This is a genomic window from Aeromonas sp. EU05-FHT14A05, from assembly GCF_058791175.1.
On the sequence record NZ_JBYTDH010000008.1, the window covers coordinates 1 to 191,011 of the forward strand.

General features: G+C 61.7%; 171 protein-coding genes and 2 pseudogenes. 84 read left to right on the top strand and 89 right to left on the bottom strand.

The features are described from left to right. Window positions 1–2,497 (bottom strand): cadherin domain-containing protein (locus AC3WR3_RS12675; RefSeq protein ID WP_492292012.1); only part of this gene is annotated, 2,497 nt, incomplete at its 3' end. Between the two features lie 88 nt (window positions 2,498–2,585). Further along, complete coding sequence (locus AC3WR3_RS12680) at window positions 2,586–2,912, bottom strand: PilZ domain-containing protein (RefSeq protein ID WP_202045592.1); 327 nt, start codon at window positions 2,910–2,912, stop codon at window positions 2,586–2,588. 174 nt (window positions 2,913–3,086) lie between these two features. On the opposite strand from AC3WR3_RS12680, the gene AC3WR3_RS12685 reads away from it, so the two are divergent. Next, entirely contained in the window at window positions 3,087–3,758 is a 672-nt protein-coding gene (locus tag AC3WR3_RS12685) for a response regulator transcription factor (protein WP_404838458.1), read from the top strand. Between the two features lie 154 nt (window positions 3,759–3,912). On the opposite strand, the gene AC3WR3_RS12690 is transcribed toward AC3WR3_RS12685, so the two are convergent. Then, window positions 3,913–4,281: a TraR/DksA family transcriptional regulator gene (locus tag AC3WR3_RS12690; protein ID WP_202046188.1), complete on the bottom strand. Its 369-nt coding sequence runs from the start codon at window positions 4,279–4,281 to the stop codon at window positions 3,913–3,915. Between the two features lie 96 nt (window positions 4,282–4,377). Beyond that, the gene (gene dusC / locus AC3WR3_RS12695) at window positions 4,378–5,322 is read right to left on the bottom strand and encodes a tRNA dihydrouridine(16) synthase DusC (protein ID WP_429107824.1); all 945 of its coding nucleotides are present in this window, start codon (window positions 5,320–5,322) and stop codon (window positions 4,378–4,380) included. A 177-nt stretch (window positions 5,323–5,499) separates the two neighbouring features. Between dusC and AC3WR3_RS12700 the strand changes: the two genes are divergently transcribed. The 4 genes from AC3WR3_RS12700 (at window position 5,500) to AC3WR3_RS12715 (ending at window position 9,713) form a co-directional block, all read left to right on the top strand. Next, window positions 5,500–5,877, top strand: a complete 378-nt coding sequence (locus AC3WR3_RS12700) for a YbaN family protein (RefSeq protein WP_042650169.1) — start codon at window positions 5,500–5,502, stop codon at window positions 5,875–5,877. Between the two features lie 132 nt (window positions 5,878–6,009). Beyond that, window positions 6,010–6,555 (top strand): adenine phosphoribosyltransferase, encoded by a 546-nt coding sequence (apt, locus tag AC3WR3_RS12705; RefSeq protein ID WP_042650168.1) that lies wholly within the window; start codon window positions 6,010–6,012, stop codon window positions 6,553–6,555. Between the two features lie 173 nt (window positions 6,556–6,728). Continuing rightward, window positions 6,729–9,254 carry a DNA polymerase III subunit gamma/tau gene (gene dnaX / locus AC3WR3_RS12710; RefSeq protein WP_492292013.1) on the top strand — a complete coding sequence of 842 codons (2,526 nt, stop codon included), beginning with the start codon at window positions 6,729–6,731 and terminating at the stop codon, window positions 9,252–9,254. A gap of 129 nt (window positions 9,255–9,383) precedes the next feature. Further along, window positions 9,384–9,713, top strand: coding sequence for a YbaB/EbfC family nucleoid-associated protein (locus AC3WR3_RS12715; protein WP_011706069.1), 330 nt, complete (start codon window positions 9,384–9,386; stop codon window positions 9,711–9,713). A 105-nt stretch (window positions 9,714–9,818) separates the two neighbouring features. Here AC3WR3_RS12715 and ycaC read toward each other — a convergent pair whose 3' ends face one another. Genes ycaC through AC3WR3_RS12730 form a run of 3 tightly spaced genes read right to left on the bottom strand, consistent with a single transcriptional unit; the run spans window position 9,819 to window position 12,046 of the window. Then, on the bottom strand, window positions 9,819–10,445 hold the full coding sequence (ycaC, locus tag AC3WR3_RS12720) for an isochorismate family cysteine hydrolase YcaC (protein WP_492292014.1): 627 nt from the start codon (window positions 10,443–10,445) through the stop codon (window positions 9,819–9,821). A 28-nt stretch (window positions 10,446–10,473) separates the two neighbouring features. After that, window positions 10,474–11,151 (bottom strand): hydrolase, encoded by a 678-nt coding sequence (locus tag AC3WR3_RS12725; protein ID WP_202045689.1) that lies wholly within the window; start codon window positions 11,149–11,151, stop codon window positions 10,474–10,476. 28 nt (window positions 11,152–11,179) lie between these two features. Beyond that, window positions 11,180–12,046: a pirin family protein gene (locus AC3WR3_RS12730; protein WP_492292015.1), complete on the bottom strand. Its 867-nt coding sequence runs from the start codon at window positions 12,044–12,046 to the stop codon at window positions 11,180–11,182. 97 nt (window positions 12,047–12,143) lie between these two features. On the opposite strand from AC3WR3_RS12730, the gene AC3WR3_RS12735 reads away from it, so the two are divergent. Then, complete coding sequence (locus AC3WR3_RS12735) at window positions 12,144–13,034, top strand: LysR family transcriptional regulator (RefSeq protein ID WP_265435275.1); 891 nt, start codon at window positions 12,144–12,146, stop codon at window positions 13,032–13,034. A gap of 85 nt (window positions 13,035–13,119) precedes the next feature. On the opposite strand, the gene AC3WR3_RS12740 is transcribed toward AC3WR3_RS12735, so the two are convergent. Then, window positions 13,120–14,442, bottom strand: coding sequence for a YjiH family protein (locus AC3WR3_RS12740; protein ID WP_492292016.1), 1,323 nt, complete (start codon window positions 14,440–14,442; stop codon window positions 13,120–13,122). Between the two features lie 447 nt (window positions 14,443–14,889). Here AC3WR3_RS12740 and AC3WR3_RS12745 point away from each other — a divergent pair, with 447 nt between their 5' ends. The 7 genes from AC3WR3_RS12745 to AC3WR3_RS12775 all read left to right on the top strand — a co-directional run bounded on the left by AC3WR3_RS12745 (window position 14,890) and on the right by AC3WR3_RS12775 (window position 26,309). Further along, window positions 14,890–15,960, top strand: coding sequence for a helix-turn-helix transcriptional regulator (locus AC3WR3_RS12745; protein WP_139434553.1), 1,071 nt, complete (start codon window positions 14,890–14,892; stop codon window positions 15,958–15,960). A gap of 82 nt (window positions 15,961–16,042) precedes the next feature. Then, entirely contained in the window at window positions 16,043–16,465 is a 423-nt protein-coding gene (locus tag AC3WR3_RS12750) for a CBS domain-containing protein (RefSeq protein ID WP_106886806.1), read from the top strand. A 176-nt stretch (window positions 16,466–16,641) separates the two neighbouring features. Continuing rightward, on the top strand, window positions 16,642–20,556 hold the full coding sequence (hrpA, locus tag AC3WR3_RS12755) for an ATP-dependent RNA helicase HrpA (RefSeq protein ID WP_492292017.1): 3,915 nt from the start codon (window positions 16,642–16,644) through the stop codon (window positions 20,554–20,556). 69 nt (window positions 20,557–20,625) lie between these two features. Continuing rightward, window positions 20,626–21,468: a hypothetical protein gene (locus AC3WR3_RS12760; RefSeq protein WP_492292018.1), complete on the top strand. Its 843-nt coding sequence runs from the start codon at window positions 20,626–20,628 to the stop codon at window positions 21,466–21,468. Between the two features lie 163 nt (window positions 21,469–21,631). Then, window positions 21,632–21,919, top strand: coding sequence for a 50S ribosomal protein L25 (gene rplY, locus AC3WR3_RS12765; RefSeq protein ID WP_041205748.1), 288 nt, complete (start codon window positions 21,632–21,634; stop codon window positions 21,917–21,919). A gap of 206 nt (window positions 21,920–22,125) precedes the next feature. Beyond that, entirely contained in the window at window positions 22,126–25,296 is a 3,171-nt protein-coding gene (locus AC3WR3_RS12770) for a hybrid sensor histidine kinase/response regulator (protein WP_492292019.1), read from the top strand. Beyond that, window positions 25,293–26,309 (top strand): response regulator, encoded by a 1,017-nt coding sequence (locus AC3WR3_RS12775; protein ID WP_202045702.1) that lies wholly within the window; start codon window positions 25,293–25,295, stop codon window positions 26,307–26,309. Before AC3WR3_RS12770 ends, AC3WR3_RS12775 begins: the two co-directional genes overlap by 4 nt. On the opposite strand, the gene AC3WR3_RS12780 is transcribed toward AC3WR3_RS12775, so the two are convergent. The 4 genes from AC3WR3_RS12780 to AC3WR3_RS12795 all read right to left on the bottom strand — a co-directional run bounded on the left by AC3WR3_RS12780 (window position 26,285) and on the right by AC3WR3_RS12795 (window position 30,695). Further along, a complete protein-coding gene (locus tag AC3WR3_RS12780; RefSeq protein ID WP_492292020.1) occupies window positions 26,285–26,929 on the bottom strand; it encodes an MBL fold metallo-hydrolase in 645 nt (214 codons plus the stop codon). The two genes, AC3WR3_RS12775 and AC3WR3_RS12780, sit on opposite strands and share 25 nt — an antisense overlap. Continuing rightward, window positions 26,923–28,053 carry a tRNA 2-selenouridine(34) synthase MnmH gene (gene mnmH / locus AC3WR3_RS12785; protein WP_492292021.1) on the bottom strand — a complete coding sequence of 377 codons (1,131 nt, stop codon included), beginning with the start codon at window positions 28,051–28,053 and terminating at the stop codon, window positions 26,923–26,925. Before mnmH ends, AC3WR3_RS12780 begins: the two co-directional genes overlap by 7 nt. A 52-nt stretch (window positions 28,054–28,105) precedes the next feature. Further along, window positions 28,106–29,143, bottom strand: coding sequence for a selenide, water dikinase SelD (gene selD / locus AC3WR3_RS12790; protein WP_247626125.1), 1,038 nt, complete (start codon window positions 29,141–29,143; stop codon window positions 28,106–28,108). A 367-nt stretch (window positions 29,144–29,510) separates the two neighbouring features. Continuing rightward, entirely contained in the window at window positions 29,511–30,695 is a 1,185-nt protein-coding gene (locus AC3WR3_RS12795; protein ID WP_492292022.1) for an acyltransferase family protein, read from the bottom strand. Between the two features lie 262 nt (window positions 30,696–30,957). On the opposite strand from AC3WR3_RS12795, the gene AC3WR3_RS12800 reads away from it, so the two are divergent. After that, window positions 30,958–31,602, top strand: coding sequence for a glutathione S-transferase family protein (locus AC3WR3_RS12800; RefSeq protein WP_492292023.1), 645 nt, complete (start codon window positions 30,958–30,960; stop codon window positions 31,600–31,602). Window positions 31,603–32,012: 410 nt separating this feature from the next. Here AC3WR3_RS12800 and AC3WR3_RS12805 read toward each other — a convergent pair whose 3' ends face one another. Both AC3WR3_RS12805 and AC3WR3_RS12810 read right to left on the bottom strand, forming a co-directional pair. Continuing rightward, the gene (locus AC3WR3_RS12805) at window positions 32,013–33,206 is read right to left on the bottom strand and encodes a class I SAM-dependent methyltransferase (RefSeq protein ID WP_492292024.1); all 1,194 of its coding nucleotides are present in this window, start codon (window positions 33,204–33,206) and stop codon (window positions 32,013–32,015) included. 213 nt (window positions 33,207–33,419) lie between these two features. Then, window positions 33,420–34,850: a methyl-accepting chemotaxis protein gene (locus AC3WR3_RS12810; protein ID WP_492292025.1), complete on the bottom strand. Its 1,431-nt coding sequence runs from the start codon at window positions 34,848–34,850 to the stop codon at window positions 33,420–33,422. An 83-nt stretch (window positions 34,851–34,933) separates the two neighbouring features. On the opposite strand from AC3WR3_RS12810, the gene AC3WR3_RS12815 reads away from it, so the two are divergent. After that, the gene (locus AC3WR3_RS12815; RefSeq protein ID WP_025326966.1) at window positions 34,934–35,206 is read left to right on the top strand and encodes an acylphosphatase; all 273 of its coding nucleotides are present in this window, start codon (window positions 34,934–34,936) and stop codon (window positions 35,204–35,206) included. 19 nt (window positions 35,207–35,225) lie between these two features. Further along, window positions 35,226–35,969, top strand: coding sequence for a CHAD domain-containing protein (locus AC3WR3_RS12820; RefSeq protein WP_492292026.1), 744 nt, complete (start codon window positions 35,226–35,228; stop codon window positions 35,967–35,969). Window positions 35,970–36,036: 67 nt separating this feature from the next. Here the strand turns inward: AC3WR3_RS12820 and metG are convergent, their stop codons facing one another. After that, window positions 36,037–38,070, bottom strand: coding sequence for a methionine--tRNA ligase (gene metG / locus AC3WR3_RS12825; RefSeq protein ID WP_492292027.1), 2,034 nt, complete (start codon window positions 38,068–38,070; stop codon window positions 36,037–36,039). A 185-nt stretch (window positions 38,071–38,255) separates the two neighbouring features. On the opposite strand from metG, the gene apbC reads away from it, so the two are divergent. From apbC to AC3WR3_RS12845, 4 genes are all read left to right on the top strand, one after another. Next, entirely contained in the window at window positions 38,256–39,338 is a 1,083-nt protein-coding gene (gene apbC / locus AC3WR3_RS12830) for an iron-sulfur cluster carrier protein ApbC (protein ID WP_492292028.1), read from the top strand. 108 nt (window positions 39,339–39,446) lie between these two features. Beyond that, a complete protein-coding gene (udk, locus tag AC3WR3_RS12835) occupies window positions 39,447–40,091 on the top strand; it encodes a uridine kinase (protein WP_139434523.1) in 645 nt (214 codons plus the stop codon). A gap of 63 nt (window positions 40,092–40,154) precedes the next feature. Next, on the top strand, window positions 40,155–40,736 hold the full coding sequence (dcd, locus tag AC3WR3_RS12840; RefSeq protein WP_139434521.1) for a dCTP deaminase: 582 nt from the start codon (window positions 40,155–40,157) through the stop codon (window positions 40,734–40,736). A gap of 349 nt (window positions 40,737–41,085) precedes the next feature. Beyond that, the gene (locus tag AC3WR3_RS12845) at window positions 41,086–42,558 is read left to right on the top strand and encodes an inorganic phosphate transporter (RefSeq protein ID WP_139434519.1); all 1,473 of its coding nucleotides are present in this window, start codon (window positions 41,086–41,088) and stop codon (window positions 42,556–42,558) included. A gap of 633 nt (window positions 42,559–43,191) precedes the next feature. On the opposite strand, the gene rne is transcribed toward AC3WR3_RS12845, so the two are convergent. After that, window positions 43,192–46,356, bottom strand: a complete 3,165-nt coding sequence (gene rne, locus AC3WR3_RS12850; RefSeq protein WP_492292029.1) for a ribonuclease E — start codon at window positions 46,354–46,356, stop codon at window positions 43,192–43,194. Between the two features lie 413 nt (window positions 46,357–46,769). Between rne and rluC the strand changes: the two genes are divergently transcribed. Together rluC and AC3WR3_RS12860 are read left to right on the top strand one after the other, a co-directional pair. Beyond that, window positions 46,770–47,714 (top strand): 23S rRNA pseudouridine(955/2504/2580) synthase RluC, encoded by a 945-nt coding sequence (gene rluC / locus AC3WR3_RS12855; protein ID WP_202619452.1) that lies wholly within the window; start codon window positions 46,770–46,772, stop codon window positions 47,712–47,714. Continuing rightward, window positions 47,714–48,361, top strand: a complete 648-nt coding sequence (locus AC3WR3_RS12860; protein WP_492292030.1) for an HAD-IA family hydrolase — start codon at window positions 47,714–47,716, stop codon at window positions 48,359–48,361. The genes rluC and AC3WR3_RS12860 overlap by 1 nt, the downstream gene beginning before the upstream one ends. A 77-nt stretch (window positions 48,362–48,438) precedes the next feature. On the opposite strand, the gene AC3WR3_RS12865 is transcribed toward AC3WR3_RS12860, so the two are convergent. Continuing rightward, window positions 48,439–49,020 (bottom strand): Maf family protein, encoded by a 582-nt coding sequence (locus AC3WR3_RS12865; RefSeq protein ID WP_429107803.1) that lies wholly within the window; start codon window positions 49,018–49,020, stop codon window positions 48,439–48,441. A gap of 171 nt (window positions 49,021–49,191) precedes the next feature. Between AC3WR3_RS12865 and AC3WR3_RS12870 the strand changes: the two genes are divergently transcribed. The 16 genes from AC3WR3_RS12870 (at window position 49,192) to AC3WR3_RS12945 (ending at window position 62,296) form a co-directional block, all read left to right on the top strand. Continuing rightward, on the top strand, window positions 49,192–49,845 hold the full coding sequence (locus AC3WR3_RS12870) for an START domain-containing protein (protein ID WP_492292031.1): 654 nt from the start codon (window positions 49,192–49,194) through the stop codon (window positions 49,843–49,845). A 270-nt stretch (window positions 49,846–50,115) separates the two neighbouring features. After that, a complete protein-coding gene (yceD, locus tag AC3WR3_RS12875; RefSeq protein WP_025326977.1) occupies window positions 50,116–50,637 on the top strand; it encodes a 23S rRNA accumulation protein YceD in 522 nt (173 codons plus the stop codon). A gap of 20 nt (window positions 50,638–50,657) precedes the next feature. Further along, the gene (gene rpmF, locus AC3WR3_RS12880; protein ID WP_005300935.1) at window positions 50,658–50,825 is read left to right on the top strand and encodes a 50S ribosomal protein L32; all 168 of its coding nucleotides are present in this window, start codon (window positions 50,658–50,660) and stop codon (window positions 50,823–50,825) included. Between the two features lie 9 nt (window positions 50,826–50,834). Next, on the top strand, window positions 50,835–51,854 hold the full coding sequence (gene plsX, locus AC3WR3_RS12885) for a phosphate acyltransferase PlsX (RefSeq protein WP_265435255.1): 1,020 nt from the start codon (window positions 50,835–50,837) through the stop codon (window positions 51,852–51,854). 6 nt (window positions 51,855–51,860) lie between these two features. After that, entirely contained in the window at window positions 51,861–52,820 is a 960-nt protein-coding gene (locus tag AC3WR3_RS12890) for a beta-ketoacyl-ACP synthase III (protein ID WP_139434511.1), read from the top strand. 67 nt (window positions 52,821–52,887) lie between these two features. After that, the gene (gene fabD / locus AC3WR3_RS12895) at window positions 52,888–53,823 is read left to right on the top strand and encodes an ACP S-malonyltransferase (protein ID WP_404838476.1); all 936 of its coding nucleotides are present in this window, start codon (window positions 52,888–52,890) and stop codon (window positions 53,821–53,823) included. 13 nt (window positions 53,824–53,836) lie between these two features. Next, window positions 53,837–54,571: a 3-oxoacyl-ACP reductase FabG gene (gene fabG, locus AC3WR3_RS12900; RefSeq protein WP_025326981.1), complete on the top strand. Its 735-nt coding sequence runs from the start codon at window positions 53,837–53,839 to the stop codon at window positions 54,569–54,571. A 157-nt stretch (window positions 54,572–54,728) separates the two neighbouring features. Beyond that, window positions 54,729–54,965 (top strand): acyl carrier protein, encoded by a 237-nt coding sequence (gene acpP, locus AC3WR3_RS12905; protein WP_005300909.1) that lies wholly within the window; start codon window positions 54,729–54,731, stop codon window positions 54,963–54,965. Window positions 54,966–55,047: 82 nt separating this feature from the next. Then, entirely contained in the window at window positions 55,048–56,289 is a 1,242-nt protein-coding gene (fabF, locus tag AC3WR3_RS12910) for a beta-ketoacyl-ACP synthase II (protein ID WP_025326982.1), read from the top strand. 67 nt (window positions 56,290–56,356) lie between these two features. After that, the gene (pabC, locus tag AC3WR3_RS12915) at window positions 56,357–57,163 is read left to right on the top strand and encodes an aminodeoxychorismate lyase (RefSeq protein ID WP_492292032.1); all 807 of its coding nucleotides are present in this window, start codon (window positions 56,357–56,359) and stop codon (window positions 57,161–57,163) included. Further along, a complete protein-coding gene (mltG, locus tag AC3WR3_RS12920) occupies window positions 57,153–58,154 on the top strand; it encodes an endolytic transglycosylase MltG (protein ID WP_162519126.1) in 1,002 nt (333 codons plus the stop codon). The genes pabC and mltG overlap by 11 nt, the downstream gene beginning before the upstream one ends. Next, on the top strand, window positions 58,154–58,780 hold the full coding sequence (gene tmk / locus AC3WR3_RS12925; protein ID WP_492292033.1) for a dTMP kinase: 627 nt from the start codon (window positions 58,154–58,156) through the stop codon (window positions 58,778–58,780). The genes mltG and tmk overlap by 1 nt, the downstream gene beginning before the upstream one ends. After that, on the top strand, window positions 58,765–59,712 hold the full coding sequence (gene holB, locus AC3WR3_RS12930) for a DNA polymerase III subunit delta' (RefSeq protein WP_139434499.1): 948 nt from the start codon (window positions 58,765–58,767) through the stop codon (window positions 59,710–59,712). The genes tmk and holB overlap by 16 nt, the downstream gene beginning before the upstream one ends. A gap of 18 nt (window positions 59,713–59,730) precedes the next feature. Further along, window positions 59,731–60,510, top strand: coding sequence for a TatD family hydrolase (locus AC3WR3_RS12935; protein ID WP_492292034.1), 780 nt, complete (start codon window positions 59,731–59,733; stop codon window positions 60,508–60,510). Between the two features lie 286 nt (window positions 60,511–60,796). Beyond that, window positions 60,797–61,825 (top strand): site-specific integrase, encoded by a 1,029-nt coding sequence (locus AC3WR3_RS12940; protein ID WP_492292035.1) that lies wholly within the window; start codon window positions 60,797–60,799, stop codon window positions 61,823–61,825. A 213-nt stretch (window positions 61,826–62,038) separates the two neighbouring features. After that, window positions 62,039–62,296: a RepB family protein gene (locus AC3WR3_RS12945; RefSeq protein ID WP_202045724.1), complete on the top strand. Its 258-nt coding sequence runs from the start codon at window positions 62,039–62,041 to the stop codon at window positions 62,294–62,296. Between the two features lie 194 nt (window positions 62,297–62,490). Here the strand turns inward: AC3WR3_RS12945 and rsmF are convergent, their stop codons facing one another. The 4 genes from rsmF to AC3WR3_RS12965 form a co-directional block, all read right to left on the bottom strand. Then, window positions 62,491–63,921: a 16S rRNA (cytosine(1407)-C(5))-methyltransferase RsmF gene (gene rsmF, locus AC3WR3_RS12950; RefSeq protein WP_492292036.1), complete on the bottom strand. Its 1,431-nt coding sequence runs from the start codon at window positions 63,919–63,921 to the stop codon at window positions 62,491–62,493. Between the two features lie 129 nt (window positions 63,922–64,050). Beyond that, window positions 64,051–66,603 (bottom strand): PqiB family protein, encoded by a 2,553-nt coding sequence (locus AC3WR3_RS12955; RefSeq protein ID WP_492292037.1) that lies wholly within the window; start codon window positions 66,601–66,603, stop codon window positions 64,051–64,053. 55 nt (window positions 66,604–66,658) lie between these two features. Further along, window positions 66,659–67,267 (bottom strand): paraquat-inducible protein A, encoded by a 609-nt coding sequence (locus tag AC3WR3_RS12960; RefSeq protein WP_202045727.1) that lies wholly within the window; start codon window positions 67,265–67,267, stop codon window positions 66,659–66,661. Then, window positions 67,245–67,889 (bottom strand): paraquat-inducible protein A, encoded by a 645-nt coding sequence (locus tag AC3WR3_RS12965; protein WP_202045728.1) that lies wholly within the window; start codon window positions 67,887–67,889, stop codon window positions 67,245–67,247. The genes AC3WR3_RS12960 and AC3WR3_RS12965 overlap by 23 nt, the downstream gene beginning before the upstream one ends. 256 nt (window positions 67,890–68,145) lie before the next feature. Here AC3WR3_RS12965 and AC3WR3_RS12970 point away from each other — a divergent pair, with 256 nt between their 5' ends. The 4 genes from AC3WR3_RS12970 to AC3WR3_RS12985 all read left to right on the top strand — a co-directional run bounded on the left by AC3WR3_RS12970 (window position 68,146) and on the right by AC3WR3_RS12985 (window position 71,997). Beyond that, window positions 68,146–68,451, top strand: a complete 306-nt coding sequence (locus AC3WR3_RS12970) for a YebG family protein (protein WP_139434480.1) — start codon at window positions 68,146–68,148, stop codon at window positions 68,449–68,451. Between the two features lie 289 nt (window positions 68,452–68,740). After that, entirely contained in the window at window positions 68,741–70,018 is a 1,278-nt protein-coding gene (locus AC3WR3_RS12975; RefSeq protein ID WP_492292038.1) for a tyrosine-type recombinase/integrase, read from the top strand. 185 nt (window positions 70,019–70,203) lie between these two features. Beyond that, on the top strand, window positions 70,204–70,554 hold the full coding sequence (locus tag AC3WR3_RS12980; protein ID WP_492292039.1) for a DUF3653 domain-containing protein: 351 nt from the start codon (window positions 70,204–70,206) through the stop codon (window positions 70,552–70,554). Between the two features lie 480 nt (window positions 70,555–71,034). After that, window positions 71,035–71,997, top strand: coding sequence for a DUF2971 domain-containing protein (locus AC3WR3_RS12985; protein WP_492292040.1), 963 nt, complete (start codon window positions 71,035–71,037; stop codon window positions 71,995–71,997). Window positions 71,998–72,565: 568 nt separating this feature from the next. Here the strand turns inward: AC3WR3_RS12985 and AC3WR3_RS12990 are convergent. From AC3WR3_RS12990 to AC3WR3_RS13025, 8 genes are all read right to left on the bottom strand, one after another. After that, on the bottom strand, window positions 72,566–73,768 hold the full coding sequence (locus AC3WR3_RS12990; RefSeq protein WP_492292041.1) for a zonular occludens toxin family protein: 1,203 nt from the start codon (window positions 73,766–73,768) through the stop codon (window positions 72,566–72,568). Window positions 73,769–73,771: 3 nt separating this feature from the next. After that, entirely contained in the window at window positions 73,772–74,086 is a 315-nt protein-coding gene (locus AC3WR3_RS12995; RefSeq protein WP_492292042.1) for a DUF2523 family protein, read from the bottom strand. Between the two features lie 3 nt (window positions 74,087–74,089). Next, on the bottom strand, window positions 74,090–74,350 hold the full coding sequence (locus AC3WR3_RS13000) for a hypothetical protein (RefSeq protein WP_492292043.1): 261 nt from the start codon (window positions 74,348–74,350) through the stop codon (window positions 74,090–74,092). Between the two features lie 147 nt (window positions 74,351–74,497). Continuing rightward, window positions 74,498–75,334, bottom strand: coding sequence for a hypothetical protein (locus tag AC3WR3_RS13005; RefSeq protein WP_492292044.1), 837 nt, complete (start codon window positions 75,332–75,334; stop codon window positions 74,498–74,500). A gap of 128 nt (window positions 75,335–75,462) precedes the next feature. Further along, complete coding sequence (locus tag AC3WR3_RS13010) at window positions 75,463–75,675, bottom strand: Flexible pilin (RefSeq protein WP_307765399.1); 213 nt, start codon at window positions 75,673–75,675, stop codon at window positions 75,463–75,465. Window positions 75,676–75,975: 300 nt separating this feature from the next. Further along, window positions 75,976–76,296: a CTX-RstB family phage integration protein gene (locus AC3WR3_RS13015; RefSeq protein ID WP_307765398.1), complete on the bottom strand. Its 321-nt coding sequence runs from the start codon at window positions 76,294–76,296 to the stop codon at window positions 75,976–75,978. Between the two features lie 27 nt (window positions 76,297–76,323). After that, entirely contained in the window at window positions 76,324–77,793 is a 1,470-nt protein-coding gene (locus AC3WR3_RS13020) for a replication initiation factor domain-containing protein (RefSeq protein WP_492292045.1), read from the bottom strand. After that, complete coding sequence (locus tag AC3WR3_RS13025; RefSeq protein WP_290028176.1) at window positions 77,780–78,031, bottom strand: hypothetical protein; 252 nt, start codon at window positions 78,029–78,031, stop codon at window positions 77,780–77,782. The genes AC3WR3_RS13020 and AC3WR3_RS13025 overlap by 14 nt, the downstream gene beginning before the upstream one ends. Before the next feature lie 123 nt (window positions 78,032–78,154). Here AC3WR3_RS13025 and AC3WR3_RS13030 point away from each other — a divergent pair, with 123 nt between their 5' ends. The 3 genes from AC3WR3_RS13030 (at window position 78,155) to fabA (ending at window position 81,213) form a co-directional block, all read left to right on the top strand. Next, window positions 78,155–78,559, top strand: coding sequence for a helix-turn-helix domain-containing protein (locus AC3WR3_RS13030; protein WP_492292046.1), 405 nt, complete (start codon window positions 78,155–78,157; stop codon window positions 78,557–78,559). A 38-nt stretch (window positions 78,560–78,597) separates the two neighbouring features. Further along, window positions 78,598–80,574, top strand: coding sequence for a Lon protease family protein (locus AC3WR3_RS13035; protein ID WP_202045767.1), 1,977 nt, complete (start codon window positions 78,598–78,600; stop codon window positions 80,572–80,574). A gap of 78 nt (window positions 80,575–80,652) precedes the next feature. Further along, window positions 80,653–81,213 (top strand): 3-hydroxyacyl-[acyl-carrier-protein] dehydratase FabA, encoded by a 561-nt coding sequence (gene fabA / locus AC3WR3_RS13040; RefSeq protein WP_042648253.1) that lies wholly within the window; start codon window positions 80,653–80,655, stop codon window positions 81,211–81,213. Window positions 81,214–81,296: 83 nt separating this feature from the next. On the opposite strand, the gene rmf is transcribed toward fabA, so the two are convergent. From rmf to AC3WR3_RS13110, 14 genes are all read right to left on the bottom strand, one after another. Further along, complete coding sequence (rmf, locus tag AC3WR3_RS13045) at window positions 81,297–81,476, bottom strand: ribosome modulation factor (protein WP_005315693.1); 180 nt, start codon at window positions 81,474–81,476, stop codon at window positions 81,297–81,299. Between the two features lie 158 nt (window positions 81,477–81,634). Continuing rightward, window positions 81,635–83,281 carry a DUF3466 family protein gene (locus tag AC3WR3_RS13050; protein ID WP_342058711.1) on the bottom strand — a complete coding sequence of 549 codons (1,647 nt, stop codon included), beginning with the start codon at window positions 83,279–83,281 and terminating at the stop codon, window positions 81,635–81,637. An 8-nt stretch (window positions 83,282–83,289) separates the two neighbouring features. Next, entirely contained in the window at window positions 83,290–85,200 is a 1,911-nt protein-coding gene (gene uup, locus AC3WR3_RS13055; RefSeq protein WP_265435244.1) for an ATP-binding cassette ATPase Uup, read from the bottom strand. Window positions 85,201–85,268: 68 nt separating this feature from the next. After that, a complete protein-coding gene (locus AC3WR3_RS13060; protein ID WP_005329597.1) occupies window positions 85,269–85,499 on the bottom strand; it encodes a glutaredoxin family protein in 231 nt (76 codons plus the stop codon). Next, on the bottom strand, window positions 85,499–87,670 hold the full coding sequence (rlmKL, locus tag AC3WR3_RS13065) for a bifunctional 23S rRNA (guanine(2069)-N(7))-methyltransferase RlmK/23S rRNA (guanine(2445)-N(2))-methyltransferase RlmL (protein WP_479757684.1): 2,172 nt from the start codon (window positions 87,668–87,670) through the stop codon (window positions 85,499–85,501). Before rlmKL ends, AC3WR3_RS13060 begins: the two co-directional genes overlap by 1 nt. 285 nt (window positions 87,671–87,955) lie before the next feature. Then, window positions 87,956–88,492, bottom strand: coding sequence for a cell division protein ZapC (locus AC3WR3_RS13070; RefSeq protein ID WP_342058709.1), 537 nt, complete (start codon window positions 88,490–88,492; stop codon window positions 87,956–87,958). Window positions 88,493–88,577: 85 nt separating this feature from the next. Then, complete coding sequence (pyrD, locus tag AC3WR3_RS13075) at window positions 88,578–89,588, bottom strand: quinone-dependent dihydroorotate dehydrogenase (RefSeq protein ID WP_005329600.1); 1,011 nt, start codon at window positions 89,586–89,588, stop codon at window positions 88,578–88,580. Between the two features lie 46 nt (window positions 89,589–89,634). Beyond that, entirely contained in the window at window positions 89,635–94,476 is a 4,842-nt protein-coding gene (locus AC3WR3_RS13080; RefSeq protein ID WP_492292047.1) for an NAD-glutamate dehydrogenase, read from the bottom strand. A gap of 448 nt (window positions 94,477–94,924) precedes the next feature. Further along, window positions 94,925–95,146, bottom strand: coding sequence for a DUF2835 family protein (locus AC3WR3_RS13085; RefSeq protein WP_139434462.1), 222 nt, complete (start codon window positions 95,144–95,146; stop codon window positions 94,925–94,927). A gap of 63 nt (window positions 95,147–95,209) precedes the next feature. Further along, window positions 95,210–97,834, bottom strand: a complete 2,625-nt coding sequence (gene pepN, locus AC3WR3_RS13090; protein WP_492292048.1) for an aminopeptidase N — start codon at window positions 97,832–97,834, stop codon at window positions 95,210–95,212. Window positions 97,835–97,973: 139 nt separating this feature from the next. Beyond that, window positions 97,974–99,986, bottom strand: a complete 2,013-nt coding sequence (prc, locus tag AC3WR3_RS13095) for a carboxy terminal-processing peptidase (RefSeq protein WP_139434458.1) — start codon at window positions 99,984–99,986, stop codon at window positions 97,974–97,976. Between the two features lie 8 nt (window positions 99,987–99,994). Next, complete coding sequence (proQ, locus tag AC3WR3_RS13100; RefSeq protein ID WP_139434456.1) at window positions 99,995–100,633, bottom strand: RNA chaperone ProQ; 639 nt, start codon at window positions 100,631–100,633, stop codon at window positions 99,995–99,997. Window positions 100,634–100,734: 101 nt separating this feature from the next. Next, window positions 100,735–101,193, bottom strand: a complete 459-nt coding sequence (locus AC3WR3_RS13105; protein ID WP_394293092.1) for a GAF domain-containing protein — start codon at window positions 101,191–101,193, stop codon at window positions 100,735–100,737. A 111-nt stretch (window positions 101,194–101,304) separates the two neighbouring features. Continuing rightward, on the bottom strand, window positions 101,305–101,763 hold the full coding sequence (locus AC3WR3_RS13110) for a hypothetical protein (RefSeq protein WP_319913518.1): 459 nt from the start codon (window positions 101,761–101,763) through the stop codon (window positions 101,305–101,307). Between the two features lie 282 nt (window positions 101,764–102,045). Here AC3WR3_RS13110 and ccoN point away from each other — a divergent pair, with 282 nt between their 5' ends. The 11 genes from ccoN to ttcA all read left to right on the top strand — a co-directional run bounded on the left by ccoN (window position 102,046) and on the right by ttcA (window position 112,238). Next, window positions 102,046–103,470, top strand: coding sequence for a cytochrome-c oxidase, cbb3-type subunit I (gene ccoN, locus AC3WR3_RS13115; RefSeq protein WP_106886751.1), 1,425 nt, complete (start codon window positions 102,046–102,048; stop codon window positions 103,468–103,470). An 18-nt stretch (window positions 103,471–103,488) separates the two neighbouring features. After that, window positions 103,489–104,103 (top strand): cytochrome-c oxidase, cbb3-type subunit II, encoded by a 615-nt coding sequence (gene ccoO, locus AC3WR3_RS13120; protein WP_106886750.1) that lies wholly within the window; start codon window positions 103,489–103,491, stop codon window positions 104,101–104,103. An 11-nt stretch (window positions 104,104–104,114) separates the two neighbouring features. After that, entirely contained in the window at window positions 104,115–104,294 is a 180-nt protein-coding gene (locus AC3WR3_RS13125; RefSeq protein WP_005329633.1) for a cbb3-type cytochrome oxidase subunit 3, read from the top strand. Beyond that, window positions 104,294–105,271 (top strand): cytochrome-c oxidase, cbb3-type subunit III, encoded by a 978-nt coding sequence (ccoP, locus tag AC3WR3_RS13130; RefSeq protein WP_319913519.1) that lies wholly within the window; start codon window positions 104,294–104,296, stop codon window positions 105,269–105,271. The genes AC3WR3_RS13125 and ccoP overlap by 1 nt, the downstream gene beginning before the upstream one ends. 125 nt (window positions 105,272–105,396) lie before the next feature. Then, entirely contained in the window at window positions 105,397–105,885 is a 489-nt protein-coding gene (locus tag AC3WR3_RS13135) for a FixH family protein (protein ID WP_404836437.1), read from the top strand. An 89-nt stretch (window positions 105,886–105,974) separates the two neighbouring features. After that, window positions 105,975–108,359, top strand: coding sequence for a heavy metal translocating P-type ATPase (locus tag AC3WR3_RS13140; RefSeq protein WP_492292049.1), 2,385 nt, complete (start codon window positions 105,975–105,977; stop codon window positions 108,357–108,359). Window positions 108,360–108,495: 136 nt separating this feature from the next. Then, the gene (ccoS, locus tag AC3WR3_RS13145) at window positions 108,496–108,684 is read left to right on the top strand and encodes a cbb3-type cytochrome oxidase assembly protein CcoS (RefSeq protein WP_454009896.1); all 189 of its coding nucleotides are present in this window, start codon (window positions 108,496–108,498) and stop codon (window positions 108,682–108,684) included. Then, on the top strand, window positions 108,668–109,354 hold the full coding sequence (locus AC3WR3_RS13150; RefSeq protein ID WP_492292050.1) for a sulfite exporter TauE/SafE family protein: 687 nt from the start codon (window positions 108,668–108,670) through the stop codon (window positions 109,352–109,354). The genes ccoS and AC3WR3_RS13150 overlap by 17 nt, the downstream gene beginning before the upstream one ends. Window positions 109,355–109,422: 68 nt before the next feature. Continuing rightward, window positions 109,423–110,178 carry a fumarate/nitrate reduction transcriptional regulator Fnr gene (gene fnr, locus AC3WR3_RS13155; protein ID WP_025327016.1) on the top strand — a complete coding sequence of 252 codons (756 nt, stop codon included), beginning with the start codon at window positions 109,423–109,425 and terminating at the stop codon, window positions 110,176–110,178. A gap of 136 nt (window positions 110,179–110,314) precedes the next feature. Further along, entirely contained in the window at window positions 110,315–111,262 is a 948-nt protein-coding gene (gene uspE / locus AC3WR3_RS13160) for a universal stress protein UspE (RefSeq protein ID WP_139434442.1), read from the top strand. A gap of 67 nt (window positions 111,263–111,329) precedes the next feature. Further along, entirely contained in the window at window positions 111,330–112,238 is a 909-nt protein-coding gene (ttcA, locus tag AC3WR3_RS13165; RefSeq protein ID WP_042648240.1) for a tRNA 2-thiocytidine(32) synthetase TtcA, read from the top strand. A gap of 71 nt (window positions 112,239–112,309) precedes the next feature. On the opposite strand, the gene AC3WR3_RS13170 is transcribed toward ttcA, so the two are convergent. Both AC3WR3_RS13170 and AC3WR3_RS13175 read right to left on the bottom strand, forming a co-directional pair. Further along, entirely contained in the window at window positions 112,310–112,987 is a 678-nt protein-coding gene (locus AC3WR3_RS13170) for a DUF2987 domain-containing protein (RefSeq protein ID WP_492292051.1), read from the bottom strand. A gap of 16 nt (window positions 112,988–113,003) precedes the next feature. Continuing rightward, window positions 113,004–113,762, bottom strand: a complete 759-nt coding sequence (locus AC3WR3_RS13175; RefSeq protein WP_319913524.1) for a DUF2189 domain-containing protein — start codon at window positions 113,760–113,762, stop codon at window positions 113,004–113,006. Window positions 113,763–114,040: 278 nt separating this feature from the next. On the opposite strand from AC3WR3_RS13175, the gene AC3WR3_RS13180 reads away from it, so the two are divergent. From AC3WR3_RS13180 to AC3WR3_RS13210, 7 genes are all read left to right on the top strand, one after another. Next, complete coding sequence (locus tag AC3WR3_RS13180) at window positions 114,041–114,658, top strand: glutathione S-transferase family protein (RefSeq protein ID WP_492292052.1); 618 nt, start codon at window positions 114,041–114,043, stop codon at window positions 114,656–114,658. 208 nt (window positions 114,659–114,866) lie between these two features. After that, entirely contained in the window at window positions 114,867–115,286 is a 420-nt protein-coding gene (gene rbsD / locus AC3WR3_RS13185) for a D-ribose pyranase (protein ID WP_492292053.1), read from the top strand. Window positions 115,287–115,304: 18 nt separating this feature from the next. Continuing rightward, on the top strand, window positions 115,305–116,828 hold the full coding sequence (gene rbsA, locus AC3WR3_RS13190; RefSeq protein ID WP_492292054.1) for a ribose ABC transporter ATP-binding protein RbsA: 1,524 nt from the start codon (window positions 115,305–115,307) through the stop codon (window positions 116,826–116,828). Next, window positions 116,825–117,790, top strand: coding sequence for a ribose ABC transporter permease (gene rbsC, locus AC3WR3_RS13195; RefSeq protein ID WP_205641723.1), 966 nt, complete (start codon window positions 116,825–116,827; stop codon window positions 117,788–117,790). The genes rbsA and rbsC overlap by 4 nt, the downstream gene beginning before the upstream one ends. A gap of 21 nt (window positions 117,791–117,811) precedes the next feature. Beyond that, window positions 117,812–118,687, top strand: a complete 876-nt coding sequence (rbsB, locus tag AC3WR3_RS13200; RefSeq protein ID WP_041205808.1) for a ribose ABC transporter substrate-binding protein RbsB — start codon at window positions 117,812–117,814, stop codon at window positions 118,685–118,687. A gap of 100 nt (window positions 118,688–118,787) precedes the next feature. Continuing rightward, window positions 118,788–119,720: a ribokinase gene (gene rbsK, locus AC3WR3_RS13205; RefSeq protein ID WP_492292055.1), complete on the top strand. Its 933-nt coding sequence runs from the start codon at window positions 118,788–118,790 to the stop codon at window positions 119,718–119,720. Further along, window positions 119,720–120,748, top strand: coding sequence for a substrate-binding domain-containing protein (locus tag AC3WR3_RS13210; RefSeq protein ID WP_492292056.1), 1,029 nt, complete (start codon window positions 119,720–119,722; stop codon window positions 120,746–120,748). Before rbsK ends, AC3WR3_RS13210 begins: the two co-directional genes overlap by 1 nt. 61 nt (window positions 120,749–120,809) lie before the next feature. Here AC3WR3_RS13210 and AC3WR3_RS13215 read toward each other — a convergent pair whose 3' ends face one another. The 13 genes from AC3WR3_RS13215 to thrS form a co-directional block, all read right to left on the bottom strand. Next, complete coding sequence (locus AC3WR3_RS13215; protein ID WP_492292057.1) at window positions 120,810–122,468, bottom strand: GGDEF domain-containing protein; 1,659 nt, start codon at window positions 122,466–122,468, stop codon at window positions 120,810–120,812. Beyond that, window positions 122,465–122,947, bottom strand: a complete 483-nt coding sequence (locus AC3WR3_RS13220; RefSeq protein ID WP_492292058.1) for a putative pterin-binding protein — start codon at window positions 122,945–122,947, stop codon at window positions 122,465–122,467. The genes AC3WR3_RS13215 and AC3WR3_RS13220 overlap by 4 nt, the downstream gene beginning before the upstream one ends. A gap of 85 nt (window positions 122,948–123,032) precedes the next feature. Beyond that, entirely contained in the window at window positions 123,033–123,806 is a 774-nt protein-coding gene (gene cobB, locus AC3WR3_RS13225; protein WP_202045789.1) for a Sir2 family NAD+-dependent deacetylase, read from the bottom strand. 72 nt (window positions 123,807–123,878) lie between these two features. Continuing rightward, window positions 123,879–124,493 carry a GNAT family N-acetyltransferase gene (locus AC3WR3_RS13230; RefSeq protein ID WP_492292059.1) on the bottom strand — a complete coding sequence of 205 codons (615 nt, stop codon included), beginning with the start codon at window positions 124,491–124,493 and terminating at the stop codon, window positions 123,879–123,881. A gap of 3 nt (window positions 124,494–124,496) precedes the next feature. Beyond that, on the bottom strand, window positions 124,497–125,747 hold the full coding sequence (locus AC3WR3_RS13235) for a response regulator (protein ID WP_492292060.1): 1,251 nt from the start codon (window positions 125,745–125,747) through the stop codon (window positions 124,497–124,499). 1 nt (window position 125,748) lies between these two features. After that, window positions 125,749–129,672 (bottom strand): ATP-binding protein, encoded by a 3,924-nt coding sequence (locus AC3WR3_RS13240; protein WP_492292092.1) that lies wholly within the window; start codon window positions 129,670–129,672, stop codon window positions 125,749–125,751. A 54-nt stretch (window positions 129,673–129,726) separates the two neighbouring features. Further along, window positions 129,727–130,023, bottom strand: a complete 297-nt coding sequence (ihfA, locus tag AC3WR3_RS13245) for an integration host factor subunit alpha (RefSeq protein WP_005300715.1) — start codon at window positions 130,021–130,023, stop codon at window positions 129,727–129,729. Between the two features lie 3 nt (window positions 130,024–130,026). Next, window positions 130,027–132,414 (bottom strand): phenylalanine--tRNA ligase subunit beta, encoded by a 2,388-nt coding sequence (gene pheT / locus AC3WR3_RS13250; protein ID WP_492292061.1) that lies wholly within the window; start codon window positions 132,412–132,414, stop codon window positions 130,027–130,029. Between the two features lie 12 nt (window positions 132,415–132,426). After that, window positions 132,427–133,410 (bottom strand): phenylalanine--tRNA ligase subunit alpha, encoded by a 984-nt coding sequence (gene pheS, locus AC3WR3_RS13255; protein ID WP_139434408.1) that lies wholly within the window; start codon window positions 133,408–133,410, stop codon window positions 132,427–132,429. Between the two features lie 323 nt (window positions 133,411–133,733). Next, window positions 133,734–134,090: a 50S ribosomal protein L20 gene (rplT, locus tag AC3WR3_RS13260; protein WP_010674800.1), complete on the bottom strand. Its 357-nt coding sequence runs from the start codon at window positions 134,088–134,090 to the stop codon at window positions 133,734–133,736. A gap of 14 nt (window positions 134,091–134,104) precedes the next feature. Further along, window positions 134,105–134,302 (bottom strand): 50S ribosomal protein L35, encoded by a 198-nt coding sequence (gene rpmI, locus AC3WR3_RS13265; protein WP_005315535.1) that lies wholly within the window; start codon window positions 134,300–134,302, stop codon window positions 134,105–134,107. Window positions 134,303–134,388: 86 nt separating this feature from the next. Beyond that, window positions 134,389–134,937: a translation initiation factor IF-3 gene (gene infC, locus AC3WR3_RS13270; RefSeq protein ID WP_041204270.1), complete on the bottom strand. Its 549-nt coding sequence runs from the start codon at window positions 134,935–134,937 to the stop codon at window positions 134,389–134,391. 3 nt (window positions 134,938–134,940) lie between these two features. Then, on the bottom strand, window positions 134,941–136,869 hold the full coding sequence (gene thrS, locus AC3WR3_RS13275; RefSeq protein ID WP_043131783.1) for a threonine--tRNA ligase: 1,929 nt from the start codon (window positions 136,867–136,869) through the stop codon (window positions 134,941–134,943). Window positions 136,870–137,242: 373 nt separating this feature from the next. Between thrS and AC3WR3_RS13280 the strand changes: the two genes are divergently transcribed. Continuing rightward, window positions 137,243–137,458 carry a hypothetical protein gene (locus tag AC3WR3_RS13280; protein ID WP_492292062.1) on the top strand — a complete coding sequence of 72 codons (216 nt, stop codon included), beginning with the start codon at window positions 137,243–137,245 and terminating at the stop codon, window positions 137,456–137,458. Between the two features lie 4 nt (window positions 137,459–137,462). On the opposite strand, the gene AC3WR3_RS13285 is transcribed toward AC3WR3_RS13280, so the two are convergent. After that, window positions 137,463–138,053, bottom strand: coding sequence for a tetratricopeptide repeat protein (locus AC3WR3_RS13285; RefSeq protein ID WP_202043643.1), 591 nt, complete (start codon window positions 138,051–138,053; stop codon window positions 137,463–137,465). A 175-nt stretch (window positions 138,054–138,228) separates the two neighbouring features. Between AC3WR3_RS13285 and AC3WR3_RS13290 the strand changes: the two genes are divergently transcribed. Further along, window positions 138,229–139,284, top strand: coding sequence for a PA0069 family radical SAM protein (locus AC3WR3_RS13290; RefSeq protein WP_492292063.1), 1,056 nt, complete (start codon window positions 138,229–138,231; stop codon window positions 139,282–139,284). 19 nt (window positions 139,285–139,303) lie between these two features. Here the strand turns inward: AC3WR3_RS13290 and AC3WR3_RS13295 are convergent, their stop codons facing one another. Then, window positions 139,304–139,477: a hypothetical protein gene (locus tag AC3WR3_RS13295; protein ID WP_265435219.1), complete on the bottom strand. Its 174-nt coding sequence runs from the start codon at window positions 139,475–139,477 to the stop codon at window positions 139,304–139,306. Window positions 139,478–139,758: 281 nt separating this feature from the next. After that, on the bottom strand, window positions 139,759–142,557 hold the full coding sequence (gyrA, locus tag AC3WR3_RS13300; protein ID WP_492292064.1) for a DNA topoisomerase (ATP-hydrolyzing) subunit A: 2,799 nt from the start codon (window positions 142,555–142,557) through the stop codon (window positions 139,759–139,761). A 199-nt stretch (window positions 142,558–142,756) separates the two neighbouring features. Here gyrA and ubiG point away from each other — a divergent pair, with 199 nt between their 5' ends. From ubiG to yfaE, 5 genes are all read left to right on the top strand, one after another. Continuing rightward, a complete protein-coding gene (gene ubiG / locus AC3WR3_RS13305; RefSeq protein ID WP_202045796.1) occupies window positions 142,757–143,473 on the top strand; it encodes a bifunctional 2-polyprenyl-6-hydroxyphenol methylase/3-demethylubiquinol 3-O-methyltransferase UbiG in 717 nt (238 codons plus the stop codon). Continuing rightward, window positions 143,473–144,207 (top strand): HAD family hydrolase, encoded by a 735-nt coding sequence (locus AC3WR3_RS13310; RefSeq protein WP_492292065.1) that lies wholly within the window; start codon window positions 143,473–143,475, stop codon window positions 144,205–144,207. The genes ubiG and AC3WR3_RS13310 overlap by 1 nt, the downstream gene beginning before the upstream one ends. 500 nt (window positions 144,208–144,707) lie before the next feature. Next, on the top strand, window positions 144,708–146,975 hold the full coding sequence (nrdA, locus tag AC3WR3_RS13315; protein WP_162519121.1) for a class 1a ribonucleoside-diphosphate reductase subunit alpha: 2,268 nt from the start codon (window positions 144,708–144,710) through the stop codon (window positions 146,973–146,975). Window positions 146,976–147,058: 83 nt separating this feature from the next. Then, window positions 147,059–148,192 (top strand): class Ia ribonucleoside-diphosphate reductase subunit beta, encoded by a 1,134-nt coding sequence (gene nrdB, locus AC3WR3_RS13320; protein ID WP_139434395.1) that lies wholly within the window; start codon window positions 147,059–147,061, stop codon window positions 148,190–148,192. A gap of 73 nt (window positions 148,193–148,265) precedes the next feature. After that, window positions 148,266–148,586 (top strand): class I ribonucleotide reductase maintenance protein YfaE, encoded by a 321-nt coding sequence (gene yfaE / locus AC3WR3_RS13325; protein ID WP_492292066.1) that lies wholly within the window; start codon window positions 148,266–148,268, stop codon window positions 148,584–148,586. Window positions 148,587–148,697: 111 nt separating this feature from the next. Here yfaE and mltA read toward each other — a convergent pair whose 3' ends face one another. Beyond that, window positions 148,698–149,849: a murein transglycosylase A gene (gene mltA, locus AC3WR3_RS13330; protein WP_492292067.1), complete on the bottom strand. Its 1,152-nt coding sequence runs from the start codon at window positions 149,847–149,849 to the stop codon at window positions 148,698–148,700. A 150-nt stretch (window positions 149,850–149,999) separates the two neighbouring features. Between mltA and AC3WR3_RS13335 the strand changes: the two genes are divergently transcribed. After that, on the top strand, window positions 150,000–150,251 hold the full coding sequence (locus tag AC3WR3_RS13335; RefSeq protein ID WP_139434392.1) for a DUF1289 domain-containing protein: 252 nt from the start codon (window positions 150,000–150,002) through the stop codon (window positions 150,249–150,251). Between the two features lie 74 nt (window positions 150,252–150,325). On the opposite strand, the gene fruA is transcribed toward AC3WR3_RS13335, so the two are convergent. The 3 genes from fruA to fruB are packed head-to-tail and all read right to left on the bottom strand — an operon-like array spanning window position 150,326 to window position 154,148. Further along, on the bottom strand, window positions 150,326–152,062 hold the full coding sequence (fruA, locus tag AC3WR3_RS13340; protein ID WP_492292068.1) for a PTS fructose transporter subunit IIBC: 1,737 nt from the start codon (window positions 152,060–152,062) through the stop codon (window positions 150,326–150,328). Then, window positions 152,059–153,048 (bottom strand): 1-phosphofructokinase, encoded by a 990-nt coding sequence (gene pfkB / locus AC3WR3_RS13345; protein WP_492292069.1) that lies wholly within the window; start codon window positions 153,046–153,048, stop codon window positions 152,059–152,061. Before pfkB ends, fruA begins: the two co-directional genes overlap by 4 nt. Continuing rightward, on the bottom strand, window positions 153,045–154,148 hold the full coding sequence (fruB, locus tag AC3WR3_RS13350) for a fused PTS fructose transporter subunit IIA/HPr protein (RefSeq protein ID WP_492292070.1): 1,104 nt from the start codon (window positions 154,146–154,148) through the stop codon (window positions 153,045–153,047). The genes pfkB and fruB overlap by 4 nt, the downstream gene beginning before the upstream one ends. A 306-nt stretch (window positions 154,149–154,454) precedes the next feature. On the opposite strand from fruB, the gene cra reads away from it, so the two are divergent. From cra to AC3WR3_RS13365, 3 genes are all read left to right on the top strand, one after another. After that, entirely contained in the window at window positions 154,455–155,453 is a 999-nt protein-coding gene (gene cra, locus AC3WR3_RS13355; protein WP_492292071.1) for a catabolite repressor/activator, read from the top strand. A 304-nt stretch (window positions 155,454–155,757) separates the two neighbouring features. After that, entirely contained in the window at window positions 155,758–156,951 is a 1,194-nt protein-coding gene (locus tag AC3WR3_RS13360; protein WP_492292072.1) for an aromatic amino acid transport family protein, read from the top strand. Window positions 156,952–157,156: 205 nt separating this feature from the next. After that, window positions 157,157–157,543, top strand: a complete 387-nt coding sequence (locus tag AC3WR3_RS13365) for an MAPEG family protein (protein ID WP_492292073.1) — start codon at window positions 157,157–157,159, stop codon at window positions 157,541–157,543. Window positions 157,544–157,665: 122 nt separating this feature from the next. Here the strand turns inward: AC3WR3_RS13365 and AC3WR3_RS13370 are convergent, their stop codons facing one another. Continuing rightward, a complete protein-coding gene (locus tag AC3WR3_RS13370) occupies window positions 157,666–159,066 on the bottom strand; it encodes a DEAD/DEAH box helicase (RefSeq protein ID WP_139434368.1) in 1,401 nt (466 codons plus the stop codon). Between the two features lie 318 nt (window positions 159,067–159,384). Between AC3WR3_RS13370 and AC3WR3_RS13375 the strand changes: the two genes are divergently transcribed. Next, window positions 159,385–160,197 (top strand): substrate-binding periplasmic protein, encoded by an 813-nt coding sequence (locus AC3WR3_RS13375; protein WP_492292093.1) that lies wholly within the window; start codon window positions 159,385–159,387, stop codon window positions 160,195–160,197. An 83-nt stretch (window positions 160,198–160,280) separates the two neighbouring features. Here AC3WR3_RS13375 and aroC read toward each other — a convergent pair whose 3' ends face one another. Next, a complete protein-coding gene (gene aroC, locus AC3WR3_RS13380) occupies window positions 160,281–161,369 on the bottom strand; it encodes a chorismate synthase (RefSeq protein ID WP_319918159.1) in 1,089 nt (362 codons plus the stop codon). A gap of 16 nt (window positions 161,370–161,385) precedes the next feature. Then, a complete protein-coding gene (gene prmB / locus AC3WR3_RS13385) occupies window positions 161,386–162,321 on the bottom strand; it encodes a 50S ribosomal protein L3 N(5)-glutamine methyltransferase (RefSeq protein WP_202045808.1) in 936 nt (311 codons plus the stop codon). A 65-nt stretch (window positions 162,322–162,386) separates the two neighbouring features. Here prmB and smrB point away from each other — a divergent pair, with 65 nt between their 5' ends. Then, entirely contained in the window at window positions 162,387–162,911 is a 525-nt protein-coding gene (gene smrB, locus AC3WR3_RS13390; RefSeq protein WP_042650147.1) for an endonuclease SmrB, read from the top strand. Between the two features lie 40 nt (window positions 162,912–162,951). Here the strand turns inward: smrB and AC3WR3_RS13395 are convergent, their stop codons facing one another. From AC3WR3_RS13395 to AC3WR3_RS13425, 7 genes and pseudogenes are all read right to left on the bottom strand, one after another. Continuing rightward, on the bottom strand, window positions 162,952–163,362 hold the full coding sequence (locus AC3WR3_RS13395) for an SRPBCC family protein (protein ID WP_202045810.1): 411 nt from the start codon (window positions 163,360–163,362) through the stop codon (window positions 162,952–162,954). A gap of 129 nt (window positions 163,363–163,491) precedes the next feature. Beyond that, on the bottom strand, window positions 163,492–164,091 hold the full coding sequence (locus AC3WR3_RS13400) for a histidine phosphatase family protein (protein WP_492292074.1): 600 nt from the start codon (window positions 164,089–164,091) through the stop codon (window positions 163,492–163,494). A 73-nt stretch (window positions 164,092–164,164) separates the two neighbouring features. Further along, complete coding sequence (locus AC3WR3_RS13405; RefSeq protein WP_171273849.1) at window positions 164,165–164,374, bottom strand: DUF4287 domain-containing protein; 210 nt, start codon at window positions 164,372–164,374, stop codon at window positions 164,165–164,167. Continuing rightward, a complete protein-coding gene (locus AC3WR3_RS13410; protein WP_492292075.1) occupies window positions 164,353–164,805 on the bottom strand; it encodes a GFA family protein in 453 nt (150 codons plus the stop codon). Before AC3WR3_RS13410 ends, AC3WR3_RS13405 begins: the two co-directional genes overlap by 22 nt. A gap of 153 nt (window positions 164,806–164,958) precedes the next feature. Next, window positions 164,959–165,324 carry a VOC family protein gene (locus AC3WR3_RS13415; RefSeq protein ID WP_247626189.1) on the bottom strand — a complete coding sequence of 122 codons (366 nt, stop codon included), beginning with the start codon at window positions 165,322–165,324 and terminating at the stop codon, window positions 164,959–164,961. Window positions 165,325–165,481: 157 nt separating this feature from the next. After that, window positions 165,482–166,927: a chitinase gene (locus AC3WR3_RS13420; RefSeq protein WP_492292076.1), complete on the bottom strand. Its 1,446-nt coding sequence runs from the start codon at window positions 166,925–166,927 to the stop codon at window positions 165,482–165,484. Between the two features lie 161 nt (window positions 166,928–167,088). Next, window positions 167,089–168,317 (bottom strand): annotated as a pseudogene (locus AC3WR3_RS13425) (methyltransferase). A gap of 156 nt (window positions 168,318–168,473) precedes the next feature. Here AC3WR3_RS13425 and AC3WR3_RS13430 point away from each other — a divergent pair. Next, on the top strand, window positions 168,474–169,052 hold the full coding sequence (locus AC3WR3_RS13430) for a PhnA domain-containing protein (protein ID WP_492292077.1): 579 nt from the start codon (window positions 168,474–168,476) through the stop codon (window positions 169,050–169,052). Between the two features lie 600 nt (window positions 169,053–169,652). Next, window positions 169,653–170,288 carry a LysE family translocator gene (locus AC3WR3_RS13435; RefSeq protein WP_319913591.1) on the top strand — a complete coding sequence of 212 codons (636 nt, stop codon included), beginning with the start codon at window positions 169,653–169,655 and terminating at the stop codon, window positions 170,286–170,288. Window positions 170,289–170,409: 121 nt separating this feature from the next. Here AC3WR3_RS13435 and AC3WR3_RS13440 read toward each other — a convergent pair whose 3' ends face one another. Further along, entirely contained in the window at window positions 170,410–171,279 is an 870-nt protein-coding gene (locus AC3WR3_RS13440; protein ID WP_492292078.1) for a PhzF family phenazine biosynthesis protein, read from the bottom strand. Between the two features lie 201 nt (window positions 171,280–171,480). Between AC3WR3_RS13440 and AC3WR3_RS13445 the strand changes: the two genes are divergently transcribed. Further along, window positions 171,481–171,684 carry a hypothetical protein gene (locus AC3WR3_RS13445; RefSeq protein ID WP_106886705.1) on the top strand — a complete coding sequence of 68 codons (204 nt, stop codon included), beginning with the start codon at window positions 171,481–171,483 and terminating at the stop codon, window positions 171,682–171,684. 186 nt (window positions 171,685–171,870) lie between these two features. Then, the gene (locus AC3WR3_RS13450; protein WP_492292079.1) at window positions 171,871–172,455 is read left to right on the top strand and encodes a hypothetical protein; all 585 of its coding nucleotides are present in this window, start codon (window positions 171,871–171,873) and stop codon (window positions 172,453–172,455) included. Between the two features lie 111 nt (window positions 172,456–172,566). Here the strand turns inward: AC3WR3_RS13450 and AC3WR3_RS13455 are convergent, their stop codons facing one another. The 5 genes and pseudogenes from AC3WR3_RS13455 to xapA all read right to left on the bottom strand — a co-directional run bounded on the left by AC3WR3_RS13455 (window position 172,567) and on the right by xapA (window position 177,032). Then, window positions 172,567–173,061, bottom strand: coding sequence for a SixA phosphatase family protein (locus AC3WR3_RS13455; RefSeq protein WP_492292080.1), 495 nt, complete (start codon window positions 173,059–173,061; stop codon window positions 172,567–172,569). 38 nt (window positions 173,062–173,099) lie between these two features. Further along, on the bottom strand, window positions 173,100–174,017 hold the full coding sequence (locus AC3WR3_RS13460) for a DMT family transporter (protein ID WP_492292081.1): 918 nt from the start codon (window positions 174,015–174,017) through the stop codon (window positions 173,100–173,102). 47 nt (window positions 174,018–174,064) lie between these two features. After that, the gene (deoC, locus tag AC3WR3_RS13465; RefSeq protein ID WP_492292082.1) at window positions 174,065–174,871 is read right to left on the bottom strand and encodes a deoxyribose-phosphate aldolase; all 807 of its coding nucleotides are present in this window, start codon (window positions 174,869–174,871) and stop codon (window positions 174,065–174,067) included. Window positions 174,872–174,932: 61 nt separating this feature from the next. Continuing rightward, window positions 174,933–176,179, bottom strand: a pseudogene (locus AC3WR3_RS13470) (NupC/NupG family nucleoside CNT transporter). Between the two features lie 25 nt (window positions 176,180–176,204). Next, window positions 176,205–177,032 (bottom strand): xanthosine phosphorylase, encoded by an 828-nt coding sequence (xapA, locus tag AC3WR3_RS13475; RefSeq protein ID WP_492292083.1) that lies wholly within the window; start codon window positions 177,030–177,032, stop codon window positions 176,205–176,207. A 330-nt stretch (window positions 177,033–177,362) separates the two neighbouring features. Here xapA and AC3WR3_RS13480 point away from each other — a divergent pair, with 330 nt between their 5' ends. Next, window positions 177,363–178,301 carry a LysR family transcriptional regulator gene (locus AC3WR3_RS13480; RefSeq protein ID WP_492292084.1) on the top strand — a complete coding sequence of 313 codons (939 nt, stop codon included), beginning with the start codon at window positions 177,363–177,365 and terminating at the stop codon, window positions 178,299–178,301. Between the two features lie 45 nt (window positions 178,302–178,346). Here AC3WR3_RS13480 and AC3WR3_RS13485 read toward each other — a convergent pair whose 3' ends face one another. The 8 genes from AC3WR3_RS13485 to cmoM form a co-directional block, all read right to left on the bottom strand. Then, complete coding sequence (locus AC3WR3_RS13485; protein ID WP_429107739.1) at window positions 178,347–178,655, bottom strand: putative quinol monooxygenase; 309 nt, start codon at window positions 178,653–178,655, stop codon at window positions 178,347–178,349. A gap of 204 nt (window positions 178,656–178,859) precedes the next feature. Then, window positions 178,860–179,327 carry a GNAT family N-acetyltransferase gene (locus AC3WR3_RS13490; protein WP_492292085.1) on the bottom strand — a complete coding sequence of 156 codons (468 nt, stop codon included), beginning with the start codon at window positions 179,325–179,327 and terminating at the stop codon, window positions 178,860–178,862. A 35-nt stretch (window positions 179,328–179,362) separates the two neighbouring features. Beyond that, the gene (locus tag AC3WR3_RS13495; protein WP_492292086.1) at window positions 179,363–179,836 is read right to left on the bottom strand and encodes a cupin domain-containing protein; all 474 of its coding nucleotides are present in this window, start codon (window positions 179,834–179,836) and stop codon (window positions 179,363–179,365) included. A 177-nt stretch (window positions 179,837–180,013) separates the two neighbouring features. Continuing rightward, on the bottom strand, window positions 180,014–180,412 hold the full coding sequence (locus tag AC3WR3_RS13500; RefSeq protein ID WP_492292087.1) for a septal ring lytic transglycosylase RlpA family protein: 399 nt from the start codon (window positions 180,410–180,412) through the stop codon (window positions 180,014–180,016). A gap of 132 nt (window positions 180,413–180,544) precedes the next feature. Further along, a complete protein-coding gene (gene mukB / locus AC3WR3_RS13505; RefSeq protein WP_492292088.1) occupies window positions 180,545–184,972 on the bottom strand; it encodes a chromosome partition protein MukB in 4,428 nt (1,475 codons plus the stop codon). Window positions 184,973–185,017: 45 nt separating this feature from the next. After that, window positions 185,018–185,755 (bottom strand): chromosome partition protein MukE, encoded by a 738-nt coding sequence (gene mukE / locus AC3WR3_RS13510; RefSeq protein WP_139434340.1) that lies wholly within the window; start codon window positions 185,753–185,755, stop codon window positions 185,018–185,020. Next, on the bottom strand, window positions 185,736–187,055 hold the full coding sequence (mukF, locus tag AC3WR3_RS13515) for a chromosome partition protein MukF (RefSeq protein ID WP_202045826.1): 1,320 nt from the start codon (window positions 187,053–187,055) through the stop codon (window positions 185,736–185,738). The genes mukE and mukF overlap by 20 nt, the downstream gene beginning before the upstream one ends. A 139-nt stretch (window positions 187,056–187,194) precedes the next feature. Then, window positions 187,195–187,971 (bottom strand): tRNA uridine 5-oxyacetic acid(34) methyltransferase CmoM, encoded by a 777-nt coding sequence (cmoM, locus tag AC3WR3_RS13520; protein ID WP_492292089.1) that lies wholly within the window; start codon window positions 187,969–187,971, stop codon window positions 187,195–187,197. A 128-nt stretch (window positions 187,972–188,099) separates the two neighbouring features. Between cmoM and elyC the strand changes: the two genes are divergently transcribed. The 3 genes from elyC to pfkA all read left to right on the top strand — a co-directional run bounded on the left by elyC (window position 188,100) and on the right by pfkA (window position 190,875). After that, on the top strand, window positions 188,100–188,870 hold the full coding sequence (elyC, locus tag AC3WR3_RS13525) for an envelope biogenesis factor ElyC (protein WP_492292090.1): 771 nt from the start codon (window positions 188,100–188,102) through the stop codon (window positions 188,868–188,870). Between the two features lie 135 nt (window positions 188,871–189,005). After that, window positions 189,006–189,761, top strand: a complete 756-nt coding sequence (tpiA, locus tag AC3WR3_RS13530) for a triose-phosphate isomerase (RefSeq protein ID WP_492292091.1) — start codon at window positions 189,006–189,008, stop codon at window positions 189,759–189,761. 142 nt (window positions 189,762–189,903) lie between these two features. Further along, complete coding sequence (gene pfkA / locus AC3WR3_RS13535) at window positions 189,904–190,875, top strand: 6-phosphofructokinase (RefSeq protein ID WP_005326082.1); 972 nt, start codon at window positions 189,904–189,906, stop codon at window positions 190,873–190,875. Window positions 190,876–191,011 lie beyond the last annotated feature (136 nt).

The following is a 191,011-nucleotide window of genomic DNA, read 5'->3' on the forward strand; positions in this document are numbered from 1 at the left end:
TACCGGCGAGGCTGAAGGTCACGCCGGCGCTGATGTCGGCGCTGTCGTCGGCGGTGGCGGTGTAGACCACCTGGCCGGCGCTGCTGTTTTCATTGAGAGCGGCGGCAGTGCCACCGGAGGTGATGGTCGGTGCGACCTCGTCGAGGTTGTTGACCGCGAGGGTGACGGCCTGCTCGGTGGCCGGGTTGACGCCGTCGCTGGCCAGGACGCTGAAGCTGTAGCTGGACTGGGTCTCGTGATCGGGGTTGCCGAGCAAGGTGACCGCGCCGGTGGTGGCGTCGATGGTGAACTTGTTGGCATCGATACCGGCGAGGCTGAAGGTCACGCCGGCGCTGATGTCGGCGCTGTCGTCGGCGGTGGCGGTGTAGACCACCTGGCCGGCGCTGCTGTTTTCATTGAGAGCGGCGGCAGTGCCACCGGAGGTGATGGTCGGTGCGACCTCGTCGAGGTTGTTGACCGCGAGGGTGACGGCCTGCTCGGTGGCCGGGTTGACGCCGTCGCTGGCCAGGACACTGAAGCTGTAGCTGGACTGGGTCTCGTGATCGGGGTTGCCGAGCAAGGTGACAGCGCCGGTGATGGCGTCGATGGTGAACTTGTTGGCATCGATACCGGCGAGGCTGAAGGTCACGCCGGCGCTGATGTCGGCGCTGTCGTCGGCGGTGGCGGTGTAGACCACCTGGCCGGCGCCGCTGTTTTCATTGAGAGCGGCCGCGGTGCCACCGGAGGTGATGGTCGGTGCGACCTCGTCGAGGTTGTTGACCGCGAGGGTGACGGCCTGCTCGGTGGCCGGGTTGACACCGTCGCTGGCCAGGACGCTGAAGCTGTAGCTGGACTGGGTCTCGTGATCGGGGTTGCCGAGCAAGGTGACCGCGCCGGTGGTGGCGTCGATGGTGAACTTGTTGGCATCGATACCGGCGAGGCTGAAGGTCACGCCGGCGCTGATGTCGGCGCTGTCGTCGGCGGTGGCGGTGTAGACCACCTGGCCGGCACCGCTGTTTTCATTGAGAGCGGCCGCGGTGCCACCGGAGGTGATGGTCGGTGCGACCTCGTCGAGGTTGTTGACCGCGAGGGTGAAGGTCTGCGCCTTGCTGGAGCCATCGGCACTGGTGGCGGTGACCTCGATATTCACGCTGGCACCGAGGGCTTCACGGTCGATGGCGGCTGCGACGGTGATCACGCCGGTGGCGGGATCGATGGCAAACAGGCCGCCGGGATTGCCGGACAGGCTGTAGGTGATGGCATTGATGGTGGCGTCTGCGTCGCTGGCAAAGGCGGTGATGCCGACCAGGGTGCCGATGGCGATGTTCTCGTCGACGGCATTGGCGGCGGCGTTGGCGTCGGTCGGGGTAGTGACATCGAACTCGTCGACATCGTTGATGGCGATGGTGAAGGTCTGCTCGTCGAAGGCATTGCCATCGGAGACGCGCACCACCACTTCATAGGTGTTGTCGCCGTTGCTGTCGCTCGGGTTTTCCCGGTTGGGCGCGTTGACAAACGACAGGGCGCCGGTGTTGGGATTTATGGTGAAGAGTCCTGCATCGGCGCCACCGACTATGGTGTAGGTCAGCAGCGCACCGACGTCCGGGTCACTGGCCGTCACTGTGGTGACCACAGTGGTGTTTTCGTCGATGGCCAGAGCCGCCGAGCTGCCACCCCCGTCGGAGGTGATGGTGGGGCCGTTGTTCTGCACACCGAGGAAGTCGGTGTTGCTCAGGTCCTTGAGACCGTCGAGTTTGATCACCAGATCGGCCTGGCCATCGCCGTTGGTATCGGCCTTGATGTAGGTGGCATTCTGCCCGGCGTTCTGCTCGTACCAGACACCGTTGATCAGGGAAGTGGTGCCTCCCCACTTGAGGTCGGTGGAACCCAGCAACGGACGCAGGTCGATCTTGTCGTTGTCCGGGTTGGCGTCACGCACACCGGAAAAGTCACGGATAGTATCCATCCCGCCACTATTGGATTCCATCGCGCTCTGGTAGACGAAAAGGTCATTGCCGCTGCCGCCGCTCAGCAGATCGGCGCCATTGCCGCCCTGGATGGTATCGTCACCGCCTTCACCGTAGACGGTGTCGTTGCCGTTGCCGGCATAGATAGAGTCGTTGCCGCCACTTGCATGGCCATCGCCGTTGTCGCCATAGATGGTCTCCGAGCCATTGCCGCCGTAGATGGTGTCGCTGCCGGCGATGGCTCGGCTCTGCTGCCGGTAGTCATCCCAGCCGTCGCCGTAGATGACGTCGTTACCGTTCTCGCTGTTGACGAGCGATGTCCCGATGACGTCGTTGCCGGATCCACCATAGACGAGGTCCTGGCCGTTTCCACCGGAGAGGGTATCGTCCCCGAGCCCGCCGTAGAGGGTATCCTCGCCGTTGCCGCCCAGCAGGGTGTCGCTCCCGCTGCCGCCGTCGAGCATGTCACTGCCATTGCCTCCATCTATGAGGTCGGCTCCTGTGCCGCCAATGAGCGAGTCGTTTTTATTGGTGCCGCTGATGTCAGCCATGGGTCTGCTCCTTCAGAAAGCGGGAAGATGATTCGGTATGGAGACAAGATCGCCGTCCTGGCCATCTGCTCTTGCACCGCGTAACACTTCACCTGGTGCAACTGTCGGGGATCTCTTTCACCAGCAGTTGCAGGTCTTTGATTTTGATGGCCATACCGGTGAGAGGGCCGTCCCGGTCTCGCCGCACTATCTGCCCGCAACACCGGATCTTCATGGCACCGTGCGTCACCCCGGGATCGAGATCGAAGCAGACGTCACTCCCTTCGTTCTCAGGCGTGGCAGCCTCCTCGAGTTGCAGGTAGCAGCCCCCGATGCTGATGTCCCGGGTGAACCCTGTCTGGCCCGAGAGCCGGACAGGTATCACCGTCCTGATGCGATCATGCTGGCGAGCATGGATATGTGTGGGTGTTGTCATGCCGATTAGCCTAGGCCAGAAGGGGAAGATGAAAAATGGAAGAATCAGACCGATTTATGTGGGACAAAGTGACGGTCAACCCAGGACAAAACCAGGATATTTCGACTAATTTGAGAGGGGACCATTGTCAGGCAGGATGCCTGTCACGTTGTCGTAGGCGTTGGGGAGCGGGGTATGGATACCAGAATCAATGTCATCGTGATCTGCGACTTGCCGATAGTCGCATGGGGTTTGCGCGGGGCCATTAATGCACAGTCCAACGAGATGGACGTCATCGCCTGCGTGGCCGATCCCGTCGAGGCCGTGCAGTGGATGGTGCCAGGCAAGACATGTGTCGTCCTGTTTGATCTGGATGGTCGCAATGGCATCGACCAAATACCTTCCCTGCTGTGCGATACCCACGTGCGCGTGCTGGTGATCGCCACAGTGGAGGGCACTGAACTGCAGGAGAGAGCGGTATTGGCCGGGGCCTGTGGCGCCATCAGCAAGCGGGAACCGGTGGAGGTGCTGTACAAGGCCATCCGCAAGGTGCACGGTGGCGAGTACTGGGTCGATCGCGCTGCCACCGAGCGGATCCTGATGGCCATCGCGAGGGAAAAGGGGACTCACCATGCCGAGCAGGCGAAGATAGCGCGGCTGACCCGCAAGGAGAGACTGACCATCGCGGCCATTACCCTGGGCGTTGATGCCAATACCCTCGAGATCGCGCGGCGCCTCAACATCAGTGAGCACACCCTGCGCAATCACCTGACATCCATTTATGCCAAGTTGGGCATTCGCAATCGAATGGGCCTCTATGCCTATGCACAGAAGTATGCGCTGACAGAGCAAGGCTCCCAGACCTGAAACGCCTGTCGGCCTCCCAAGGCAGCGATGCTCTTGCCGCAGGCCACCGGGGCCCGCGTGATGAAGGGGCCGGGCGCCCTTGTCGGGTGGAGAGTCAGCTATGGCCTTGGCAAGAGGAGGAGGACATGGATGGCTGTGGGCAGGGGAAGGCCCATCAGAGTTCGTGGGCGTGGAATCCCTTGCGATAACGGGCTTCGCAGCGCGGGCAGCGTTGCAGGCTGGGATCCTGATCCAGCTGCTCGATGGCGAGCGGCTCCTCGCAATCGGAGCAGAGGCCATAGAGACCCAGTTCCATCTGGCAGAGCGCCGCGTCGAGGCGTTTCAGCCGTGCCACGCTCGACTCCACCTTGGGCAAGTCGAGGCGACCGGTCAGGTCCACCAGCTGATCCCGCTCGCAGGATGCCACCTTCTGTGCCCAGTCGTCACGTCGACAGGCCTTGAGCTGACCTATCAGCGCTTCTCTTGTTTGTGCCCAATCGGTCAGCAGGCGCTCACGCCATTCGGCCAACCGGGCTTGCGTCACTTCACACACAACAGCCCCCAAAGACGAGTGATAAAACTCGGCCAGTATAGGGAGGCGTGTGGATTATCAAGATGACATGAGTCAAGTAAAGGTCGGTTAGCTCACAGTTTTCGCGGCTTGCAGCAAGGCGTCCCGGATAGGTCCCGTCTCCTTGTGCAGACGAATATCCTGAAAAAGTACGGCTGCCTGGGGATATTCACGCTTGAGGTAGCTGAACCACTGCTTGATGCGGCTGGGGTAGTAGTCGGCCTTGTCGCTCGCCAGATCCTGCTCGGTATAGGCCACCATCAGTTGCAGCACCTCGGCCCAGCTCATGTGGGCACAGCCGGTTTTCATCACGTTGGCCAGGTTGGGTAGGGAGATGGCGCCGCGGCCCACCATGAGGGCGTCGCAGCCGGAGACGCCGGCGCAGGCGAGGGCATCCTTGTGATCCCAGATCTCGCCATTGGCGGTCACCGGAATGGGCAGGGCGCGGCGGATGAGATCCACGTATTCCCAGTGCGCCGGCGCCTTGTAGCCTTCCCGCTTGGTGCGGGCATGGACAGCGAGCTCGTTGGCGCCCCCCTGATAGACTGCCTGGGCGTTGTCCATGTAGAGCGCCTTGTCGTCGTACCCCAGACGGATCTTGGCGCTCACCGGCAGGTGGGCAGGGACGGCTTCGCGCACCGCCTTGACGATGCGATAGACGGTCTCTGGCTCCTTGAGCAGCACGGCCCCCCCCTTGCTCTTATTGACCGTGGGGGCGGGGCAGCCGAAGTTGAGATCGACCCCGGGGGAGCCCAGCTCGATGGCGCGCACCGCATTCTCTGCCAACCATTCGGGGTGCTGGCCCAGCAGCTGCACCCGCACCGGGGTGCCGGCACGGGTCTTGCCATCCTGCTTGAGTTCGGGACAGAGGCGATGGAACACCTTGGCGGGCAGCAGCTGATCGACGACCCGGATGAACTCGCTGACACAGAGGTCGTAATCGTTGACGGAGGTGAGTACCTCCCGCATCAGGTGATCCAGCACCCCCTGCATGGGGGCCAAAATAACGCGCATAGCTGCTTCCGAAGGCAAGGGGAGAAAAAAGAGCGCAGATTGTAGTGGCAATGGCTGGCGTTGTCAGCCGTCTGCCCACTCGATGAGCCTAATCGACTGCCGCTGCATGGGCCGGGCTGTCAGCTTCCGGACCAACTCTGTTAGGCTAAAGGCAGAGATGCATTCAGAGGAGTACCCATGAAACGCTGGTGTCTGATGGCCCTGGGCTGGCTCGCCTTCGCCACCGGGATAGTCGGGATAGTCCTGCCCCTGCTGCCGACCACCCCCTTCATGTTGCTGGCGGCGGCCCTCTTTGCCCGCTCGTCGCCCCGTTTTCACCGCTGGCTGCTGGCGCACCCCTGGTTCGGGCCCCCCATCCATGACTGGCAGTTGTATCGCGGCATTCGGCGCCATGCCAGACGCCGTGCCATCGTCTTCATCCTGCTCTCCTTCTCGGTGTCGCTGCTGGTGGTGCCGCTGCCCTGGGTGAGGCTGCTGCTGGTTGTCATAATGGTGATCCTGCTCACCTGGTTAATGCGTCTGCCGGTGCTGGAGCCGGTTGCAATGGAGAAGTGAAATCCCTAAGCTATTGCGGCAATAATGCTATGGAGTCGGCCTGTCATTTTTTGCATGACGGGCCTTTTTATTGCCCGCTGGCGGGCAGCGCAAGAGACGCCACGCCTGGGCTCAAAAATAAGCGGTCAAATAATGAATCCGGATACCCTGAAGTTTATCGAAGCGAGCATCAAGACCATTCCCGACTATCCGAAGCCGGGCATCCTGTTTCGCGACATCACCAGCCTGATCGAGAATGCCGAGGCCTTCAAGGCCACCATCGATCTGCTGGCCGAGCATTATCGTGATCAAGGGATCACCAAGATCGTCGGCACCGAGGCCCGCGGTTTCATCTTCGGCGCCCCTGTGGCCTTCGCCATGGGCCTGGGCTTCGTGCCGGTTCGCAAGCCGGGCAAGCTGCCCCGCGCCATCATCGAAGAGTCCTATGCCCTTGAGTACGGCACCGACACCCTGCAACTACACACCGACGCCATCGTGCCCGGTGACAAGGTGCTGGTGGTGGACGATCTGCTGGCCACCGGCGGCACCGTCGATGCCACCGTCAAGCTCATTCGCCGCGCCGGCGGTGAAGTCGCCGATGCGGCCTTCATCATCTCCCTGCCGTCGCTGGGTGGTGATGCCCGCCTGACCGCCGCTGGCGTCAAGGTGGTCTCGCTGGTCGAGCTCGCGGGCGAGTAAGGCCCTCTGGCAGGCGGGCCTCGTCAACCCGCCAATGCCCCGAACCGGTGCCTGAACGGGCACCGGTTTGAAAATCAAGCGATCCCTCCCAAGGCGGCCGATAGCCCATACAGCCCGCCCTCCATTTGTGTTAGCATCCTGCCTCAATGCCTCGTTTTCCAGCATCGAGATCTATGAGCTATCAGGTTCTGGCGCGTAAATGGCGCCCCCATACGTTTGAACAAGTGGTTGGCCAGCAACATGTGCTGACCGCCTTGACCAATGCCCTGGATCAGGGACGGCTGCATCATGCCTACCTGCTGAGCGGCACCCGCGGGGTCGGCAAGACCACCATCGCCCGCATCCTGGCCAAGAGCCTCAACTGCGAGCAGGGGATCAGCAGTCACCCGTGCGGCGTATGCGACACCTGCCGCGAGATCGATCAGGGCAACTTCGTCGATCTGCTGGAGATCGATGCGGCGTCACGCACCAAGGTGGAAGACACCCGGGAACTGCTCGACAACGTGCAGTACCGCCCGGCCCGTGGCCGCTTCAAGGTCTACCTCATCGATGAGGTGCACATGCTGTCGCGTCACAGCTTCAATGCGCTGCTCAAAACCCTGGAAGAGCCGCCTCCCTATGTGAAGTTCCTGCTGGCCACCACGGACCCGCAGAAGCTCCCCATCACCATCTTGTCCCGCTGCCTGCAGTTCCACTTGAAGAGCCTGGATCAGACCCAGATCGCCAGGCAGCTCGAATGGGTGCTGGATCAGGAAGGTCAGCCGTTCGAGCCCCGCGCCCTGCTGGCCCTGGCCAAGGCCGCCGACGGCAGCATGCGCGATGCCCTGAGCCTGACGGATCAGGCGCTGGCCCACGGCAACGGCAGCGTGCGTCTGGAGAGCGTGCTGACCATGCTGGGCACCCTCGACCATCACCACCTGCACCAGTTGCTGGAGGCCGTGCTGCGCCAGGATGCCCCGGCCACCATGGCCAAGATCACCGAAATCGCCACCCTGGGACCGGACTTCGATCAGCTCCACGCCGAGCTGGAAGCCTTGCTCCATCGCGTCGCCATGGCCCAGCTGCTGCCGGCCAGCGTGCAGGAGCAGGGGGCGGATGCCGATGCCTTGCTGCAGCTGGCGGGAGCCATGAGCCCGGAAGAGGTGCAGCTCTGCTACCAGATAGTGCTGGGGGGGCGCAAGGATTTGCCCTGGGCGCCCGATGGCCGCACCGCGCTGGAGATGACCTGCCTGCGGATGCTGGCGTTCTCGCCGCGCCGCGAGGCGGTGCACCCCGCCAATCTGAGTGCCTTGCCCGTGTCCATGGGCGCACAGCCCGGGGCGGGGAGGGAGGCCGTATCGGCCCTGCCGGGAAAGCCGTCAGGGGCTGAGCCAGCCCCGCATCAGGCCGCAACGGCGGCCAGCATGGCCGCGCCCGCAGCCCTGGCACCGGCAGCGCCGCTCTTGGCGGTGCAGGCAGATGAGCCGGCTGCCGACGACGATGAGGCGAGCGCCGCCCTCTTTGCCGAGCAGCAAGAGCTGCTGCAAGCCGCCCAGCGGATGGGGTACGAGGCGCAGCCGATGCAGCCTGAGCCCGAGTTCGGTGGTGCCCCCCGGACTCAGGAGGCGCAGCCCTTTGAACCCGAGCCGCCGGTTGCCTCCCATGAGGCGGTCCTGCCGACGGCGGCTCCTGCCATAGCCCCTGAACCCGAGGCGGCCCCCTCGGCGGCCTCCAGCATGCAGAGCCTGCTGGGCAAGCGCAATCTGCTGCGCAGCCGGCTGCGGGGGGATGCCGGGGCGGCGACCGTCTCTGCCTCTCCCAGGGCGACGCCGAGCAAACCGGCTGCGCCCCTGGCCACGGCCGCCGTGCCACCTGTGGCGCCAGCACCCTCTGCGCCTGCCAGGCAGGCCGCCGCGGCGCCCGCCTATGCCGGGCCCATGACGGGCTATGAGGATCTGCCGCCCCTCGAGGCCTATGACGACAGCAGCAGCGATTACGAGGAATATCTGAGTCAGGGCTTCGGCGACGGGCCGGCCAGTGCCCCCGCGGCGACAGCGCCCAGTGCAGCGCAGAAGGCCAATCCCGCCTCGGATGACCTGCCCCCCTGGGATCTGGACGGCGAACCCGCCAGGGCTGCCGCTGCTACCGTCGCCGCGGCACCGGCAGCGCCGGTTGCGACGCCTCTGTCTGTGCCCGAAAATGCTGTGCCCGAAAATGCGCAGCCCACGACCGCCCAGGTGATGGAAACCATCGACTGGGATGAGCTGGAGAGTGACGCCCAGCCGGCGGAGGGGGAGGAGATCGCTCGCCTGATCCCCTCTTCCCTGCTGGTCAATTGCGGCGATGCTTGGGCCGAGCTCATCGCCCGCACCGGGGTCGGTGGCCGGTTGCGTCAGCTCGCCATCAACTCTGTGATGACCCGGCAAGGGGAGTTGGTGTCCCTGGTGCTCAAGCCGGAGCAGCGCCATCTGGTCAGCGACAGAGCCCTGGCCGATCTGGCCGGGATCATAGGCCCGGAGTTCGGACAGGCGGTGCGTGTCGAGGTGACCTTGGGCACGGACCCGGCGCGGGAGACGCCGCTCGAGATCGAGCATCGCCTCTATCTGGGGGTGCGTGAGCAGGTGAGCCGGGATCTGGCGGACGATCCCAACGTGCAGTTCCTGCAGCAGCGATTCGGCGCCGTGCTCCATCCCGAGAGCATCGAGCCCCTGAGCCGCTGATCGCTATGAGTTAAATCCCATGCCGGGACCGGGTCCCGGTTGAAAAATCTTTTGGCTGCCCCCATATCCGGGGTAGAACAAGCCCACAGCCCGGCGCTGGATGCCGGATTTCAAGACGAGAGACGACCTATGTTTGGTAAAGGTGGAATGGGTAACCTGATGAAACAGGCCCAACAGATGCAAGAGCGCATGCAGAAGATGCAAGAGCAGCTGGCTCAGATGGAAGTCGTCGGCGAAGCCGGCGCTGGCATGGTCAAGGTCACCATGGCCGGCAGCCACAGCGTGCGCCGTATCGAGATAGATCCCAGCCTGATGGAAGATGACAAGGAGATGCTGGAAGATCTGGTCGCCGCCGCCGTCAACGATGCCGTGCGCCGGGTGGAAGAGCAGAACAAGAGCAAGATGGGCGAGCTGACCGGTGGCATGCAACTGCCCCCAGGCTTCAAGATGCCCTTCTAAGGGCTGAACGCCTTTAGCCATGTCCATGGCGATGACGCAGCTGACAGGGTGCCTGCCCTGTCAGCTGCGTTTTGTTTTTTCCGTCTCCCGGTTTTCCGGGGCGTATTACTTGCTGCTCTGGACTGTGGTGTAGTTGTTGATCAGATTGCGATAGTCGGGGATGTGGTTGGCGAACAGGGTGCCCAGGCCCTCCACGTCATTGCGCCAGTCGCGGTGCAGTTCACAGGCGGCCCCAAACCAGGTCATCAACTGTGCCCCGGCGGATGACATCCGATCCCAGGCCGAGTGGCGGGTTACCTCATTGAAGGTCCCCGAGGCATCTGTGATGACAAACACCTCGTACCCTTCCTCGAGGGCGGAGAGGGCCGGGAAGGCCACGCACACCTCGGTGACGATGCCGGCGATGATCAGCTGCTTCTTGCCGGTGGCCTTGACCGCCTTGACGAACTCCTCGTTATCCCAGGCGTTGATCTGCCCGGGGCGGGCAATATAGGGGGCATCCGGGAAGCTCTCCTTGAGCTCCGTCATCAGTGGGCCGTTGGGCCCGTTTTCGAAACTGGTGGTCAGTATGGTCGGCAGCTCGAAGTACTTGGCCAGCGCGGCCAGCGCCAGGACGTTGTTGCGAAACTTGTCCGGTTCGATGTCCCGTACCAGGGAAGAGAGGCCGGCCTGGTGATCCACCAGCAGCACGGCAGCCTTGCTCTTGTCGAGTTTGACGTAGGGCTTGTTCATGACTTTTCTCCAGATTGATGGCTAAGCGTTAACGTTGGGAATCCAGCACTTCGTTGTGTTGCACCACGGCTTGTGCCTTGCCGTAGCTCTCGATCAGCAATTGATAGGCGGGGAAGATCTTCGTATAGATGGCGGCCCACTCCATCGCATCTGCCCGGTTCCAGCTGCCTTGCAGCTCGGAAGCCACCGCCGCAGTGTCCATGGGGACCACGCCCGCCTGAACCACGCGAGCCAGGGTGATCTCCTGGGCCATCTTGGAGTAGGTGCCCGAGGCATCGACGACCGCAAACACCTGATAGCCTGCGTTGACGGCGCTGATGGCAGGGAAGGCCATGCAGACGCTGGTGATGGTGCCGGCGATGATCAGCTGCTGCTTGCCGGTGGCCTTCACCGCCGCGACGAAATCGGGGTTGTCCCAGGCGTTGATCTCGCCCTTGCGCGCCACATACTGTGCGTGCGGCGCATTTTCGTGGATCTCCGGTATCAGCGGGCCATTCGGCCCTTGCGGGACAGATGCCGTGGTGATCACCGGAATATTGGCCAGTGTCGCCATCCTGGCGAGGGCGGCCGCGCGCTGGCGCAGTTCCGGCATCGGCATGTCGCCCACTGTCTGGAACAAGCCGCTCTGATGGTCGATCAGCAGCATGGCAACGTCATCTGGGTTGAGGACGGGTCTGGCGCCGCCGAAATTGGCTGGATTGCTCATGATAGTCTCCATTTGTTGGGGCTGAGGTTCAGCGTCCGATCTGGCCAAAACGGCCACTGTTGTAGTCATTGATGGCCTGCACAATCTCTTCCTGGGTGTTCATCACGAAGGGACCGTGGCCGACGATGGGTTCATCTAGGGGGGCGCCATTGAGCAGCAGCAGCGTGGTCTCCTCCTCGATCTCGATCACCAGTTTGCTGCCACGGCGCTCCATGACGGCCAGCTCGGCGGTGCGGACCGCGTGGCGGTTGCCGAGGCGAATGGCGCCTTTGAGCACAAAGAGGGCCGTGGTGTGCCCTGGTGGCAGTTCCAGCGTCACCTGATGATGGGCCTTCAGGCGCATGTCCCAGACGTTCATCGGGGTGAAGGTGCGGGCGGGGCCGCGGGTATCGCCGAGCTGCCCGGCAATGATGCGAGCCTCTCCTGCGCCCTCTGGCAGTGCCACGCGAGGGATCTCGTCGGCGGTGATGCCCTGGTAGCCAGGAGCCGCCATCTTCTCTTTGGCGGGCAAGTTCACCCACAGTTGCACCATTTCGAAGGCGCCGCCCGTTCTGGCAAAGGCCGGGCTGTGGTACTCCTCGTGGATAAGGCCGGATGCGGCCGTCATCCATTGCACGTCACCCGGGCCTATGGTGCCACCGCCCCCCGAGGAGTCCCTGTGGGAGACGCCTCCTTCATAGACGATGGTCACCGTCTCGAACCCGCGATGAGGGTGCTGGCCGACGCCAAGCTGATGGGAGGTGGCCGGGAAATTGGCCGGGCCCGCGTAGTCCATCAGCAGGAAGGGGGACATTTCCTCTGCGATATCCTGGTAGGAGAAGATGCTCCTCACGGGGAAGCCATCGCCGACCCAGTGCCTCTCGTTGCTGCGCTTGATAAATGCCAGTTCTTTCATCTCAATGCCTCCGTTGAATCAATGGACACAGTGTAGAAAGTCGCCATTTACCGGACTAGATGGTTAAATAAGAAAACACTTTCTAATGAGTTGGAAAATGGACTTCAATCAGGTCGTCGTATTCGTCAAGGTGGTGCAAGCCGGCAGCTTCAGCGCGGCGGCGCGTCTGCTGGGGTTGCCGACCTCCACCGTCAGTCATCGGGTGGCCATGCTGGAGAAGCGTCTGGGCGTCACCCTATTGCAGCGAACCACCCGTCGGTTGCACCTGACCGATGCCGGGCAGATCTATTTCGACCACGCCTCGGCCGGCTTGGTGCATGTGCTTGACGCCGAGGCGGCGGTGACCGAAGCGCGGGAGGAGCCCTGCGGGCTGCTGCGGATCACGGCTCCCGTGGATATCGGCAACCAGATCCTGTCGTCCATCCTGGGGCAGATGCGCAGCCAGTGGCCAAAGGTCGACGTGGAGCTGGTGTTGATGAACAGCTACGTGGATCTGGTCGCGGAGGGCGTCGATGTGGCCATTCGTACCGGCCCTCTCAAGGACTCGACGCTGATCGCCAAGCAGGTGGGCATTGCGCGCTGGGCCCTGTTTGCGAGCCCCGATTACCTCGCCAGCGCCGGGATGCCAGATGCACCTCAGGCGCTGCGGCATCATGCCTGCCTGCAGTTCACGCCACTGGGCAAGGAGGCCTGGGTACTCCACGACGGGGTCGCCAACAGTGTGACCGTCTCTCTGGCCCGGCAGACACTGATCAACGATGTCGGCCTGATCATGACCATGGTGCAGGCCGGCGGTGGGGTGGCACTGTTGCCCTCCTACCTGTGTCGTCAGGCCTGCGAGGAGGGGAGGCTGGTGCCTGTCCTGCCCGAATGGCATGGCAAGGCGGATCCCATCCATCTTGTCTATCCCAGGCAGCGCTTCATGCCCCCCAGATTGCGCGCCTTCGTGGATCTTGCCACGCTGACCCTGCGACAATGGCTCGAATGACAGGTCGCCGATGTGGTGGCGGCTGCCAGCCCGCACAAAGAAACAAAGCGCCTGATGGCGCTTTGTTTCTTGATATCACGTCAACCTAGCTGAGCCAGCCTGTCGCCATGGCCAGTCGGCCGCACAGGGCCGCCAGCAGGATGCCAAGTAGGGTGCGCAGTAGCCAGATCACCACCAGCTGCCCCAGGCTCACCGGGATCTTGGTGGCCAGGATGCAGGGGATGGAGGCGGAGAAGAAGAGCACTGAACTCACCGAGACCACGGCGGTCACATAGCGCACCAGCAGATCCGCATCCTTGAGCAGAATGGCGGGCAGGAACATCTCAGCGAGCCCTGCCGAGAGCGCTCTTGCTGTCTCCAGCGGATCCCCCAGATCCAGCAGCCAGGTGAGGGGCCACAGCAGCCAGCCCAGCAGATCGAACAGCGGCGTGTGCTGGGCCAGCAGCAGCCCCAGTAGGCCGACGGACAAGATGGTGGGCACCACGGCGGCGGCCATGTAGAGGCCATCTTTGAGGTTGTCCTGCAACTGCCGCAGCACGGGATCCGCCTGGCTGGACTGGGTGAGCCCGGAGGCGAGCGCCGCTTGCCAGCGGCTCATGCCTGCCGGCAGCGACTCGTCGGTTTCGCCCTGGTGCGCCATGGTGCTGATAGGGGGAACCCGGGCCAGGATGGCGGTGATGATGAAGGTGATCACCAGGGTGGACCAGAAGTAGAAGTTCCAGTGCCCCATCAGGTTGAGGGTCTTGGCCACTATGATCATGAAGGCGGCGGAGACGGTGGAGAAGCCGGTGGCGATGATGACGGCTTCCCGTACCGTGTACTTGCCCGCGAGGAAGACCCGGTTGGTGATGAGCAGGCCCACCGAGTAGCTGCCGACGAAGGAGGCGACCGCATCGATGGCGGAGTGGCCCGGCGTGCGCCAGAGGGGGCGCATCACCGGCTGCATCAGCACGCCGATGAGCTCCAGCAGGCCGAAGCCGAGCAGGAAGGTGAGGGCCATGGCACCGATGGGGACGATGAGCCCCACCGACATGGCCAGCTTGTCAAAGAGGAAGGGCAGGCGATCCGGCGTCATCAGCCAGGCGGGACCCCAGCCTGCCACATACATGATGGCCAGCCCCAGCCCGAGCAGCTTGAACAGGCTCAGCACCCTGTCGATGGGGCGGGCGCGCCAGCGACCATCCAGCAGCGGGCTGATGGCGCCATAGGCGATCAGCAGCAGGATGAGCCCCAGGGCGAGCGGGCGCTGCGCCATCAGGAAGCCCGCCAGGTGATCCACCAGTATGGTGCTGCGGCCCGCGAGCTCGAAGGGCACGAAAAAGATGGCGATGCCGAGCACACTGGTCAGCAGCAGTTTGATGCCAGCCCCTGAGCGGGCAGGGGCGGCAAGTGCGTGTTCAGGTTCCATTTCCTCTCCTTGTGATCCACATGGTTCAACTCCCTTGATGACTGCATTTGTATATACAATATCGACGCAAGCCCAAAATGGAAACAATAAATACACCAAAAAGCAACATTCGATGAGAATGGAATCCGTATGAGGCTTTTCTATGGAAGAGGGAGATGGCGGCACCCTGGGCAGCTCTCTGGCCGTGACAGAGCGGCCGGCAGGGACAGTCATGGCAAGAGAGGCAAGGTGGCAGGAAGCGGATAAATAAAGCTTTTCCATAACGACCAAAAAAGCGGAAAACCTGAGCCCGGATTTAAACATTTTCACGGCCCTCATCGAGGGAGGCTTTTTCTTATAACTATTTATGAAATGGTCATAAAGCCTTTGTTCATTTGACTACTTTTCGAGTATCCCATTGCGGAGTAAGATGCCACTTCAATAAAAATAAGAATTAGGAGTTCGGGTGTGAAGGCATTAGAGAAAGAAAGGATATCGCCCTATATCAGCCAGTTATACGAGTGCGGTATTAATGATTCTGACATTAAGTTGGTGGTGGACCAATTTCGCGCCGACCTGTCCGGCAGTTCATCCCTGTTTTTATTGCGGGATGATGACAAGAGCGACGGAATAAAGCTCTTCTCCAGCGGTCTGACCGAGGCCCAGCAACAATTTTATGTGCAACACCATCGCCAGGATGTGTGGTTCAATCATTATCTGGACAAGGGCTGCCAGGGGATCGTCAGTGCCAATACCATCTCCAGCTCGGTGGGGCTGCTGGCCAGCTTCGGTGCCCAGTTTGCGGCGGGCGGCGTCTGCCGGGTGAAGGGGCGGGGTCTCAGCACCCTGTGCAGTTACCGCGGCGCCACCCAGGACGACTTCAGCAGCCGGGATCTCACCTCGTTGACAGAGATCTATTCTGGTCTGGCCGCCTGGAGCCAGCATTATTGGAACCTGCTGGCCCTGGAAACCCAGAACTATCAGCTGCAGCAACTGGTGAAAAACCATAATAAACCCAGCGCCATCATAGATGACAAGGGGCATATTCATTATTCCAATGTGGCGTTCAACCGCATCGCCGATGAAAACGTCGAGCTGCGGGCGGTCAATGGTATTTTCTCTTTGCAAAATAAGGAGCAGCAACGCCAGCTCAAGGAGACCTTGAATGGCTTTGCCTATTTGCTGCCGGGCGCCAGCGCCTATATGTCCATTCCCCGCCAGTCCAACCTCAGGCCCCTGCTGATCCAGTGCACCCTGATGAGCGGGCTCAGCCGCTTCGAGCGTTACGTGGAAGTGGTATTGCGCGATCCCGAGCACTCCTTCAACCCGGACATAGAGGCGCTGGCCAGCCTCTATCCCTTGACCATTGGCGAGAAGGAGCTGCTGGTGCTGATGAGCAAGGGCTACAGCAGCAACGACATCGCCGAACTGCGCGGCGTCAAGGTGGAAACCGTGCGCTCCACCCTCAAGGGGGTGTTCAAGAAGACCGATTGCCACAGCCAGAACGAGCTGCTGCTGTTGCTGCAATCCATTTCCTGATAGGCACCAGCTATGCTTGGAGTGAGCCGGACATAGTGCCCGGCTCGTGCCTCCCGTCGGGAGGCCTGTCGGGGGAAGCGTCATGGAATCACTCAAGGCAAGGGATTATATGCAGACCAAGCCCATCACGTTCAGCGCGGACATGATGGTGCAAAATGCGGTCACCAAGTTTCTCAACAGTCATCAGCTCGGCGGCCCCGTGGTGGACAGCCTGGGGCACCTGATTGGCTGGGTGTCCGAGCAGGACTGCATTGCCGTCATGTTGAAAGAGGCCTATCACTGCGAACAGGTGGCCCAGGTCAAGGATGTGATGCGCAAGGAGGTGCTGGCCGTGGGACCGGACACCAGCATCCTGGATCTGGCGGAGATGATGATGGGCCAGAAGCCGAAGATCTATCCCGTGGTGGAAGAGGGTCGCCTGCTCGGGGTGATCAGCCGCCACAACGTGATGCAGGCCATTCACGCCCAGCTTGGTACCTGCTTCGTGCATCAGGCCAGGGTCTGATCCGGTTTCGCCGGATCATCGGGAGCAGGCCGGGTGCCTGCTCTTTTTATTGCCCGCTGCGGCTTTGAACCTGGCAGGTGCCGCTTTAAGGCTTGCACCGCCCCCGCTCGCTCTTTAGGATCGCTCCCAGCTAATCGATATGGCCCCTCTGGGCACCTATTTAAGGAATTCCTACCTTGTCTCTCTCTATCGAGGCGCTGCGCCGCCGTCTCTCTGCCTGCATGAACCTCGACGCCCGCCGCCTCTCCAGCCGTCTGCACGGGGTCAAGAAGCTGCCGGAAGGCAAACAAGCCGCCGTGCTCGAGACCATAGCCGCGGATCTGGATGTTGCCGAGGCGCGCTACCAGTCCCGTCTGGCGGGCGTGCCCAGGGTCACCTATCCGGACAACCTGCCGGTCAGCCAGAAGCAGGCGGAGATCGCCAAGGCCATCAGCGAACATCAGGTGGTGATCATCGCGGGCGAAACCGGCTCGGGCAAGACCACCCAGATCCCCAAGATTTGCCTCTCGCTCGGGCGCGGGGTCAAGGGCTACATCGGCCACACCCAGCCGCGGCGCCTCGCGGCCCGCACGGTCGCCGCCCGTATCGCGGAAGAGATGGAGTCCGAGCTCGGCCACTACGTGGGCTACAAGGTGCGCTTTACCGATCAGGTGAGCGAGCAGACCCACATCAAGCTGATGACAGACGGTATCCTGCTGGCGGAGATCCAGCACGACCGCATGCTCACCCAGTACGACACCATCATCATCGACGAGGCCCATGAGCGCAGCCTCAACATCGACTTCATCCTGGGCTACTTGAAGCAATTGCTGCCAAAGCGCCCAGATCTCAAGGTGATCATCACCTCGGCCACTATCGATCCCCAGCGCTTCTCCCGCCATTTCAACCTGGCGCCCATCATAGAAGTTTCAGGGCGCACTTACCCGGTGGAGGTGCGCTATCGCCCGCTGTTTGCTGATAAAAAAAGCGGCGACAAGAGCGAGGGGTTGGAGGAGCGTGACGAGCTGCAGGGGATCTTCGATGCAGTGGAGGAGCTGGCCCGGGAGGGGCTGGGGGACATCCTCATCTTCATGAACGGCGAGCGGGAAATTCGCGATACCGCCGATGCCCTGCGCAAGCTCAATCTGCGGGACACCGAGGTGTTGCCGCTCTACGCCCGCCTCTCCAACGCCGAGCAGAACAAGGTGTTCCAGCAACACGCCGGACGGCGTATCGTGCTGGCCACCAACGTGGCGGAGACCTCGCTGACGGTGCCGGGCATTCGCTACGTCATCGATCCGGGTACTGCCCGCATCAGCCGCTACTCCTGGCGCACCAAGGTGCAGCGCCTGCCTATCGAGCCGGTCTCCCAGGCCAGCGCCAACCAGCGTAAGGGTCGTTGCGGCCGGGTAGCGGACGGTATCTGCATCCGCCTCTACTCCGAGGAGGATTTCAACAACCGTCCGGCCTTTACCGACCCCGAGATCCTGCGCACCAACCTGGCCTCCGTCATCCTGCAGATGCTGGCGCTCGGCCTTGGCAACATGGAGGCCTTCCCCTTCGTCGAGCCGCCGGAGTCGCGTCATATCAAGGATGGCCTGACCCTCTTGAAAGAGCTGGAGGCGGTCAAGGAGCTGCCCGGTACCCGGGAGCAGGAACCCAGGTTGCAGCTGACCGAGACCGGTCGCCAGCTGTCGCGCATTCCGCTCGATCCGCGGCTCGCCAAGATGGTGATCACGGCGGCGCAAACCGGCTGTCTGAGCGAGGTGATGGTGATCACCGCGGGCCTCAGCATTCAGGATCCCCGCGAGCGGCCCATGGAGAAGAAGCAGGCCGCCGACGAGCAGCACAGACGCTTCGAGGACAAGGATTCCGACTTCCTCGCCTTCGTCAATCTCTGGAACTACCTGAAAGAGCAGCAGGATGCCCTCGGCAGCAACCCGTTCCGCCGCATGTGCCAGAAGGAGTTTCTCTCCTACCTGCGGGTGCGCGAGTGGCAGGACATTCACTTCCAGCTGCGCCAGACGGTGAAAGAGCTTGGTTTTAAAGCCAACCATGAACCGGCGGATTTCAAGACGGTGCACTGCGCCCTGCTGACCGGCCTCTTGAGCCATATCGGCAACAAGGATCTGGAGAAGCCCGAATTCCTCGGCGCCCGCAACGGCCGCTTCCACCTCTTCCCGGCCTCGGGTCTGTTCAAGAAGCCGCCCAAGTGGGTGATGGCCGCAGAATTGGTGGAGACCTCCCGCCTCTACGCCCGCATCAACGCCAGGATTGAACCCGAGTGGGTGGAGCCGCTGGCGGCGCACCTCATCAAGCTGCACCACAGCGATCCCCACTGGTCGAAGAAAAACGGCGCCGTCATGGCCAAGGAGAAGGTGACCCTCTACGGCCTGACCCTGGTTGCCGAGCGCACCATCAACTTCAGCCGTATCGATCCGGCCCAGTGCCGCGAACTCTTCATTCGCCGCGCCCTGGTGGAGGGGGATTTCGAGACCCGCCATCGCTTCTTTGGTGAGAACCGCAAGCTCCTGGCCGAGGTGGAGGCGCTGGAGCACAAGTCCCGGCGCCGCGACATCCTGGTGGATGACGAGGATCTGTTCCGCTTCTACGATGCCCGCCTGCCGGAGGAGGTGATCTCCGCTCGCCACTTCGACAAGTGGTGGAAGGAGGCGCAAAAGCAGGATCCCGAGCGGCTCAACTTCGAGAAAGAGATGCTGATGAAGGGGGATGCCGCCCACATCAGCGATCTCGACTACCCCAACTTCTGGCAGCAGGGACGACTCAAGCTCAAGCTGACCTACCAGTTCGAGCCGGGGGAGGCGGCGGACGGTGTGACGCTGCATATTCCGCTGCCGCTCTTGAATCAGGTAGAGGTGAAGGGGTTCGAGTGGCTGATCCCGGGGCTGCGTCATGAGCTGCTGGTTGCCCTCATCAAGTCGATGCCAAAGCCGATGCGCAAGAACTTCGTGCCGGCGCCGAACTACGCCGATGCGCTGCTCGCCACCCTCAATCCCGAGCAGGGGCCGCTGCTGGACGAGATGGAGCGTCAACTTCGCCGCATGACAGGTGTCACAGTGCCCCGGGAAGCCTGGGATTGGGCATCGGTGCCCGATCACCTGAAACTCACCTTCCGGGTGGTGGACGACAAGCACAAGCCCATTGCGGAAGGCAAGGATCTGGAGGCGCTGAAAGAGTCGCTGCGCGGCAAGGTGCAGGAGACCCTCTCCCAGGTGGCGGACGATGATATCGAACAGTCGGGTCTGACCCTGTGGAGCTTTGGCGAGTTGCCGAAGGAGTACAGCCAGAAGCGCAGCGGCTTCGAGGTGAAGGCCTATCCGACCCTGGTGGATCAGAAGGACTCGGTCGCCATCCAGCTGGTGGAGAGCCCGGTGGCCCAGCAGCAGCTGATGTGGGCGGGCCAGCGCCGGCTGGTGCTGCTCAACGTGCCGTCCCCCATCAAGTATCTGCAGGAGAAGCTGCCGAACAAGGCCAAGCTCGGGCTCTACTTCAACCCCTTCGGCAAGGTGAGCGATCTCATCGACGACTGCATCGCCTGCGGCTGTGACAAGCTCATCGAGCAGCACGGTGGCCTGGCCTGGGACGAGGCCGGTTTCGAGGCGCTCAAGGAGTATGTCCGCGCCGAGCTAAATGATGCGGTGGTAGAGGTGGCCAAGCAGGTGGAAGCCGTGCTGACCCTCTCCCATGAGATCAAGAAGCGGCTCAAGGGCAAGATGCAGCTCGACACCGCCTTTGCCATGTCCGACATCCAGCAGCAGCTCGGCAACCTCATCCACAAGGGGTTCGTGACCGAGACTGGCTGGCAGCGGCTGCCTGACTTGCTGCGCTACCTGCGCGCCATCGAGCGGCGCCTGGAGAAGCTGGCCATCGATCCCAACCGGGACAGGGTCCATATGCTCAAGGTGCAGAGCGTCGAGAGCGACTACAAGGCGCTGCTTGCCAAGATCCCCAAATCCCAGCCGATCCCCCCCGAGGTGGCCAATATCCGCTGGATGATAGAGGAGCTGCGAGTCTCCTTCTTCGCCCAGCAGCTGGGGACACCTTACCCCATCTCGGATAAACGGGTGCAGAGCGCCATAGCCCAGTGCTAAGCTGCTATCTATCTGTTTTATTGGATAGAGTGAAAACAGACCGGGTTTGAAGGGAAGGGAGGCCGTCATATGCTGGGGATCTGGTTGGGGGTTGCGCTGGTCAACATCAGCGGCTATCAGCCCATTGCGGAGCAAACCTGGGTGCAGCTCAACCCGGACTACTACCCGGTGCACAGGGCCGTGCCTCCCATCTTCGTGGCCTGGCGGGGCAACCAGTTCCCGCCGCTCGAACAAAAGAAGAAGAACGGCCACTGGCAGATCCTGTTTCCCGCCCGTCTGGTGCCCCCCTTCGATCTGTTCGAAGGGGAGGCCCAGCTCTCCAAGGCCTATCTGGCCAGGCTCAAGCGCATCGATGAGATGGCCTATGGCATGGCCCCCCATTCGGCCGTGCAGCCCGTCGCCAGTGGCTCTCTCGCCCCTGAGGATCAGGGAGGGGCGGCCTTTATCGCCGAGTTCTCCTTGCCGGGTTCGAATGCGGGGAGGGGGCGGATGCCCCAGAGCGAGCCGCTGCTGGCCAACCTGATGGGGCGGGCTGTGCCCATCCCCCTGGGGGCTTCCGCTCAGAGCGGTGCCGTGCAGCTCGCCACCCTCGGCCAGGGCGCCGAGGGAACCACGTTGACCCTGTCCGCGACCGCGGCGGGAGGGGCATCGCGAGTCTGTCACCAGGTGGCGGCGGGGGAGACTCTCTGGCGCATCGCCAGCCAGCTTCAGGCACAGGTGGGTAGCGGGTCTGATACCTACAGCTATCTGCTGGCGCTGGTGGAGGAGAATCGCCCCGGTATGGGCAAGGGAATAAGGGTACAGACAGGCCAGCGCCTCTACTGCCCCAAGGCCGAGACCCTGGCCCAGTTTGACGCCATGAGCCCGGCCCAGCGCCAGCAGCAGTTTGCTCGTCTGGAGCAGGGGCGCTGAGGCGCGTTCGGATAAGATCCGATGCCGCTGTGAGGAGGCGCGAATGGCGAGTCGTGCGTCCCTTGTATCCACCCCAGGCCCATGCTAGTATTCGCGCTCGTTTTGCGAGGTGCTGACCGGTCGCAGTCAACACCATATATTCATCTTAAAAGAGATAACCACTATGTCTTTCGTATTCCAAGCTGAAGTCCGTTCTGACCTGGGGAAAGGTGCGAGCCGCCGCCTGCGTCATGCTGACCAAGTTCCTGCCATCGTTTACGGTGCAGGCAAAGAAGCTGTGTCCGTTACCCTGGACCACAAAAAGCTGATCCTGGCCCAAGAGAAGCCGGAGTTCTACTCCTCCGAGCTGACCCTGGTCATCAACGGTGAAGAAGTCAAAGTGAACGTGAAGGCTATCCAGCGTCACCCGGTTCGCTACAAGCTGGTTCACCTGGATTTCGTTCGCGTCTAATCGACAACGAACTTTCCTGTAAAGAGGCCACCCAATCGGGTGGCCTCTTTGTTTTTACAGCATTTTTACCCACAAAAATAAAATACTCAAACAGCACTATTGGTCTTTACTTGAAGGCATGATTGACAGCAGGACACCCGTTGTGGTGCTCTGATGTCCACAAGGTACTCGGGCAAGTCCACTTTTTTGGGGTGATGTTGACCGTTATGAAGGGAATCGTACGGGCATATTTCCTGCTGTTTTCACCTATCCTGCTGTTGGTCCTGGCGGGGGGCTATCTGCTGGGCAATGCACTGATCGAGCGCGAGCTCTACCGTGTTCGCAGCGATGAGAGCACCTTCCTGACGCTCGCCAGCGGTCGTCTCGACGACGAGCTGGCGGTGCCGCTGCGCCATGTGCGTAGCATGTCTGAAGAGCCTATCCTGCTCGAGGCGGCGGGTCGCGACGAGCGTGACAACATTGCCGCCCAGTTTACCGTTCTGATGAACCGCAATCCCGACTATGCCCAGGTGCGTTGGCTGGCGCCGGATGGCATGGAGCTGGTGCGGTTCAATCGTCAGGGCCAGCATCTGCAGCGTGTGGCTGACGACCAGCTGCAAAACAAGGGGGAGCGTTACTATTTTCGCGACGCCATGGCGTTGCCCTGGGAGCGAGTCTACGTCTCCCCGCTCGATCTCAACGTCGAGCAGGGGGTGATCGATCGCCCCTTCAACCCCATGATCCGTATTGCCAAGCGCCTGCGCCTGGGGGATCGCGATCTGGGCTTGCTGCTTATCAACGTGCAGGCCAGCCGTATGCTCAAGGTGTTCGCCAACAGCAGCGGCAAGGCGGCGGATCACACCATGTTGTTCAACCAGGACGGTTATTGGCTGCGTAGCCCGGATCCATCCCAGGAGTGGGGCTTCATGCTCGAACGCCCGGATCTCACCCTGAGGCACGCTTCCCCCCAGGCCTGGCAGGCACTCTGGGGCGCTTCCAGCGGCCAGATGGAGTCTGCCGACGGACTGTGGAGCTGGACCACGCTGTACCCGGCGCAGAATCACGATCAGCTGATCTGGAAAGCCGCCTCCCTGGTGCCGCGCAGCGAGCTGCTGGCCATTCGTACTCACATCTGGGGGATCATCTCGGCCACCTGCGCCATCTTGCTGTTGCTGTTCGGTGCCGGAGTAGCCTCGCTGGTGCGCAGCCGGCATCGGGAGCAGCTGGCGCAGCAGGAGGCGGCCAGGCTGGCGCAGGTCAAAGGGGATTTCATCGCCAACATGAGCCACGAGATCCGTACCCCCATGAACGCCATCATGGGACTGACCTACCTGCTCGAGCAGGGAAGGCTCGACGATGGCCAGCATGCTCTGGTGCGCAAGATCCACCAGGCCGGGCAGGCGCTGCTCGGGATCATCAATGACATCCTCGATTTTTCCAAGATTGAGTCGGGCCGGCTCGAGCTCGAGCGGGCGCCATTCAGCCTGGAAGAGGTGCTCGATCACGTGGCGGCCATCATGTCTACCTGTGTCGGCGACAAGCACCTCGAGCTGGTGGTAAGCAGCGCGCCCGAGCAGGCGGCCCATCTGATTGGGGATGCCCTGCGCCTCGAGCAGGTGTTGCTCAACCTGACCGGCAATGCCATCAAGTTCACCGAGCGCGGGGAGGTGGAGGTCAAGGTCGAGCTGGAGGCCGAGCAAAACGGCATGGCCACCTTGCTGTTTCGGGTGCGCGACACCGGGATCGGCATTCCCCCCGAGCAGCAGGCTCACATCTTCAATGCCTTCTCCCAGGCCGACTCCTCCACCAGCCGCCGTTTCGGGGGGACTGGGCTTGGCCTGACCATCAGCCGTCGTCTGGTGAGCCTGATGGGGGGCGACATTGGCGTCACCAGCGAACTGGGCAAGGGGAGCGAGTTCTGGTTCCGCGTCCGGCTTGAGCAGGTAGAGCGCCCCGAGGCCTTCAATGAGCGGCTGCAGCACGTGTCACTGCTGATTGCTGACGACAATCAGGTGACCCGCGACACCCTGGCGATGACGGTGGGCTCCCTCGGTTGGCAGTCACGGGTGGTGGAATCCGGCGAGCAGGCCCTGCACCATCTGCTGCGTCAGGGTGAGCGTTTCGACGTGATCCTGCTCGACTGGATCATGCCGGGCATGGACGGGCTCGAGACCTGCGTGGCGATTCGCCGTGCCTTCGAGCTACAGGAGCGCTCACCCATCATTATCATGGCGACCGCCTATTCCCAGGACGAGCTGATGCGTCGCCCCGGCTCGGAGCAGGTGGATCTGGTGTTGCACAAGCCGGTGACCGGCTCAAGCCTCTACAACGCGGTGGCACGCCTCATCCACGAGAAGCGCGAGCACGTGGAGCCGCTGGAGAGTGGTCAGCGCCGTCTGCGCCTGCCGGATGTACAGGTACTGCTGGTCGATGACAGCGACATCAACCTGGAGGTGGCGACCCGCCTGCTGCAACGGGAGGGGGCCGAGGTGATCACCGCCATCGACGGGGAGCGGGCCCTGGCTTGTCTCGCCGATCCGGCGCGGCGCATCGATCTGGTGCTCATGGACGTGCAGATGCCGGTGATGGATGGCTACGAGGCGACCCGTCGCCTGCGCCAGCTGCCGGGGCGGGAGGAGACTCCCGTGCTGGCTCTCACCGCCGGGGTGTTCAAGGATCAGCGCGAGGCGGCGCTGGCCAGTGGCATGAACGATTTCATCGCCAAGCCGCTCGATGTGGAGCAGCTCATCGCGACCCTGCTGCGCTATCTCCCGGACAGCGTCTTGCCGCTCGCCGTGAGCGACGAACCACTCGCCCAGGAGCCGGTGGCCGGCATTGATATCGATACCGGACTTCGCAACTGGGGTGAAGCCTCGGTCTATCTCAAGTACCTGCGCCGTTTTCGCGATGACTACATGACGGTCGGCACCGTGTTGCCGGACTACATCGCCCAGCACGAGACCGATGCGGCCGCGAGCCTGACACACAAGATAAAGGGGGTGGCGGGCAGCCTGTCGCTCACCGATGTGGCGCGCATCAGTGCCGAGTTGAACGAGGCCATCGAGCAGGGGGGCGACACCAGTCAGCTCATGGCTCCCTTCCTCGAGGCGCTGGAGCGGGCACAACACTCCATCGACACCTATGCCGGGCGCGAGCCGGGCGCCGTCAGCTCCCCGCTGGCCCAGGGGGAAGTGCGGGAGGTGTGTTTGCACGCCCTGCATCAGGCCCTGGTGAGCGAGGATCTGGATCTGATTGAGCCGGCGCTGAGCCAGGCCAAGAGTTACCTGCCTGGCGAGCTGGTGAGCGAGATAAGTGCGGCCCTGGAGCTGTTCGATATCCCGTTCGCCACCCGCAAGCTGGAGGATTATCTGGAGGATCGGGAGGAGCCTGCCCCATGAATCGACCGCGAGTGCTGATCATCGACGACGAGCCGAGCAACCTCGGGCTGCTGCGGCAAATCCTCAAGGAGGAGTACAACCTCTTCTTTGCCAAGGGGGGTGAGGAGGGGCTGGCTGCCGTGGGGCGCCACGAGCCCGCCCTGATCCTGCTTGACGTGCGAATGCCCGATATGGATGGCTACGAGGTGTGCCGTCGGCTCAAGGCCGATCCGGCCCACGCCGGGATCCCGGTGCTGTTCATCACGGCGAGCGACAACGCAGACAGCGAGAGCCAGGGGTTCGAGGCAGGCGGGGTGGATTACATCTACAAGCCGGTCTGCCCGAGCACGGTGCGCGCCCGGGTGCGCAACCACCTCTCCCTGGTGCGTCTCGATCAGCTCGAGCGCAGCTATCGCACCGCCATCGTGATGTTGAGCGAGGCGGGCCACTACAACGACACCGACACCGGGGTACATATCTGGCGCATGGCCGCCTATGCCCGAGCCCTGGCCGACGCGCTTGGCTGGAGCCCGGAGCAGTCGGATCTGCTGGAGCTGGCGGCCCCTATGCACGACATGGGCAAGATTGGTATCCCCGATCATATCCTCAAGAAGCCCGGTCCCCTCACCGAGGAGGAGTGGGTCATCATGCGCAGTCACCCGCGCATCGGTTACGAGATCCTGAAGCGCTCCGACGCGCCCATCTTTCGCATGGCGGCGGACATTGCCCTGCATCACCACGAGAAATGGGACGGCTCGGGGTACCCCGCCGGCGAGAGCGGCGAGGAGATCCCCGAGGCATCGCGGATCGTAGCCATTGCCGATGTGTTTGACGCCCTGAGCGTGCGTCGCCCTTACAAGGAGCCCTGGCCACTGGACAGGGTGCTGGCCACCATGCGCGATGGCGCCGGCCAGCACTTCGATCCCCGGCTGCTCGCCTGTTTTCTCGAGATCATGCCGGAGATCTTGCGCCTCAAGAGCCAGTGGGACACCCGCGAGGAGCGGGGGGATTACCAGATAGGTTGCGTCAGGTAGGGATTGCTGACCCGCTCGCGGCCCAGGGTGGAGCTGGGGCCGTGACCGGGCACGAAGACGATGTCATCCCCAAGGGGCAGCAGGGTCTCGGTGATCGACTTGATCAGGGTTGCGTGATCGCCACGGGGAAAGTCGGTACGGCCTATGCTGCCGGCAAAGAGCACGTCTCCCACCCAGGCGAGTCGCTCGGCCTGGCTGAGCAGCACTATGTGTCCCGGGGTGTGGCCCGGGCAAAAATAGACCTCCAGCTCGCAGTAGCCCACCTGCACCTTGTCACCTTGCTCAAGCCAGCCATCCGGTGTAAAGGCCGGAGCATGGGCAAAGCCGAACATCTGGCTCTGCTGGGGCAGCATGTCGAGCCAGAAGGCATCCTCCCTGTGGGGCCCCGTGATGGCCACCCCGGTTTTCTCCCGCAACTCGGCTGCCGCCCCCACGTGATCCAGATGCCCGTGGGTCAGCAGTATATGGGTCAGGGTCAGCCCCCGCCTGGCAATGGCCGCCAGCAGCTTCTGTGCCTCGCCACCGGGGTCAATCAGCGCCGCCTGATGGGTCTCGTCACACCAGATGAGGGAACAGTTCTGGGCGAAAGGGGTGACCGGGATCACCTCGAACTTCAACATGTGGGACTCTCCTGATGGGTCTGACGGGCGTGCTGCTCGGCGAAGTAGGCGAGGCAGGCCTGCTTGTCACCGCGAAACTGGATCCGCTCGCGCTTGTTGTTCAGCTGATAGAGGTACATGGGGTCATAGTATCGGGTCAGCAGCAGGCGGATCCAGGCGAGGTGCAGCGCCGTATCTCCCGTGCTGGCCTGCTCCTTGAGGGCGGCCTGCATCAAGCCATCCAGCTCCCGGTGATCCTTGTCCCCGAGGCGACGTTTGAGCCGGGCAAGGGCATCGGTCAGGTAGCCGGCAAACAGCTGCCAGCCCGCCTCGCCGCCGTGCATCTCCAGATAGCGTTGCCAGAGATCCTGCACGTAATCCACCCGGATCTGCTCGGCTCGCTCCTCCTGGGGCACCTCTACCACCACCAGGGGGGCCTGGCACATGGCCTCATAGAGGTTAAGAGGCAGGGCGCAGCGACCGATGAGGCGGCTCTCGTCTTCCACCACGAAGGCATGTTCGCCCCTGTGCCGGCGCTTGAGCAGCTCGATGGCCAGCCGGTTCTCGAAATTGATGTTGCTGGGCTGCCCCCCCGGCAACTGACCAAAGGAGGATCCCCTGTGGTGGGCGTGTCCTTCCAGATCCACCGACTGGGCAATGTCGGCCAGCATGTGGGTCTTGCCTGAGCCGGTCATGCCGGTCAGCACGTGCCAGTGGCACTGGGCGCTGGCGCTCTCCTGGGTATCGATGAGAAAGCGGCGCAGCTCCTTGTAGCCGCCGGCCACCCGCGGGCGGGTGACCCCGGCCTCATGCAGCCACAGCTGCACCGTCTGGGAGCGCAGGCCGCCGCGGAAACAGTAGAGCAGGGCATCGGGCTGCTGGCGCAACTGCGCCAGCCAGCCTTCGATACGGGCGGCGCGTACGGCGCCCCCCACCAGCTTGTGGCCGAGTTCGATGGCCGCCGCCTGACCCTGCTGCTTGTAACAGGTGCCCACCTGGGCGCGTTCGTCATCCGTCATCAGCGGCAGACTGACTGCGTTGGGGAAGGCCCCTTCCTGGAATTCGACGGGGGCGCGCAGATCGATGAGGGGCACGTCTTCCAGGAAGATGCGCGCCAGGTTTGTTTCGAGCGGCAGTTCACTCATCGCGCAGCCCCCTGACAGATCAGAACCGTCCGGGCAACAAACCGCAGGGCACTCATTGGATGACCTCGATAAAGCGCGCGCCATCGAGAGCCTGCAAGCGGCCAATGGGGGAGAGGCTCAGCCCGGCCTGCTCGGCAATGGCGAGGAATTCGGCCTCGGTTTCCTGACCGACGGCCACCAGCAGGCCGCCGCTGGTCTGGGGATCGCACAGTATGTTGCGGGTGCGATCGTCCATGGCATCGAGCTTGTGACCATAGGAGTCGTGGTTGCGCAGGGTGCCGCCCGGCACGCAGCCCTCATTCAGGTAGTGATCCACTTCGTCCAGCAGAGGCAGCGCCTTGAAGTCGAGGCGGGCGCACACCCCTGAGCCTTCACACATCTCCAGCAGGTGGCCGGCCAGCCCGAAGCCGGTGACGTCCGTCATGGCGTGCACGCCGGGCAGGGCCGCAAACTGCTGGCCAATCTTGTTGAGGGTGCACATGGCCTCGGGAGCCAGCTGCTCATGCTCGGGTTTGAGCTTGCCCTTCTTCTGGGCCGTGGTGAGGATACCGATGCCCAGGGGCTTGGTGAGATAGAGCACGTCACCCACCTGGGCGGTGTCGTTCTGCTTGATGGCACCCAGCGGCACTATGCCGGTCACCGCGAGGCCGAAGATGGGCTCGGGGGCATCGATGCTGTGACCACCGGCCAGGGAAATGCCCGCCTCGTGACACACCTGACGACCGCCGTCGATCACCTGCTGGGCCACTTCAGGCGCCAGCGTGTTGATGGGCCAGCCGAGGATGGCGATGGCGACGATGGGCTTGCCGCCCATGGCATAGATGTCGCTGATGGCGTTGGTGGCGGCGATGCGACCGAAGGTGAAGGGATCGTCGACGATGGGCATGAAGAAGTCGGTGGTGGAGACGATGCCCTGACCGTTGCCTATGTCCACCACGGCGGCGTCATCCTTGCTGCTGTTGCCGACGATCAGGGTCGGATCGTCAAAGCCCGGGATCTGGCTCTTCAAAATGGTGTCGAGCACCTTGGGGGAGATTTTGCAGCCACAGCCCGCGCCGTGGCTGTACTGGGTCAGACGAATGGAAGACATGCTTACCCCTTGTTTGTGCAAACAGTGCAGAGGCTCTGTTGAGCCGTCAAATGCGCGCTCAAGCGCGTGAAATTCGGGTGGCCCTGGTTGCCTTGGGAGGCTGCGATGTCACGCAAGGCTGCCGGACAGGACGGGGAAGGAGGGGCGACATGGTGCGCCAGCGCAGCCCCGCCAAGGGCCACAGGACGGGCATTATGCCACAAATGCCCTCTCTGGTTCGAACTGGAATTCACACAAAACGCAGGGGATTGGCGAGCAAAAAAGAGAGGGAGCGGCCTTATGCCACGAGCTGGCGGCAAGGCATCTCCCCCTGTGTTGCCCCGAGGGCGAGCCATGCTCAGGTCGGGGCCATCTTTATACCGGGATCTTACCCGGCGTGCTCCATCGCCGGCTGGCGAGCCTTGCCGAGCCGGCGCAGACGCCGTTGCAGCGGCCGCTCCAGCAGGGTGTAGCTCAAGGCCGAGAGACCGATCAGCACGGCGAGCATCTGCAGGGTGGCCAGCACCCCCAGCAGCGGGTTGGTCTGGGCATACCACCACTCGGTGAGCTCCGGCGCCAGATAGTGGATGAGCTCGCAGCCGGTGAGCAGCACCAGCGCATGGAGCAGGTAGATGGAGTAGGAGAGATCCCCCAGCCAGTTGGTGATGCGGTTATCAAGCAGGCGCAGCAACGGGCTCTGGCGCTCCCTCTGGGCGGCGGCAATCCAGATCAGCAGCACGTAAGCGCCTATCAGCAGCAGGGTCAGCAGCGGCGTCATGGTGAACTGCATCAGTGCGAAGGGCAGCAGGAAGGCGATCAGCAGCGGCAGATCCCGTTGCATCATGGGCAAGGATTGCGCGGCCTTGACCCTTGGCAGCAGCCAGAGCCCGAGCACGAATTCACTCACTCCCCGTCCCACCGCCAACGCGCCGCTGGTGACATCCAGGGTGCCACGGTTGTGCACGATAAAGGCCAGCACCGTCAGCGCCAGCAGGGGGGCGAGGTTGCTCCAGCGGCTGCGGGTGACGGCGAGGGAAATGAGCAGCGGGAACAGCAGATAGCTTATCCACTCCACGCTCAGAGACCAGGCGGCGAAGTTCCAGGTCAGCCCCTGATCCGTCACCACCTGCAGTAGCAGGAAGGCGCTTGGCAGCGCTTCTGCCGGGGTGAAGGGGGAGCCGAAGGGAGGCATGCCCTCCCACTCCCACATCTTGAACAGGGGGCCGGCATAGAAGCCCACCCCATGCCGGGCCTTGTAAAGCTCCCAGCCCACCAGCAGCAACAGGGTCACCAGATAGAGGGGATAGACCCGGGTCAGCCGCAGCCAGAGGAAGCGGCCATAACCGATAGTGCGGGGCGAGCGTGTGAAAGCCTCCCCGTAGACGTGGGCGAGCACCAGTCCGCTCAAAATAAAGAAGAGATCGACCCAGAGGTAGCCGTTCTCGATGAGTTGGGTGTGGCCTGCGATGGACTCCATCCACTGGGGAAAGAGCAACAGGCGGGCATGGAACAGCACCACCATCAGGGCTGCTATGCCCCGCAGCGGCGTCAACAGCGGCAATGATTGATTCATGACGGGATCCTTGTGATGTTCAGCTTGGCCTGACATCGATTTTTTGTTGTGGTGCCACCCCTCAACCCTGATGGGGCGGCTGCCTCGACTTGGCTGCCGCAGGCGGGATCACCCTACCCAAAAGAGAGCCATACGGGTGTGATTGTCGTCATGAATGTGCGTTTATCACGCAAAAATCGCCTGCTCTCTGGGGGAAGATCAGGAGCAGACACGGGGATCTAGACTAGGAAGGTCGTCCACATGAATGCAAGGAGCACGCCCGATGAAACTCTATGCCCATCCTTTCTCGTCCTACAGCCAGAAGGTGCTGATCGCCCTCTACGAGAATGATGTCCCCTTCGATTACCTCAACCTGGAGGCGGCGACGGTGAAGGAGGAACTCGCCAGCCTCTGGCCCCTCAAGCGCTTTCCCGTGCTGGTGGATCAGGGGCGCACCCTGATAGAAAGCAGCACCATCATCGAATATCTCCAATGCGCGCATCCCGGCCCCGGTTGTCTGGTGCCCGCGGGGGAGGAGGGGATCGAGGTTCATATGCTCGATCGCCTGTTCGACAACTATGTGATGACGCCGATGCAGAAGGTGGTGCTGGACAGGATGCGCCCGGCGGGGGATCACGATGGCTACGGCGTCGCCCAGGCCAGGGAGCTGCTGGACAAGATCTATCCCTGGCTGGACCAGCGCCTCGCCGGACGCACCTGGGCGGCAGGGGAGGCGTTCACCCTGGCCGATTGTGCCGCGGCTCCCTCGCTCTTCTATGCCGATTGGGCCCATGAGATCCCGCACTCACTCACCAGGCTGCGTGCCTACCGTGCCCGTCTGCTGGGTCACCCCTCCATAGTCCGGGTGGTGGATGAGGCGAGGCCCTACCGCCACTACTTCCCCCTGGGGGCGCCGGCTCGTGACTGAGCCGGGCGCGAGATCCCGGCAGAAGGCAGCGAACCCAGCACTGAAACCGGACGGGGAATGGTCGGGAGGGGGAAGCGTGTTTTATGCATAGAAATGAGTTTTTATGCGTTTTTGTCTGATATTTCCCCGAGGATTTTCCAAGTATCGTGATTTTATTTTCATATTTTTGCATAAAGTCAGTGGCCATCTTCACCGCTGGTGAGTGCCATCTGCCGGTGAGCATGAAGCTTGGCTAAGGCGAGGGGGCGGGAGGAGTGGCGGCCAGTTGAGGAGAGCACAGACGGAGTGAGCCTCGTTATCTCTTGGGCGCACAAAACAGAGAAGGCCCGCTATCGCTAGCGGGCCTTCTCTAGGGTATGGCTTGCCATCAAGCCCTGGTCTGGCACTGTGCCAGCGCGGGTTGGCGCGGCTTAGCGGGCACGCACCACCAACCCCTTGAGGTAGAAGCCTTCCGGATAGGCGGTCCCTATGGGGTGATCGGAAGCCTGGGACAAGAGCTCCAGGATCTGGGCATCGCGACCGGCATCGAGCGCCGCATCGGCCACTATCTTCTGGAACAGGCTCTGCTCCATCAGGCCGGAGCAGGAGTAGGTCAGCAGTACGCCACCCGGCGCCAGCAGCTGGAACGCCAGCATGTTGATGTCCTTGTAGCCGCGGCAGGCACCCAGCAGCTGGGCCTTGCTCTCGGCAAACTTGGGGGGATCCAGCACGATCACATCGAACTTCTCGCCCTTCTCGCGGTATTCCCGCAGCAGCTTGAACACGTCGTGGCGCACGAACTGGGTGGTGCTGGTATCCAGGCCGTTCAGCTCGGCGTTCTGGCGGGCGATGTCCAGCGCGTTCTGGGAGAGATCCACGTTGACCACTTCCCTGGCGCCGCCCTTGAGGGCATAGACGCCAAAACCGCCGGTGTAGCAGAAGCAGTTGAGTACCCGCTTGCCTTCGGTGTACTTGGCGGCCGCCTGGCGGTTGTCACGCTGATCCAGATAGAAGCCGGTCTTGTGACCGTTGCGGATGTCCACCAGGATCTTGACGCCGCCGTTCTCCTCGATCACCACAGGCTCGGTCGGGGTTTCGCCATGGATGACGCCGGTGCGCTCTTTCAGCCCTTCCTTCTTGCGCACCGCCACGTCGGAGCGCTCATAGATGCTGCACTCAGGGTAGAGGGTACGCAGGGCCTGGGTGATGAGGTCCCGCTGGAACTCGGCACCGGCAGAGAGGATCTGGCACACCAGGAAATCGGCGTAACGGTCTATGGTCAGGCCCGGCAGGCCGTCGGATTCGGCGGCGCACAGGCGATAGCCGGTGAGGCCCTGACGCTTGATCAGCGGATCCCGGGACTCCTGCGCATATTTGAGGCGACGGATAAAGAAGTCGAGATCGACGGTTTCGTCCTTGTCGAAGGTCCAGACCCGGGCACGGATCTGGGAGCTGCCTGACCAGGCGCCCCGGGCGAGCCACTTGCCATCGTTTGAGTAGATCTCGACGGTATCGCCATCGATGGGGTTGCCCTGCACCTTGTCGATCCCTTTGGAGAAGATCCAGGGGTGACGGCGCAGCAGGGATTTTTCGCGGCCTTTGACGAGATAGATGGAAGCGCTCATGGGTAGTTGCCGATGCTAAAAAGAGAAGGGGGCATATAGTAGGGGCTGTTGCGGTTGGTGCGCAAGCCGCGTCGCAGCGATAAATGCATAGGCGCAGCTGCTGTGGCGCCGGGCACCATTTACCGAAGCACCTTGTATTGCCCGAGGGGGCCAGGAAAGGGGATGAAAAAAAGGCCATCCGCGAGATGGCCTTTCTGTGACACTGGGCTGGCGTCAGATCCGCAGCCCCGTCATGGCCTGGCCGAGCTCGGTGGCGGTGGCCTTGAGGCCAGTGGTGCCGGCGACCGAGGCGCTGGCGGACTCTTCCACCCGGCTGGCCTCGTGGCGCACCTGATCCAGGTTGCGGGTGATCTCTTCTGCTACCGAGCTCTGCTCTTCGCTGGAGGTGGCGATCTGGGTGCTCATCTCCAGCACGGCGTCGCTGTGGCTGCTCAGCTTGTCGATGTCCTGCCCCACTTCTGTGATGAGCTGCTGGCTGCTGGCGGCGCGTCCGACCGTCTTCTCCATGATGTCGTTGAGCGCCCCTGTGCCGGCCTGCAGCTCTTCAATCATCTGCTGGATCTCCACCGTGGCCTGCTGGGTACGGCTGGCGAGGGTGCGTACCTCGTCTGCCACCACGGCAAAGCCGCGGCCCTGCTCGCCGGCCCGGGCGGCCTCGATGGCGGCGTTGAGCGCCAGCAGGTTGGTCTGCTGGGAGATGGCGTTGATGACGTTGACCACCTCGTTGATGCGGTTGGCATTGTGGGTCAGCCGCTCGACGGCGCCTGAGGCGTTGCCTATCTCGTCAGCCAGGGTACGGATGGCGGCTATGGTGCGAGCCACCCGCTGGGCGCCATTGGCCGCCTCTTCGCTCGACTGACGAGTTTGTAGCAGGGTGTCGTTGGCATTGCGGGCCACTTCGCGAATTGCCGCCGACATCTGCTCCATGGCGGCGGCCAGGGAGTCCATGTGCTGGCGCTGGGCGCGGGCCAGGGTCTCTCCGTCGCTGGCGTGCTCGCGGAACTCGTCGGCGGCCAGGGTGAGCGCCTCGGCAGACTCCTCCACCAGTTGCACTATCTTGTGCTGGCGATCGGTGAAGCGGTCTATGCTGCCCGCCAGGATGGAGAACTCGTCCCGCACCGGGAAGAAGTTGAGGCGGAAGGTGAGATCCCCGTTCGCCACCGTCTGCAGCGCCTTGTTGGTGGAGTAGAGGGCCCCGGAGACGAAGGTCATCAGATAGTGGGTGATGAGGGCGAGCAGGGCGGCCAGCACGGCTATGATGGTGAGGGTCGTCCCCTGTCCATCCCACATGGAAAAGTTGCCGGCATCCAGAGTGCCACTGACAAAACCGGCCTGACCGGCCTGGGAACTATATTGAAAGCGATCGCCCTGCTGGGTCAGACCGGCACTGCCGGAGGGCGCCAGGGTGAGCTCGGCCGGCAGGGTGAGGGTGGGCTGCTGGGTGATCAGCTGGGCCGTGGTCTCTACCCGTTGCTTGAGTTGATCCAGCCGGATCTGCATCTGCTGATCATGGCCGTCGGCCAGCAGGTACCAGGTGAGAAAGGCGATGAACAACAAGGGGCACCAGAAGGTGATGAGAAATTTTTCGCTGATCGTGAGGTGAATGAGATAACGGTCAACCCACCGGAATTTAACTTCTTTCATAATGGTATTGCGTCCTGCAAGGGAGAGAGTGTCGTGCTCATTATCGCCTTGGAGGAAAATTTCTTAAGGGGAAGGTGTGATAAATGGGAGAGCAATCGTTTGTCGTGCGAGTGTGGGGCCAGGTACAGGGGGTGGGGTTTCGTTACTTCACCCGGGAGCGGGCACTGCAGCTGGGGCTCAGGGGGCATGCCTACAACCTGGAGGATGGCTCTGTGGAGATCCTCATCGCCGGCCCTGAGCAGAAGGTGCAGATGATGCTGGGCTGGCTGGAGCACGGGCCCCGAACGGCCACAGTGACCAAGATGGAGTGCACCCGGGCATTGCCCCCCACGGGCTCCGGTTTTCATACCAACTGAGCAGGCAGGAGGCCGGCAGATGATGGATCAGGGCAAGGGGCTAGAGCAGGCACGCCGTCTCATGGATCAATACTGGGCCGCCACTCTGGCCCTGCGCCAGCGGGCGGGACAGGAGGAGGTCCATGCCTACCGGATTGCGACCCGTCGCCTGCTGGCCCTGCTCGCCCTCTGGCGCCCCCTGATCCATGAGCCCGGGCTGGAGCGGCGACTGATGCGCGCGGCGGGCAGACTCTCCGCCCTGCGGGATGCCCAGGTCTATGCGGCGCACTTTGGTGGCAAGCCCCTCCCTGAGGCCATTCCCCGGGTGCCCATGCTGACGGTGCGACTGGCGCGCTGGCTGGATCGGCTGCTGCAAGTCCCTGCCGACTTCAATCCCCTGCCGCTTTTTCAGATGCATCTCGCGCTCGGTCTGGCGGATTGCCTGGCCGAGCCCGGGCTGGAGATACCCTCGGCCGGCAACAGGCTGCGGCTGCGCCACTGGCACAGGTTGCGGCTGGTCCTGAAGCAGACCCGTTATGGGGTGGAGCTGCTGGTGGGACAGGGGGAGGGCGATCCGGCCTGGCTCTCCATGCTGATCGAGTGGCAGGACAGGCTGGGTCAGTTGCAGGATGCCCGGCAATGGCGCAGGCGGCTGCGTCGCCAGAAGGGGCGGAACAAGCAAGTACGCGCCCTGCGGGAGGCAATACGCTGCCAGTTGCGCCAGCTGGACTGTCGACAGGCAGAGCTGATTGGGCTGCGGATGGCGTTGCTGCGCCAAGATTAGCGGGAAGAAAGGGGGATAAAAAAAGAGAGGCGCCGGGCCTCTCTTTTCAATGGGATGTCGGCTGCGCTTACTTGACGCGCATGCCTGGCTGGGCGCCTTCCTGGGGCTCCAGGATCCAGAGATCCTTGCCGCCCGGGCCTGCGGCCAGCACCATGCCCTCGGACATGCCAAAACGCATCTTGCGCGGGGCCAGGTTGGCCACCATCACGGTCAGCTTGCCTTCCAGATCTTCCGGGTTGTAGGCGGACTTGATGCCGGCAAACACCTGACGAGTCTCACCGCCGATGTCGAGCTGAAGTTTCAGCAGCTTCTCTGCTTCCGGTACCGCTTCGGCCTTCTTGATCAGCGCGACGCGCAGGTCAATCTTGGCAAAATCCTCGTAGCTGATGGTGTCGCTGATGGGGTCGTCTACCAGCGGACCGGTCGCTTTTGGCGCCTGCTCCTTGGCGAGATCTTCCTTGGAGGCTTCCACCATGGCTTCCACCTTGGCAGGCTCGATACGGGAGAACAGCGCCTTGAACGGGGCCAGTTGGTGGTTGGTCAGCGGCTTGGCCACGCCATCCCAGCTGAGGGTCTCGCCCAGGAAGGCTTCGGCGCGCTCGGCCAGGTGTGGCATGACGGGTTTGAGGTAGGCCATCAGCACCCGGAACAGGTTGATGCCGACGGAGCAGACGTCCTGCAGCTGGGCGTCAGCCCCTTCCTGCTTGGCGATGACCCAGGGGGCCTTGTCGTCCACGTAGCGGTTGGCCTTGTCGGCCAGGGCCATGATCTCGCGGATGGCGCGGCTGAACTCGCGGGCCTCGTAGGCATCGGCGATGGAGGCGCTGGCGCTGGCGAACTCGCTATAGAGCTCGGGTTCGCTGCAGCTGTCGGCCAGCTTGCCGTCAAAACGCTTGGCGATGAAGCCGGCGTTGCGAGAAGCCAAATTGACCAGCTTGTTGACCACGTCGGCATTGACCCGGGAGACGAAGTCTTCGAGGTTCAAGTCCAGATCGTCGATGCGGCTGTTGAGCTTGGCGGCGTAGTAGTAACGCAGACACTCGGGATCCAGGTGCTTGAGGTAGGTGGAGGCCTTGATGAAGGTGCCCTTGGACTTGGACATCTTGGCGCCGTTGACGGTCACATAGCCGTGCACGTTGACCTTGGTCGGCTTGCGGAAACCCGCCCCCTCCAGCATGGCCGGCCAGAACAGGCAGTGGAAGTAGGCGATGTCCTTGCCGATGAAGTGATAGAGCTCGGCGTCGGAGTCCGCCTTCCAGTAGCTGTCGAAGTCGATGTCGCCGCGCTTGTCGCACAGGTTCTTGAACGACGCCATATAGCCGATGGGGGCATCCAGCCAGACGTAGAAGTACTTGCCCGGGGCACCCGGGATCTCGAAGCCGAAGTAGGGGGCGTCGCGGGTGATGTCCCACTGCTGCAGGCCGGATTCGAACCACTCTTGCATCTTGTTGGCCATCTCTTCCTGGATGGCGCCTGAGCCGCGCACCCAGTCGGCGAGCCAGGCTTCGAACTGGGGCAGATCGAAGAAGTAGTGCTCGGAGTCCTTCATCACAGGGGTCGCGCCGGAGACGGCGGATTTCGGATCGATAAGCTCGGTCGGGCTGTAAGTGGCGCCACACGCGTCGCAGTTGTCACCGTATTGCTCCGGGGACTTGCACTTGGGGCAGGTACCCTTGACGAAGCGGTCCGGCAGGAACATGGACTTTTCCGGATCGAACAGCTGGGAGATGGTGCGGATCTTGATCTTGCCGGACTCCTTGAGGCGGCCATAGATAAGCCCGGCCAGCTCGCGGTTCTCGTCGCTGTGGGTCGAGTGATAGTTGTCGAAGCTGATGTTGAAGCCGGCAAAATCCCCCTGATGCTCCTGGGATACGGCGGCGATCATCTCCTCGGGAGTGATCCCCATCTGCTGCGCCTTGAGCATGATGGGGGTGCCGTGCGCGTCATCGGCACAGACGAAATGCACCTGATGGCCACGCATTCGCTGATAACGAACCCAGATATCGGCCTGGATGTGTTCCAGCATGTGGCCAAGATGGATGGAGCCGTTGGCATAGGGGAGGGCGCAGGTTACCAGCATTCTACGAGGATCAGTTGCCATAATACGTTCTTGATGTGCCTGTTGGGATGATACAGTGCCGAGCATGTTACCCGAATTGGGGGCGGCCTGCCTAGGGTTGTGGCCCCCGGGGCCTTGGCTGACGGCATCAGCAAGGCGTCGGCAAGCCACTGATTTGTGTGCGGTAACCGTTCACCTCAGGATAACGACAACATAATGGGGAGTTAATGGTGATTGATTCAGTAAAACAGATCCTTGCCGAATTTAAGCCGGCTGGATGGGGCCAGGATCTGGTGGCGGCCGGTTTTGTGCGTGCCGTCGAGCAGCATGGGCAGAGCCTGACCATCAAGCTGGTGCTGCCCTTTGCCGGCCAGACCCTGTTTGAACAGATGAAAGAAGCGTTCGATGCGCAGATCAGGGCCGCCACGGGCGTCGCCATCGTCGACTGGCAGTGCGACATCGAAGTGGCGAGCATGCCCCGCGCCCAGCAACTGGCGGCGGTACAGGGCATTCGCAACATCCTGGTGGTGGCCTCCGGCAAGGGGGGGGTGGGCAAGTCCACTACCGCCGTCAACCTGGCGCTGGCGCTGCAAAACGAGGGGGCGCGGGTCGCCATTCTGGACGCGGACATCTATGGCCCCTCCATCCCGACCATGATGGGGACCCTCAAGGAGCGCCCCCACAGCCTGGATGGCAAGTTGATGGAGCCCGTCATGGCCTGCGGTCTCAAGACCAACAGCATCGGTTACCTGGTGGCGGAGCAGGATGCCACCATCTGGCGCGGCCCCATGGCGAGCAAGGCGCTGGCGCAGATCCTCCACGAGACCCGCTGGGGCGAGGTGGATTACCTGGTGGTGGACATGCCCCCGGGCACGGGGGACATCCAGCTCACCCTGGCCCAGCAGGTACCCACCACGGCGGCGGTGATCATCACCACACCGCAGGATGTGGCGCTGGCGGATGCCCGCAAGGGGATCGCCATGTTCAACAAGGTCAATGTGCCCGTGCTCGGCATCGTCGAGAACATGAGCTATCACGTCTGCAGTGCCTGCGGTCATCACGAGGCGCTGTTCGGTACCGGCGGCGGCCAGAAGATGGCAGAGCAGTATCAAGTGGCGCTGCTTGGCCAGTTGCCGCTGCACATCGACATCCGCCAGGACATGGACGATGGCTGTCCCACCGTGTTCGGAACACCGGAAGGCGGGTTGGCTGAGGCCTATCTGAAACTGGCTCGTCGGGTGGGGGCCGAGCTCTATTTCAGCGGTAAACCGATTGCGACCCCGCTCTACACGGTGGCGCTGGACGAATAATCGGCTGTCGGCCGGTTGCAACAGATTTAGGGTGGGCATAGCCCACCCTTTTTTATATAATGGATCGGTTTAAACAATCCCCAGTGCTCTTCTCTTTAGGTATTTTCAATGTCTGATACTCAACATTCGTGTGTGATCATCGGTATTGCTGGTGCATCCGCATCCGGCAAGAGTCTTATCGCTCAAACCATCTACGAAGAGCTGGTGGCCGAGCTGGGCGCAGGTCAGATTGGTGTGATCACCGAGGATTGCTACTACCGTGATCAGACCCACCTGACCATGGAAGAGCGGGTCAAGACCAACTATGACCACCCCAATGCCCTGGATCACGATCTGCTGGTGCAGCATCTGACCCAGCTGGTGCAAGGGGATGCCGTCAATATTCCCCAGTACTCCTATACCGAGCACACGCGCATGAGCGAAGTCACCACCTTCGCACCGCGCCGGGTCATCATCCTGGAAGGCATATTGCTGCTGACCGACAGTCGTCTGCGTGAGCTGATGGATGCCTCCATCTTCATGGATACCCCGCTCGACATCTGCCTGCTGCGCCGTCTGGTGCGTGATGTGCAAGAGCGCGGCCGTACCATGGACTCCGTCCTCAAGCAGTATCAGAAGACGGTCCGCCCCATGTTCATGCAGTTCATCGACCCGTCCAAGCAGTATGCGGACGTGATCGTGCCCCGTGGCGGCAAGAACCGCATAGCCATCGACATGCTCAAGGCGCGTATCCGCCACATGTTGATTGGTTGATATGAAACAAGCCGGGTGATGCCCGGCTTTTTTAAATGAAACTTTTGTCAGGAGAGTCGCCGAATGCGTCTTTGTGATACCGATATCGAACGCCATCTGGATGAAGGCAAGATCGTCATTGAGCCGAGGCCCGGTGTTGAGCGGATCAGTGGCGTCAGCGTCGATGTGCTGCTCGGCAACGAGTTTCGGGTGTTTCGCGATCATACCGCGCCTTATATCGACCTCGGCGGTACCAGTGCCGAGATGGCCGATGCCATCGAGCGGGTGATGAGCGAGGAGATCCACATTCCGGACGGGGAAGCCTTCTATCTGCACCCGGGTCAGCTGGCGCTGGCGGTGACCTACGAGTCCGTGACCCTGCCTGCGGACATCGTCGGCTGGCTGGACGGACGCTCCTCTCTGGCACGGCTCGGCCTCATGGTCCACGTGACCGCGCACCGCATCGATCCGGGCTGGTCCGGTCGCATCGTGCTGGAGTTCTACAACGGCGGCAAGCTGCCGCTGGCGCTGCGCCCCAAGATGAAGATAGGGGCGCTGAACTTCGAGATGCTCTCCGGCGCCGCGGCCCGTCCCTACAACAAGCGGGAAAACGCCAAGTACAAGAGCCAGCAAGGCGCGGTGGCCAGCCGCATCAACCAGGACTGATGTCCGCCTTCATGCTGCTTATATAGAGGGTGCTTCGGCACCCTTTTACCTTTTCTGCAAAGGGGAGGGGCGTGCGGTACGGCGGCCAGCGACCTGGGAACCTGATGGCAAAACGCGTGTAAAATCGCTCGCTTGGCGGTGCGCTGAGGGATGCTTGGTGTTGATTGACACCTACCCATGAGGTCTGAACGGGCTTTAATTAATCCACGACAAGCCCGATCCCTGCTGGGCCTAAGTCATTTTCTGTCGGAATGCCCTTTTTTTTTCTTACTGAAATATTTCAACAACGGGTATGGCGCACCGAGCCTTCTGGCATAATCCGCCGCAACTCATAAACAGGTTCGTTTTTATGTTTGAAATGTTTAGTGGTTTGGGTTTGTGGTGGTCAATCGGTTTGGTATTGGCCGTTTTTTTTGTGCTGGCCTATGAGTTCATCAATGGCTTTCACGATACCGCCAACGCGGTAGCAACGGTTATCTATACCAAGGCCATGCCCGCGCACACCGCGGTAGTGGCTTCCGGCCTGTTCAACTTTGCCGGGGTCATGATGGGGGGATTGGGGGTGGCCTATGCCATTGTCCATCTGCTGCCCATCGATCTGCTGCTCGGGATGGATTCGACCCAGGGTCTGATCATGGTGTTCTCCCTGCTGTTCTCGGCCATTGTCTGGAACCTGGGAACCTGGTACTTCGGCATCCCGGCGTCCAGCTCTCACACACTGATCGGCTCCATTCTGGGGGTAGGCGGTGCCTATGCCCTGATCAGTGATCAGCCTCTGAAAGAGGGCATCAACGTCGGCAAAGCGATCGACATCATGCTCTCCCTCATCATCTCTCCCACCGTGGGCTTCATCATTGCCGCCTTGCTGCTGTTCGCCATGAAGCGAGTCTGGCTGGGCAGCAAGATCCACAAAACCCCGGAAGAGCGACTGCTGGTGGATGGCAAGAAGCATCCGCCGTTCTGGGCCCGCCTGACCCTGGTGGCGTCCGCCATGGGGGTGAGCTTCGTGCACGGCTCCAACGATGGCCAGAAGGGCATAGGTCTGGTGATGCTGGTGCTGATCTGCATGGCGCCCGCCTACTTCGCACTGGACATGAGCAGCCGCTCCTACGATCTGGACCGCACCCAGGATGCCAACCAGCGCATCATGGAGATCTACCAGCGCAACCAGGAGCAGGTATCCACTGTCGTGAACTTCAGCGTGCCTGCCCATGCCCAGGAAGAGTTGATGACTCACTGCGAGGCCGGTGAGGCCCTCGAGGCCATGGCCACCCTGGACAACCGTCTGGGCCAGGTGCGGACCTACGAGGAGATGAGTCTGACCGATCGCCGAGAGGTGCGCCGTCTGCTGCTCTGTATCGACGACACTGCCCGCAAGGTCTCCAAGCTGCCGCTGCCGGCCAAGGAGCTGACCGATCTCGCCAAATGGCGCAAGGACCTGACCGCCACGGCCGAATATGCGCCGACCTGGGTCATCGTCTCCATCGCCCTGGCGCTGGGTTGCGGCACCATGGTGGGCTGGCGTCGTATCGTCTACACAGTGGGCGAGAAGATAGGCTCTTCCGGCATGACCTACAGCCAGGGGATTGCCGCCCAGATCACGGCTGCTGCCTCCATCGGGGTGGCCAGCTTGACCGGCATGCCGGTATCCACCACCCATATCCTCTCTTCTGCGGTGGCGGGGACCATGGTGGCGAACAAGTCGGGCCTGCAGAGCCAGACCATCAAGACCATCTTGCTGGCCTGGGTGCTGACCCTGCCGCTTACCATGCTGCTCTCCGGCGGGCTGTTCCTGATCAGCAACAACCTGTTTGGTGGCTGATAGCCAACACACTGCATCAATGACAAAGGGCCTGCGGGCCCTTTTTTCATGGCTGGGATTCGGCCGCTGCTAGCCGTCATGCTCGGCAACCGGCAAAACAAGTCTCATATGCCATCAAACAAGAGTGCTGGTCTACTGCTAGTTCCCTGCCAGCTTTCCTCTTCCTCATTTCCCTTCTTGTCGGCGGGGAGGGTAGGCCGCAGCCCATCTCGCCTGTCAGGGGCTAAGCCATCGTCTCACCTCTCATCAGGGCTTCGGCTCTCGTCCTTGATTCCTTGGATCCAGCTGTTCATGACGCTCGCCGTCGGCATGCCGACCATGGTTCCTGGTTGTGGTGCGGATGCCTTGCTTGTCCCGTGACAGGCTGGGCTTTGACGACCCTTGTCACTAAGCAAGAGGTCCGCATGGGGGAGCAAGAGCGTGGCCCCAGGGGGCTTGGTTGCCCCAAGACCAAGAGGCGAGGGGGGAGGCTGGCAGAGAGTACCAGCTCCCGCGTCTGCCTCGGCATGCCGCTTGTGGTGTCTGCAAGCAGGAAGTATAGGAGGGGGAGAGAATTGAGGAGCCGACCCTAGTGGCAAAAAAAAAGAGCCACACAAGGTGTGGCTCTTCTATCAGACCAGACAGGCTAGGGGATCAGGGACGACCCGCCGGGCTGGTTGCTACATTGACGGCGGCTGTGCTGCCACCGTGGCGGCCTGAGCTCGCGACTTCGCTACGCTCCAGCGGAGTCTGCTCAACCGGCTCACGGGGGGCCGGGGCGGGCACGGCTGCCGGCGTTGCCATGGGGGCAGAAGCCTTGCGGGCACGAGCCAGTACGCCAGCGCCTTTGGCAACCGGTTTGGTGGCCGGGGCGACGACAGGCTCGGGCTGTGCAACCACAGGGGCAACAGGCTCGGCGGCAGGAACCGCTTCCTCGGCTTGCGGGGCAGGAGCAGGCTCCACCACAACGGGGGCGGCTTCTACCACAGCCTGGTCAGCGACGCTGGCCTCGACCACAACCGGAGTCTCCACGGCAACCACTTCGGCCACCGGCTCGGCAGCGACAGGCGCTGCTTCGATTGCAACAGGGGCTGGCTCGATGGCGGCAGGAGCCGCTTCGACTGCAACGGGAGCCTCAACCACGTCGGCAACCACAGGGGCGGCGACCTCGGCCACAGCAGCTTGAGCCTGCTCATGTGCCTCTTCGGCCACGGCTTCGGCGACCACGTGCTCGGTCAAGGCGGCAGAGGCTTGCAGCGCGGCGGCAACGGCCTCGGCACTCGGGATGGTGATGACAGGCACGGCGGGCTCTTCCACCTTCACCTGAGCAGCATCCGCCTGGGCGGCTGTCGTCAGTTGCACTTCGGCCTGAGGTTCATCATCACGCTGGCCACGGGCATCTTCGTTGATGCGCTTGCGACGCTGGCCTTCGATCCGCTGGCTGCGCGGAGTGCGGCGAGAGCGGCGCTGACCTTCGGTCTGCTCCTCTTGCTCACCGACCACGGCCGCAGTCTCGACCAGATCAGGAGCCTGCTCGTCTACCGGCAGGGCAGGAGTGTCGGCGACATCGACCCGAACCTGCTTGCGCAGTTGGCGACGTTCGCGGCGCTCGGCCACTTTCTGCTCTTTTTCCTGACGCGGCTCGGCGCTGACGGCGGCAGTCTCGACGGCTTCTACCGCTTCAACAACGACCTCGGCACGGGGCTCGCGCGGAGCACGGGGTTCGCGAGCCGGGCGCGGGGCGCGGGGTTCACGTTCCTGACGGGGCTCACGGGGTTCGCGATCCGTACGCGGCTCGTTGCGTGCTTCGCGGGGCTCACGTTCCATGCGCTGTTCGCTGCGCACTTCACCACGGGCTTCACGCTCCTGACGAGGCTCGCGCTCTTTACGCGGACGACGGTTGCGGCTCTCGCCACCATCGCGGTTGGCGGCGCCTTCACGCTTCTCGCTGGCGTCGGCCGGGTTGCGGTTGCCGCGATTGTCATCGCGACGACCACGCTGGCCACGGCTGCGGGTTTCGTCACGTTGATGACGGTGACCCTCATCCTTGCGCGCTTCCCGTTGTGCGGCCGGTTTCTCGGCAGCAGCCTTCACTTCCGCCGGGGCTGCGTCTGAGCCGAACAGACCGGAGATGGCCTTGAACAGCTTGCCAAACAGACCCGCTTCGGCGGCGACCGGTGCCGGTGCTGCGACGGGGGCCGCGGCGGCAACAGGGGCGGCCGGTTGAGGCGCCTGGACGAAGCCTTGCAGCAGCGGTTGCTCGCGCTCGATGACCTGAGCCTGCTTGGGCTGGTAGACCGGCTTGGCAATCTCGGTTTTCAGCTCGTAGCTGGCCGCTTCAGGGATCTCGTTCTGACGGATGCGGGTCACTTCGTAGTGCGGGGTTTCCAGATGCTGGTTCGGAATGATGTAGACACGGACATCATTGCGCTGTTCCAGACTGGCGATGGAGGCACGCTTCTCGTTGAGCAGATAGGCGGCAACATCGACCGGCACTTGAGCATGAACCTGCTCTGTGTTGTCCTTCATGGCCTCTTCTTCGATGAGACGCAGGATGGACAGGGCGAGGGATTCGTTGTCACGGATGACCCCTTGACCCTGGCAACGGGGGCAGATGTGGCTGCTGGACTCGTTGAGGGAGGGGCGCAGACGCTGGCGAGACATCTCCAGCAGACCGAAACGGGAGATCCGGCCCAGCTGGATGCGTGCCCTGTCCTGGTGGACAGCTTCACGCAGACGGTTTTCCACTTCGCGCTGATGGCGAACCGGCGTCATGTCGATGAAGTCGATGACAATCAGGCCTCCCAGGTCGCGCAGACGCAATTGACGGGCAATTTCGTCGGCCGCTTCCAGGTTGGTTTGCAGCGCCGTCTCTTCGATATCGCCGCCCTTGGTGGCACGGGAGGAGTTGATATCGATGGAGGTCAGGGCTTCGGTCGGATCGATGACGATGCTGCCGCCGGAGGGCAGACGCACTTCACGCTGGAAGGCAGACTCGATTTGGCTCTCGATCTGGAAGTGGTTGAACAGGGCGACATCCCCCTTGTACAGCTTCACGCGATTGAGGAAATCGGGGCGAACCAGCTCGATGTGCGACTTGGCGCGCTCGAAGATGACCGGATTGTCGATCAGGATCTCGCCCACATCGCGACGCAGATAGTCACGAATGGCGCGCACGATGACGTTGCTCTCCTGGTGGATGAGCACGGGCGCGGTGCGGTCCTGTGAGGCCTTGTGGATGGAGTCCCAGTGGTTGAGCAGAACGTTCAAGTCCCATTCCAGCTCTTCCGGGGATTTGCCGACACCGGCGGTACGCACGATGAGGCCCATGCCGTCCGGCACGGTCAGTCCGCTCAGGGCTTCTTTCAACTCGGTCCGCTCGTCACCCTCGATACGACGGGAAATGCCGCCAGCACGGGGGTTGTTCGGCATCAGCACCAGGTAGCTGCCGGCCAGACTGATGAAGGTGGTGAGGGCTGCACCCTTGGTGCCACGCTCTTCCTTGTCGATCTGGACAATCACTTCCTGGCCTTCGCGGACCACTTCTTTGATGTTGGGACGACCCTGATAGGAGTAACCGGAGGGGAAGTAATTGCGGGCGATTTCCTTTAACGGCAGGAAACCGTGGCGCTCGGCGCCATAGTCAACAAAAGCAGCTTCAAGACTGGGTTCTACGCGGGTGATCTTACCCTTGTAAATGTTCGCTTTCTTCTGCTCGTGTCCCGGACTTTCAATATCCAAATCGTAGAGCTGTTGTCCGTCAACCAGCGCTACGCGCAACTCCTCTTCCTGAGTCGCGTTGATTAGCATTCTTTTCATTGAGTTCTCATTATTTTGTCATTTTGATTCCTCCACAGGATCCTGCCGGTGCCGGCCTCGGGTCTTCAGCATGCTTGGGCAACCTCCCGGTTGGGACATGCATGAGGCGCAAACTAAGGGCACTCTGGTTCAGCCTTCTCGAGAAGGCATGAATTAAGGATACCGGTGTGGAGACAATTAAATCGGTTCTGTTTGCGTTCTCCATGCGTTGTACCTCGCACCCGGGAACCGTCATGTTCTTGTATACACGGTGTTTCGGGATTGGGTGGCATACTTTTTGGCCACTTAGTACAAGGCTTGAACACAATGACAAAACCTTGTTTATTATCCCATTTAAACCACTTTTATAGCAAGACGCCATTTTTTAACAAAGCATGCAGCCAAGGGCTGCCGGCGGTGTTAAAATCCGCGCCATGACACAGATACATCAACAAGTGCAGCTGCTCACCATCGAAGCTGAGCATGAAGGGCAGCGCATCGACAATTTTCTCAAGACTCAGTTAAAGGGCGTCCCCAAGAGCCTGATCTATCGCATCCTTCGCAAAGGAGAGGTGCGCGTCAACAAGAAACGCATCAAACCGGAATACAAGCTCTGCGCCGGCGACGAAGTGCGGGTTCCCCCCGTGCGCGTGGCCGAGAAGAACGAATTGCCCTCTGCCAACCTCGGCAGCATCCAGCGTCTGGAGAGCCAGATCCTGTTTGAAGACGAGGCCATGATAGTGCTGAACAAGCCGTCCGGCATGGCGGTGCACGGCGGCAGTGGCTTGAGCTTTGGGGTCATCGAGGGGCTGCGTGCCCTGCGCCCGGAAGCCCGCTTCCTGGAGCTGGTGCACCGGCTCGACCGCGACACCTCCGGCGTGCTGCTGGTCGCCAAGAAGCGCAGTGCCCTGCGCAGCCTGCACGAGCAGCTGCGGGTCAAGACAATGCGCAAGCAATACCTGGCGCTGGTGCGCGGTCAGTGGCAGTCCCACGTCAAGGTGGTCAATGCGCCGCTGCGCAAGAACGATCTGCAATCCGGCGAGCGGGTGGTGCGGGTCAGCAGTGACGGCAAGCCTTCCGAGACCCGTTTCCGGATTGCCCGTCAGTTTGCCGAAGCCACCCTAGTGGAATGCAGCCCGATCACCGGTCGCACCCACCAGATCCGGGTTCATACCCAGCACGCCGGTCACCCCATCGCCTGTGATGACAAATACGGTGAGGCGGCCTTCGATGAGAAGATGCGGACCTTGGGGCTCAAGCGCCTCTTCTTGCACGCCTGGAAGCTGAGCTTCACCCATCCGGCGGATGATCGCGAGATGCAGGTGGAAGCACCGCTCGCCCCCGAGCTCGATGCCTTCCTGAACAAGCTGGCACGCTGATGCAGCACATCCGACTCGCCATTTTCGATTGGGACGGTACCCTGATGGATTCGGTGGGGCGGATCGTCGCCTGCGTGCAAGCGGCTGCCCGCGACTGCGGCGAGGGAGTGCCCGAGCCGCCGTCAATCCATCAGATCATCGGGCTCAGCCTGGAGGTCGGCATTCCCCGCTTGTTCAATCTGGCAGAGGGGAGTGAGCGGGCCCAGGCCCTGATCGCCCGGTATCGTCACCACTATCTGCATGACAAGACACCCAGTCCGCTGTTTGCCGGCGCTCGCGAGCTGCTTCATGGCTGGCAGGCGCAGGGCATTGGCCTCGCGGTCGCCACGGGCAAGTCCCGCAGGGGGCTCGACAGGGGGCTGGACGAAACGGGTTTGCGTCCTCTCTTTGCCGCCAGTCGCGGTGCGGATGAAGCCAACTCCAAACCCGATCCCCTGATGCTGGTTCAGATCCTGGCGGAACTGGGCTGTGAGCCGGCGCAGGCGGTGATGATAGGGGACTCCATCCATGACATGGCGATGGCCGAGGCCCTGCAGATGCCCCGCATCGGCGTGACCTGGGGCGTACATGACAGAGAACGCTTGCTCCGGCATGCTCCTCTTGCCGTGGTCGATACCATGGACGAGCTGAAACAACTGCTGGGCTAGCACGCACCGGGTTGATGAACACTAAGACAACAATGGGAGCCTTGGCTCCCATTGTTGTCTCTGCTTCCTGCCCAGGCTCAGGGTAGATTGAGGCCGTGGCGCGCCAGCAGCTCGATCAGGCCGATCAGGGGCAGGCCGATCAGGGCGTTGGGATCCCGCCCTTCCAGCCCCTTGAACAACATGATCCCCATGCCCTCGCACTTGAAGCTGCCGGCGCAATCGAGGGGCATTTCCGCCGCCACATAACGGCGCAGGGCCGCCTCGTCCAGGGAGCGAAAATGCACGGTGAAGGGCTCCACGAGCTGCTCGGCCCGGCCATTTGCGGCATCGAGTACGCATAGGCCGGTATAAAAGGTGATGCTCTTGCCCTGGGCCATCATCAGCTGCGCCACTGCATTATCCACAGTGCCCGGCTTGCCGAGGATGCGGCCGTCACAGACGCACACCTGATCCGAGCCTATGATCAACCCCTGATCATGTTGGCGAGCGATGGCGCTCGCCTTGGCATGGGCCAGACGGCTGACCAGTGCGTCGGCCGACTCCCCGGGCTGCGGGCTTTCATCGACCTCGGGGGAGGCGCTTTGGAACGGCAGGCCGAGTTTTTCCAGCAGCGCCTTGCGATAACGGGAAGTGGAGGCGAGGATCAGAGTGGTCTGCATGTGTTGATGATATCCATTTATAAATCAATTGGTTGATTCTAACTGTGGCAGAAGGCCCACGCAAACCTCCCCGAGCGCCCGTGTGCCGGCCTGGGTTTACCACGAAAAAACCGACGACATGCTGGCGACCCGAGCGCGGCGTAACAGAGGTTGATGGGACAGGAGTGCGACATGACAAGATACGGTGTGCTGGCCCTGATGCTGCTCTCCCTCGCGAGCTGGGGACAGGAGTGGCAGCCAGAGAAGGGGGAGGGCGGCGTACAGCTCTGGACCCAGGCACGCCCTCCGTCCCCTTTTCTGGCCTTGCGCCTGGAGATGCGGGTCAAGGCGGATCCCATGGCGTTGCTGGCCGTGCTGCGAAACACGGCGCGCCATCGGGAGTGGTTGCCGTCCAGTCGCGAGGTGCGGCTGCTGGCAAGATCAGGCCCCGATGATGACCTGGTTTACACCCGCCTGGCGTCCCCTTGGCCGGTGCAGGACAGGGAGCTCATCACGCGCTCCCACCTTAGCCGGCGGGCTGGCTGCGCGCTGGTGCTCGAGGTGTGGGCCGAGCCGGACGCCCTGGCACCTCGCCCGGGTCTGTATAGGATCCGGGAGAGTGCCGGTCGCTGGGAGGCGCTGCCACAACGCGATGGCAGCACCCTGATCAGGCTCGAAAGCCATACCAACCCGGGCCGCCATTTGCCGGGCTGGCTGGTCAATCCGATGGCCATCAAGGCGGCGCTGGGCAGCTTTCAGGCCATACGCCGCCTGATGGAGGCCCAGCCCAGAGCCGCGCCTCGGCAACAGTTGTTCGGTGGCGGAGGCTGCCCTGCCACGCCCTGAATCCGGTCATGGAGGTCAAGCCCGGTGCCGGGCGAGCGGGGCACGGGATGGGGGAGGGGCGTGCAACGGCATAAAGGGCGCACTGACCCCGAGTTCCTGACCAAGGGGGATGACGGCACAGGATCCTGTGCGGGATCCCGCGGTTTATGGCATAATCGGCCACCGATGAACACAAGTTCCTGCATGCAGGGGCTTGTGCAGGTAAAATCATCGGCGGTAAGGACTTTTTCCTTTGACTATCCCTTGTTGGACCTATAATATTCGCGCCCTATGCAAAAGGTGAAGTTGCCCGTTAAGGTTGATCCAGTCCGTAATGCCTTGAAGCTACTCGATTATGTCGGGATAGTGGAAAAGTCGCAGATGCCCAGACTGGAAGCATCAACCGAAGGCTTGCGAAGTGATGTGGACGTCACTCTGCAGTTTGGCAAAGATGTCCAGAAGTTGACCGTTATGAAAGGCACTGCCCATGCCAAGGTTGACCTGGTTTGCCAGCGTTGTGGAGAGGCTTTCGAGCACCTTTGTGAAGCTAGTTTTATTTACACTCCGCTGTTCGAGAGAACAAACGAGGAAGAGCTGCCGGAAGCTTATGAGCCCATTGAGTTGGACGAAAACGGCGAGATAGATCTTCATCAAATCCTGGAGGATGAACTCATCCTCTCGTTGCCTCAGGTGGCCATGCATCCCATGGATGTCTGCCCCAGAGGAAACATGGAGATGACCTGGGGTGATATCGAACCTGCTGATGAGCGGCCGAATCCCTTTGCAGTTCTTGAAGAGCTCAAACGTAAGTGAATTTTAGGAGTTAGCCTACCATGGCCGTACAACAGAACCGTAAAACCCGCGCCAAGCGTGGCATGCGTCGTTCCCACGATGCGCTGACCACTGCAGCCCTGACTGTTGATCAGACCAGTGGCGAAATTCATCGTCGTCACCACGTGACTGCCGATGGTTTCTACCGCGGTAAAAAGGTAATCGCTTAAGGATTGCCTTTGTCTACGCAAACTGTCGCGCTAGACATAATGGGGGGAGATATTGGCCCCTCTGAAACAGTGCCTGCCGCCGTGCAGGCACTGTCTCTTCTGCCTCAACTAAATCTTGTTCTGGTCGGTGACCAACACCTGATCGCCCCTCTGTTGCAGCAACATGGCTTGCTGACTCATCCCCGCGTTCGTCTCGTACATGCATCCCAGGTCGTCGGCATGGGCGAAAAGCCGATCGTGGCGCTGCGTACCCTGAAAGACTCCTCCATGCGGGTTGTGCTCAATCTGGTGAAAGCCGGTGAGGCCGATGCCTGCGTCAGTGCCGGCAATACCGGTGCCCTGATGGCCATGGCCAAATGCGTGCTCAAATCCCTGCCCGGGGTCGACAGACCCGCCCTCATCAAGGCGCTGCCGACATTGAGCGGAAAGCGCACAGTGATGCTGGATCTGGGGGCGAATGTGAGCTGCGATGCCGACACCTTGCTGCAATTTGCGGTGATGGGCTCCGTCGTGGCCGAGCAGGTCGAGGGGATAGCGTCCCCCCGGGTGGCGCTGCTCAACGTGGGGGAGGAGGAGATCAAGGGCAATGACCTGGTACGCCACAGTGCCGAGTTGTTGCGCCAGTGCGCCGCGCTCAATTTTGTCGGTTTCATCGAGGGGGACAGGATCTTCAGCGGTGACAGCGACGTCATCGTCTGTGACGGTTTCGTCGGCAACGTGGCGCTCAAGACCGCCGAGGGCGTGGTGCGAATGATGGGCGAACTGGCCGGATATCCTCGCAAAAAACGCAGTTTTCTTGGTCGACTCGCCGGATTTATGTTCAAACGGCGTTTTTCTTACCTGAACCCCGACCAGTATAATGGCGCGAGTCTGTTAGGATTGCGCGGCATTGTGGTAAAAAGCCATGGGCGGGCCGAGCGCCGCGCTCTGTGTCATGCGATTCTGCTGGCCGCACAAGAAGCCAAACACCAACTTCCATTGCAAATTGCAGATCGCCTTGAATCTGTCTTTTCCGACAGGGATTTATAAAACTCTATGCATAGCAAAATTCTGGGTACTGGCAGTTATCTGCCGAGTTCGGTTCGTACCAACGCCGATCTTGAGCAGATGGTTGAAACCAGTGACGAGTGGATCGTGGAACGTACCGGGATCCGTGAACGCCGCATCGCCGGGAGCGACGAGAGCGTCGCGACCCTGTCTCATCAGGCGGCCTTGCGGGCGCTGGATGCCGCGGGTCTGACCGCCGCCGATCTGGACATGATAGTGCTGGCGACCACCAGCGCCGAGAACGCCTTCCCGGCCGCAGCCTGCGAACTGCAGGGGCTGCTCGAGGTTCCGGGGATCCCGGCCTTTGACGTGGCGGCGGCCTGCGCCGGTTTCACCTATGCGCTCTCCATTGCCGATCAGTTCGTCAAGTCCGGCGCCGCTCGCCACGTCCTGGTGGTCGGTGCCGACGTGCTCTCCCGCATGTGCGATCCGGAAGACAGGGGCACCATCATACTGTTCGGTGATGGGGCAGGGGCCGTGGTGATAGGGGCGAGCGAGACCCCCGGTATTCTCTCCACCCATCTGCATGCCGACGGCCGTTATGGCGAACTGCTCAAGTTGCCGCAGCCTCGTCGTGGCATGCCGGGGGCCGAGCTCGAAGCCTACATGTACATGAAGGGCAACGATGTCTTCAAGGTCGCGGTGACGCGCCTGAGCGAGATCGTGACCGAGACCCTGGCTGCCGCCAACATAGCGCCGAGCGAGCTGGACTGGCTGGTCCCGCATCAAGCCAATTTCCGCATCATCAACGCCACCGCCAAGAAACTCGGCATGGGGCTCGACAAGGTGATCCTGACCCTGGATCGCCACGGCAACACCTCCGCCGCCTCCGTGCCCATCGCCTTCGATGAAGGGGTACGTGACGGCCGTATCAAACCGGGCCAGCTAGTATTGCTGGAAGCCTTCGGCGGCGGTTTTGCCTGGGGTTCGGCGCTGGTTCGCCTCTGATACCAAGCGGCGCCGCGAGTCTCGGGTGCCCGCTTACCGATTTCGTCTTACCTTAAAGGAATCAATGATGACCCGATTTGCCATTGCCTTCCCGGGACAAGGCTCCCAGAGCGTCGGCATGCTGGCGGAGCTCGCCGAGCAACACGCCGTGATTAAAGAGACCTTCGCCGAGGCGAGCCAGGTGCTGGGTTATGATCTGTTTGCCCTGGTATTGAACGGTCCCGCCGAGGATCTGAACAAGACCTGGCGCACCCAGCCGGCACTGCTGACCGCCTCCGTCGCCCTGTGGCGCCTGTGGCAACAGCAGGGTGGGGCAACCCCCGCCGTCATGGCCGGTCACAGCCTGGGCGAGTATTCCGCCCTGGTGTGCAGCGGTGCCCTGGCCTTTGCCGATGCGGTCAAGCTGGTCGAGCTGCGTGGCCTCGCCATGCAGGAAGCCGTGCCGGAAGGCACCGGCGCCATGGCCGCCATCATAGGGCTGGACAACGACTCCATCGCCGCCAACTGCGAGAAAGCGGCGCAAGGCCAGGTGGTCTCTCCGGTCAACTTCAACTCCCCGGGCCAGGTGGTCATCGCCGGTCACAAGGAAGCGGTCGAGCGTGCCAACGTGCTGATGAAAGAGTCAGGCGCCAAGCGTGCCCTGCCGCTGCCGGTCTCGGTGCCGTCCCACTGCGCCCTGATGAAACCCGCAGCCGAAAAACTGGCCGCCGCGCTGGATGGGATCGAGATCAAGGTTCCAACCATCGCAGTCATCAATAATGTCGACGTCTCCTGTGAACAGGATCCGGCCGCCATCAAGCAAGCCCTGGTGCGCCAGCTGTTCAGTCCGGTCCGTTGGACCGAGACGGTAGAGCGGATGGCAAACGACGGCGTCACCCTCGAGATCGAGATGGGACCGGGCAAGGTGTTGACCGGGCTGGCCAAGCGCATCGACTCGCGCGTGGAAGGCATTCACGCCAACGATGTCGCCTCTTTCGAGCAGGCCCTGGCCCAAGTCAAATAAACAGGAGCAAGACATGAGTTTTACCGATAAAGTTGTGCTGGTCACCGGCGCCAGCCGTGGCATTGGTCGTGCGATTGCCGAGACTTTTGCGGCCCGTGGCGCGAAAGTGGTGGGAACCGCGACCAGCGAGAGCGGTGCCGAGGCCATCAGCGCCTATCTGGGTGAGCAGGGCTGTGGGATGGCACTGAACGTGACCAGCCAGGAATCCATCGAAACCGTCTTTGCCGCCATCAAGGAACGTTTTGGCGACATCGACATCCTGATCAACAACGCCGGTATCACCCGCGATAATCTGTTGATGCGGATGAAGGATGACGAGTGGAACGAGATCATCGACACCAATCTCACCTCCTTGTACCGTCTGAGCAAGCCGGTGTTGCGTGCCATGATGAAGAAGCGCCATGGTCGCATCATCAGCATAGGTTCCGTGGTCGGTACCATGGGCAACGCCGGTCAGGTCAACTATGCTGCCGCCAAGGCTGGCCTGGTGGGCTTTACCAAGTCATTGGCCCGTGAAGTGGCTTCCCGTGGCATCACGGTGAATGCGGTGGCCCCCGGTTTCATCGAAACCGACATGACCAAGGCGCTCAATGAAGAACAGCGTGCCGGCATCATGAATCAGGTGCCTGCCGCCCGTTTGGGTGATCCGAAAGAAATTGCTGCCGCTGTGGTATTCTTGGCGTCTGACGACGCTGCCTATATCACCGGCGAAACCCTGCATGTTAATGGCGGGATGTACATGGTGTAATCAATTTGTCGTGAGATCTGTTCAAATTTGCGATAGTACGCCGAAGTTTGGCGAATTTCGTGGTTTGACCAGCGGCAAGTCACTTGCAAACTCACGTCAATTGAATACACTACCCCAACCAGACGCAATAGCGTATTTTTAAAGGAAAATTCAGGTCATGAGCAACATCGAAGAACGCGTAAAGAAAATCATCATCGAACAACTGGGTGTTAAAGAGGAAGACGTCAAGAACGCTGCCTCCTTCGTCGACGACCTGGGCGCTGACTCTTTGGATACCGTTGAACTGGTAATGGCGCTGGAAGAAGAATTCGATACCGAAATTCCTGATGAAGAAGCCGAGAAGATCACCACTGTTCAAGCGGCTATCGACTACATCACCGCTAATCAGGAATAAGTTCCTGTTCTGAAAGAAGCGGCCCAAGGGCCGCTTCTTTTATGTTTACTCCCTTTCAAAATACCTCTCGGAGACTAGCTCAGTGTCAAAACGCAGAGTCGTGGTAACCGGCCTGGGGATGCTTTCCCCTGTGGGCAATACTGCCGAATCCAGCTGGCAAGCCCTGCTCAACGGGCAGAGCGGCATTTCTCTCATCGATCACTTTGATGCCAGCGAATTTGCGACCCGTTTCGCAGGCCTGGTCAAAGAGTTCGATCCCGAACAATACGGCATCAACCGCAAAGAAGCCCGCAAGATGGATCTCTTCATCCAGTACGGCGTGGCGGCGGGGGTGCAGGCACTGGATGATTCCGGCCTCGTCATCAACGAAGAGAATGCGGAGCGGGTCGGCGTGGCCATCGGTTCCGGCATCGGCGGCCTGGGTCTCATCGAGCAGAACCACAGCAGCCTCGTCAACGGCGGCCCGCGCAAGCTGAGCCCCTTCTTCGTGCCATCCACCATCATCAATATGGTGTCCGGTCATCTCTCCATCATGAAGGGGCTGCAGGGCCCGAACATCGCCGTGACCACGGCGTGCACCACGGGCACCCACGCCATCGGCATGGCTGGCCGGATGATCGCCTACGGTGATGCGGACGTGATGGTCGCCGGTGGCACCGAGAAAGCCTCCACCCCCATGGGGATGGGCGGCTTTGCAGCGGCCAAGGCGCTCTCTACCCGCAACGACGAGCCGCAAAAGGCGAGCCGTCCCTGGGACAAGGATCGCGACGGTTTCGTGCTGGGTGATGGCGCCGGGGTACTGGTGCTGGAAGAGTACGAACACGCCAAGGCCCGTGGCGCCAAGATCTATGCCGAGTTGGTTGGCTTTGGCATGAGCGGCGACGCCTACCACATGACGGCCCCTCCCTCCGATGGCAACGGTGGCGCTCGCGCCATGAAGAATGCCATCAAGGATGCCGGCATAGCGCCGGAGGCGATCGGTTACATCAATGCCCACGGCACCTCCACCCCGCTGGGGGATGTGGCCGAGCTGCGTGGCATGAAAGAGGTGTTTGGCGAACATGCCAGCGCCCTGATGATCAGCTCCACCAAGTCCATGACCGGCCACCTGCTGGGGGCGGCGGGAGCCATCGAGGCGATCATCACTGTGTTGGCCCTGCGCGATCAGGTGGCGCCGCCCACCATCAACCTGGACAACCCGGATGAGGAGTGCGATCTGGATCTGGTGCCCCATGTGGCCAAACCCGGCCAGTTTGAATATGCCCTCTCCAATTCGTTTGGTTTCGGCGGCACCAATGGCTCCCTGATCTTCAAACGCGTATAATTCGCTTTGGGCGAAATGATAAGGCCCGATACGACTGTATCGGGCCTTTTTTATCGGAGGGATCCCCTTGCTGATTAATGGAATACCGACAGAAGCAGTGTCCGCCAGGGATAGAGGGCTGGCATACGGGGACGGCCATTTCACCACCATGCTGGTGAAGCAGGGTGAAGTGGTCTGGTGGCCGGCACACCTGGCCAGGTTGCAGCATGCCTGCGCCAGGCTCGGGTTTGCGGAGCTTTCCTGGGAGACCCTGGCCGCCGAGGTGGCGCAATTGGCAGCAGGGCAGACGCAGGCTGTCGCCAAGATAGTGCTGACCCGTGGCAGCGGGGGACGGGGCTATGATGGCGCGGGATGCAATACGCCCACCCGCATCGTCTCCCTGTCACCATACCCGGACCACTACCTTGGCTGGCAGCAAAACGGCATCGCCGCCCTGATCTGTCAGCAACAACTCGGCGATGCTCCCATGCTGGCAGGGCTCAAGACCCTGGGCCGTCTGGAACAAGTTCTGCTCAAAAGCGAACTTGCCGTGCGGGGCGGGGTCGAAGGTATAGTATTGAACAGCCGTGGATTTCTGGTAGAAGGAGTCAGCGCGAATCTGTTTTGGCGTCGTGGCAAGACGGTGTTCACACCGGATCTCACCCGCGCAGGGATAGATGGCATCATGCGCAAGCGCGTGATCATGATGCTTAAACAGATGGGCATTGAACTGCGTGTCGTGGAGGCTCCGCTGGAGTCACTGTGGCAGGCCGAAGAAGTCTGGTTGACCAATACCCTGATGGGCATAGTGCCGGTCACCAGCATTGGGGATGTGCATTATCCCAGCCCGGTATTGATCCGCCGTTTACAGGAGCGTTTGGTCATTGAAGTTTAATCGGCTCTACACCCTGCTCGCGGGGGCAGCCCTGACCGTTGCCGTCGCCGGGGGTTACGTATATTACAAATGGCAAGAGGTGGAGACGCTCACCAACAAGGGGCCGACGCGCCTCTTTACCGTCGAAAAAGGCGCCCATGCGGCGCGCCTGATTGCCGAACTGGGGGAAGGGGAAACCAGCCCCTGGGCGGTGCGGCTCTGGCTGCGTGGCCACCCCGAACTGGTCGCCATCAAGTCTGGTACCTATGAGATCAAGGAGGGGGCCCCGCTCAAGGAGACACTCTCCCTGTTCGCCTCCGGCAAGGAGTTTCATTTCAGCCTGACCTTTGTCGAGGGTTCCCGTTTCGAGGACTGGTTGAAGCAGCTCTCGAGCGCCCCTTACCTGGAGCGGCTGACCGTGGAGCAGAGCGAGACCGAGCTGGCGCAGGAACTTGGTATCGACAACGGCAAGCTGGAGGGCTGGTTCCTGCCGGAAACCTACGCCTACACCACCCATGCCAGCGACATCTCCATCCTGCGCCGTGCCTATCAGGACATGAAAGCCTTCCTGCAGGAGTGCTGGGAGAAGCGGCAGGCCAATTTGCCCTACAAGACGCCCTATGAGGCGCTCATCATGGCCTCCATCATCGAGAAGGAGACAGGCCAACCGGACGAGCGGGCGCAGATCGCTTCCGTGTTCGTCAATCGGCTGCGCCTTGGCATGAAGCTGCAGACAGATCCCACCGTCATCTACGGGGTGAAGGATCGCTACGATGGCAATATTCGCCGCAGCGATCTCACCGATGTGAACCCCTACAACACCTATGTGATCGATGGCTTGCCGCCGACCCCCATCGCCATGCCGGGCAAGGCCTCCATCGAGGCAGCGCTCAACCCCAAGTCGACCGACTATCTCTATTTCGTCGCCAAGGGGGGCGGTGCCCACTATTTCTCCAAGACCCTCGATGAACACAATCGGGCGGTCCGCGAATACATATTGAAGAAACCCTAATGTCTAAATTTATCGTGATTGAAGGACTGGAAGGGGCAGGGAAGAGCTCCGCGGTACGCTATGTGACCGACTATCTGCATGCCCACGGCATCGACAGGATTGAGTGCACCCGTGAACCGGGTGGCACCCCCCTGGCGGAGCGGATGCGCGCCATCGTCAAGGAGGTGCACGACGAGCGCCTCACCATAGAAGCCGAATTGCTGCTGATGTATGCCTCCCGGGTGCAACTGGTGGAGACCCGGATCAAGCCGGCACTGGCCGAGGGCATCTGGGTGGTGGGTGATCGCCACGATCTCTCCTCCCAGGCCTATCAGGGCGGTGGTCGCGGCATCGATGCCCAGCTCATCGGCGCCATCAAGCAGGCGGTACTCGGCGACTTCAAGCCGGATCTGACTCTCTACCTCGATATCGATCCCGCCCTCGGTCTGCAACGTGCCCGCCATCGTGGCGAGCTCGACAGGATAGAGCTGGAGCAACTCAGCTTCTTTGAGCGCACCCGCACCCGCTACCTGGAACTCGCGGCCAGGGATGACAGCATACTGGTGATCGATGCTAGCCAGACGCCGGATCGGGTCAAGGCCGCCATCGAGGCTGCACTGGACAGCACCCTATGTATCCCTGGCTGATCCCGGACTGGCAGGCCCTGAGCCAGACCGCCCAGGCTGGTCGCCTGGGCCACGCCTGGCTGCTGCTCGGGGATCCCGGCCTTGGCAAGGAGCAGCTTGCGGAACGATTGGCGCGCCTGCACCTCTGCCAGCACCCGGATCGCGGTGAACCCTGCGGTCACTGCCACGCCTGCCAGTTGTTCGACAAGGGCCATCATCCGGATCTCGGCACTATTGGCGCCGACAGCAAGAGCATAGGGGTCGAGGCGATCCGCGAGATCTGCGGCCGCCTGCAGAGCACCTCCCAGCTGGGGCGCGGCAAGGTGGTGATCATTCCGGACGCGGAGCGGATGACGGAGTCCGCCGCCAACGCCCTGCTGAAAACCCTGGAAGAGCCGGCCGGCGACAGTCTGCTGTTGCTGATCGCATCTCAGGTTTCTCGCCTGCTGCCCACCATCCTCAGCCGTTGTCACAAGCATGTCTGTCAGTTGCCGACGGAGGGGGAGACCCTGCGCTGGCTGAGTGAACAGGGTCATCAGGCCACTCAGGCCCAGGTGCGGATCTGTCAGGGGGCGCCGCTTCGGGTACTCAGTTACCTCGAAGAGCAGCAGGATGGGGCCAGACGGACGCTGCTCGAGAGTTTCGTCTCCTTGTCGCAGACGCCGACCAGGGCGGCGAGTGTCTGCTCCCAGCTGGCGGAGGAGAGCCAGATCAGGTTGCACTGGTTGCAACTCTTCCTGTGCGATGCCCTCAAGACCCAGGCGGGCTGTGGCCATCACCAGCTGGCGATGCCGGATCTGGCCGCCCTCAGCGAGCAACTGGCCGAGCGCCACTCCAGCGAAAGATTGCTGGAGGCGGAGCAGCAGCTCGTCGCCCTGAAAGCCGCCTGCCAGCCGGGTCAACTCTCCAATCCCACCATTCATCTGATGAACTGGCTCAATCGCTGGTTATGACAAGATACAAGGTTGTCTATGTTACTCGTTGATTCCCATTGCCATCTCGACCGTCTCAGCTATGGCAGCAAGCAGACCGACATGGCCGATGTCTTGGCCAAGGCCGCGAAACTGGATGTGGGATATTTTCTCTGCGTCAGCGTGACCCAGGCGCAGTTCCCGTCCATGCTGGCGGCGATCGCCCCTTATCCCCAGGTGTTTGCCTCCTGTGGCGTCCACCCGCTCAATCAGGAGCCCGGTGTGGATGCCCCCTTGCTGCTGACCCAGGCGGCGGATGAGAGAGTGGTGGCCATAGGCGAAACCGGGCTCGACTACTTCTATTCGCCGGAAAACAAGGAGGTGCAGCAAGCCTCCTTCCGGGAACATATCCGGGTAGCCCGGGCATTGAACAAGCCCCTCATCATCCACACCCGGGATGCCCAGCAAGACACCTTGCAGATCATGCGTGAAGAGGGGGCCGAACAGGTGGGTGGCGTGCTGCACTGTTTCACCGAATCCCTCGAGATGGCCCAGGCTGCCATGGAGATGGGCTTTTACATCTCCATCTCGGGGATAGCCACCTTCAAGAATGCCTCGGCACTGCAGGCCGTGGTCAAGGCATTGCCACTGGAGCGATTGCTGATAGAGACGGACTCTCCTTATCTTGCCCCCGTTCCTCACCGGGGGAGGGAGAACGAGCCCGCCTTAGTGCGAGACGTCGCGCAATTTATTGCCGATCTGCGGCAGATATCACTGGCCGAGTTGGCAGAGGCCACCAGCCACAATTTCTTTGAGCTATTCAAGCTGGCGAAAAAATAACCCCAAGGAGCCCCGACAGACGGGGCTCTTTATTTAAAATCATCAGCCTGATTACCCCCGGCAATATCAATCACGCACCTCGTTATCTCTCACTCGATATCCGATACAGATCCATCTTCTGGATAACGTCTTCTCCGAATATAGAGCGAGCCTGCTTATTATCCCCGGAGGCTGGAGGCATTGAATCAATACCCTATAAGTATCGATAATATTCATTATCGATACTTGATGGATCTGAAAGATCCTGTAAGATCCTCCTAAACTCCATATCGAATCATAGACTTACGTGGCCTATCCAACCATTTCACCACCTGCTCATCAGTCACTGCAGACCGTATTCGATCCTGCGCTCAATAGCCGGGCGCGGCGTTTCCTGCGCAGCGCAAAAGCGGATTCCACCCTCAATGCCTATCAGGCAGACACCCGTATCTTCGTATTCTGGTGCCAGTTGCATGGGCTGGATCCGCTGCAAACCAGCCATCACGACATCATGAACTTTTTGGCGGATCAGGCTGACGGCATATTGGCGGACTGGGTATGGCTGGATAAAGAGGAGGGGAAGGGGGAGCTGCGCAACGGGGAACCTCGAAAACCGGCCACCCTGGTACGGCGGCTCGCCGGCATCCGCTATGCCTTCAAGCAGAAGGGCATTCATCCCATGCCGACCGAGCATGCGGAAATAAAGGAGATGATGCGGGGCATAGTGCGCCTCGGGGATAACCGTAAACGCAAGACGGGAGCCCTGACCCTGCAACCCCTGACCCGGGTGCTCGACGAGATAGACACCTCTACCCTGGCGGGGCTGCGGGATCACACCCTGCTGCTCTTAATGTTCAGCGGCGCGCTGCGCCGTTCGGAGGCCGCTCGTATCGAAGTAGGCGATCTCGACTTCGTGGGGCAGGGGATCCGGCTCCGGCTCAAGCCGAGCAAGCATCAACTCCATGAAACCGAAATCGCGCTCATTCCCGGCAAGCACTATTGCCCGGTAACCGCCCTCGGCCGCTGGTTGAAAGCGAGCCGCATAAACCAGGGCCCGCTGTTTCGCCGCATGACCCGCTGGGGGCAGCTCACCGCAGATCCCCTGGGGCCGCAAGGCATCAACCTGATGATCAAGCGGCGAACCGGCCAGGTCATCGACGATCTCTATGTCAGTGGCCACAGCCTGCGCCGAGGCTTCATCACCTCGGCGGTGACCGCGGGCAAGCCGATGAACAAGATCATCGAGGTGACACGGCACAAGGACATGCGTACCCTGCAGGAGTATTTCGACGATGCGCACAAGTTCTCCGATCATGCCCTCGCAGGCTTACTGTAAGATAACCGCGCCACGGTATTTTTTATGTTAAATACCATCTGATTGATTTGATGATATATTTCTCGCACCCCGACGCTGTGCCGGTGAAGGGTCACCATGAAGGGAAAAGTGCCAGGCACAGCAGGCGGCTCTCACCCCTGGCAGGGGAGTGTCATTCCGCCGCCCTCCAGGGTGAGAGATAACAAATCCCACTCTCTTATTTAGCAAGGTCATATGAGCCAGGAAATGAAGATGAATGTGGCGCAAGACAATGCCGAGCGGCAACGCCAACACGTGAAACGCAAGCAGGAGACCCACAGCAGGCTGCAATGCTGGATCAGCAATCGCCACGCCGAGCGGTTGCAAGAGCTCGGTCAGCACCTGGAAGACAATCAGGCCTCCCTCATCGAGCAGGCGATCGATCTGCTGTACCAGCACGAGCTGGTGCCCCAGGGGCGACCGGAGAAAGCCCTCGCGGAGATCAGCGAATAAAAAAAGCCAGGTACGAATTCCTTGTACCTGGCATAGGGGAATTGGCTCCTTGCAGAGCCGTGCGCTAATTGATAGGCGGATTGCCTTAATCTTAGACAAGGCGCGAGGCATTTCAAGAAGTGACTAAAAGTTCAACCAGAGTGTGGGTTTTCCAGACTCGAACAGGTGTCAGTCCTTGAAATGGCCGCTGTATCTCACTCGTTGAACAGGTTGTTGTCCCGCACCAGCTCACGGGGCAGGGCATTCTTGATGCGGCTCCCGACCCATTTTCCCATACCAAGCGGGTAACCCTGATAGCGGACGATCACTTCCCCCGTTCCCGGGGCCAGCTCGGGCCAGACATCCCGCCCCATCATGAATTCCCGCCCGTTGGCGGCATCCAGCTCGACACATCCCCGGGTAGCCAGGCTGCCATAGGCCAGCGCCCATTCGTGGGTGAGGCGATAACCCTTCTTGAAAGTTTCCGCCAGCTTGATGCCGATGCGATCGAAGCGCAGCTTGCCCTGCACCTGCTCAAAGGCGTGGGGGAAGAGCCAGATCTCGTCATTGCGGCCAAACAGCTGGCCCCGCGCAGCGACCCCGAAGCTCGCCTCTATCTCCCGCAACATTGGCTCGGCCTCTTTCGCCGGCAGAGGGGAGAAGGGGAACTTGCCGAGCTTGCCCGGCTTGAACATGGTGTTGGGCACTGAGTGATGCTTGCTGATCCTGGCGACGAAGAAGCCCTCGCTGTCGAAGATCTGGGGCCAGACATGCAGGTAACCCTCTGGGGTGCAGGCCTGCCCGGCACCGGGGAAGAGAGAGGCCAGGGAGTCGACGCTCAGGGCGTCGCCGAACTTCTCTTGCAGCGACTGACAGACCGCCTGGTTCTCCTGCAGGCTCAGGGTGCAGGTGGAGTAGACCAGCACGCCACCGGGTTTGAGGGCGTGGAAGGCACTCTCCAGCAGCCCTTGCTGCACAGCGGCGATCTCCTCGATGCTCTCGAGACTCCAGTTGCGCAGGGCATCTTCATCCTTGCGCACCGTGCCTTCCCCCGAGCAGGGGGCATCGAGCAGGATGGCATCGAAGGTTTCCGGCAACCACTGGCCAAACACCTTGGCATCGAAATGGGTCATGCCCACGTTGGTCACGCCACAGCGCTGGATATTGGCGCTCAGCACCTTGAGCCGGCTGCTGGAAAACTCGTTGGCAACCAGCATGCCCTGGTTGTCCATCAGGGCCGCTACCTGGGTAGTCTTTGAGCCGGGCGCCGCCGCCGCATCCAGCAGCATGCCATCGAGCTTTATCCGCTCGCTGGCAAAGAGCGCCGTCACCGGCAGCATGGAGCTCGCCTCCTGGATGTAGAAGAGGCCGCACAGGTGCTCGGCGGTGTTGCCAAGGGGCACGCTCTCGTCGGCCCGGGTCAGCCAGAAGCCGGTCTCGCACCAGGGCACGGGATCCAGCTGCCAGCCCAGTGGCGCCATGCGTGTCACGAAGTCGGGCACGGAGATCTTGAGGGTGTTGACCCGGATGCTGCGCCGCAGCGGCCGCCGACAGCTCGCCACGAACGCATCCATGGAGAGATGGGCCGGCATGATGTCCGCGATATGACGCAGGAAGTGTTCGGGAAGGTAGGTATTGTCGTGCACAGTGCCGTCTCGCTGACCCAAAAGAGGGGCGACATAGTACCACAGGGGTCGGAATATTCTGAATGGGCGATGGGCAAAACGAACAAGCCCGGCACTGGGCCGGGCTTGGGTCATAGGGTCAGGACAACATCAAGGCTGGATGCGGGGGCTCCACTCCAGCCACTCCTTCTCCGCCTTGCCATAGAGCGGGTAGCTGTGGCCGGCCTTGACGGTTGGCCCCATCTCCCGCTCCGGGGTGTTGAAGGCGATGCCGCCGGCCAGCAGGCTCTGGACGGTTTCCACCTCTATGGTGCCGCCGGTCAGGCCGATGTCGGCCTTGACCCCGGACACGTTCCAGAAGCGGCTGTTGGCGCGCACCAGGTGGGCGTATTCCTGAGCGACATTCACCTCGATCAGTACCTCGCTGCCATCCCGTGCCAGCGCCACATCGCTGACGCTGCCCACCACCATCTTGCGAAACAGCAGGGGGCTGCCGACACTGATGCCGCTCACGGAGGGGCTCTTGAGGGTCAGGGCCAAGCCGATGGGGGCGCTCTGACTCAGGGGGAAGCGCTCCTTGCCCGCGCCCTGGCCCGGGCTTGCCTCCACGAAGGCGCCCTTGATCAGGGTGTCCAGGTGGGAGACGCCCCCCAGCCCGAGCTTGGCCTGTACCAGGGTGTAGCGCGCGCCGCTCTGCAGGAAGCGGGCGGCGTACTGCCCATCCAGCTCGGCTCTGAAGCTCACCTGACCCAGGGCGGGATCCAGTTCAATCTGCTCCACCTTGCCGATGTCCACCCCGCGGTAACGGATGGGGCTGCCCACCCCGAGCCTGGGGTTGCTGTCGGCGGTCAGGGTCAGGGTACGCACCTGGGTGCTGGCCTGCTCCTTGCTGTCAAACAGCTGATGACTGCTGCGGCCAGTGCCGAGCCGGTCAAATTCGATGGCCCCCCGCAGCAGGGTGGCAAGGTTGCCCATTTTGACCTGCACCCCGTCGAGCCGGATCTTGCCGTCGATGGCGGCCTTCTTCCAGAACTGGGGCTGCTGCTTGAGCAGGGGCGCGTAGACGGCGTCTATCTCCAGGGTGATGGCCACCCCGCGCTCCTCGGCTTTCAACGCCTTGACCTTGCCCGCTTCCAGCCCCAGATAGAGGACGGGGGAGCCTACGCCTATCCCGTCCGCTTGCTCGGCACGCAGTGTCCAGCGCTCGGGTCTTGCATCACGACTGCCGAGCAGGGCCAGTTCCTGACTGGGATAGAGGCGATCGATACGCTCCCCCACTGTGGCCTGGACAAGCTTGATCCCGCCCGCCAGCCAGGCGCTCGCCGGGCTGGTCTCCACCTTGAGGCCGCTCAGATCGGCCTGGACCTGCAAGGGGGCGGCACGATAGAAACGGGCCCGTTTCAGCAGGTGCTGATAACGCTCGTTCACCACCAGGCTGACGCTGGCATTGCCGCCGGCATCTAGGGTCAACGCCCCCAGCTCACCTATCTGCAATCCCTTGAACCAGAGCGGGGCCCCCTCGTTCAGGCCGGCGAGATCGTCCGCCTGCAGGGTCAGCTTGATGCCATCGCGCGGCTCCTGGCTCGCCAGCGTCATGGTGCTGACCTTTTCCCCTGCCACATAGTCGAGACGGATGGCCGGTCCGGCCAGCAGGCGATCCGCGTGCTTGACCCCGGTGGGGGAGAGGGAGACAGTCTCCCAGACCAGGCGGCTCTTGCCGGTCATTCGAAATGCCTGCTCGGGGTTGATCAGCGCAGTGACGACCCGGCCCTGCTCGGTCAGGCGAATAGGGTCTATCCTGCCAATCTCTATCCCTTCATAGAGGATGGGCATGCCTTCCTTGACTGGCAGGGATCCCGCCTGGATGGTGATGCGCTCCCCTCGGGCCGCCTCGGCCAGCCCCTTGTAGAGGGTGAAATTGAGCCCCTTCTGCGCGACGGGCGACGCCTTGGGGGAGTCGAACGCTATGCCGCCGCTCAGTATGGAAGTGAGGCTGCCAGCCTCCACGCTGACACCGGCCAGACTGAAGGAGCCCTTGATGCCGCTGATGTTCCAGAAGCGGGTATCCACCTTGACCAGGTGCTCGAAACGCGGCTCTATCACCAGATCCAGGATCACATTCTGGTTGTCCTCCCCAAGACGGGTATTGATGACGCTGCCGACCTCGAGCCCGCGGAAGTAGATCTTGGCCCCGATGCCGACCGATCCCAGGGAGTCGGCGGTCAGGTGCAGGGTGCGCCCCTGGGCCTGATAGCCGGGGGGAGGGCCGTCCAGGGCATCGAACTCGTCCTCCAGCGGGTTGTTGTCCCGACCGGGTTGCAGGTTGATGTAGTTGCCGGAGACCAGGGTATCGAGACCGGAGATCTCGGTCAGCGACGCCTTGGGGCTCACCAGCCAGAAGTCGGAGCCCTTGCGGATGAGCGGGCGGGCGCGGCTGTCGACCTTGGCGAGTACGGCTATCTTGCGACCGTCCTGTGCCAGCTCCAGATCCTGGACCACCCCTATGGCCACCCCCTGATAACGCAGCTGGGTCTTGCCCGGCAGGATGCCATTGCCCTGGGCAAAGTTGATGCGAATGAGTTGACCGCTGCTCGTCCACTGCTGGTAGATGAAACCACCCGCCAGCAAGAGGGCGATGAAGGGCAACAACCAGACTGGGGATAACCAGCGATGTTTCTCAATGACGGGTTCAGCCCCGATCATACCGACTCCTTAAATTGGCTGTGATGCACAGCACATCCGATACAGAAAAAATGCATTAACGGGCCGCCTTGTCCCACAGCAGACGGGTGTCGAGCATCCGGGCCGACATCATGGTGAGGATCACCACGCCGGCGAAGGCGGTTGCCCCGGGCCCGGCCCGCACGTTGAGCAAGACCCCGCGATCCACCAGGGCCACCATCAGCGAGATCACGAACAGGTCCAGCATGGACCAGCGACCGATGAAATCGATGATGCGATACATGATGAGCTGACGCTTGCGCCGCACCGGCTTGCTGCGCTGCAACTGCCAGCAGATCCAGCCCAGCCCCAGTATCTTGCCGATGGGGACTATGATGCTCGCGGTCAGCACTATGGTGGCTATCCCTGACATCTTGCTGCGATAGAGCGCCATGATACCGCTGAAAATGGTATCGGACTGCAGTAATCCCTTGTTGTAGAAATGGGTGATGGGCAGCAGGTTGGCCGGCAGCAGCATGAAAGCGGCGAGCGCCAGCAGGCCCCATGACCAGGCCAATGAGCGGGGGATCCGCATCTGCAACGGGCTGTGGCAGCGGGGGCAGCGCATGGCACTCTGGTAACGCACCAGCAGTCCGCAGGTGTGGCAGCGGCAGAGCCCGAGTTCACGGGCGCTGGTCGGTATCATGAGCCGGCTCCTGCGAGGCGCTTTGCAGCGGTATCCGCTCCCAGTAGGGGGCGGGGTCGAAGAGGATGAGCAACGTCATGTTGAGCAGCATCAATATACCCAGGCTGAGCAGACCGCCTCCCAGGCGCACGTCGGCGATGTCGATGAGCTTGAACAGGGCGACCAGCAGGCTGACGATGTAGACCTCCAGCATGGCCCAGTGCCGGAACACCTCCACGGCCTTGAGCGTCGGGGCCAGTATGTGCCAGCGCTTGGCAAGGCCGGAGGCGAGCGCAAAAATGCCGAGCAGCAGCCCCACCGGCGCCAGCACGGCGCACCAGAGCACCAGGCTCGCCACCCAGAGTTCGCCCTCCTCAAACAGCATCAGAATGCCTTTGAGCAGGTTGGCATCGGAGTTGACACCCGCCAGGCGCAGGTAGAGCAGGGGTTCGAAGAGGGCGGAGGGGAGCAGCAGGAAGCCGGTGATGGTGAGAGCCATCAACTGGGAAGGACGAAAAGCATAGCGCCCATAGAGATGCTGGTGACAGCGCGGACAATGGGCGTGACGACGCAGGGGCAGCAGCTTGCGTTCGATCAGCAAGTCACACGCCGGGCAGACGATCACGGAGTGGGGATCCGACATACGATTCAACCTGTTGAAGGAATTGATAAAATTTACCCTAAAACGCCTTCGCTGTCTTGCCGCAGCGCAGCCTCTAACCAAGAAAAGATGGCCCGGCCGGCCAGCTCCCAGGGCCATGGAGAGAAACACGGGACCTTGTTGCCACATAAGGGATGCCCGATACGGTGCTGGGCGTGGTGGCGGATCCTGAGTGTTATTTGCAACACTGTATATTCATACATATACTTGCAGTCACTATCATGAGGAGGACGCCACTATGGCCGTTGAGATCAAGTATGTTGTCGTGCGTGGGGGAGTGGAGAAGATGACCTTTGCCAGCAAGAAAGAGGCGGATGCCTATGACAAGCTGCTGGATACCGCCGATGAACTGATGACGCTGCTGGCCGGGGCACCTGTCCAGCTGGCGCCCGAGCAGCAGGAGAGCCTGGCCTTTTACCTGGCCGAGCAGCGGGATCTGCTGCAGAACGTGTTGCGCGGCGGCAAGGGGCAAGGGATCAGCCCCAGGGAAGACAAGGTGGACGCCGAGAAGCCCAAGGGAAAATCCCTCAAGAGCGTGGCCTGACAAGGGAAGGGCGGGGCAGGGCGTCCAGCCCTGGGCCCCGCACCACAATATTCATGCAGAGCCGATTTTCAGTCACTCTTGTCACTATTTACCCCGAGAAATTTCCAACAAGAGTGCATATTCATTGAATAAAAATCATGTTCTATCCTGAGCTCTGTCCGACAGGGGAAGCCTTGACGACTCATCCCTGGGCCATCTGGCATCTCCTGATGCCGATAACCCCATTTATCGGCATCAGGATTGCGCGACACAGTGCCAGCTTCACTCAACAAGATTCACAAGCACCATCATGACTCATCCGTCACTGCCGCCCGCCATGCCGCTGTTCGATAATCTGCTCCATCTGGAGGCGGGCAATCCCCAGGTCAACCAGTATCTGGCCACTCTCAGTCTGGGCAGTGTCCCCGATGCCGGCCTCGTCTATGAGCTGGCCGTCGATTGGCTGCTGGAACAGCGCCACAGCGAGAACAACTACAAGACCTACCGTAGCGAGCTGACCACCTTCCTGCATTGGTGTTTCTGCGAGGTGGCCATCAGCCCCAAGGATCTCACCAGGCGCATCATGATGCGCTATCTCGACTACTGCCAGGCTCCGCCACAAGAGCTTATCGCATACCGAAACGTGGCCCAGTTCGTGCTCGACAAGGAGTGGGGAGAACGGTTGCCCAACCCCTTGTGGCGACCGTTTCTCGGCAAGCGGGAACTGGGCCGCGAGCTGCCATACCGTCTGAGCGAGCAGGCGATGAAGACCAAGCTCGCCATACTGTCGGCCTTCTTCCAGTTCCTGATCCAGGAGGAGTACATGGACCGCAATCCGGCGCTCCTGCTGCAACGAGTGAAGCGGCCGGACAGCCAGGATGCCGGTGAAGAGGCTCAGTCCTTTACCGAACTACAATGGTCCTATGTGATGCAGGCCGCCGAACGGCAGGCAGCCGAATGCCCGACCCAGCATGAACGCAGCCGGTTTCTCATCTGCCTCATGTACGCCTGTTATCTGCGAATCTCCGAGGTGGCGGCCAGACCGGGCTTCAGCCCCGTCATGAGCCAGTTTCGTCGCGACAGCAAGACAGGGGTCTGGGGCTATGACATTCCACGCAGCAAAGGTGGCAAACGCCGCACCGTGGCCGTCTCCCAGGCACTGCTGGATGCCTTGGCACGCTATCGCACCTTTCTTGGGCTCTCGCCGCTGCCAGCCCCGGGCGAACAGACGCCGCTCTTCGTGCGCCACAAGGCGGCGGCCCATGGCCGGGAGCAAGGCGAGCTCAATGCCAATCTCGGCATCCGCCAACTGCGGGATCTGGTGATGGCGGTCTTCGAGCAAGCGGCCAACCTGGCCGAGCAGGATGGCTTTGCCCAGGATGCCGCCGAGATGCGCAATCTGACGCCGCATTCCATCCGCCATACCGGCATCACCCACGACATCAACCTGCATGGTCGGCCGCTGTCACACGTGCAAGCCGACGCAGGACACGACAGCATAGACACCACGTCCAAATACCTGCACACCGGCAACAGCGAACGCCACGAGAGTGCCAACCATAAGCCGCTGGATCGCCTGCATGAGTGAGAGCCTGTGTGCAGACTGCGTAATGTGCAGCCCAGAGCCTCAGTCAGCCTGAGATGGCAGGAAAAAATGCCCGCCAGCCGCCCAGAGAAAACCGCGCATAATGTCGCGTTTGGTTAAATGCCCATCTGAAACCTGCCGATAAGCCAGCCCACGCAATTTTGCTGGTTTATCAGGTATTTACTTGGATGGAACGAGAGTTGACCAAAAACTTCATTTTTCGTTGGTTTGAATGCGGTTTATCGGAAGAGGAGACGGCAAATCTATGTTTCGTTTCTGTGAGACAGGTCACATATTGGGATAAGGGTAAAGAGATCCCACCTGTCTATAAACGGCTTATGCGTATGGCATCCGGGCGGGAGCTGCCCACGATCTTTAAGGAATGGAAGGGATGGCGGATGAAGAATGACTGCCTGATCGCACCTAATGGCGTGATGTTCGACAGAAGGAGGATCGAGGCGATGGCCATCATCCAGGCCGAACTGTCAGACAAGCAAAGGGAAGCCTTCTACTGGCGGAAGAAGCTAGGCATCAACTAGACAGGGGAGGGGGCGGAAGCCCCCTCTTTGTTTTAACTTGTATGGCAAGGCTTACAGCAGTAATAGCAGCCGTTCGATTTGGAGTAGGTCTGCTTAGCTTGGCGCACGGCAGAGTGACAGCTGTCATGATACCCCAAGCTAGAGGTGCTCCTTGCAAGCGCCAAGAAAGAGCAAGTGGATACATGTACCTCATGATCCCCATTCGGTTGAGCATTATTGTTTACATAGTAGTGCTGCATAGCCAATATCCTTATCGTTGGTAAGGCCAAAACGATACCATAGGGAGAGGACAAAAAACACACTGAAGCGCTCTGTTTGAGGCTTGCAGGAGGATGCCTCGTAAGTGTTTGGCCAGGCACACAGCAACACAACATAAACCCCAAAAGATGTGATCCATGGTGTCATCAGACTCTGTGCAAGGAATTCCCCCCGTATTACTATACGGGGGGAACCATAAACAGAGACATTGGTTAGATTATCATGACAATACTGTATAAATATTACTCTTCATCGCTTGATTTAGAAAAATATATTATCAATCCAACAATTCGCTTAACTCAAATAACAGGTTTGAATGATCCATTTGAAGGAAAAATAAGTGACAAAATAATGAAAGTCCTCTGCGAAAGGATCATTTTGATTGAAGACTTCCCTACTTTCGACACAGAAGAAGAAACCTTATCTAGATTACATGAAATTCTTGAGGATGGGATGAAATCTTTATCCGTTGTAGCATTAACGGAAACACAAAGAAATCTTTTAATGTGGTCCCATTACGCTTCAGAGCATAGAGGGTGTTGCATAGGATATGAAGCCGATATATTTGATGGCTTAGAGACAAAAAACAAAGAAATTTGCTACTCTTATACTCCAATAAAAGTAAATTATGACAGCATTGTTTTTGATGATGATCAATTTAACTCTTTAGATAATAAAAAAGGACTAACAGATGATGAGCTCAACGAAACAATTAAGAGAGCGATAACAACAAAAAGTGACGCATGGATATACGAAAAAGAACACCGCTTAGTTGTCCCTGTTGAATGGAGTGACAGCATAATGTTAAGATCCATTAGCTCTTTACCAAAATATGTTAAAGAGCCCTTTGAAAAAATGAAAAAAACTAACTATACAATTAAAGTCGAGTCTAATGATGCGATAATAACCCCACCTCAATCCGAGGACAGACCTCTATTGGATAAAAAATTAAATGAAAGCTTTGAAAGAGAATTGGCAAAATTAAAGGAAACAATGTTCCTTAAAAACATAGATAAGAGTAAAATTAAATCAATTTACTTTGGAATTAATTATCCTTTAAAAAAACAACATGAGATAATGAAGTTGGTTCGGGATAAGAAAAATGGTTTAGAGCATGTTTCACTTTACAAAAGCATATTGTCAAATGAGCGTTTTGAACTAATTCAAAAAAAGATACTATTATAGAGTTAATTACTTATTAGACTAAATTAAATTTTTATTATTCTAGAACGCACATCTTTTCAATTGAAGAAAGCTAAAGGTTCCCTTCCCTCAGAGCCGGAAAGCCTCAAAAGCCGGTTTAGCAGGGAAGGGGGTATTGAAGCGTAGGCGCTCAATGTAGTGAATCACCCCAGGGAGGCAGACACTTGAGGGGCATAGGTCCTCGGGACGCAAGCGCCCTCCGGCAAGACGTTTATCATGGTTCGCGCAGCTCACCATATGTTGATGGGCTGCGACATCTTATAGGGGCTCAAGCCCCTGGAAGTCAGTGGCCATTCTTGAGTCGAGCAACGGCACGAGCACGGCGTTTAGTGCGGCAGTGGTGCTGCCAGTTAACCTCCAGCTCGATAAGGTGGCCCCCAAAGAGCCAGAGCAGGGGAGGCAGCGAGAACAACGCCACCAGGGCAAAACAGGCCCAACGAGCCTCGGCGGAATAGTTAGGATTGCTCCCCAGGGTTACCAGGATGGCAATATCAATGCAGACAGCGACAATGCCAATCACAGCAACCCCCCATGAGATCCACAGTTGTATTTATGTCCGGTCATCGCTCGGAGCCTCGTCATTCTTGGCACCAGCAAAGAGCGCCCCGTTGACCCGCTTACGCAGCGCATCCCCGTCAGGGTCGCAGTACACGTCTACAGGCTGTCCCTGGTACTGGATCACCGCATGGCAAGCCGTCATGGCCTTTACGTCCACGAAATACTGAGGCCACTCCTCGGCATAGATGGCTTGCTCGTCGTCCCCCTTGCGCAGGGCAAAGCAATATTCGACGTCGTAGACGTCTCGATCACTCTTGGTCAGCACATGGCAGTTGATAATCAGGCGGTATCCGGCGAACGGACCTACAGCAAAGACGCCAGCAGCATCCGCAGCAGGAGCGCCACCAGGACGTACATCAGCAGCGGGCGAAGCACCCACCGCCCCAGGAGTCGAAGCAGCGGCAGGAGAGGGCGCAGGGGCCTTAGCAGGCGCGTCAATATATTCAGGCTTGATGAAGCCAAAGTATAAGCAGAGTCCCCAAATCGCCAGAATAAAGAGAATTTTAGGATCTCGTAGTACCGAGCTGCCTGCAATTGTATCCGAGACTTTACCGGTTGTAGTCGAGTCATAAAGCTTGAAAACATATTTCGGCACCTTGTTAAATGGCTTCGCTTGCAGCACGTCAGATAAAGAAGTGCCGGAGTTATCGGAGAGGTGAAGCACGGTCTTGTAACGGCCACCAATGCCCAATATCGCCATATTGGTATGGCGAATAGCGGTTTCCGCAGCAGCTCGGATTACCTGGTGTACCTTTTTGATGTTCGGGGTAGTTAATACGAAATCCCAGTTATGGTGACGGTGCATATCAAAGGCCACGTCGATGGTTTCCGGTCGGCCATCTTCCTTGGCCTTATCCGGCCCACCTGGATAATTGAGGCGATCTAAATCACTCTGGCGCCATGCTGGCGGAAATACACGCTGCACCTCATCGACCAGGAAGAAAGCCCCCTTGGGTGCCCAGTGGTAGAACCGCGCCAGATGATCGCGGCCTTCTTGGGATTCAGTCTCGACATAGAGCACCTCAAAGCCTTCTGGTACCTCTTTGCCCAGCACCTCGCGGCAGCGCTCCACCGAGAAGCCCCGCACGTTGGTGATGATGTAGCGACCCGCCTTGATGGCCGGGATCACATCGGTATGAATGGCCCCACTGGATTTATAAGAACCAGGTGCGCCGTGATGGATTTTGATGGACATGGATCACCATCCGAACATATTGAGCAAGAAGCGGGTGACAAATGCCTGAGTGATAATAGACAGGCCCTTGTCAAAGTGGAGATAGAGCAATATATCCCGCACCGTATCCGGCAGGTTATTAAAGGAATGGGATATCAAATCGCTGAATTGCAGGTTTATCAGAATTTCCCTGGCAACATCCCAGGAGAAGGCCAGCATGAACAGCTTGAACTCGACCCACTGAATCGCCATTTTTACCGTTATCCAAGCCGTTACCTGGACCGCAAGATTATATATATCGTTGAATAACCCACTAAACAAATCACCTAGCCACTCCATAATTTACCTCTTTGCCAACATCATTAAGGCGATAAAGTAGAAAATAAACATCATGACTGCCGCCAACAGCTCCCAATAAGTGCCTACCTCAGGACAAATCGAGTACGACTTGCCAGCGAGTGAATACATGTCAAAGCACTTGGGCACCGAGGCAGAACCGGAGAATTGGAACTTGAATATATCGGCCATTTCATCCTTGATCGCCTTGTATTTGTCTTGCAGCTCCGCCTTTTTATCATCGTACTGTTTGTTGATTGTATTCATGTCGAAGGCACAATTTTTACCTTCCTGGCACAAACCTGATTCATAGCTTGACTCGGCCACTTGCAATGGATTACCCGCAGCCCCTGGCATTTTTGAATAATCAATATCCTGACCGCCGCCCGAGGAGCCACTACCAGATTTAAGCGCCTATTTAATATCCATCAAATGCCCATTTACACCGTTGCTGCCAAGTTGAGACGCCATCTCAGCCGCATATTTAGCCGTGTTGCTCGTTGACCTATCAATGTTTTGTACCCCGCCGTAATAATCCCTATCCATGCGGCCAAACATTTCACCAAACTTTGAATCCCAGTAGGGCTTACCCAGGCCGCCATCGCCACCCCCTGAGCCAGCCAAATGCCCACAATTATAATCAAGGGGTCTAGTTATGCAGAGGGTTAATTCCTGAAGCCAATCCTCAGACCGATTAAGCGTCGACAGCATCTGATTATTAATTAAGCCCACTTGCTCAGAGCCGATAATTTGAGTATTTAGCGCATCAGTAACCTTTCTCAGGTCTTTACTAAAATCCTTAAATGTGGCGAGCGAAGCCTCACCCTGTTCATAAAACTTAATGGCAGACCAACGAATATCCTCGTCAATTTGCTTTAGAGCCGCAGTCGTAGCCTCTTGATCATGACCACCGACACCAATAGGGCTTACCTGATTTTTAAACGGGTAATAATATGGAGCACCACCACCACCCGTTCCACCATCACCACCCGTTCCACCATCACCGCCTGTCCCACCGTCGCCACCGGTACCACCACCCAGAGAACATTCGCTCCCCGTCGTCTCCATAGGGCCCTTGGTGCCATCAATAGGGAACTCGACGCATACACCAGGACACGACACCTCGCAGCCGCCCAGGGTGGATGATTCCCATTTCACGCAGTAGGGCAGCGCAGTGCTTATCGGCACATTGGACAGCTTGAGCCCAGCTGGACAGCTCGCAAACGCCCCCAGCGGCAGCAGGAGCAGCAAATAAAGGACTCTCACACGACCCCCAATAAAAAAGGCGACCGAAGCCGCCTTGTGTCATATCGAAAACGATGATCTGTAGCCTTCGACAAAGAACAAAAACCACAGCGTCCCGATGAGCAAAGACATGCTTAGGCTTTGCGCATCAGGCCGATCAAGATGGTGACTGCGACGACCGAGGCCACAACCAGCATCACCTTCGGCGAGGTGGCATCCACATCGGATTTCGCCGCATCCAGAGCGGCAGCAGCAGCGGCAGCAGCACCACCCGTTTCAGCATTGGCACCCATGGCCGCCAGGGAGCAGGCCACACCGATACAGCCATTACGGAAATATTTTTGCATACTCGTTTATCCTCTTTTTGTACCTACGATTATTCGGGCAATTGCGCCCACTTTTAAACCCAGAGCCCATATAACAATTCCAGAGCTGAAGGCTATTCCTACAACCGATATATCGAACTGGAACCAGTCGGATATATCGGTGAGTTTGGTGTGCTCCTGGACAGTCAGAAGCACGTATTGACATGAATCCCCCTCTGAAAGGCGGGTATATCCCTCAGAGGTAATATCGAGACAAAGCATGATTGCGCCCTCGTCGTCGGTCGCTGCGCGCCCTCGCTCCTCCTCCTCGTTGCGCAGTGGTTACAGCGGCTTTTTAGTGGGCTGGAAACCAACAACAACGTTACGGGTCGGATTCTGGGGATCGGCTTCCAGGACAAGATCCACGGCCACCAATTTCGGACAGTCGGCCAGCTCTTTAATCGTGGCGCCGTCATTGCGCAGGGCCAATTGGCGTACCTCATAGCCCCAGGAGGTGATATTGCACTCCGGCTTGTTGACGTTATTTGCCAATGCCAGGTATTCCACCTGGGCGAAGTCATAAGGCACCGGAGCACCAGATTTGCGGGAAACGCCATAGCCATGGGTCACGCGAGTGACCAGAACACCGGACAGAATAGACATAGTTATTACCTCGTTGAAGAACCTTAGTTAGGTCGAAAATAGTGGCAGCTCGTCCAGGTCAGGAGGGAGCGGCATTCTTAATCGCGCTGGAATATCTGTTTCTTCCAGGTGCGCAGTTAATTGGTTAACAATCTTGTCAGGGGATAATCCTTCGATGTTTGCTAACCAATTAACAAGGCGGCCTGCCATCCTGGACATATTAAATACGGCGTTGTCCCTGGACGTTTTGAACTTGTTTTTAAAGGTAGTCAGTCTGACGGGTGTTATTTCCGATTGCTGAACAGCCGCCAACCATGTGGCGAATTGCGGATACATCCCCGCAAAATAGGGGTCTGGGTTTACCAGGACGTCCAGCGGAATAATCCTGTCCTTATTGTGTAATTCGCCTTCGGCGCGTACCCAGTTCGGATACTCTGCCGACTGCATCTGTTTTCCCTTTTCGTATACCCGGGCACACTTACCGTTGATGCGGCTGCCCACGTAGAAGGAGCAGCCCTTGGTCGGCACCATGCCGAAACGCTTGGCGATGCCCTTAGCCAGCTCGGTGATCACGAACTCGCCCGACTCAATCTTCATCCAGGACGGCGCGCGGCCCCGCTGGGGATGGAACTCGCCGGCTTCTGCGCCGGCAATGGCACCCTGGTAAGTGATGTGCTCGCCGCCGTAATCGTCCAGGGCGAGATCCACCCGAGTGATGCGCACCCCAGGAACGTGAGAGATAACATCATGCAAAGCCTGGAAGTCCAGGGCCGCACAACCCACGCCGGAAAAACTCACCATGCAACCATGGTTAGCCGCACCCCAGCCAATCAGGCCGCAGGGGAGGCCATCACACAACAGGTCAGCGGAATTGGCGTAGCCATGCAGACCGGAGCGGCGAGGGCGCATGCTAAAGCGCGGCTCAGGGATGGGCACCCCGATGCGGGCATTCAGCTCTTCGAGCCACAGCTCGATCTCATTGCAACAGAGGGCATCCAGGAACTGGACGCCGTAGCAGTCGATCAGGTCGTTGTACGCTTCCCAATACTTGGCACCCTGGACAACCTCAAACTCGGAGAACTCCAGCAGGGCAGAGCAGACCGCCTTGAGCTCCTGGCGCATGTCGGCACGGGACTTGTACCCAGAGTGCAGGGCCTGCTCCATCATTTCGGTCATGGATGGCGTGAGCACAGGGGAGGGGGCTTTCACGGCCAGGGGCTTGGGTGAGGCTTTCTCACACAAGCGCTCAGTCACCTTGTCAAAGCGGGCGAGGGGAGCGAAGCCAACCGGACGCTTCCACAGGTAGCGCAAGCCTTCCACCGCAGGGGCAGCAAAGGCCGCCTGGATAGCCTTGTTGGCAGTGTCGAACCGCGGGATGGCCTTGAGCAGTGCGCCTTGCTTGGCCAAGTCGGTCATCCGGCGCAGTTCGTCCGGTGCCCAGGTAAAGGACAGATAGTCGATCAGGGTTTTGGCGCCGATAACCCTATTTATCGGCATCACGGAGCTATGACCAGTCATCGAAGAACACTCCCTGGTCATAGAAGTCGCGCCATGTATCCTCGGTGACCTCTACCAGGTCAAACACGGTGTCGGGGTATGTCATCGACAGGTAGACCCGCAGCTCATGCAGATCGCGGAACATCTCGACCTGACCCGCAATGCAGGCGGAGTAATCGCCAGTCGGCTCTGCCTGCCAATAGACCTTGCGCTCGATGAGCGCGGGCAGATCCTGATTTTGTGGGCTAGAGTGGGTCATGGGTCACGCAATCAAATGGTTGGTTGACTCATTCAACCATGTGGCGAGTTGAATGGAAACAAGCTGTTTTTCGCCAAAGTCGGTATGATGGGACGATTGTCTAACCACTCAGGAGACAAAAACATGGACTCTAAAACGCTGCTTCTGGCCTACATGAGGGCCAAAAAGTACAGCCAATTCCAGGAAGTTGCCGCTGACCTGGGATTTACCACCTCGTATATCTCAGCTGTGAACAAAGGAAAGTCGCAACTCACTGATGCCACTGCAAAAAAGATGGCTGAAGAAGCTGGCTTGGACGTCAGCGAAGTGCTGTTAAGCATGGCGGCGGTCAGGGCGACCGATCCCGAGCTAAAACAGGCTTGGTACGACATCCTGGCGAAGTACTCGAAAGGTGCAGGCACGGCTGTAGCCCTTGCGGCGGCTGTGTTTCTGTCTCCTGTGAACGGGCCTGACCTAACCGCGCATAATGTATATTATGTTAAATGGCATGTGCTTGTTTCCTGTTACCGCCAATTGAACTGTGTATAATGGAAACAATTGATCCTATCCCCGACCGGATGTCTTAAGTGGCTGAATTAACATCAGAACAATTAAAACCCGCTTTCACGATTGAGCAGTTCCCCACACTCAGCGAGCTCGAACCCATCCCTTTTGCCGCCCTGCAACCCAGAGCCATTTCCGGCATCAAGCGACTGGCCAGTTTTGATGGTGACTGCCCGGTCATGTTGCTTAACGGCTTCCCGGGTGCGGATTATGAGAGTGTCTGCCAGACCTTGATCGCCTCTTCCAATGGCAAGGATGGCGACCTGTTCGATCTCTGCTACACCGAGAACCTCAACAACCCGTTCAAGCCTATCTGGCTACGCCTGCAACCCGGTACCGGGTTTGAATTCTGCGAGATGGTTGGCGAGCTGCTCAAGCTGATGAGCCATCATCTGGATGCCGAGCGCCTGGTCACCCGCATCATCCGCAAGCAGGAAAATGACCCCAAGATCGTGGACTTTCTCTCCGATCTGGCGGCGCACGTGGCCCAGGGGCTCGAATTCCAGCACCCGGTGCTCATCAACCTGCTGATCCATCACGAAGAGCAGCAAGCCCCCGTCATCTATGGCCGGGACTTGAACTGGGACACTCTGTTTGGCTCCATCAACTACCAGACCGAGCAAGGCTCCGTCTATGCCAACCAGCACTTGCTGGAGCCGGGTCTGCTGCGGGAAGCCAACGGCGGCTACCTCATCTTGCAACTCGACGAGCTGCTCGATCAGCCCCATCTCTGGTTCAAGCTCAAGAACGCCATGCAAAAAGGCGAGCTGGACTGGAATGCCTATCAGGAAGGCAAGACCCTGACCCCCTTCTTCACCCCAGAGGCCACGCCTATCCGGTTCAAACTGATCCTGGTGGGTGACCGGCTGGATGTGGCCGAGTTCCAAATGCTGGACAGGGACATGTCCGAGCGCATCTTCCTGCGCGCCGATCTGGTGTCCGAGGTTAACATCGAAGAGGACTTGCCCGAGTTTCTGCAATACCTGGCCTGGCTGCGGCTGCGCTGGAACCTGCTGGACTTCACTCCGGGTGCCCTCCTCGCCCTGTGTCGCCATGCCAGTCGTCTCTGTGACCATCAGGAGTGGCTCTCCCTCTCGGAGGTGCAGCTCAGCGCCATCATGCGCATGGCTGACAGCCTGGCCCGGGAGCTGGAGGCGGAGAAGGTGACCGACGAGCACATCCTGCTCGCCCTGGAGGAGCAGGATTACCGTCTCAACTACCTGGTGGAGCAATCCGATCAGGGGGTCATCGATGGCCAGATCCTGCTGCAGACCGACGGTGAAGAGGTGGGCCAGATCAACGGCCTCTCCGTCATCCAGGTGGCAGGTCATCCCTATGACTTCGGTGAACCGGTGCGACTGACCGCCACTGTGCATCTGGGGGATGGCGATGTGGCCGACATCGAGCGCAAGGCTGAGCTCGCCGGCCACATTCACGCCAAGGCGATGATGATCATCCACGGCTATCTCTCCAACAAGTTCGGCGCAGAGAACCCCTCGCCGCTCTCGGCAAACCTGGTGTTCGAGCAGTCCTATCACGAGATTGACGGCGACAGCGCTTCTCTGACCGGTCTGTGCGCCCTGCTCTCTGCCCTCGCCCGCCAACCCATCTCCCAGCGTTTCGCGGTGACCGGCGCGGTCGATCAGTTCGGCAACGTACAGGCTGTGGGTGGCGTCAACGAGAAGATCGAAGGCTTCTTCCGGGTGTGCAAGATCCACGGCATCACCGGCAAGCAAGGCATCATTCTGCCCGGTACCAACGCCCAGCAGCTCAACCTCTCCGATGAGGTGATTGCCGCCGTCGAAGCGGGCCAGTTCCATATCCACCCGGTGGACCATGTGGAAGAGGCCATCGAATTGCTGACCGGCTGTGTGGCCGGCGAGCCTGACATGCCGGATACCCTGTTTGGCCGGATCCAGGACAGACTGGATGAACTCAATGGCACTGCCCCCAAGAGTGGCGTGCTGCGCAACCTGCTGGGCCGTCTATTCGGCCTCTAAATAAAGTGATCGGAGTTGTTTAGCGAACAACTGTAAGCTAAATTGGCCCGGCTTTGACCCATATGAAGGATAAACAGCGTGACCCTAGATAACGACACCACTAATACCCACCTCTCCCTGTGTGAACAAGGTAAAGAGTCGTTTACCCGTGAAGAGCTGCTTGCCTGCAGCCGTGGCGAATTATTTGGTGAGGGTAACAGCCAACTGCCCGCCCCCAACATGCTGATGATGGATCGCATCGTCAAGATCAATGACAACGGTGGTGAACACGGTAAAGGCGAAATCCTGGCCGAACTCGATATCACCCCGGATCTCTGGTTCTTCGACTGCCATTTCCCTGGCGACCCCGTCATGCCGGGCTGTCTGGGTCTCGATGCCATGTGGCAGCTGGTCGGTTTCTTCCTGGGCTGGAAAGGCGGTCCGGGCAAGGGACGCGCTCTGGGCGTTGGCGAGGTGAAATTCACCGGCCAGATCCTGCCGACCGCCAAGAAAGTGACCTACAAGATCACCTTCAAGCGCGTCATCAACCGCAAGCTGGTGATGGGCATTGCCGACGGCGTGGTCGAGGTGGATGGTCGTCCCATCTACAGCGCGACCGACCTGAAAGTGGGTCTGTTCAAAGACACCACCGCATTCTGATCTGCTCTGACCCTGTCAGAGAGTGACAACGTAAAGGGGCCGCCATGGCCCCTTTCCTTTTGTAATGAGTGATGAAGTCTCGGTTACTTCATGAAGAGGCCTGAGCCTCGCCCCTCCATGGCGTCGCGCCAACCACCAAGCCAGTGCCCTCTGGCATCCAGGCATTGATACGGACACGCTTCTTTCTGTTTGCCGACTACGCCAGCCTGATAACCACGAGCGCGAGCTCTCTCCAGACGGTCCCGTTTCTGTCTCTTCATCATCTACGACCCTCTTCGTGGAACAAAAAAAGCGACCAAGTTTTCACCGGTCGCTTTCATCTTTACCCCAGGGGGGGAGCAGGGTCAAACAAAAAATTCCATGCTATTCAGACGTTGTGACACAAGATACTGAACTGCATTAATTTTTGATGACACATTTTTTATCGCTGGTAACGGCGCAGCCAGGCGAAAGGCAAGGCCAGCAGAGTCAACCAGAACAGGCTGCCACCACCGCCATCCTCACCATCCTGACCGGTCTGGTTGTTGACCGGCGCATTGCTGACCACGTAGTTGGCTGGCGTATTGCCCTGATAGCCCGCCACGGCCGGCATCAGCTTGACGGCGACCACGGTCGCGTTGGTGCGCAGGTTCAGATCGCTCTCGCTGTTGTAGCGATAGGCGGTGGCGGCTATGGTGCCATCACTGCTGATGCCGCTGGCGTAGGCGATGTGGTAATACTTGCCATTCTGGGCACACTGCTTGGCGCCAGCATCATCCAGACCACAGATCAGATCGTTCAGGTACCAGTTGTTGCTCGGGGACGCCGCATTGAGCAGGAAGGCTTCCTGCATGCGGTTGGTGCCGTTGGCCACAGGCTGGGTCTGATGGCGGGAGTCACGCCAGCCGACCACCATGTTGTGATCGTTGATGGCCGCGCCCTCTGAGCCGGAGCCGGAGAGCGGCTTGTCCTGCAGGGGGATGCTGGCTGCCGTGCCCGGGTTGTTCAGATTGAACAGGAACATCTCGGTCGGCCGGTTCTGACCCTTGTTGATGCTGTAACGCTGGTTACCGATCACATAGCCATTCTCGTTGACAGATACCGCCCAGCTATTTTGCAGCACACTGTCATCCTTGCCCGGCTCGCCATCGGGCAGCGGGATGATCTTGGTGGCTCCCACAGTGCCGGCATCGAGGTTCAGGGTCCAGTAGCTGGCCAGGTTGCGGCCGTCGAGATCCCCCGACCCTACCTCACCGGTGGAGCTGTAGCCCACGCCGTACAGGGTGCCATTGAAGGTCGCCGCACCGAATGCAGAAGCGGTCTGCAGCACTTCGTCGCGCTGACGACCATAGTCGGGGGCCTGTATCAGCTTGTTGAAGCCGCCCGAGCCATTGAGCAGCCAGAAGCTGGCCTGGGTATCGAGCCCGGGGCAGTAGCGGAAGTCGCCATACTCATCGTCATTGCCGGCGAAACACCAGTTATAGAAGTCACCGCCCACGTTGTGGCGGTACTTGCCGCTGGCGGCAGTCCCGGTCACCAGGTACTGGCCGTTGTCCAGCTTCTTGATGCTGGTCGGGACGCTCAGGCTGTGGGTGCCGGCGGCATCTTTCAGCTCGACCGGGTTGCCGTCATTGACGATGGCAAAGGCGGTGCGCAGCTTGCCATCCATCTTGTAACCCGCGCGATCGGTCGGGGCATCCCCCAGGGCCGTCACCAGGCCATCGGTCTGGGTGGTGGCGACATAGCCGATGCCGCTGCGCTGATCGACACCATCGAGGAAATCGCGGCGCCACTGGTAGGCAAAGCCCGGATTCTCATCCCAGAAGGAGTCACAGACGGAGCTTGAAAGGAAGCAACCCTGCTCGAAGCGGAAGCGATCGACCAGGAAGTCGGCAGAGCGCACGGTCGAGAAGTACTCGGCCATGTTGTTCTTGGTGTTAATCCCGATGAGTCCGCTGCCATCGGTACTGATCCCGCTGGCATATCCTTTGACTTCGTCATCGACAATGGTGAAGAAGGAGCTTTGTGCCGCCTGCGCGTTGAGGCTGGCGCCGACCAGGATGGCCAGCATGGATAATTGCTTTTTCATCTACTTCCTTAGTCTTGATGTTTCAACGCTTCCAACTCCTCCCAACGGGAGAAGGCGTGTTCCAATGCGGACTCTGCCGCATGCAATGCATCCAGTTTGGACTGGGTCTGCTCCGCCGGCAGGGAGAAGAAGCCGGGATGGTTGATCTCCGCCTGCAGGGCATCGAGTTCCGTTTCCAGCTGTTCCAGCCGGGCTGGCAGATTATCCAGCTCCAGTTGCAACTTGTAAGAGAGTTTGCGTGTTTTTTTCACCGGCTCAGCCGCCAACGCGACAGGCTCTGCCACCTTGGCCGCAGCCGCCTTGGTCGCCTGTTGCTGACTCTGCTGGGCCCGGGTGGCCATCATGTCGGCATAGCCGCCCACGTAGTCGCTGATCCGCCCATCCCCTTCAAACAGCCAGCAGCCGGTCACCGTATTGTCGATGAAACGGCGATCGTGGCTGACCAGCAGCAGGGTACCGGGGTAATCGGTCAGCAACTCTTCCAAAAGTTCCAGCGTTTCGACATCCAGGTCGTTGGTTGGTTCATCCAAAATCAACAAGTTACTGGGTTTGAGGAATAGCTTGGCCAACAGTAGACGGTTTTTCTCGCCCCCTGACAAGGCCTTGACCGGGGTCCGCGCCCGTTTGGGCTCAAACAGGAAGTCCTGCAGGTAGCCCAGGATGTGGCGGGAGCGGCCGCGCACCATCACTTCCTGCTTGCCCTCCCCCACGTTGTCCACCACGGTCTGCTCGGGATCGAGCTGCTCGCGGTACTGATCGAAATAGGCCACTTCCAGGTTGGTGCCGCCCTTGACCCGCCCGCGGCTCGGCTCGAGCTGACCCAGCAGGAGCTTGATGAGGGTGGATTTTCCGCAGCCATTGGGGCCGACCAGGGCAATCTTGTCGCCCCGCAGCACCTGCAGATCCAGCCCCTGGAACAGGGTGCGATCGCCAAAGTCCAGGCCGAGCCCTTCGGTCTCGAACACCAGCTTGCCGGAGCGGTTGACGTCGTCCAGCTGCAGCTTGGCCTTGCCCTGCAGCTCACGGCGCTGGGAACGCTCCATGCGCATCGCCTCGAGGGCGCGTACCCGGCCTTCGTTGCGGGTGCGGCGGGCCTTGATGCCCTGGCGTACCCACACCTCTTCCTGGGCCAGCTTGCGGTCGAACTCGGCGTTTTTCAGCTCCTCGACCCGCAGCCACTCCTCCTTCCCTTGCAGGTACTGATCGTAATTGCCGGGCCAGGAGGTGATGGCGCCCCGATCGAGATCGATGATCCGGGTCGCCAGCTTGTGGATGAACTCCCGATCGTGGGAGATGAAGACGATGGCGCCGCGAAAATCCTTGAGGAACTCTTCCAGCCAGTTGATGGCGTCGATGTCCAGGTGGTTGGTCGGCTCGTCCAGCAGCAGCAGATCGGGGTCGCAGGCGAGCGCACGGGCCAGGGCCACCTTGCGCAGCCAGCCACCGGATAAACTATCGAGGGTCACGTCAGGATCCAGCCCCAGCAGGGTCAGCACCTGGTTGATGCGGGTCTCGAGCTGCCAGCCGTTCTGATAGTCGAGCTGCTCCTGCAATTCGCTCATCTTGCGGATGTTGGCGTCGGAGGGATCGTGCCCCAGCTCCAAGGAGATGTGGTGGTACTGCTTGAGCAGCTCCCCCACCCCGGCCAGCCCTTCGGCGGCATAGTCGAACACGGTCAGCTCGCTCGAGGCGGGCGGATCCTGCTCGAGACGGGTCACCTTCAAGTCCTGCTGCAACACCAGACGGCCGTCATCCAGAGACAATTCGCCCGCGATGACCTTCATCAGGGTGGACTTGCCCGCCCCGTTGCGTCCCACCAGACAGAGGCGCTCGCCGCGCTCTATGGTCAGCTCGGCATTGTCGAGCAGCGGGAAATCACTGAACGACAGACAAGCGCCGTGCAATGTCAAAAGTGCCATGTTTGTTCCTTGTTACTTATGAAAAAACGGGCGGCAGACTCTGCCCCCGTTTCATCGTCAAATCAGTCTCACCCCTGACGGGCAAGCCAGCCCTTGAGCTGTGCCAGGGTGAAGGGCCAGCCCAGTTCACGGCCGGCGTCATCCCGCAGCACCGGGATGCGCACCCGGTAGGCCGCAAGCCACTGCTCGTCCTCCAGGATGTCACATTGGCGAGTACTGGCGGCAAGGCCGGCCTCCTCCACCAGCGCCCAGGCCTGTTCGCACAGGTGGCAGCCGTCGGTGTGAAACAGGGTCAGCATCAGGCCTGCGTCTCGGCGTGGGTGATGATCCAGCAATTGTGGATATGCTGGTTGCGCTCGAAATCCTTCGGCCGGGTCTTGCCGGTGATGTTCTGGGCCTTGAGGCCAGCGGCCTCGAGACCGGCCAGATCCATCTTGAAGTGGCGCTTGTTGTTGGAGAACACCAGGGTGCCGTCCGCCGCCAGCAGGCGCTTGAGGTGCTGCATCAGCAGCAGGTGATCCCGCTGCACGTCGAAGCTCTCGTCCATCCGCTTGGAGTTGGAGAAGGTGGGCGGATCGATGAAGATGAGATCGTACTGCTCATCCGCTTCCGACAGCCACTTCAGGCAGTCCGCCTGGACGAACTTGTGCTGACGGCCCACCAGCGAGTTGAGCCGCATGTTGTCCTGCGCCCAGTTGAGGTAGGTGTGGGACATGTCCACCGTGGTGGTTTCGCTCGCCCCGCCAAGGCCCGCGTGCACGGTGGCACTGCCGGTGTAGGCGAACAGGTTCAGGAAGCGCTTGCCGCGGGCCATCTGACCCAGCATGCGACGGGTCTGACGGTGATCGAGGAAGAGACCGGTATCCAGGTAGTCGTAGAGGTTGACCCACAGACGGGCGCCGTACTCCTGCACCTCCATCCGGTGCTGCTCTTCGGAGAGCTTCTGGTACTGCTGCTTGCCTTCCTGACGCTCACGCACCTTCAGGATCACCTTCTCGCCGTCCATGCCGGTCACCTTGATGGCGGCCTGCACCATGTCGAGCAGACGCTGACGGGTCTTCTGGGCGGGGATGTCCTTGGGCGCGGCGTACTCCTGCACCACCAGGTAATCCCGATAGCGGTCGATGGCGGCGTTGTATTCCGGCAGATCTGCATCATAGAGGCGATAGCAGTCGATCCCCTCCTTGCTGGCCCACTTCTCCAGGGTCTTCAGATTTTTGCGCAGGCGGTTTGCAAAGTCCTGCGCCACCTCTTTCTGGGAGGCCACGGAGTCGAGGGCAATCTGGTAGTTGCGCAGCTGGCACTCCAGCGCGCCGTTGAACAGGCGATACTGCTTGTCCGCCCGCAGGCGCAGGCAGCTCAGGAGCTCAGGGGAGGCAGACAGTATGGTGACCTTCCAGCCCTGGAAGCTGCGGCGCAGGGCATCGCCCAGGGCCTGGTGCACTTCCAGCAGGGCCGGGAACTCCCCCAGACGCTCGCCATAGGGCGGGTTGGAGATCAGCATGCCGATCTCGCGGGCCTCCCCTTCCACAGCAGGCATCGGCAGCGGGTTCTCGAGCGCGGTCACGTCGGCCTGCTTGAAGGTGATGAGGTGGGCCACCCCGGCCGCCTTGGCGTTGTCGCGGGCCTTCATCAGCACGCGAGGGTCGGCATCGCAGCCAAACAGCTTGGCTTCGCAGCGCTGCATGCCGCGCTTGGCGCGCACCTGGGCTTCCATCATCAGGCTCTGCCACAGTTCGCCATCGTGTTGCAGCCAGCGATCGAAACCGAAGCGTTCCCGGCGCAGGGCCGGCGCCATGTCGGCGGCGATGAAGGCCGCTTCGATGAGCAGGGTGCCTGAGCCGCACATGGGGTCCATCATGGGCTCGCCGGTCCAGCCGCTGCGGGCAATCATGGCGCAGGCCAGGTTCTCTTTGAGCGGCGCCTCGCCTGTGCCCTGACGGTAGAAACGCTGGTGCAGCGCCGGGCCGGACAGGTCCAGGGTGATGTTGGCCTTGCCCTTGCCCAGGTGCGCCATGATGCGGATGTCCGGCGACTTCTTGTCGACGTCCGGGCGCACATGGCCACGCTTGGTGAAGCGGTCAACGATGGCATCCTTGATCTTGAGCGCGCCGTACTGGGTGTTGCGAATGGCCGGGTTGGTACCGGTAAAGTCCACGGCTATGGTGGCGGTGCCGGGGAAGTGCTCTTCCCAGGGAATGGTGTGTGCGCCGAGATAGAGATCCAGATCGTCGTTCATCTGGAATTCGGAGAGCACCAGCACGATGCGGGAGGCAAAACGGCTCCACAGGCAGGCCTTGTAGCCAATCGCCAGTTCGCCTTTGAAGTGGACGCCGGCCACGGTCTCACGGACCTGCTCCGCGCCCAGGGTGGTCAGCTCGACGGCCAGCAGGTTTTCCAGCCCCTTGGGGCAGGTTGCAAAAAATTCTTTCATCACGCTCACGGGGATGCCATAAAAATAGTGCCGCATTATACCTTATCGGCCCGCACTCGGCATCCGAACCTTGGGGTTCGCGCGAATATAAAGGGGGCTGGCCGGCGCAATTCCCCCCGTCCTTGCTCTTGTCGCCGGCACAGAGGGCGCGGGCAAGAGGATGCGACTCAATATCCAGCGCAGAAGGGAGCTCGCCAAACGGCGACGAAGTGACCCAGGGAAGCTGCCGCAACGGCATGGGAGAGACGAGCAATAAATAACCGGTTTCGGTTATTTTAAGGGCGTATGAATATCAACCAAAAATAACGTGCAGAGGCAGTATCAGCTGACCTGTCGATATTGTGCCTGGGCACGGGTCCTGGTCTGCATCCGGTTATTCATCACCTTGATCACCGCGAACCTTGGCAGGATCTTGCTGGCGGTCAGCACCAATTCCTCGGTCAGGTTCAGGCAAACGCTCGCCTGATCGCCGGCCTCGATGACCATGAACTCTCCCCTGCCATGGGGAGTCTCCATCCACACCAGGGAGCCCATATCAGGCAAGCAATGAGTCTGCTGTTCATGAAAGAACCAGCTTTGTGGCATCAGGGGTTTATAAAAGCGGCTGACGGCGATGGCATTGAGTACCAGTTGAACCTGATGGGGAACACTCCAATCGAGTTCGGCGGCCTTGTCCATCAGCTGATAATAGAGGGCGGCATCGTCGACACAAAAAGGCTGGGTCGTGAAGGAGCTGGGTACGAGTTGTCGCCCCTTATATTCGGTGGCGAATATCATGCGATCGGATAAATCCAGCATCAGACGGTCATCCTGAGCATCATAATGCCACTGCCAATTGTCATTGGGTTGGATACACATGGAGTTGCCCTTACTTAAGCCGTTCCTCGACTTTATTCCATGTCGAGAATTTGAGCAACTTTAAATAAGGGCAAGCGGTTATCTTTTAAATATGGGTAACGATCTCTTTGACCAGGCTCGGGCCCTTATAAATAAAGCCGCTGTAAATCTGGACCAGACTGGCACCCGCCGCTAATTTTTCCCGGGCGGCCATGGCGCTGTCAATACCACCCACCCCTATGATAGGCAGCGCCCCATTGAGGGCCTTGGCCAGCAGGCGGATCACCTCTGTGCTCTTGTGCTGGAGCGGACGGCCGCTGAGCCCCCCTGCTTCACCGGCATGGGGCATGTCATAAATCATGTCGCGCTCCAGGGTGGTATTGGTGGCGATGACCCCATCGATCCCGTTTTTGATCAAGGAGGCGGCAACCTGATTAATTTCATCCAGGCTGAGATCGGGGGCAATTTTAACGGCAAGGGGAACGTACTTCTTATATTGCGCGGCCAGCTCCTGCTGGCGAACCTTGAGGGCAGCCAGCAATTCATCGAGTGCCTCGCCATATTGCAGCGAACGCAGCCCCGGGGTGTTGGGGGACGAGATATTGACGGCAATATAACCGGCATGATCATAAACCTTGTCCATGCAGATCAGATAATCGTCCTTGCCCTGCTCGATGGGGGTGTCCTTGTTCTTGCCGATATTGATGCCGATCACCCCCTGATATTTGGCCTCTTTCACCTTGGCCACCAGATGATCGACACCCTTGTTGTTGAATCCCATGCGGTTGATGATCCCTTCCGCCGGAATTACCCGGAACAACCGCGGCTTGTCATTTCCGCTCTGGGGCTTGGGGGTCACAGTGCCTACTTCAATAAAGCCGAACCCCATGGCACCAAATGCGTCGATACACTCCCCGTCTTTATCGAGGCCGGCCGCCAGTCCCACCGGATTGGCAAAATTAAGCCCCATGACAGTGACGGGGCGTTGGGGGAGTGAATGACGGAAGAAACAATCGAGCGGTGTACCGAGAAGGCGGGGCAAATACTTGATGGAGAGATCGTGTGCCTGTTCGGGATTGAGTTTGAACAGAAAATGCCTGGCGAGGGGGTACAGCATGTTTGCTCCTTAAAAAAGCCCCGGCAACTGGCCGGGGCTTTTGGGGTTATGCCGAGGTTCGGCAATTCAACTGGAGCAGGTTCAACTCTCGCAAGGCCACCGAGAACTTGGCGAACTCGTGGGTGCTGGTGGTCTTGAAGTCGGCCAACATATGGGTCCAACGGGACAAGAGTTGCTCATGCTCCGAAATCCAGTCGGCCAGTATGGTAGCGCATTCTCCCTGCTCTTTGCACCCTTCCAGTACCACTGAGGTGAGGCTGCGTTGCTGCCAGTCCAGATCCTCGCGGAAGGAGGCCCGGGCCATCGCCTGCCAGTGGTTGCCCACCGGTTGATGGTTGATCTGCTCGAGGAACCAGTGCAGATCCAGCTTGGCACCGAGGCGGTAGTAGACGTTGGCGGCGCGCAGTATGTCGGTCTTGTGCTCAGCGGCAATCTGGGCCAGATCCAGGCTGGAGAACAGGCTGCTCATGTGGGCCACCCGACGGGCGATGGCTTCCGGTACCTGTTTGGCCACCAGGGCGGCGACGGCCTGGCGATGCTCGGCCACTTCGCTCTCGTCCATCACCTCGTAGAGGTGCTCCCCCAGGGTCTCGAAGGCCGGGCGGAAGAAGGCGATGTTCTCGCCGATGCTCCAGCTGCGGTTGCGGGCACGCAGGAACCAGCGAGTGGCCCGGCGCACGATGCGGCGGCTGTAGAACATCAGCTCGAGCTGGGTGTTGGCGTCCACCAGGTTGTCACAGCCTTCGATGTCGCGCCACAGGGTACCCAGACCGAACACCTCCCGGGCCATGGCGAAGCAGCAAGCCACTTCGGCCACCGAGGCACCGGTCTCGTCCTTCATCCGGCTGGCGAAGTTGAGCCCCATGTCGTTGACCAGCATGTTGGCCACCCGGGTCGCGATGATTTCGCCACGCAGCGGGTGCTGGGCCAGCTCGGCACCGAACTGCTGCTGCAACTGGGCCGGGAAGCTGGTGACCAGCATGTTGGCGAGGAAGGGCTCCTCGGTCACTTCCGGGCAGTTGAGCTGCTCTTTCAGTACCATCTTGCCGTAGGCCACCAGCACCGCCAGCTCGGGACGGGTCAGCCCCTGCCCTGCCGCCATCCGCTCGGAGAGCTCCTCGTCGGAAGGCAGGAACTCCAGCGCACGGTCCAGCTTGCCTTCGCGCTCCAGCCCCTGGATGAAGCGTTGCTGCTCTTTCAACTGCTCGGCACCACGGAAGGCGGTGACCGAGATGGACTGGGACTGGCGATAGGCGTTGGTGATGACGATCTGGGCCACGTCGTCGGTCATCTCGTACAGCATCTGGTTGCGCTGCTTGAGGGTCATGTCTCCTGCGGCCACCAGCTGGTTCAGCAGTATCTTGATGTTGACCTCGTTGTCGGAGCAATCCACTCCGCCCACGTTGTCGGTGAAGTCGGTGTTGATGTGACCGCCCTGGCTGGCGTACTCCACCCGGCCAAGCTGGGTGAAGCCGAGGTTGCCGCCCTCGCCCACGATGCGGGCGCGCAAGTCACGGCCATTGACCCGCAGCACGTCGTTGCTGCGATCCCCTACGTCGGCGTCGCTCTCGCGGGCGCTCTTCACATAGGTGCCGATGCCGCCGTTCCAGAGCAGGTCGACGTTGAGGCAGAGCAGCGCCTTGATCAGCTCGTTCGGGGCCATGCTGGCCTTGTCGGTGCCGAGCAGGGTCTGAATTTGCGGGCTCAGCTTGATGGACTTGGCGGAGCGCAGGAAGATGCCGCCCCCTGCCGAGATGAGCTCCCGGTTGTAGTCATCCCAGCTCGAACCCGGCAGCTCGAACAGCCGCTTACGCTCGACGAAGCTCCTGGCCGCATCGGGGGTCGGGTCGATGAAGATGTGCATGTGGTTGAAGGCGCCCACCAGCTGGGTGTGCTCGGAGAGCAGCATGCCGTTGCCGAACACGTCGCCGGCCATGTCACCTATCCCCACGCAGGTGAAGTCGGTGGTCTGGCAGTTGACGCCGATCTCGCGGAAGTGACGCTTGACCGATTCCCAGGCGCCGCGCGCCGTGATGCCCATCTTCTTGTGGTCATAACCGACCGAGCCGCCGGAGGCGAAGGCATCGCCCAGCCAGTGGCCATACTCCTGGCTTATCTCGTTGGCGATGTCGGAGAAGGTGGCGGTACCCTTGTCGGCGGCCACGACCAAGTAGTAGTCATCCTCGTCGTGACGCACCACGGATTTGGGCGGGATCACCTCCCCCTTGATGATGTTGTCGGTGACATCGAGCAGGCCGCGAATGAAGAGACGATAGCAGGCCTTGCCCTCTTCCTGGATGACGGCACGGGGCGCCCCCGCCGGCATCTGCTTGCAATAGAAGCCGCCCTTGGCGCCGACCGGCACTATGACGGTGTTCTTCACCTGCTGCGCCTTGACCAGACCCAGCACCTCGGTGCGGAAGTCCTCCTTGCGATCGGACCAGCGCAGGCCGCCACGGGCCACCTTGCCCCAGCGCAGATGCACCCCTTCCACCCGCGGCGAGTAGACGAAGATCTCGAATTTCGGCAGCGGCAGCGGCATGTCGGTGATGCTGGAGGGGGCCAGCTTGAAGGAGATGTAGGGCTTGGCCTGACCCTCCTGATCCGGCTGGTAATAGTTGGTGCGCAGGGTGGCGTCGATCATCTCCATGTAGCGGCGGATGATGCGATCGTCGTCCAGGTTGGCCACCTGATCCAGCTTGGCGGCGAGCTGCTCGTGCAGCTTGGCCTGCACCTTGGCATCCTGCTTGATGGCGGGATTGAGGCGCTGCTCGAACAGGGTGAACAGCAGCTCTGCGATGTCGGGGTAACGGGTCAGCGTCTCCTCGATATAGGACTGGCTGAAGGAGACGCCGGTCTGGCGCATGTATTTCGCATAGGCGCGCAGCACAGAGACCTGACGACCGGTGAGGCCGGCCCCCAGCACCAGACGGTTGAAGCCGTCATCTTCCAGGGTCTTGTTCCAGATGGCGGCGAAGGCCTGCTGGAAGCGCTGTTGGCTCTGGGCCAGATCGAATGGCTGATCGCCGCGCAGCAGCATGGAGAAGTCGAGGATCCAGAAGATCTCGCCGCTTGGGGTCCGTACCTGATAGGGCGTCTCGCCGATGACGCGCAGCCCCATGTTTTCCAGCATGGGCAGCACATCGGAGAGGTGGATGGGCTCGGTGCGGTGGAACAGCTTGAGGCGTACCCGGCGATCGTTCTCTTCTTCCTGGGCGCGGTAGAACAGCATGCCGAGGGGTTCGGCTTCACTCAGGCCATCGAGGGCCATGATGTCGGCCACGGCAGAGCCCGGCAGCACGTCTTCCTTGTAGGCGCGGGGGAAGGCAGTGCTGAAACGGCGGCGCAGTTCATTGCCACGGGCCTCCCCATAATGGGAGAGCAGCACGGAATCCAGGCGGTCATCCCAGCTGCGGGCCGCTTCAATCAGGTTGTTCTGTACTTCGTTCACATCCACATCCACGTTGTTGTTGTTGACCCGCACTATGTAGTGGGTCCGAGCCAGCACGCCTTCGGTGAAGTAGACGTTGAACTCCACCTCTTCGCTGCTGCCAAAATACTTCTGCAAGATCTGCTGGGTCTTGATCCGCAGCGCCGTGTTGTAGCGCTCCTTGGTGACATAGACCATGCAGGAGAAGAAGCGGCCGTAGACATCCCGGCGCACGAACAGGCGCAGCATGTCGCGCTCCTGCATCTCCAGCACGCCAAGACCGGTGGCCAGCAGCTCCTCTTCCCGGGCCTGGATCAGCTCGTCGCGGGGATAGGTCTCCAGCACGTTGAGCAGCGCCTTGTAGGCGTGGGAGCCCTTCTCGTGACCGGAGGCGGCCATGATGCGCTCGAGGCGGTGGCTGATGAGGGGGATCTGGGTGGCACTGGTGTTGTAGATGGAGGAGGCGTAGAGACCGATGAAGCGATCTTCCCCCACCACCTTGCCGTGTTCGTCGAAGCGCTTGATGCCGATGTAGTCCACATAGGCCGGGCGGTGTACCCGGGACTTGCTGTTGGACTTGGTGAGGATCAGCAGATCGGAGCTCAGGGCGGCGTGACGGGCGCTGGCGGGCATGATGCCAAGGCGCTGCCCCTCATCCTTGATGGAGTTCTTCATCAGCCCCAGGCTGGAGTCCGGCAGCGGCAGGATCTCGTGATCCCCCTCCACCGCCTTGACGTCATAACGGCGATAGCCCATCAGGGTGAAGTTGTGGGCGGCGACCCATTTCAGGAAGGCGACACAGGAGTCGACGTCTGCCTGGCTGACCGGGTTCTTGCGCTTGGGCAGCTCCTCGATGATCTCGTTGAGGCGACCCAGCATGGGCTGCCAGTCCCCCACCGCCAGGGCCACTTCCCTCGCCACCGAGTTGAGCTCGGCGGTCAGGGCATCCATCTGTTCCTCATCCGTCAGATGATCGATCTCGATGAGGAAGGCGGTCTCGACCGAGGTCTGGGAGGCCGTGTTGTCGAGATCCAGGATGGCGCCAATCTTGCCATCGCCGCCGCGAATGAGGTGCAGCGGCTGGTGCAGCATCATGTGGGCCGTGATACCCCGGCGCTTGAGCGCCATGCGGATGGAGTCCACCAGGAAGGGAGAGTCCTGCAGGATGATCTCGACGATGGTATGGGGAGACTGCCATCCGTGGCGGGTCAGCTCGGGGTTGTAGACCCGGATATAGGGCTCTGTGCTGGTGCGCTGGTTGAGCGCATTCCACAGGCTGAGCGCCGCCCCATAGAGATCGCTGTCATTGCGATCGTGCAGGTCGGTGCTCGCCATGTTGCCGTAGAACTTGGCGACGAAGCACTCGACCAGGGAGGCACTGTTCTTGGGCAATTTCTGATGGATCAGGCTGAGAACGTTTTCGAGCAGAACTGAGGTAGGGGCGTCTTTCAATGCCATTGCTAGTTTCCTTATCGGACGACATCACAGACACGGCGACATCCACCCAGGATGCACGCCGGTACAGAGTTGCTGCGAAGTGTAATGACTTGGATCGCGGAAGGCGAGCAAAGGTGATAACGGGATGTTAAAAACAAGGGGCAGATCACGGCTTGGGTTGTGATAAATTTTGCCAAGTCGCTAAAATTTAGAAAATCGCACTGGTTCTAAGGCAATTTACCGGATAGATAGTGACTTAAAGCAGATATTTACCCGGAATATTGTTCATGTTTTGTTAATTTATGCGTTTTGGGCTAACGGGGCGCTCATCCTCCTGCATTTGGCGCCGCAAGCAGGCGTATTCCCCTCTACAGGAGGCTCACACGAGCGGTTCGACTACGGCAAGCGACCCTTTCGAGACAGAGGCCACCGGGATGAGCCGAGAAGGGGCCGCTCTCTTCGACTCGCCTCAGGCGAGCCTCTCCAGGCGAACAAAGCGGTGATCTTCCTGGGTGACCAGCCGAAAGTGACCGTGCACCCCGTTGACGCTGACGAAGGAGCGGATCTTTTCCAGGCCCAGCTCTATGGTCAACCCCTGCTCGGTGCGCACCACCAGGCGTCTGGCCTGGCCCTGGTACATCAGCATGATCTCGTCGCGGCTGAGGGCCAGCCGAAAGGTGTACTGCCTCATTCCCCCTCCTCTTGATGAAAAACGGGCAGGAGAGCCTGGCTCCCCTGCCCGTGACCGGCACCCTTACTGCGCCAGTGCCTTGCTTACCTTCTCGAACAGATCCCGCGCCAACCCCTCGAGGTTGGCCAGACGGGTCAGCTCGGCCCGGACGAGCGCCTTGCGCCCCTCATCCAGTCGCTTGAACTGGATGAGCGGGGTGATGAGGCGGGACGCCACCTGGGGATTGACCTCGTTGAGCGCGATCAAGAGATCGGTCAGGAAGCGATAGCCGCTGCCATCCACCGCATGGAACTGCACCTGGTTGTTCATGGCGAAGCTGCCGATGAGCGCCCGCAGCCGGTTCGGGTTGCGGATGCTGAAGGTGGGGTGGCTCATCGCCTGCTTCACCTCATCCAGCACGTCGGCGGCAGGCTTGCAGCCCACCAGGCGCAGCCAGTTGTCCAGCACCAGGCCGTCATGGGCCCACTTGTCCTCAAAATCGGCCAGCAGCGCGGCGCGGCAAGGTAGCAGATAACCGTTGGCCACCTGCAGCGCCGCCAGGGTGTCGGTCATGTTGTCGGCAGTGGCATACTGCTCGCGCACCAGTGCATCGGCCTGCTCCGCATCCAGCGCCGCCAGATAGCCGAGCACCACCCCCTTGAGGGCGCGCTTGGCGGTGTCGGCATGGATCACCCTATACCCCGTCAGCCGCAGGCTCTCATAGGTAGCCGCCAGACGCGCGCCGAAGGCCTCGGCGAGCTGGCCATGGATGGCATCCCGCACCCGATGGATGGCATCGATATCGGCCACCTCGAACAGCTCGGCCAGGGTCGCCTCACCGGGCAGCGCCAGGATCTCCGCCTTGAGGGCCGAGTCCAGCTCGGCCTCGTCCAGAATGGCGACGAAGGCCGCCAGCAGGGTTGGGGAGAGCGCAACCCCCTGCCCTTGCTGCACCCGTGCCACCCCGTCGATGACCGCCTTGTTGATCAGCATCTGGGCCGCATCCCAGCGGGCAAACTCGTTGCGGGCATGGCGCATCAGGAAGGCCAGGGCCTCGTCGCTGTAGTCATAGTGCAGCTTGACCGGGGCGGAGAAGTCCCGCAGCAGGGAGGGCACCGGCTTGACCGGCACCCGATCGAAGACGAAGGTCTGCTCTTCTTCCAGCACGTCGAGCACGTTGCCGATGGCCTTGCCCTGGTACTGCAGCGCAATGACGGCACCCTGCTCGTCATAGAGTTCGATGTCGAGGGGGATGTGTAGCGGCAATTTTTGCGGCTGATCCTGGGTCGGCGGCGTGTGCTGGCGCACGTGCAGGCGATAGACGCCGCTTTCGGCATCGTAGTCGTCGGTCACGGTCAATTCGGGGGTACCGGACTGGCTGTACCAGCGACGGAAACGGCCGAGATCGACCCCGGAGGCATCCTCCATCGCCTGCACGAAGTCATCGCAGGTGGCGGCCGAGCCGTCGTGACGCTCGAAGTAGAGGCGCATGCCGGCCTGGAACTTATCCTCCCCCAGCAGGGTGTGCAGCATGCGGATCACTTCCGAGCCCTTCTCGTAGACGGTCAGGGTGTAGAAGTTGTTCATCTCGATCACCACATCCGGGCGAATGGGATGAGCCATGGGGCCGGCATCTTCGGCAAACTGCGGACCGCGCACGGTACGCACGTTGTTGATGCGGTTGACCCCGCGCGAGCCCAGATCCGAGGAGAACTCCTGATCCCGGAACACCGTCAGCCCCTCTTTGAGGCTGAGCTGGAACCAGTCGCGGCAGGTGACGCGGTTGCCGGTCCAGTTGTGGAAGTATTCGTGGGCGATGACCCGCTCTATGCCGTGGTAGTCGCCGTCGGTGGCGGTGACCGGGTTGGCCAGCACGAACTTGGAGTTGAAGATGTTGAGCCCCTTGTTCTCCATGGCGCCCATGTTGAAGAAGTCCACCGCGACAATCATGTAGATGTCGAGGTCATACTCGAGGCCGAAACGCTGCTCGTCCCAGCGCATGGCGTTGATGAGGCTCTCCATGGCGAAACCGGCCCTGTCCAGGTTGCCCTTGTCGACGAAGATCTCGAGGGCCACCTTGCGGCCGCTTTGGGTGGCGTAGCTACCCCGCTCCACGTCGAAATCGCCGGCCACCAGGGCAAAGAGGTAACTCGGCTTGGGGAAGGGATCCTGCCACTGCACGAAGTGGCGACCGCCGTCCAGCTCGCCGCTTGCAACCTTGTTGCCGTTGGAGAGCAGATAGGGGTATTTGGCCTTGTCGGCGGTGATCCGGGTGCTGTAACGGGCCAGGATGTCGGGCCTGTCCAGGTAATAGGTGATGCGGCGAAAGCCCTCCGCCTCACACTGGGTGCAGTAGGCATCGCCGGACTTATAGAGCCCCTCCAGCGCCGTGTTGGCGGCGGGATCCAGATCCGTGACTATGGTCAACACGCACTCGGCGGGCAGGTTGAAGAGAGTCAGGCTGCTCTCCCCCTGCTCGAACCGGGTGAAGGGGACGCCGTCCACGCTGACGCTGTGCAAGACCAATCCTTCCCCGTCCAGCACCAGGGGCTCGTTGTGCTCGCCGCTGCGACGCAGCCGGGAGATGGCGGTCACCCGGGTCAGGGGTTCCTGCAGCTGAAAATCGAGATCGATGCTGTCGATCCAGTAGAGGGGCGCCCGGTAATCCTGGCGATACTTGGCCGTCATGGCCTGGGAGTGATCGGTCATTATTGTCTGCTTCCACGCATTGTTATCAACGTGTCAGAGGCTGTCACAACGATCCCGCAGGGTCAAATAGTTTGCATTCAGCCAAAAGAGAGGGCGACCTGAGTCGCCCTTGCATTCATGTGGATGTCACCCTGGACATTCAGCCCTTGCTGAGTCTCGCCAGATCCGCCGTGATGTTCGCGGCTTCGATCTGATACTCGTCAGGGGCCTCGAAATCGGCAGGCAGTTCATCCAGGCTCTTCACCGTCGGCTTGCCAAGGCGGGTCAATCGCTCGTTGGCTCGCGCCAGCGCCTTCTCGTCCTGCTTGGCCTGATCCGCCAGTCGCTCGGCTTCGTTCAGGGAGACCGACTTCTTGTCCTTGTCCTCCTGATACTCCTTGATGTCCTGCATCACGTAGGCAAATTCAGGATCCTTGGCGATCCGCGCCTCGTGAGCCGACTTCAACCTGGGCAGCAGACTGGAGAAGTCCCCCAGCTTGTCGTAACTGGCCGAGGCTATCTTGTCCCAGGGCAGGGCGTTGAACTCCCGGCTCTCCCCGGTCTCGTCCGGCGAGACGGCGGTCGGGAAGTCGATGTCCGGCGCCACCCCCTTGTTCTGGGTGCTGCCGCCATCGATCCGGTAGAACTTGGCGATGGTGTACTGCACGTGACCCAGCGGCTGCTCGTAGAAGTCGTAGACCTTGGCGAGGCTGCGATGCTGCTGCACCGTCCCCTTGCCGAACGAGTTCTCGCCGAGGATCAGGGCGCGGCCGTAGTCCTGCATGGCGGCGGCGAAGATCTCGGAGGCCGAGGCGCTGTAGCGGTCGATCATCACCGACATGGGACCACCGTAGTAGACGTTGCCGTCATCGTCACCGTTGACGGTGATACGACCCATGTGATCACGAATTTGCACCACGGGACCACTGGCGAAGAAGAGACCGCTCAGGGCGGAGGCTTCCGTCAGGGCACCGCCGCCGTTGCCGCGCAGGTCGACGATGAGACCATCGATCTTCTGCTTGTTGAGGCTGGAGAGCTCCTTGATCACGTCGTCATGGAGATTGACGTAGAAGCTCGGGATCTCGAGTACCCCTATCTTCTTGCCTTCGGCGTTGATCACCTTGGACTTGGCGGCCCTGTCTTCCAGACGCACCTTGTCGCGGGTCAGCTCCACCAGCTCGGTCTTGGCGGTCGCGCCCTTGCCGCGCTGGATCTCCAGCTTCACCTTGCTGCCCTTGGGCCCCTTGATGAGTTCGACCACGTCATCGAGACGCCAGCCGATCACATCGACAATCTTGCCATCGTCCTGCCCTACCCCGGTGATCTTGTCATCGGGCTTGAGGTGGTTGGACTTGGCCGCCGGGCCGCCGGGCACCAGGGAGCGGATGACGGTGAAGTCATCTTCCGCCTGCAGCACGGCACCTATGCCCTCCAGCGAGAGGTTCATCTCGGTGTTGAAGCGATCGGCGCTGCGCGGCGAGAGGTAGCTGGTGTGGGGCTCGATGGCACGGGCGAAGGAGTTCATGAAGAGCTGGAACACATCCTCGCTCTCGGTCTGGGACATCCGCTTGATGGCGTTGTTGTAACGCTTGCCAAGCAGCTCCTTGATCTCGGGCCACTCCTTGCCGCTGAGCTTGAGGCTCAGGGCATCGAACTTGACCCGTTGACGCCACAGCTCGTTGAGCTCGGCCTCGTCTTTGGGCCAGGGAGCCCCTTCCCGATCGAAGATGTAATTGTCAGGCTGGGTGAAATCCAGGGGAGTGTCGAGCAGTTTGAGGGCGTATTCGAACCGCTCGTAACGCCGCTGCTGACTCAGGTTGAACATCTCGTAGGCCGGAGCCAGACGCCCTCTCTCGAGGTCGGTGTCAAAACCGGTACGGTACTTTTCAAAACGGCTGATGTCAGAGGCCAGAAACAGGTTGCGGCTGTAGTCCAGATTCTCCAGATATTTGTCAAATATCACGGAGGAAAAGGCATCGTCCAACTTGAACTGTTTGTAGTGAGAGCGGGTAAACAGATTGGCAATTCGCTTGCTGGCCGTAGCATGTTGGCTCTCCTGAGCCAACACAGGCAAATCACTTTCCTTGAGCACCGGCTCGATGGCCTGTGCGAGCCCGGCGAGCGCCAGGCTACAGGCAACGAGGGAAAAACGAATCACGCCATGCTTCAACATTCGTCTCCTTAGAGAACCAGATGCTCGAACTTGACCCGCAACATCATGCCGGTCTGCAATTGAACCTGTACGTCATCCTTGGTCACTTCCTTGATGGTCGCAGGCACGGGAGACTTGCCCAGCACGACGCGCACGCCTTGATCCACTTTCAGGGTGGCGGCATCCACTTTGACCAGGGGAGCATCGGCTACAGGCGCGGCCTTGGGGGCGGACCTGGGCTTGTCGGAGCGAGGAGCATCGGCCTTGCGCGGCGCGTTGCGGCGCGGCTGCTTGGGCTTGTCTTCCTTCTCCTTGGTGTTGGTGCGGCGGCTGGCAAAGACACGCTCTTTGCTCTCCTTGAGGGCCTGTTTGGCATGTTCGATGTGCTCTTCGGTCAGCAGCTCACCGGGGTTGCCATCCAGATCGACACGGGCCTGGCCAGCCTTGAGGCCATGCAGGTAACGCCAGCTGGAGGTGTATTGACGCAGAGCAGAGCGCAGCATGGTCTTGGAGACTCTCTCGTCATCAGCAAGACGCGCGGCCAGATCCTGGAAGATGCCAATCTTGAGTGGCTTGGCCTCTCCTTCAGCGATGAAGCAGGCCGGGAATTTCTCGACCAGGTAGGCAACGATCTCTTTACTGTTCTTCAGCTTTTCAGTGTTTTCCATGTATAACCTTGGCTTTCATATAGACGCACGGGCATGCCCGAACACAACAAAGGCCCTATTATAGAGAGCTTGGGACCTTTTGCGAACCATCTAGCAATGACTTAGAGCATGCTTTCCAAAATTTGCACCGTTTCTTCGAGGCCAATCCGGTCCTCCTGGTCGAAACGGTTAAAAATCGGACTATCCACGTCCAGCACCCCGATGATCTCACCACCGCGACGCAGCGGAATCACGATTTCCGAATTGCTGGCGCCGTCGCAGGCGATGTGACCCGTGAACTGGTGTACGTCGTCCACCAGCTGGGTCTTGCCCTCGGCCACCGCCGTACCGCAGACGCCGCGGCCCACCGGAATGCGCACGCAGGCCGGCTTGCCCTGGAAGGGGCCGAGCACCAGGGTTTCCCCTTGCAACAGGTAAAAACCGACCCAGTTGATGTCGGTCAGCTCCTGATTGAGCAGGGCAGACAGGTTCGCCAGGTTGGCAATCAGGTCGGGTTCACCCTCCAGCAGCGCCTGGGCCTGTTGGTTGAGGGTCCGATAAAATGCTTGTTTTTCAATCATGATTAAATGAACTTCACTCCTTGATAATGAATGCAAGGTACCGACCTGCCTGAAAAATTCAAATCAAATTTCACTTCTCCCCCCTCCTGGGCCGCAAACAACGGCCTGCTGTCAGGGGGAAACCCCCAGCGCCAGTTGCTGGCGCTGGCCATTGCTCCACTCGATATTGAGCAGCCACTCCATGGCATCTGTGGTGCAACTTCCTACCTGAGCGGCCCCCTGCCAGCCCCCCTCCTTCGCCTCGAGCTGCACCGGGATGATCCCCATGAACATGGTCCTGCCCTCCAGCCAGGCCTTGATGGGGGTGATGGCGGGGGAGCCCCCCTGAAGGCGCAACACAAAGTCATGTTCAGGGCGGATCGGCAAGCCGTCTATGCTGGCCGTCAGGGGCTTGTCACCGACCAGAAGGGAACAACTGCTGTGGGACAGATCACAAATCTGATCATTTGTTCCCGTTGCCTCCCCGCCCGGCGGAGCCGAAAACCAGGTCCGATAGGCCATCAGGGAGAGCAAAATGGCCAGCACCATGGTCAAGTGCACGATTTTGCGTGAAGTGAGTCTCTCTTTCATGAAAAAACAGCCCTGTAAGGTACTTTAAAAATGCGATTTTCGTGATCTCGCGCAAGGTAAAAAACCAGGGAGCGCGGGACCCGCTGGAGCCAAATATATCACTGTTTGTACTGTTATTTTACCGGTCAGTTCAGTATCATTCTCAATGAATTTTCATTTAACCACCTTTTGCTTTTCCTTTTATTAACAGATGTTAACGGGAGGATTTGGCAAATCAGGGGTGAAAATGGCCCCGATTACCGGGCGAAAAACAAACAACAGCATCGGAAGCGGAATACAACGATGAGCCATACAACAAACCACCCTGAGTACAACTACACCGTTGTGCGCCAGTTCACCGTCATGACGATTGTCTGGGGAATTGTCGGTATGTCGGTTGGTGTACTGATCGCAGCCCAGTTGATCTGGCCTGCCCTCAACTTTGATACCCCCTGGCTGACCTACAGCCGCCTGCGTCCCCTGCACACCAACGCGGTCATCTTCGCGTTTGGCTGCAGCGCGCTGATGGCCACCTCCTTCTACGTGGTACAGCGCACCTGTCAGGTCAGGCTGTTTGGCGGCCCACTCGCCTCCTTCGTGTTCTGGGGCTGGCAGGCGATCATCCTCGCCGCCGCCATCACGCTGCCACTGGGATACACCACTTCCAAGGAGTATGCCGAGCTGGAGTGGCCCATCGACATCGCCATCGCCGTGGTCTGGGTGAGCTATGCCATCGTCTTCTTCGGCACCCTGGTCAAGCGCACTACCTCCCACATCTATGTGGCGAACTGGTTCTTCGGGGCCTTCATCATCACGGTGGCGGTGCTGCACATCGTCAACAACATGGAAGTGCCGCTCTCCGGCATGAAGTCCTACTCCATGTACTCAGGTGCCATGGATGCCATGGTGCAGTGGTGGTATGGCCACAACGCAGTCGGCTTCCTGCTCACCGCCGGCTTCCTCGGCATGATGTACTACTTCGTACCCAAGCAGGCGGGACGTCCGGTCTACTCCTACCGTCTCTCCATAGTGCACTTCTGGGCGCTGATCTCCCTCTACATCTGGGCAGGTCCGCACCATCTGCACTACACCGCCCTGCCCGACTGGGCCCAGTCCCTGGGCATGGTGATGTCCCTCATCCTGTTCGTCCCCTCCTGGGGCGGCATGATCAACGGCATCATGACCCTGTCCGGTGCCTGGCACAAGTTGCGCTATGACCCCATACTGCGCTTCCTGATCGTCTCCCTGTCGTTCTACGGCATGTCCACCTTCGAAGGCCCCATGATGGCCATCAAGACGGTCAACGCCCTCTCCCACTACACCGACTGGACCATAGGTCACGTCCACTCCGGTGCCCTGGGCTGGGTTGCCATGGTCTCTATCGGTGCCGTGTATCACCTGATCCCGAACCTGTTCGATCAGGGCCGCATGTACAGCATCCGCCTGATCAACGTCCACTTCTGGCTGGCGACCGTGGGCACTGTGCTCTACATCGTCTCCATGTGGATTTCCGGGGTGATGCAGGGTCTGATGTGGCGTGCGGTCAACGATGACGGCACCCTGACCTACAGCTTCGTGGAGGCGCTGCAAGCTTCCTATCCCTTCTACTTCGTGCGCTTCCTGGGTGGCTGCTTCTTCGTCACCGGCATGCTGCTGATGGCTTACAACGCCTATCGCACCGTCACTGCGCCCAAGGGTTCCCTGGAACCCGTCGCACAGCCAGCCTGATCTGAAGGGGTTTAAAGCATGAGCAACAACAACCGTCACGAAATATTTGAAAAGAGCGTCCCCATGCTGGTGATAGGCATCATCTTTGCCATCAGCCTGGGGGGCCTGGTCGAGATCACGCCGCTGTTCTTCCAGAAGCAGACCAACGAGCCGGTGGAGGGCCTCAAGGCCTACACCGCCCTGCAGATGGAAGGACGCGACATCTACATCCGCGAAGGCTGCACCGTCTGCCACAGCCAGATGATCCGCCCGTTCCGCGCCGAGACCGAGCGCTATGGCCACTACTCGGTCGCCGGTGAGAGCGTGTGGGAGCACCCCTTCCTGTGGGGCTCCAAGCGTACAGGTCCGGATCTGGCCCGGGTCGGCGGCCGCTACTCCGACGACTGGCATCGCGCCCACCTCATCAACCCGCGCGACGTGGTGCCGGAATCCAACATGCCCGCCTTCCCCTGGCTCGAGACCAACGTCCTGACCGGTGAACTGACCGGCAAGAAGCTGGCGCTGTTCCGGGATCACTTCGGGGTGCCCTATACCGATGCCGACATCGAAGGTGCGGCCGAGGCAGTCAAGGGCAAGACCGAGCTGGATGCCCTGGTGGCCTATCTGCAATCACTGGGTCATGCCCTGAAATAAGGAGTCGGGATATGGATTACGGCACATTTCGCGGCCTGTACACCCTGCTGCTGATGATCATCATGATCGGCATCATCGTCTGGGCATACAGCAAGCGCCGCAAGGCCTCCTTCGATGAGGCTGCCAACCTGGTCTTTGCCGATGACGAGCAACCCAGTGCTGATAACAAGAACGCAGGAGCGAAGCAATAATGAGCACTTTGTTTAGCATTTTTGTGACCGTCATAAGTCTGGGCACCATACTCGGCTGCTTCCTGCTGCTGATGTGGTGCATGAGGGACAAGATGGGGACCGAAGAGGGCAAGCCCATGGGGCACACCTTCGACGGCATAGAGGAGATCAACAACCCCCTGCCGAAGTGGTGGTCCTATATGTTCCTCTTCTTCATCGTCACCGGTCTCATCTACCTGCTCGCCTTCCCGGGTCTGGGCAACTTCAAGGGGTTGCTGGGCTGGCAGAGCTCCAACCAGGACGTTCGCTCCCTGGCAGAATCCAAGGCGGCGGCAGCCTCTGCCAAGGATGAAGGGCGCGCGGTGGAGTACGATCGGGAACTGGCCAAGGCCGACGAGGTCTATGGCGCCAAGTTCCGCGAGCTGACCTACCAGGCCGATGGCAAGAGCTACAAGGAGATCACCGAGATCGCCAAGGACCCGGAAGCCCTGAAGGTGGGTCAGCGTCTGTTCCTGCAGAACTGCTCCCAGTGTCACGGCTCCGATGCCCGCGGTGGTCGCGGTTTCCCGAACCTGACCGACAGCGAATGGCAATGGGGCGGCGCGCCCGACCAGATCAAGACCACCATCATGGGCGGTCGCCAGGGGGTCATGGCCGCCTGGGGCGAGATCCTGGGTCAGGACGGGGTCAAGGAAGTGGCCTCCTATGTGCTGAGCCTCTCCGGCCGCAAGGTGGATCTGGTGGAAGCCAAGAAGGGTGAGGCGCGCTTCGCCATGTGCGCCGCCTGTCACGGCCCGGACGCCAAGGGCGGCATCGCCTTCGGCGCGCCGGATCTCACCAACAACACCTGGTTGTACGGCGGCTCCCGTCAGGTGGTCGAGCAGACCATCACCCACGGGCGTCACGGCGTGATGCCGGCCTGGAAGGATATCCTGGGAGAAGACAAGGTCCACCTGCTCGCGTCCTATGTCTACAGTTTGTCCCACCAGGCGCAGTAAAATAAGCAGTAACATGTGATAAGCACGTGATTACGCAGCAAAAAGCCTCGACTCTTCGAGGCTTTTTGTTATCTTGTGTTGGCTAGAATCCCTCCATTTCGTTAACCATTTGTTTCGGTAGCACCATGACTCAACCCTGGTATCGCCAATTCTGGCCCTGGTTCATCATCGCCCTCCCCTGCGCCGCCGTGGTAGGCAGCATCGCCACCGCCATCATCGCCAGCAAGGATGGGGTCAACCTGGTGGCGGAAGACTATTACAAGCAGGGCAAGGAGATTAATCAGGATCTCAGCAAGTTCGATCGCGCCGAGGCCCTCGGCATCCGCGTCGAGCTTTCGGTCAGCGACAAGGAGCTGACCCTGAAGCCGCTGTCGGGTGCGATCCCCGCCGGTCAGGCGCTGCACCTCTCCCTGTTCCACCCGACCCTGGCCGGTCTGGACAGCGATCATCTGCTCACTGCCGATGGCAAGGGAGTCTATCGTCTGATGCTGGACAAGCCCCTCAGCGGCAAGTGGCACATCCGGGTCGATGCCTTCAACCACGAGTGGCGCCTGCAAGAGACGGCGCAGCTGCCGACCAAGGCCCCGGTGGAACTCGATCCCAGGGGACGCTGAGCCCGGGATGAGCGGCAGCGTTCATCCAGGCATGACGGCGTCCTCCCTTATCTCGCCCACGCGGGCAGCGTCCAAGAGGGATAATGACCATGACCGGCTGTTTTCACTGTGGTGAACCGGTTCCCACTGGCAGTGACTTTACCCTGGAGATCAAGGGGATAGTGCAACCCATGTGCTGCCCTGGTTGCCAGGCCGTGGCACAGACCATTCTCGAATGCGGCCTTGCCAGTTACTACGAACACCGCACCGCCCCCGGCATCAAGGGGGAGCTGGTCCCCAGCGAGCTGGCGGCCCTCACCCACTACGATCTGGCCGAAGTGCAGCAGGAATTCGTCACCGAGACCGGCACCCTGCGGGAGATCCAGCTCAGCGTGGAAGGGCTGACCTGCGCCGCCTGCGCCTGGCTCATCGAGCGCCACCTGATGGGGCTCGCGGGTCTTCACTATGTCAACGTCAACACCACCACCCACCGCGCCCGCATCAAGTGGGATCCGGACAGGCTCTCGTTAAGCGACATCCTCAAGGGATTCGCCAAGATTGGCTATCGCGCCTATCCGTTCCAGACCCACAGCCAGGAGGCCCTCTACGCCCGCGAGGTGCGCAGCTACATGTTCCGCATGGCGCTGGCCGGCCTCGGCTCCATGCAGGTGATGATGTGCGCGGTGGCGCTCTACATGGACCTCTTCATCAGCGTGGAAGAGGAGTTCATGATCTACTTCAAGTGGATAAGCCTGCTGCTCTCCACCCCCATCATGATCTACTCGGCCCAGCCATTTTACGCAGGGGCCTGGCGCAGCCTGAAACAGGGCCATCTCTCCATGGATGTCTCTGTGTCGCTGGCCCTCATCGGCGCCTTCGTCGCCTCCATCTGGGCCACCGTCTTCAACACGGGTGAGGTCTATTACGACTCCATCACCATGTTCGTCTTCTTCCTGCTGCTGGGGCGCCTGCTCGAACTGCGGGCGAGACGCAAGGCATCCGAGTCCAGCTCCAACCTGGCGCGCCTGGTGCCCATCATGGCCACCCGCATCGATGCAGATGGCGAACACGAGGTGGCCGCCAAGACGCTGCGGATGGGGGACAGGGTCCGGGTGCTGGCCGGGGCAACCCTGCCGGCAGACGGCATCATCACCCTGGGGCAGGCCAGCCTCAACGAAGCCATGCTGACCGGCGAACAACTGCCCCTGCTCAAGCAGGCGGGGGATCCCGTCTTCGCCGGCACCATCAGCACGGATGCGCCGCTGGAGATCCGGGTCAGCCACCCCATCGAAGAGTCGCGCCTCGCCCAGATCATGCGGCTGCAGGACAGCGCGCTCGATGACAAACCCGCCATCGCCCAGCTGGCGGATGTGCTCTCCCGCCATTTCATCCTGGTGCTGCTGCTCATCGCCGCCGCGGTCTGGACCTTCTGGCACTTCCATGCCCCAGAGCGGGCCTTCTGGGTCACCCTGTCGGTGCTGGTGGCCACCTGCCCCTGCGCCCTGTCGCTGGCGACCCCGACGGCGCTCACCTCGGCCACCGCCCACCTGACCCGCAGCGGCATACTGCTGCGCTGCGGCCATGTGCTGGACGTGCTGACCCGGGCCAACCGCATCGTGATGGACAAGACAGGGACCCTGACCACGGGCAACATCAGCCTGGTGGCCATTCACCCCCTGGCCGGGCTCGCTGAAACGGACTGTCTGGCCATAGCCCGCGCCCTGGAAGCCTACTCCGAACACCCCATAGCCCGCGCCTTTCGCAGCAAGGGGGCAGACGATGCCGTGCTGCTGGCCGCCAGCGAGGTGACCCCCGTCATCGGCCACGGCATCCAGGGCAAGATAGCGGGGAGGCATTACCGCATCGGCAGCGCCCGCTGGCTCGGGCTGACTGATGAGCAGGAGGCGACCCAGGGGCTGGCCATCTATCTGGCCGACGAGACCGGGCCCCTGGCCCGCTTCACCCTGGCCGACACGCTGCGTGCGGATGCCGGTGCCCTGATCCAGGCCTTCAAGGCGGCCGGGCTGCAGACCACCATCCTCACCGGCGACAGCTCCCCTCAGGCCGACGCCGTGGCCCGTGAGCTCGGGGTCGATGAACTGGTGAAAGGGGTCACCCCCGATGGCAAGCTGGCCTACCTCAAGGCCCGGGAAGCGGCAGGAGAGATCAGCATCATGGTGGGGGATGGCATCAACGACGCCCCCGTGCTGGCCGGTGCCCATGCCTCCTTCGCCATGGCGGGCGGCACGGATCTGGCGAAAAACAGCGCCGACGCCATACTGCTGGCCGACGATCTCTCCCGCCTGCTGGCCGCCCGCGCCCTGGCGCTGCGCACCCGCAGGATCATCCAGGAGAACTTCGCCTGGTCCATCGGATACAACCTGCTGGTGCTGCCGCTTGCGGCCAGCGGCTGGCTGCCCCCCTATCTGGCGGCGGCGGGCATGTCGCTGAGCTCCCTCATAGTCGTCACCAACTCCATGCGCCTCAATCGATGAGCCAGCGCTGGAAAATGCCGAAAATGTGGCCAGCCTCCGATGCAGGCCACATTTCTCGCCGATAGCGGCTGGCCCCCTACCCGAACAGGGTTACCATGGGGGTCGATTGCCACGGATGAATGCCAAGGTAGCTCCCATGAACATCATTTTTGTCCTGATCCCCATCGCCATCCTGTTTGTCATCATCGCGGGGGCCGTCTTCTTCTGGGCCATTCGCTCGGAGCAGTTCGAGGATCTCGACCGCCAGGGCTCCAACATACTGTTTGACGAGGATCAACCCGCCACCAAGGGCAAGGATCAGCCGAGCGATGACAAGCAGCCTTGATCTGATGGGGGCCCTGCTGGTGGGACTGGCAGGCTCAGGCCACTGCATCGCCATGTGCGGCGGCGTCTCCGCCGCCCTCTCCATGGCCATCCCCGCCGGGAAGCAGCACTTCTGGGGGCGTCTTGGCTACCTGCTCAACTACAACCTGGGGCGGATCCTGAGCTATGTGCTGGCCGGCGCCCTGGTGGGCGGGCTGCTGGCCACCACCAGCGAGCTCGGGGCAGGCAAGCACGCCATCGTCGGCTTGCGCCTCGTTGCGGCCCTGCTGATGATAGCCCTGGGCCTCTATCTGGCGGGCTGGTGGCGGGGAGTGCTGGTGCTGGAACGCATGGGCGCAAAATTCTGGCCTCTTATCAAGCCGCTGGCCGGCAAGTTCATCCCCTTCACGTCGGCCTGGCAGGCCCTCCCCTTTGGCATGGTGTGGGGCTGGCTGCCCTGCGGTCTGGTCTACTCCATGCTGACCTGGAGCGCGGCGGCAGGCTCCGCCGGGGGCGGCGCACTCATCATGCTGAGCTTTGGTCTGGGGACCCTGCCGACACTGTTCGCCCTGGGGGGGCTGGCAGACAGATTGCGCTACTGGCTGACCCTGCGCAGCCTGCGCCTCGGCGGTGCCTTGCTGCTCATTGCCTATGGCCTGCATACCCTCTGGATCGGGTTGGCATCCTTTTGAAACCCTATCCAAAACGGATGAGTTGGTGGTAAACTTGTTTGATATAAATCAATTATTCATATGAGCCTATGATCCCGGACAAGAAACCTGGCAGACGTATTCAGAGCGGTGGCTGTGCAATTCATTGCCAGGATTGCAGCATCAGTCAGCTCTGCATCCCCTTCACCCTGAACGACAGTGAGCTCGATCAGCTGGACAGCATCATCGAGCGCAAAAAGCCGATCCAGAAGGGCGAAGAATTGTTTAAGGCTGGCGATGAGCTGAAGTCGCTCTACGCCATCCGCTCCGGGACCATCAAGTCATACACCATCACCGAACAGGGTGACGAGCAGATCACCGCCTTCCACCTCGCGGGAGATCTGGTCGGTTTCGATGCCATCCACAAGCAGGCACACCCCTCCTTCGCCCAGGCGCTGGAAACCGCCATGGTGTGCGAGATCCCGTTCGATGTGCTCGACGATCTCTCCGGCAAGATGCCCAAGCTCCGCCAGCAGATCATGCGCCTGATGAGCAACGAGATCATGGGCGATCAGGAGATGATACTGCTGCTCTCCAAGAAGAACGCGGAAGAGCGCCTCGCCGCCTTCCTGCACAACCTCTCGGTACGTTTCTCCGAGCGCGGCTTCTCCGCCAAGGAGTTCCGTCTCTCCATGACCCGGGGTGACATAGGCAACTACCTCGGCCTCACCGTCGAGACCATCAGCCGCCTGCTCGGTCGTTTCCAGAAGTCCGGCCTCATCAGCGTCAAGGGAAAATACATTACAGTGCTGGATCACGTGGCCCTCGGCGTCATGGCCGGCGCCACTCGCCCAGCCTGCGGCTGATCACCCCCTTTCCCTTCTGTTGCCGGATCGGTTCACCCTGAAATTTGATCCGGCACACCTTCCCGTCTCCCCCCTTGGGCTAAGCTGTAATGGCTAAAGAGTTGCCATCATTGGCGTTTTTGCCAAGGAGGAGAACATGGTCAAGTACCGAAACATTCTGGTGGTGATCAACCCGGAAGAGGAGCGCCAGATCGCGCTCGAACGCGCGGTCAAGGTCGCCGAGCTGGACGAGGGCGCCCAGCTGACCCTGCTCCTGACGATTTACGACTTCTCGTACGAGATGACCGCCATGCTGTCCGTGGATGAGCGGGAAGAGATGCGCCACGGCGTCATTGCCCAGCGCCGGGAGTGGCTGGACGAGATACTGCAACCCTATCGTGCCAGGGGGCTGGAGTGCGAGATCAAGGTGCTGTGGCACAATCGTCCCTTCGAGTGCGTCATTCAGGAAGTGCTGGAGCATCGCCACGATCTGGTGGTCAAGGCGACCCACAAGCACTCCTTCCTGCAAACCTTCATCTTCACCCCCACCGACTGGCACCTGCTGCGCAAATGCCCCTGCCCCGTCCTGCTGGTCAAGGAGGGTCACTGGCAGCGGGGCGGCAACATCATTGCCGCCATCAACTGCTCGAGCGACGATATGGAGCAGAAAGTCCTCAATGAGCGCATCACCCGCGAAGGGGTCGCCATCGCCGATCTGCTCGGCTCCAACCTCTATCTGGTCAACACCTATCCCGGCACGCCGGTAAATGTGGCCATCGAGCTGCCGGAGTTCGATCCCAACGCCTACAACGACGCCATCCGCAAGCATCACGAGGATCTGCTGCGAGAGCATGCCGATCAGTTCGGCATCAACCACATGTGGACCAAGGTGGCGGAAGGATTGCCGGAGGAGGTGCTGCCGGACATGGCGGACGAACTCAAGTCGACCCTGATGATCATGGGGTGCGTCGGCCGTACCGGCCTCTCCGCCGCGTTGCTTGGCAACACCGCCGAGCACGTGGTGGATCGGCTCAACTGCGACATCCTGATCCTCAAGCCCGATGACTACAGCTGTCCGGTAGATGACAGACGTCATCCTGCATAAGCGTTTCTTGCCCTCCCCCGGGACATGGCTATAATAAGCCGCTTATTTTTGTCCCGGGTTTGAGGCCATGCTAGAAGAGCTTAACGCCAAAGAGAAATACAGTTTCAACAAGCTGCAGAAACGCCTGCGGCGCAACGTGGGTCAGGCCATCGCCGACTTCAACATGATTGAAGAGGGTGACAAGATCATGGTGTGCCTGTCTGGCGGTAAAGACAGCTTCGCCATGCTCGACATCCTGATGAGCCTGAAGGCCAGCGCCCCCATCCATTTCGATCTCGTGGCCGTCAACCTGGATCAGAAGCAACCCGGCTTCCCCGAGCACGTGCTGCCGGAATACCTGGCCACCCTCGGCGTCGACTTCAAGATCGTCGAGGAAGACACCTACTCCATCGTCAAGGACAAGGTGCCGGAAGGCAAGACCACCTGTGCGCTTTGCTCCCGCCTGCGCCGCGGCATTCTCTACCGCACCGCCCAGGAGCTGGGCTGCACCAAGATTGCCCTCGGCCATCACAGGGATGACATCCTCGAGACCCTGTTCCTCAACATGTTCTACGGCGGCAAGCTCAAGTCCATGCCCCCCAAGCTGGTGAGCGACGATGGCAAGAACGTGGTGATCCGCCCCCTAGCCTACTGCAAGGAGAAGGATCTGGTGCGCTATGCGGAGGTCAAGGCCTTCCCCATCATCCCGTGCAACCTGTGCGGCTCCCAGGAGAACCTGCAGCGCAAGGCCATCAAGCAGATGATGCAGGACTGGGATCGCCGCTTCCCCGGCCGGATAGAGACCATGTTCACCGCCATTCAGGACGTGATCCCGAGCCACCTGCTCGATCACAAGCTGTTTGACTTCAAGAGCATCAACCGCGACTCCGGCATCATAGATGGCGGCGACAAGGCGTTCGATCCCCCCGAGCTGCCGACCGCGCCCCTGCTCAACATCGACGAGATGGATGTGCTGGATGTGATAGAGGTGCGCTGAGCGCCTGCCAGCCACCACGAAAAAGGAGCGCCATGCGCTCCTTTTCTTTACCTCTCCCGCACCCGCCGTCTTCAGCCCTTGTGCAACCAGGGGGTCAGTCGCAGTATCTCCCCCTCGAGCTGCAACTTGCCCGCCGCGAAGTCGGCGAGTTGCTCGTTGCGAAGCAGCAGCTGGCCATCCTGCCAGGAGAGAGGCTGCTGATGGGCACCGTCGATGAGGTAGGCAGTGCCGCTCGGCTGCACCAGGGTCACCCGCACCCCCGCCATCTCCGGCAGGAAATGCTTGCCGACCATGCCGGCCAGCTTGTCCAGCAGCGACTGCATCTCCTGCTGGCGTGTCACCACCTCGCTCACCCTGAACCCCTGGCCATCCGACGCAGGGGGCGCATCGGCCATCACCTGTACCGACATGTCGCAGGCGGCGTGTGGTTCGGTCAGCTCCACCACCACGGTCGCCTTGTCGAGATTGAGATCGTCGTCATAGGGCAGGCGCAGCTCGCTGTCTATGGTCACCTCGGCGGCAACGTCCCTGTCCAGGGTCGAAACCCGGGCCGAGGCGAGCCCGCAGCGCTGGCCACTTTGCGGATCGGTCAGATAAAACCCCAACCTGGCATCACCAAACTCGCCCTTGGCAAAGGTTTTCATCTGGCTGTAGAAGGTGCTGTATTGCAGATCCAGCGAGGGCGCCGCCACGCACAGCGCCGGCATTATCAGCAGACTTGCCGCCATGCCATGTCGAACCAGCTTCATATGCCATCCTTTTGCATCACGCGTTGAAATGATCGGGCCCTTGCCCGGTGGCGGCATTGTCCGCCACTTCGGTCACCTCCACGGCGACCCCGCACAGATCCCGATAGAGGATCCCCTTGAGATTGAAATAGAGGGGGGCCACCCAGATAAGGCCTATGCCCATGGGGATGATGGCCAGGAAAAACAGCGCCAGCATGACGCCATGGAGCAGCACTATGCTGGGCCAGCCGCGGGCGAACAACTTGAGGGAGACCAGGATGGCCTGGGCCGGCGACAGGCCGCGCTCCAGCACCAGGGGCACGGTGAACAGCAGCCCCATGCCCACCAGGCCAGAGGGAATGAAGGCCAGCATCACCGGCAGGCCGAGCAGCTCGAACAGGGGGCCGAACAGGCTGGTGATGAGGCTGCCCAGCAGGCTCAGGGAGCCCAGACGCAGGAAGTGACGGAAGAAGTCGAACACCTGGTTCGGGCGGGCTCGCACCCCCACCGACTGCTGCAACCCCAGCATGTCGAGGGAAGAGGTCATGGGAGACATGATGACGGTGATGAGCAGGCTCAATATCAGGGCCATGTCCATATCACCCCCTTCCTGGCTGACATAGGGGGCCAGCAGGGTGTTGCTCAGCAGGATCCAGATTGCCATGACCCCGGCGATGGCCAGCGTCAGACCGAAACCGGTGCGGCGGGTCTGTTGCCAGGCCTCTTTCAACACCCCTTGCAGGTCCAGACGGTATCCCTGGCTGAGGGACTGTTCGAGGGTTCCACCGATCCGCATTCTATTACTCAATTGACTATCCAACATTCAAAAGCGACTGTTCCAAGGTGGCACATTATAGCGGTTTGACCGGGCATGCGTAGTCGTTTTTCCTGTTATCTTCCGTTCAGAAAGCCATTGATTTCACTGACAGCCGCCCTGTCGTGCGGCCCTCTGCCAGCCCCTCCGTTACCTGACTTGGCCCTGGCCCGCCATGGGCGTAGGATGGATGGCCAAGACTCGACAGACTCGCTCTCTCGCGCACTTCATCCCGGATCACCCACACAAGGAAAGCTGCAATGTCCGAACTGACGCTCTATCTCGCCCCCGGTACCTGTGCCATGGCGGTGCGCATCGCCCTGGTGGAAGCCGGTGCCCCGCACCAGATCAAGCGCCTCGATCTCGCCGCCGGGGAGCAACGCACCCCCGCCTACCTTGCCATCAACCCCAAGGGGCGGGTGCCGGCCCTGGTGACGGAGCGCGGCGTGCTGACCGAAACCCCGGCCCTGTTGCTCTACGTGGCCCAGCGTTTCCCCGATGCCGGGCTGGCTCCCCTGGACGACCCCTTCCTACTGGCCAGGATGCAGGAGGTGCACAGCTTCCTCGCCTCGACGGTGCACGTCTCCCATGCCCATGGCCGCCGCGGCAGCCGCTGGGCCGATGACGAACAGGCCATCGCCGCCATGAAGGCCAGGATGCCCCAGAACATGCGCGAGGGATTTGCCGAGATGGAGCACCACTATCTGGCCGGTCCCTGGGTGCTGGGGGAGCGCTTCAGCCTGGCCGACATCTACCTGTTCGTGGTGGCCAGCTGGCTCGAGAGCGACGGGGTCGCCATCGACGAGTTTCCCAAGGTAGCGGCCCACACCAGGCGCATGCTGGCGCGCCCCGCCGTGCAGCAAGCCCTCCTCCTCTGACCCCTTCCTCCCGTGGTACGGGTGCTCTTCTGGCACCCGTTTTTCCCTCCGACGGCCGGATCACTGAGATCGTTTTCACATTTTCGCCATCTGTTCCTAGACCCGTTAACGGTTAGCGCCTATCTTTCGCCTCAACGACGCAACCGGTTGCGTAACCGGTTGCCCAGATATATATCCACATGCGGTTTCCATGCCGCCGAGGTGTTGTATGAAACGAGGCAAGCTGCTCAATGCTCCCCTGAGTGCCCTGGTGGCACAGATGGGCCACACCGACGAGATCACCGTCTGCGATGCGGGCCTGCCCATTCCGGTAGGACCTGAGCGCATCGATCTGGCGCTGATGGCGGGTACCCCCAGCCTTGCAACCGTGCTGACCGCCCTGCTCACCGATCTGGTGGTGGAGAAGGTGATCATGGCGAGCGAAATAAAACTGATCAGCCCAGATGCCCATCAGGCGCTGGTGGATCAGCTGGAGGCGCATGCCCTGGCCCAGGGCAAGCCCATCGCCATCGAGTACTGCCTGCACGAGGCGTTCAAGACCCGCTCCCGTCAGAGCAAGGCTGTGGTACGCAGCGGCGAGGTGACTCCCTACGCCAACCTGATCCTCTGCGCCGGTGTGGCGTTCTAAGCCTTGAAGGAATCAGCCATGAGTACAACCCCCTCGCCCATTCTGGAGCTCACCGGGATCGTCAAGACCTTCCCCGGTGTCCGCGCCCTCGACGAAGCAGGTCTGCGAGTCTATCCGGGCCAGGTGATGGCCCTGCTCGGTGAAAACGGCGCCGGCAAATCCACCCTGATGAAGGTGCTGACCGGCATCTATCAGGCCGATGCGGGCAGCGTCAGCTATCGCGGCCAGCCGGTGCACTTCAAGGGACCGCGCGACTCCCAGGATCAGGGGATCAGCATCATCCACCAGGAGCTGAACCTGCTGCCGGAGCTCTCCATTGCCGCCAACATCTTCCTAGGCCGCGAGCCGCGTACCCGCTTTGGCAACATAGACCACAAGCAGCTGCGCGAGCGGGCCAGCACCCTCTTGGCCCGTCTCGGGGTCAAACATGGGCCGGACACCCGGCTCGGGGATCTCTCCATCGGCGAGCAGCAGATGGTGGAGATCGCCAAGGCGCTGTCGTTCGATGCCAGCGTCATCATCATGGACGAGCCCACCGATGCCCTGACCGACACCGAGACCGAGCAGCTGTTCGTGGTCATCCGCGAGCTGCGCGAGCAGGGCTGCGGCATAGTCTATATCTCCCATCGCCTCAAGGAGATCTTCCAGATCTGCGATCACGTCACAGTGCTGCGGGACGGCAAGTGGATCGGCGAGCAGGCGGTGAGCGAGCTCGACGAGGACAGGATCATCGAGATGATGGTGGGCCGCCGGCTGGAGGAGCAATACCCGCGCCTGGCCCGCGAGCTCGGCCCGGTCAGCCTGCAGGTCAAGGATCTGGCCGGCCCCGGCGTGCGCGGGGTGAGCTTCTCCCTGCGCCAGGGGGAGATCCTGGGCTTTAGCGGCCTGATGGGTTCCGGTCGCACCGAGCTGATGAAGCTTATCTATGGCGCCAGCCCCATCCGCGCCGGTGAAGTGCAAGTGGACGGTCATGCTCTGGTGCCCAAAAGCCCGGCGGATGGCTTGGCCGCCGGCATCGCCTATATCTCCGAGGATCGCAAGGGGGATGGCCTGGTGCTGGAGCTCTCGGTGCGTGAAAACATGAGCCTCTGCGCCCTCAACGAGTTCATCACTCACGGCAAGATAGATGGCAAGGCCGAGCGCCAGGCGGTGAGCGACTATGTGCGTCTGTTCAACATCAAGACCCCGAGTCAGGATCAGCTGATCAAGCTGCTCTCCGGCGGCAACCAGCAGAAGGTCGCCATCGCCAAGGGGTTGCTGACAAGGCCCAAGGTACTGATCCTGGACGAGCCGACCCGCGGCGTCGACGTGGGGGCGAAGAAGGAAATTTATCAGCTCATCAACCAGTTCAAGAAGGAGGGGATGAGCATCATCCTGGTCTCTTCCGAGATGCCGGAAGTGCTCGGCATGAGTGATCGCATCCTCGTGATGCACGAAGGGCGCATCAGCGCAGAGTTCAACACCCGCGAGGCCAATCAGGAGAAACTGATGGCGGCGGCAGTCGGCAAACAGTGGCAAGCAGAGCAAGAGGCAGCACAATGACAACCCAAACCCTTCCCCGCCGTGGCGTCATGAGCAAGGCCTGGTGGATCGAGAACAAATCCCTGGTGGCGCTGCTGGTGCTGATCGGCGTGGTCTCCTTCCTGAGTCCCAACTTCTTCACCGCCGACAACCTGCTCAACATACTGCGTCAGACCTCGGTCAACGCCATCATGGCGGTCGGCATGACGCTGGTTATTCTGACGGCCGGTATCGATCTGTCGGTCGGCTCTGTGCTGGCCCTGTGCGGCGCCCTGGCGGCGACTATGGTCGCCATGGAGTTGCCCATCGCCCTGGTGGTGCCCCTCACCCTGGGGGCCGGTGCCCTGCTCGGCGGCGTCAGCGGCCTCATCATTGCCAAGGGCAAGGTGCAGGCCTTCATCGCCACCCTGGTGACCATGACGGCCCTGCGCGGCGTCACCATGGTCTACACCGAGGGACGTCCCATCTCCACCGGCTTCAGCGACGGCGCCGATCACTTCGCCTGGCTCGGTACCGGTTACCTGTTCGGTCTGCCGGTGCCCATCTGGCTGATGGCCATCGTCTTCCTGCTGGCCTGGTACCTGCTCAACCACACCCGCCTCGGCCGCTACATCTATGCCCTGGGCGGCAACGAGTCTGCCACCCGCCTCTCCGGCATCAACGTGGCCAGGGTCAAGCTCGCCGTCTACGGTCTGTGCGGCATGCTGTCGGCCCTGGCCGGGCTTATCGTCACCTCCCGCCTCTCCTCGGCCCAGCCGACCGCCGGCATGGGGTACGAGCTGGATGCCATCGCCGCCGTGGTGCTGGGGGGTACCAGTCTGATGGGGGGCAAGGGCCGCATCATGGGGACCCTCATCGGGGCCCTCATCATCGGCTTCCTCAACAACGCCCTCAACCTGCTCGACGTCTCCTCCTATTACCAGATGATCGCCAAGGCCAGCGTCATTTTGCTCGCCGTGATGATCGATAACAAAAGCAAGTAAGCACACACAAGGAATGAAATGATGAAAAAGCTCAATACCCTGCTCGCTGCCGCCATCATGTCCGTGCTGGGCACCGCCCAGGCCGCCGATCAGACCCTGGCCATGGTGGTCTCCACCCTCAACAACCCCTTCTTCGTCACCATGAAGGAGGGAGCCGAAGCCAAGGCCAAGGAGCTTGGCTACGAGCTGGTGGTACTGGACTCCCAGAATGATCCGGCCAAGGAGCTCTCCAACGTGGAAGATCTCACCGTGCGCAAGGTCAACGCCATCCTGATCAACCCCACCGACTCCGAAGCCGTGGGCAACGCCATCCGCCTGGCCAACAAGGCCAACATCCCTGTGCTGACCCTGGACCGCGGCGCCGCCCAGGGTGAGGTCAAGGCCCACATCGCCTCCGACAACGTGGCCGGTGGCAAGCTGGCCGGTGACTTCATCACCGAGAAGCTGGGGGCCGGCACCAAGGTGATCCAGCTGGAAGGGATAGCCGGCACCTCCGCCGCCCGTGACCGTGGCGAGGGCTTCGCCCTGGCAGTCGCCGCCAACAAGCTGCAGGTGCTGGCTTCCCAGCCCGCCGACTTCGACCGCACCAAGGGTCTGAACGTCATGGAGAACCTGCTGGCGGCCCACCCGACCGTGCAGGCGGTGTTCGCCCAGAACGACGAAATGGCGCTGGGTGCCATCCGCGCCGTGCAGGCGGCCGGCAAAGAGGTGATGATCGTCGGCTTCGACGGCACCGACGATGGCAAGGCGGCGGTGGCCAAGGGTAAACTGGCCGCCACCGTGGCCCAGCAGCCGGCGCTGATCGGTGCCATTGGCGTGGAAACCGCCGACAAGGTGCTCAAGGGCCAGCCGGTGGAGCAATCCATCCCGGTGCCGCTGCAAATAGTCAGCAAGTAAGCATCACGGGGGGAGGCTTGCCTCCCCCTTTGTCTCCGGTGCAGAGCCTCCCGGCTTGGGCTCACTCAAGCCAAGATGTTCTCAATCAAGGGTGATCGATATGAATCGTCTCGTAGTTCTCGGCAGCGTCAATGCGGATCACGTGCTGCGCGTCCCCCACTTTCCCCGTCCCGGTGAAACCCTGACCGGTCACAGTTACCAGGTCGTTCCCGGTGGCAAGGGGGCCAACCAGGCGGTGGCCGCCGCCCGCCTCGGTGCTGCCGTCTCCTTTATCGCCCGCATCGGCGACGACGCCATCGGCCGCCAGATGAAGGCGGGCTTTGCCGCCGATGGCATAGAGGTGAGTGCGGTGGAGCAGGACGAGCGCCTCCCCACCGGCATCGCCATCATCTATGTGAGCGACGAGGGGGAGAACAGCATAGGCCTCTCCACCGAGGCCAACGGCGCCCTCGACACCGCCATGGTCAGACGCCATGAGGCTCTGATCGCAGGCGCCCATACCCTGCTGCTGCAGTTGGAAGTGCCGCTCGAGAGCGTGTTTGAAGCCGCCAGACTGGCTAGATCCCACGGCACCCGGGTGGTGCTCAATCCGGCGCCCGCCCAGCCGCTCTCGGCCGAGCTGCTGGCGCTGGTGGATCTCATTACCCCAAACCAGACCGAAGCCGAGCTGCTGACCGGCGTCAAGGTGACGGACGAGGCGAGCGCGGCCCAGGCGGCGGCCCGTTTCCACCAGATGGGGATTGCGGACGTGATGATCACCCTGGGGTCCCAGGGGGTCTATTGCAGCAACGGCCGGCAGCAGGCGCTCATTGCGGGCTTTCGGGTCGAGGCGGTGGACACCACGGCCGCAGGCGACACCTTCAACGGCGCCCTGCTGGCGGCCGAGCTCGCCGGTGCCAGCTTCCAGGACGCGGTGCGCTTCGCCCACGGGGCGGCCGCCCTCTCGGTGACCCGCTTCGGGGCCCAGAGCTCGATCCCGGGCAAGCAGGAGGTCGACACCTTCCTCCAGTCCCAAGCGGCGCAGGGGCACTGATGGCCAACATCAAGGAGGTGGCGGCGCGGGCGGGGGTCTCCACCACCACAGTCTCCCACGTCATCAACGAGACCCGCTTCGTGGCCGAGGAGACCCGGGAGCGGGTCTTCGCCGCCATGCGCGATCTCAACTACGCCCCCAGCCTGGTGGCCCGCAGCCTCAAGGTGAAGGAGACCAACAGCATCGGCATGCTGGTCACCACCTCCAGCAACCCCTTCTTCGCCGAGGTGGTGCGCGGGGTGGAGCGCTACTGCTTCGAGCAGGGCTACAACCTGATGCTGGGCAACACAGAGGGGCAGGCCGAGACCGCCCTCTCCTACCTCAAGATGATGCTCAGAAAACGAGTGGATGGCCTGCTCATCATGTGCAGCGAGGGGCAGCAGGAGGTGTTCAACCAGCTCGACTGGCTCAAGAGCCTGCCTGTGGTGGTGATGGACTGGGGCATGGAAAACAAGGAGGTGGATCTCATCGCCGACAACTCCCATCGCGGCGGCTATCTGGCGACCCGCCACCTGCTGGCCCTGGGTCACACCGAGATCGGCTGCATCACAGGCCCCCACAGCCGGGCCCCGGCCAATCAGCGCCTGGCGGGTTTCGAGCAGGCGATGGGAGAAGCGGGGCTCACCGTCAATCCGCACTGGATCCAGGAGGGGGACTTCGACTGCGCCAGCGGCGCCGCCGCCATGACCCGCCTGCTGGCATTGCCCAGGCGCCCCAGCGCCCTCTTCGTGTGCAACGACATGATGGCCATGGGGGTGATCAGCGCCGCCCACCGGGCGGGGCTTGTCATTCCGCGGGATCTCTCCCTGGTCGGCTATGACAACGTGGCACTGGCCGAGTTTATGTGCCCGCCGCTGACCACCGTCAATCAGCCCAAGGAGGAGCTGGGTCGCCTCGCCGTCACCCGGTTGCTGGCGCGGATCAACGGCGAGCAGATAGATAATCGCATGATCACCGTGGACCCAGACCTGGTGATCAGGCACTCCTGCGCCCCCTTGCCGCCCTCCACTGCCACCCACCAGCTCTGATAGGTGCAATGACAAGGGCGGCCTCGGCCGCCCTTGTCATGCTCTATCCGCCACCACCGGCTCAGCGGGGCTCCCGCTGCCTCCTCATATCCCCTTCCTGCGCCTCTGCCGGACGATCTAGGCGCAGCAGCCCCAGCTGGTGCGCCAGGGGCTGCAGCAGGGCATCGTGATCCGAGGGGTCGGGCAACCAGTAGCGCACCGGCCAGCCCGCGCGCAAGAGTGCGGGGGCGCGACTGCCCAGCTCACGCAGGGCCAGCACGCAGCCGCGCTGGATCAGCTTCTCCAGCAGCAGGGCATCCTCCGTCAGGGTCGGCAACGCCAGGATGAGCGTCCGCTCTCCCAGGGGCGGCAGATAGGCCAGCACATGGGCCAGCTGGGACTGCTCATGGAGCACCAGGAGCAGCGGCAGTCGCTGTTCGGCGTCCGTCAGCAGCCGTGCCACCACGGGGCCCAGGATACCGCGCTCCTGCATCCACTCCATGTCGCACCCCTGCTGACCCACCCGCCAGCGCAGACTGATGCCCAGCACCTGTTGCCCCCGCTCGTCCTCCAGGGTCTCCGAGATGGTCTCCAGCGGCGAGGGCGCCGCCTCCGCCAGCCACTCCCGCAGCTGATGCAGCTGGCGCTGGCCCATGCTCAGGGAGGCCTTCATCGCCGGCTGGTACCAGATCAGGGTCGCATTGTCCCGCTTGGCCTGATTCAGCGCCAATATGGCCTGCTCCAGCAGCTGATCCCCATCCTCCCCCTCCCCGGCCCTGGCCACTCCGAAGCGGCAGGCCAGATCGAAGCTGCTCTCCCGGGTCACGAACTCGAACTGCAGCAGGTCCACCATGGCCTCCATGCGGGAGGTGATCGCCTCCTGCCCGGCGGCCAGCACCACGGCAAATTCATCCCCTCCCAGCCGGTAGGCCCGACCTGGATAGGCTTGCCGCAGCCTGGCGGCAACCGCCTGCAGCAGGCGATCACCGACCTGGTAGCCGAGCAGATCATTGACCTGCTTGAACCGCTTCAGATCGAGCACCACCAGGGCCTGGACATGGTTGCGCTGAAGGGACTGCCTGAGCTGGCCCTGCAAGGCGCGGCGATTACCGAGCCGGGTCATGGGGTCGAGCAGGGAGAGGCGGCGATTCTGCAGATTGGTGCGGATCAGGGCGAAGACCAGCACGCCCCCCATCACCAGCAGGATCAGTTGCCAGATCTGGATCCAGAACAGGCTCTGGCGCAGCTGATTGAGGGAGGCTTCCCGCTCCTGCCCCGAGAGGATCTGATCCCCTATCTGCTCCACCTGGCGGGTCAGCTCGGCAATCCGGATCAGCGACCGATCGAGGGCTTCCCCCGGTTGCAGCGCACCGGCCTGCATCTGGGGCTCGAGCGCCTTGATCTCGTCAAACAGCTCGGCCAGCACAGTCCCCAGCCCGTGACGGGCGCGCGCATCTGCGGTCTCGCTGCTGATCAGGAACACATCCAGCCGGTTCCACAGCAGATCGTAATCCAGGCTCAGGGTCTCCATCTCGAGGGCACCCGCCCGATAGAGGCGCAAATCGTAGAGAAAACGCTGGGATTCCTGCATCACCTGGCTGATGTTCCAGTGGATGTTGCGGTAGAAGACATCGACCAGCTGCTCGTGGCGGCTTTGCAGCAGCAGGCCCCAGACGGAGGAGAACAGAAACAGCAGAGAGATGGCTGCGAGCAACAGATTGTGGCGCTGTCGGCGGGTCACTTGACGACCTCGATGCGGATAGTCTGCCAGACCATGTTGTTGTGGATGGCGGAGACATCCATCTCGGGATGGGCCGAGAGCGGGATCAGCAGCCAGAGCGGCCCCTTGTTGCGGCGGGTGAGCGGCTTGTCATCCTGATAGCGCACCAGGGTCAGCGGCACCTTGGCAAACAGGGAGAGATCGACCCGTTGCCGATAGCCATTGAGCGCCACCACATCGAGCACGCTGGCCTCGGCGACCCCTTGCGCCGCCAGCATCGCCATCAGGTCCGAGCCACGATAGTGGTGCACGCCGACCGTCCAGGGGGTCGCCGTCTCGAACTCGGTCTGCGGCAAGGCGGCCAGCGCCGCCTCATCCAGGCGAACCTCCCGCTTGTCTGGCAGGATCAGGTGCAACAGGGGTGAAGAAGAGGTTGCCTGAGTGCCGAACGCCGTCAGCACCAGCAGAAGAAAAGCGGTTCCATGCTTGAAAATATTCATATCCCTTGCGCCAGCTGCATCCTCTATTTTACGGGTCAGTTTGGCGGCTTCATGGAGCCAATGCAACTATGTCATTTCTCAATAGCTATGGCCCACGCATCTCCATCCAGTTATGACCGTCGATCTGTTTGGGCTGGTGTACACCGCAGCGTTGCAGCAATTCGTCCACGAAGGCCGGCACCAGCAGGGAGGCCGGGCCATAGCGCTTCTCGTCAAACTGGCTGCCTACCTCGCTCGGCTCCAGGTTGAGCTCGACGGTGTGGGCACCGTTGAGGCCCGCCTCATGGACAAAGCCTGCCGCAGGATAGACGGCCCCCGAGGTGCCGATGGAGATGAAGAGATCGCATTGCGCCAGCGCCGAGTAGATGCGGTCCAGCCCGAGGGGCATCTCGCCAAACCAGACCACATGAGGCCGCAACGGCTGGGGCAACTGGCAGCAGGAGCAGAGCTCCTCCTGGTGGAGCTCCCCACGCCACTCGATCACCTGCCCGGACACCGGACAGCGGGCCTTGAGCAACTCGCCGTGCATGTGGATGAGGTGCTTGCTGCCCGCGCTCTCGTGCAGGTTGTCGATGTTCTGGGTGATCAGGGTCACGCGCCCCGGCAGCAGGCGCTCGAGGCGCGCCAGGGCATAGTGGGCAGGATTGGGGTGGATCTCGGCGCGTTGCAACTGATGGCGCCGCGCGTTGTAAAAACGCTGAACCAGTTCGGGATCCCGGGCGTAGCCCTCGGGGGTGGCCACGTCTTCCACCCTGTGCTCCTCCCACAGGCCGTCGCAGGCCCTGAAGGTCTTGATACCGGATTCAGCCGAGATGCCGGCGCCGGTGAGGATCACGATATGTTTGGCTGACTGCACCATGGTTGATTTCCTCCAACGGATCACAGGCTGACCTTAGCACAACCGGCTGGCCCGGCACATTCGCCCTTGGTCTTAGGAATGCCGGGGCACCAGGGTGTCGAGAACGCTCAAGTCCAGCCGCACAAACACCATCTCCCGCCCCGTCACCAGGGTCAGCGGCAACCCCAGCCCCTTCAGCAGGGCCAGCATGGGCCTGTTCTGGCCGAGCACCTCGGCGGTCCACTCGCGGATCCCCTCCCCGTGCGCCAGCAATGCCAGCGCCAGCAGGATGCGGCGACCGGCCCCCCTATGCTGAAAATGATCCGCGACTATGCAGGAGAACTCCGCCCTGTCGGGATGCAGGCGCCGCCGGATGGACTGGGCCATGGCCAGTGGTGCGCCCTGCTCGTCGGTGAGCAGCAGCCCTATCTGGGGCGCTCTGGGGTAGTCGAGGAAGAAGGCGAGCTGATCGGCGGTGGCAGGCTGCTTGGCGCGCATGAAGCGCAGGTAGACACTCTGCTCGCTCAGCGCCTCGTAGGCCGCCTTCAGCTGCTCGGGATCGGATCCTGCCAGCTCCTGCAGCCGGCAGGGAATGCCGCCCACCTCCATCATCAGGGGCAGAGATGCCCGCGAGCCGGGGTGTACCCAGCCCGCCAGCGCCCGGTGCAGGCGCGCCTCATCAGGGGGCCAGCAGAGGTAGCGCGGCACGGGCTACCAGCGCCCCGCCATGCCGAGATCCTGCCACTGGGCGGCATCCTGCAGGTTGAAGGGGTCGTCGAGATAGAGGGCCATGCCGAGCTCGCGAGCACGCCCGATGAAGCGGGCCAGCAGGGCGTCGGCGGCCATCGCCTCCAGCTCCGGCAGCAGATGCTGCCCCAGCAGCAGGCTCTGGATTGGCAGCCGCTCCAGCTGATCGAAAGGCAGGTGCTGGGCATTGTCGAGCAGCAGGGCTAGCCTGGCCCCGGCAAGACTCGCCTGCAGCACCAGGGCGAAGCGATCCGCCTGGTTCAGCAAGTTATCCCGCCGATGGATGACCAGGGTCAGCTCGTTCGCCTGCCTGCCATGCTGCTCCAGCCATGCCTTGAGGGGATCCCAGTGAGGAGGCAGGCTGCTCACGGCCAGCCAGATTGGCAGGGGGCTGGAGGCCGCATCCGCCTGCAGGCCAAGCTGACCCCGCGCCTCTCCCTGCCAGTTGCGAATGGTGCGCTTCAGGCCACCCAGCCTGCGCTGGCGCTGCGGCCCCAGGTAGAGCGCCTTGAGCAGCCGCAGCAGATCGTCGCTCTGCAGCGGCTTGGCCAGGGCGGCCAGCACGTTGAAGCCGGCGTCGTGCAGCAGTCGCCTGGCGCCGTCGATCAGGGTCTGATCGTGGGCGGAGAGCAGTATGATGGGCAGGCCGCTGTGACGGTACTGGGGATGGCTCATCAGGAGACTGATGGCATCCTGCTCCGCCAGGCTGAGATCGCAGACCAGCAGCCCCACAGCCCCCTCTTCCAGCGCCTTGAGGCAACCTTCGCCGTCCTGCACCCAGTGGCAGGGCAGCCCCAGCGCCTGGATCTCCTGCTGGATGCAGGCCCCCTGGAAGGGGTGATCCTCGAGCAGCAGGATCTGGAGCCGGGCGAGCCAGTCCCGCCACCCCTGCTCCCGCGCCTGCAACCCCTCAAGCCAGGGATCCGACAGGCGGTAGATCCCCACCCCCGGGGTCTGCAGCCGCGGCAGATAGTCGGCACCCTCGTGGGAGGCGGGATCGAACAGGGCGATGGCCCCGGCGGCGAACAACCCCTCCCACTGCCAGCTCGCATCCGGCCGGGTACGGTGCAGACTGGCATAGGCCGGCAAGCCCGCCTCCTTTGCCGCCTGATGGGAGACGGCGTCCAGGGCATAGACGCTGACGGGGTGAAATACCGGCTCTTGGCTGACGTCTGACTCCAGCAAGGCCAACAACTCTTCATCTGTGATGATCATCTCATGCTCTCTCGCCCAGTTGCCGGCAGACCTCTTCCACGGCCTGCTGCAATTCTTCCACCAAGGGGTGCCCGGGGGCTCGCTGCCAGCGCTCGATCACCTGTACCAGGGCGGCGGCCCCCACCATTTTGGCGGCCCCCTTCATCTTGTGTAAAGCCGTATTGAGGGCGCCTTCATCCCCTGCCGTGACGCACCCCTCAATCTCGGCCAGATCCTGACGAGCCGACACCAGATAGAGGTTGATGAGCGCCGGGTTGAGCAGTGTCGTCATGGGGGTGATCTTGACCGAGTTCTCCACCAGGGGCGCACTGCTGCGACCGGAGACGGTGCGCAGCAAGATGGCCAGCTCCTTCAGCAGGACGGGTTTGTCCAGATGGCCCTGGCAGCCGCAATCCGCCAGACGCTGGGCCGCCTGCTCGCTGAGATCGGCGGTAATCACGTAGACCGGCAGCTGCTGCCAGCGCGCCGAGGCCCGCAACTGCTTGCAGAGCTCGGCACCGTCCATCACTGGCATCTGCAGATCGGTCAGCACCAGATCGACAGATTCCCGCGCCAGGATCTCAAGGGCCAGACGGCCATTGGCGGCGCTCAGCACCCGGGCGCCCAGCTGACTCAGCTGCATGCTGATCAGCACCCGGTTCACCTCGTGATCTTCCACCAGGAGGACCCGCATACCGGCGCCCGGCAGATCCGCGACCTCCCCACCCCCCTGAACCAGCCTGGGTTGCAGCAGACTCACCACGGCACCCGGGATCCAGGGCTCCCCCTGCCAGGACCAGGCACGCAGTCCCTGTTCATCCTGGGTGGCGGCAAGGGCGGGCGCCGTCGCCTCCTCGGTCACGCCAAACTCGGCGAGCCAGGCCCGCACGTACGCCAGCTCCTCGGGGGGAAGCTGCAGGGACATCTGTTTGAACCTTGGCTGCCAGGGCGCCTTCTCCTGCGTCCCTTCGAGGGGCCATGCGCAGATGAAGCGGCTGCCGCCGGTGGCCACCGGCTCGACCCGGATCTCCCCTCCCATCTGCTCCATCAGCTGGCGACAGATGGCCAGCCCCAAGCCGGTACCCTGGGCCCTGAGCTGACCCAGCTCCTCCCCTTGCTCGAAGGGCTGGAACAGCCGGGGCAGCAGCTCGGCACTGATGCCGGGCCCCTGATCGTCCACCCCGCACCAGACCCAGTCCCCGTGCCGGCGGGCCCAGAGCACCACCTCCCCCCGCTCGCTGAACTTGATGGCGTTGGAGAGCAGGTTGTGCAACACCTGCTGCACCCTGTGGGGATCGAGCGCCATCAGGGCGGGCAGCGCCGGATCCAGGTTGAGGCGCAGCTGCAGGTGTTTGGAGCGCGCCTTGGACCAGTGCACCGCCGCCACATGCTCGCACAGCTCCACCAGATCGGTCGGCTGCAGGGAGAGCCGCAGCTGGCGGCTCTCGTTGCGGCTGAAATCGAGCACGTCGTTGAGCAGCCCGAGCAGCTCGTTGCCCGCCTGCCTGACGTGCGCCAGCACCGAGGCCTGCTCCGCGGAGAGCTCGGTCTGATCCAGCCACTCCAGCAAGCCCAGGATGGCGTTCATGGGAGTGCGGATCTCGTGGCTCACGGCGGCGAGGAAACGCCCCTTGGCGAGCACGGCCTGCTGGGCCTGCTCGTGGGAGAGCTGTAGGGAGTGCTCCTGCTCGACCCTCCTGGTCACATCCTGCACCACCCCAAAGACGCGCCACCCCTCCCCCTGACGGCGCCCCCTGCCGGAGAACTGCAGCCAGCGGGCGCCCTTGGTCGGATGCTGGTAGCGCAGCAGGTGGGAGAAGGGGCGCCCGGCCTGCAACATGGCCAGCATGGGAGCGCGCATTTCACGCCTGTCCTGGTGGGAGATGCGGGTCAGGGTCTCGTTGGGATTGAGGCGGATCTGCTGGCTGGCCAGCCCCAGCAGCTCATGGCTGCCGCGACTGACAAACTCCACCCGGGTGATGGCGCCCCCTTGCAGGGTGAACTGCAGCACCACCCCGGGCACCGTATTGGTGAGGGCCCGCAGGCGGCGCTCCGCCTGGCGCAGCAAGCGGGTGCGCTCGCGCAAGGCGCTGATGTCGGACAGGGCGATGAGATCCCCGGCCGGGGCCTGGGGACCCAGCCGCAGCGGGATCTGGGCATAGGAGTAGACCTGATCCCGCAGGGCTATCTCCCCCTCAGCCCCCTGCAACTGCGGGGACGGCAGGACGAGATCGGTGGCGTAGCGCGCCTCCATCCGCTTGGCCCGCTTGTTGCGCTTGATCACCTCCCCCTTGTCATTGCGCAAGAACACCGGCACGGGCAGCGCCTGGAACAGGGACTCCCTGAACTTGCTCTCCAGCGCCAGCGCCTGCTCCGCCTTCTGGCGTTCGCGCGCCTCCTGGGCCAGCTGTTGGCGGGAGCGCCAGACTGACCAGATAACCCCAGCGCTGATCAGGAGAGCCAGCAGGACAGAGCCAAGCCAGAAGCCGTAACTGACCCCCTCTTGCTGGTTCAGGACCAGGCGCCGCCAACGCTGGACCAGCTCGCTCACCTGGCGATCGTTGAGCGTCGTCAGGCTCTGCTCCAGCACCCCGGCAAGCCTTGGCTGATCCCGCCTGATGGCAAAGCCGAGGCCAAACACCTCAGGCAGCTCCGTGATGCTCAGCTCGCTCAGCTGGTTGTTGCGCAGCGGATATTGCAGCTGATAGAGCTCGGCCAGCATGGCATCAGCCTCACCGCTCTGCACCGCCGCCAGCCCTTGCAACAGGTTGTCGGTCACCCCCCAGTCCTGTTGCCCGAACCGGGCCAGCAGGCTGGTGTCGTACAACATGCGGGGCACGACCACCCTGCCCTTGACTGCGGCAAGGGCTTGATAAGCCCCCCGCTTGCGGCTGACCAGGGCATAGCGACTGGTTGCCACCGCACGGGTGAACTCGAACTCCTCGTGCAGTGCCGGCGACTCCAGCAGACCGGCCATCATGGCGGCCTCCCCGCTGCGCAGCCTGGCGAGCGCCTCCTCCTTGCTGGCAACGGGGATCAGCTCGAAATTCAGCCCCGTCTGGCGGCTCACTTCCCGCAACACATCGCCGCTCCAGCCGATGAGCTCACCCTGCTGGTTGACGCCGCTGTAGGGCATGAAGTCGGGATCCGCCACCAGCTTGATGGTGCGCGCGCTGCCGACCAGCCACGCCTGCTCCTTGTCGGTGAAGTGCAAGGGGTTGATGTCCTGCTCGCTCTGGGGTAGATAGCGCCCCAGATCCCGGTAGAGGCTGCCCGGCGGCAAGAAGCGGATCGCCGTGTCTATCAGCTCCTGCAACTGCGGCTTGTCGTCCATCATCAGCCGGTAGCTGATCACCAGATCGTCGCTGCGCAGCCGCCGCAGGCGCAGCCCCTCGTTCGGGAACTCCCGCATCAGGTAACGCAGTTGCAGATAGTCACCGAGGTAGGCGCTGCCCCTGCCCGCTACCAGAGCCCCGTACCAGTTCTCCGCATCGGTCAGGAGCCGCTGGGACGAGTGGGGATAGAGCCGCTGCAGAGTCTCCTCTGCCTGCCAGATGGGCGAGACCAGAAAGGTCGCCTGCTCGAGCTCCCCCCGATAGAGGATGGCGGACTCCGCCTCCAGCATGGCCCGGCTCAAGGCCATGCCGGGCAGGGTCTCCCGGGTTGGGCCCACATGGGGGATGAGATCGCACTGCCCGCGCTGCAAGCCCTGCAGGGTCGCCGCCCAGTTGGGCAGTTTTTCAAAGCGCAGCGGCACCGGCAGTTGCCGGGCCAGGCGTTTCATCTGATCGATGAGCAGGCCCCCCTGCGCTTCCAGATAGGGAGGACGCTGCAGGGCCGGATAGCAGAAGGTCAGCCCGGTGAGCGTATCGGCATAGGCCTGGGTCTCGGCTGACAGGGGGAGCGTGGCGGCACGCAGCGGCAAGGCCAGCAGCGCACCAAACAGGAAGAGGGTCTTTATCATCGAAACGCAAAAGCCAGGCATTTGCCTGGCTTTTCTTTACTCATTGGGTTCAACATTTTCTACCCTGGCCTTGAGCTTCTGGCCAGGCCGGAAGGTCACCACACGACGGGCGCTGATGGGAATATCCTCGCCCGTCTTGGGGTTACGTCCGGGACGCTGGTTCTTCTCACGAAGATCAAAGTTACCGAAGCCTGAAATCTTGACTTGTTCACCGCGCTCGAGCGCCTGTCTGATTTCCTCAAAGAAGGCTTCCACCATGTCTTTGGCTTCACGCTTGCTCATCCCGAGCTGGGTGAACAGGTGCTCTGCAATGTCGGCTTTGGTAAGCGCCATAGATCAATCCCTCAAGGATGCATTCAACTCTTCACCAAGGGCCCGCACGACATTGTCTACGGTCTCGGCAATCTCTTTCTCCTCCAGGGTGCGCTGGGTGTCTTGCAACACTAGACTGATGGCCAGGCTCTTCTTGTCCTCTGCCATACCAGCACCCTGGTATACGTCGAACAAGTTTATTCCAACTAACTGATTTCCGCCAACTTTTTTAATTACTGCCAGGACGTCACCGGCCAGAACCGCAACGTCGACCACCACGGCGATGTCACGGCGGTTGGCCGGGAAGCGGGAAACTTCGGCCGCAACCGGCACCTTGGCAGGGGTCAGCTTGTCCAGTTCCAGCTCGAACATCACGGCACGGCTCTTGAGACCCAGCTTCTTCTCGAGGCTCGGGTGGATCACTCCGATGTGGCCGATGACGGCGCCATTACGCAGGATGGCGGCGCTCTGGCCCGGGTGCAGGGCGCTGTGCTCGGTACGCTCGAAGCTGAAGGTGGCCCCTTCGGCGGTGAGATCCAGCACGGCTTCCAGATCCCCTTTCAGATCAAAGAAGTCGCTGCCACGGCTCTTGACGTCCCAGTGCTCGTCGCTCTGGTTGCCGGTGATGATGCCGGCCAGCATGGGCTCCTGACGGATGCCGTTCTCGGCGCTTGCGTCCTTGATGAAACGCAGGCCCTGCTCGAACAGACGCACACGGCCCTGCTGACGGTTCTGGTTGTAGACCACCGCCTGCACCAGACCCGGGAACAGGGAGACACGCATGGCGGACATCTCGACTGAGATGGGGTTCGGCAGAACTATGGCGTCGCTCTGGGGGAACAGGGTCTGCTGGGCCTTGGGATCCACGAAGCTGTAGGTGATCGCCTCCTGGAAACCTCTGTCGACCAGCAGGTCACGCACCCGCTTCAGGGTCACCTGGCCTTCGGCCTGCTCCACCATCGCCAGGGAGGCGGCGGGTTTGAGGTTCGGGATGTTGTTGTAGCCGTAGATGCGGGCCACTTCCTCGATGAGGTCTTCCTCGATGGCGATGTCGAAACGCCAGGAGGGGGCCAGCGCGGTCCAGCCGTCGGCGTCCACGGTCACCTGCATGCCGAGGCGGGTCAGGATCTCGAGCACCTGGGCGTCGGCCACGCTGATGCCGATCACCTTGTCGAGCTTGGCACGACGCAAGCGGATGGGGGCAGCCTTGGGAAGATGGGCATCGGATTTGACCTCGATGACCGGGCCAGCTTCACCGCCGCAGATATCCAGCAGCAGGCGGGTGGCTCTGTCCATCACCTTGGCCTGCAGCTCGGGATCGACCCCGCGCTCGAAGCGGTGGGAAGAGTCGGTGTGCAGACCGTAGGCACGGGCGCGGCCTGTGATGGAGAGCGGCGCGAAGAAGGCGCACTCCAGCAGGATGTCGGTGGTGGTCTCGGACACACCGGTGCGATCGCCGCCGAAGATACCGGCCATGCAGGCAGGGCCTTTGGCATCGGCAATCACCAGGGTGTTGTCTTTAAGCTTCACCTCGGTACCGTCGAGCAGGGTCATGGGCTCATCGCTACGGGCGCGGCGCACCACCAGCTCCCCTTCCAGCTTGGCCAGATCGAAGGCGTGCATCGGCTGACCGTATTCCAGCAGCAGGTAGTTGGTGATGTCGACGATGGCGTCGATGGAGCGGATGCCGCCACGGCGCAGCTTCTCCTGCATCCAGAGCGGGCTCTGGGCGCTCAGGTTCAGCCCCTTGATGACGCGACCCAGGTAACGTGGGCAATCGGCGGGCGCCTCGACCCGGATCGGGAAGCTGGCGTCAATGGTGGCGGCGGCAGGCGTCCAGCTCGGCTCGACCACGTCCACGCTGTTGAGCACGCCGATCTCCCGGGCCAGACCCGCGATGCCGAGGCAATCGGCACGGTTCGGGGTCAGATCCACGTCGATGGCGACGTCATTGAGGTTGAGGTAGTCGCGAATGTCGGTGCCGATGGGGGCATCGGCCGGCAGCTCGATGATGCCGTCCGCCTCGACGTCGATACCCAGCTCGCTGAAGGAGCAGAGCATGCCGTGAGACGGCTGGCCACGCAGCTTGGCTTTCTTGATGGTGAAATCGCCCGGCAGGGTCGCGCCCACCTTGGCCACACACACTTTCAGGCCGGTACGGCAGTTCGGCGCGCCGCAGACGATGTCCAGCAGCTCGGCCTCCCCCACGTTGACCTTGGTCACCCGCAGCTTGTCGGCGTCCGGATGCTGGGCACACTCGACCACTTCACCCACCACCACGTTGTTGAACTGGCCGGCGACCGCTTCAATGGCGTCGACTTCGAGGCCGGCCATGGTGATCTGCTCGGCCAGTGCGTTGTCACTCAACTCGGTGCGGACCCACTCCATCACCCAGGATTTACTGAATTTCATGTTCTCTCGCCCTTACTTGAACTGCTTGAGGAAGCGCAGATCGTTTTCGAAGAAGGCACGCAGGTCGTTGACCCCGTATCGCAGCATGGTCAGGCGCTCAACGCCCATGCCGAAGGCAAAGCCGGAGTATTTTTCCGGATCGATGCCGACCGAACGCAGCACGTTCGGGTGCACCATGCCGCAGCCCAGCACTTCCAGCCACTTGCCGTTCTTGCCCATCACGTCCACTTCGGCGCTCGGCTCGGTGAACGGGAAGTAGGAGGGGCGGAAGCGAATGGTGAGATCTTCCTCGAAGTAGTTGCGCAGGAAGTCGTGCAGTATCCCCTTGAGCTCGGTGAAGCTGGCATGCTCGTCCACCAGCAGGCCTTCGACCTGGTGGAACATGGGGGTGTGGGTCATGTCGTAGTCGTTACGATAGACGCGGCCCGGCGCTATGATGCGGATCGGCGGCTGCTGATGTTCCATGGTGCGGATCTGCACGCCCGAGGTGTGGGTACGCAGCATCAGATCGGGATTGAAGTAGAAGGTATCGTGATCGGTACGCGCCGGGTGATGAGCCGGAATGTTCAGCGCATCGAAGTTGTGGAAGCCATCTTCAATCTCGGGACCGCGCTCTACCTTGAAACCCATCTCGCCAAACAGGCGCTCGATGCGTTCAATGGTGCGGGTCACCGGGTGCAGGCCACCGTTCTCGATACGACGACCCGGCAGGCTGATGTCGATGGTCTCGGCCGCCAGCTTCTGGTTCAGCACGGCAACTTCGAGGGCTTCACGACGCGCGTTCAAGGCATCCTGAACCAGCTGCTTGGCCTGGTTGATCACGGCGCCTGCGGCGGGACGCTCCTCAGGCGAAAGGGCGCCCAGGCCCTTCATCTGCTCGGTAAAAAAGCCCTTTTTACCCAGATATTTGACCCGGATTTCGTCGAGGGCGGCGATGTCGCTTACGCCCTCAATTTCGGCCTTGGCCTGGCCGACTACTTCTTCAAGCTGTTGCATGTCTTCCTCGTCACCACTCCCGAAACAGGAGCCTTTAGGCTAAATAAGGTCAAGAGGGGAATAATACAAAAAAAGCCCCTTCGCTGACCATAGTTATGGCGGGCTTTTCTCCCTATAAATCATTTTGTTATATCAAGCGAGTCTCAAGCCCTCCCCCGCTCGCTTTAATTTTTGATGTTAGGCCTTGGTTTGTTGGCATATCAGACATTTTCGCGTCGGCCACCAGGGCGGATGGTGCTGTACGGCACAACACACTGAAAGCAAAAAGCGGGCAACAAAAAAGGAGGCCTGAGCCTCCTTTTATCTTTCATAACAGAACCGGATTAAACCAGAGCTGCTTTGGCCTTTTCAACCAGGGCGGTGAAAGCCAGCTTGTCGTGAACGGCGATATCGGACAGGATCTTGCGATCGATCTCGATGGAAGCCTTCTTCAGACCGTCGATCAGACGGCTGTAGGACAGACCGTTCTGACGGGCTGCAGCGTTGATACGCGCAATCCACAGCTGACGGAACTGACGCTTCTTCTGGCGACGGTCACGGTAGGCATACTGACCAGCTTTGGTTACCGCTTGTACCGCTACGCGGTAGACACGGGAACGGGCGCCGTAGTAACCCTTGGCGGCTTTCATTACTTTCTTGTGACGAGCGCGAGCAGTCACACCACGTTTAACTCTTGGCATTTTTCACATCCCCCTTATGCGTACGGCAGACAAGCGACAACACGTTTGTGGTCGGCAGCAGAAACCATGAACTTCGGCCCCAGCTTACGCTTACGCTTACTGCTCTTCTTGGTCAGGATGTGACGCAGGTGGTTGTGCTTGCACTTGAAGCGACCTGAGCCAGTCTTCTTGAAGCGCTTTGCAGCACCCCGGTTGGTTTTCATCTTCGGCATTTCATACTCCGCATTGTGAGTGACAACAAAATCGCAAGGCGAACCGACTCACGGGGCGAGCCCCATGAGTCAATTTCTTGTGGGCCTTAAGATTTCTTCTTAGGTGCGAGGACCATCACAGCTTGACGGCCTTCGACTTTCGGGAACGACTCGACTACGGCCAACTCTTCCAGATCGTTCTTGACTCGCTCCAGAACCTTGATACCAAGATCCTGGTGGGCCATTTCACGACCACGGAAGCGCAGGGTGACCTTCGCCTTGTCCCCGTCTTCCAGAAAGCGAACCAGGTTGCGTAGTTTTACCTGATAGTCGCCTTCGTCAGTGCCAGGACGGAATTTGATTTCCTTCACCTGGACGACTTTCTGCTTTTTCTTCTGTTCTTTGGTGGTCTTGCTCTTTTCGTAGAGGAATTTGCCGTAATCCATGATTCGGCAAACGGGCGGCTCAGCGTTAGGACTGATCTCGACCAGATCCACTCCGGCTTCAAGGGCCAAGTTCAGGGCATCCTGGATGGTGGTGATGCCAATGGCCTCACCGTCCAAACCAGTCAGACGAACTTCTTTCAGACGGATCTCTTCATTGATCCGGTGAGCGCGGGCTTGCGGTTGCTTGCCCAGTTTTTTTCCGCCTTTTATAGCTTATTCCTCCACTTTCTTTTGTCCGCGGGTCTGAACTTCCTGGGTTAACAGAGCTATCAGCTCTTCAACAGGATAAGAACCCAGGTCAGCCCCTTTACGAGTCCGTACTGCAATCTTGCCGGCTTCTACTTCTTTATCGCCGCAGACCAGCATGAAAGGCACTCGCTTCAAAGTATGCTCGCGGATTTTAAAGCCAATCTTCTCATTTCTCAAGTCCGCTTTTGCGCGAAGGCCCGCATCATTCAATGCCTTGGCAACTTTCACCGCATAATCGGCCTGATTATCCGTGATATTCATGACCACGGCCTGAGTCGGTGCCAGCCAGGTCGGGAACAGTCCGGCGTACTCTTCGGTCAGGATACCGATGAAACGCTCGAGGGACCCGAGAATGGCCCGGTGGATCATCACGGGTACGTGACGTTCGTTGTCTTCGCCCACATAAGTAGCGCCAAGACGGCCCGGCAAGGCAAAATCGAGCTGCACGGTACCACACTGCCAGGCACGATCAAGACAATCGTGCAGGGTGAATTCGATCTTGGGACCGTAGAAAGCCCCCTCACCCGGCTGCAGATCGTACTTCAGGCCGTTGAGCACCAGGGCTTCCGCCAGGGCGGCTTCCGCGCGATCCCAGGCTTCATCGGAACCGATGCGCTGCTCGGGACGGGTGGAGAGCTTGACCACGATGTTTTCGAAGCCAAAGGTGCCGTAGACGTCATAGACCATGCGAATGCAGGCCGAGACCTCTTCCATGATCTGATCTTCGGTACAGAAGATATGGGCGTCATCCTGGGTGAAGCCGCGCACCCGCATCAAACCGTGCAGGGAGCCTGAGGGCTCGTTGCGGTGGCAGGAGCCGAACTCTGCCATGCGCAGGGGCAGGTCCCGGTAGGACTTCAGACCCTGGTTGAAGATCTGCACGTGACCCGGACAGTTCATCGGCTTGATGGCGTACTCGCGGTTCTCGGACTGGGTGGTGAACATGGCCTGGGCGTATTTCTCCCAGTGGCCTGAACGCTCCCACAGCACGCGATCCATCATGAAGGGGCCTTTCACCTCCTGATAGTCGTACTCCTTGAGCTTGCCGCGGATGAAGGTTTCCAGCTCACGGAAGATGGTCCAGCCATCGTTGTGCCAGAACACCATGCCGGGGGCCTCTTCCTGCATGTGGTACAGGTCGAGCTGCTTGCCAATCTTGCGGTGGTCGCGCTTGGCGGCCTCCTCGAGACGCTGCAGGTAGGCCTTGAGCTGCTTCTTGTCGGCCCAGGCGGTACCGTAGATGCGCTGCAGCATCTTGTTGTTGGAGTCGCCGCGCCAGTAGGCGCCGGACATCTTCTGCAACTTGAAGTGGTGGCAGTGACGCATGTTGGGCACATGGGGGCCGCGACACATGTCGACGTACTCTTCGTGATGATAGAGACCGGGCTGATCATCGCGGGCGATGTTCTGATCCAGGATTTCGACCTTGTAGGTCTCGCCGCGGGCCTCGAACACGTCGCGCGCCTCCTGCCAGGAGACCTTCTTCTTGACGACGTCGTAATCCTTGGCGGCCAGCGCCAGCATGCGCTCTTCCAGGGCAGCCAGATCTTCATCGGTCAGGGTGCGGTCGAGATCGACGTCGTAGTAGAAACCGTTGTCGATGACAGGACCTATGGCCATCTTGGTCTGGGGCCAGAGTTGCTTGATGGCATGACCCAGCAGGTGGGCGCAGGAGTGGCGCAGAATGTCCAGACCGTCTTCGTCTTTGGCGGTGATGATGGCCAGGGAAGCATCGGCTTCGATCAGCTCGCACGCATCCACCAGTTCACCGTTCACCCGGCCGGCAATGCACGCCTTGGCGAGACCGGGACCTATGTCGGCGGCGACGTCCATGACGGAAACGGCGTGGGGAAATTGACGTTGGCTGCCGTCAGGCAGAGTAATGATTGGCATTAGGTGTTTCCTTATACAGTGGTGCCCCCTACCAAAGGGCACATGCAGATTGGAGAAAACCTTTCATTTCAAGCAGTTCACCCCTGAGTTTCACCGTTCACAATACGGTTGCTACACAGCGGTGGTACACACCCTCTTGGGTGCGCAAGGCCATCAATTGACAGGTACAGCGGAGGATTGTATCAGACGTCACGACCCAGACAAGTTGCCTTGCCGATTTTGTATACCATGAAGGGGAAAGCGAGGTGCGCCGTCATCAGTTGATTTGCCTGGCGTCACAGAGGCAATCGGGACGACGCATACGCGATACAGGTCCCGCCGCGCCCTCTCTGTGCTAGGTTTCCAGTGAGGCGTCTGCCTAAATGAGGAGAGCATGATGTACACCTATGACATTTCGTTTCCGGAGCATGCGGAGAAGATTGTCCATCCGGATCACCTGTTGACGACACACTGCCCCGTTCATCTCGGGGAGCTGGTGATCCTGAGCGATGGCAGCAAGCGCGAGGTATGCAGCATAGTGCACAGCGCCGATCGCAGCACCCTCTACGTCACCAACGTGACACCGGGCAAGATCACCGCCAGCCGCTGAGGGGCTAACCCTCCCCCAGCAGTGACTGGCCATTGAAATCGAAGGCGCTGCGACCCTCCTCGGCCAGCGCCAGCTCCTGCAATACCGTCAACGCCAGCTTGTTGCCCTTTTGCGAGGCCTGATAGAGCCACTGCTTGGCCTCGGCCATGTCGACCCGACCGTTGGCCCCCATCAGATGCAGCACTCCCACCTTGAGCATGGCGGGCACGTCTCCGTTGCGGGCCGCCCGCTCCATCCAGTGAAAGGCGATACGCAGATCCCGTGGCACCCCTACCCCGCGCAGATAGAGCTCCGCCAGCCGGTACTGGCCAAACGCATCCCCCGCCTCGGCGGACTGACGATAGAGGCGGATGGCCTGCGCCAGATCCTGCTCGCTCCCCTGCCCCAGCTCATGGCTCCACCCCATCAGGGCCTGCGCCCTGGGTTGACCCTGCTCGGCCAGCGGCTGCCAGATACCGGTCGCCTGCTCGAAGTGGCCCACCCGCCAGGCGCGATTGGCCGCGGCCAGCTCCTGCTCGGTGGAGAGCGGTATCAGACGCCAGGCGACCAGGGCAATGACGCCGATAAACAGCCAGCGGTAAGTGGTGGGACTCATGATGATTTCCGTGATCCAGTTCGCATTTTGTCTATGTAAACGAAATGTAGCGACAGATCAAGCAGGAGATCCCGTTCTTTGGCCGAGTGAAATAAGGGAAGAGTGGCCGGACTTGATGTTTGGCACCATCCCGAGCAGAATGACTGTATGTATAAACAGTATATAGTGTGATGAGATGGCAGGACGAGGCAGCACCCATAATATCGAGCACCGTTTCAGCGGCCCGCAGATCGATGCCATCGACGATGGCTGGCAGGCCGTGGAATGGGAGGCGGCATTTCGTGCGTCCCAGCCCCGAACCGAGGTGCGGGAGATCCAGGCCAAGAGCATCATCAGCCACAACCTCTCGCCGGACGTCCCCTTCGGCCGCTCCATCAATCCCTATCAGGGGTGCGAGCATGGCTGCATTTACTGCTATGCCAGACCCAGCCACGCCTACCTGGAGCTCTCTCCCGGCCTGGATTTCGAGACCCGGCTGTTTGCCAAGCTCAATGCCGCCGCGCTGCTGCGCCGGGAGTTTGCCAAGCCAGGCTATCAGCCGCAGACCATAGTACTCGGGGCCAACACCGATCCCTACCAGCCCATAGAGCACCACTATCGCCTCACTCGCGAGCTGCTGGAGGTGATGCTGGCCCATCGCCATCCGGTGGGGATCATCACCAAGAGCGCCATGATATTGCGCGATCTCGATCTGCTGGCCGAGCTCGCCCGGGAGGGGCTCTGCCAGGTGATGGTGTCGGTCACCACCCTGAACGAGACTCTCAGGCGACAGCTGGAGCCCCGCGCCAGCACGGGCGCGGGTCGGCTCAAGGTCATCGAGAAGCTGGCACAGGCCGGGATACCTGTGGGAGTGCTGGCGGCACCCATGATCCCGCGGCTCAACGAGCCCGAGCTGGAGCAGATCATCAAGGGCGCCGTGGAGGCGGGCGCCGGCTGCGCCGACTACATACTGCTGAGACTGCCCCACGAGCTGACCACCCTGTTTTGCGACTGGCTGGAGGAGCACTACCCCGGCCAGAAGGAGGCTATCCTGAACCAGTTGCGGGCAAGCAGAGGGGGGGCGCTCAACAGCCCCGCCTTCGGGACTCGCATGCGCGGAGAGGGTCAATTCGCCGACTTGCTCGCCCAGCGCTTTCGGCTCATCAGCAAGCGGCTGCAACTGGGCAAGCGCCATATCGCGCTCAACACCTCTGCCTTCATTCGCCCCAACGAGCAGTTGCGCCTGTTCTGATGGCTGCGGCTATCGCCGCTCAGCCCCTGGGCCTTGGCGGATGAGGGCGCACCGGCTTGCCCTGCGCGATCAGCTCCGCCGGCAGGCGCGAGGGCTCATAAGCCACCTCCTCCTGCTCGTCATGTGACAATGCCCTGGCATCCTCTCCCCACATCCGGCTCCACCAGATCTCCCACATGATCCAACTGGTCATACCCTGCTCCTTCTGGATGATATTGCCAACGCCGGGCTCGGGCATGATCGTGCCCTTGTCCCACCTGAACAGCCGCAGTCTGTCCCGCCGGGATGACAGCCAGATGACGCCGGGATGAAGGATTGAATGAGCAAGAGAGCCCGGAGCGGGAAAATCCGGCGCCAGCACAGGAGATGAACGCAGGCAGTTTCGGATGACCGAGCGCCGCAGGAGGGAATGAAGGCAAGACAAACAAAAAGAGCGACCCAAGGGCCGCTCTTTTTTATCGAGGCAGGTAACGATTATTCGTCGTCAGCCGCACCCGCTTCGCTGGAGCCTGCATCGTCGGCAGCACCGGCGTCTGGCGCAGTTTCTGCACCTTCCGCCTGCTCGCCGTCGATGGCCATGCCCTCGGCGACCAGAGCGTCGTTCTCTTCCTCGTCGCTCTCGGCAATGCGCTGCAGGCCGACCACGGTCTCGTCTTCACCGGTACGGATCAAACGGACACCGCCGGTGTTACGGCCGATGACGCTCACCTCGGCAACACGGGTACGCACCAGGGTGCCGCCGTTGGTGATCAGCATGATCTGGTCGGTATCCTCGACCTGGATCGCATCGATCACCTTGCCGTTGCGCTCGTCCACCTTGATGGAGCGAACGCCCTGGGTACCACGGCTCTTGGTCGGGTACTCGTCCAGTGCGGTGCGCTTGCCGTAACCGTTCTCGGTGGCGGTGAGGATGGCACCTTCACCGCGCGGCACGATGAGGGAAACCACCTTGTCACCGGCGCCCAGCTTGATGCCGCGCACACCGGCGGCGGTACGACCCATGGGACGCACGCCCTTGAAGGTACCCTTGTTCTCGGTGCCTTCAGTGCCTTCGCCGTTGTCGCTGCCATCCTCGTCGTTGCCGGCGTCGTCGTCGGTCTCGACGTCATCGCTGACATCCGCATCGGCTGCATCGGCGCGGCCGCTACCTTCATTGAAGCGAACCACCTTGCCCGCATCGGAGAAGAGCATGATCTCGTTGCTGCCGTCGGTGATGTCCACCCCGATCAGCTCATCACCCTCCTTGAGGTTGATGGCGCGAATACCGGAGGAGAGCGGACGGCTGAAGTCGGACAGGCTGGTCTTCTTCACGGTACCGTTGGCGGTGGCGAAGAAGACATACTTCTCGGCATCATACTCCTTCACCGGCAGGATGGCGGTGATGCGCTCACCCTCGTCCAGCGGCAGCAGGTTGATGATGGGACGACCACGGGCGCCACGGGACGCTTCCGGCAGCTGATAGACCTTGAGCCAGTAGACCTTGCCACGGGTGGAGAAGCACAGAATGGTGTCGTGGGTGTTGGCCACCAGCAGACGCTCCACAAAGTCCTCTTCCTTGATCCGGGTGGCCGACTTGCCACGACCACCGCGGCGCTGGGCCTCGTAGTCGGAGAGCGGCTGATACTTCACATAGCCCTGGTGAGACAGGGTGACGACCACGTCTTCCGGGGTGATCAGATCTTCGATGTTGATCTCGGCACTGGACATGCTGATCTCGGTGCGACGCTCGTCGCCATACTGCTCGCGCACGGCCAGCAGTTCATCGCGGATCACTTCCATCAGCCGTTCCGGGCTTGCCAGGATGAACAGCAGCTCGGCGATGAGATCCAGCAGAGACTGGTACTCTTCCAGGATCTTCTCGTGCTCGAGGCCGGTCAGCTTGTGCAGACGCAGGTCAAGGATGGCCTGGGCCTGGATCTCGGTCAGGAAGTACTGCCCTTCACGGATGCCGAACTCCGGCTCCAGCCACTCCGGCCGTGCCGCGTCGTCGCCCGCTTTCTCCAGCATGGCGGCCACGTTGCCGAGTTCCCAGCCCTTGGCAACCAGGCCCGCTTTCGCATCCGCCGGGGTCGCACTGTGGCGAATGAGCTCGATGATGGGGTCGATGTTGGCCAGCGCCACCGCCAGACCTTCCAGGATGTGCGCCCGATCCCGCGCCTTGCGCAGCTCGAACACGGTCCGGCGGGTCACCACCTCGCGGCGGTGCAGCAGGAAGGCATCCAGGATCTCTTTGAGGTTCATCACCTTGGGCTGGTTGTTATCGAGCGCCACCATGTTGATGCCGAACGTGGTCTGCATCTGGGTGTGCTTGTAGAGATTGTTCAGCACAATCTCGCCGGACTCGCCGCGCTTGATCTCGATAACGATGCGCATGCCGTCTTTATCAGACTCATCGCGCAGGGCACTGATGCCCTCGACCTTCTTCTCTTTGACCAGCTCGGCGATCTTCTCGATCAGCCGCGCCTTGTTCACCTGATAGGGGATCTCGTGAACGATGATGGTCTCGCGACCGCTCTTCTCGTCCACTTCCACCTCGGCCTTGGCCCGCACATAGACGGAGCCGCGACCGGTCCGGTAGGCCTGCACGATGCCGGAGCGCCCGTTGATGATGCCGCCGGTGGGGAAATCCGGGCCGGTGACATAGGTCATCAGCTCGTCAATGGTGAGGGCGCCATTCTCGATCAACGCCAGACAGCCGTTGACTATCTCGGTGAGGTTGTGAGGAGGAATGTTGGTCGCCATGCCCACCGCGATACCGGAGGAGCCGTTGATCAACAGGGTGGGTACCTTGGTGGGCATGACAGCCGGGATCATCTCGGTGCCGTCGTAGTTCGGCACCCAGTCCACGGTCTCTTTGTCCAGATCGGCCAGCAACTCGTGGGAGATGCGCGCCATCCGCACTTCGGTGTAACGCATGGCCGCAGCGTTGTCGCCATCGACCGAGCCGAAGTTGCCCTGACCATCGACCAGCATGTAACGCATGGAGAAATCCTGCGCCATCCGGACAATGGTGTCATACACGGCGCTGTCGCCGTGCGGGTGATATTTACCGATTACGTCACCGACCACACGGGCCGATTTCTTATAGGGCTTGTTCCAGTCGTTCCCCAACTCGTTCATAGCAAACAGAACGCGGCGGTGAACCGGTTTCAAGCCATCACGCACATCCGGCAGAGCTCGTCCTACGATCACGCTCATGGCGTAATCCAGATAGGAACTCTTGAGCTCTTCTTCGATGTTGACCGGCGTGATCTCTCTGGCCAGATCGCTCATAGAAAGCCTTAATCCCTAATTAGTTGTTCTTTGGCTTAAACAGCGCGACATGGTAACACACTGAGCCAAATACCTTAAGCCACAAATCCGGGTAACACGTCGGGCTGGTGTGCCCAAGTCCGTCCGTTATAATGCCCGCCAGGACAATAGATTGCGCGCGCCCTGCCCGCTGCGCGCCCTGCCACAGGATCATCAAAAAATGAATAGTGATGCCAATGTCGATCTGACAGAAATCGCCAAATTTGAAGCCATCGCCTCCCGCTGGTGGGACATGGAGGGCGAGTTCAAGCCCCTGCATCAGATAAACCCGGTGCGCCTTGACTGGATCACCGACAAGAGCGGTGGCCTGTTTGGCAAGCGCGTGCTCGACATCGGCTGCGGCGGCGGCATCCTCTCCGAGAGCATGGCGCGCCGGGGTGCTCGCGTGACCGGCATCGACATGGGCAAGGAGCCCCTCGGGGTCGCCCGCCTGCACGCCCTGGAGCAGGGTGTGGAGCTCGAATACCGCCAGATCACCGCCGAAGCTCATGCCGCCGAGGCCCCCGGCCAGTATGATGTGGTCACCTGCATGGAGATGCTGGAGCACGTGCCGGATCCCGCCTCCGTGCTGCGGGCCATCGCCACCCTGGTGCGCCCGGGGGGCAAGGTGTATGTCTCCACCATCAACCGCAACCCGAAAGCCTACCTGATGATGATCCTGGGGGCCGAGTACCTGCTGAAGATGGTGCCCAAGGGCACCCACGATCACAAGAAGTTCATCACCCCCGCCGAGCTGTGTCGCATGGGTGAAGCCGCGGGCCTCTTGGTGCGGGACATGAGCGGGGTGCACTACGCGCCGCTCTCCAACAGCTTCAAGCTCGGCAGGAACGTCGACGTCAACTACATGGTGGCCTTCGTGCGCCCGGAGTCAGTCTGATGAGCACCGACAAGGCGCCCCTGCGCTGCGTGCTGTTCGATCTGGACGGCACCCTGCTCGACACGGCCCCGGATCTCGGCGCCGCCGTCAACCATGTGCTGGTGAGCGAAGGCTTTGCCCCGCTGCCCGAGGCCATCATCCGCCAGACCACCTCCCACGGGGCCCTCGGTCTGCTCAAGGCGGGCCTGGGGGAGGATCTGCTGGAAGAGCTGGGGGCCACGCGCCTTCGCACCGCCCTGCTCGACCATTACGCCGCCAACCTCTGCGTCGGTACCCGTCCCTATGAAGGGATGCTGGATCTCATCGAATGGCTCGATGAGAAGAAGCTGCCCTGGGGCATAGTCACCAACAAGCCGGGCTTTCTCACCGAGCCGCTGCTGGCTGCCCTGCCCGAGCTTGCCAGCTGTGGCGTCACCGTCAGCGCCGACACCCTGCCGGTACGCAAGCCAGACCCCGCCCCCATGTTCTTTGCCTGCGAGCGGCTCGGGGTCGAGGCGGCCCAGTGCCTCTACGTGGGGGATCACGTGCGCGACATCGAGGCGGGGCGCAACGCCGGCATGCTTACCGCGGTGGCGGGCTGGGGCTATCTGAGCGATGACGAGGATACCGCCGACTGGGGCGCCGACTTGCACTTTGATACGGTACAGGCCCTGCACCACTGGCTGCGCTACGAGCTGACCCGAGTCAGCCCTGTTCCGCATGATGTTATAGATGGATCATCCGGGCAGCTTTAACGCCAGAAGGTTCCCAGATGAGCACGACGCTCACTCACCGGGCCGCACATTGGCAATGACAAGGGGCGCAGATGCGCCCCTTGTTTTGAGAAGATGACAAGTGCGCGCCTGCGGGGACAGGACAGCTTTTGACCCTGGCTGCACAAGGGATAACCAGGCTGAATTTGCTAGTAAAAACACCCCCTTTTCGCAAGCAAAAAAAGTTATTTAAATTTTCCATCTTCGATCATCGGACTTGCATTTGCCGGATCGGACGGATGAAAACCCACTCACTGTGAGCAGTCACTAACTCTGGCCCGAACACCCACAATTTATCCACAGCTAATGCGTTATCCACAGATTGCAATGCCGTGCCGACCTCACTATCTTGTAGTTCGAATTTAAAATAACACTATATCTTGTGATTCATGGCGCACTTCGCCCCCAGGCCACCCTACAGAAGGGAACCCTGGATGCTGGGCGCCATGGTTTTTCGGGAATCAACTAAAGGTCATCAGCCAATGAACTTGTTTGTGACGAAGCGTAACGGCCACAAAGAACCCATCGATCTGGATAAAATTCACCGCGTGCTCGACTGGGCCGCCGAGAAGCTCGACAACGTGTCGGTCTCCCAGGTGGAGCTCAAGTCCCACATCCAGTTCTATGACGGTATCCGTACCGCCGACATCCACGAAACCGTCATCAAGGCCGCTGCTGACCTGATCTCCGAACAGAGCCCGGATTACCAGTACATGGCCGCCCGCCTGGCCATCTTCCACCTGCGCAAGAAGGCCTACGGCCAGTTCGAGCCGCCCCACCTCTACCAGCACGTCGCCCGTCTGGTGGACATGGGCAAGTACGACAAGCACCTGCTGACCGACTATACCCAGGCCGAATTCGAGGAGCTCAACGCCCACCTCGACCACTGGCGTGACATGGACTTCTCCTACGCGGCGGTCAAGCAGCTGGAAGGCAAGTATCTGGTGCAGAACCGCGTCACCGGCGAAATTTACGAGAGCCCGCAGTTCCTCTACATCCTGGTGGCGGCCTGCCTCTTCTCCAAGTATCCGAAAGATACCCGTCTGGACTACATCAAGCGTTTCTACGATGCGGTCTCGACCTTCAAGATCTCCCTGCCCACCCCCATCATGAGCGGCGTGCGCACCCCGACCCGTCAGTTCAGCTCCTGCGTGCTGATCGAGTGCGATGACAGCCTGGATTCCATCAATGCCACCGCCAGCGCCATCGTCCGTTATGTCTCCCAGCGCGCCGGCATCGGCATCAACGCCGGACGCATCCGTGGTCTGGGCAGCCCCATCCGTGGCGGCGAAGCCTTCCACACCGGCTGCATCCCCTTCTACAAGTACTTCCAGACTGCCGTGAAGTGCTGCTCCCAGGGCGGCGTGCGCGGCGGTGCCGCCACCCTCTTCTACCCCCTGTGGCACACCGAGGTGGAGAGCCTGCTGGTACTGAAGAACAACCGCGGCGTGGAAGAGAACCGGGTCCGTCACATGGACTACGGGGTGCAGATCAACAAGCTGATGTACCAGCGCCTCATCAAGGGCGGCGACATCACATTGTTCTCCCCGTCCGATGCACCTGGCCTGTACGACGCCTTCTTCGCGGATCAGGACAAGTTCGAGCAGCTCTACGTCAAGTACGAGCAGGATCCGTCCATTCGCAAGAAGACCCTCAAGGCGGTGGATCTCTTCTCCCTGATGATGCAGGAGCGCGCCGGCACCGGTCGCATCTACATCCAGAACGTGGATCACTGCAACACCCACAGCCCGTTCGATCCGGCCGTGGCCCCGGTGCGCCAGTCCAACCTCTGCCTCGAGATTGCGCTGCCCACCAAGCCGCTCAACAACGTGGATGACGAAGAGGGCGAGATCGCCCTGTGCACCCTGTCTGCCTTCAACCTGGGTGCCATCGAGAAGCTGGAAGACCTGGAAGAGATGGCAGACCTCGCCGTGCGCGCCCTGGATGCCCTGCTCGACTATCAGGACTACCCCCTCAAGGCCGCGATGAAGGGCAGCATGAACCGCCGTACCCTGGGGATAGGCGTCATCAACTACGCCTACTACCTGGCCAAGAACGGTGCCCGCTACTCCGACGGTTCCGGTCTGGCCCTGACCCACCGCACCTTCGAGGCGATCCAGTACTACCTGCTGAAGGCCTCCGTGCAGCTGGCCCGCGAGTTCGGCCCCTGCCCGGCCTTCAACGAGACCACCTACGCCCAGGGGATCCTGCCCATAGATACCTATAAAAAGGATCTGGATGTGCTGTGCAACGAGCCGCTGCACCTCGACTGGGAAAGCCTGCGTGAAGAGATCAAGACAGTGGGTCTGCGCAACTCCACCCTGACCGCACTGATGCCAAGCGAGACCTCCAGCCAGATCTCCAACGCCACCAACGGCATAGAGCCGCCCCGTGGTCTGGTGTCGGTCAAGGCTTCCAAGGACGGCATCCTCAAGCAGGTGGTGCCCGAGTACCATCGCCTGAAGGATCAGTACGAACTGCTGTGGAAGCAGCCGAGCGTCGATGGCTACCTGCAGCTGGTCGGCATCATGCAGAAGTTTGTGGATCAGGCGATCTCCGCCAACACCAACTACGACCCGGCCCGTTTCGAAGGCAACAAGGTCCCGATGAAGCAGCTGCTCAAGGACTTGCTGACCGCCTACAAATACGGCCTCAAGACCCTGTACTATCACAACACCCGTGATGGTGCGGACGACGCCCAGACCGATCTGCAAGACGACGGTTGCGCCGGCGGGGCTTGTAAAATATAAGTCGCAGCACGATCTGATGAACCGGGCGGGAGCATGAAGCTCCCGCCCTCCTGTTTCCTCTCATTCAAGACATTCAAATCACCATGGCTTATTCAACTTTCTGCCAGACCCAGAACGACCAGCTCAAGGAGCCGATGTTCTTCGGCCAGTCGGTCAATGTGGCCCGTTATGATCAGCAAAAGCACGACATCTTCGAGCGGCTGATCGAGAAGCAACTCTCCTTCTTCTGGCGTCCGGAAGAGGTGGATGTGTCCCACGATCGCATCGACTACCAGGCCCTGCCGCCCCACGAGCAGCACATCTTCATCTCCAACCTGAAGTACCAGACCCTGCTGGACTCCATCCAGGGCCGCAGCCCGAACGTGGCGCTGCTGCCCCTGGTCTCCATCCCGGAGCTGGAGACCTGGATCGAGACCTGGGCCTTCTCCGAGACCATCCACTCTCGCTCCTACACCCACATCATTCGCAACATCGTCAACAACCCGGGACAGGTGTTCGACGACATCGTCACCAACGAGCAGATCCTGAAGCGCGCCGGCTCCATCAGCCACTTCTACGACGATCTGATCGAGGCAACCGCGCTCTATCACCTGCACGGTGAAGGGAGCCACAAGGTGGGCGGCCGCGAGGTCTCCATTAGCCTGCGGGAGCTGAAGAAGAAGCTCTATCTGTGCCTGATGAGCGTCAATGCCCTGGAGGCGATCCGCTTCTATGTGAGCTTCGCCTGCTCCTTTGCCTTCGCCGAGCGCGAGCTGATGGAAGGCAACGCCAAGATCATCAAGATGATCGCCCGCGACGAGGCCCTTCACCTCACGGGGACCCAGCATATGCTGAACCTGATGCGCACCGGTCAGGACGACCCCGAGATGGCCGAGATTGCCGCCGAGTGCGAGCAGGCCTGCTTCGAGATCTTCAAGGAAGCGGCCGAGCAGGAGAAAGAGTGGGCCGAGTACCTGTTCCAGGATGGCTCCATGATCGGTCTGAACAAGGACATCCTCTGCCAGTACGTGGAGTACATCACCAACCTGCGGATGGCGGCGGTCGGCCTGCAGCCAGCCTTCATTGGCGCCAAGCAAAACCCCATCCCCTGGATCAACACCTGGCTTTCGTCCGACAACGTGCAGGTGGCCCCCCAGGAAGTGGAGGTGAGCTCCTACCTGGTCGGCCAGATCGACAGCGAAGTGCACGCAGACGATCTCGGTGATTTCGAGCTGTGAGTCAGCTGCCCGAACCGCTGGCCAGTCGCACTCGCAGCGAAGTGCACCCAGACGATCTGGGGTACGCCGCGCCGTGAGTGACGCCACCAACACGCTGACCCCCGCCCCCTGCTCTGCCCCCGCGCAGAGCGAGGCGGGCTCGCCACGGGTGCATACCCAGGATGACGTGCTGCACGCCCATCCCGGCGAGAGCCTGTTGGAGACCCTGGAGCGCCACGGTCACAGGGTGGAGTTCCAGTGCCGCAGCGGCTATTGCGGCGCCTGCCGCACCCCCTTGCTGACAGGCACAGTGCACTATCCCAGTGTGCCGCTGGCGTTTGTCTCCCCAGGGGAGTGCCTGCCCTGCTGCTGCCGACCGGTGGGGGCCATCCGGCTGGACATCCAGAAGGGCTGACGCCCAAGCTGGCAACTCGCGCAAAACAAAAAGCCGCCGGAGCAATCCGGCGGCTTTTTGCTGCGTCATCTGCAGAGGGCGCCCTGTGCAGGCGCCCGAGCCATCAAAGGGTCACAGCCAGGGGGCGGCGGTCGGCCCGTGATGCAGGCCCAGCTTCCAGACCCGACCGAAGTGCTTGTAGTGACCGGCGGCCACACCGGCCTTCTCCCCCATGCCGTGATAGAGATCGAGGTGACCCTTCTTCACGGCGCCACCCACGTCCAGCGCGATCAGCAGGCGCAGCTGGTGTTTGCCGGTCCAGTTGCCCGCCTTGTCGAGCAAGGGCACTTCCGCGAGGATCGGGGTCCCCATGGGCAGCAGGGTCTTGTCGGCGGCCACCGCCGCCATGGGCAGCAGCGGAATGCCGGCGGCGCCCACCACGTCGTTGGTGGGGCGACGCTCGAAGAAGACGTAGGAGGGGTTCTGCTCCACCAGCTCCTTGACGTTCGCCTCCGGCTGGCGGCTCGCCCACTCCTTGATGGCCTTCATGGACATCTGCTCCTTGGGCACCTCGCCCCGGTCGATCAGCACCCGGCCGATACTCACGTAGCCGTGGCCATTCTTGCCGCCGTAGCCCAGGTATTGCAGCCTGTCGTCATCCCCGTAGTGGACGAAGCCGGAGCCCTGCACGTCCATCAGGAAGTTGTCGATGAGGGACTTGCTGTAGCCCAGCTCCAGCCCACGGTTGGCCAGGGCCCCCTGATGGATCTCGGCCCGGCTCGGGCAACGACCGCCACATCTGGGCATGGCATAGATGGGGTACTTGTACTTGGCATCCGGGCGGTGACGCACCTCCAGCACCGGCGAGTAGTAGCCGGTGAAGAGCACGTTGCCCATGCGATCGGCGCCGCCGAGCTGGGCCAGGCTGATGCCGTACTGGGTGATATGGGCGGGATCACCGCCATTGGCCACCCAGCGGGAGAGCTGGCGATAGAGCTCGCCGTAGCGACGGGTCATCTTGCCGGAGCGCTCCAGCACCAACCGGCTCTGGGGGCCGAACTTGCTGTAGTCGGCGCGCTGACGGCTGTTGACCCGCTCCACCCGCACCAGATCCCCGGGCAGGGCACCATCCAGATACTGCTTGCCCAGATTCTCAGGGACCTCGCAGTTCAGAAAACATCCGGATTCCGCCTTCTTCTGGGGCACCTTGGCGGGTTCAGGGTTGCCCGCACAACCGGCCAGTCCCACCACGGCGGCGGCCAGCCAGTACGCATGTTTATTCATATGTCCTCATATAACACCGAGCATCATGTTCGGCGGGGAAGATGCCAAATTTGCCGGGGGAAAGCAAACGCCATCCGCCCCCGGACGCCCTATTTCTCCAAAGGGGATCTTCTGGGTTATAACAAGGTGACAAGATGTGAGAGGTCGTGGATGGAACAGCTCGAAATCTTCCCCCTGACAAGCCCCTGTGTCGGGGTCTGTGAAGTGAACAACAAGGGATACTGCAAGGGGTGCCTGCGCAGCCGGGAGGAGCGCTTCAACTGGCTCGTCATGACCCCGACCCAGCAGCAGGAGGTGATGCGCCTGTGCCGCAATCGCAAGGCGCGGGTCGAAGCCGCCCGTCGCAAGGCCAGAGAGGGTGAGCCCGTCGAGCCGCCATCGCAACCTGGCTGGGATTTCTGACCTCTTCCCTCTTTCTGCCCACCAAAACAGAGGCGGCCCGCAGGCCGCCTTGTCATTCATCGGATGGATACCCGTCAGGCCGTTGCCAGCCTGGCCTGCTCCTCGCCGCGCTTGAGCATGGCGTAGGAGACGCCGGTCAGGAGCGACCCCGCTGCAATCGCCAAGATATACATCATCACATGGCTGATGGCGTTCGGGATGAAGAGCACGAACAGACCGCCGTGGGGCGCCACCAGTTCGCAGCCGAACAGCATGGAGAGCGCACCGGTCAGGGCGCCGCCCACCATGCAGGCCGGGATGACCCGCATCGGATCCTTGGCCGCGAAGGGAATGGCCCCCTCGGAGATGAAGCACAGACCCAGCACGAAGGAGGCCTTGCCCGCTTCCTGCTCCGCCTTGATGAACTTCTTGCTGGCCAGGAAGGTGGCTATCCCCATCCCCAGGGCCGGCACCATGCCGGCGGCCATCACCGCAGCCATGGGGGCATAGGTCTTGGAGGCGAGCAGGCCGACCCCGAAGGCGTAGGCCGCCTTGTTGACCGGGCCACCCATGTCGAAGCACATCATGGCGCCGATGATGACCCCCAGCAGCACGGCGTTGGCGGAGCCCATGTTGTTGAGGAACTCTGTCATGGCATTCATGATGCCAGCCACAGGGCCGCCCACCACGTAGATCATCACGAGGCCGGTAAACAGGCTGGCCACCAGCGGAATGATGAGGATGGGCTTGAGCGCTTCCAGGGTCACCGGCAGGCGCACCTTGTCGCTCAGGTACTTGGCGCTGTAACCGGCCAGGAAACCGGCGACTATGCCGCCGAGGAAACCGGCGCCCAGCGAACTGGCCAGCATGCCGCCAATCATGCCCGGGGCGAGGCCCGGACGGTCGGCGATGGAGTAGGCAATGTAGCCGGCCAGCACCGGGATCATCAGGGCGAAGGCGGAGCCGCCGCCGATCTTCATCAGGGCCGCCGCGAGCGTCCCCTCTTCCTTGAACGCCTCGATGCCGAAGATGAAGGAGAGCGCGATGATGAGGCCACCGGCCACCACCATGGGCAGCATGAAGGAGACGCCGGTCAGCAGGTGCTTGTAGGGGCCGGCCTTCTCCTCTTTCTTGGCCGCGGCGGCGCCGCTGTGGCGATAGATCTTCGCCTCTGTCCACGCCTTGTCGAGTTCGGCGCGGGTCTTCTTCAGGGCCGCCCCCGTGCTGGTGCGATAGATCGGCTTGCCATCGAAGCGGGCCATGTCCACCTCGATGTCGGTGGCGAGGAACACCAGATCGGCGGCGGCGATCTCCTCGGCGGTCAGGGCGTTCTGGGCACCGACCGAGCCCTGGGTTTCGACGCGGATCTGATGGCCCAGCTGCTTGGCCATGGTCTCCAGCGCTTCCGCCGACATGAAGGTGTGGGCCACCCCGGTCGGGCAGGCGGTGACCGCAACGATGCGCTTGGCTCCGCTGGCCGCCTTGGGAGCGGCAGTGGCAACCACGGGGGCGGCCTGGTGGCGATAGAGGCTGGCACCGCTCGCGGCGGCCTCCAGCAGGGCGGCAGGATCCTGCAGCGCCAGATCCATGCTGCCCTGATAGAGGCGCTTGCCGTCATAGGCGGCGAGATCCACCGGGGCGCTTGCCACCACCAGCACCAGTTCGGCGGCGGCGATCTGCTCTTTCGAGGGAACCTGGCGGGGCTGCATGCTGGAGCCGACGTCGAGGATAAGCTCCCAGCCCGCCAGTTTGGCCTGCTGTTCTATCCGTTTTGCAGCGAGAAAGCTGGTGGCAATGCCCGCCGGGCAAGCCGTAACCAGAATTGCTTTCATTGGGCATCTCCTGAGTGTGTCATCGAAAGGGGATTGGATTGAGCCGGTGCCAGCGTATCCAGACGCTGTACGCGCACCTGCTCGAGTAAGGGGTTGAGCACCTTGATATCGTCAAAGCCGACCGCCACCTGGCTCACCGCCAGGGCAGAGACGGCGGTAGCCAGGCGCAGGGTCTGCTCCGGCGTCCAGCCAAGGCTCAGACCATGGGCAAGACCAGCCACCAGAGAATCACCGGCACCCACTGTGCTGACTACCTGCATGCGCGGCGGAATCGCCTGCCAGACGGCATCCGGGGCAAACCAGATCAGGCCATCGGCGCCGTTGGAGATCACCACATGGGGGATCCCGCTGGCCTGCAGGGCACGGGCACACTCGGCCTGATCGGCGAGGGTCTTGATGGGGCGACCTGCCCACTGCTCAAGCTCCTCCAGATTAGGCTTGACCAGGGTCGGCGCCGCCTTGATGCCCTCGCTCAGGGCCGCGCCGCTGCAATCGAAGATCACCTGCTTGCCCTTGGCCTTGAGCAGGCGAATAAGCCGGGCACAGTAATCGGGGGCCACCCCTTTGGGCAGGCTGCCCGCCAGCACGAACCAGTCGGCGCGCGTCGCCAGCCGCTCTATTTCGGCCTCCAGCGCGGCTACTTCCGACTGACGCACGTCAAGCCCAGGCAGATTGAGATCCGTGACCCGGCCCGATTGCTCGGAGATCTTCACGTTGATGCGGGTGCTGCCCGCCACGCGCACGAAATGGTCTTCCAGAGCGCGCGCTTCAAACAGGGAGACGAAGCTCTGCTGGTTGCCCTCGCCGAGCCAGCCGGTCAGGCCCACGTCGCGGCCGAGATCTTTCAAGACCATGGCGACGTTGATCCCCTTGCCCGCGGCGCGCAAGTTGGCTTCGCTCACCAGGTTCACCTCGCCGAGGCTCATGGCGTCCAGGCGGGCGGTGAGATCCAGCGCGGGATTGAGGGTGATGGTCATTAGTGTCATGAGAGCGCCCCCTCGCCCAGACCGGCGGCAATGGCCTCGCCTATCCCCTTGAGGGCCGCCTCGGCATCCGCCCCTTCGGCGCGGAAGGCGAGACGGTGACCACACTTGACCCCCAGGCCGATCACCTTCATCAGGCTCTTGGCGGAGACGGCTTCACCGCTGCCATCCAGGTTCGCCACGCGAATGTCGGATGCATACTCCTTGGCCACCTTGACCAGCATGGCGCCCGGACGGGCGTGCAGGCCATGGGGGTTGATGATGGTGAAGGTGTCGGAAAGCCCGCTCGCCGGACCTGCCTGCAACATGGCCAGACCGTCGCTCCCTGCGAGCGTCCCTAGCTGACCGGCGGCGGCCAGCTTGGCCAGGTTGTCGAGCTGCGCCAGATGGCTGCTATCTGCGGCACACAGCAGCAGCAGGGCGCTGACCGGCTGATCCCCTGCGTTCAGTGCAGTGCTAGGCGTTGCCAGTACCCAGCCGGTCTGGGTCGCTTGCGCGCGGGCCAGCCAGACCCCATCCCCCAGATAGGCGGGCTCGCTTGCCAGCAGGGAGGTCACCATGGCGGCCTCCCCCCAACCGGCGGATTTGGCGCGGGCGGCAGCCCCCAGCAGCAGTTGGTCGCGATCGTCGGCCGGGAAGTCCGCCAGCGTCAGGTATTGCACCTCTTTCGCCGCGCTCGCACCGGTCAGGATGTTGATGATGGTCTCTTCATCCGTGGCCTCTCTCAATTGCGCGGCAGCCTGATCGTCACCCAGCACATGGGTGAGCTGGCGCAAGATGCCCAGATGCTCGTCGGACTTGGCGGCGATGCCGATGGCGACGTAGGCAGTCTGCCCCTCATCCCACTCGATACCCTGGGGGAACTGGGCCACCATGACGCCGGTGCTTTTCACCAGATGGCGGGTGTCCGTGGTGCCGTGGGGAATGGCGATGCCGCTGCCAAGGTAGGTGGCGTGCTGGGCTTCCCGCGCCAGCATGCCGTCCACATAACCGGCCTCCACCAGACCCGCGTCGGTCAGTTTGCCTGCCAGCAGGGCGATGGCGTCCGCCTTGGTCGCCACCGATTGTCCCAGCAGGATTTGCTGTCGCGCCAACTTCAACATAGAGATTCTCCATCAGGTCCGGCTTCGCCTCGCGGCACACCGGCTCAACTCAACTTGGATTTCGGGTAATTTGCCTGCTGACAATAGACGGGAATCTTCCCCCGGGTAGGCCGTCTCGGCATTTCCTGGTCGAACATTCATCGTTTACTGACAAGCTGAATCGTTTCACTTACACTCAGACTGAATCGTTTCAGCCAATTGTTCAAGATCCCACTGAGAGTGCTTTTCAATGATATGATCCCGCGCACACTTTTCGGTGCCCCCACCTGAAACCGTCGCGGGCCTTGCAACTCAAACAGAGCCAATATGATGAAACTGGATGAAATCGCCGCCCTGGCCGGTGTCTCGCGTACCACCGCCAGCTATGTGATCAACGGCAAGGCGGATCAATATCGCATCAGCCAGGCCACCCGTGACAAGGTGATGGCCGTGGTCCATGCCCACAACTATCAGCCGGACAGCCGCGCCGCCTCCCTGCGCGGCGGTCAGACCAGGACCCTGGGCTTCATCCTGCCGGACCTTGAGAACGCCAGCTACGCCAAGCTCGCCAAGCGCCTCGAGCAAGGCGCGCGCGCCCAGGGCTATCAGCTGCTGATCGTCTGCTCGGAAGACGAGCCACAGACCGAGAAGGAGCTGGCCCGGATGCTGGTCAGCCGCCATGTGGATGCACTGCTGGTGGCGAGCTGCCTGCCGCCGGCGGACCCTTTCTATCGGGAGCAGCAGGCCCATGGCGTGCAGATCCTGGCCATAGACCGGGCCCTGGCCGCCGACCACTTCATCACGGTGGCCAGTGAAAACCAGAAGGCGAGCTGCGATCTCACCGCCTCCCTGCTCACCCCCGCCCTTCGCCATGTGGCCCTGATCACCGCCCTGCCAGGCCTAACGATAAGCCAAGAGCGCCGCGCCGGTTTTGAGCAGGCGCTGAGCAGCCACGCCAGCACCGCCCTGCTGACACCCCATGTCTGCGAGGGGGCCCACTTCTCCCGCGCCGAGGGTTATCGCCTGATCAAGGCGCTGCACCAGCGGCTCGGCCAGTTGCCCCAGGCGCTGGTCGCCACCTCCTACATATTGATGGAGGGGGTGCTCGACTATCTGCTGGAGCTGGAGGCCGACATGAGCCGGATTGCCATGGCCACCTTCGGGGACGATCGGCTGCTGGACTTCCTCCCCTTTGGCATCAACTCCCTGCCCCAGCAGCACGACGCCCTGGCCACCCAGGCCCTTGCCCTCGCCTTCGAGGCCATCAACGGCCACTACCGCGCTGGCCTGCACTGTGTGAGCCGCACCCTCAAGCGTCGCCGCTGACGCCCCCTCACGTGCCGGCGCTCTCCTGCCACGCCGGCGCGCTTTTCCACCAGTCAACACCGCATGCTGTCATCTTTTATTTCCACCTGTTGCCACCTCGCAGTACAAAATCCGCCTTTACAGGCTTGTTTCCACTTTTTTGATCCGTTAACGTGGCAACCATCTTTTACAACCCACGGATTTTTCGTAACGATGCGTCCACTCCGATATTGCTAGCCTCCGGTCCCGCCCCCGGAGGCACCTGGCCGACACCGCCACTGGCACGCTTTTTTTACTACGCAGTTTCTCTATCTGGATGGACACCATGAATACCAAAACCCTGGGTTGCACCCTGCTCATCGCCGGCACCACCATAGGCGCCGGCATGCTGGCCCTGCCGCTGGCCTCCTCCTCCCTGGGCGGCCCCGCCACCCTGGCGCTAATGGTCGGGCTCTGGGCCCTGATGGCCTTCACCGCCATGCTGCAGGTGGAGGCCAGCCTCAATACCGGCAAGTGGTACCTGCACCAGCTGGCGGATCACCTGCTCGGCCCCTGGGGCAAGCGCATCGCCTCCTTCTGCATCCTGATGCTGTTCTACTCGCTCGCCTCCGCCTACATCAGCGGCGGCAGCAGCCTGCTGGCCCAGGCGCTGGCCGATGCGGGCACCACCGTCAGCCAGGAGCAGGCGGCCTGGGCCTTCACCCTGCTGTTCGGCGGCATGGTGTGCGTCGGCACCAAACAGGTGGATTACCTCAATCGACTGATGTTCACCGTCAAACTGGTGATCATGGTGGGGGTGCTGGCGCTGCTGCTGCCCCGCGCCGAGGGGCAACACCTGCTCTCCATGCCGCTCGGTCAGGGCTTGCTGCTGGCGGGCCTGCCGGTCATCTTCACCTCGTTCGGCTTCCACGGCTCCATCCCGAGCGTCATGCTCTACCTCGGCGACTGCCCCAAGCAGCTGCGCCGGGTCTTCGTGTGGGGCTCTGCTCTGCCGCTCATCCTCTACGTGCTGTGGCAGGTGGCGATCCTGGGCCTGCTCGGCCAGCAGAGCCTGATCCAGACCGGCGGGGCGCTCGACAGCCTGCTGGCCAGCGTCGGCAACCTGGTGAACTGGCCCGCCTTCAATCAGGCGATGCACCTGTTCGCCGATCTGGCGCTCGCCACCTCCTTCCTCGGGGTGACGCTCGGGCTGTTTGACTTCATGGCCAAGGTGACCCGCCGCAAGGACAACTGGCAGGGCCGCAGCCAGACCGGCATGATCACCTTCGTGCCCCCCCTGCTGTTTGCCCTCTACTTCCCGCAAGGCTTCATCATGGCGCTCGGCTACGCCGCCATCGCCCTGGCGGTGCTGGCGGTGCTGCTGCCGGTGGCCCTGGTGTGGCAGAGCCGCAAGCAGGCACAGGCGCACCATTACCGTGTCCCGGGCGGCGTGGTTGCGCTCGGTCTCGCCGGTGCCATGGGGGTGCTGATCGTCGGCGTCCAGGTGAGCGTCAGCCTTGGCATGCTGCCCGCGCTCTGATCCTTACCGGCATTGGATGCCCCAGATTGAAAAGCCCCGCCAGCATAAGTTGGCGGGGCTTTTTATTCTTCGGGCCCAGGCGCCGTCGGCAGCAGGTTGCGCCCTGGTTTGCCTATTCGCCACATATTGCAGCTACCCTCAGAGGCAAGCCATTGAGGTGCCAAGCAATATCCAGGCAGACACATCCACTCGAGAGCCAGATACCATGACCATATTGCCCATCTACGCGGCCCTGCTCGCCCTGCTCTTCGTCTTGTTGAGCATACGCACCATTCGCACCCGCCACAGCCGCGGGGTGGCACTGGGGCACGGGGATGACCCCGCCATGCTGCGGGCTATGCGGGTGCACGCCAACTTTGCCGAGTATGTTCCCTTGGCCCTGCTGCTCATCTATTTTGTCGAAGTAACCAGCCAGACTCCCTGGCTTGTCCATCTGCTGGGGGCCAGCTTGTTGTGCGGCCGCCTCTGCCACGCCTTTGGCATGAGCCGCACGCCGGAAAACTTCCGCTACAGGGTAACGGGAATGGGGCTGACCTTCGGCGTGATCCTGATAAGCGCGGCCCATATCCTGATCTCGGCGCTGCTCCCCTGACGTTTTGCCGACCGGTTCACCGCTGATCCACCAAAACCCTATCTACCGGAAATAGAAAAGCCCCGCCAGATTGGCGGGGCTTTTGTCAACCGAACAGCCGGGGAGCCTGGCTCCCTAGCCGCTTACTGGTTGTGGCTGGCGCGGCGGGGACGACGGGCCTGGGCCGGTTTGGCGGCACCATCGGCGGGACGCTGGCCACCTTGCGGCTTGGGCTTGCCACCGTTGCCGGTGCGGGCACCGCCTGCGTTGCCACCATTGGCGGAGCGACCTGCACCCTGACGCTGGCCCTGACCCTGCGGGCGCGGCGCACGGCGCTGCTCGCTCGGATCGCGGGGCTCTTTGCGAAGCGGCGCACCGATACCACGGCTTATGTTATCGAGCGTCTCGCGGGAGGCTTCAAAACCGGCCACCTGCTCGCAGGGGATGTTCTGCTTGGTCAGACGCTCGATGGCCTTGATGAGCTTGCCTTCATCGGCAGCCACCAGGGAGATCGCATGACCGGCAGCGCCGGCACGGCCAGTACGGCCGATGCGGTGCACGTAGTCTTCCGCCACGTTGGGCAGCTCGAAGTTGACCACCTGCGGCAGCTTGTCGATATCCAGACCACGGGCGGCGATATCGGTCGCCACCAGCACCTTGACGCTGCCTTCCTTGAAACCGGCCAGGGCACGGGTACGGGCACCCTGGCTCTTGTTGCCGTGGATGGCGGCGGCGCTGACGCCGTTCTTGTCGAGGGTCTCGGCAACGCGGTTGGCCATGTGCTTGGTACGGGTGAACACCAGCACCTGCTGCCAGTCGTTGCTGGTGACCAGGTGGCTCAAGAGCGCGATCTTGTTGGCCTTGTCGCAGGGGTGCACCAGCTGCTCGATGCGCTCGGCGGTGCTGTTGCGCGGGGCCACTTCGATCACCGCCGGGTTGTCCAGCAGACCGGTGGCCAGCTCGCGGATCTCTTCGGCGAAGGTGGCGGAGAAGAGCAGGTTCTGACGCTTCTTCGGCAACAGGGCCAGGATGCGGCGGATGTCACGGATGAAGCCCATGTCGAGCATGCGATCCGCTTCGTCCAGTACCAGGATCTCCACTTCGTCGAACTTGACGGCGTTCTGGTTGTAGAGATCCATCAGGCGGCCCGGGCAGGCCACCAGCACGTCCAGACCACGGCGGGTTGCCATCATCTGCGGGTTGATGCTGACGCCGCCGAAGACGACGTGGCTGCGGATCGGCAGGTGCTTGCCGTAGTTGCGCACGCTCTCGCCCACCTGGGCGGCCAGCTCGCGAGTCGGCGTCAGCACCAGGGCACGAATGCGGTTCGGGGAGACCTTGCGCTTGCTCTCGGTGAGGCGCTGCAGCATCGGCAGGGTAAAGCCTGCGGTCTTGCCGGTCCCGGTCTGGGCGGCGGCCATCAGGTCACGGCCAGCCAGGACGGCCGGGATCGCTTGTTGCTGGATGGGAGACGGGGTGTCGTAGCCTTGCTCGGCAACGGCACGCAACAAGGGTTCGGCCAGACCGAGGGAAGTAAAACTCATAGTTACCTGCTAGGGATAGGGGCGCCGGGGATCTGTGGTGGGGCTCCTCTGCTGAGCCGATGCCATCTCACAGGATCTGGGCCTATAGAGAAAACAACGATTTCCCCGGGGAGCAGAGCAAAGGGGAAAGAATAGAGGCGCAGTCTAACGGAGTTGGCGCACTTACACGAGGAAAATGTGATGCGCCTCCCAGCACGGCTGGAAATACCGACGCTGGCGGGGCAGAATGGCGATGATGATGCTCGCCAGGGTCCGTCCCTGCCCCTCCTGGGGCGCGAATTCATACCCTCACGACACGGAACAGGGAGGTTCTGCTTGATCAGGAGACATATTCGGGTCGCCATGCGCTCTGCCTTGAGCCTGGGCCTGCTGCTCACACTGAGCCTGCCTCTGGGCGCCAAGGAGACACTGTCGGTGGCCTGGAGCCACTGGCCCCCCTTCAGCCAGATCGATGCCGATGGCGAGCTCGGCGGGCTGGACGTGACCCTGACCCGCCAGATCCTCCGCGGCGCCGATCTTGAGCCCGCGTTTCGCAACCTCCCCTGGGCCCGGGCCCTGCACCTTATGGCGCGCCAGCAGCTGGATGTCGCCATGGGGGCCCTGAAGACCCCGGAGCGGGCACGTTTCGCCCGCTTCTCGGCCCCCTACAGACGCGCCAGCTTCGTGCTGCTCAGCCACAAGGCGGCCCCCGGGAGCCCAGATCGCTGGCAGGGGATAACGCACCTTGCGGACTTGTGCCAGCAGACGGGGCTACGCCTTGGCAAGCTGAGGGGCACCCGCCCCCTGCCCCTGAGCGACGCCTGCCCCGCCCTTCGGCAGGCGAGCGAATACAACTCGGACGACAGGCTGATCGCCCTCTTGCTGGCGCGGCGCCTCGATGGGGTCATCATGGAGTGGCAATACGCCCGGCATCGGCTGGCTCAGCTGGGGGCAGAGGAGTTCACCCTGTGCCAGGTGCTGCTGCACCAGCAGCCGGTCAGCCTGATGTTTGCCAGCCAGGCGGTGAGCGACGCAGAGCTCGCCCGCATCGATGCCGCCATCGCTGCCCTCCCCCCGCCAGATGCAACCTTTGCCCCGCCGGTGTGCCGCCTCGATGGCAGCCAGCCCCGGGAGGAAGGCGCTCAGGGCTGAGAACCCCGCACAAACGAGAAAGGCGACCCTGGGGTCGCCTTTTTTGCCTTGCATGGTGATCAGCTAACCATGCTGTTTGCAGATCAGCGCAGCTGCGGGGTCTGGGTATGCACGCCCTGGTTCTGGGCGCGGTGGCGCAGCAGGTGATCCATCAGCACCAGGGCCAGCATGGCCTCGGCGATGGGCACGGCACGGATGCCGACACAAGGATCGTGACGACCCTTGGTGATCATCTCGGTGGCCTCGCCGCTGGTGTTGATGGTCTTGCCCGGCACAGTGATGCTGGAGGTGGGCTTGAGCGCCATGCTCACCACTATGTCCTGGCCGGAGGAGATGCCCCCCAGGATGCCGCCCGCATGGTTGCTGGCAAAGCCGGCCGGGGTCATCTCGTCGCGATGCTCCGAGCCTTTTTGCTCCACCACGGCGAAACCGTCACCAATCTCGACCCCCTTCACCGCATTGATGCCCATCATGGCGTGGGCGATGTCGGCGTCGAGGCGGTCGAACACCGGCTCCCCTAAGCCCACCGGCACGTTGCGCGCAATGACAGCCACCTTGGCGCCTATGCTGTTGCCCTCTTTCTTGAGGGCCCGCATGTACTCGTCGAGGGCCTCCAGCTTGCCCGCATCGGGGAAGAAGAAGGGGTTCTGCTCGATCTGGCTCTGGTCGAAGGCCTCGGCCTTGATGGGGCCGAGCTGGGACAGGAAGCCCACTATCTCGATGCCGTGCATCTGCTTCAGGTACTTCTTGGCGATGGCCCCCGCAGCCACCCGCATGGCGGTCTCGCGGGCCGAGGAGCGGCCGCCGCCCCGGTAGTCACGCTGGCCGTACTTCTGGTGATAGGTGTAGTCGGCGTGGCCCGGGCGGAACAGATCCTTGATCTCGGAGTAGTCCTTGGAGCGCTGATCGGTATTCTCGATGAGCAGCCCGATGGAGGTGCCCGTGGTGCGCCCCTCGAACACCCCGGCCAGGATCTTCACTTCGTCCGCCTCGCGGCGCTGGGTGGTGTAGCGGGAGGTGCCGGGCTTGCGCCTGTCCAGATCGATTTGCAGATCCGCTTCGCTTATCTCAAGCCCGGGGGGGCAGCCGTCGACCACGGCGCCGAGCGCCAGGCCGTGGCTCTCGCCAAAGGTGGTGACCCGAAAGAGTTGGCCAAAACTGTTCCCTGCCATGGGTGCTCCTTGCTGCTTAGCTCTTGTAAATCGCGAAATGGGGCTGGTACTGCTCGAGCTCTGCCTTGGTCATCACGAAGACGCCGTGACCGCCGTTCTCGAACTCGACCCAGGTGAAGGGCACCTCGGGGAACTGGGCTTCCAAATGGATCATGCTGTTGCCCACCTCGACCACCAGCACGCCGTCATCCTTGAGGAAGTCCGCGGCATTGGCCAGGATGCGCTTGGTGAGCTTGAGGCCATCGGAGCCCGACGCCAGGGCCAGCTCCGGCTCGTGACGAAACTCTTCCGGCAGATCCGACATGTCCTCGGAGTCCACATAGGGCGGGTTGGAGACGATGAGATCGTACTTGTCGCCGGCGGGCAAGTCGCGCATCAGATCGGAGCGGATCGGGATGACCTGCTGCTCCAGACCGTGATCGTTGATGTTGCGCTCTGCCACATTGAGGGCATCGACGCTGATGTCGATGGCATCCACTTCCGCATGGGGGAACTCGTGGGCCATGATGATGGCGATGCAACCGGAGCCGGTGCACAAGTCCATGATCCGGGTCGGCTCCTCTTTCAGGAAGGGGGCGAAGCGGTTGGCCACCATCTCGGCGATGGGGGAGCGCGGAATGAGCACCCGCTCGTCCACGTAGAACTCCCAACCCGCGTACCAGGCCTTGTTGGTCAGGTAGGCGGCCGGCACCCGCTCCTGCACCCGGCGGATGATGAGCTCGGCGATGCGGTGACGCTCGCTGGTGGTCAGGCGGGAGTGGCGCATGCCAGGATCCACGTCCGGCGGCAGATGTAACGCGGGCAGCACCAGTTGCACGGCCTCATCCCAGGCGTTGTCGGTACCATGTCCGTAGAAGATCCCGGCGTCGTTGAAACGACTCATGGCCCAGCGCAACATGTCCTGGATGGTGTGCATTTCGGCAACCACCTCGTCGATAAATATCTTGTCCAAATCCACCTCCAAGTCGAGTAATATCCGGCCCGAGAATTCTATACAGCGAGCAAGACGAGTACCTGATGAAAAAAACGCCCTCACCCACAGACGAGGAAAGCCTGCTGTTTCGTGATGCTGTCAAAGGTACCCGGAAAATTAAGCAAGATACCATAAGGGCCTCCTCAAGCCCGGTCAAGCAGAAACGCGAACTGCGTGAAAGCCGCGAAAAGCTTGGGGTTGACCACTTTTTCAGCGACGAGTACCAGCCTCATCTGGACGAAGAGGGCCCGACCCGTTTTGTGCGTGAAGACGTGTCAAAATTCGAGCTGAAAAAGCTCAAGCGCGGCCTCTATCCGCCGGAGATTTATCTGGATCTTCATGGCATGAGTCAGCTCCAGGCCAAGCAGGAGCTGGCCGCCCTGCTCACCCTGTGCCAAAAAGAGAACATTCACGTCGCCTCCGTGATGCACGGCATCGGCAAGCATGTGCTCAAGCAGCGCATTCCAAGCTGGCTGGCCCAGCATCCCAATGTGCGCGCCTTCCATCAGGCCCCGCGGGAATGGGGGGGCGAGAGCGCCATCCTGGTGCTGCTGGATATCGAGGAGTAACCCGGCGCCGGGCAGGAGACGGTTGAACGAAAAGCGCGCCTCAGGGCGCGCTTTCCATATAGCGTTTGAAGTTGTCGAGTATGCTCTGCCAGCCGGCACGCTGCTGCTCGCCGCTGTGTTCGGATTCGGCGTCGAACTCCTCGTGCACCCAGGTGCCTCCCTGATCCTCCACGAACCTCACCCTGACGGCCCGGCCGTCGTCCATGACGTAACCCAGGGAGGTTGGCGGCACCACCTCGGTGAAGGTGCCCTCGAAATCGAACCCCATGCTGCCATCCCGGGCGGCCATACGGTGACAGAAAAGCCCGCCGACCCGCAGATCCACCCTGCTGCCGGGGCAGTGCCACTCGGGGGAGGCTGCATTCCATGCCATGATGCTGGCGGGGGTGTTCCACCCCTCCCATACCAGAGCGACTGGCCGCTCGACCCGGACGCTGACGCTAATCTTCATCGATCTTCTCCTCTTGTCTCGATTCCCGACGCCCATGTGAAGCATGGGTGTCGCCCCTTGACGGTTGTGTCCCGTGAAACCCGGCCACAGATGGTCGCCTCCCCTCGTCTGCGCAGGGCAAGGCGCGGGTTAATCCTGCCCGGCCGGACGGTGAAACCGGATCGGTGACTGAGCCCGGGGAATATTGATCACCAGTCTGCCACCGTTATGCAGTTGCCACTCGAAGAAGTCGGCAAACCCCTTGGTGGTGACGGCCCGGATCACCTTGGCCACCACCCCGTGTGCCACCAGCAAGACCCGCTCGCCCTGCGCCTGATCGGCGAGTGCGATCAACCCTGACGACACCCGTGCTATCACCGCATCCAGCGACTCACCGTCGGGCGGCCCCTCGGCCCAGCGCCGGGTGATGTTGCGCATCCATAGCTCGGGGTAACGGCTCCTCGCCTCTGCCCGGGTCAACCCCTCGAACACCCCCACATGCCGCTCACGAAAGGTCGGGATAACCTGAACGGGCAATGCCAGGGCACGGGAAATCACTTCGGCACTCTGTCTGGCACGCAACAGGGGGGAGCTCAACAGGCGCTGAAACGGCGTCTCCCTGACGAGCTCCTGCGCCAACGTGCCGACCTGCGCCCACCCCGTTTCGTTGAGCCCCATATCCAGCGCCCCCAGATAGCGCCCCTCGGCATTGGCCCGGGTTTCACCATGGCGGATGACCACCAGTTCCATCTTCTATCCTTGCTTCTTCAACAGTGGTCGAAAGCCCTGATACACGAAAGCGACCAGGGCCGATACGGGCGGTTCAACCCTGCGCCAGATGGTGGGCCACCAGGGCATTGGCGTGGCCGTGGCCCATGCCGTGCTCGGCCTTGAGCCAGGCCACCAGCGCCATGTGTTTGCGCTCCTCCCGCCCCGCCAGCAGGGCCAGCCAGTGGGCAATCGGCTGCCCATAGGTTTTCTCGATGGAGGGGAAATAGGAGGCAGGCCCCCTCACCTTCTGTTGTTCATCCATGATTGGCTCTCTTCCAGGGTTGCGGCGACAGGTTCAGGGCTTGGGGCGAACTGCTCGAACACCTGCTGCCCGGTCAGGGTCGGGGTGTCGTTTTTGAGCGCATAAAAATCAGGCTTCTCGTCGATGAAGATCTGCCCGGTGAGCTCGAACCCCTGCTCCTGAAACAGGCCGGCAGAGAGGATGTACTCGTCCGTCGGCAACAGATGGTAGAAAAGGTGGGTGCCGCAGGTGGGGCAGAAGCCGCGCTCCGCCCACTCGGACGAGCGGTAGGCCACAGGGGTGAGCCCCTTGAAACTGACCCCCTTGCCACCATGCACCGCGAACATGGGCCCGCCGGACCAGCGCCGGCACATGGTGCAGTGACACAGGTTGACCTCCTTGTGATCGCCGCTCGAGACGGTGATACCGCCGCACAGACAGGTTCCTTGCATATCCAGCTCCTCTCTTCAGGGTGCGAGCCGGCAGTATGCCGGCCGCATTTAGCATCAAATGAGTAGTCGCTCCCCCCGGGTTTCGCCACTGCCGAGGGGGCATCTCACCCCACCTGGCAGGCCCATCGAGGGATGCCCTCATCGGCATCAGGTTCAGCTCTGCTCCTGCAGGGCGATGCGATTGCCTTCGGGATCCCTGAGCTCGGCCACCCGGATCCGCTCGCTCACCCGGGTAACGGGATAGAGACACTCCCCTCCCGCTGTCAGCGCCCGGGCCATGGCCAGCTCTATGTCCGCGACCTTCAGATAGACCCGGGTGCCGTCCAGGCTCGGCACATAGCTCTCTCCCTTTGCCAGGGCGCCGGAACAGCCGGGCGCCTGCTCATCGAGGGGAAACAGCGCCATCTCGTTGCCATCTATGTGCGCCCGCTCGAGGGCTATCTCGAAGAGCGCCTCATAGAAGCGGATCGCCCTCTCCAGATCCTGTACCGGGATTTCAAAGTGGATGGCGATATTCATGTGTCACTCCTCTGTGCGGGATAAGCCCCCGAACACTCTCGCCTTGTTCCATGTGCCAGCGGGCCCGTCATAGGCCCCTTGCGCCAGCCCCCCATGAAAGAGGGGAAGAGAGGCCCCCCCCTTCCCCATCATGACCGATGACGCGCCCTCGCCGGGCTCAGGTCACCGGCGCCCAGGGGTCTCCCTTGCCCGGCTCGTTGCCCTGGGTCCACCACTTCGCCTGATACACCACGCCCTTATGGCTCACCTTGTTGCCGGCGGTGTAGACCTTGCTGGCCTCCCAGGCGGGCACCCCGCCCACCGGCGGCGTGGTCGGATCGACGGGCGCAGGATCGAGCTTGGCTACCACCCGTACCTTGGGCCAGTTGGCGTGGGAGCCATAGACGTTGGTCACGCACTTCTCGTAATCCCCCGGCACCAGGGCCGAATAGGCGGTCTGGAATCCCACCAGCTCGCACTCGAACGAGTAGCCACCTGGCCTGTCTGCATAATATTTCCAGTTGCCGTCCCAGTTGGTGTAGAGCACGTCGGTGGCGCCGTTCAGGTTGAGGCTGCCATAGGGAGTCTGCTGCCAGCAGGTGTTCTTCTCGTCCGGGAGCAGCGGGATCCCGTAATGGGCGGCCAGCCCTTCCCAGTAACGGATGCGGTTGACCGGCTGCCCCTTGTTCTTGTTCTGCTCGCCACACTCTATGCCGCCGTTGATGACGTTGATGGTGGTGCCAAAGCCATAGCCGATGCCGGCCGCGACCTCACGCTGGGAGGGGACCCAGGTTCTGTCGATGACGTGCAACATGGCGGGTTTGGGGGCTTGCGGTGTCAGGAAGAACCAGATGGCGGAGGCGAGGTTGAGCCAGGAGTCGGCCACCAGGCCGGGGTTGTTCAGCAGCACGGTGGCATTGCCGTCAAACATCGCCTCGGAGAAGGCGCCGTAGTTGAAGTGATAGGATAGCTGTTTCGCGCCACGGCCAAAGTAGCCCTGCCCCGTGCTGCAGGGCCACTTCCTGTTCTGCCAGTCATTCTGGCCACAGCCGGTGGTATAGCCGAGTTGCCCCTCGGCCCAGCCCATCTCGCGCACATGCACCAGCGCCTGCTGCCACTCCTCGAGCCCCAGCGGGTTGTCGGAGACATTCTCCCTGGCGATGTGGCCGCCCGTCTCCTGGGCGAAGTGGGCGAAGGCGGTGACGATGGATTTTTTGCAGATGGCGTCCGCATTGCGCCCGTCCGTGTAGTCGCCGCAGAAGGCGGGGAACTTGCCGACCGCCCGCAGGAAGCGCTCATAGGTATATTCGGGGGCCGCCATCTGGGTCAGAAAGTCCCAGTCCGACTCGGTAAAGACCCGCTCGACCCGTTTGACGTTGTCCGGGTTGTCGGCTCGCCTCGGCACAATCGCATCCACCAGGATGTTGGGGCGGGTGGCCAGTGCCTTTGACCAGATGCCGTACATGGGGTTGGCCGTCTTGGCCTTCTCAACGGCCGCTATATCGGAGGCGGCAATCACATAGCCACCGCTGTTTTGCGGGTCGGGCTGAATCGTCATGGCCGCAAAAGCTGGCGAGGCGCAGAGCCCCGCAACCAGCCAGGCGGTGCGCTTGAGCATGAACATGGGTAACCATCCTTGTCTTGAAAATGTCAGGGCGAGCATAGGCATCCCGACAACTAAATTCACGACAAGAATTAAGAATTTGGCGAAATTGTGAGCCATGCCACCATGCACTCAGATGAAACCGCGCAACAGCCTCATTTTGACCTCAAGGTACTCGCGTTTTATGCGCCGTGAACGCGCACCGCCCGGATCAGCAGATTGCGAGGGGTCATGGGTTTGTCACAGAACGCCCCCAGCTCGACCTGGTAGCCCTGCTCCTCGAGGAAGAGGGCCCGATCCAGGGCGAGCCAGATCTCCAGCGGACGGCGAAACAGATGGCGCACCAGCTCCATGCGGGCGACGTCCCCAAAGCGCCGCTCCCCCCTGGCGAGGAGGTCGCCATGATCTATCCCCCCAGGCAACACCATCCCCTTGCGCTCGGCGGCCCAGTCACAGAAGGCCTCGAAACTGCCCGCCAGCAGGCTCTTTTGCAGGTTGGGCACCGGCAGGTACTCATCCACCCCGCGCACCTCACGCTGCAGGCAATCGAAGGCGAGACGCCAGATCACCTCCTGCTCGCGCAGGCGGGAGATGCGGGCGCCGCCGGTCACCGTCTCCTGCAGCGGCAGCTTCAGGTCGCTCTTGCCAAGGTGCAGGGCGCTGGCCTTGGCGGCCTGCGACAGGGGGCGGTAATGGCTGGTGCGGATCAGGTGATAGCAACAGGGGGAGAGGGTCACGCCCCGGGCTCCGCGCTCGGCCACCTGCTCCAGCAGATGGGTATGCAGCTCACCGCAGGCATGGAGCGCCATGGCGTGATGGTGCGGGGCGATGAGCGCCCCCGACTCGGCGGCGAAGGCGTCGGCCTCCACAAATTGCATGCGGGCACCATCGCGCACCGCGAGCTGCCGCCCCTCCTCGCACAGCGTGCGCTGCAATTCGAGGCTCAGGATCTCGGCCCCCCTGTGCAGGGAGACCAGGCGCCCCAGGTGGCCCTTGCCGGCGCACCACTCCAGATAGGGGCCCTGATGGGCGGGCAGACAGCCGGTGAAGGCTTCTATCTGCGCCTGCTTGCGCCCCGGCATGTACATCGCCATGGTCTTGGCGCAGTGAATGGGTTCGGGGACAAAGGCGTCTAGCTCGCTCAGGGCATGGAGCTCGGCCCCTGCCGGGATCCAGGGGGCAAGCAGGGTGCAAAGCGCCCCCATGTCGGCGTCGAGCCGGGCTATCTCGTCAAGGCCGAGGCCATTGAGGCAGGCGGCAAGCTCGGGGGCCTCATCGGCGAAGGCCAGGCTCAGATGATGATAGGGCTGGTATTGCCACCAGCGTCTCTCGTTGGTCAGCAAGCAGTCCAGTTGTCGAAAACGGTGAGCCAGCACGGTGAGCTTGTCCTGCTATCAAAAGGGAGGCTCATTCTAGCGATCTGCCATCAAAAAGCACTCGCCAGCGCGCCTGCCCCCATCCCTTGCTGGTAGCCTGACAAAAAGCAGGGATTTGTGCTATATTCCGCCCCCTCATTAGCGCGACTCGCCCATGCGGGTCGTTTTACCCATATGAACGGAACCAAAACATGACCATCAATGCCATCCTGCAAGCGCGTGCGGACGCCAAGTGTGAGCTGTGTGGAGCAGAACATGCGCTGACTGCCTTCCCGGTGCCACACTCTCCCGCCAGTGACGATGACCACAGCGTGGCGCTGTGCGCCACCTGCCGTGGCCAGCTGGAGCAGCCGGACACCACTGAGGTCAACCACTGGCGCTGCCTGGGTGACAGCATGTGGAGCCAGGTGCCGGCGGTGCAGGTGATGGCATGGCGCCAGCTTAAAAACCTGTCCGCCCGTGGCGAGATCTGGGCCCAGGACATGCTGGACATGATGTACATGGAAGAAGAGACCAAGGCCTGGGCCGACGCGGGCAGCGCCAGCGACGATGACGACAGCGTGCCCACCGTCGACTCCAACGGCGCCGTGCTGCAGGAGGGGGACTCCGTCACCCTGATCAAGGATCTGGAGGTCAAGGGCGGCGGCTTCACCGCCAAGCGTGGCACCCTGGTCAAGGGCATTCGCCTCACCAGCAACCCGCTGCACATCGAAGGCAAGGTCAACGGCGTGCAGATAGTGCTGGTCGCGGCCTACCTGAAGAAGGCCTGATCCCTTCGCCTGTGTTCGGATGATACAAGAAGCGCCCCCAGGGGCGCTTTTTTGTTGCCGGGCCAAAGCAGATGCCGGCGCGGCCGAAGTGGCACCACCGGGAAACTGGACTATCCTGCAAACCAGCCCCGATGAGCGAGCCACCCCTTCGCCGGATCTGTGTCAGGGGAGCATCCGCTCCCGACACCCTGATGCACTGGCCCGAATGGAATTCATGTGGCACTCTGGGCTCTTCCGATGGAGAGATCCTGAACATCATGATCCCATGATGTTCTCTTGACACAAGGAGCACGACCTATGGCCAAAGCCAGCAAGAAAGATATCAAGAAGAAAATCGCCGCCCGCCAGGAGAAGATTGCCAAGCACGAAGGCAAGATCAAGAAGCTGAAGAAAGCCCTGAAATAAGGGTCGGCAGCCTGGATAAACCGTCCCTCGTGGACGGTTTCTTATTTTTCCGGGCAGCAACGCCCCCTGATCCCCCCTTTACCCCAAGCCACCACTTAAGTTAAGCACCTGAAAAACCGCCACATCCTGGTGGCAGCCGTCACTGGACGCGGCCCCGGGGGCGGAGCATGATGTGCTCTTTACCAAGGAGATATCATGAACCTGGATACATGGATGTTGTTCCTGCTGGCCTATCTGCTGGCGACCCTGACCCCGGGGCCCAATGTGCTGCTGGTGGTAAAGAACGGCCTGCAGCTCGGCTGGCGCCCGGCCCTGCTCACCATAGGCGCGAATCTGTTCTGTCAGGCCATTTTCATCTGTCTGGTCGCCATGGGCGTGGGGGCCCTGCTGCAGACCTTGCCGCCCCTCTTCCTCGCCCTCAAGCTGGCGGGCGGCGGTTACTTGATCTATCTCGGCTACAAGGCGCTGCGGGCAACCGACGCGGGGAGTCAGGAGGCGCAACGGGTTGGCGCCCGCCACCCGTCCCGGAGCAAGGGCTCCCTGCTGCGGGAAGCCTTCCTGGTGTCGGCCAGCAACCCCAAGACCATCATCTTCCTCTGCGCGCTGCTGCCCCAGTTTCTCGATCACCAGAGCCCGCTGCCCATCCAGTTCTTCACCATGTACCTAACCATCTGCGTCATCGTCAGCCTGGTGCACCTCTGCTATGTGGCCCTGGCCAGACGCGCCGGCAGCTACTTCAAGCCGGCGCGCGGCCAGCGTCTGTTTAGCCGTATCACCGGGGGGATCTTTATCTCTCTGGGCGGCGCCATCTTGCTCAGCGGTCGACCCTGAGCGCCCATAGGCCCCTGATCAGCGGATGATCAGGGGCCCATCTTGCCCTCCAAGGGGCTCTTTCCCTTCATACCCCAGCCAAGACGGCGGCCGGACAGGCCGTCACTCTCGCATCGCGCCATCACATCAGCCGTGCCCCGCCGGACACCCGCACAGAGCTGCCGGGTTCGGCCGGGATCTCGGCATGCAGCCGCGACGGCATGCCCATGTCTTCCCCCTGCACTATGTCGATGGCACCGCCGTGGGGCCAGTGCAGGTCGCGCAAGTAGCCAGCGAAGGCGGCGGTCGCGGCGCCTGTGGCCGGATCCTCATAAACGCCGCCGTAGGCAAAGGCATTGCGGGTGTGGAACAGCCGATCCCCTTGCACATGGACCAGCAGAATGGTCACCAGCCCCTCCCGGCGCATCAGCAGGCGACCCTGAGCCTGCGAATAGTGCATGGCCGAGAGCGCAGCGCGATCCTTGAGCGCCAGCACCAAATGATCGGCGCCGCCGTGGATGAGCGCTGGGGGAATGCGGGGATCCAGGCTGGCCGCGTCATAGCCAAACAGCGCCAGGGCTTCGCGCATCAGATCCGCCTGCGCCGGTTTGCTGCGGGTCGACGGGGATTGCAGCGCCGCCTGCCATTGCCCCTGCTCATCCTGCCAGCCCGAGACCCGGATCTTGGTCTGGCTGAGGTGCAAGGCATGGTCCCCTGCCCCGAAGCGGCGCGCCAGCGCCACCCCGAGGGCGATGGTGGCATGGCCGCAAAACGGCACCTCCGCCTCGGGAGAGAAGTAGCGCACCCGCCATTGGGGCACCTCTGCGCCTTGCTCCTCGCTGTGCAGCGGGGCGGCGAAGGCCGTCTCCGAAAATCCGACCTCTGCGGCGATCCGCTGCATCTCCTCCGCCGTCGGCAGTTGGGGCCCGATCCAGACACCGGCGGGATTGCCCCCCCGGGGTCCATCGGAAAAGGCGGCGATCCGCACCAGCTCAGTGACCAGCTCCGTCATGACAACTCCTTGGCTTCTTGCTTCATGAAAAGTAGGGTTCATAGGCTCATCCTGGCGGCCCCTTCCGGGGGCGCGCATCAGGGGTTCAGCTTACCCATAAAATTAACGGCCGCACAGGTGCCGCTTGAGCGCCGCGGATCCGGGCAGTGGCGACTAGAGTTGGGAAACGTGTCTGTATATGCGCCTGCAGTGGAGTGCCATATGTATTCATACACCCTCATTTTCAGGGAAGAGGTCGACAAGCTGACGGCCCCCGAGCACGAGATCCTGTTGCAAAGCCCGGCCCAGGCCGGGGATTTCGTCATCCTCTCCGACGGCAGCCGCCACCAGGTGATGTTCGTCACCCATCGCGCCCACTACAGCAGCCTCTACCTCGACAAGGGAATAAGAGTGCCCCAAAGCTGAGCTGGCGGGCTCAGGGGTAAGGTGGATGGCACCGATTTGCTGGCTCCCCTGTGCGAGTCCAGCGCCAGGTGCTAACGTGAAACAGGCCTGCCACCTCGCACCCAGGATGTGCGCGAACCCAGGCCGTTGCTCATGGCCGCCGAGGCTGAACTGAACCGGCAAGACTCACATTTTGAGGGATGAATTATGTCCAGGAATGCTGCTCTGATCGTGACCCTGCTTGGCATGGCCCCGGCGCACGCCATCAACGCAAAATATGCCCAGCAGCTGGAACGCTCCGGCTGTACCCAGGTGACCGAGGCCCAGGGCTGCGATATTCACAAGACCAAGGCGGAGAATGCCAAGGCGGGATTCGGTGCTGCCGCCCCGGCTGCCGACAGCGGCCTGAACATGAGCTACGCACAGAAGCTCGAGCGCTCCGGCTGCACCCAGGTGAGCGAGCTCAATGGCTGTGACATCAACAAGACCCAGGCCGAGAACGCGGCCGCCGGGTTCGGTGATGCTCCGGCGGCCACCAGCGCCAGCCCCTACGCCGGCAACTGGGTCGCCACCTTCCCCGAGACGGGCGCCACCGTCGCCACCATCCGCATCGATGACAAGGATCAGGTGTGGGTCAACGACAAGAAGGTCAGCGCCAGGAAATCCGACGGGGCCCTGGTGTTCAAGGAGGGCATGGTCATCTACACCATCCAGGGGGATCGTCGCCTCAAGGGGGAGGATGGCTGGGTCGACAACGACGCGGGCACCAAGGGACCGATCGCCGCCAAGTAAGCGACATCACGGGAACGTGAAGGGGAGCCTGGGCTCCCCTTCTTGTTTTATCTCTTGCCCATGGCTCTTCCTGGCCCCGGTGAGCGGCAACCCTGCACTTCCTCTTGCTATTCACTTACCCTTTTTCGGATAGTCCAGCACGGCCGTCACCGGCCTTTGCGACGCGGCGGCCGACCAGGAGGGGGCGTCGAAGGTGAAGCGGGCGACGGCGCAGGTCGGCATTCGGGTGATCTTGCCGGAAAAGCGGTGGGCAAGGTCGGTGAACCCGGGATCGTGACCAAAGAGCATGACGCACCTGAACGCGTCCCCAAGCTCACCCATCACCTCAAGCAGGGTCCCGACATCGCCGCCATAGAGCCGCTCGTCCGTGACTATCTCCTCTGGCCGGTAGCCGAGCACCTCGGCGATGATGTTCGCCGTCGACAGGGCCCGGCTGGCGGGGCTGGACAGGATAAGGTCGGGCCTCACCCCCTCCCTCGCCAGGCGCCCGCCCATCAGGGGAGCGTCGCGCAGGCCCCGTGCGGCCAAAGGCCGCGCCCTGTCAGGCAGCCCCTGCTCTTCCCAGCTCGACTTGCCGTGGCGCACCAGCACAAGGGTTCTTCTCATGACGCTCTCCTTCTTGATAACGGCCACAGGCGGCCCCCTCAGACCGTTCCCCGTTTGCCGGCATGAACGGGCAGCAGCACCATGACCACCATGGTCAGCAGCACGCCCCCGACACCCCAGCCCACCTGCTCCCAGTGTACTGTCTCCCCGGTCAGCATGCCGGTGAGTAACACCATCACAGGGATGAGGTAGGTGTAGGCCGACACCTGCTCCGGTTGCAGCGCCACGCTCCCCTGCTGGAACAACAAGAAGCTGAGCGCCGTGGCAAAGAGGGCCAGATAGCCAAGCCCCAAGCCCACCGGCAGGGAGACCCGGCTCCAGTCGGTCGCCGGCAATCCGGGCAGCGCCACCGGGGTGAGCAGCAGGGTGGCGCAGATCAGGGTCCAGCCGGTCAGGTGGAGGAAGGACTCCCCCCGGTAGTAGCGCTTGATCAGGATGGGGTTGAGGGCCATGGCCACGCAGCCGAGCAGGTAGATGCGATTGCCGGGAGTGAGGCTCAGGTTCGCCACCAGTCCCAGATCGCCGCGAAAGATGATGAGGGCCGCGGCCACCATGCCCCCCAGCAGGGCCAGCCCCATTCCCCAGCCGATGGCGCGGCGGAAGATCAGCATGCCGGCCAGGGCGCTGATCAGCGGCACCGTGGTGTAGAGTGCGCTGGCATCGAGGGCGCTGGTCTCCTGCAGCGCCACGAACATGGCGACGAAGTAACAGAGGGCCGGCAGGGAGATCAGGGTATAGCGCCCAAGATCCCGCAGAGAAGGCATCGCGAAACGCCCCTGATACCCCAGCACCCCGACGAAGATAAGGGAGGCCAGCAGGTAACGCACCCAGGTGACCACCAGGGGATCCAGCACCGCCGTCAGGGCGCTGCCAATGGGAAACGAGAGGCTGATAAGCAGGGTGAACAGCAGCACCTTGCCGTGGGCCTTTGCGAGAGAAACAGGGGGATAGGACATGCAATGCACCTGTACCAAGGGGCGCCCGCAGGCGCCGCCGGAAGAGATCAATAACCGTGGTCGGTAGCAGGGGACATCTTGCCCTCGCCAAGCGTCACCAGCAACTGGTCGAGCAGGCTGGAGGCGCCGAAGCGAAAACGCCCGGCAACCAGCCACTCATCGCCAAAGTGCCCGGCCGCCATGGCCAGATACTCCCCCACCTCCCGGGCGCTTTTCACCCCGCCCGCCGCCTTGAAGCCCACCCGGTCCTGAGCGCCGCACTCGGCGATGGCCGCCAGCATGATGCGGCACGCCTCCGGGGTGGTATTAACCGCCACCTTGCCGGTAGAGGTCTTGATGAAATCGGCCCCCTCCTCGATGGCGAGCCGGGAGGCGGCGCGAATAAGCGCAGGGCTCTTCAGCTCGCCGGATTCGATGATCACCTTGAGCACCCGGGTCCCGCACAACCCCTTGCAGCCACGCACCAGCGCCCGGGCGGGCGCCTCGTCCCCGGCCTTGAGCGCACGCCAGGGGATCACCAGATCGATCTCGTCTGCGCCATCAAGGAGGGCTGAGCGGGTCTCGGCCAGCACGCTGGACAGGTCATCTTCGCCATGGGGGAAGTTGACCACGGTGGCCACTTTAATGTCGGGAGTGCCCTGAGCCGCCAGGGTGAGCCTGGCCAGCCCCACGAAGCGCGGATAGATGCACACAGCCGCGGTGTTGCCGACGGGGGTCCGGGCCTGATGGCAGAGGGCGAGGATGCGCGCGTCGTGATCATCGTCGTTGAGGCTGGTGAGGTCCATCAGCGAGATGGCACGGATGGCGGCCTCGGTGGTGGCACAGGCAGGTTTAAAGGCAGTCACTGGGGTCATAAAAGGCTCCTGTCGGGATAAGAGAGGGGCGCCGCAGCGCCCCGGAACAAGGGTGAGAAACTCAGGTCAGGGAGAAGAAGACACCGGCGATGGCGGCGCTCATCAGGTTGGAGCAGGTGGCAGCCAGCACGGTACGCAGACCGTAGCGGGCGATGAAGTCGGTGCGCGACGGGCACAAGGTGCCGAGGCCGCCGATCAGGATCCCCATGGAGGCCAGATTGGCAAAGCCGCACAGGGCGAAGCTGATGATCACCTTGGACTTCTCCTCCAGCACCTGCAGGCCAGCGGCGGTGACCGTGCTCGCGTCTTTCAGGTAGGGAGCCAGATCGCTGTAGGCCACGAACTCGTTCACCACCAGCTTCTTGCCGATCATGGCGCCGGCAATACCGATATCCGCCAACGGCACTCCGAGCAGCGAGAAGATCCAGCCCAGAATGAGCTCGAGGGAGAGCGGCATGCCCACCATCTCCCCCACCCCGCCCAGCAGGGTGTTGACCAGGGTCACCAGCCCGATCATGGCGATCAGCATGGCGCCGATGGCCGCCGCCAGCTTGAGGCCGCTGCTGGCCCCCTCCCCTGCCGCTGCCAGCACGTTCTCCGGCTTCTTGCCGTCAAACTGGATGCTGTGGTCGAACACATAGTCCGGCTGGCTGGTCTCGGGGATGATCAGCTTGGCGAACAGGATCCCGCCCGGCGCCGCCATGAAGGAGGCGGCCAGCAGGTACTGCATGTCCACACCCATCATGGCGTAGCCCGCCAGCACGGTGCCGGAAACCGAGGCCATGCCGCCGCACATGACGGCGAAGAACTCCGAATCGCTCATCTTGGGCATGTAGGGCTTGACCACCAGGGGCGCCTCGCTCTGGCCGACGAAGACGTTGGCCACCGCCGACATGGATTCAGTCTGGGAGGTGCCGAGCAGCCGCGCCATGGCGCCGCCGATGAAGCGGATCACCAGTTGCATGATGCCGAGATAGTAGAGCACGGCGATCAGCGCCGAGAAGAACACCACCAGCGGCAGCACGTTGAGGGCAAACACGAAGCCGATGCCATCCACCGAGAAGTTGACCAGGTTGCCAAACAGGAAGTGGATGCCCGCCTTGCCACTTGCCAGCACGGCGTCGACCCCGTGGGCCATCCCCTCCAGCGCCCGGCGCCCCAGCGGTACATAGAGCACCAGGGCACCGAGGCGACCTGCAAGGCCAAGGCCAGCCCCACGGTGCGCAGGCGAATGGCCCTGCGGTTGGTCGATGCGAGCACGGCGATGAGGATCAGCGCCGCCATACCGAGAAATCCTGCTGCAAACATAACTGACCTCCTGGTCGTTCCCTGCTTACTGGAAGTGGTGCTTGATAAAGGCGTTGATGAGGCGGATGAAATCCGTTTCCGCCAGCTTGGCGCACTTGAGGGTCTGCTCGTGGGAGAGCTGCACGTCCCCAAGCCCCTCCGCCATGTTGGTAATGGCGCAGATGGCCAGCACCGGCAGGCCGCAGTGGGCGGCGCTGACCACTTCTGGCACCACCGACATCCCCACCACGTCACCACCGATGATCTGCATCATGCGGATCTCGGCCGCAGTCTCGAAGCAGGGGCCGCTGTAGGAGACGAACACCCCCTGATTGACGGCAATCCCCTCCCGCTCGGCCAGCGCCAGCGCCTCGCTGCGCAGGCTCTTGTCATAGGCATTGGCCAGGCTGAAGAAGCGCGGACCGTAGGCCTCGTCGTTGGCCCCCGTCATGGGGGTGCCCGGCATGGTGTTGATGTGATCGTTGAAGATGACCAGGGAGCCGACCCCGATCCGCTCCGGGCGCAGCGAGCCGGCCGCGTTGGTCACCAGCAGCAGCTCGCAGCCCAGCCGCTTGAAGGTGCGCACCGGGGTGGTCATCACCTTCATGGTTTCGTGTTCGTAGTAGTGGCCGCGCCCCTTCATGCAGACCACATCCACTCCGTGCAGCTTGCCGAGCACCAGCTCGCCGCTGTGGCCGGCCACAGTGCTGACCGGGAAGCCGTCCAGCTCCTCGTAGGGAATGGTGACCTTCTCCTCCAGCGCATCGGCCAGCACGCCGAGGCCGGAGCCCAGGATCATGGCGGCGCGGGGGGCAAAACCCGGCTTGCGGGCGAGAATGGTGGCGACGGCGTTGAGTACCGGATCTTGTTGCATGAGCTGCACCTCTTGAGGCTGTAAATGGGACATGGCGCTCACTCTAGGGGAGGTATTGGGCGATAAAAATCGCTAAAATCGGCCTGACTATCCTGATTTTCAGCATAATTTCCTGCCGGGAGATGGCTGAAAACCAAAGGAACTGGCATGAATGGCGCTGATTGGCCCCGTTTTGCCGCCAACCAGCCCCGGCACGGTCAAAACGGGCCGGCAAAGGTGTGAGCCGGATCGACCATCCGCCGCGCAGCGGCCCTGCTGCCGCCCGCACCGGTCGCACAAACTTTGACGGGGATCGCACCCGGCCCTCAATCAGCCACCGAAGGAGGTCGCTTGGCCCTCGACAGTCACTGGCGCGATCGCGTCACCCTCAAGATGCTGCGCTACTTCCATGAAGTGGCGAGCCAGGGGCACTTCAGCCGGGCCGCCCTGCAGCTCAATGTCTCCAAGTCGCCGCTCAGCGCCCAGATCAAGGAGCTGGAATCCCTGCTGGGAGTGACCCTGTTTGATCGCCACACCCGCCAGGTGAGCCTCACCGCCACAGGACGTCTGCTGCAGGCCGAATGCGAGCGGCTGTTCGACGTGCTGGAAAGCGGCCTCAACCGGGTGGTGCAGGCGGGGCGCATGGAGCGTAACCAGATCCGCATCGGGCTGGTCAGCTCCATCTTCTGGGCCGGCTTTGGCGAGGTGATCCGCCAGTGTCACCAGCGCCACCCCGAGTGCGAGATCACCTTCACCGAGCTCTCCCCCGAGCGGCAGAAACAGGCGCTCGCGCGCAAGGAGATAGACCTCGGCCTCGCCCGCTTCGCCGACACCGTCAACATCCATCCGCTGCTGGCCGAAACCATCTATCGCGAGTCCATGGTGCTGGTGGTGTCGGACGAGCATCCGCTGCGGGATCGCAAGCTGGTCTCCCTGCCCGAGCTGGCGGGGGAGCCGTTCGTGCTGATGAGCCGCGCCAACTCCTCCTCTACCGACCTCATCATCAACGCCTGTCTGGTGGAGGGCTTCTACCCCCATCTCAACCAGGAGGTGGTCGAACCCAACACCCTGATGGCGGTGGTGGCCACCAGCCAGCAGGTGGCCCTGGTGCCGGCCAGCTACGCCCGCCAGAAGTGGCCCCACGTGCGCTTCATCCGCCTCGAGCAGGGGATCCCCGCCGATCTCTGCGTGCTCTATGCCCCGCCCCTGGCCGGACAGCCCGCGACCACCGCCATCCGCCACTTCATCGACACCATGAGCGAGCAGATGAACCTGCCGGAGCGAGGCTGAAGGCAAACAGCCCGATGAGGGGATCATCGGGCTCTGCGGCAGGGGTCAGGGGCTCACTTCCTCCATGAAAATGAGCCTAAGGGGCTCGGCCAGCAGGTCGTCCGCCTGGCGGGCGAAGGCCTGAAAATAGTCGCTTGCGCAGTGAGCATCCAGGGCGGCCTGGCTCACGAAGGCTTCGCGCATGTAGAAGGTGCCGGGTTCGTCCTTCAGCTCGAACAGCACGTAATCGAGGTTGCCAGGCTCCTGGCGGGTGGGCGCTATCAGCGCGAGCAACCCCTGGCGCAGGCGCTCCCTCATGCCGGCGCGGGCCTTGATCACGGCGATCGACACTATCTTGTCCGACTCTCTCTTCATCCCTGTTTCTCCACTGTCACATCATCAAGAGACCGGGAGGTGCCTGCCTTCTCATGGCAGCCGCCTCCCCCAACATGGCGCCCAGTGTAGGCATGGCGGTCAGGCCGATATAGATGGCCAGGATGGACAGAGTGTTCAACCGGGTGAACAAAGAGGCGGCGGCAGGGACAGATGCGCGGCCAGAGGCAAGCGCCTGGCTCGCCGTCAGGGCCTGATCCAGCTCTCAACGCTGAAGCAATAGGTGGTAAAGGTGTGCCCAGAGAGTGTCGTCTTCTTCACCCTGGTGGCGCGCCTGGCGAGGGATCTGTATGGGGGGCGGGTGCCCAGCAGATGAAAGACCACCTCCTGATGGCCCATGGTGCGCGCCCAGCCCATCATCTCGTGGAAGATGGCGAGCCCCCTGCCCCAACCCGCCCTGGCGATCACGATGGCAATCTCGACCCCCTCCTCATCGGGCTGGAGGCCGCACCACCCCACCAGGGCGCCATCGATGAGGACGGCACGCACGCGGCAGCCGGGCAGCGCGTCTATCCGCCGCTTCTCATCCATCCAGGCCCGTACCCCGGCGGCATCGAAGGTGGGGTGGTCAATCAGGTGTTTTCGCAGCGTCTCGTCGTTGACCAGGGGCAGAAAATCCTCTGCGCTAACGTCACCAAAGGGGAGGAATTTCATAGGCTTGTCATGCTTTCCCAAAGAGTAAGGGGTCCCTAATAGGGGGACCCGTCCTTGTGTCTGGCGACCCAGGCGCCATCGGCGCCCTGCACCAGGGCCAGATCGTCGTCAGGGTATTGGACTGTGTCCCCCGCCAGCCTGTCCCCCACCTCGAGATAGACCGCGTCCACCTCACCGTGATTGAACAACTGGTGGGCCAGGCCGTTGCCGCCCTTGAAGCCGATGCACTCCCCCGGCGACATCAGATACTCCTCCTCCCCATAGCGCAGGGTGGGGGTGCCCGAGAGCACATAGATGAACTCGTCCTGCAGACCGTGATGGTGTTTGAGCGCCGAGATGGCCCCCGGCGCCAGGGTCGTCAGGTTGACCCCAAGATTGGCGAGACCGAAGTGGTCCCCCAGCCTGCGCCGGGTGCGGTGCTTGACCAGGGAGGCAAAAGGCTCCGGATAGAGGGACCTGGCCTTGTTCTCCGGGATCTGTGTGGCCTGAATGGGCGTGCGGTTCGTCATCTCAACAACCTCCGTATTGGCGCCCTGGCGAGAGCAGCAAGAGATCAGCCGGGTGCCTGCCTGAATGGCAGTCACGCAATCACACAGATACGGCTGAAGGCGGGAGGCTGTCAACGCCGAGATGCAAAGAGCGGGCTCCCGCCATGTCCCGCTGTGCAATGGTTCGTCTGCAACCCCCTACAGCACCTCGACCTTGACCTTGATAAGGCCGGATCGGGTGTTGCCTATGGTGCTGAATGCGGCCCTTGAGAGATCGATCACTCGCCCCCTCGGGAAGTTGCCCCTGTCGTTGACCCGCACCACTACGCTCTTGTCGTTGGCAAGGTTGGTCACCCTCACCATGGCGCCGAAGGGCAGCGTCATGTGGGCGGCTGTGTTGGCGCTCTTCTGGTAGGGCTCGCCGCTGGCGGTTTTCTTGTTGTGGTAGCGATCGGCATAGTAGGAGGCCAGCCCCGTCTGGGTATAACCCCGCCAATTGCCCGCACTGCCTGCATCAGGCTGGCTGCTGCAGGCCGCAAGCAGCAGGCACAGGGAGGCCAGCAGCCCTTTTTGTACCTTGCCTCTCATATCTTCCATCGCCACTCTCATCATCACTTTCAGCACCAATCTGGATCCCGCAAACAGGGGCCTACTCTCTCATATTTCCCATGGAAAACGGGAGGCCCAAGCCTCCCGTTTGTGTGTTCACCCGTCAGTCTGTGTCAGGGATCAGGCGATCAGCTTATCATCGGCGAAACCGAAGCCCCGCAGCCCCACCACGTGCACGTGCTCGTGCTTACCCTGGACCTTGCGGATGAGCTTGTAGGTGGTGCCCTTCTCGGGGCTGATGTTCTCCGGCGCCGCGATGAGCAGCTGCATATCCTGCCGCTCACAGAGCTCGAACAGGGTGGCGATGGACTTGCCATCCAGGCGCGCCGCTTCGTCGAGGAACAGCAGACGGCAGGGGGCGATGTCCTTGCCGCGCAGGCGGCGGGACTCCTCCTCCCAGCTGATCAGTACCATCAAGAGGATGGCCTGACCGGTGCCGATCGCCTCGCCGGTGGAGAGGGCCCCGCTCTCGGCACGCAGCCAGCCATCGGCACCGCGCTGCACCTCGATTTCGAGCTCCAGGTAGTTGCGGTAGTCCAGCAGCACGTCCCCCATCACCTGATAGTTGCGCTCCCCCTGCTCTATCTGCGGGTTCAGGCGCTGGAACAGCTTGGCCATGGCCTCGGAGAAGCTCAGCTCCTTGTCGGCGAACAGATCGTTGTGCATGGCACTCTGATCGGCGAGCGCGGTCAAAAGCCGGGTGTGGGCCTCGCGGATGTTGACGTTGAGGCGCACCCCGCGCACCAGGCCGAAGGCGATGTTCTGCAAGCCCTGGTTCAGTACCCGGATGCGGTTCTGCTCCCGGCGGATGATGTTGGTGATCTTGGCCGCCACCTCGTGGGAGGAGAGGGACAGGTGGTTTTCCCGCTGCTTGAGCTCGTCCGCCAGACGGGCCAGCTCGATCTCCATCTCCTCGATGGCCTCCACAGGATCGTCCGAGCGGATGATGTCGTTGCGGATGCGATCTTTCAGGTAACGGTAGACCTGCACGTAGAAGGCAACCTTCTGCTCTGTGCTGCGGTTGCCCTCCGACAGTCGCAGCGCATCGCGCAGGGCCTCGTCGTGGGCCACGGCGACGCGCAGGGCACCGAGGGCCTTGTCCGACATGGAGCGCAGCTCGTCGCTGTCGAGATACGCCAGCTCGCGCTTGTTCAGGCGCTTCTCGACGTCGGTCTCCCGCGCCAGCCGCACCACCCGCGACCAGCTCGCCTTGTGGCCCACCAGGGATTTGCGGGCGCTGTAGTAATCCTTGCCTTCGAGCTTGAGACGACCGCCCAAGGATTCAATCTCGCGCTTGGTCACCTGCAACTGGGCCTCGGCGCTGGTGCGACGGGAGCGGGTGCGGATGAGCAGCTCTTCGATCTCCTTCTTGTGGGCGCGGGATTTCTCCTCCATGTCGTCCGACAGGGTGAGCCCCATGGCCCCCAGTTCCTGCTCGAACTCCGCCAGGGTCTGGCCCTTGGCCGAGGCGCTGGAATCGAGCGCCGTGCGCAGTTGCAGCGCTTCTGTGTGACGCAGGGCTATCTGCTTGTGCTGCTCACCGGCGGTGCGGGCGGCAAGCTCGGCGGCTTTGAGCTTCTCTTTGAGGCGCTCGCTCATCTCGGATGCCTTGCCAAGCAGATCTTGCGCGTCCTGATAGGCAAAGTGCGGCAGCCGGGCCACCAGCTGATCCAGCGCATAGGCGCGGCGCTTCTGCTCGGCCAGCAGGTCGCTCGCCTCGTCGAAGGCTGCCTGCAGGGCAGAGAGATCCTGGGGATCCTGGCGCAGCACCTGCACCAGGGTCTCGAGCTTCTCCAGCCCCTTGCCATGCTGGGCCACAAAGGCTTCGGCGGTTTTAAGTGCCTCCACATCGGCACGGGCCGCCTCGAGGCGGGCCGCCAGCTCTGTCTCGGCAAAGAGGTGGGCAAAGGGCAGCATCCCCTGCACCAGCTGGATATGGCGAGTCAGCTGGGCGGCGGCCGCCTTGGCCTCGGCCAGCTGCTTGTCGCACTCGGCCATGGTTTCTTGCAGCTTGCGCTGCTCGTGCTGCTTGGCCTGCACTTCGGCCTCGGGGTCCGGGCGGAAGGCGATATCCAGATGCTGGCCGATAAAGTCGCGGAAGTGGCCGTAGAGGCGGTGGTACTTCTGCTGCTCGAAGGCGGCCTTGGCGTAGCCCTCGATAAGATTTTCCCGCTCAAGGTCGAGCTGCTCGATGCGTTTTTCCCGGGCTGCGCGGCCAAACAGCGGCAGCTCGGGGTAGCGGGAGAAGCGCACCTGACGCTTGCTGGTGCGCACCAGCACGGCGTCACCGAGCTCGTCCGCCTCCACCAGATCCTCGTCAAAGGAGTCGGGGTTGCCCTGAATCAGGTAGATATCCTCGGGGCAATCTTCCAGCTTTTTCAGCCGCTCGATGGCCCCTTCCAGGTCGAGCACCACCAGGGCGCTGCGAGCCGGGCCGTAGAGGGCGGAGTAGTAAGGGGCATCGTCGATGGAGATGTCGTCGTAGACGTCGGAGAGCAGCACGCCCCCCACCTGCTCGGCGACGCGGGCCAGGCGCGGATCCGTCTCCCCGGCTCCCAGCAGGAGGTTGCGAATTTGCCGCTCCAGGGCCTGCTTCTGCCCCTGGATGCGGTTGCTCTCCTGCTCGAACTCCCGCTCCTTGTCGAGCACTGTCTGCATGCCGGCCGAGAGCGCCTCGGCAGTGTCCAAGGCCAAGCCACTCTGCTCGCGCAACTGCTCGAGTTTCTCGAACGACTTGAGCCAGCGCGGGGCCAGCTTGGTGAGATCGCTGATATCACGGCCCAGCTGGGCGCCCTGATGCTCGAGGCTGGCGCGGCGCTGATTGGCCTCCGCCTGCTGATCGGCGAGCTCCTCCTGACGGGTGCGTTGGGCTTCCAGGAAGATCTCCAGCTCGTCCTGGCTGGCAATAAGCTGGCCAGAAGCCTGCTGCAGCTCGTCGCGCAACTTGAACAGCGCCTGCTGGCTGTCGCTCTCTTTCTCGAGGCGGGCCAGCGCGGCGCGCAGTCCCTGCCCCTGATTGACGCGGGCCTTGTCTTCGATATGACGCTTGAGCAGTGCCTGCGCCGTGGGCCAGGCCGCCTCGCGAGCGGTCTCGGGGGCAATGCTCAGCAGCAGCGTCAGCGCGGCCTGATGCTCGGCCACCGCCGCCTTGGCCAGCGCCAGTTGCTGCTCGGCCCCCAGCACCCGGCTGGTGAGGCTCTGCTCGGCGGCACGGAACTGGTGCAGGGTGTCGCTCGCCTGCTCGGCGCTCAATCCCGGCAGCTCGCACTGCGCGCGGGCCGTCTCCAGCGCCTGCACCGCCTGGCGGTACTGGATGGCGCGGGTCTGCTGAATGTCCAGCGCCTGCTGATAATCGGCGAGCTGGGTCTTGAGGCTATCCACCTCTGCCTGGGTCAGCTCCTTGCGCTCTTCCACTTCCAGCAACTGGCAGTGGATCTCTTCCACCACCGCCTGCTGCTGCTCGAGCTTGTCGTTGAGCTCCCGCAGATCGGCACGATACAGCTCTATCTTCTTTTGCAGCGCCACGGCGGCCATCACCTTGGCCAGGTGTTCGGCGGCGGACTCCAGCTCGTCGGTCAGGAGCTTCTCGCGGTTGGTGAGCTGATCCACCTCGTCCGCCAGATAGATGGCGCGCTGCTTCTCTTCCGCCAGCAGGCGACGCTTGCCGGCGAGCTCGGACCTGGCTTTGAGGGCCAGCTCGGAGAGACGGCTCTTCTCGGCGGCGCCCCGCACATACTCGGCCGCCACGTAGTGGGTGGTCTCGGTGATCAGGTTCTTGAACAGATCCCGCTGGCCCTGGGTCTCCTTGATGGCTTCCAGGGTGCGGCGGTTCTCGTAAATGGCCGCCTCCATGTCCTGGAACGCCTTGCGCACCCCGGAGTTCTCCGGCAGCAGGTATTCCCGCAGGGAGCGGCTGATGGACGAGGAGATACCGCCATACAGCGAGGCCTCGATCAGGCGGTAGAACTTGCCGCGATCCTTTTGATCACGCAATTTTTTGGGCGTGATGCCGAACTCGAACATGAAGTTGTGATAGTCGGTCACCGTATTGAACTTGGCGACCTTGATGGCCCCCAGCTCGGCGGCGGCCCCCTTCAGATCGGCGAAGGCGCGCACCCGCCCCTTGCCGTCATGGAGTTTTTCCAGCAGCAGATCCGTGGGTTGCAGGTTTTCTGGCACGTCCACCAGGGCGAAGGGGGTGATGTTGACCTTGTTGTCCCGGTTCGCCACCTGCTCCAGGTGCACGCCGACCCAGATCCGCTGCTCGCGGCTGTTCATCACTTCCAGCAGCGAATAGCAGTGACCGCGCTGCAGTTTGCCGTAGAGCCCCTTGTCACGGGACGCACTGCTGGAGCCCGCCTCTGTGGTGTTGCGGAAGTGGAGCAGGGACTGATCCGGGATCAGCGCCGCGATAAAGGCCGCCATGGTGGTGGACTTGCCCGCGCCGTTTCCGCCAGACAGGGTGGTGACCAGCTGGTCGAGATCGAAGGTCCGGGCGAAGAAGCCGTTCCAGTTGACCATAGTCAGGGATTTGAATTTGCCTCTCACGCCGCACTCTCCATCAAACCAGCCGACGCCATCGGTGCCAGAACATTAACGTTGCAGATCATCTTCCACCTCCAGCTCCAGCTGCTCTTCGTCCAGATCCTCTTCAATATCCTCGAACAGCGAGTCGCTGCTCGGCATCTCGTCGTCGTGGAAGATGGCCTCTCCCTCCTGGATCATCCGCAGCTGCACCGCGCGGGGATCCTCGTCGGAACGCACGTCGGCGGCGAAGCGGAACACGGATTCGTTGACCCGGAATTTGTCGCTGTTGCCAAGGGCGGTGATCATCCCGAGGCGCTTGAGGCGGCGCATGGAGGTGCGGATCTTCTCGAGCAGCTTCTTCTTGTCGAGATCCGTGCCACCGGAGCGGCTGTTGACCATGCGCAGCAGCTGCTTCTCGTCCGCCAGACTCAGCACCTCCTCCTGCAACTCGCCCATGGTGAAGACCCCTTCGGATGCGAGGCGGTCCGGGCTCAAATAGAGGTAGCAGAGCACCTTGCCCACCAGCATATCGAGCTCAGATAAAACGGTTGTTCCGATGTCGGCGCTCGGGCGCGGGCGCAGGTAGAAGAAGCCCTCAGGCGCCTTGATGAGCTCGACCTGATAGCGGCCGTAGAAGATCTCGAGCTCGCCATGGAACTCCACCAGGGCCGAATGCTGTTCGAAATCGTCGGCACTGATGTGGCGCCCCGAGCGCAGGGCGGTGTCGATGCGCGGAAACAAGGGGTTGGCGATGGCCTCTGCGAGCCGCAGGGGCAAGGGAAACTCAGAATTGATCAATGACATAGGCCTGAACCTTGGATCCAGCTTGGTTAATGGGTTTCCATGCGGGTTGGCGGTGCAGCTCGCGCTCACCGCTGGCATGGCCGAGGCGCACGGCCTGGTCTATCAGCAGACGCGCCACGTCGAAGTGGGCGTGGGCCGGGAAATCGAGCAGGTATTCTCGCAGCACGTCGGCGAGATCCAGCTGCTGCCCCTGCTCGGGATAGCGGGCCAGATAACGCTCGATGCGCTCCGCCAGCGCCTGGTTGATGTCCACCATCTCCATGAACTCCATCTCGAGGGGCACCTCGCCGGTCACCTCCTCGTCGTGGATGGCGATGGTTTCGTCCCGCAGCTCCAAGAGGCGCGGCTCCTCGGCGACTCTGAGCAAGAAGTTGTGCTGCTCGAAGTTGCGGATGGATTCCCGCAGCCGCTGGCTGAAGGCGCGGTTCTTGTCCATGTCGATGGCGTTGCGGATGAACTTGTGGACGTGCCTGTCATAGCGGGACCAGAGCTCGATGCACTGCTGACCCCAGGAGGTGATGACGTCGAGCCGCCCCTGCAGGGCATGGGTCAGCTCCTCGACGTGGAGGAGATCGTCGCGCCCCTGGGCCGCTTCCTGAATGTTGAGCAACCCTGCCTGCAGGCGGTGGCCGGCGGCGTCCAGGGTATCCTGCAGCTCGCGCAGGGTCTGGCCCGTCTCGCGCAGCAGCTTCTCGCAGCTGTGGATGGCGTCGATCCAGTTCTGGGTCAGCAGGGCTGCAATCTCGTTCTTGACCTGATTCTGCTGCTCGTCCATGGCGCGCTGGGTGAGATCGATGCGTCCGAGCGTCTCTTCCAGGGAGAAGGTGAGCCGCGGCAGCACTTCTGCGTCCCACTGCTCCCGGGTATTGGTCTCGAGCGCCGCCTCGCGGGCGGTGTCGAGCTCGGCCGCCAGGTGTTCGAGCAGGATGGAGAGCTTGATGGAGTCGACCTGGCGGTTCTCCATGAAGAAGTCGACGATGCCGACCCCGAGGCGCGACAGGCGATAGAGGCTCTCCCCCGCCACCATGTCGGTGGTGAAGCGCGACAGCAGTTGCTGGCGAATGAGATCGTTGATGGCGTTGTTGGCGCGGCCCGAGAGGGTCTCGTCCATCTGGCCGAAGGCGCTGCTAACATAGCCGAAGGCGTCGTGCAGCGCGGCCTCCGAGAGATCAGACTCGTCCTCGGACAGCGTCTTGATCGCAATCAGAAAGGCCAGCCTGTCGGTGGGCAGATTCAAGGAGAGGCCCTCCTGTCTGACCCATCCCACCGTCTCTGGCAGGGTACGGGATGTACTCATCATGACGTTATCATCTCGTTGTTATAAACGGGGGTACCAGACCCCTCGTGGTGATTCGGACCCGGGGATGGGCAACCCCGGCGGCGGTATCCCGACCGCATAAACCCTGGCATCCCGGCCATTCAGGCCCCCATGACAGCCCTCAGCCGACCGGCTTCTGGGCCATCACATGGATGTAGCGCCCAAGGGAGACAAAGGGTTCCTGACGACAGTAGTGCTGCTCCATGGCCAGCAGATCGTCGAATTTCTCGACCTGCTCCTGCTTGTGGCGCATGTAGTCGTGAATGACCCGCACCCCTGTCTTGCCGATGATCTTGAGGCCCCCCCGGCCTATCCAGTCATAGACCTGTTCCGGCAACTGGGGGTTGGTGGGCGTGAGCGCGGTCTGACGCTTCTTGTTCAGCCCCTGGCGCACGTAGTCGAAATTGCCCACCACCAGGCTCTGGAACAAGAGGCCATGACGATTGTAAAAAAGCAGCGACAGTATGCCCCCTGCATTGACGAAAGGGAACAGACCGAGCAGGGTCTGGCGGGGCTCGGCGAGCCACTCCAGCACCGCATGACAGAGCACCAGATCAAAGGTGCCGGTCACATGGGCCTTGAGATCCTGAATGGGGCAATGGATGAGACGAATTCTGTCTTCCAGTCCCTTCTGGGCAATCTGCTCCTGGGCGAGATCCAGCATCTCTGCCGATAGATCGCACAGCTCCACCTGGTGGCCCATGGCCGCCAGCTTCTGGGCGAAATAGCCAAAACCACCGCCGGCATCCAGGATGCGCAGGGGCCGGTTGCCAAGGCGCGCCAGGCAGGCTTCGATGTCGCTCCACACCACGGCGGTGCGAATGCGCCCCTTGGTGGAGTCATAAATGTTGCGAGCGAACTTGTCGGCGCGCCCGTCAAAACTCTGATCTTGCTTCAAGACACACTCATCTTCGGCCGCCCCGCTGTTGAGGTTGAGGGAGGAACCACACAGGATTGGGCCACAGGAAAAAAGAGGGGTATTCTGTCACATCCCGGATCCGCTGAAAACTCAAGGACGACACCACAGTGTTTGAGCTTAAAAAATGGTTGGGCCAGTTGCTGATGCCGCTGCCCTTCTCCCTCTCCTTATTGCTGCTGGCGTTGCTGCTGCTCTGGTTCACCCGCTTTCAGAAGAGCGGCAAGCTGCTGGCGACCCTCTCCCTGGTGATCATCGCCCTGATGGGGATGAGGCCCGTCAGCTATGAGCTGGCCCGCTCACTTGAGCAGACCTATCCGCCCTTCGAGGTGAGCCAGCACCCGGATATAGAGGCCATCGTGGTGCTCGGCAACGGTCATGTGAGCGATCCGGCGGTGCCCGAGCGCGCCTGGCAGAACAACATAGCCCTCGCCAGAACCCTGGAGGGGGTGCGCCTCGCCCAGGCCTATCCAGAGGCCGAGCTGGTCTTCTCCGGTTATGTGTCGGGTGATCCCCTCTCCAACGCCGAGGTCAACGCCCGCATGGCGACCAGCCTCGGCATCCCCCGCTCCCGAATGACGTTGTTTGAAAACAACAAAGACACCCATGACGAGGCGGTCAGCATCAGCGCCCACCTCAAGGGCAAGCGGGTCGCCCTGGTGAGCTCGGCCACCCACCTGCCCAGGGCCATGGCCCTCTATCGCGGTCAGGGACTCGATGCGGTGCCGGCCCCCACCGACTACACCGCCAAGCAGAGCCAGGAGCCGCAGCCCCTCTACAGCTACCTGCCCAAGGGGCGTTATCTGATGTATTCCGAGGCTGCCATTCACGAGTGGATTGGGGTATGGTGGGCCCGTTTGCGGGGGCAGGTTAACGAATGAGCGATCGGTTCTTGCATTCCTGATTTGGATCAGGAAAGCGAAAAAAAATTACGTCATTTGCCGCCGGGTCAGCTATCTTGGGCTCGGTTCAATTCATATAATGTTGCGCAATCAAATGCCTAGGAGATTGAGAAGATGAGACACCACCTGGTAATGGGTAACTGGAAACTGAACGGCACCAAAGCTTCTGTCGAAGCTCTGATCAAAGGACTGACCCCGGCTGCTGCCGCTCATCCTTCCGTGCAAGTCGCCGTCTGCCCGCCGGTTATCTTTTTGGGTCTGGTTGAACAGCTGACCGCTGGCAGCAAGATCGCTTACGGTGCCCAGAACGCCGACGTTCACGAGTCCGGCGCCTTCACCGGCGAGAACGCCCCCTCCATGCTCAAAGCCTTCGGTTGCACCTACTCCCTGGTCGGCCACAGCGAGCGTCGCACCCTGCACGCAGAGACCGACGACGTGGTGGCTGCCAAGTACGAAGCCATCCAGAAGGGCGGCCTGATCCCGGTACTGTGCATCGGTGAGACCCTGGAGCAGTTCGAAGCCGGCGTGACCAAGAACGTGGTCGAGACCCAGCTCAAAGCCGTCATCGACCGTTGCGGCATCGCCTCCTTCGCCAACGCCGTCGTGGCTTACGAGCCGGTATGGGCCATCGGCACCGGCAAGACTGCCACCCCGGAAATCGCGCAATCCGTTCACGCTCACATCCGTCAGTACCTGGCCGGCTTCGACGCCGCCGTGGCTGCCAAGGTACAGATCCTGTACGGTGGCTCCGTCACTGGCGCGACCGCTGCCGACCTGTTCGGTCAGCCGGACATCGACGGTGGCTTGGTGGGTGGTGCGTCCCTGAAAGTGGACGACTTCTCCCAGATCATCGCTGGCGCCGCCCAGTAAGTGACGCAAGAGAGGGGCCTGGCCCCTCTCTTGATATCGCTTTCCTATGGGTCCCCTTCTTCCATAGGAAAGCCGATATAGTAAAAACGGCTGGCCCCATTTTCAGATATTGATATTCGACAACTCAGATCCAGAGGCACTCATGACCAAACAAATCAAACGTATTGGTGTTTTGACCAGTGGTGGTGACGCACCGGGTATGAACGCAGCCATTCGCGCCGTGGTGCGCGCCGGTCTGCATCATGGCCTGGAAGTCTACGGCATCTATGATGGCTACCTCGGTCTGCATCAGGACAGGATCGTCAAGCTCGAGCGCCACAGCGTCTCCGACGTGGTCAATCGCGGTGGCACCTTCCTGGGCTCTGCCCGTTTCCCCGCGTTCAAGGACCCGAAAGTGCGCGCCGAAGCGATCGAGAACCTTAAAAAACACGGCATCGACGCCCTGGTGGTGATCGGCGGTGACGGCTCCTACATGGGCGCCAAGAAGCTGACCGAAGAGGGTTTCCCCTGCATCGGCCTGCCGGGCACCATAGACAACGACATCGCCGGTACCGACTTCACCATCGGCTTTGACACCGCCCTGAACGTGGTCGTCGACGCCATCGACCGCCTGCGCGACACCTGCAGCTCCCACCACCGCATCTCTGTGGTCGAGATCATGGGCCGCCACTGTGGCGATCTGGCCATGTCCGCCGCCGTTGCCGGTGGCGCCGAGTACGTGATCGTGCCGGAAGTGGCGTTTGACAAGGAGAAGCTGCTGCAACAGATCAAGGAAGGCGAAGCCAAAGGCAAGAAGCACGCCATCATCACCATCTGTGAGCACGTCACCGACGTCAACGCCCTGGCCAAAGACATCGAAGCCATGACAGGCCGCGAAACCCGCGCCACCATACTGGGTCACATCCAGCGTGGCGGCTCGCCGACCGCCCGCGATCGCATCATGTCCAGCCGCATGGGTGCCTTTGCCGTCGAGCAGCTGCTGGCCGGTCAGGGTGGCCGCTGCGTCGGTATCCAGGGCAACGAGATGGTGCACCACGACATCATCGACTGCATCGAGAACCTCAAGCGCCCGTTCGATCAGGAGCTGTACGATCTCTCCACCACCCTGTTCTAAGCCACTCGGCTTTTTACCGGCTGTTGATGACAAAAACCCTCCGATGGAGGGTTTTTTTAGGCGCTGTCCCAGTTATGTGTTGAAAGGCTAACCTTGAAGCAAGCCATCACCTTGAGGGCCTCCATCATGGATACCC

Bases quoted from the DNA above. Each gene is read 5' to 3' on its own strand.
- AC3WR3_RS12945 (WP_202045724.1), top strand. From the start codon at position 62,039: ATGAGCCAGGAAATGAAGATGAATGTGGCGCAAGACAATGCCGAGCGG.
- AC3WR3_RS13030 (WP_492292046.1), top strand. From the start codon at position 78,155: ATGGACTCTAAAACGCTGCTTCTGGCCTACATGAGGGCCAAAAAGTAC.
- nrdB (WP_139434395.1), top strand. From the start codon at position 147,059: ATGGCTTATTCAACTTTCTGCCAGACCCAGAACGACCAGCTCAAGGAG.
- AC3WR3_RS13220 (WP_492292058.1), bottom strand. From the start codon at position 122,947: ATGAATATTTTCAAGCATGGAACCGCTTTTCTTCTGCTGGTGCTGACG.
- AC3WR3_RS12740 (WP_492292016.1), bottom strand. From the start codon at position 14,442: ATGGAACCTGAACACGCACTTGCCGCCCCTGCCCGCTCAGGGGCTGGC.
- AC3WR3_RS13310 (WP_492292065.1), top strand. From the start codon at position 143,473: ATGAGCACCGACAAGGCGCCCCTGCGCTGCGTGCTGTTCGATCTGGAC.
- AC3WR3_RS13445 (WP_106886705.1), top strand. From the start codon at position 171,481: ATGTATTCATACACCCTCATTTTCAGGGAAGAGGTCGACAAGCTGACG.
- AC3WR3_RS13025 (WP_290028176.1), bottom strand. From the start codon at position 78,031: ATGACCCACTCTAGCCCACAAAATCAGGATCTGCCCGCGCTCATCGAG.
- rpmF (WP_005300935.1), top strand. From the start codon at position 50,658: ATGGCCGTACAACAGAACCGTAAAACCCGCGCCAAGCGTGGCATGCGT.
- ihfA (WP_005300715.1), bottom strand. From the start codon at position 130,023: ATGGCGCTTACCAAAGCCGACATTGCAGAGCACCTGTTCACCCAGCTC.
- AC3WR3_RS13170 (WP_492292051.1), bottom strand. From the start codon at position 112,987: ATGAAGCTGGTTCGACATGGCATGGCGGCAAGTCTGCTGATAATGCCG.
- AC3WR3_RS12795 (WP_492292022.1), bottom strand. From the start codon at position 30,695: ATGAATCAATCATTGCCGCTGTTGACGCCGCTGCGGGGCATAGCAGCC.
- pfkB (WP_492292069.1), bottom strand. From the start codon at position 153,048: ATGACACTAATGACCATCACCCTCAATCCCGCGCTGGATCTCACCGCC.
- AC3WR3_RS13500 (WP_492292087.1), bottom strand. From the start codon at position 180,412: ATGGAAGATATGAGAGGCAAGGTACAAAAAGGGCTGCTGGCCTCCCTG.
- rbsC (WP_205641723.1), top strand. From the start codon at position 116,825: ATGACAACCCAAACCCTTCCCCGCCGTGGCGTCATGAGCAAGGCCTGG.
- AC3WR3_RS13010 (WP_307765399.1), bottom strand. From the start codon at position 75,675: ATGCAAAAATATTTCCGTAATGGCTGTATCGGTGTGGCCTGCTCCCTG.
- dcd (WP_139434521.1), top strand. From the start codon at position 40,155: ATGCGTCTTTGTGATACCGATATCGAACGCCATCTGGATGAAGGCAAG.
- AC3WR3_RS13460 (WP_492292081.1), bottom strand. From the start codon at position 174,017: ATGTCCTATCCCCCTGTTTCTCTCGCAAAGGCCCACGGCAAGGTGCTG.
- AC3WR3_RS12775 (WP_202045702.1), top strand. From the start codon at position 25,293: ATGAATCGACCGCGAGTGCTGATCATCGACGACGAGCCGAGCAACCTC.
- fabD (WP_404838476.1), top strand. From the start codon at position 52,888: ATGACCCGATTTGCCATTGCCTTCCCGGGACAAGGCTCCCAGAGCGTC.
- AC3WR3_RS13235 (WP_492292060.1), bottom strand. From the start codon at position 125,747: ATGATCATCACAGATGAAGAGTTGTTGGCCTTGCTGGAGTCAGACGTC.
- mukE (WP_139434340.1), bottom strand. From the start codon at position 185,755: ATGTCATTGATCAATTCTGAGTTTCCCTTGCCCCTGCGGCTCGCAGAG.
- AC3WR3_RS12980 (WP_492292039.1), top strand. From the start codon at position 70,204: ATGGAACGAGAGTTGACCAAAAACTTCATTTTTCGTTGGTTTGAATGC.
- mukF (WP_202045826.1), bottom strand. From the start codon at position 187,055: ATGATGAGTACATCCCGTACCCTGCCAGAGACGGTGGGATGGGTCAGA.
- fruA (WP_492292068.1), bottom strand. From the start codon at position 152,062: ATGAAAGCAATTCTGGTTACGGCTTGCCCGGCGGGCATTGCCACCAGC.
- AC3WR3_RS13370 (WP_139434368.1), bottom strand. From the start codon at position 159,066: ATGAGTTTTACTTCCCTCGGTCTGGCCGAACCCTTGTTGCGTGCCGTT.
- AC3WR3_RS12750 (WP_106886806.1), top strand. From the start codon at position 16,043: ATGGAATCACTCAAGGCAAGGGATTATATGCAGACCAAGCCCATCACG.
- AC3WR3_RS12955 (WP_492292037.1), bottom strand. From the start codon at position 66,603: ATGATCGGGGCTGAACCCGTCATTGAGAAACATCGCTGGTTATCCCCA.
- AC3WR3_RS12735 (WP_265435275.1), top strand. From the start codon at position 12,144: ATGGACTTCAATCAGGTCGTCGTATTCGTCAAGGTGGTGCAAGCCGGC.
- AC3WR3_RS12845 (WP_139434519.1), top strand. From the start codon at position 41,086: ATGTTTGAAATGTTTAGTGGTTTGGGTTTGTGGTGGTCAATCGGTTTG.
- AC3WR3_RS13400 (WP_492292074.1), bottom strand. From the start codon at position 164,091: ATGGAACTGGTGGTCATCCGCCATGGTGAAACCCGGGCCAATGCCGAG.
- ccoO (WP_106886750.1), top strand. From the start codon at position 103,489: ATGAGCAACAACAACCGTCACGAAATATTTGAAAAGAGCGTCCCCATG.
- AC3WR3_RS13210 (WP_492292056.1), top strand. From the start codon at position 119,720: ATGGCCAACATCAAGGAGGTGGCGGCGCGGGCGGGGGTCTCCACCACC.
- pheT (WP_492292061.1), bottom strand. From the start codon at position 132,414: ATGAAATTCAGTAAATCCTGGGTGATGGAGTGGGTCCGCACCGAGTTG.
- AC3WR3_RS12970 (WP_139434480.1), top strand. From the start codon at position 68,146: ATGGCCGTTGAGATCAAGTATGTTGTCGTGCGTGGGGGAGTGGAGAAG.
- proQ (WP_139434456.1), bottom strand. From the start codon at position 100,633: ATGGAAAACACTGAAAAGCTGAAGAACAGTAAAGAGATCGTTGCCTAC.
- apbC (WP_492292028.1), top strand. From the start codon at position 38,256: ATGGTGATTGATTCAGTAAAACAGATCCTTGCCGAATTTAAGCCGGCT.
- holB (WP_139434499.1), top strand. From the start codon at position 58,765: ATGTATCCCTGGCTGATCCCGGACTGGCAGGCCCTGAGCCAGACCGCC.
- AC3WR3_RS12815 (WP_025326966.1), top strand. From the start codon at position 34,934: ATGGGAGAGCAATCGTTTGTCGTGCGAGTGTGGGGCCAGGTACAGGGG.
- selD (WP_247626125.1), bottom strand. From the start codon at position 29,143: ATGTCTTCCATTCGTCTGACCCAGTACAGCCACGGCGCGGGCTGTGGC.
- deoC (WP_492292082.1), bottom strand. From the start codon at position 174,871: ATGACCCCAGTGACTGCCTTTAAACCTGCCTGTGCCACCACCGAGGCC.
- ccoN (WP_106886751.1), top strand. From the start codon at position 102,046: ATGAGCCATACAACAAACCACCCTGAGTACAACTACACCGTTGTGCGC.
- AC3WR3_RS12935 (WP_492292034.1), top strand. From the start codon at position 59,731: ATGTTACTCGTTGATTCCCATTGCCATCTCGACCGTCTCAGCTATGGC.
- AC3WR3_RS12990 (WP_492292041.1), bottom strand. From the start codon at position 73,768: ATGTCCATCAAAATCCATCACGGCGCACCTGGTTCTTATAAATCCAGT.
- rplT (WP_010674800.1), bottom strand. From the start codon at position 134,090: ATGCCAAGAGTTAAACGTGGTGTGACTGCTCGCGCTCGTCACAAGAAA.
- AC3WR3_RS12985 (WP_492292040.1), top strand. From the start codon at position 71,035: ATGACAATACTGTATAAATATTACTCTTCATCGCTTGATTTAGAAAAA.
- AC3WR3_RS13105 (WP_394293092.1), bottom strand. From the start codon at position 101,193: ATGATTGAAAAACAAGCATTTTATCGGACCCTCAACCAACAGGCCCAG.
- AC3WR3_RS13440 (WP_492292078.1), bottom strand. From the start codon at position 171,279: ATGACGGAGCTGGTCACTGAGCTGGTGCGGATCGCCGCCTTTTCCGAT.
- pyrD (WP_005329600.1), bottom strand. From the start codon at position 89,588: ATGCTGTACCCCCTCGCCAGGCATTTTCTGTTCAAACTCAATCCCGAA.
- AC3WR3_RS13490 (WP_492292085.1), bottom strand. From the start codon at position 179,327: ATGAAATTCCTCCCCTTTGGTGACGTTAGCGCAGAGGATTTTCTGCCC.
- AC3WR3_RS12770 (WP_492292019.1), top strand. From the start codon at position 22,126: ATGAAGGGAATCGTACGGGCATATTTCCTGCTGTTTTCACCTATCCTG.
- yceD (WP_025326977.1), top strand. From the start codon at position 50,116: ATGCAAAAGGTGAAGTTGCCCGTTAAGGTTGATCCAGTCCGTAATGCC.
- ttcA (WP_042648240.1), top strand. From the start codon at position 111,330: ATGCTAGAAGAGCTTAACGCCAAAGAGAAATACAGTTTCAACAAGCTG.
- pfkA (WP_005326082.1), top strand. From the start codon at position 189,904: ATGACCAAACAAATCAAACGTATTGGTGTTTTGACCAGTGGTGGTGAC.
- rbsB (WP_041205808.1), top strand. From the start codon at position 117,812: ATGAAAAAGCTCAATACCCTGCTCGCTGCCGCCATCATGTCCGTGCTG.
- AC3WR3_RS12860 (WP_492292030.1), top strand. From the start codon at position 47,714: ATGCAGCACATCCGACTCGCCATTTTCGATTGGGACGGTACCCTGATG.
- AC3WR3_RS12890 (WP_139434511.1), top strand. From the start codon at position 51,861: ATGCATAGCAAAATTCTGGGTACTGGCAGTTATCTGCCGAGTTCGGTT.
- rmf (WP_005315693.1), bottom strand. From the start codon at position 81,476: ATGATGAAGAGACAGAAACGGGACCGTCTGGAGAGAGCTCGCGCTCGT.
- AC3WR3_RS13180 (WP_492292052.1), top strand. From the start codon at position 114,041: ATGTCCGAACTGACGCTCTATCTCGCCCCCGGTACCTGTGCCATGGCG.
- AC3WR3_RS13020 (WP_492292045.1), bottom strand. From the start codon at position 77,793: ATGACTGGTCATAGCTCCGTGATGCCGATAAATAGGGTTATCGGCGCC.
- AC3WR3_RS13430 (WP_492292077.1), top strand. From the start codon at position 168,474: ATGACCATCAATGCCATCCTGCAAGCGCGTGCGGACGCCAAGTGTGAG.
- AC3WR3_RS13070 (WP_342058709.1), bottom strand. From the start codon at position 88,492: ATGTGTATCCAACCCAATGACAATTGGCAGTGGCATTATGATGCTCAG.
- AC3WR3_RS12760 (WP_492292018.1), top strand. From the start codon at position 20,626: ATGCTGGGGATCTGGTTGGGGGTTGCGCTGGTCAACATCAGCGGCTAT.
- AC3WR3_RS13420 (WP_492292076.1), bottom strand. From the start codon at position 166,927: ATGTTCATGCTCAAGCGCACCGCCTGGCTGGTTGCGGGGCTCTGCGCC.
- dusC (WP_429107824.1), bottom strand. From the start codon at position 5,322: ATGCGCGTTATTTTGGCCCCCATGCAGGGGGTGCTGGATCACCTGATG.
- pepN (WP_492292048.1), bottom strand. From the start codon at position 97,834: ATGACCGATCACTCCCAGGCCATGACGGCCAAGTATCGCCAGGATTAC.
- AC3WR3_RS12960 (WP_202045727.1), bottom strand. From the start codon at position 67,267: ATGATACCGACCAGCGCCCGTGAACTCGGGCTCTGCCGCTGCCACACC.
- fruB (WP_492292070.1), bottom strand. From the start codon at position 154,148: ATGTTGAAGTTGGCGCGACAGCAAATCCTGCTGGGACAATCGGTGGCG.
- rbsA (WP_492292054.1), top strand. From the start codon at position 115,305: ATGAGTACAACCCCCTCGCCCATTCTGGAGCTCACCGGGATCGTCAAG.
- AC3WR3_RS13150 (WP_492292050.1), top strand. From the start codon at position 108,668: ATGACAAGCAGCCTTGATCTGATGGGGGCCCTGCTGGTGGGACTGGCA.
- pheS (WP_139434408.1), bottom strand. From the start codon at position 133,410: ATGCAACAGCTTGAAGAAGTAGTCGGCCAGGCCAAGGCCGAAATTGAG.
- gyrA (WP_492292064.1), bottom strand. From the start codon at position 142,557: ATGAGCGATCTGGCCAGAGAGATCACGCCGGTCAACATCGAAGAAGAG.
- AC3WR3_RS12725 (WP_202045689.1), bottom strand. From the start codon at position 11,151: ATGAGCAATCCAGCCAATTTCGGCGGCGCCAGACCCGTCCTCAACCCA.
- AC3WR3_RS13395 (WP_202045810.1), bottom strand. From the start codon at position 163,362: ATGAAGATTAGCGTCAGCGTCCGGGTCGAGCGGCCAGTCGCTCTGGTA.
- AC3WR3_RS13135 (WP_404836437.1), top strand. From the start codon at position 105,397: ATGACTCAACCCTGGTATCGCCAATTCTGGCCCTGGTTCATCATCGCC.
- rbsK (WP_492292055.1), top strand. From the start codon at position 118,788: ATGAATCGTCTCGTAGTTCTCGGCAGCGTCAATGCGGATCACGTGCTG.
- ccoP (WP_319913519.1), top strand. From the start codon at position 104,294: ATGAGCACTTTGTTTAGCATTTTTGTGACCGTCATAAGTCTGGGCACC.
- AC3WR3_RS13450 (WP_492292079.1), top strand. From the start codon at position 171,871: ATGTCCAGGAATGCTGCTCTGATCGTGACCCTGCTTGGCATGGCCCCG.
- prc (WP_139434458.1), bottom strand. From the start codon at position 99,986: ATGTTGAAGCATGGCGTGATTCGTTTTTCCCTCGTTGCCTGTAGCCTG.
- uspE (WP_139434442.1), top strand. From the start codon at position 110,315: ATGGTCAAGTACCGAAACATTCTGGTGGTGATCAACCCGGAAGAGGAG.
- AC3WR3_RS13050 (WP_342058711.1), bottom strand. From the start codon at position 83,281: ATGAAAAAGCAATTATCCATGCTGGCCATCCTGGTCGGCGCCAGCCTC.
- AC3WR3_RS13015 (WP_307765398.1), bottom strand. From the start codon at position 76,296: ATGTCTATTCTGTCCGGTGTTCTGGTCACTCGCGTGACCCATGGCTAT.
- AC3WR3_RS12800 (WP_492292023.1), top strand. From the start codon at position 30,958: ATGAAACTCTATGCCCATCCTTTCTCGTCCTACAGCCAGAAGGTGCTG.
- ubiG (WP_202045796.1), top strand. From the start codon at position 142,757: ATGAATAGTGATGCCAATGTCGATCTGACAGAAATCGCCAAATTTGAA.
- AC3WR3_RS12730 (WP_492292015.1), bottom strand. From the start codon at position 12,046: ATGAAAGAACTGGCATTTATCAAGCGCAGCAACGAGAGGCACTGGGTC.
- xapA (WP_492292083.1), bottom strand. From the start codon at position 177,032: ATGCAACAAGATCCGGTACTCAACGCCGTCGCCACCATTCTCGCCCGC.
- AC3WR3_RS13485 (WP_429107739.1), bottom strand. From the start codon at position 178,655: ATGAAGAGAGAGTCGGACAAGATAGTGTCGATCGCCGTGATCAAGGCC.
- smrB (WP_042650147.1), top strand. From the start codon at position 162,387: ATGAAAAAAACGCCCTCACCCACAGACGAGGAAAGCCTGCTGTTTCGT.
- AC3WR3_RS13365 (WP_492292073.1), top strand. From the start codon at position 157,157: ATGACCATATTGCCCATCTACGCGGCCCTGCTCGCCCTGCTCTTCGTC.
- nrdA (WP_162519121.1), top strand. From the start codon at position 144,708: ATGAACTTGTTTGTGACGAAGCGTAACGGCCACAAAGAACCCATCGAT.
- AC3WR3_RS12965 (WP_202045728.1), bottom strand. From the start codon at position 67,889: ATGTCGGATCCCCACTCCGTGATCGTCTGCCCGGCGTGTGACTTGCTG.
- AC3WR3_RS12810 (WP_492292025.1), bottom strand. From the start codon at position 34,850: ATGAAAGAAGTTAAATTCCGGTGGGTTGACCGTTATCTCATTCACCTC.
- AC3WR3_RS13415 (WP_247626189.1), bottom strand. From the start codon at position 165,324: ATGAATATCGCCATCCACTTTGAAATCCCGGTACAGGATCTGGAGAGG.
- AC3WR3_RS12780 (WP_492292020.1), bottom strand. From the start codon at position 26,929: ATGTTGAAGTTCGAGGTGATCCCGGTCACCCCTTTCGCCCAGAACTGT.
- AC3WR3_RS13140 (WP_492292049.1), top strand. From the start codon at position 105,975: ATGACCGGCTGTTTTCACTGTGGTGAACCGGTTCCCACTGGCAGTGAC.
- mltA (WP_492292067.1), bottom strand. From the start codon at position 149,849: ATGAATAAACATGCGTACTGGCTGGCCGCCGCCGTGGTGGGACTGGCC.
- AC3WR3_RS13495 (WP_492292086.1), bottom strand. From the start codon at position 179,836: ATGACGAACCGCACGCCCATTCAGGCCACACAGATCCCGGAGAACAAG.
- acpP (WP_005300909.1), top strand. From the start codon at position 54,729: ATGAGCAACATCGAAGAACGCGTAAAGAAAATCATCATCGAACAACTG.
- tmk (WP_492292033.1), top strand. From the start codon at position 58,154: ATGTCTAAATTTATCGTGATTGAAGGACTGGAAGGGGCAGGGAAGAGC.
- AC3WR3_RS12685 (WP_404838458.1), top strand. From the start codon at position 3,087: ATGGATACCAGAATCAATGTCATCGTGATCTGCGACTTGCCGATAGTC.
- AC3WR3_RS12700 (WP_042650169.1), top strand. From the start codon at position 5,500: ATGAAACGCTGGTGTCTGATGGCCCTGGGCTGGCTCGCCTTCGCCACC.
- fabG (WP_025326981.1), top strand. From the start codon at position 53,837: ATGAGTTTTACCGATAAAGTTGTGCTGGTCACCGGCGCCAGCCGTGGC.
- AC3WR3_RS13455 (WP_492292080.1), bottom strand. From the start codon at position 173,061: ATGAGAAGAACCCTTGTGCTGGTGCGCCACGGCAAGTCGAGCTGGGAA.
- AC3WR3_RS13335 (WP_139434392.1), top strand. From the start codon at position 150,000: ATGGAACAGCTCGAAATCTTCCCCCTGACAAGCCCCTGTGTCGGGGTC.
- cobB (WP_202045789.1), bottom strand. From the start codon at position 123,806: ATGGTGCAGTCAGCCAAACATATCGTGATCCTCACCGGCGCCGGCATC.
- AC3WR3_RS13285 (WP_202043643.1), bottom strand. From the start codon at position 138,053: ATGAGTCCCACCACTTACCGCTGGCTGTTTATCGGCGTCATTGCCCTG.
- rbsD (WP_492292053.1), top strand. From the start codon at position 114,867: ATGAAACGAGGCAAGCTGCTCAATGCTCCCCTGAGTGCCCTGGTGGCA.
- AC3WR3_RS13125 (WP_005329633.1), top strand. From the start codon at position 104,115: ATGGATTACGGCACATTTCGCGGCCTGTACACCCTGCTGCTGATGATC.
- apt (WP_042650168.1), top strand. From the start codon at position 6,010: ATGAATCCGGATACCCTGAAGTTTATCGAAGCGAGCATCAAGACCATT.
- AC3WR3_RS12870 (WP_492292031.1), top strand. From the start codon at position 49,192: ATGACAAGATACGGTGTGCTGGCCCTGATGCTGCTCTCCCTCGCGAGC.
- thrS (WP_043131783.1), bottom strand. From the start codon at position 136,869: ATGCCAATCATTACTCTGCCTGACGGCAGCCAACGTCAATTTCCCCAC.
- AC3WR3_RS13110 (WP_319913518.1), bottom strand. From the start codon at position 101,763: ATGAAAGAGAGACTCACTTCACGCAAAATCGTGCACTTGACCATGGTG.
- AC3WR3_RS13295 (WP_265435219.1), bottom strand. From the start codon at position 139,477: ATGACCAGTTGGATCATGTGGGAGATCTGGTGGAGCCGGATGTGGGGA.
- AC3WR3_RS13175 (WP_319913524.1), bottom strand. From the start codon at position 113,762: ATGCGGATCGGTGGAACCCTCGAACAGTCCCTCAGCCAGGGATACCGT.
- ycaC (WP_492292014.1), bottom strand. From the start codon at position 10,445: ATGAACAAGCCCTACGTCAAACTCGACAAGAGCAAGGCTGCCGTGCTG.
- dnaX (WP_492292013.1), top strand. From the start codon at position 6,729: ATGAGCTATCAGGTTCTGGCGCGTAAATGGCGCCCCCATACGTTTGAA.
- cra (WP_492292071.1), top strand. From the start codon at position 154,455: ATGATGAAACTGGATGAAATCGCCGCCCTGGCCGGTGTCTCGCGTACC.
- metG (WP_492292027.1), bottom strand. From the start codon at position 38,070: ATGGCAACTGATCCTCGTAGAATGCTGGTAACCTGCGCCCTCCCCTAT.
- uup (WP_265435244.1), bottom strand. From the start codon at position 85,200: ATGGCACTTTTGACATTGCACGGCGCTTGTCTGTCGTTCAGTGATTTC.
- AC3WR3_RS12975 (WP_492292038.1), top strand. From the start codon at position 68,741: ATGACTCATCCGTCACTGCCGCCCGCCATGCCGCTGTTCGATAATCTG.
- mnmH (WP_492292021.1), bottom strand. From the start codon at position 28,053: ATGAGTGAACTGCCGCTCGAAACAAACCTGGCGCGCATCTTCCTGGAA.
- aroC (WP_319918159.1), bottom strand. From the start codon at position 161,369: ATGGCAGGGAACAGTTTTGGCCAACTCTTTCGGGTCACCACCTTTGGC.
- AC3WR3_RS13000 (WP_492292043.1), bottom strand. From the start codon at position 74,350: ATGAATACAATCAACAAACAGTACGATGATAAAAAGGCGGAGCTGCAA.
- AC3WR3_RS13085 (WP_139434462.1), bottom strand. From the start codon at position 95,146: ATGAGGCAGTACACCTTTCGGCTGGCCCTCAGCCGCGACGAGATCATG.
- AC3WR3_RS12995 (WP_492292042.1), bottom strand. From the start codon at position 74,086: ATGGAGTGGCTAGGTGATTTGTTTAGTGGGTTATTCAACGATATATAT.
- AC3WR3_RS12820 (WP_492292026.1), top strand. From the start codon at position 35,226: ATGATGGATCAGGGCAAGGGGCTAGAGCAGGCACGCCGTCTCATGGAT.
- AC3WR3_RS13080 (WP_492292047.1), bottom strand. From the start codon at position 94,476: ATGGCATTGAAAGACGCCCCTACCTCAGTTCTGCTCGAAAACGTTCTC.
- AC3WR3_RS12805 (WP_492292024.1), bottom strand. From the start codon at position 33,206: ATGAGCGCTTCCATCTATCTCGTCAAAGGCCGCGAAAAATCCCTGCTG.
- AC3WR3_RS12680 (WP_202045592.1), bottom strand. From the start codon at position 2,912: ATGACAACACCCACACATATCCATGCTCGCCAGCATGATCGCATCAGG.
- AC3WR3_RS13410 (WP_492292075.1), bottom strand. From the start codon at position 164,805: ATGCAAGGAACCTGTCTGTGCGGCGGTATCACCGTCTCGAGCGGCGAT.
- AC3WR3_RS13280 (WP_492292062.1), top strand. From the start codon at position 137,243: ATGATGTACACCTATGACATTTCGTTTCCGGAGCATGCGGAGAAGATT.
- AC3WR3_RS13405 (WP_171273849.1), bottom strand. From the start codon at position 164,374: ATGGATGAACAACAGAAGGTGAGGGGGCCTGCCTCCTATTTCCCCTCC.
- rne (WP_492292029.1), bottom strand. From the start codon at position 46,356: ATGAAAAGAATGCTAATCAACGCGACTCAGGAAGAGGAGTTGCGCGTA.
- AC3WR3_RS12715 (WP_011706069.1), top strand. From the start codon at position 9,384: ATGTTTGGTAAAGGTGGAATGGGTAACCTGATGAAACAGGCCCAACAG.
- fnr (WP_025327016.1), top strand. From the start codon at position 109,423: ATGATCCCGGACAAGAAACCTGGCAGACGTATTCAGAGCGGTGGCTGT.
- AC3WR3_RS12865 (WP_429107803.1), bottom strand. From the start codon at position 49,020: ATGCAGACCACTCTGATCCTCGCCTCCACTTCCCGTTATCGCAAGGCG.
- AC3WR3_RS13290 (WP_492292063.1), top strand. From the start codon at position 138,229: ATGGCAGGACGAGGCAGCACCCATAATATCGAGCACCGTTTCAGCGGC.
- rlmKL (WP_479757684.1), bottom strand. From the start codon at position 87,670: ATGCGGCACTATTTTTATGGCATCCCCGTGAGCGTGATGAAAGAATTT.
- AC3WR3_RS13435 (WP_319913591.1), top strand. From the start codon at position 169,653: ATGAACCTGGATACATGGATGTTGTTCCTGCTGGCCTATCTGCTGGCG.
- ccoS (WP_454009896.1), top strand. From the start codon at position 108,496: ATGAACATCATTTTTGTCCTGATCCCCATCGCCATCCTGTTTGTCATC.
- rpmI (WP_005315535.1), bottom strand. From the start codon at position 134,302: ATGCCGAAGATGAAAACCAACCGGGGTGCTGCAAAGCGCTTCAAGAAG.
- AC3WR3_RS13360 (WP_492292072.1), top strand. From the start codon at position 155,758: ATGAATACCAAAACCCTGGGTTGCACCCTGCTCATCGCCGGCACCACC.
- rplY (WP_041205748.1), top strand. From the start codon at position 21,632: ATGTCTTTCGTATTCCAAGCTGAAGTCCGTTCTGACCTGGGGAAAGGT.
- AC3WR3_RS13060 (WP_005329597.1), bottom strand. From the start codon at position 85,499: ATGCTGACCCTGTTTCACACCGACGGCTGCCACCTGTGCGAACAGGCC.
- rluC (WP_202619452.1), top strand. From the start codon at position 46,770: ATGACACAGATACATCAACAAGTGCAGCTGCTCACCATCGAAGCTGAG.
- udk (WP_139434523.1), top strand. From the start codon at position 39,447: ATGTCTGATACTCAACATTCGTGTGTGATCATCGGTATTGCTGGTGCA.
- tpiA (WP_492292091.1), top strand. From the start codon at position 189,006: ATGAGACACCACCTGGTAATGGGTAACTGGAAACTGAACGGCACCAAA.